Origin of the sequence: Streptomyces sp. SYP-A7185 (assembly GCF_046103685.1) — a bacterium.
Classification (GTDB): domain Bacteria; phylum Actinomycetota; class Actinomycetes; order Streptomycetales; family Streptomycetaceae; genus Streptomyces.
The window spans coordinates 8,775,754-8,996,101 of the sequence record NZ_CP122310.1 but is presented as its reverse complement, the minus strand read 5'-3'; the positions used below and the strand labels follow the sequence as shown (position 1 = coordinate 8,996,101).

The following is a 220,348-nucleotide window of genomic DNA, read 5'->3' as shown; positions in this document are numbered from 1 at the left end:
TTCGACGTGCGTGCGGCCCCCGGCCAGGAACTCGTCGTCTACCACGCGGAGCCGGCCTCATCCAGCAGCGAGGCACTGGCCCTGCTCGGCTCACTGGCCGCGACAGCACGGCCGCGGTCCTGAGCAGACGACGACACCCGCTCCCGCGCGGCTGTTCGACTTGCCGGGACCCGACCCGTTTTCGAGGGGGGAGACCATCCCAACTGCGCCCCTTCGGACGGGGATGCGCGCTAGCGTCGCGGCAACGCACTGTGCGGCGGGAGGGGCAGGGATGCGGCGCTCGGCGGGACACTTCGCGCTGCTGCAACGGGTGGCTGACGTGCAGCGCGCCAACGACGACTGGGCCACGGCGGGCCCCGGCCTCGATGAACGCGCCATGGGCCCCCTGGTGAAACTGGGGCTGGCCCGCATGGCATCTCGCGAGGAGCAAGCAGAACTCTCCGCCAAGGCGGGCTACCCGGTGCCGTGGGCGGTGCGGCTGACGGCCGACGGCCGGGACGCGCTGCTCTACGCCCAGGTACGGGCCACTCCCCCACGCGCGGAGGAACCGGTGCCGGGCCTGCAACAGGTGGGCCTGCGCCGCTCGGAGCTGGACGCCCTGCGCCGGTACACCGCGTTGGCCGAACAGCTGCACCACGGACCCGCGCCGGGCCTGCGGTCGGCGGTGGAGGCGGCCCGCTTCAGCGCCGCCTCCAACAGATGGGTCATCCACGTCAGCGGCGAGCAGATGCACTCCGTCGCCCGCGCGTTCTTCCTGGAACGCCTCAGTGGTTCGGCCGCCCCCGCCAATCGCTTCGCCCGCGTCTACGGGGTGCACTACACCCCTCCACCGCTCCTGCGCGTGCCCACACCGGAGCGCGGCGAGGCAAGCTAGCCGCCGTACGCTGGCCTCGGTTCGGACGGGCGAGGGACGAAGGAGGCGGCCTCGGGTGGGTGGCGATGTCCTGCGGTGGAGCGCGTACCGCAGTGTGCCGTGGAAGAACGGTGGCGGGATGACGCGGGAGGTCGCCTCGGGTGACGTGGGTCAGGCCGCGGACGGCTTCGACTGGCGGGTGAGCGTCGCGGACGTGGAGGTGGAAGGGCCCTTCTCCGCCTTTCCCGGGATCGATCGCGTGATCACCCTGGTCGAGGGCGAGGGCATGGTGCTGACCGTGGACGGGGCCCCGCGGCTGGTGGAGCCGTTGAGCCCCTTCGCGTTCTCCGGTGACGCGGCGACGGACTGCCGGCTGAAGGCGGGCGCGGTACGCGACATGAACGTGATGACCCGCAGGGGCCGCGCGAGGGCACAGGTGCGGATCGCGCCCGTCACCGGTGAGCAGGGTGCGGACCTGGTGTGCGCGGCGGGCGAGATTCTGCTCGTCATGGCGGTCACCGAGGGGATCACCATCAGCGGCGCCGACGGGTGGGAGGCCGTGCTCGGCCGTCTCGACTGCGTGCGCCACGACGGGCCGGCGGCTGTGCGGCTTCGGGGCGACGGCGCGGTGGCGGAGATCAGGATCGCCGCGGCCTTCTGACGCGTCGGCGAGGTCAGCCCTCCGCGAGGCACAGGGTTTCGATGTCGTCCCATCCGCGTGCGGTGAGCCGTTCCCGGAGAGACAGTGCCGGGGCGGCGCGGACGAGCAGGTGCTGGGGCGGCCGGAGGTTCTTGGCGAGGGCCACGAGGACCTCCAGGGCGCTGTTGGCCAGGTAGTGGACACCGGTCAGGTCGATGGTGATCTCTTGGCTGGTCTTGCGCTGTGTGGTCAGAGCCAGGGCCAGCGCGGCCTTGTGGGAGCCCAGCACCTCGCCGAAAAGACACACGCCGTCGGCGGCGGTGGGCGAGGGGACGATGAGCAACTGGTCGTCGGCGAAGAAGCGATGCATAGGAAATCCCGGGTGATGGGCATCGGCGAGCCATGCGGAGCCCTGGGGAGAAGGTGGCCTCGCAGGGAGCGGCGCGTCTCGTGGTGCCAGGTGGCGGGCGCAGACTCCCGCAGGTGAAGCCGTTGGCGGTGGGACCGTACTCCCGGCCCGAGAGGTCGCCGAAACACCACTGCCGCGCTGACGGCGAGCAGTCATTCCACGGACTGTGCCCGCCACGCTACTCCCGGCAGGGGTCTGGCCGACAGCGTCATCGCACGTTTGTGGGCGTGACCGAGGGCGCTCTCGTATGCCTGTACGCCCCTCCTCGTGACGGCTGTGCCGCACGTGCCTCGACGCGGCGGGTGGGGCCCGCGGTGGGCAGCGCGCACCGCTGGGTCGCGGCGCCTTGTCGCTCCGCGGTGCGCGATCTATAGGCTGCCCCTGTGGTCAGTACAGAGGATTCAGCGTCAAGCAGCAGTTCGTCATCCGATCAGGTGCGACCGGAGCAGGTGCCGACGGACCTGCTGACGTTCGCGGTACAGCTGCGGCGCATGAACGGTGAGCTCAACCGGCTGATCCACGGCTTCGCCGCCGGCCACGCACTGCACGCGACGGACGTCCAGGCCCTCGCGGCGATCCTGGACGCGAGCGAGCCGCTCACTCCGGGTCGCCTGCGCGACCACCTGGGGCTGACCTCGGGCGCCGTCACCGCGTGCCTGGACCGTCTGGAGCGCGCGGGGCACATCCGCCGCTCCCGGGACAGCGAGGACCGCCGGGTGGTGCATCTGCACTATGCGCCGGGCGCCAAGGCGGCCGCGCGCACCTTCTTCCAGCCGCTGGCCGCGGCGACGGAGAGCGCGCGCGTGCGGTTCAGCGAGGACGAACTCACCGTGGTGGTGCGCTTCTTGGTCGCGATGAACGAGGAACTCTCCGAGCTGCGCGGCCGCCAGCGCTAGCTTCGCCCCACCCGCGGCGGCACCTGCCCCTCCCCGCCCGCGTGCAGGGCACACCGGTCTTCTCGTTCGAGTGATCGCGGCCCCAGCGGGCACCCGCCGAGCATCCCCCGCGGAGAAGATGTTTCAATCATTGAGATTCTTTTTCGTTGAAGCATCGCGTCCACAAGGAGATCCATGTCCACAGGTACGCGCCTGGCACGCTGGCTCGTCCCCGTCGTCCTGCTCGTCGCCTGGCTCGGCATCGGCGGAACCCTCGGGCCCTACGCCGGAAAGCTCGGAGAGGTCGCCACCAACGATCAGGCCGCCTTCCTGCCGCAGAACGCCGAGTCCACGCAAGTCATCGATGCTCAGCGGAAGTTCAACCAAGAAGAGACCCTCCCCGCGATCGTCGTCTGGACCGCGGACGGCGACTCGCGCGCCGACACCATCGACGAGGCCCAAAAGACCGCCGCCACCCGGGCCCTGGCCTCCCTGAAGGACGCCGCAGGGGTCGCAGGGCCGGCCTCCCCGGCCCTGCTGTCCAAGGACGGCCGGGCGCTGCAAGGGGTCGTCCCGCTGCGGCCCGACCTCGGCGACAAACTGGAGACCACCCTGGAGGACGTCAAGAAGGCGGCCGCCGAGGTGCCCGGCACGGACGTCCAGGTGGCCGGGCCCGCGGCCAGCCAGGCCGACCTGTCCGACGCCTTCGGGGGCATCGACGGCCTGCTGCTCGGCGTCGCCCTCATCACCGTCCTGGTGATCCTGCTGCTCGTCTACCGCAGTCTGCTGCTCCCGCTGGTCATCATCCTCGGAGCGGTCTTCGCCCTGGGGCTCGCCTGCGGCATCGTCTACGTGCTCGCCGACCACGACGTCGTCCGGGTCGACGGCCAGGTCCAGGGCATCTTGTCCATCCTGGTCATCGGCGCAGCGACCGACTACGCACTGCTGCTCACCGCGCGCTACCGCGAAGAACTCGCCGTCAGCTCCGACCGGATCGCCGCCATGCGCTCGGCGCTCAGGCGTTCGCTGGGGCCCATCGTCGCCAGCGGGGCCACCGTGGCCCTGGGGCTGCTCGCTCTGCTCCTGAGCGACCTCACCAACAACCGCGCGCTCGGTCCCGTCGGAGCCATCGGCATCGTCTGCGCCGTGCTCAGCACGCTGACCTTCCTGCCCGCGGTCCTGGTCCTGCTCGGGCGCGTGGCGTACTGGCCCGCCAAGCCGAAGGCGGCCACGGAGAAGTCCGCCGGTCAGGGCGTGTGGACGCGGATCGCCTCGCTCGTGGACAGGGCGCCGCGCAAGGTGTGGGCCTGCACGCTCATCGGCCTGCTGGCCTGCACGGCCTTCGCCCCCACCTTGCAGTCCAAGGGCGTCCCGCTGGACGAGATCTTCGTCAACGACGCGCCCTCGGTGGCCGCCCAGCAGACGCTCGGCGAGCACTTCCCCGGCGGCTCGGGCAATCCGGCCGTCGTGATCGCCGACGCGGACCGGGTCGAGCAGGTCACGGCCGCGGTCGAGCGCACCAAGGGGGTGTCGTCGGCCTCCGCCGTGAGCGCGTCGGGCCGGCCGGACACGGGAAAGCAGCAGCCCGAGAAGGGCGACAAGGCCGACGAGCAGGGCGCGGCGGCAAAGAAGGACGCCGCCGAAGCCGCTGATGTCCTGGTGGTCGACGGGCGGGTCCGCGTCGACGCCACCTTGGAGGACGCCGCCGACAGCGACGCCGCGAAGGACACGATCGCGCGGCTGCGCGACTCGGTCCACGCGGTGGACGGCGCCGACGGACTCGTCGGGGGCTACACCGCCCAGCAGTACGACACGCAGCGGACCGCCGAGGACGACCGCATGCTCATCGTCCCCGTGGTCCTGGCGATCATCCTCGTGATCCTGATCGGCCTGCTGCGCTCACTGCTCATGCCGGTCCTGCTGGTGGCGACGGTGGCACTCAACTTCCTGGCCACCCTGGGTGTTTCGGCCCTCGTCTTCCAGCACGTCCTGGGCTTCAGCGGCACCGACTCATCCGTACCGCTCTACGGATTCGTCTTCCTGGTGGCGCTGGGCGTGGACTACAACATCTTCCTGATGTCCCGGGTACGGGAGGAGTCGCTGCGCCACGGCACGCGCGAAGGAGTGCTGCGGGGCCTGACCGCGACCGGCGGTGTCATCACCTCGGCCGGGGTGGTGCTCGCGGCCACCTTCGCCGCGCTCGGCATCATCCCGCTGGCCTTCCTGGTCCAGATCGCGTTCATCGTCGCCTTCGGCGTCCTGATGGACACCCTGGTCGTACGCTCGCTCCTGGTGCCGGCGCTGGTCCGCGACATCGGCCCCAAGGCCTGGTGGCCGGGCGCCCTCAGCCGCACGGACGGCGACGGGGCACGGTAGTCCCGGGCGGTGGGCGGGACCGCGACCGGCTCAGGTACCCGCGGACACCGGGGAGTCGGTCCGCTCGCCCACCGAGTCCCGGGTGGCGGACTTCGGGATGGGCCGGTCGTGACGCAGGGCGTTCCACACCTGGTGGGAGGCCTTCTTCAGCGGCAGGACCCGTCCCGCGTCCTCGGAGTCGTAGGTGACCGGCATCGTGACCATGTTCGTGCGGTCGGGGCTGATGCCCTTCAGCTCCTTGGCCAGGCCCAGGAGCTTGTCCGCGGAGGCCAGCTCGGAGTCCGCGCTGATGGTCTTGGTCGCGGTGTCGGCCAGGTCGTAGGACTTGGCCGGGCTGCCCAGCGGGTCGACGGTGTCGGCGCGGTGGATCAGCGCCTTGATGAAGGCCTGCTGGAGCTGGATGCGGCCCAGGTCGCTCCCGTCACCGACGCCGTGGCGGGTGCGGACGAGTTCCAGTGCCTGCTTGCCCTTGAGCGTGTGCCGGCCCGCGCTCAGGGCGAGACCGCTGTTGGGGTCGTGGATCGCCTTGCGGGTGGTGATGTCCACGCCGCCGAGCTCGTCGATGAGCTTCTGGAATCCCTTGAAGTCGACCTCGAGGTAGTGGTCCATGCGGACACCCGACATCTTCTCGACCGTCTTGACGGTGCAGGCGGGCCCGCCGACCTGGTAGGAGGAGTTGAACATGGCCTGCTGCGCGCCGGCCGCGCTGCCGCCGCCCGGCTTGGCGCACCGGGGCCGCTCGACCATGGTGTCGCGCGGCACGCTGACGACCGACGCCTTCTTGTGCGTCTTGTCGACGTGCAGCACCATCGCCGTGTCGGCGCGGGCGCCGCTGATGCCGCTGCCGTAGTGGCCGTGGGTTCCCGCCCGGGAGTCGGACCCGAGCAGGAGGATGTTCATCGACCCGTCCTTCTGCTGGCTGGGCCGGTCTTTTCCGAGGGCGGCGTTCATGTCGGTGCCCCGGATGTTGCCGTTGAGGTGCTGCCAGGCGTAGGCGGCACCTCCTCCGCCGATCAGTACCGCTCCCAGCGCGCCCCAGGCGGCGTACCGCAGGGCCCGCTTCTTCGGCCTGCGCCGGGAGCCTCGCACCCGCGGCGGCCCGTAGCCGGGCACTGCGGGGCCTTCGGCCATGGGCGCCTGCTGCTCGTCGCCGTTCTCGTGCGGCATGCGCTGCCCTTCTCTTCGACCGGTGGCTCGGTGGGTCCGTCGACCCTGGTTCGGTGCGTTCGTCGGCCGGTGGCTCAGTAGGCGGAGTCGACGTTGTCGATCGAGCCGTACTTGTCGGCGGCGTAGTTCGCGGCGGCGGTGATGTTGGCGACCGGGTCGGTCAGGTTATGGGGGGTGCCCGCGACGTGGTAGGCGTCGAAGGTGGGCTGGATGACCTGGAGCAGACCCTTGGAGGGGGTGCCGTTCTGCGCGTTCACGTCCCAGCCGTTCTGGGCGTTCGGGTTACCGGCGGACTCCCGCATGATGTTGCGGTGCAGGCCCTCGTACGAGCCGGGGATGCCCTTGGACTTCATGATGTCCAGGGACTCGCGGATCCACCCGTCGAGGTTGTTCGCGTAGCCCTTGTCGCCCGCGGCGGCCTTGGTGACCTGCTTGCTGATCTGCTTGCTCGCGGCGGCCGGCTCGGCGGCCTGGGCCTGCGTGGGGACCAGCGTGAGGGCGGCGGCAGCGGCACCTGCGGTGGCGATACCGGCGACGGAGATCTTGCGCAGTCGGGTGGTGCGGCCGGGCTTGGTCTGCGTCTGAGTCGTGGCCATGCGGGGGTAACTCTCCTTGCGAAGGGTGTTGGGGGGCGTGGGCGAAGCGGGCGGTTTCGCCCGATGCGATCCGGTTGCCCCGGAACTTCAGCAAGGGTTAGCGGTGGCCGGAGCTGCGCGCAATGATGTGACGTACTACCCCGCTACGCAGGACGCCTCCGGTCGGACGCCGCGCAGGGGACGCAGGGCCCGCCGCGGCGGCCGGGAGGGTTCTACTACCGCCGTTAGCATGTGACGTGGCTCCTATGGGTGGGCTCACAGCCTGAGCGGTGTTTGGCAGGAACGCGGGGCGTGCACATGCCGTCGCCGGGGTGGCCGCTCCCGCCCGGCGCCGCCATCCGCCACCACGACGCACAGCCTTGGCGAACGTGCAGGTCAGAGACCCTTCTCGGCTCCTTCGACGCCGTACGACACCAGAAACGCCCCCTGCGGCTCGCGGTGGGGCGAGAGGGGGCGTCTCGATGGGGGCGGCCATGGGGGCCGGTGGTGATGGGCCCGCCGGCCGGGCCCGGCTAGCGGTGGGCGCCGAGCCAGTCCTCGTAGCGGGTGGGGGACACGCGCGCGTCGGGGCCCGCGACGAGCACGTCGCCTTCGACGGCCGCGAACATGCCCGCCTTCTCGTCGGTGACGACGGTGCGGGGGTCCTTGCGGGCGGCGAGCGTCAGGCGGCCGAGCTCGTCGAGGGGGAAGACGTCGGGTCCCGCGACATCGAGGGTGCCGTTGAGCGGTGCGGCCGTGGTGACGTCGGCGAGGGCCTTGACCACCTCGGCGGTCGCGATCGGCTGGACACGCGTGGAGGGCAGCCGCACGGTCTGGTCGTCGGCGGTCCAGGACAGGACCGCGTCCATGAACTCGAAGAACTGGGTGGCGCGCACGATCGAGTACGGGGTGGGCCCTTGCCGCAGCAGCTCTTCTTGGAGCGTCTTCGCGCGGTAGTAGTCCAGCTGCGGCACCTGGTCGACTCCGACGATGGAGAGGATGACCTGGTGGCGGACGCCCGCGCGCTCCCCCGCTGCCAGCAGGTGCCCCATGGAGGTGCGGAAGAAGTCCGGGGAGGCTTCGTCGAACGTGGGTGAGTTCGTCACGTTCACGACCGTGTCCGCGCCCTTGAGCGCCTCGTCGAGGCCCGCGCCGGTGAGCAGGTCGACCCCGGTCGACAGGGACGAGGCGACCACCTCGTGTCCGGTGTCGCGAAGCCGGGTGACGAGCTGAGAGCCGATCAGTCCGGTACCGCCGATGACCGTGATGTTCATGATCATGCCCTTCCGTGAGCCGAGCGCCCGCTCGACGCTAACTCGGATATCTAATGTCCGAGATAATACTCGGATACTCTGTGTCCGAGTCAACTGGGAGGGCGCATGAAACTGTCCGGCGGCGTGGAGTGGGCACTGCACTGCTGTGTGGTCCTGACCGCGGCAACCGAACCGGTCCCGGCCGCGCGCCTGGCGCAGCTGCACGACGTCTCGCCCAGCTATCTGGCCAAGCAGATGCAGGCTCTGTCCCGCGCCGACCTGGTGAAGTCCATCCAGGGAAAGACCGGCGGATACGTCCTGACCCGGACGGCCGCCGACATCACGGTCCTGGACGTCGTGCAGGCCGTCGACGGCGCGAGCCCGGCCTTCACGTGCACCGAGATCCGCCGGCGCGGCCCCTTCGGGACCCCGCCCGATGACTGCACCAAGCCGTGCCCCATCGCCCGCGCCATGGGGGCGGCCGATGCCGCCTGGCGGGCGTCCCTTCAGGCCGTCTCCATCGCCGACCTGGTCGGCTCGGTGCAGGACGACAGCGGTCCCGAGGCCCTGCCCGCCATCGGGACATGGCTCGACGCGGCGAACCCCGACAAGTGACATCCGACAAGTGAAAGAGGTGCCCACGCTCCCCGGCCTCCGCCGAGAAGCGCGCGCACCTCTTCACACCCGACCTGTCCACGACGCGCGTGACCTCAGAAGCGCGGGGTGGCCTTCCGGTTGGCGGCCGCCCGGAGCCCGGCGACCGTGAACGCCACGACCAGCAGCGAGGCCAGCGCGGCGATCACCGCTGAGAGGGTGGGCAGCGGCGCCGACACCCCCTCGGGCCGCAACACGTAGCCGAGCGTCGTGGAGTTGATCCGGTCGTCCACGAGGTGGGCCACGGTGAGTCCACCGGCGACCACCGTGCCCACCACGGCCACGACCGGCGACCCGCTCAGGAACAGCGCCGCCCCCGCGAGCGCGCAGATGACGGAGACGCTGAGCGCGGCGGAGAGCCCCAGGGCGGAAGCGTCCGACCAGTTCACCGGGAAGTGCGCCGCGGCACAGAGCAGGAGAAGGATGCCTGCCGCCCGCCGCAGCCACACCAGCGGCGCCTTGTTCTGCGCCTCCACGGCCTCGGCGTCCCGGGCGGCCTCCGCCGTCCGCGGGGCCTTCGTGCCCCGCGCGTCCTTCGGGTCCCGCGCGGCCTTCCGCTCTCGCGCGGCTTCGTCGTCCTCACCGGGTGAGGGGCTCACGTCCGCTTCGGACGAAGCAAGCGGCGCCGAGGGGGACTTGGCCGCGAGGTGGTCGGCTTCCTGCTGCTCCCTGAGGCTGCCGATCAGCTGCATCAGATCCTCGACGGACCGGGTCGTCCCCGCGGCGTGCACCGCCTCGGCGCTGCTGTGCCGGTCGTGCGGAGGGCGCGACAGCAGGTGGACGAGACGGCTCACCTCCGGGACGGGCCGTTCCTCGGCCGCGTGCCGGATCGCCTCGTCCATGTGCTCGGCGGGATGCTTCGGCGGGCCGAGCAGTTCCACCAGCCGGGTGACGTCGTCGACCGAGCGGGCCACGGCGGCGAGACGGAGCACGGAGGCGGCAGTTGTCACGCCGTCAGGTGACTGCTCCAAGAGGGTGACGAGGTCGACGACGTCGTCCAGGGGCCGGGACACCACCGCGACACGTATGAGCTCTTGCACGGCGTCTTCGTCGGGGCCGGGCGCCGGCTGCGCAGGGGGGGCCTGTCCGGTCTCGGGGGCCCCGTGCGGGTGCTCGTGCGGGGGCTCGTCGACGACGTGTGCGGCCGGCTCCGCCGGGACGTCCTCGGTGTCGTGGTCACGTGCCTGCGGGCGCGGGGCGGGCTGGTAGGAGGGTGGGGCGCCGAGCTGCGCGGTGCCCCAGTGAACCGACGTCGACACCAGAGGTTCGCCGGTCCCGGAAGTTTCCCCCGCGGCTGAGAATGACTCGGCCATTTTTGCTTCTCCATTTCAGCGGGGCGTCCTCGCCCCGCGCGTGATCGTGTCTCCGTTGTATGCACGCTTCTTTCGCCTCGCCACCGGAGAAGTCGCCGCGCGCGGTCCGCCGGTGCATGATCGATCACTTCGGGTTCCCTCCGGCAGGTGTGCGGGACCGCGTACGCCCCCCGACCGGGGCCACACTCCGGCGAACCGCCCCCCGGTCCCACCCCCGGCACCCCGTGGCCGCCGGGCGCGGGGCACCCGTGGGGCGTGCCCCGGGGACTTCCCCACGCACGGGAGCGGAACCCAACCCCTGGCGCGGGGTGCGCAGTTGGCCCCACCCGACTCATGGGACCTGCTCGTGAGCGTCCTGTGGAGGTCCGGCACCCGCCGCAGCCCTGCGGTGGACGGCCGTGGGTAAGATCATCGAATGAGCAATCGGGGGAGAACACTCAAGATCACGGCTGTACTGGTGCTGTCGGCGCTCACGCTGACCGGCTTCACGACAGGGCGCGGACACGGTGGCGGCAGCCGCCACGGCGGCGGTGGCGGAGGCGGAGGCGGCTGCAGCAGTTCGAGCCAGAACCACGACAGTTCGTCGTCCAGCAGTTCCGGCTCATCCGGGTCGTACGGATCCTCGGGGTCGACGACATCGGGTTCCCGCTACGACGACGATGACGACGACGCCTACGGCAGCAGCGGCGACGGAAGCAGCAGCACCGGCGGCGGCTCCTACCAACGGCGCCCGAACAGCAACTCCACCTCCTCCAGCTCCCCCGGTGGCGAGCAACTGGACGACGCCCGGGTCACGTTGGTGCGCTGCGCGAGCAAGGCGGCCCCGTACGCGACGGTGAAGGTCACGAACGGCAACAAGAAGACGGGGCGCTTCTGGGTGTCGGTCACCTTCAAGGACGCGGACGGCATCACCGTCATCGAGGAGAGCGAAGAGGTCAAGGTGACCGGGAAGGGCAAGAAGACCACCCGCATCGAGATCGGCGGCGAGGGCCTGGCCGACTCGGTCGCCCGCTGTGAGGTCGACCCCCAAGCCCTGCCCGTGTGACGCACCGGTCCGGCCTCACCCTTCGGGCCGACGACTGACGCTGGTCGGAGTCCCCTTCGACGTGAACGGGTCGTGGAAGGTGAAGGCGTGCGGCGCGGAGGCGTGGTCGCGCAGGTGTTCCAGCCTGGAAACCCCCTCCCGCCAGGTGGGTATCACGCCGTCGCGGACCCACCAGAACACGTAGTTCGGGTGCCCTGTCCTCTCGAACCAGTCGTAGCGCCGGTTGAGCGCCTCTCGGTGCAGGCCGGTGTAGACGGCGTCGAAGGCAGGGCGCAGGCCGGTCCACAGCGACAGGGTCGTGGCCAGGGCGGTGGTTTCCGCCGTACGGCCCTTGTCGTACCAGGCGGGTACGGCGAACTCTCCCCATGCACCCCAGTCCGCGTCGAAGAGCACACCCTGGTCACCGCCGGCCGCCTCAGCACGACCGAGGTACCCGGGGTGCTCACTGATCTTCCGGTAGACGGACTCACCCCGCTCGTAGAACTCGCGCGTGAGCGGTGTGGGGTCGGCGAGAGGTGTCTTCAGGACGCCGAAGGTGTACAGCGCGAGCTGGGGCATGCGTCTCCCTGGTGGCAGGTGCGGGGCGTGCACCGGTGCGGTGGCGGACCAGGAGAAGTTAACTGCCTCGGCGAGCGCTGTCGAAGTTGCGTTTTCCCCGCTCAAGTGGCTTTGCGTACCGGCCATTTCGGGGTTTTGGCCGGGCGGGCCGACAGCCCACCGAAGGCCGGCACCCCGTGGCCGAGATGGCTTACGAAGACCTCTCCACGATGTCGGCGAGGCGGGCGAGCATGCTGCGGTGACGGAGCTGAAGGAAGGCGTCGAGTGCCGCGTTGTGCAGCGCCGCTCCGGGGCCGCGCAGCGGGTGTTCGTCGACGACGACCAACGTGTGCCGGCCCCAGGGCCGTACCTCGACGGCGATGCGGGCGGTGCCGAGCCTTCCGCTGTCCGCCTCCAGCTCGATCCGCCGGGGCGGATCGACGTCCCGCACCGTGGTCTTGCCGGTCCCGGTCCAGGGGCCCAGGCGGACCGCGTACTCGATCGAGGAACCCAGCTCGGGCCAGTCGCTGCCGGCCTCTCGGGACGAGTCCGGACCCACCACCCAGTCGCCGTACCGGGACCCGTCGGCCAACACGGCCCAGACGTCCGCGGGTGGCCTCCTGATCAACCGGTGACGCACTGCCATAGCGGCTCCCTGCTCTGTGTGGGGGGATGCTCTGAGCCGACGCGACCAGCCTAGGACGGTCCGCTGCCCGCCGCCTTCCCGCCGCGAGGCGGGCCCCCTACCGGGGCGGCCGCTGCCCCTCGGCGTCGCCGTGAGTCGGGCGCGCGGCCGAGGAGATCGGTAGCCTCCGGTCATGCCCGAGAAGACTTTCGTCCCCGCCGGCTTCATCCCTCCTCCACGTCTTGCCGCCCCGGGGTTCCGCCTGGAGCCGCTCGGCCCACGACACAACGACGCCGATCACGCCGCCTGGATGGCGAGCATCGACCACATCCGTGCCACCCCCGGCTTCCAGGACCGGAGTTGGCCACCCCCCGCGGGCATGAGCCTCGCCGAGAACCTGCGCGACCTGGAAAGCCACGCGGACGACTTCGACCAGCGCACCGGCTTCACCTACACCGTCCTCGACGACGGCGGCGAGGTCGTCGGCTGCGTCTACATCTATCCGTCCGGCTCGGACGCGGACGTGACGGAGGTCCGCTCGTGGGTGAGCGCGGAACGCGCCGGTCTGGACGGTCCGCTGCACCGGGCAGTGGCGGCCTGGCTGGCGTCGGAGTGGCCGTTCGGGGAGGTTCGCTACCGATAGGAAACGACCGGGGGCCGGCCGCGTGCGCCCCGCGTGGGCGAGCTCCCCTCTCCTCCGGCGGGACGCACTCCCTCGACGGCCACCCAGGGGTGCGGGAGCCCCCCTGTTCGGGACGGTGACCGGAGGGTCCTCGGTGCCCTCTCGTGCGGCGCGTTCCCTGCCTCGACGGACTGAACCTCCCCTGGGGGCACCAGTTGTGGCCGCGCTCCGGGCCCGGGCGGGGAACCACGTGGTAACTTCCGTATACAAGCTGTATGCGATCTTTGGGGGCAGTGGTGGCGTCGGGTCGGGAGAAGGCGTACGCGTACCTCAAGGAGACGGTCCTGACGGACCCCGCGATGCAGGGCGAGTTCCTCTCGGAGCAGGACATCGCCGACCGCATCGGCGTCTCGCGCACCCCGATCCGCGAGGCCCTGCTCCTGCTGGCCGCCGAGGACCTGGTCGAGCTGGTGCCCAAGCGCGGTGCGCGGGTCGCGCCGCTGTCGGGGCGTGAGATCACCGAGCTGATGCAGCTGCGCGGGATCGTGGAGCGCTACGCGGCGGAGCACGTCATCGGCACGGGCCGGGCCCCGGTCGGCGAGCTCACCGCCTGCCTGGACCGGCAGCGCACGCTGAGCGGCCCCGACCAGGCCAAGGAGTTCATCGACGTGGACCACCTCTTCCACTCGTCCCTCGTGTCGGCCGTGGGCAACACCCTGCTCGACCGGCATTACGACGGGCTGCGCAGCCGCCAGGTGCGGGCCGGTGTCGTGGCCCTCTACAACCAGCAGGGCCGTCAAGAAGCGGTGCTCGACGAGCATCGGGCGATCGTGGACGCTCTCGCGGCGGGCGACGCGCAGGCGGCCTGTGCCGCGATCGACAGCCACTTGGAGTCGACGCTGAAGGTGCTGCTGGCCGGATAGGCCGGCACGCCGGTGGGCTTCGCCAGCCGGTGACCGGCCGGGGCGGAGGGCTCCGGCAGAGCCTTCCGCCCCGATTGGCCGGGAGGGACGCGCGGGGCCTTGCGCTACGGACGGCCCGGTGGCTCAGCGGTGCTCCCCCAGCCGCCGGTTGGCCAGCACCGGGATGTTCTTGCGGACCGCCATGACCTCGTCGGCGTCCACCTCGACCACCGTGAGTTCGGGCTCGGCGCCCAGGCGTCCGCGTACGGTTCCGTCGGGGCCGACGAGCATGCTGTGTCCGATCCCGGTGGGTGCCGTGCCCCCGGCCGCGGCACCACCGGCGGCCGGATCCGCCTGGTCGACGGCCGCGATCCACAGCGTGGCGTCCAGGGCGCGGGCCCGCACCAGCAGCTCCCACTGGTCGAGCTTGCCGGGACCGGCACCCCAGGACGCCGCCAGGAGCGTCGCGGTGGCCCCCGCGTCGGCGTGGGCCCGGAACAGCTCCGGGAAGCGCACGTCGTAGCACGTGGCCAGGCCCAGGCGTACGCCGTCCACGTCGATGGTGACCACCCGCGACCCGGCGGCCACGGTGTCGGACTCGGCGAAGCCGAACGCGTCGTAGAGGTGGATCTTGTCGTACGTGGCGTCGACGCCGCGCCCCGTGGCCAGCAGCGTGTTGGCCACCCGGCCGCCGGGGGCCGGGGTGAACATGCCCGCCACGACCGTGACGCCCGCCCTCTCGGCGAGGGCGCGGACCGCGGTGGCCCAGGGGCCGTCCAGGGGTTCGGCCAGCGGCGCCAGCGGGGTGCCGAAGCAGGCCATCGACGCCTCGGGGAACACGACGACGTCCGCGCCGGCGTCCGCCGCGCGTGCGGTCCATTCCTCGATGAGGGCGAGGTTCTTGCCGGGCTCGGGTCCGGTGGTGAGCTGGCTCAGGGCGATGCGCACGGTGGCCGCCTTTCGGAGTCGGAGGCAGTGAGGTGGGTCGGGGTGGGGTGGAGTGGTCGGGGCGCGGTCAGGAGACGCGGACCGCGGGGTCGGGCTCCGGCGTGGTGGCGCCGGCGAGTTGTTCGTCCTCCTTCTCGGCGTGGGCCGCGTCCCTGCCCAGGCCGAGGCCGACGAGGGTGACGGCCGCCGCGACGGCGAGGTAGAGCGCGAGCGGCACCCAGCTGCCGTACGCACCGAGCAGGGCGGTGAACAGCAGCGGGGCGACCGCTCCACCGATCAGGCCGGCGAGGGTGTAGGCGAGCGAGGAGCCGGTGTAGCGCAGGCGGGGCGAGAACTGCTCGGCGACGAAGGCCGCTTGCGGACCGTACATGAAGGAGTGCAGGGCCAGGGCCACCACGACGCCGACCACCAGCAGGATCCAGCTGCTGCCGTCGACCACGAGGAAGAACACGAAGGGCCACACTCCCGCGGCGAGGGCGGAACAGCCGTACAGCAGGCGCCGGTTGACCCGGTCGGACAGCGCGCCGGCCAGCGGGATGAGGAAGATCTGGAGGAAGGAGCCGAGCAGGACCGCGGTCAGGGCGGAGCCGCGGGTCATGCCCAGTTCGTCGGTGGCGTAGGTCAGGACGAACACGGTGAACATCGCGTACAGCACGTCGGGGGCGACCCGGCTGAGGATCGCGGCGCACAGGGCGCGGGGCTGGGTGGTGAAGACTTCCCGGATCGGTGCCTGGGGCCGGGATTCCTCGGCCTCCATGGCTTTGAAGACGGGCGTCTCCTCCAGCTTCGCCCTGATCCACAGGCCGAAGCCGACCAGGACGCCCGACAGGAGGAAGGCCACGCGCCAGCCCCAGGAGAGGAACTGTTCCTCGCTGAGCAGCACGCCCAGGGCGGCCAGTACGCCGTTGGCCAGGAGGTTTCCGGCAGGCGGTCCGATCTGGGCGGCGGAGGCGTAGAAGCCGCGGCGGCGCGGGTCGCCGAACTCGCTGGAGAGCAGGACCGCGCCACCCCATTCCCCGCCCACGCCGACGCCCTGCGCGAACCGCAGCAGGACCAGGGCGATGGGGGCGGTGACGCCCGCGGTGCCGTAGGTGGGCAGGACGCCGATGAGGAAGGTGGCCGCGCCGATGAGGACCAGGGTGGCGATCAGGACCTTCTTGCGGCCGATCACGTCGCCGAGGCGGCCGAAGACGAAGCCGCCGAGGGGGCGGGAGACGTACCCGACGGCGTAGGTGGAGAACGCCAGGAGGGTGCCGGTGAGGGGGTCCTCCGAGGGGAAGAAGAGATCTCCGAAGACGAGGGCCGCCGCGGCGGAGTAGACCGCGAAGTCGTACCACTCCAGCGCGGTCCCGGTGAGGCTGGCGAAGAAGGCCCGGCGGATGCCGGTGCGGCCCGGCGGGGCGGCCGCCGGGCCCTGAGGGGTGTGCTGCATGCTTCCCGGTCCTTGCGTCGAGGGCGTCGAGGGGACATCGACCTTCCGGCATACTTCTTGTATACAGGTCGTATGCGCAACCCCCGCGCCGGAAGTTGACCGTGTCGAGACCCGCGCCCGGCCGCCTGCCCGCAGGCATGCCCGGACCCGCCCTTTGGAGTGCCCCATGACCGTGCTGACCTTCGAACTCCCCGACGGCTCCACCCGTGACGTCGACGTCGTGCAGGTGCTCAATGCCGGATACGCCGGGCGCCGGCAGGCCGACGTCGCCGCGCACGTCGCCGAGCTCGCCCGGCTCGGGGTACCCGCGCCGTCGGTGACCCCGGCCCTGTACCCCGTCTCCCCCTACCTGGCCCAGCAGACGGAGCGCGTCGCCGCCCCGCACGCGCGCACGTCGGGCGAGGCCGAGTGGGCGCTGGTCGTCGCGGACGGCGGCGAGCTGCTCCTGACGGCGGCCTGCGACCACACCGACCGCGATCTGGAGGTGCACGGGGTGGCCTGGAGCAAGAACGCGGCGCCTGACGTCCTTGCCCGGCAGGCCTGGCTCCTGTCCGACGTCGAGGCGCGCATCGACCAACTGACGCTGCGCGCCTGGGTCACCCGCGCCGACGGCCAAGAGAGCGAGATCCAGCACGGCACGCTCGCCGAGCTCCTCACCCCCGGCTACTGGACCGGCGTGCTGCGCGAGCGCGGCGGCCTGACCCCCGGCACGGTCCTGATCTCGGGCACCATCCCCATGGCCGAGGACGTGGACCAGTTCGCCGAGGGCTGGCGCGTGGAGCTGGGCGACCCCGTCACCGGCAACACGATCGAACTCGCCTACCGGGTGATCCCCCTCCCGGTTCCCATCGGCTGACCACCACACCGACGGGCGCCCGCACCCTCCCGGGCGCCCGTCGACGGGGGCTCCTCAGCGCTGAAGCCGGGCCGGCAACTGCGCCCAGCGGCGCGGATGGCGGCGGTTCACCGCGTCCTGGGCGTCCCGGATGCGCAGCCCGGCCGCCGCACCGGCGTAGGCGAGGATGTTGGCGTCGTGCGGAAACGCGCGCCGTCGCTGCCAGAAGCGAAAGTGCCAGTAGGCGGGCGGATCCGAGGCGTCCGGCGGCAGACCGATCTCCTCGCGCGAGGTGATGTCACCGTCCTGGGCCAGCGTGCCGAACGTGCCGCCCTTGGGGTTGAAGTAGAGGCCGTACGCGGCGGTGCCCGCCGATATCGCCCGCAGCACGGCGTCGTCGCTCGGCATGAAGCCCTCCTGCGTGATCAGGCAGCCGCCGGGGGCGCCGGACACACCGCTCACCCCCACGTGGCGGAGGGATTCGTCGAGGGACTCGATGTCGAAGGGGGCGTGCTCGACGTCCGCCGTCGGGCACCGCGCCGGGTCGGCGCCCAAGCGCAGCAGCACCTCTTCCTCGCTCAGCCCCCGCACGAAACACAGGCCGAGCCCCTCGGTCCACAGCTCGCGCTCGCCGCACGCCGCGATGAGCGCGTCCGCCTCCCGGAAGGCGGCGGCTTCCGCGGCGGGCAGCTCCACCGCGCCGGGAAGATCCGCGACGAGAGGCGCGAGCGGTGTGGTCAGCAGCAACCGCCCCGGTGACCACGGTCCCGTCTGGGGTGTCCAGGCATCGGCCCCGGCCTCGATCAGGGCACGGACGGTGCCTTCGTCCACGGAGCAGGCGGCGTGCCACAAGGGCGTGTGGTCGTCGTCGTCCCGCGGGTCGGCCTCCGCGCCATGGGCCAGCAGGGCGGCTGCCGCCTCCGCCGCGCCGTGCTCCGCCGCCAGGTGCAGCGGGGCCGCCCCCGGCCATCCCACGCGGGCGTCGGGCGGGGCGCCGCCTTGGAGCCGGGCCCGGATCACCTCGGCGTTCCCCCAGTCCCCGTAGGCCATCTGCTCCCAGTCGGGCCGCGGCAGATAGCGCTGCCGCTCCTTCTCCTGGCGGCGCAGTTCCGCACGCTGACGTTTCGTCAGGGGCCGGGCCAGGAAGCTGGGTGGTCCGCTCGTCGTGAAGGTCGCGAAGGAGTCCGGCTGCTCCGCCGGATCCGGCGGCTCGAGGCCCGGCCACACTTCGAGTACGCGCGCCGACGCGGCACGCAACGCGGCGGTGTCGATCGCGGTGCGCGTCTCGCCGATTCCCTCGTCCGGCCATTCGACGACCAGTTGGGCCTCACCGGGCGGAGGCAGCTCCGCCAGATACAGGTCGACGTCGGTCTTGAAGAGGGAGCGACGGGACTGGTGCAGGCCGACCTCCAGCGGGATCAGGCCGACCGCCTGCTGGTGCATCACCGTGCTCTGCCGGCCGTCCGGCCCCGTCCGTTCCACGGCGCGGTCCACCGCGGCGTCCAAGGAGGTCACCCGGCGGCCGTCGCCGAACGACAGACCGAACCTGAGTCCGGACTGCTGCCCTCCCTCGGCGCTGGACCAGTGCACCTTGCGGAAGACGGACAGGTGCAGGGTGGCCGCGTCCGGCCACAGGGACCACCCCTTCAGCACCACCCGCGCATACGTCCCGGCGCCGGCCACCTCCAGCTGCGGATGCAGCACCGGTGCGAACCAGTCGACGGGCGGCGCATGACGCGCGTCGTCGCTTCCCGGCGGGCCGAGTCGGACCAACGGCGTTCGCTGCGCGGGTGGTTGCTCCGGTGACACCAGATCGTCGAAGAATCCCATGCCGTGATCGTGACAGGGGGGTCTGACATTGATGCTGATACTCAGGTTCCGGCGGCCGTGGCTCGGGGTCTGACTGACGCCCTGCTGGGCTGTCCTTGTGTTGTGCTGTCCGGCCGCCGGAGCCTGTTCTCATGGCTCCGGCCGGGCGGAACATGACCTGATAGGAGCTTGGCCAGAAGCCCCTTCAATGTCCTGTCTGCGCCACCCGGCCGGTGCCCACCTCCGGTTGGGAAGGCGCCATCAGCATGACATCAGAGGTCGTGGAAGACACCGCGGACCAGGACGTGTTCGGCGGGGTCGACTCCCACGCCGACACCATCCACGTCGCTGTCATCAGTGATAACGGTGGCTACCTCGCCGACGCCGAGTTCGCCACCACCGCTGCCGGATACGCCGCGGCCCTGGCCTTTGTGAACGCCCACGGCCGTGTGAGCGCGATCGGCGTCGAAGGCACCGCCTCCTACGGCGCCGGCTTCACCCGCGCCGCCCGCTCACACGGGCACCCGGTCATCGAGGTCAACCGGCCCGACCGGGCCGAACGGCGCCGCAGCGGCAAGTCCGACCCCATCGACGCCTACGCCGCCGCCCGCGCCGCGCTGTCCGGACGTGCCTCCAGCGCTCCCAAGGACGACACCGTCGCCGGCATACGCGCCCTGCACAACGCCGCCCGCTCCGCAGTCAAGGCCCGCACCGCCGCCCTGAACCAGATCACCAACCTCCTCGTCACCGCACCCGGAGCCATCCGCGCCAGATACGCGCAGCTCAAAGGGACAGACCGCACGGATGCCCTGGCCCGGCTGCGGCCGACCGGGGACGCGGTGCACAGCGCGGTCCTCGCCGCGCTGAAGAGCCTTGCCCGACGCGTCAAGGAGCTGACCGCGGAACACGAAGCCCTGACACGGGCCCTGGACAGCGAGGTCAGCGCACACAACCCCGGTCTGCGAGCCGCCTATGGCGTCGGCCCCGATACCGCGGCGCAGCTGCTGGTCACCGCCGGAGGAAATCCCGAACGCATGCGGTCCGAGGCATCCTTCGCTGCCCTGTGCGGCGTCGCCCCGGTCCCCGCCTCCAGTGGCAGAACGAACCGGCACCGCCTGTCCCGGGGCGGGGACCGGGATGCCAACGCCGCTCTCTACCGCATCGCCCTCGTCCGCATGTCCAGCGACGCCAGAACCCGCGCTTACACGGCACGGCAGACCGCAGTCGGCCGGACGAAGAAGGAGATCATCCGGCTCTTGAAATGAGCCATCGCCCGGGAGATCTTCCGCTGCCTCACCACTACCGTCACCGTCCCCGCCATCGCCGACCTACGGCCCCTACGGCAAGCCAGGAACATCACCCTCACAGCCGTGGCCCAGCACTTCGGGGTCTGGCCCACCACCATCTCGAGACTTGAACGAGGCCTCAGCCGAGACGACGACCTTGCTCATGCCTACCGCGACTGGATCCAGACCGCTTGACAGCAATAGGAGCTTCATCGCCTGCGCGCCGCTGTCACAAACCCGGTCGCTGTCTCGTCTCGGAGGTGGAAGCCCACCGGCAGGTGGGGGAACGTCGTCGAGCAGCTGGAGTGTGACCCCCATGAACTTCGCACTGTGGATCGGTGCCGGGCTCCTGGCCGCCGTGGCCCTGGGCGGCGGGATCATCAAGATGTGTGTGCCCAAGGAGAAGCTGGCCGCGGGGCCCGGCGGGGGTTGGACCCAGAGTGCTTCCGTCGGCTTCGTCAAGGGTCTCGGCGTCCTTGAGGTCCTGGCCGCGCTGGGTCTGCTGCTGCCCGCCCTGGTCGACGTCGCGCCCGTGCTGGTGCCGGTGACGGCCGTGTGCTGGGTTCTGCTGATGGTGGGGGCGATGGTCACCCATGTCCGGCTCGGTGAGGCCAAGTTCGTGAGTCTGAACCTGATCTATCTCGCGCTCGCCGTCTTCATCGCGTGGGGGCGCTTCGGTCCCGCATCCTTTGCCGGCTGATTCGGCGGCCGAGGTTGGCTCTCACGCCCCCCGTCGCCCCGTCATGGTTTCAGCACGCGGCTATGCGGCCGTGACGGGGGCCAGGGCCGACCTGGTGACGTTCTTGAGGAACAGCACCGGCGTGGCCGCCGTGGCCAGCGCGAAGATTCCGAAGGCCAGCCGCATTCCGCCCAGTTCGGCCAGCAGGCCGACCAGGGCCGCGCCCAGCGGCATGGCGCCGAAGTTGAAGAGCCGGGCCGCGGCGCCGTAACGGCCGAGCATCCCGTCCGGGACCATGCGCTGGGTGATGGTGCGGGCGTTGACCGTCCACAGCGTGCCGCCCATGCCGCCGAGGAAGGCACCTGCCGCCACCGCCCAGATGTCGGTGGTCAGGGCGGGCAGCGCCACCATCGCGGTGGTGCCGATCAGGTCGGCGAACATCGCCCGGCGCGCGCCCAGCACCCGGTTCACCCGGCCCACGGCCACCGTCCCGGCCAGGCCCCCGATCCCCAGGGCGCTGAACAAGATGCCGTACTGCTGCGGGCCGAGCTCCATGGCTTCCTTGGCGTAGAGCGGCATGAGGGCGAGCCAGGCGCCCCAGACCGCGGCGAGCACGGCCACGACCAGGGACAGCGTGCGCAGCAGCCGGTCGCGCCACAGGAAGCGCAGGCCCTCGGCGATGCGGCCGTTGACCGAGACGGGGGCAGCGCCCGGGGCGGGCGCCTCGGCCCGGAAGCGGCCCACCAGCAGGAGCAGGGCGAGAGCGGCGAGCGCGTACGTGGCGCCGGTCAGCCCCAGCGCGAGCCCCGTCCCGGCGGCCATCAGCAGCCCGCCGACGAACGGCCCGGCGAACTCCTGCCCCACCGTCTCGGCCCCCACCATCCAGGTGTTGGCCCGCCCCCGCCCGGCCTCCGGCACCGCTGCCGGGACCAGCGCGGATCCGGAGGTCGCGGCCAGTACGTCGGCCACGCCCAGGACCGCTCCCGCGGCGATGAGCCGGCCGAGCGTGAGGCCACCGGTGGCGGTGGAGACGGTGAGCCAGCCCATCGCGGCCAGCCGCATGGCGCTCGCGCCCATGAGCAGCCACCGGCGGTCGAAGCGGTCGACCAGCACGCCTATGTGCAGGGCGATGAGCAGCCAGGGCAGGGTGAGGGTCAGCGAGACGGCGGTGACCTGCGCGGGAGAGCCGGTGAGCTGAGCGGCGAGCAGGGGAAGGGCCATTTTCATCACGCCGTCGGCGAGGTTGGTCGCGGCGGTGAAACCGACCAGGACGACGGTGTTGCGACGGCCGGGGTCGCGCGGGGAGCGCGGGGGGCGGTCCCGCGCAGCCGCCGTACCGGAGTTCTCGGCGGCGTCCGTCCGCCCGGAGCTTGTCGTGGCCACCGCAACCATACCCATCCCCTAACCACCTAACGCTTTAGCCGGTGAGACCACTCTGCCGCACGCACCGGACCGTCCGCAACCGGCAAAACGCTTAGGCGGTAGAGTGGTGGGAACCCGCGGGAGGTGACGCACCATGCTGGAACCGCCGGCCTCGGCCGTCCTGGTCGAGGCGTTCGCCAACACGGTCGACGTCGAAGAGGGCAGCGACGAGATCGCCACCCCGGCCGGACTGTCCGGCTGGCTGCGCGAGCGCGACCTGTTGGACGCGCCCGGCGAGATCGCCGCCGACGTCCATGCGCGCTACGTGGCCCTCCGGGCGGGCATCCGCGAAGAGCTCGGGTCCCACGTCGGCGACACCCCCGACCCGCGGCTGCTCGCCGGAGCCGACCGGGTCCTGGCCGAACACCCGGTGCTGATCACGACGCGCGGACTTCTGACGCCCACGGCCGAGCTGCCCCCGGACCGCGGCCCGCTGACCGTGCTGGCGATCGCGTGGAGCGAACTGGTCACGACCGGGGACGCCGTGCGGCTCAAGCGGTGCGCGGAGCACACCTGCGGCTGGGTGTTCTGGGACGTGTCGAAGAACCGCAGCCGCCGCTGGTGCTCGATGAAGGTGTGCGGGAACCGCAACAAGTCCCGGTCCTACGCCTCCCGGCAGCGCCAGACCACCTGACGCGGCGGCCCGAGAACAACCGCCCGCCGGCGGCACTCCCGACCCGCCCGACGAGAGATCTCCACGATGAGGCCGACGCCGAGCCCGGCCCTGATCATGTCCTGAGCGGCGCCCGGACCGGGCGCGTGCCGACCGGCCGCACACCGCCCGGCCACTCCGCCTCGCCGAGCCCCGTCACCCGGAGCGGGCGACGTGCGGGGGACCGCCGCGTCCCATGGTGGCCCGTGCAGGAGTGTGCCGTCGCCGCGGAAGGATGCCGCCATGCCGCCGATCGCGGATGCCGCCCGACCGCTGGCGGGCCGTCTCGTCCAGCAACTGGTGCGCATCAACATCCTGGACATGGCGACACGACTGGCCGCGCAGGCGTTCTTGGCCGCCCTGCCCATGCTCATCGCCGTGGCGTCGTTCAGCCCGGACGGCGTTAGGCGTGAACTGCTGCGCTCGCTGCGCACGTTGCTCGGCACCGGCGGCCCCGTGGTGGCGCAGACCGAGGAGTTGAGCGCCGGCGGCGACAACACCCTGCACAGCTGGGGCGCGGCCGGCGTGCTGGTCGCGCTGCTGTCCGCCACGGCGTTCACGCGCGCCCTGCAACGCCTGTGCGAGAACTCCTGGGGACTGCCGCGCGCGAGCATCAGGATCGCGGTGTGGCGCTGGGCCGTGTGGCTGTTGGTGTGGATCGTGATGCTGGTGGTGCAGGGCACGCTGCACCGGGCCTTCGGAGCCGGCGTCCTGCTCGGGCTCCCGCTGCAACTGGCGGCGGCCGTCCTGATGTGGTGGTGGACCCAGCGTCTGCTGCTCGCCGGGCGGGTGGCGTGGCTGCCGCTGCTGCCGGGCGCCGTCCTGACCGGCACGGCCGTGGTGGTGTTCTGCGCGCTGTCGGGGCTGTGGCTGCCGCGCGCCCTGCACATGAGCACGGATCGCTATGGGGCGCTCGGTTCGGTGTTCACCATGCTGTCCTGGCTGATCCTCTTCTTCACGTGTGTGGTCTTCGGGGTCGCCACCGGCCGGGTGTTCGCCCAGGAGGAGTTCTTGCGCCACCGGCTCGGTGGCGCGGCAAAAGTACCGTCACGCTGACGCCGCGCTCACCCGCCCGGCCCGTACCGCCGCGGCCAGCGCCGCGTGGTCCCGCTCGTTCTGGTCCGCGTAGGCCTCCGCGAAACGCGCAAGCGCCCGGTCGAAGGTGTCGGAGCGGCCCAGGTAGGCGGCGATGGCGATCCGGTCGCCGGAGCGTGCGTGGGCCCGGGCCAGCGTGGCACCGCAGACCCGGCCGAACAGGCGCATGACGTCCGGGCTCATCAGCTCGGCCTGCGGAATGGCCTTCCAGTCCCGCAGCTGCCGCACGTAGAAGTCGCGTTCGTGGCCGTCGAAGCCCTCGGCCCGCTCCCAGCCCAGGAACATGTCGCTGGTCGCCTGCATCAACCGCTGGCCGCTGACCACGCGTTCCCCCTGATTGGCACAGGCGCTCGGCCCCGCGAAGTCCGCGAGCACCGAGGTCTGCGCCTCCTTGGCCTGGAGCAGCAGCGGGTCGCCGTCGTCCCGGCCCAGCAGCAGGACGATCCAGCAGCGGGTGCCCACACTGCCCACCCCCACCACCTTGCGGGCCATGTCGACCACCCGGTACTGGGCCAGCAGCGCCCGCCGGTCGGCGGTCAGCGTGTGCGCGTAGCGCTCGATCAGATCCCGCAACTGCTCCTCGATGTGCTTGCGCTCCACGTCCGGCAGGAAGTCGCCCAGCGGCGTGATCAGGGGGCGGTCGGGGGTGAGGCGCAGCTCCCCGTCGACCACGTGGGCCAGCTTCTCCAGCGCCTGGATGTGGTCCCGGCCGCGCGCCTTGCCCATCGCCCGGGACATCCGCCGCCGCGTCCGGGGATCCAGCCTGGCGGAGATCGTGGCGTACAGCTGCTCGGCGTCGATGCGCGCGTACCAGACGTCGAGGGTCCGCATCCCGGCGAAGCGGTGCATCCACGTCCGGTACGAGCGGCCCGCCGCCCGCACCACCCGGGCCCGGTCCGCCGTACGGAACCCGTTGCCGCGGCCCGCGATGACCAGGCTGGCCGCGAGGCGTTTGACGTCCCACTCCCAGGGGCCCGGCAGAGTCTCGTCGAAGTCGTTGACGTCGAACATCAGGTGCCGCTCCGGTGAGGCGAGCAGCCGGAAGTTCAGCATGTGCGCGTCTCCGCACAACTGGGCCCGCAGTCCGGTCGCCGGAGTGGCCGCCAGGTCGGCGGCCATGATCGCCGCGGCGCCCCGGTAGAAGCGGAACGGCGATTCGAGCATGCGTCCGTAGCGGATCGGCACCAGCTCCTGAAGCCTGCTGGCCGACTGCCGTTCGATCGCGTCGACCGGGTCCGGCCGGTCGGCGGCGGGAGCGAAGGCGGCGTGGCCGGAGCGCGGGACCCGGGAGCGGGCCGCCCTGCCCCGGGCCGCCCGCTCCTGGACGGAGAGATGACGGCGCGCGGTCTCGTTCATGGTGCCCTCCCTCGTGGACGCTGAGCACTCTGCCCGCGACCGGCGCCCCGGGGCGTCACCCCGCCCGTGTGAAGTCGCCTCTCAGGGGTGAGGCCTCACGCGGGCGCGGTGCCGCAGACTGACGGGCATGGAACCCACGATGCGCAATCGCCGGTGGCTGGCTCGTGCGTCCCTGGCGGGCGCGGCTTCCGCGGTGCTGGTCCTCGGGGTGTTCGCGGGGGTGCGGACCTTCGCCTTGCTGGGTGTGGGCTTGGCCGGTCTCGCGGTGACGGCCGCGGCGGTCTGGTGGGTGCTCAGCCGGCGGGGGCTGCCGCGGTTCCTCGCGGCGGTACTGGCCCTGGCCGCCCCGATCGGGGTTCTGGTGGCCTACACCCGGGCGCAGCTGACCTGGGTCGTCGTCGTGTCGATCGGTCTGTGGCTGCTGGCGGCGGGCGCGGGGCGTGCGGCGCTGGGCCCGCGGTCGGCCACGCCGCCCGTGCCGCAGCGCCCCTCGCCGACGTTCCGCCGGCCGGCCCTGATCATGAACCCGCGCTCGGGCGGGGGCAAGGTCGTCCGCTTCGAGCTGCGCGAGCGCGCCGAAGCGCTGGGAGCCCGGGTGGTGCTCCTGGAGGGCCCCGACGTCATCGACGTGGCCGAACTCGCCCGCACCTGCGCGGCCGAGGGCGCCGATCTGCTGGGGGTGGCGGGCGGGGACGGCACCCAGGCGCTGGTGGCCGAGGTCGCCGCGTCCCTGGACCTGCCCTTCCTGGTGATCCCCGCGGGCACCCGCAACCACTTCGCCCTGGACCTGGGCCTGGACCGCGACGATCCCGCCAAGGCCCTGGACGCCCTGCGCGACGGGGTGGAGATGGTGGTGGACCTGGGCAGGGCGGGCGGCCTGCCCTTCGTCAACAACGTGTCGTTCGGCGCCTACGCCGAAGTGGTGCAGTCCCCCTCGTACCGGGACGGCAAGACCCGCACCACCCTCGAACTCCTCCCCGACCTCCTCCTGCGCCACCGCGGCGCGCGGCTCATGGCACGCGCCGACAAGCATGAGTTCACCGATCCGCAGGCCCTGCTGGTGAGCAACAACCCCTACGGGGTGAACGACGTCGCCGGGCTCGGGCGCCGCACACGCCTCGACGGCGGCATCCTGGGCTGCGTCGGCGTGCGGGTCACCACGGCCTCGCAGGCGGTGGGCCTGCTGCGGGGCAGGAAGTCCGCCGGGCTGACCACCGCGACCGCCACCAGCGTGGTCGTCGACGCCGACCAGGAACGCATCCCGGTGGGCGTCGACGGCGAAGCCCTTCAACTGGAGGTGCCGGTGCACTGCGAGGTGCGGCCCGGGGCCCTGCGCGTGGTCGTGCCCCGGCGGCGGCCGGGGCTGTACCGGGAACGGCCGCCGCTCGACTGGCGTCTCCTGGCCCGGCTCGGCCTGACGTCGAAGCACTGACGAAGCACTGCCAAGCCCCGGCCGTGCGGGGCGCGCGCCAGGGCACTACAACGGCTCTCCGTACGCCTTGTGTGCCTCGCGACGCCCGTACGAGGCGAGCGACCAGATCACCACGACGTCCAGCGCGATGATGATGGCCGACCACACCGGCTGGTAGGGCGTGAAGAAGAAGTTCTGCAGTGCGCTGAGCCCCATGACGGAGATGCCGACGGCACGCGCCCACGTGCGGCCCCGGAAGAGGCTGAGGCCCGCCGCGAGGACGACGACACCGATGATCATCTGGACCCAGCCGCGGCCGTTCACGTCGAAGTCGAAGGGGTAGTCGTTCTGCGATTGGTAGTAGTTGTCGCTGAGGATCGCGGTGAGGCCCGCGATCGTGTGGAAGGCGCCGATGATGACCATCACGCAGACGGCGAAGACGACTCCGCCGAGAGCGGGCGCGCTGACGTGGGGCTCCGGTTCGGGCGTACCGGACCGGACGTGGCCCCGCGAACTCTGCTCCACCATGTCGACGACCTCCTCCTGGATGAGTCCGGTGGACCCGTTGAGTCCGGAGCATCCCGCCCCCGCTCGCCCCGCCGGTTCACCCGCAGCGGATGAGCCCCCGCGTGCGGCGGTTTCCGTCACCCACGCAAGGTGATGCCGTGAGCCGTACCGCCGCGAGAATGGAGGGCGACGGTCGGCCTTCGGTGTGACGACAGGAGGGACGCCATGGATGGGGCGCAGGCGGGCTCCGGTCCTGAACCGGCCGGAGTGCCCTCCGGCGGTGGCGACTTCGAGATCCGCGTCGGAGGCAGGATCGGTGAGACGTTCAAGTCGGCGTTCGGTGAACTGACGGTGGTGCTGCGCCCCGCCGAGACGGTGCTGCTGGGCGCGGGCCTCGACCAGGCCGCCCTGTACGCGATCCTCGACCGCATCCAGGCGCTCGGTCTCGAACTCCTGGAGGTGCGCCGGCTGCCCGGGCCCGCGGGCAGCACCGGCTAGCCGCGCCCGGCGCGCGATGCCTGCCGCACGGCCGGGGCGAGCGAGGGTCTCTTTCCGGACCGGTCGTACGGAACCGGAAATCCGCATCGCGAATCCGGGCCGGTCGTCCCCTTCCACCACCCCGGCAGGCCCCCCACCCTGGAGGTGGTGATGCCCTGCACAAGGGGAGGTGAGGGGCATGTCCACAGCACCGTGCGCCCACGCGGACGGCGGGCCTCAGGGGAAGGCCCGGGCGTCCGATCTGCGCGGCAGGCTGCGTTCCCTGGGCCATGAGGCCACACCGATGGACGAGGCGGTGACGACCTGCCTGTTGTGGGTCGCCGGCGCCCTTTTGGAGGTCGCCGTGGAGGTGGGCGACGCGCGCGGCGCGGGAGCGCTGGTCCACCGCGCCTCGGCCGTCCTGGCCGAGCTGCCCCCGGGACACCCACCACCGCCGGAAGACGCGGCACGGGCAGCATGCCGTCCCGAGCCGTTGACGGATCGTCAGCTGGCCGTGCTCCGGCACCTGCAGCAGGAGGCCTCACTGAGGCAGATCGCCGACGGCCTGTACGTCTCGCACAACACCGTCAAGAGCCACACCCGTGCCGTGTACCGCAAGCTCGGCGCCCGTTCCCGGGCCGAGGCCGTGCACCGGGCACAGCAACTGGGCCTGGTGTAGGCCGAAGCGGCCATGGGCGGCCCGCCCCCGGTGCACTCACAGCAGCTCCAGTTCGCGCGCCCTGCGGACGGCGGCCGAGCGCCGGGAGACGGAGAGCTTGCGGTAGACGCTCTTGAGGTGCGTCTTGACCGTGTTGACCGACAGATACAGCTCTTGTGCGATCTCTTCCGTGGTCATCATCTGCGCCAGCCGGTCCAGTACGTCACGCTCACGTGCGCTGAGTCTCTCGGCGGGGGCCGAAGGGCGGGCCGGGGGCTCGGCCGCGGCGGCCGCGATCCGCCCCGTGCGCACGGAGCCGAGCAGCGCGGTGCACGCCGGTCCCAGGGCCCGCAGCACCGCGTCGGGCAGCCGGGAGCCCGCCACCACGTCGTCGATGGGGACCGCCGCCGGGCCGCCGCCCTCCACCAGGAGGATCAGGGCCGCCGCAAGGGCGCCGAAGTCCGACAGGAACGGGTCGGGCCGGCCGCTCAGCACGGTCCTGCTCCTGGCGAGTTCGCGGCGGGCCCGCCGGGGCTCGCCCCGGGCCAGCTCCACCCAGGCCCGCACGGTGTGCAGGACGGCCGACGAGGGCTCGGCCGTGGTCCAGGAGGGCAAGGGCGGCTGCGTGGCCAAGGTGGCCAGTTCGTCGGCGGCCCGGAAGCGTCCGCGCAGCGCGTCCAGGAGCGCGCGCTCGACCAGGCAGTCCCGGCGCAGGGTCCCGTTGGCGGCGGCGCCGGCGGCCTTGAGCCCCGCGGTCAGGGAGGCGTCGGCCGCCTTGAGATGACCGGCCCGCAGTTCGCCGCTGCCCCGGATGGTCAGGGTGAGGGCGAGGATCTCGGGGCTGTGCACCAGCAGGGCGTGCGGCAGCCGCAGCCCGGCCGACTCCGCGTCGGCCGCGGCGGCCCGGGCCTCCTGGGGATCGCGGGAGCGCAGCCGCTCCATACGGATCACCGCGTGGGCCATGCGGCACCGCGCCTCGCGCCCGCTCTCCTCCGCCGCAAGGCGGCCGAGCAGCGCCGCGGAGCGCTCCAGGTGCCGGGCGCATGCCGCGTCGTCGCCGCGGGCCTGGGCGACGGCCGCCGCGAGCAGCACGGGTTCGGGCTCGTCCGCCGGCAGGTCCTCGGGCAGCCGCCGGATCACCTCGACGGGCAGCCGGGCCCTGGCCAGGCCGAGCACCTGCCCGATCGCCAGGCGGTGCACGATCAGCCGGGCCGCCTGGTCCCAGTCGGCCACGGCCAGCAGATGGCGCACCGCGTCGGCGAGCAGACCGTGCGCGTCGAACCAGGCGGCGGCCTTGCGGTGCAAGGTGGCCTCCAGCCCGGGTGCCTCGTGGCGCAGGCACATCCGCAGCACGTCGGCGAACATCTGATGGCAGCGGTACCAGCCCTGGCCGACGGGCCGCAGGAACGAGTTCTCCCGGACCAGGACCGCGAAGTGCCGGCCCGCTTCCTCACCGGAGAGTTCCACGGCCAGTTCCGCGTTCACGCTGTCCAGCAGGCTCGTGGTGAGCAGCAGCCGGCGCATGCCCGCCGGCTGGGCGTCGAGGACCTCCTCGACCAGATAGCTGGCGATCGCCTCGTCGTCTCCGGCGAACTGGGCCACGAACTCGTCGGGTTCCCGGCTCTTCTCCATCGACATGGCGGCCAGCCGCAGCCCCGCCGCCCAGCCCTCGGTGCGCCGCCGCAGGGTGCTCACCGTCTGCTTGGGCACGTCGATGCCGTGCTGGGCCAGCAGCTCCGCCGTCTCCCGGTCGTCGAACGCGAGATCGGCGGTGCGCAGTTCGGTCACCTCGCTGGTGAGCCGTTCGCGCCGCAGGTGCAAGGGCGGGTCCCGGCGCGCGAGCACCACCAGGCGCAGGACACCGGGGGTGTGCCGCAGCAGGGTGGTGACCCCTTCCGCGATCGGCGAGTTGAGGGCGGGGTGGAAGTCGTCCAGGACCAGGACCAGCGGCTCGGCGTACTCGTTCAGACCCTCGGCGAGCGCCGCCACCAGCAGCGGCAGATCGTCCGCCGTGGCCGGTTCCGCCAGGTCCACGCCGGCCGAGCGCAGCGCGTGGGTGACACGCTGCCAGAACACCACCGGCTGCTCCGACTGGCCGTCGCAGGTGACCCAGGCCAGCGGCCCCGGCAGCTGGCGGGTGTGCGCCCACTCCACGGCCAGCGCCGTCTTGCCGGCGCCCACCGGTCCGACGACCACGGTCATCGGGCCGCGCACGCCCCGGGCCAGCCGGTCCGTCAACCGGGGTCGGGACACGAGCCAGCCGGGCAGGGAGGGCGCGGTTGCGGCAGCTTCACGGTCAAGGCCCTCGTCCCGGGTACGGCGTGCTCCCTCGGCCATGCGCGGCACCTCCCTCGGAGCGTGCTGACGCGTCGCAGGGCAAGTGTCGGGCCGGGCGCAGGGGCGCAGAACGCGGCGCGCGCCATCTCACCCGGGTGAAGTTCCCGGGAAAGACGGCGCGCGGCGAGGGCGCTCACCATGCGAGATGCGGGGCCGTAGCGGCTACGCCCCGTGCAGGGCCGCCACCAGTTCTTCCTCACGGTCCTTGGTGAGCGAGGTGCGGATCACGGTGGGGTTGAAGGGGCGTAGCGCATCTCGTACCCGGTCGGGGGTCGAGCGGCGCACGAGCGCGAAGACGGCGGCCCGGCCCGGTTCGAGCGTGCCCGCGATCTCCTTGACGAACGCGTCGTTGATGCCGATGTCGGTGAGCTTGCCGGCCACGGCGCCGGTGGCGGCACCCACCGCGGCGCCGAACACCGGCATCAGGAAGAGCAGTCCGAACAGCGAGCCCCACAGGGCGCCGCCCGCCGCGCCGGTCGCCGTGGTGTTGTAGGTCTGGTTCACGTGGACCTTGCCGTCCGCGGTGCGCCAGGCCAGTGCGGCGTCTTCCAGGTCGAGCAGTTCCTGACGGGACAGTTCCTTCGCGAGGCGCAGGACTCCCTCCGCCTTCTCCTTGTCCGAGAATCCCAGTACGACGAGATCGGCCATCAGGCCCTCCTCCGTGTGTGGCGGGGCTCCGCGCCCCCACCTGATGTGGGTACGACCGGTTCACCCAGGCGTTGTGCCGCGGCCGCGAGTTCGGCGACGACGGGTTCGAGTGCCTCTTCGGTGAGGAAGCCCTCCGCGACGGGCACTCCCCCTGCGTCGCGGATCGCTTTGCGCAAGAACTTGGCCCATACGTGTTCGAGCAGGACGACGGCCGCGGCGGTGTTGGGGTCGAGGGACTCGGCCATCTCCCGGATCTCCGCCGTGCTCAGGCCGAAGGCGTTGCCCTCGGCGAGGCTCGGGTACGTGCTCTGAGCCGCCCGGATCCGCTCCCCCGAGATGCCGAGCAGGGCGGCGACGGTCTCGCCCATCCCCTCCGCCTGGAAGTCGAGGCTGAACAGGTCGCCGTTGGGCTCCTTGCTGACGAAGAGCATGTCGAGGACGCGGATCTGCCCGTTCGCCTCGAGGATGGCCAGCTCCTCGATGATCCGGCCCTCGAACTTGGCGTCCGGGCCGAACTCCACCGTCAGGATCTGCACCGGTCCGATCCCCACCATGATCCCTCCCTCTGGGCGGAACGTCCGCCGTCACGGCCGCCATCACAGCGGCGGATCACCCCCGCCGCTTCACCCGCCGCAGGTGAGCAAGGCACGCCGCGCCGCGGCGACGCTGGCCGACGGAGGTGCGACGCCCATGAGTCAGGAACCGACGCCGGGCCGGCACGACGAGGTGCCCTCCCCGGACACCGCCACCGAGTCCGAAGTGGCGCGCCTGCGCGCCGAGGTCGAGCAACTGCGTGACCGCGCCGGGACCGAGCGACGGCGCCGCCGGCGCCTTCTGACGCTCAGGCGGGTCGTCGCGGCCGTGCTGATCGCCCTGGTCGCCGTCCTGGCGGTCACCTCGGTCGTGGGGGTGTGGGGCTCGCGCACCACCTTGAACACCGACCGCTGGATCGCCACGGTGGGCCCGCTGCCCGAGGATCCGAAGGTGAACGCCGCCGTCTCCGCGTACCTGTCGAACGAGATCTTCGACCAACTCGACGTCGAGCAGCGGCTCGCGGAGGCATTGCCGCCCCGCGCCTCCTTCCTCGCCGAGCCGGTCACCGGGGCCGTCCACGACTTCGTGCGGGAGCGGATCTCGAAGCTCATCGCGACGGATCAGTTCCAGGACCTGTGGCGGGCGACGAACGAGCGCGCGCACCGGCGGATCGTCGCGGTCCTCGAGCGGCGCAACGAGAACGTGCGGGTCGAGGGCGACACGGTGGCCCTGAACCTGCTGCCGATGGTCAACAACCTGCTGACGTCCCTGGAGGAGCAACTGCCCTCCATGTTCGGCAAGAAGCTGGACCTGCCCGCGCTGTCCTCCGGCGAGATACCGCCCGGTCTGCACGACCGCATCGAGAAGGCGCTGGGGGTGAGCCTGCCCGAGGACTTCGGGCAGATCCGGCTCTACAACCGCGACGAACTCGGTCAGCTGCAAGATGCCGTCGTCGTGTTCAAGAAGGCCGTGGTGGGACTGCTCATCGGCGTGCCGGTCCTGCTCGCCCTGGCCCTGTGGGTCTCCCCCGACCGGCGGCGCACCCTGCTCCAGCTGGGCCTGTGGCTGGTGGTGACCGTCACGGTGCTGACGAGCGTGCTGCGGGCCGTGCGGGACCAGCTCCTGGGTCAGGTGGCCCCGGGCGTCTACCGCGAGGGCGTGGCCGCGGCCCTGTGGACCGTCTTCACCACCTTGCGCGAACGGGGCGACCAGTTGCTGTGGCTCGGTGTCGCCATCGCCGTGCTGGCCTACCTCGTCGGCCCGGGGCGCGTGCCGGTGGCCCTGCGCCGGCACACCGCCCGGGGGGCACGGGCCACCGGTCACTTTGTGGCGCGCACCGGCGAGCGGCTCACCCATGACTCGCCGGTGCGGCCGTGGCTGACCCGGCATGCCGATGTGCTGCGGGTGTCCGGACTCGTCGTCGCGGTCCTGATCGCCCTGCTCCTCTCCTCGTGGACCGCGCTGCTCGTCATCGCCTGCGTGCTCGCCGCGTACGAGATCGCGATCACGCTGCTCGCCAGGACGGAGGGCTCACCCCCGGCAGGTGAGGCCGGTCCGCACACGCCCGCGAAGACTGGGGCATCCGGCTGACCGAGGGCAACCGAGGGCGGGAGACACGGCATGAAGTTCCAGACGCACGCCGGTCGGATCGGACCGGTCGGCGACAAGAGCGACCGGTCCCGCCTGTGGGGCCCGTACCTGAGCGAACGTCAGTGGGGCACCGTCCGCGAGGACTACAGCGCCGGGGGCGACGCGTGGTCGTACTTCCCGCACGACCACGCCCGCTCGCGCGCCTACCGCTGGGGCGAGGACGGCCTGGGCGGCGTCTGCGACGAGAAGCAGCGGCTGTGCCTGGCGCTCGCCCTGTGGAACGGCCGCGACCCGATCCTCAAGGAGCGCGCCTTCGGCCTCACCAACGGCGAGGGCAACCACGGCGAGGACGTCAAGGAGTACTACTTCTACCTCGACAGCACACCGAGCCACTCCTACATGCGCTACCTGTACAAGTACCCCCAGGCCGCGTTCCCCTACGGCGAGCTCGCCGAGGTCAACCGGAACCGCACGCGCCAGGAGTTCGAGTACGAGCTGCTCGACACCGGTGTGTTCGACGAGAACCGCTACTTCGACGTGACGGTGGAGTACGCCAAGGCGGATCACGACGACCTCCTGATGCGGATCACCGTCGACAACCGCGGCCCCGACGAGGCGACGCTGCACGTGCTGCCCACACTGTGGTTCCGCAACACCTGGTCCTGGGGCGCGCACCCCGACCGGGACGCCCGGCCGCGCCTGCGGGCGGCCGAAGGCCCGCGCTCGACGCTCACGGTCCGGGCCGACCACCCGGAGCTGGGCAGCTACGACCTGCGGTGCTCCGAACCGGCCACGCTGCTGTTCACCGAGAACGAGACCCACCACGAGCGGCTGTTCGGCACCCCCAGCGCCTCTCCCTACGTCAAGGACGGCATCGGCCGCCACATCGTGGACCAGGAGGAAGGCGCCGTCAATCCGGCCCAGGAGGGCACGAAGGCGGCCGTGCACCACCGGCTGAGCGTGCCCGCCGGCGGGTCCGAGACGTTGCGGCTGCGTCTTGGACCCGCGGGTGCCCAGCTCTCGCTGGCCCGGGGCTTCGACTCGGTGTTCAACGACCGTCTCGCCGAAGCGGACGCCTTCTACCGGGAGCTGACCCCGGCGCGCGCGGGCGAGGACGAGGCCCGCGTGATGCGTCAGGCACTGGCCGGGATGCTCTGGTCGAAGCAGTACTACGCCTTCGACCTGGAGACCTGGCTGGCCGAGCACGACCTGACGCCCTGGAGCGCGCCCCGGCCCGGGATCCGCAACCGCGAGTGGTTCCACATGGTCAGCGACGACATCGTGTCGATGCCCGACAAGTGGGAGTACCCCTGGTTCGCCGCCTGGGACCTGGCGTTCCACGCGGTGGCCTACGCGGCCGTGGACATCGGCTTCGCCAAACAGCAGCTCGAACTGCTGCTGCGCGACTCCTACCTGCACCCCAACGGCCAGATCCCCGCCTACGAGTGGAACTTCGGCGACGTCAACCCGCCGGTGCACGCCTGGGCCGCGTACTTCGTGTACATGGTCGAGAAAGGCACCACCGGCCAGGCGGACCGCGCGTTCCTGGAGCGCACCTTCCAGAAGCTGCTCACGAACTTCACCTGGTGGGTCAACCGCAAGGACCCGCACGGCCGCAACGTCTTCCAGGGCGGCTTCCTCGGTCTGGACAACATCGGCGTCTTCGACCGCAGTGCGCCGCTGCCCACCGGAGGCACCCTGGAGCAGGCCGACGGCACGGCCTGGATGGCCCTGTACTGCCAGTCGATGCTCCAGATCGCGCTGGAACTCGTCGAGCACAACGCGGCGTACGAGGACCTCGTCCTGAAGTTCGTCGAGCACTATCTGTGGATAGCCGCCTCGATGGACCGCCTCGGCGACCTCGGCGACGAACTGTGGGACGAGGAGGACGGCTTCTTCTACGACGTGCTGCGCCTGCCCGACGGGCAAGCGGTCCGGCTGAAGGTCCGCTCCATGGTGGGACTGCTGCCGCTGTGCGCGTCGACCGTCTTCCGGCCCGAGCAGCTGGAGCACCTGTCGGGCCTGGTCGAGCGGCTCCAGCGGTTCGCCGAACGCCACCCCTCGCTGTCGGTGACACTCACCGCGGCCCAGGCCGGGAAGGCGGGCGGGCCACGGCTGCTGTCCGTGGTGGACGAGAAGAAACTGGTGCGGATGCTCGCCCACCTCCTGTCCGAGGACGAGTTCTTGAGCCCGTACGGGATCAGGGCCCTCTCCCGCCACCATGCCGAGCACCCGTACTCCTTCTGGGTGCACGGCCAGGAGTACAAGGTCGCCTACCTGCCCGCCGAGTCGGACACCGGCATGTTCGGCGGCAACTCCAACTGGCGCGGACCGGTGTGGCTGCCGATGAACACGCTCGTGATCCGCGGGCTGCTCAACCTCTACGGCTTCTACGGGGACGACCTGACCGTCGAGTGCCCCACCGGTTCGGGGGTGCACAAGAACCTCTTCGAGGTGTCCCAGGAGATCTCCGCCCGGCTCACCCGCATCTTCCTGCGCGACGAGGACGGCGCGCGCCCCGTCTACGGCGGCCAGCAGGTCTTCCGGGACGATCCGCACTGGCGCGACCTGATCTCCTTCTACGAGTACTTCCACGGCGACAACGGCGCCGGCATCGGCGCCTCCCACCAGACCGGCTGGACCGGTCTGGTCGCCGCCCTGATGAAGATCTTCGGCACGCTGGGCCCGGAGGACTTCGGCCCCGGACCCACCAGGAGGAAGAGCCGATGACCGCGCTGCCGGCACAGCCCGTCGTGTACGAGGTCAACACCCGCGTGTGGCTCGGGGAGATCGCGCGGCGCACCGGCCGCCCGACCGGTCTCGGCGACGTGCCGAAGGACTGCTGGGACGAGATCACCCCCTCCGGCGTCGACGCCGTGTGGCTGATGGGCGTGTGGGAGCGCAGCCCTCAGGGGCGCGCCATCGCCCTGGACGACTCCGAGCTGCGCGGCGCGTTCCACGCCGCGCTCCCCGACGCGGCCGACGACGACATCGCCGGCTCGCCCTACTGCATCCGCCGCTACGAGGTCGACGCGGCACTCGGCGGCGCCGCGGGGCTGGTCGCCGCCCGGACGGAACTCGACCGGCGGGGCGTGGGACTGCTCCTTGACTACGTGCCCAATCACGTGGCGCCGGACAGCCCCTGGGTGGGCGAGTACCCCGAGTACTTCGTGCGCGGAGACGCCGAAGACCTGCAGCGGGATCCGGCCGGGTTCCTCGACACGGGCCGGGCCGTCCTGGCCCGGGGCCGCGACCCGTTCTTCCCGCCCTGGCCGGACGTGGTGCAACTGAACGCCTTCGCACCCCAGTTGCGCAGGGCCACCGCACACCTCCTGGGTCACATCGGCCGGTTCTGCGACGGGCTGCGCTGCGACATGGCCATGCTGCTGATGAACGACGTCTTCGCACGGACGTGGGGCGAGCGGGTGGGGCCCGCGCCCGCCGCGGACTTCTGGCCCGATGTGATCTCCGAGGTCCGCACGGAGCACCCCCGTCTGATCTTCGCGGCCGAGGCGTACTGGGACCTCGAATGGGCCCTGCAACAGCAGGGGTTCGACTTCTGCTACGACAAGCGGCTCTACGACCGGCTGCTGCACGAGAGCCCCGAGGCCGTCCGGGGGCATCTGCGCGCCGAGGAGGACTACCAGCGCAAGCTCGTCCGCTTCCTGGAGAACCACGACGAGCCGCGGGCCGCACAGACGCTGGAGCCGGCCAAGGAGCGGGCCGCGGCCACCCTGATCGCCACCCTGCCCGGTGCCACGCTGTGGCACGAGGGGCAGTTCACCGGGCGCCGCGTCCATCTGCCCGTGTTCCTGGACCGGCGCCCGGACGAGCCCGCCGACGTGTCCCTGCGCGCCTTCCACGAACGGCTGCTGGCGGGCGTGCACGCCAGCGGGATGCGCACGGGCCGCTGGCAGCTCCTGGACTGCGAGGGCTGGTCCGACAACGACACCGGCCGCGACCTGGTCGCCTCGTGCTGGACAGGCCCCGCGGGCCGGTTCCTGACCGTGGTGAACCTCTCCGCGCATCCGGCCCAGGCCCGCGTCCGGCTGCCGTGGACCGAACTCCTCGGCCCCGCCACCTGGGAACTGCGCGACGTACTCGGCTCCCAGCGGTACGAACGCCGGGGAGCGGAGCTCCTGGAGAGCGGACTGTACGTCGATCTGCCGCCCTGGGGGTCCCACGTGCTGTCCGTCATGAGCGGTTCCCCACCCGTGTCCTGACCGGACGGGGCCCGGCCCCAGGCACCCAGGTGATCCACTGCTCCGTCCTCCCGGCGGCCGGACCCCGCAGGGCCGGGCGGAGTCAGCCCCAGTCCGTGCCGGTCCGTGCGCGATAGGCCTCGATCGCGCTCTCCACCGTCGGGTAGAAGGCGGCCGGGTCGAAGGTGCGGGTCAGACCATAGCGTTCGATCTTGCGCCGTACGGGGTCCTTCAGCTCGGCGAAGACCAGGGCGACCCCACGCTCCTGGAGCGTGCGGTCCAAGTCCTCCAGGACGTCGGCCGCGGTCGTGTCCACGTCGGTCACCGGCTCGGCCGCGATCAGCACGCACTCCAGCGGTGCGGTGGTGCGGGTGTAGCGCAGCACCTGGTCGCGGAACGTCTTGGCGTTGGCGAAGAACAAAGGCGCGTCGAAGCGCACCATCACCAGGCCCGGCAGGCGTTCGGCGTTCTGGTGGGAGCGGACGTCGTGGTACCCCTCCAGGCCGGGCACCCGTCCCAGCTCCGTGCTGTAGGGCCACCACGCACGCCGGAACACGTTCAGGATGGACAGGCCCACCGCGACCGCGATGCCCGGCAGCACGCCGAGCAGCGCCACGCCCAAGAAGGCCGCGACGCACAGCCAGAACTCCGCTTTGCGCTGGCGCCACAACCGCGCCGTGCCGCGCGGGTCGGCCAGGGACAGCGAGGCGGTGATGACCACCGCGGCCAAGGTGGGCTGCGGCAGGTCACGGAAGAGGCCCGGCAGCAGCACCAGCATGAGCACGATCAGTGCGGCGCCGACCACCCCGGTGAGCTGGGTCCTGGCTCCGGCGCGTTCGGCCACCGCCGTCCGCGAACCGCTCGTACTGACGGGGAAGCCCTGGAACAGGCCGGCGGCGACGTTGGCCGAGCCGATGGCGATCATCTCGTTGTCGCCGCGGACCTCCTGGCCGGTGCGGTTGGCGAACGCCGAGGCGTTGGAGATGGTGTCGGCCAGCGACACCAGCGCGATGCCCAGCGCGCCGACGAACAGCGGCCCCAGGTCGTCCCAGCGCACGTCGGGGACGGTGAAGGGCGGCAGCCCCTCGGGCAGCCGGCCGACCAGCCGCACGCCGTGCTCGCCCAGCTCGAACAGGACCGACGCGCCGATGGCGAGCACCACCATGACCAGCACGGCCGGCACCTTGGGCAGCAGGCGCTGGAGGAACAGGATCAAGACGATGCCGCAGCCGCCCACGGTGAGCGCGGCGGGCACCGCGTCCCCGTCGGCAAGACCGGCGACGAAGGCGTCCACTTCGGCGATGAGGCCGTCGGCGTCCGTGGAGAAGCCGAACAGCTTGGGCAGCTGGCCGACGAGGATGGTCAGGGCCAGGCCGTTCATATAGCCGATCATGGTCGGCTTGGAGATGAGGTCGGCGACGAAGCCCAGCCGCGCCACCCCCGCCAGAATCGTGATCGTCCCGACCATCAGGGCGAGGACCGAGGCCAGCGCGACCGCGCGGGCGGGGTCACCGTCGGAGGCCACCAGCGGCAGGACCGTCGCCGCGATCATCGGCCCCAGCGAGGAGTCGGGACCGAGCACCAGAATGCGGGAGGGCCCCGCCACGGCGTAAGCCAGCAGGCACAGCACGGACGTGTACAGGCCGGTGATCGGAGGCAGCCCCGCCAGCTCCGCGTACGCCATCCCCTGCGGCACGAGGAGCGTGGTCAGGACGATCCCGGCGACCAGGTCCTTGAACAGCCACTCACGACGGTAGGTGCGCACCGTCCGCACACCGGGTACTGCTTTGAACCCCACCGGTTCACCCCGGCCCCGCGCCCGCGGCCTTCCGGCGCCGGGCGACGAGTTTGCCCAGCTCCCACAGGACGAGGAGGCCGAGCGCCGGCAGGAGCGCCCAGCCGAACTGACCGATGCCGAGCGGCACGGTGTCCAGCAGCCGGTTGAAGGCGTCCGTCTGCGTCACCAGCACGGCGAGCACGAACTCGCCCAGGATCGTCCAGTTCAGCTGCTTGCTGTCGAAGGTGTCGGCGCTGAGCACCGTCCCGGTCTGGCTGCGGCACTCCAGGGCGGCCACGATCAGGCACAGCGCGAACGACGCGAAGGCGATGGAGTTGCCCACGCGCACGCTGTCGTAGCGCGACGCCCCCAGCTGGATCAGACACAGCAGCCCGACGGCGATGGCCGTCCCGGCCAGAGCGACCGTGAGCATCAGGGCGGGCGTCATGACGGGTTCACCGCGCGGGCGCGGACGCCGGGTCATCAGCCCGGGGCTGACCCGGTCGAAGCCGAGGGAGAACCCGAAGGCCGCGTTGACCACGAAGTGGATCCACAGCACCTGCGCGGGCGTGAACGGCTCGCCGTCGGCGATGTCGAACAGCGCGGCGCCCAGGAACGTCAGCACGAACACGACCAGGAGCACCAGGACGAAGCGGATGTACTTGGTGAGGTTGTCGTAGATCTTGCGGCCCTGTTCCACCGCGTGGACGATCGTCGCGAAGTTGTCGTCGGAGAGGATCATCCGCCCGGCGTTCTTGGCCACCTCGGTGCCCGACCCCATGGCGATGCCGATGTCGGCGGCCTTGATGGCCGGGGCGTCGTTGACGCCGTCGCCGGTCATGGCGACCACGTCGCCCTTCTTCTTCAGGGTGTCGGCAAGCAGCACCTTGTGCTCGGGGGCCACACGGCCCACCACGCCGATGGCGTCGATACGGGCCAGCCGCTCGTCCTGTGACAGGGCGGCGAAGTCCGCGCCGAGGATCGCCTCGCCGCCGATGCCGATCTGCTCGGCGACCGCGGCACCGGTGATGACGTCGTCGCCGGTGACCATCCGCACGCGGATGTTGGCGGCCTGCGCGGCGGCCACGGCCGCCCGGGACTCCTCGCGCGGCGGATCGACCATGCCGACGAGACTGGTGACCCGCAACTCGTCCACCAGCGCCAGCAGATCGCCGTCCGGCGCGAACGCCGCGGGGTCCAGGTCCCGGGTGGCGGCGGCCATCACCCGGCGTCCCGCGCGCTCCATCCGCTCGACCTCGCCCTCGGCCCGCGCCCGCAGGCCCGCGTCGAACGCGATCTCCCCATGGCCCGACAGGACGGTGGTGGTGCGGGCAAGGACGGCGGGCGCCGCGCCTTTGACGAAGCAGCGGACGACCGGCTGTCCCTTGTCGTCGGTGGCCGGGTGGAAGGTGGCCATCAGTTTGTAGGCCGGATCGAACGGCAGGGTGGCGATCCGGGGCAGTCGCTCGCGGGTGGCGGCCACGTCGAGGCCCGCCTTGTGGCCGAGGACGAGCAGCGCGCCTTCGGTGGGATCACCCACCAGCCGCCCGTCGACCAGCGAGGCGTCACTGGCGACGAGATACGGCAGGATCGCGTCGTCGAGGGCGGTGCTGTTGCCGGCGGCGCGGTGGACCTTGCCTTCGAGGGAGTAGCCGCTGCCCGAGACGGTGTAGCGGTCAAAGGCGTCCACGACTTCGACCGCGGTCATCTGGTTCATCGTCAGGGTGCCGGTCTTGTCGGAGTTCACGGCCGAGGTGAAGCCCAGTGTCTCCACGGACGGCAGGTCCTTGACGATGGCGTGCCGCCGGGCCAGGTCGAGGCCCCCCAGGGACAGGATCGTCTGCGTCACGGTCGGCAGCGCCTCGGGAACGGCGGCGATGGCCAGCGACACGGCGCTGATGAACAGCGCGTCCCAGGCCTCGCCCCGCCCTCGGCCGAGGGTGAACATCACGACCATGGTGATTCCCGCCGCACCGACGATCCACAGCGTCAGCCGGTTCAACTCGCGGGTGAGCGGGGACTCTTCGCGCCGGGTGGCCGACAGCATGCCCGAGATCCGGCCCAGTTCGGTGGCGGCACCGGTGGCGGTGACGACCATGACACCGCTGCCATGGGTGACCGGCGTGGTCATGAAGGCCATGTCCGTCTGGTCGGCCGGCCCCAGGTCCTCCCCCGTCACCGCCGTGGCGTCCTTCGCCACGGGAACACTCTCGCCGGTGAGCGCGGACTCGTCGATCTGCAAGGCGCTCGCCGACACCAGCCGCCCGTCCGCGGGGACCTCCTCCCCCGCGGCGAGCAGCACGATGTCCCCCACCACGACCTCCTCGGCGGGGATCTCGGCCTCGCGCCCCTCACGCCGCACCCGGGCCGTGGCCTTCGTCATCGCCTTCAGGGCGTTCATGGCGCTCTCCGCCTTGCCCTCCTGGCGGATCCCGATGACCGCGTTCAGCACGGTCAGGGCCATCAACACCACCGCCGTGCCCCACTCCTGGATGGCGAGCGACACCACCGCGGACGCGACGAGGATCATCTGCATGTACGAGGTGAACTGGCCGAGGAACTTCCGCCACCCCGGGGTCGGCCGCTCCTCCGGCAGGACGTTGGGCCCGTCCGCGGCGCGCCGCTCGGCCACCCGGGCGGCGTCCAGCCCCAGGGCCGGGTCGACGCCGAGCTGCCCGGCCACCGCCTGGGCCGAACGCGCGTACCAGGCGTGCTCCGGTGAAACGGGTGCGCCCTCCTGCCGCGGCGCCCGGGCCGTCATCGTGACCGCCTCCGTCCACCTCGGTGGCCGGTCGACTCCGCATAAGGGTCGCGGGGCGCACCGCGCGGCGCCTCCTCCTCCAACTGCTTCTTCTCAAGCTCCAGTTCGTGGCGGCTCTTGTCGTCGATCTCCGGAAAGCGCGGATCGAGATCGATCAAGGTGTGGGCGAGCACCGCGGCCGCGCAGATGCGGGCATACCACTTGTGGTCGGCCGGGATCACGTACCACGGGGCCCAAGGCGTGCTCGTGGCGGACAGCATGGCGGAGAACGCCGCCTGGTACTCGTCCCACCGGGTGCGTTCGCGGGCGTCGGCGGCCGAGAACTTCCAGTTCCGGTCGGGCACGTCGATCCGCTTGAGGAAGCGGATGCGCTGCTCCTCCTTGGACAGGTTCAAGAACACCTTGACGACCCGGAACCCGTTGTCCGTCAGATAGCGCTCCCACGCGTTGATCTCCCGGAAGCGCCGCCGCCACAGCTTCTTCCTGCCCTTGGCCTTGCCCGGCAGCCGCTGGCGGTCCAGGAGTTCGGGGTGCACCCGCACCACGAGCACCTCTTCGTAATGCGACCGGTTGAAGATACCGATCTCGCCGCGGCGCGGCAGATCGCGGGCGTAGCGCCACAGGTAGTCGTGCTCCAACTCCTCGGTCGAGGGCACTTTGAAGCCGGCCACGTGCACGCCCTGCGGGTTCACCCCGCTCATGACGTGGCGGATCGTGCCGTCCTTGCCTCCCGCGTCCAGGGCCTGGAGACACAGCAGCACCCCGTGCCTGCCCTCGGCCGCCAGCCTCTGCTGGTAGTCGGCCAGCAGGAGAACCCCGCCGCGCAGCAGCTCCTCGCCCTCCTTCCGGTTCTTGATGCCTGCCTTGCGGGCGGGGTCGAAGTCCTTGGACAGGTTCACCTTCGAGCCCGGCTCGACTCGCAGCGGCGCGACGAATTCGGCGATCCGCTCGGCCCTCGCGTCCCTGGTACGTGCCCGTCCGTCCTTCATGGGACCCCTTCGGCTGCTTCGGCTAGTACAGGGTTTCCTTCTTCACCACGCACAGGCCCCAGATGACGAAGCCGTTCAGCGCGATCAGCGTCAGGGACCACAGGGGGTAGTACGGGATCGACAGGAAGTTCGCGATCAGCATGAGCGCGGCGATGATCACGCCCGTGACACGGGCCCACTTCATGGCGACCAGCAGGCCGAGGCTGACGGCCACCGCGATCACACCGAAGATCATGTGGATCCAGCCCCAGGTCGTCAGGTCGAACTCGAATACGTACTCGGGCGTGTTGAGGAACACCTTGTCCTCGAGCGCCGCCATCAGGCCGCGGCAGAAGGCCATGGACCCGGAGATGAACAGCATCACCGCCGCGAAGATCGTCAACCCGGCGGCAGCCACCGCTTTCGCGGTGGTGGCACTGCGGTCGTGGGTGGTCGAGGTGGTCATGACCGAACCCCCATGCTCCTGGAGGGTGCCGATTGCACCGCTGTGACGCCGAGTCTCGCCACCGGCCGGTGCCCGGTCGTCACCCTCCAGGGGTGACGCCCGTGACCGGGCCCGTCAAGAGGCTGACCGTGGACCGGTCCGACCGGGGATCCGACAGCGGATCCGGCAGCGGAAGCGAGGCGATGAGCGTGGCGTCCGAACCCGAGGAAGCAGCGGCCCGACGGCTCCGCCGCGACCGGCGCCGGATCCTGGCGCCGCTCGCCCTCGCCCAGTTCATCTGCAGCTTCGCCGGGTCGAACATGACCGTCATGATCCAGGACATCAGCGAGGACCTGGACACCACCGTGCAGGGCGTGCAGATCGCGATCACCGCCTTCCTGCTGGTGATGGCGGCCCTCATGATCCCGGCCGGCATCCTCACCGAACGCTTCGGCCGCAAGCGCTGCCTCATCGTCGGCCTCTGCGTGTACGGGGTCGGGGCCCTGCTCAGTGCTGCCGCGCCCGGTCTGGGCGTCCTCATCCTGGGCAACTCGATCCTGGAGGGCATCGGCACCGCCCTGCTCATCCCGCCGGTCTACATCCTGACGACGCTGCTGTTCACGCAGGTCACCGAACGGGCCCGCGCGTTCGGGGCGATCATGGCGATGGGCGGGGTCGGCGCGGCGGCCGGGCCGCTGCTCGGCGGGCTCATCACCACGGCCATCAGCTGGCGGGCGGCCTTCGTCTTCCAGGCCGTCGTGGTCGCGGTCATCGTCGTGCTGAGCCGTCACCTCGTCGACCCGCTGCCCGTGGACACCGGGCGCGACTTCGACACCGTGGGCGCCATCCTGTCCGCCGTCGGTCTGATCCTCGTGGTCATGGGGATCCTCGCCACGGACGACAACGGCTGGCTGGCGGCCGGTCTGCTGCTGGTCGGCGCCCTCGTCCTGCTGTTCTTCTTCCGCTGGGTCCGCGCCAAGGAGCGTGCCGGGGCACCGGCCCTGCTGCCCTCCGAGCTGTTCCGCAACCGCACGTCCAACCTCGGTCTGATCACCCAGCACACCCAGTGGCTGATGCTCATGGGCGTGTCCTTCGTGGTCGCCGCCTACCTTCAGGTCGTACGGGGCTACGACGCGATCAGCACCGGCGTCATCTTCACCGCCTCCACGGTGGGCCTGCTCGCCAGCTCGCTCGGCGCCGAGCGGTTCGCCAAGCGGCGCGAACAGCGCACCCTGGTCATGGCCGGCTTCGCCGTGACGGTCTGCGGCATCGGCGTGCTCATCGCCCTGTCGCAGGGTTCACCGAGCGCCTGGAGCTTCACCCCCGGGCTGCTGCTCATCGGCCTGGGGCTCGGGGTGATGCTGACGCCGTCGGTGAACATCGTGCAGTCGAGTTTCCCCGAGGACCTCCAGGGTGAGATCTCCGGGCTCTCCCGCAGCGTGTCGAACCTCGGCTCGTCGGTGGGCACCGCGGTCGCGGGCACCATCCTGGTCGCCGACCCGGCCGCGGGACCGTACGCCGTCGCGCTCGTGGTGCTGGCCGTCATCGGTCTCGGCGGGCTCGGCGCCGCCGCGAGGCTGCCGCGCACGCCGGCGCCGGAGCGGGCCTCTGCCGAGGGGGCTTCCGCCGAGGAGTCCTCCGCCGAGAGGGGCGGCGGGCCGCGTCATCGTCACCGCCGGGCATAGGGCCCGCTCTTGCAAGGCCCCCTGTGAGGGGGCCGGCTCGTGTGCGGCCCCCTCACTTGGGGCCGACTCGGTGCTCGGCCGCCGCGGGGCCGTGGGGCGCGGTCCAGTGGAGGCGGTCGTACGAGACCGCGCTGGCCACCAGCAGATCCTGAAGGGACGCCCGGCGTCTGCTGAACGGGACCCACCACAGTCCCACCGGGACCGTCACGCACAGCGCGGCACGCGCCAGGGAACGCGGCAGTCCCAGGAGGTGGCCTGCGCGGTCGGTGACGCGCAGGCCCATCAGGCGGCAGCCGGGCGTGCTGCCGATCGCGGCCCAGGCACCCCCCAGGTAGGCGACCGCCACGGCCCAACTGACCGGCGCGGAGAGCCAGGTGGGGAACTCGGGGAAGCGGAAGGGGGGTCCGGTGGCGAGCAGCAGCGCAAGCCCGGCGCCCACCTGGACCGCGAGCCCCGCCAGCGCCAAAATCAACGCGTCGACCCCGGCCGCGACCCCGCGCGAGACGATCCCGGCGGCTTCGAGCCCGGCGGCTTCAGTCCCGGCCGCTTTGGTCCCGGCGGCTTCGAGCCCGGCGGCTTCAGTCCCGGCCGCGCCGTCCCCGCCACCGTCCGCGGTCACGGGGGCGCCGGGGCGCTGCCGTCGGGCTGAGGGCGGCCGGGGGCATGGCGACGGGCAGGATCCGGCCCGTCGCCCCGGGGCAGCTCGAAGCGGGCGTCCCCCTGAGGCGGGCCGCCGTCACCGTCGGACCTGCCCGTCCGGCGCAGCAGGCGGTCGGCCAAGCGGTTCACGTTGCGGTCTCCGCGCCGGCCGAGCACCCGGACCGCCTCCACGGTCTCCACCGTCATCCCTCCCCCGGTGTCGCGGACGATCCGCCCGAGATCTATCTCGCGCAGCACGTCACGGGTGAGGCCCACCAGATCGATCCGGTCCAGCACCGCGTCGACGTCGACCCGGTCGGCGACCCGGTCCACGTCGACACGATCGGCCACCCGGTCCACGTCGACACGGTCCGCCACACGCCCCACGTCGACGCGATCAGCCACCCGGTCCACGTCCACGCGATCAGCCACCCGGTCCACGTCCACGCGGACGGCGACCCGCTCGACGTCCACCCGGTCGGCGACCCGGTTCACGTCGACGCGCGCGATCACGGCGTCCAGGTCGATGCGGTCGAGCACCGTCATGACCAACGGGCGCAGCAGCAGGCCCGTCGCCTCTCCCAGCAGTCCCCCCGCACCCCGCGCCCACCGGATGACGGTGGCCACCGGGCACGCCGCGTTCTCTTGTGCCATTCGGCGACCGAAGCAGGAGATCGCGGGCCGGACATCCTCCGTGGTGGGTGAGCCGGCACCCCTCACTCCGGCAGGACCAGCAACTCCTTTGCCGCACGGGGCGGTTGGGGTGCCGGCTGCTCCACTCGCGCCACGTCGAAGGGCACGCCCCGCTGCTCCGCCAGCATGTGGGCCAACTGCAGGACGCTGTCCCCGCTGGCCCCGAGGTCCCTGGTGTCCGGCAGGTCGACGCGCACGCCCGTGCCGCCCGCGCGAATGGCGGCGTGCAGCACCCGCCCGAGCCGGGCCTCGGCAGCCGGGCCGACCGCACCACGCACCTCGATCACCAGGCAGCCGTCGACCCGCCGCAACACCACCGGCGACGCATCGGGCCGGGCCACCCGCGCGCTGCCCGCCCACGGCCTCGAAACCCGTGCCCACAGGTCACTCGCCACCAGCACCTTCGGCCGGCGGACAGGGACGCTCCACGCCATGGCCCACCCCCAAGCAAGACGGATGTCCGCATCAGAGTCGCGGGAGGACCGCCCTCACTGCGTCGCTCGGGAGGGGTGACAGCGCCATCGAGCCGTGGGACGGGAAGCTGGGATCACCGGCTCCCCGCGGGGCGCGGGCGGCCGTGTCACGACGTGATCAATGGGTGTGCGGCACGACCGCCACGGGGCACTCCGCCGTGTGCAGCGCCTCGGCGCTGACGGACCCGAGCATCAGCCGGCGCAGCCCCGTACGCCCGTGCGAGCCGACGACCAGCAGGGACGCCCGCCGTGACGCCTCGGAGAGGACCGTGGCGGGGCGTACCTGCTCGACGTGCAGGTCGACCGGCACGTCCGGGAACCGGCTGCGGCGCGTGGCGGCTTCCTCCTCCAGGGCCCGTCGCGCCCGTGCGTTGAGGTCCTCGTAGTTGGGAGCCACCATGCCCGGCCCCGCGGGCATCTGACTCGGGTGGAAGGCACCGTGCACCATTTCGAGCCTTGCTCCCCGCAGGTGGGCCTCGGCATAGGCGAGATCCAGCGCCTCGTGCGCCACGTCACGGACGTCCACGCCGACCACGACCCGGTTCTCCGGGGTGGCCTTCCCCTGGGGCCTGACGACGACCACGGGGCAGGAGGAGTGGGTCGCCACCTGCCAGCTCACCGAGCCGAGCGGCAGACGGGGGAAGCCACCGCCGCCGCGGTGGCCGACGAACAGCCATCCCGCCTCGGCGGAGCGTTCCACGAGCACGGCCGCGGGCCGGCCCGCCACGGTCTCCGCCGTCACCGTCACGTCGGGAAACTCCGTCTCGACCAGCTCCACCAGCGGCTTCACGAGGGTCGCCACCGCCTCGGGCACCGGATTCGGCTCGCCGCCGCCCGCCACGGGCCCGTCCGACGGCGATCCCTCCGCGATGTGCAGGAGGCGCAGCGGACTGCCGTGCAGGGACGCGTGCCGAGCCGCTTGGCGCACGACGGCGGGCTGGTCGCCTCCTTGCTCGACCCCGACCAGGACGGGACGCCCTGTCTCCTTGCCGTGCTCTGACATGACTTCTCCTTGCAGATCGGTTCCAACGGGCCGATGGCCGTTCGCCCTGCCCGGGGTACCCCGCGCGCCGGGGATGAATCAGCCGCAAAGCCCCATCCGTCACTCCGCCCGTCAGCCCGAGCCCGGCAGCGCAAGCACGAAGAGCAGCACAAGGCGGAACACATCGGACAGTATCCCCGTCCGCCCCACGGCCCGCCCTCTCGCCGCATCACCCGCCCTGCCCTCGCACGAGCCACGCGACCAGCCTTCTGACCGGGCGCCGGACGGCGGGACGGACCGTCTCACAGCACGTTGACAGCCCCCTGTCGACATGTTGCTATAAGGCGCTGCTCAGCCGGACTTGCGCACGTCGCACGCCGCTCCGGGCACCGGATCGACGGCCACTTGACCGGGGTGGCACCCCGAACCCAGAGCGAGGAACCATGCCGCAGCGCGCCGCGACCATCGTCGGCGGCGGGATCGGCGGCCTCGCGGCGGCCATCGCCCTGCACCGCCGAGGCTGGCGCGTCGAAGTACTGGAGCGCGCCCCGCAGTTCACCGAGATCGGCGCCGGGATCTCCCTGTGGCCGAACGCGCTGCGCGCGCTGGAGGCGCTTGGCCTGGCCGACACCGTCCGGGCCCTGGGCGCCGTGGAGGCCGCGGGCGGCGTACGCGACCGGCGGGGGCGCCGGCTGTCGCGCACGGACAACGCGGAGCTGACCCGCCGCTTCGGCCATCCCCTGCTGGTGCTGCACCGGGCGGACTTGTTGCGCGCGCTCCACGCGGCGCTGCCCCCCGACAGCCTCCGGTCGGACCACGAGGTGTCCGTGGTGCGCGACGACGCCAACGGCCTGGTCGTCGAGGGCCCCGGCGGCACGTCCCGGCCCGACCTCGTGATCGGCGCCGACGGGCTGCGCAGCGTGGTCCGCGGTGCGCTGTGGCCCGGCGCGGCAGGCCCCCGGTACGCCGGATACACCGCCTGGCGCATGGTCACCGACCCGCTGGCCGAGCCGCCCGCCGAGGGCGCGGCCACCTGGGGTCGCGGGGAACGGTTCGGCCACACCGCGCTGCCGGGCGGGCGCGTGTACTGCTTCGCGACCGCCTCGCTGCCCGCGGGCACGCCCCCTGGCGTATCCGAACACGCCGAGCTGCTGCGCCGGTTCGGCTCCTGGCCCGACCCCGTCCCCGCCCTCCTGGCCGCCGTCCCCGCGCACGCGGTGCTGCGGCACGACCTGTACGACCTGCCGCCGCTGCCCTCCTTCGTACGCGGCCGGGTCGCGCTGCTCGGTGACGCGGCCCATGCCATGACCCCCAACCTGGGGCAGGGCGCCTGCCAGGCCCTGGAGGACGCGGTCGCCCTGGCCCACTGCCTTGACGCCACCGCGGACCTGGCCGCCGCACTGCGCTCGTACGACGCGCTGCGCCGCCCGCGCACCCAGGACATCACCCGCCGCTCGGCCCGCCTCGGCCAGGTGGGTCAGCTGGCGTGGCCGCCCGCCGTGCTGCTGCGGGACACGGCCGCCCGCCTGATGCCGGCCAGAGCGACGCTGCGCGCCATGACGCCGGTCCTCGGCTGGACCGCACCCGGGGACCAGGGGTCCGCGACGGAGAACGAGAGCCGCTGATGCCGGACTGGACCTATCACCCCCTGCGCGGCGCGGCCGCCGCCGTCCTGGGCCCGCGCCGCTCCCAGCTGACCGCCCTGCGGATGCTGGCGTCGATCGGCTCCCGTCCCGCGGGCGCCCGCCTGATCGCCCGGGGGTTCGGCCACCGCCATCCGCCCGAGCACCTCGCCGGGGAGGCGGCCGGTGCGCCGGTGGCCGTACGCCTCGGCATATCCGTCCCGCCCTCGCTCGCCCGCGCGACGGTCCGGGCCATGCCACCGCTGGGCGCCGGCGTCGTCGAGATATCTCCCGTCACGGCGGCCGACGTGCCGACCGTGCGCGAGGCCGCCCTGGGCCGTTCGATCCCCGTGATCGTCCGCACCGCCGACCCGGAGGCCGAAGCCGCCCTCAGGCCCTACGTCGACGGGTTCACCCGCGGCGACGACCCGCACCTGATCCGGGTGTCCGCACCGTCGGTCGCCGCCGCCGCGACCGCGCTCGACGATCCGGACACCGTCGTGCTCGCCCGCCCGGCGGTGCTCGTGGCCGCAGGACCCGGCTGGTTCGCCCGGGTCGTCGAAGCCGTCACGCCCACCGCGCCCGCTCCGGCGCTGCGCGACCTGGCCCGCGATCCCCGCCGCTGGCCCGCCTGGTGCTGGGCCCTGCTCGTCGGCCTCGGCATGACGGGCGCCGGACTCGGCGCCGCGGCGATCACGCTCGGCCCGGTGCTCCTCTGGTACGACCGCGACTACCTCGGCATGACGCTGCACGAACTGCACGCCGCCAACCACCACCTCGTGCACTTCCTCCAGCACGACCGGATCACCATGGCCGGCACGATGGTGTCCATCGGCGCCCTGTACACCGGCCTCGCGGTGGGCGGCATCCGGCGCGGCTGGCCCTGGGCCCGCGAGGTGTATCTGCTCTCGGGGGCCGTCGGCTTCCCCACCCTGTTCTACTTCCTGGCCACCGGCTTCGTGGAACCTCTGCACACGGCCACCGCCCTCGCGCTGTTCCCGATGTTCGTCGCGGCCGTACGCCGCGCCCCGCGCACACCGCGGTGGAGTGCGGTGCCCGAGGGACCGGAACCGGAGCGCAGGCGGGCCCTGGTCGGGCAGCTCCTGATGATCCTCACGGGGACGGGACTGTTCGCGGGCGGGGCGGTGATCTCGGTGGTCGGTCTGACCGATGTCTTCGTCCCGACCGATCTGACCTTCCTGGGCGCCGACGCCCACTCCCTGGAGGCCGTGAATCCGCGGCTCGTGCCGTTCCTCGCCCATGACCGGGCCGGGTTCGGCGGGGCCCTGATGTCCGCCGCGGTGGCGATCGTGCTCCTCAGCGCCTGGGCTGGCGGCGGGGCGAGGCGTGGGTGTTCTGGACGCTGGCCGCGGCGGCCGCCGCGGGCTTCTTGCCGGCCGTCGTGGTGCACGGCACGATCCACTACACCGACCTGATCCATCTCTCGCCGGTCTACTTCGGCATCGTCCTGACCGGCGTCGCCCTGTTCCTCTCGCGTCCCTACCTGTGCGCCACGACCCCGGCGGCGCGTGCACGCCGCTGAGCTCCCGGTCAGGAGGTCGGTCCGCCGCCGATGCCGATCTCGTTGCCGTCCGGGTCACGGAAGGTCGCCTTGCGAACGCCGTTGGCGTAGGTCTCGCGGGTGTCCGGCTTCAGGCCCCGCTCGGCGATCTGTGCGACGCGGGTGTCGAAGTCCCCGACGAAGAAGGTGTGCAGGGCGTGCCCGGCGTGCTCGGGCCGCACCTCGATGAACACATACCGGTGCTCGGCGAGCTCCCAGACCGCCTCGATGTCATTGGGCAGGAAGGACGGCGGCCCGCCGAGCAGTCGCTCGTACCAGGCCACCGCGGTGGTGTAGTCGCGGACAGGAATGCCCGCGAACAGATCTACGGTCATGAGGCCATGCTAGGCATGCCCACGTCGGATCGGCCCCCTCGCGCACGTGACACCCATGGCGGCGCACGCGGGGCCCAGCGCTTGTACGGCGCTTGATCCGAAGATCGTTTCGTTGGAGGCTACGGACATGCCAAACCAGCCGACCTTCATATTCGTCCACGGCGCCTTCGCCAACTCGTTCTCGTTCGCCCCGCTGCAAGCCGAACTCGGCCTGCTCGGACAGCGCTCGATCGCGGTCGACCTCCCGGGCCACGGTTTCGACGCGACCTATGCCGCGGCCTATCAGGCCCCGCAGGACCTGGAGGCGCTCGCCGCGGAACCCGGACGCATCAAGGGCGTCACGCTCGCCGACAACGCCGCCCATGTGATCGAGGTTCTCGAGAGAGCGAAACGGAACGGGCCGACCATCCTGGTCGGCCACAGCAGAGGCGGCGCCACCATCACCGCGGTCGGCAACGCCCGCCCCGACCTGATCGACCGCATCGTCTACGTCTCCGCCTGGTGTCCCGTCACCCTGGACGTCGGCGACTACTACGCCCAGCCGGAGATGGCGGAGGTCGACCCGGGCACCTTCGCCGCGGCACTCGTCGGTAACCCCGCCGAGCTCGGCCTGCTCCGGGTCAACTTCCGCACCGCCGACCCGCACACGCTCGCCGCGATGAAGCAGGCCTTCGCCGCCGACCTCACCGACGACGAGTTCCGGACCTTCCTGAACACCTTCCAGCCCGACGAGAACCTCGACGTCGGCACCTCCGCCGACCGGACGCAGGCCACGACCTGGGGCCGCGTCCCCAAGAGCTATGTGCGCCTGACCGACGACACCAGCATCCCGCTCGCCATGCAGGACCGCATGATCCGCGAGGCCGACGCGCTCACCCCCGACAACCCCTTCGACGTCGCCACCCTTGAGGGCAGCCACCTGCGCTGGCTCGTCCACCCCAAGCCCGCCGCCCAGCTGCTCGCGGACCTCGCGGCCCGCTGACGGCCTCCGCGTCGCCGGCACGGTACGCGACAGGGCCCGGAGCGGCCGACGCGCCGACCGCTCCGGGCCCTGCCCCGCTCAGGCCGTCAACTCCGGCTGAACCGCCCTCGCCGTCCCGGCGGTTGCGGGGTCGTGGCGGATGAACCACTCGGTGGCGAGCAGCTTCTCCCGGTCGGACGCCGCAAGGCCCGCGATCAGCCCCGGGAGGGCTCCCCGCTCCACCTCCGTCCGGTGGGCGAGCACGGCGGCGATTTTCTGACCCAGCCAGGGCCCGACGTCGACGGCCGCGCTCACCCATGCGTCCGGAACGCTGTACATGGCCTTGCCGCCCTTGCCCGTCGCGGCCAGGTGACCGCCCCACGCCCGTACGGCCGAGTGCGGATGCGTGGCCGCGTACAAGGCGCGCGGCTGCCAGGGCTCACCGGCGTCGGGGTAGAGGCGCTCAAGTCCCGCCGCCTGGAACGCGAGCAGGGTCACCCGGTGCGTGTGGACGTGGTCCGGGTGGCCCGAAAGACCGCCGTAGGCGTCATGGGTCAGGACGATCTCAGGGCGGAACTCCCGCAGCTGCGCGACCAGTTCACGCACCGCCGCGTCCAGGGGCGCGTCGCAGAACCGCGCGGCTCCCGGCGCGGACCGCGGTACGCGCGCGTCGGCGTAGCCGAGCATCCGCGGCCGGCCGGCGCCGAGGATCTGGAGGGCCTGGGCCAGCTCGGTGGCGCGTCGGGTGTCCGGCGCCCAGGTCGCCGTGACGACCGCGGTGCGGGCGCCCGCGCCCGCGTGCCGGGCGAGGACTCCGCCCGCGGCGAGGGACTCGTCGTCCGGATGGGCGAAGACGGCGAGCATGCTCGGCACGGGAGCGGGGGCGGGGGCGGAGCCGGGGGCAGGGACGGACACGGGTTGCGGCCTTCCGGATCGAGGTCAGCGGCCGGGAACGGGCTCCCGCGGGTGCTGGCCCGGCCCCTCGCCGTTCTCGGCGAGCCGGCTGGGCGACAGGTCCGTGGGATCCTCGTCCGCCTCCAGGAGCGTGTCGGCCGGGCCGATGATGAGCGGGTCCGCCTCCCCCACCGCGTCTTTGTCCATCGATTCGTAGTCGACGCGCAGCAGCAGGTGCCGGATGGCTTCGAGCCGCCCGCGGCGCTTGTCGTTGAACTTGATCACCGACCACGGGGCGTGCACGGTGTCCGTGGCGCGGAACATCTCCACCTTGGCGTGGGTATAGGCGTCCCACAGGTCCAGCGAGGCCAGGTCCGTGGGGGAGAGTTTCCACTGGCGCACGGGATCCACCTGGCGGATCGCGAACCGCGTGCGCTGCTCGGCCCGGGAGACGGAGAACCAGAACTTGACCAGCACGATGCCGTCATCGGTGATCATTTTCTCGAACAGCGGGGCCTGCTGGAGGAACTCCTTGTGCTGCTGCGGGGTGCAGAAGCCCATGACGGGCTCGACGCCGGCCCGGTTGTACCAGGAGCGGTCGAAGAAGACGATCTCCCCTGCGGACGGCAGCTGCGCGACATAGCGCTGGAAATACCACTGGCCCGCCTCCCGCTCGGTGGGCTTGTCCAGCGCGACGACACGGGCCCCTCGGGGGTTGAGGCGCTCGGTGAAACGTTTGATCGTGCCGCCCTTGCCCGCCGCGTCCCGTCCCTCGCACAGCACCACGACCCGCTGGCCCTGGTCCCGTACCGACTTCTGCAGCTTCAGGAGCTCGATCTGGAGGATCCGCTTCTGGCGCTCGTACTCCTTGCGCCTCAGCTTCACCGAGTAGGGATAGTTCTCCTGCCAGGTCCGCAGCGGCTCTCCCTCCGCGTCGAGCAGCACCGGGCGCTCCGGGCGAGCCTCGTCCACGGACAGCCCGTCCAGCAGACGCTCTCCGTCCTTCTCCGCGTCCTTGCCTTTCGACGCCACACCGTCTCCTCTCATCGACGTGTGCCACCTTTCTGCCCGCATCGATCAATACTCCGCAGATATCGCCATATACCCCGGAGGCCTCACCTCACCCACCATCCGGCCTCGCGGCGACAGGGGCACGCCCGGCGTCCGTCGGGCCCGGCGGTGAGGCTCCGGAGGCGCGGGTACCCGCCGTCGCACCCCACGAACAGGCACGTCCACGCGCCACCACCGATCGGAGCCCCCCGGCTGGAGGCCGGCGGACACCTGGGACGTACCGGTGGGCCGACTCGGGAAGGTCCGGAGCCGATGCGCGGAGCCGTCGGCAGCATGCCGCGCGAGGTGGAGGCGCACCACACCGACCTGGCCACCGGGCACCGCCCGGACCGGTGGCCCGCCCTCTTCACCGCCCGCGAACCGGAGACGACCGTCGCCAGGCTGCGCACCGATCCCCATACCCCGACCATGACGCTGTGCGCCGAGGAGGACCAGACCCCGCGGGCGGTCGGCAGCGGCCGCGGCCCGGGGCCGCGGGTGAACGGTCCATGGACGTCTACCTCGCCCTGACGCACCTCGGCCCGACGCGCGCCGCCGCCACGCTTCACCCGCCCGGCAGGCGAGAACGTACGCCGCGACGCTTCACGCCCGGCAGGCGAGAACGTACGCCGAGGTAGGCATCCAGTTCGGCGGCGCCCGTCAGCAAGGAGCGGCCTCGGGCGGTCAAGCGGGTGCGCCAGTCGCCCAGTGCGCCCTCCAGAGGGGCCAGGCCTCCGGCCGTGCGGACCTGGGCGATCAGGGGGGCGATCTGCTCCAGCAGGTAGCCGCCGCGCCTGAGTTGGTGCACCAGCCGGGCGTCCCGCACGTCGGCCGAGTCGTAGACGCGGTAGCCGGTGTGCGGGTCCCTGCGGGGGTGCACCAGGCCGGCCGTCTCCCATGTGCGCAGGGTCGCGGGGCGGATCCCCAGCGTCGCGGCCAGCGGGCCGACGAAGACGAGCCGGTCGGCGGCCCCGGGGCCCGGCCCGGACCCCGCACCGGGGGCCGGCGTGCTGTCCAGGTCGCGCAGCGCCCTCTCCACGGCCTGGAGGGTGCGCCGGTCCTCCAGGAGCTGGACATGACTCTCGTCGATGAGGCGGAACGCCTCGTCGACCGCGCCCTCGTTGACCGCCCTCATGACCGCCGCCGCGGCCTGGTGGCCATGGCCGGGCACCAGGGCAAGGAACGCGCGCAGGGCCCGCGCGTGCAGCGTGGCGTAGGCGCGGTAGCCGTGCGGGGTGCGCTCCGCGGCCGGGAGGATGCCGGCCTCCTCGTAGTTCCTGACCGCCTGCGTCGACAGACCGTGCTCGCGCGCCAGATCCACCGGCCTGAGCCGCTCCCCGCTTTGAAGCTTTTGACCCATTGACCCGCCAAAATCGCAGACAAGTTTCCACCGAAGCTTGAACGATAGCGTTGAAGGCATGCTTCTTCCCATCACGGACACCGCCCATGCCGTCGACGCGACCGCCGTCATGAAGCTCCTCGCGGGCCGGCCGCGGCTGCTCGCCCTGGGCGAGCCCACCCATGGCGAGGACACGCTGCTGGACCTGCGCAACGAGCTCTTCCGGCAGCTGGCCGAGCAAGAGGGCTACCGGACCATCGCGATCGAGAGCGACTGCCTGCGGGGCCTGCTCGTGGACGACTACGTCACCGCGGGCACGGGCACCCTCGACGAGGCCATGGAGCAGGGCTTCAGCCACCCCGATCTCGGGCTGGGCACCTCCGCGGCCAATCGCGAACTCGTGCGCTGGATAAGGGCGTTCAACGACCGCCGCCCGGCATCCGACCACATCCGCTTCGCCGGTTTCGACGGCCCCCTGGAGATCACGCACGCCGCCAGCCCCCGCCACGCCCTCACCGCACTCCACGGCTACCTCGCGGCCCAGGTCGACGCAGGCCTGCTGCCCTGCACCACAGAGACCCTCGACCAGCTGCTCGGCGCCGACGGCCGATGGACCGAACCCGCCGCGATGACGGACCCCGCCCGGTCGGTGGGGCAGTCGGCCGACGCGCGGCAGCTGCGCCTGCTCGCCGACGACCTCGTGGCCCTGCTCGACGCGCAGACCCCGCACCTGCTCACGGCGACCTCACGGGACGCCTGGGACCGGGCGCGCCTGTACGGACGTACCGCCACCGGCCTGCTGCGCTACCACCACTGGATGGCCGACACCTCGCCGAGCCGCATGGCGCGCCTCGTGGGCCTGCGGGACCAGATGATGGCCGACAACCTCCTCGCCCTCGCCGAGCGGGGCCCGGCCTTCGTCCACGCCCACAACAGCCACCTTCAGCGCGAGAAGAGCTCGATGCGCCTGTGGGACCAGCCGCTCGTCGAGTGGTGGAGCGCCGGCGCGCTCGTCGGGGCCCGCCTGGGCAAGGAGTACGCCTTCCTGGCCACGGCTCTGGGCACGCTCCGGCACCGGGGAGTGAGCGCCCCGCCGCCGGACACCGTCGAAGGACTTCTGCACGCGCTCCCGGAGGACCGCTGCCTCGTCGACGCTCCGCTGCTGGCCTCCGCCCTGGGTGACACACGGGTCGCGCCCCGCACCTCCCCGTGGTTCGGCTATGCCCCGCTCGACCCGGCCCACCTGCCCGCCACCGACGGGCTGGTGTTCCTCAAGGACGTACCGCGGGACGGTACGCCGGACGCCTCGCAGGGCTGCGGACCTCAGTGACCCATGCCTCCCCCGCCGTCCACGGGGATGACCGCACCGGTGATGTAACTGGCGGCGGGCGAGGCGAGGAAGGCGATGGTCGCGGCGATCTCCTCGGGGCGGGCCAGGCGGCCCAGGGGTATCTGCCGGACCAGGCTCTCGCGCTGCTCGTCGGTGAGGCTCTCGATCATCTGCGTCTCGGTGAGACCGGGGGCCACGACGTTGAAGGTGATGTTGCGGGAGCCGAGTTCGCGCGCCATGGAGCGCGCGAAGCCGACGAGGCCGGCCTTGGAGGCGGCGTAGTTGGCCTGGCCGCTCTCCCCGCGCAGGGCCACCGCCGAGGAGACCAGGACGACGCGCCCGAACTTGGCCCGCAGCATCGCCCTGGTGGCCTGCTTGACCACGCGGTAGGTGCCGGTGAGGTTGGTGTCGACGACCGACGTGAAGTCCTCTTCGCTCATGCGCATGAGGAGCTGGTCCTTGGTGATGCCCGCGGAGCACACCAGCACCTCCACCGGACCGTGTTCGTTGGCCGCCTCCTTGAACGCGGCCTCGACCTGATCGGTGTCGGTGACGTCGCACCGGATGGCCAGCAGCCCCTCGGGCGGCTCACCGGTGCGGTAGGTGACGGCGACGCGGTCGCCCGCCGCTTGCAGGGCGCGGGCCGTGGCCAGGCCGATGCCGCGGTTGCCGCCGGTGATCAGGACGGAGCGGGTCACGAAGGAGCCTTTCTCGAAGTGCCGCAGAGCGGTGGGGGATGGCGGGTGTGGGGTGTGGGGTGTGGGGTGTGGGGTGGCTAGCGGGGCGGTGAAGGCCGCAGAGCGTCAAAGAGCGGGCGCGGAGACGCCCGAGCGCGTCAGTTGACGGCTGATCATGGCGGCGGCGTCCATCACCGCCCAGATGAAACGGTTGCGGACGGTGGGGCTGCGCACCTGGCTGTGGGTCGCCAGCAGGCTCACCGCGCCGGCCACCGTCGAGCCGCGCCAGAGGGGTGCGGCGATGGCGTCCTTGCCGAGCAGGAGGGAGGGGCCCACGGCGTATCCGTCCTGGCGGATGCGTGCGAGCTGCGGCCGTGTCGCCGCGACGTCCCCGAGGCAGGCCTGGATCGCCCATCCCGGGGGATCCGCGTCGAGCGGAGCCCGCCACAAGGACTCGAGCACCTCGTGCGGGGTGGCGTGCAGTTGCCCTGCGTGGGCACCAAGGGCCTGTTCGGCGCGGATGCGCATCGGGGTGCCGATCAGGAGCGGGACGTACGCCAGAGCGATATGGCCGGTGCGTGACTGTAGTGTGATCAGTTCGGCGCGAAGAGTAGCCGATCCCGTGCCGGTTGGTGGACCGGACGAGTCCGAGAAGGAGCCGGAGAACAGATGCGGTGCCTCTACGAGGGAGTAGTGGCCGCGCGGTCCTTGTCGCTGTACGGCCCCTTCGCCGACCAGCGCCTGGACATAGCGGTGGACGGTGGGCGCCGGCAGGCCCGCGCGCGTGGCGACGTCGGTCAACGGATGTGCTCCGGGGCCGAGTTGATGCAGGGCCCGCAGCACCGCGAGCGTGCGCCCCACGGAGCCGCCCCTGGACTCCGAGGGGATGGCGGCGGCAGGCGTCTGCAACGCGAACTCCCCCTTGCAGTTGTGGACCGCCGCGTCTGCCACAACACGGTGGGGCCCGAAGGGCCATTGTCGCTGCCGCCCCACGTGCACCACCAGGATCAGTTTTTTCCTGTCGGTGAATTTCCTGTCGGTGAATTTCAGGAAGGTGCTCTTCCGGTATATGAGGCGGGTCCGGACGGACACCGGCTCGAGAAGGGGTGAAAGGTGGACAACAAAGCGGCTTTGCGGCAACTGCTGCAGTGGAAGCGGAAACAGCTGGATCCCTCGACCCTCGGCTGGCCCCCGCGCACCGGCCGCGGCCGCCGCTCCCCCGGCCTCTCGCAGGCACAGGTCGGACAGCTCCTCTACGTCTCGGAGCGGACCTACGCCCAGCTGGAGCGCGGGGAAATGGCCTCGCCCTCACCGGAGTTCCTCGACCGGGTGTCGAAGGTCCTGCGGTTGCAGGAGCGGGAGCGCATAGCGCTCTACGTCTACTCCGTCGGCCATGAACCGCCCCACCCGCAGGATCCGCTGGCCGGCACGAACGTCCCGCCCGGCTGGAAGGTGGCGGTCGAGGGGATCAAGGGACAGCCCTGCTACGTCAACGACGTCGCCTGGAACGTCCTGGCCTGCAACGACGACTTCATCCAGATGTTCCCCCGCCGCCAGGACGCCACGTCAGAGGCCGTGCTGCCCGAACGCAACCTCATGCGCTACATGCTGTTGCGGGAGGACACCCGGGAGCACCACATGGTCAATTGGGAGAGCCAGTGGGCGATTCCGCTCACCGCCCAGTTGCGCACCGCGGTGGCCACCTATCCGGAGAACGCCGAACTCCAGGCCCTGGACCAGGAAGTCGACGCGGACCCGGTGGTGGGCCCCATCTACCGGACCCGGCACGTGGCCTACGTCCACCCCAACGGCGACACACGCAAGATGCGCTACAACGCGTACGGGGGCCCGGACGAAGCGGCGTACCTGGACCAGTGCTGCGCGCGGCACGCTCCCTCGCGGGTGGGTGACGTCACCATGTGCACCGCCATGCCGCTCGGCTCGCCCGGGGCGCGGTTCACGATGCTGGTGTTCCGGCCCGACCCCGCCCCCGCCCCTCTCGGGGGCGAGGCGGGAGTGACGGACGGGCAGCGCGTCTTTTCCGCTGAGTGAAATCACGGACCGGGCCGGTTCCGGGAGTTGGAACCGGGGCCGGCTTCCGGGCCTTGCGCGGTGCCCCCGCGCCGGCCGCCGCGGTTTCATGGACGCACCTTGTGCGCCGAACCCAGAGCGGGTGTGTGCGTTCGGGGGGCGGGAACGGTCGCCCCCGGCCGTGCCACGCATGGTCGGGAGCCGCCCCCGCGAAGGGGCGGCCGCAGTCCGTCAGGCGACGGGCAGTCGGGATTCCGTGCGCTGGTCGAAAGCCCACTGGGCGGCGCTGTGCGCGAGCTCGATGACACTGTGACCGGGGCTCGTGCCCTGAAGGTGGCTGTACTCAAGCGCTATGACGATCATGAGGCGCTCCGGGAGGCCGAGCTGCGGATAGAAGCCGCGGCGGACGATGTCGTCCATGGCCTCACGGGCCGACAGACCCCTCTCGAACCGCAGCCGGATCTCGCTCTGCATGGTGCGCAGGTAGTCGAGGTGCTCGCTCAGGTCGCCGGGCCCCTTGAGGCCGCCGTGCCCGGGGACGATGATCCGGGGCGCGAGGCCCAGGATGGTCTCGTTGGCGTCGATGACGCTCTGCAGCGGACCTGACCAGTGCGGAGGATGGTCCTCGGGGAAGAAGACGTCACCCGCGCAGACCACGTCGTCGACCCGGACGATCAGATCGCCCGCGTGGTGGGCGGGCCCGACCTCGATGAGCTCGACCTCCCTCTCGCCGACCGTGAAGGTGTGCCGCCCGCTGAAGGTGGACGTGGGCGGGGTCACGCGGGCCGAGAGGAAGTCGAAGACGCCGAAGTGGCGGCGGATGTACCAGCCCAGCGCCCCGTCGGAGGGCGTCTCGTTCAGCAGGCGGTGCATCTCCTGGGGCGTCGGCTCGTGCGCCAGGTGCTCGGCGCCGGTGCGGGTCGTGACGATGTCCGCTCCGGGGAACAGGTGGTTGCCCCAGCTGTGGTCGCCGTTGGCGTGGGTGTTGACCACGGTGGTCACCCGGCGGTTCCCGAGCACCGGGCGAGCAGCGCGGATCATCGCGTCGGTCAGCGGTCCGTCGTACGGGGTGTCGATGATCGCTGCTTCGTCGCCGGAAACGATCCAGAGGCAGTTGGCGTACCCCCAACTGCCGCCGCCGGAGGGCATCCACGCGTGGAGTCCGGGGGCGTTCGGGACGGGGGTGAGCTGGCTGGGGAGTTCCATCGGCGCATTCTCGCCGAAGATGACTCCGCGCGTCGTGTGGCGTGGGGCACACGACGCGCTCGTACGGTCCTCGCGGGCGCCCCGTGCGTGTCGGGTGAGGGCCGCTGTCCCGCCGGGAGTTGGGCCCCTCGCGGCGGCGGCCGGGAGGCGGCGAGGCCTTGGCTAGGGTGCTGGGGTGACCACCGAACTGATCCTGCTGCCGCGTGTCGCCCACCGCGGGCAAGAGGTCACCGCGCCCCGCCTCCGCGGCCTCCTGGCGCTGCTCGCGGGCGACGTGCACGCGGGCCGCAGCACCGAGCGGCTGGTGACGGGGCTGTGGCCGGACGCGTCGCCGGAGCGGCCGGGAAAGGCGTTGCAGGTCCTCGTCTCCAGGGCCCGGGCGCAGTTGGGGGCCGACGTCATCGCCCGTACGCCGACCGGGTACCGGCTCGCTCTCGCCGAGGAACAGGTCGACAGTTCCGCCCTGCTGCTGCACGCCGCCGCGAGCGCGGACCGGGCCCGGGCCGGGGACCACGCGGGCGCGCTGGCCGAGGCGGAGGCGGGGCTCGCGCTGTGGGAGGGACCATCAGGCGGAGCGAGCGAACTCCACGGACCCCAAGACAGCCCTGACAGCCCTGACAGCCCAGACGGCGCGGACAGCCACGATCCCGTCATGGCATTGCGCGCCGCGCGTGCCCCCGTCCGCGCCGCTCTCGTGCGCGCGCGGGCGCTCGCGCTCGCCCGCCTGGGGCGGCATGCGGAGGCGGCCGGTCCGCTGGCCGTGGTCGCGGCGCGGCATCCGCGCGACGAGGAAGTGCTCGCCCAGGTGCTGCGCGGCGAAGCGGCGACGGCCGGCCCCTCCGCCGCGCTCGCGCGCTACGAGGCGTACCGCCGCGACCTGCGCGAGACGCTCGGCACCGAGCCCGGCGACGGGCTCAAGGCCGTGCAGCGGGAGTTGCTGCGCGGCGAGGCCCCCGCGGTCCGGCACGGCGTGCCGCACGAACCCAACCCGCTCCTGGGCCGCGCGGAGGACATCGCGGCGGTGGAGGGGCTGTTGCGCACCGCCCGCGCCGTCACCGTCGTCGGCCCCGGCGGCCTCGGCAAGACCCGGCTCGCACACGCCGTCAGCCGCCGGGCCGCACAACGCGTGGTGTACTTCGTGCCGCTCGCCGCCGTCACCGCGGACGCGGACGTGGCCACGGAGGTGGCCGCCGCGCTCGGTGCGGGCGACGGGCGCCACGGTGTCGTGAGCGCTCACGCCGCGATCGACCCGGTGGCCGCCGTCCTCGGCGTGCTCGGCTCCGCCCCCGCCCTGCTGGTGCTCGACAACTGCGAGCAGGTCGTGCCGGGCGCCGCGGGGCTCGTCCGGGCCCTCCTCGCGGCGTCCAAGGACCTGCGGGTGCTCACCACCGGTCGGGCTCCGCTGGACCTCACCTCGGAGGCGGTGTACGCGCTGCCGGAGCTCGGCCTTGACGCCTGCGTCGAGCTGTTCACGCAGCGGGCCAGGGCCGCGAGAACCGGTGTGCGGCTGCCGCCGGACACGGTGGCCGAGCTCTGCCGCCACCTCGACGGGCTGCCGCTGGCCGTGGAACTGGCGGCGGCTCGGGTGCGGGTGCTTTCGGTGCCGGAGATCGCCCGCAGGCTCGGCGACCGGTTCGCGCTGCTGCGCGGCGGGGCACGGGACGTGCCGGAGCGTCACCGCACCCTGCACGCGGTCGTGGAGTGGAGCTGGAACCTGCTCTCGCCGGACGCGAGGGCGGCGCTGCGCACGCTGTCGGTCTTCCCGGGCGGGTTCGGCGGCGAGGCGGCGGACCATGTGCTGGGCCAGGACGCGCTCCCGCTCCTGGAGCAGCTGGCCGGCCAGTCGCTGCTCACCGTCGTCGACACCCCGGCCGGGGTGCGTTTCCACATGCTGGAGGCCGTACGGGAGTTCAGCGCGGCCCGCCGTGCGGAAGCGGGCGAGGAGGAGGGGGCCGTGGCCCGTTTCCTCGGCTGGGCAAGGGACTTCGGGGTCGCCCACCACGACGTGCTCTTCGGCCCACCCCCCGCCCCGGACGCTCGGCCGCTCCCGGGCGGGACGAGCGAGGGCGACCCGGGTGGGGCGGGCGGGGGCGAACCGGCCGCCGCACGCGAGCGGATCAGGGCCGAGCAGGACAACCTCGTACCGGCCCTGCGCCACGCCCTGGCCCGCACGGACGGCCCCACCATCGCCGCCCTCACCGCCGTCCTCGCCGCGCTGTGGTCCACTGACTCCAACTATCCGCGCCTGGCCGCCCTCGCCGCGGACACCGGCCCCCCGCTGTCGCACTACCGTCCCGCGCCAAGGTACGTCGACGTCGCCCGCGCCGCCGCGGTGTTGTGCGCGGCGGGCCTGTTCATGAACTACGGACCGCACGGCGTGCGCCAGCTGGTGACCCTGCGCCGGCTGCCCGCGGCTCCCCCGGACACCCTGCCTCGCGCCACCGCGGTGGTGTTGAGCGCCCTGCCCGAGATGCGCCCGCCCGACTACGCCGTACTGCGCACGCTCTGCGCCGACGAGCGGCCCCTGATCGCCGGGATCGCCGAGTGCGTGGCCAGCTATGTGTGGGAGTACGAACACGACATCGACCGCGCGCTCGCCTCGGCCCACCGGATGCTCGCCGCGCTGGCACCGGTCGACCATGCGCCCCTCCAGCTCATGGGTCACTCGCGGCTGAGTGAACTGGCCCTGCGCACGGGGCGGGGCGACATCGCCCACGAGCACCTCACGGCGGCCTTGGAGGCGCTGCCGCGGCTGGGTGACGAGCGGGACTACATCGGGATCCGCTCGGCCCTCGTCCTCGCCTGCCTCCAGCGCCAGAACCCCGACGAGGCCGAGCACTGGCTGCGGCGGACCGAGCGGGACACCACCGCGCAGGAGAGTGCCTTCTACAGCCCCGATCCGGGCAGCCGCGCGGAGATCGCCCTCGCCCGCGGCCTGACGGAGACCGGGCTCGACCTGTGGCGCGCCGCCGTGGAGCGGATGCCCGCGGCGGGTTCGCTGTACGGCGGCGATCCGTGGCTCGACCCGTGGGCGCTCCAGGTCCAGTCGGCGGCGGTGACCGCGCACGCCCATGCGGGCCGCGTCGACCTGGTCGCCGAGCCGATCGCCCGGCTGGGACAGCGGCTGCGGACCCTGCTGGAGGGCCCGCCCCGCTCGCCCGTGGAGCTGCCGGTGTTCGGCACGGTGCTGCACGCGCTGGGCCTGGCCGCGCTCGCCTCCGGCGACGTGCGGGGCGTACGCATGGTCGCGCTGGCCGAACGGCTGCGGGTGCTGCGCGAGTTCCAGCCGACGATGTCGGCGGCCCGCGCCCGGCAGGCGGCCGAGCACGCCGACCGGGCGGCATACGGCGACGCGGTGTCGCGGTACGCCGCCCTGAAGCGGGATCAGCTGTGGGAGGCGGTCGTCGCCCTCATGCCGGTTCGCGGCTGAACAGCGCCGTCGACCAGCGGTAGCCGAGCGCGGTCAGTGCCAGGCACCAGGCGATCGCGACCCAGCCGTTGTCACCGATCTCGCTGCCGAGCAGCAGCCCGCGCAGCGTCTCGATGGCGGGGGTGAAGGGCTGGTGCTCGGCGAACGGCTGGAACCAGCCCGGCATCGCGTCCACCGGGACGAAGGCGCTGGAGACGAGCGGCAGGATCATCAGCGGCAGCGCGTTGTTGCTGGCCGCCTCGGGGTTGGGGCTCGCCATCCCCATCCCGACGGCGATCCAGGTGAACGCCAGTGCCACGAGCGCGAGGAGTCCGAAGGCCGCGAGCCACTCCAGGACGGTGGCATCGGTGGACCGGAAACCGATGGCCACGGCCACCGCGCCCACGAGCAGCACGCTGATGATGGCCTGCAGCACGCTGCCGACGACGTGCCCGACGAGCACCGACCCGCGATGGATCGCCATCGTGCGGAAGCGGGCGATGATGCCCTCGGTCATGTCCATGGAGACGGACACCGCGGTGCCGGCCGGAGTGGCCCCGATGGTCATCAGCAAGATGCCCGGGACCAGATAGGCGACGTAGTCCGCGCGGTCGGCCCCGCCCCCGGTGATGCCCGCGCTCATCGTGTCGCCGAAGACGTAGACGAAGAGCAGCAGCAGGACGATCGGCGTCAGCAGGATGTTCAGTGTCAGCGAGGGGTAGCGGCGGGCGTGCAGGAGATTGCGGCGCAGCATCGTGGACGAGTCGCGCACGGCCAGGGGCAGAGAGCTCATCGGGCGGACTCCACGGGCTGGTCGGTGACCCGGGTGCCGCCGCCGGTCAGGGCGAAGAACACGTCGTCGAGGTCGGGGGTGTGCACGGTCAGTTCGTCGGCCTCGATGCCGGCCGTATCCAGCCGGTCGAGGATGGAGCGCAGCTCGCGCTGGCTGCCGTCGCTGGGCAGGTGCAGGGACAGTGCCTGGTCGTCGCGGCTCGCCTCGCGCAGGGCCAGGGCGGCGCAACGGTAGGCGGCCGGGTCGGTGAACCGCAGCCGGACGTGACCGCCGGGCACGAGCCGCTTGAGCTCCTCGGGGCTGCCCTCGGCGGCGACCGTCCCGTCGCTCAACACCGCGATGCGGTCGGCGAGTTCGTCCGCCTCCTCCAGATACTGGGTCGTGAGGAAGACGGTCACCCCTCCGGAGACGAGCTCGCGGATGACGGCCCACATGTGGTGGCGGCTGCGCGGGTCGAGGCCGGTGGTCGGCTCGTCGAGGAAGAGGACCCGCGGGCCGCCGACCAGGGTCATGGCGATGTCCAGGCGGCGCTTCATGCCGCCGGAGTAGGTGGAGGCGGGCTTCTTGGCGGCCTCGGTGAGGTCGAAGCGGGCCAGGAGGTCGGCGGTGACCCGCCGCCCCTCGTGCTTGGGCAGGTGGTGCAGGTCGGCCATCAGGAGCATGTTCTCCTCGCCGGTGATCAGACCGTCGACCGCGGAGAACTGGCCGGTGACCCCGATCGCCGCCCGCACGGCCTGGGGGTGGGTGGTGAGGTCGTGGCCGCCGACCTGGGCCTGGCCCCCGTCGGCGGTGATGAGCGTGGACAGGATCTTCACGGCGGTGGTCTTGCCGGCCCCGTTGGGCCCGAGCAAGGCGAAGACGGTGGCGGTGGGCACCGACAGGTCGATGCCGTCGAGGACCGTCTTGTCCCCGTAGGCCTTGCGCATCCCGGTGGCCTCGATGGCCTTGGTGGCTTCGCTGTCCGCACCCGCCGGTGCGGGCGATGCGGACGGTGTCGTGGTGGTCGTCATGCCGCAGAGGCTGCGGCACGGCGCATTCAGTGCGGTTTCACCGGGGTTTCAGTGCACTGGAACCCCGGAGCCCCGGCGCTCGCGGCAGGTACGGCTGCGGCAGGGCGCCGCCGGGCCGTCCCTGCGGTCAGGGGGTGTCGCCGGCCCAGTCCCAGCGGCGCCGGTCGCCGGGGCGCGGGTCATAGAGCGCCCGCCCTCCCGCTCCGAAGTGGCCGAGCTCTGTGGGCAGCGCGACGCCGGTCTCCGTCTCGCCCTTGGTCCACCCGGTGATGTCCAGCAGCAGCCCGTCCAGCGGCCCGCCGACCAACTGGGCGTAGTCCCGCCCCGGCTGCGGTCCCCGTCGGGGATCGTCGTGATCCTGCCCGTAGACCCGTCCGCGCAGCAGCTCCTCGTCCCTGTCCATACGGCCCACCCTCGCAGCCCCCACTGACAATCGGCCCGGCCCGGGCCTACGGGCGGCTGCGGGGGGCTTCAGTCCACCTCCGGCAGCGGCAGTTCCGGGTGGTGGCGCAGGGCCTCCAGGACGGCGCGTACCGCCGCGCGCGGGGGTGAGCCGTGGCGGATCGCCGCCGTGATGGTGCGGGTCATGGGGGTGGCGAGTTCGCGGGTGGTGACGCGGTAGCGGCGATCGACCGCGAGGCCGGGCATCAGCGCGATCGACAGGCCCGCCTCGACGTGTTGCAGGGTCATCAGATAGTTGCTGAACCGGCAGACCACGCGCGGCTCGAAGCCCGACTGGCGGCACAGCCGCAGCGCGAGATTGGCCATGTACGACTGCGGGACGTCGAAGGCCCACGCCTCGTCCGCGTACGCGGCGAGGTCCACCGCACCGCGGCCGGCCGCCGGATGTTCGGGCGGGACCACCAGCAAGATGGGGTCGGTGGCCAGCGGCACCAGGTCGAGGTCGGGCCCCAGCGGCAGCTCGTCGAAGTCCGTGGTCGTGACGATGATGTCCGCGTCGCCGCCCCGCAGCGCGGGCATGCTCGCGTGCGGCTCCAGCTCCAGGAGCTCGACGTCCAGGTGCGGATGCTCCCGCGCGAGGCGGCTGACCGCGGGCACGGCCATGGTGTGGATCGCGCTCTGGAACGCCCCCAGGCGCACCAGGCCGGCCGGTTCCTCGCCGAAACCGCGCAGCTCGGCCTCCACGCTGTTCATGTGGTCGAGGATCGCGCGTGCCCGCCGGGCGAGGATCAGACCGGCCGGGGTGAGCCGCACCCGGCGTCCCGTCCGCTCCAGCAGCTGGGTGCGTGTCTCGGTCTCCAGCACGGCGAGCTGCTGGGACACGCTCGAAGGACTCAGGTTGGCGGCCTGGGCGACCGCCCTGACGGTGCCCAGCGTGTCGAGCTGGCTCAGCAGGCGCAGCCTCCAGGGGTTCATCACTCCCCCATTGTTGTGCGGCTTTGCCGAACAGGAAAGCCGGAATCGTGAGATGGACGTGTCGCTCGGCCGCCGCCTACCGTCGGGGGCATGACCGCTTCGACGACCGCTCCGACGTCCACCGACACCTTCTGGGCCGACGCCGACAGGCATCTCGTGCGCTACGGCGGCGCGTTCACCCACGAGATCATCGAACGTGCCGCCGGCAGCTTCGTGTTCACCGCGGACGGCCGGAAGATCCTCGACTTCACCTCGGGCCAGATGAGCGCGATCCTGGGCCACTCGCACCCGGAGATCGTCGCGACCGTCCAGCGGCAGGTCGCGAGCCTCGACCACCTCTTCAGCGGCATGCTCAGCCGCCCGGTGGTCGACCTCGCCCGGCGGCTCGCCGAGACCTTGCCCGCGCCGCTGGAGAAGGCGCTGCTCCTGACCACCGGCGCCGAGTCCAACGAGGCGGCCGTCCGGATGGCCAAGCTCGTCACCGGCAAGCACGAGATCGTCTCGTTCGCGCGGTCCTGGCACGGTATGACCCAGGCCGCCGCGTCCGCCACCTACAGCGCGGGGCGCAAGGGGTACGGCCCCGGCGCGCCGGGCAACTTCGCCATCCCCGTGCCCAACACCTATCGCCCCGACTTCACCACGGACGACGGCTCCCTGGACTGGCGCCGCCAGCTGGACTTCGCCTTCGACCTGATCGACGCCCAGTCGACCGGCAGCCTGGCCGCGTGCCTGGTCGAGCCGATCCTCAGTTCCGGCGGCATCATCGAGCCGCCGCCGGGATACTTCGCGGCCCTGCACGCCAAGTGCCGGGAGCGCGGCATGCTGCTGATCCTCGACGAGGCCCAGACGGGCCTGTGCCGCACCGGGACCTGGTACGCCTTCGAGCGCGACGGCGTGGTGCCCGACATCCTGACCCTGTCCAAGACGCTGGGCGCGGGTCTGCCCCTGGCGGCCGTGGTGACCAGCGCCGAGATCGAGCAGGAGGCGTACGAGCGCGGGTTCCTCTTCTTCACCACGCATGTCGCCGATCCCCTGGTGGCGGCGGTCGGCAACACCGTCCTGGACGTCCTGATCGCCGACGAACTCGACGAGCGCGCGCGGACGCTGGGCGCCTTCCTGCACCAGGGCCTCACCGACATCGCCGCACGGCACCCGGTCGTCGGCGACATCCGCGGCCGGGGCCTGCTGGCCGGACTCGAACTCGTCGTCGACCGCGAGACCAAGCAGCACTCGAACGAGCTGGGCGCGCGGGTCACCAGGCGCTGCCTGGAACTGGGCCTGCACATGAACATCGTCCAGTTGGCGGGCATGGGCGGGGTCCTGCGGATGGCGCCGCCGCTGACGGCCACCGAGGAGGAGTTGTCGCTCGGCCTGGCGATGCTGGACCAGGCGATCGGAGACGCCTGCACCTCCCAGGCTCCCTCGACAGGTACCTAGTCGGCACCTGGGGAGTTATCCCGTCCATGAACGTGACTTTCACCGACGAGGCGCTCCGGGCGGCCGCCTGATGGTTCTGTACGTGGACGTCTCCTGGCTTCTCGACGTGCAGGAGTCGGCCGTCGCCCCCGAGGACATGACGGTGTCGGACTACTCCGCGCTCGTCGCCGCGGTCGCACGGCACAAGACGAAGCTGCCGACGCTGGAGTCCGCCGACCCGGATGCCGCCTGGCGCGCCGCCGCCCTGCTGCACACCATCGTGCGCCTGGAGCCCCTGCCCGCCCGCAACAGCCTGTACGCGGCGTTCGTCGCGGCCCAGTACATGGCCCAGTCCGGCGAGGGCATCGACCCGCCGTACGGAGCGCTGTCCGACCTGATCCGCACGATCCGCGACAGCCACACCAGCATCCACACCGTCGCCGAGCGGATCAGGTCCTGGAAGGTGAACTGACCCGCCTTGGTGGGCGGCGCACCGCCCGCCCCGCCGGGCGCCGGCGGGTCAGCCCTGTCCCTGTCGGTCGGCGAACGCGCTGGTGTCGAGCGAGGCCAGCAGGTGGGCGGTGTCGTCGTACACCTCCGCCGCTCCCGCGCGGATGAGGTCCTCGCGGGGGTTGCCGCCGCTGAGCACGGCCAGCGGTGTGACACCCGCGCGCCGCGCCGCCTTCATGTCCCACACCGAGTCACCGACGAACACGCTGTCCCGCGCCTGGGCACCGGCGAGGTCCAGCGCGTGCACGACCGGCTCGGCGGCGGGCTTGCCCTCGTCCACGTCGTCGGCGCTGGCCGTCGCGGCGATGACGTCGTCCGCGTCGACCGCGGCGCGCAGCGCGTCGAGTTCGGCGCCGCCCGCGGAGGTGGCGAGCACGATGGTCCACCCCTGCTTCGCGAGGGACCGCAGCAGCCGGCCCGCGTCGTCGAACGCTTCGAGCCGGTCGAAGTGAGTGCCGTAGAGCGTCTTGTGCGCCGCGCTGAGCGCGTCGTCCTGGTCACGGTCGCGGTCGTCGCCGAGGAGGTGGTCGATCAGGTCGGTGCCGCCCAGGCCGATCGCGTGGTGCACGGCACGCATCGGCACCCGGTGACCGGCCTGCCTGAACGCCTCCCACCAGGCCGTGACATGCAGGTAGTTGGTGTCGACGAGCGTTCCGTCGACGTCGAACAGGGCAGCACGCGTCACGAGGGCTCCATTTCATGTTCTTTCGTCGTTCTTCACCGTAATGGCGACACCGGCGCCGCGCAGGACCGGCGGCCCGCATGCCGCGGTGAGCCATTCCGCTTCACGGGTACTCGGCGCCTTGCCTTCCCGCTCGTCCCCCGTACCCCCTTTGGCGCCGAGGAGTCCCGGATGACACTTCACATCCGCGAGCAGCACCGTACGCGGCACACTTTGCCGAAACGGCGGTCCCTGCTCTCCGGAGCCCTCGTGGGCGTCGGCATCGCGGCGTTCGTCGACGAGACGGCGTTCCACCAGCTGCTGCACTGGCACCACTTCTACGACAAGGCCTCCAGCGAGGCGGGCCTGGTCTCCGACGGGATCTTCCACGCCTTCGGCTGGCTGGCGATGGTGGCGGGCCTGTACCTGTACGCGGATCTGTGGCGCCGAGGGGCACGGCACCTCACCGCCTGGTGGTCGGGCCTGTGCCTGGGCCTCGGCGGCTTCCAGCTGTATGACGGCACGTTCCAGCACAAGGCGCTGGAGCTGCACCAGATCCGCTACGGCGTGGATCTGGCCCCGTACGACTGGACCTGGAACGTGATCGCCGTGCTGTTCCTGCTGGCCGGGGTGCTGCTGCTGGTCCGGGCCCGCCGATGACGGCCCTCGCGCTGATCGTGGCCGTGAGCTGTCTGGGCTACGGGGCGGCCGCCCGGCGGCTGCGCCGGCGCGGCGACCGCTGGCCGCACCGGCGTGACGCGGCGGTGGGCGCGGGCGGCGCGGTGCTCGTCACCTCGCTCGTCGCGCCGTGGGACGCATGGCCGCCGCTGACCGGGCACATGGCCACCCATCTGGGCGTCGGGATGATCGCGCCCCTGCTGTTCGTCCTCGGCCGGCCCGTGACGCTGGCGCTGCGCGCCCTGCCGGTGGGCCCGCGGCGCGCGCTACTGCGCTGCGTGCGGTCCCGTCCGGCGGCCCTGCTCGTGTGGCCGCCGCTGGCCGCGCTCGTCCACGGCGCGGGGCTGTGGGCGGTCTACCGCACGCCGCTGATGGCCGCCGCGCACCACCGGCCGTGGCTGGAGAGCCTCGTCAGCGTTCATCTCCTGGCCTCCGGCGCGCTGTTCACCTTCGCCGTCCTCGCCCTGGACCCGCTGCGCCACCGCGCCGGTGTCGCCCTGCGGGGCGGCTCCCTGCTGGCCGCGTCGGCCGCGCACGGCGTCTTGGCCAAGTCGCTCTACGCGGCGGGCCCGCCCGGCACCTCGTTCGCCGCGGGCGACCTGCACCTGGCGTCGTACGTCATGTACTACGGCGGTGACCTGGTCGGCCTCGCGCTGGCCGTGCTGCTGGGCCGCCAGTGGTACGCGGCCGGGGGGCGCGCCCTGGCCCGGGCCCGGCGCGCGTCCTCGGAAACGCACCCGTCCCGTACGGCTGCCGCGTAGCGGAAGTCTCGCGGGGTACCCGGCGTGTTCCGTCCCCGGAAACCGGAGGTCCCATGTTGTCCGAGACCGTCACCGTGCCCAACGGCGATGGGGCACTCATCGGTGAACTGACCGTCCCGGACACCGTGTTCGGCGTGACGGTCCTGGCCCGTCGCAGCGGCAGCTTCCGGCGCGACTCCCGCAGCCGGGCCGTGGCCGGCACGCTGCACGACTCCGCGCTCGGCACGCTGGTGATCGACCTGCTCACCGCCGACGAAGCGGCCGCCGAAGCCGCCGGCACGGCGCCCGGCGACCGGCCCGGCGACGTCGACCTCCTGACGCACCGCCTGGTCGCGTCCGTCGACTGGCTGGCCGCCCGCGTGTCCGATCTGCCGGTCGGCCTGTTCTGCGCGAGCACGGGAGCCGCGGCCGCACTGGGGGCCGCGGCCGCCCGGCCCGGCCTGGTGGACACCGTGGTGTGCCCGGACGGCCGCCCCGACCTGGCCGGGGACGACGTGCTCGGTCATGTGCACGCCCCGGTCCTGCTCCTGGTCGCCGGGCGCGACACCGAGATACTGCGCCGCAACCGGGAGACGGCCAACCGGCTGCCCGTCCTCAACCGGCTGCGGGTGCTCCCCGACGCCACGCACCTGTTCGAAGAACCCGAGGCCCTGAACGAGGTCGCCGCCGTGGCGGCCCGCTGGTTCGCCGGGATGGGGCAAGCGGAGATCTGACCCTCCCCCACACACGAGGCCCGCTGGCGCCCGGCGCCGGTCCACGTGCACGCCTGCGCACACCCCTAGACTGTGACCGGCATCACAGTGCGCCAGGCCACATCCTCAGGTCATCATATGACCCGATCGCCGCACGGATTCGCGAGACGAGGATGGACATGAACGACCAGGACAGCCCGGCACGGCCGCGCGTGGGCGTGGTGGGACTCGGCGCCATGGGACTCGGCATGGCCCGCACCCTGCGGGACGCGCGCTTCGACGTGGGCGTCCACGATCTGCGCCCCGAGGTGACCGCCGCCTTCGCCGAGGACGGCGGCACCGCCTTCGCCTGTGCCGGTGAACTGGCGGCCTCCGTCGATGTCCTGGTCGGCGTCGTGGTCAACGCGGCACAGGTCGAGTCGGTCCTGTTCGGGGACGGCGGCGCGGCCGAGCGGCTGCGCCCCGGTTCCGTCTACGTCATGTGCTCCACGGCCGACCCCAGTTGGTCGGCCGATCTCGAGCGGCGCCTGGCCGAGCGCGGCGTGCTCTACCTGGACGCGCCCATCTCCGGGGGCGCGGCCCGGGCGGCGAAGGGCGAGCTCACCATGATGACGTCGGGCGCCCCGGCCGCGTACGCCCTCGCCGATCCGGTGCTCGACGCCCTGAGCAGCACGGTCTACCGCCTGGGCGACGAGGCCGGCATCGGCTCCAAGGTGAAGGTCGTCAATCAGCTCCTCGCGGGAGTGCACATCGCGGCGGCGGCCGAGGCGATGGCGCTCGGCATCAAGGCGGGCGTACCCGCCGAGGCGCTCTACGAGGTCATCACGCACAGCGCGGGCAACTCGTGGATGTTCGAGAACCGCATGCCGCACGTGCTCGCCGGTGACTACACGCCGCTGTCCGCGGTCGACATCTTCGTCAAGGACCTGGGTCTCGTGCTGGACGCGGCCCGGCCCCACACGTTCCCGCTCCCGCTGGCCGCCACCGCCCACCAGATGTTCCTCCAGGCCTCGGCCGCCGGCCTGGGCGGCGAGGACGACAGCGCGGTGATCAAAATCTTCCCGGGAATCGAACTACCGCAACAGGCAACCGACATGACACCTGATCAGAAAAAAGAAGTGACACCTGGTCAGAACTCCGGACAGGAAGCGGTCTGACATGGCGATCCGACTCGGCTGCATCGCCGACGACTTCACCGGCGCCACGGACCTGGCCAACAACCTGGTGCGCGCGGGCATGCGCGTGGTCCAGCTGATCGACGTAGCGCCCGCGGGCACCGCGCAACCGGACGACGCCGACGCCGTCGTCATCGCGCTCAAGTCACGGACCACCCCGGCCGCCGACGCCGTCGCCGCCTCGCTGCGGGCGCTGGAGTGGCTGCGCTCGGCGGGTGCCGAGCAGATCTACTTCAAGTACTGCTCGACGTTCGACTCGACGCGCGCCGGCAACATCGGCCCCGTCACCGAGGCCCTGATGGACGCGCTCGGCACCGACTTCACGATCGCCACCCCGGCCTTCCCCGACAACGGGCGCACCGTCTTCAAGGGACACCTCTTCGTCGGCGACGTCCTGCTGAGCGAGAGCGGCATGCGCCACCACCCGCTGACGCCGATGACGGATCCCGATCTGGTGTCCGTGCTCGGCGCGCAGACCGCGCGTCCGGTCGGTCTCATCGACCACACCGTGGTCGCCGCCGGCGCGCGGGCGATCCGCGAGCGCATGGCGGAGCTGCGCACCCAGGGCGTCGGCGCCGCGATCGTGGACGCCGTCTCGAACGACGATCTCGTGCGGCTCGGTGCGGCGGTCAAGGAGCTGCCGCTGGTGACCGCCGGATCCGGTCTGGCCATCGGCCTGCCCGCGAACTGGGGGTTCGAGCCCTCTCCCGCCGCCGCCCGCCTGCCCCCGCCCGGCGGCCACCAGGCCGTCGTCTCCGGATCGGTGTCCACCGCCACCAACGGACAGGTCCAGGAGTTCCTGCGCGGCGGCCGGCCCGCGTTCAGCGTCGATCCGCTGCGCATCGCTGCCGGCGACGACGTGGCCGCCGCGGCCCTGGCCTTCGCCGCCGGCCATCTGGACCACGGGCCGGTCCTCGTCTACTCCACCGAGGCGCCCGACGCGGTCAAGGACGTCCAGGGCCGCCTCGGGGCCGCAAAGGCGGGCGAGCTCGTCGAGCGGACCCTGGCACGTGTCGCCCAGGGCCTGGTGGAACGGGGCGTGCGCCAGCTGGTCGTCGCCGGCGGCGAGACCTCGGGCGCGGTGGTCCAGGCCCTCGGTCTGACGGGCCTGCGCATCGGCCCGCAGATCGACCCCGGCGTGCCCTGGTGCGCGGCGGCCCTGCCCGGCGGGGACCCCCTCCACATCACGCTGAAGTCCGGCAACTTCGGCGGCCCGGACTTCTTCACCGCCTCCTTCGCCCACCTCGGCCAGGCGTCCGCATGACGCGGCCCCCGGCCCCGGCCGCCGACGAGGTGGACCAGGCGCGCGCCGAGATCGTCCGGGTGGGCACCAGCCTCTTCGCCCGGGGCTACGTCCACGCCAGCGCCGGCAACATCAGCGCACGGATCGGCGACTCCCACCTGATCACGCCGACCGACGCCGCCCTCGGGTTCCTGGATTCCGGGCGCCTGGCCCTGGTCGACGCCGCGGGCGAGCACCTCGCGGGCGACCGCCCCAGCAAGACCCTCACCCTGCACCGCCGCATCCGTGCCGCCGACCCCACGGCACGGTTCGTGCTCCACACCCACTCCACGCATCTCGTCGCGCTCACCCTGGCCGGCGTGTGGAGCCAGCACGACGTGCTTCCGCCCCTCACGCCGTACTACGTCATGAAGGTCGGGCACGTCCCGCTCATCCCCTACCACCGGCCCGGCGATCCCCGCGTGGCCGACCTGGTGACCGGCCACATCACCGATCACGCGGCACACGGCACGCCGATCAGGGCCGTCCTGCTCGACCGTCTGGGCCCGGTGGTCTGGGGCCCGGACGCCGCGTCCGCTCTCGCCGTCCTCGAAGAACTCGAGGAAACGGCACGCCTCTGGCTCCTGACCGACCGTCGCCCCGAGCCGCTCCCCTCCCCCGCTCTCGACGAACTGAGGTCCGTGTTCGGCGCCCGTTGGTGACCGCACACCGCACCACGCACCGCCCGTCGGAGAATCCCCTGAGCCGCAGTAAGGATTCCGCATGCCCACGCCCACCGCGACGGCCGAGACCCCCGAACTCGCCCGCGAGAACGCCGTGTTCCGCAAGGTCGTTCTCCGTATCGTCCCCTTCCTGATCCTCTGTTACGTCTTCTCCTACCTGGACCGCGTCAACGTCGGCTTCGCCAAGCTCCAGATGTCCGACGACCTGGGCCTGAGCGAGGCGGCGTACGGCCTCGGCGCCGGCCTGTTCTTCATCGGCTACTTCCTCTTCGAAGTCCCCTCGAACCTGATGCTCCAGCGCGTGGGGGCGCGCACCTGGATCGCCCGGATCATGATCACGTGGGGTCTGGTCTCGGGCGCGTTCTCCTTCGTCACCAACGAGACGACGTTCTACGTGCTGCGCTTCCTGCTCGGCGCCGCGGAGGCCGGTTTCTACCCCGGCGTCATCCTGTACTGCACCTACTGGTTCCCCTCCCACCGCCGGGCCCGCGTCATCGCGATGTTCATGTCGGCGATCCCCGTGGCCGGCATCTTCGGCAACCCGCTCTCCGGCTGGATCATGGACACCTTCGACGGGGTCAGCGGATGGCAGGGCTGGCAGTGGATGTTCCTGCTCGAAGCCGTCCCCGCGCTCCTCATCGGTGTCGCCACGCTGTTCTACCTCGACAATGGGGTGCGCGGCGCCAAGTGGCTCTCCGAGGAGGAGAAGGACATCGTCGAGGCGGCGATCGCCCGGGACACCGCCCACCAGGAGCACGGCCGCGTGTGGGACGGCTTCCGCGACCCCAAGGTGTGGCTGATGTGCCTGATCTACTTCTGCTTCGTGATGGGTCAGTACGCCCTGACCTTCTGGATGCCCACCTTCGTCAAGTCGACCGGCATCGACGACACCCTGACGATCGGCGTGCTCAGCGCCGTACCGTTCGTGGCCGCGCTGATCGCGATGAACCTGTTCGGACGCTCCGCGGACAAGCGCCGCGAGCGCCGCTGGCACCTGGTGGTCCCCAGCCTCATGGGCGCCCTCGGCTTCTCCCTGGCCGCCGGCTGGAGCGGATCGACCATCCTGTCCTTGATCGCCCTGTCCTTCGCGGCGGCCGGCGTGCTCACCTGCGCCCCGCTGTTCTGGTCGCTGCCCACGGCGTTCCTCGGCGGCACCGCGGCGGCGGCCGGCCTCGCTCTGATCAACTCGGTGGGCAACCTGGCCGGCTTCGTCAGCCCGTACATGATCGGCGGGCTCAAGGACGCCACCGGCTCCACCTCCATACCGATGTACGTCCTCGCCCTGAGCCTGGTGATCGGCGCGGCCGCCGTGCTGACCACCAAGAAGGACGTCGTCAACCGCTGACCGGGACCGGTCCCGGCCCCACCCCAGGAGCACGCATGCCGAGGTTCGCCGCGAACCTGTCCATGATGTACACCGAGCACGCCTTCCCCGACCGCTTCGCCGCGGCCGCCGCCGACGGCTTCGAAGCCGTCGAGTACCTCTTCCCCTACGCCCACGCAGCCGGCGAGCTGCGGCGGCGCCTTGACGACCACGGGCTGCGGCAGGTGCTGTTCAACGCGCCGCCCGGCGCCTGGGAGAACGGAGAGCGGGGCATCGCCGCGCTGCCCGGCCGTGAGAGCGAACTGCGCACCGGCATCGAGCAGGCCCTGGAGTACGCCGCCGCGCTCGGCTGCGGCCAGGTGCACGTCATGGCCGGCCTCCTGCCGGCGGGCAGCACCCCCGATCAGCGGGCCGCGCACCACGCCACCTATCTCGCCAACCTGGCCTGGGCCGCCGAGCGGGCTGCCGCAGTCGGCGTCGACGTCCTGATCGAGCCGATCAACGGCCGGGACATGCCGGGCTACTTCCTGCACCGCCAGGCCGAGGCGCACGCCATCGTCCAGGAGGTGGGCGCCGCGAACCTCAAGGTGCAACTCGACCTGTACCACTGCCAGATCGTGGAGGGCGACCTCACCACGACCCTGCGCCGTGACCTGCCCACCGGCCGCGTCGCCCACCTCCAGATCGCCGGCGTGCCCGACCGCCACGAACCCGACCGGGGCGAACTCGACGTACGCCACCTGTTCGACGTCGTCGACGCGCTGGGCTACGACGGGTGGATCGGCTGCGAGTACCACCCCCGGGCCGGTACGAGCCAGGGGCTCGGCTGGCTGCGGCACCAGAGCGGACTCACGAACGACCAAGGAGAACACGCATGAGGATCGTCATCACCGGTGGCTTCGGCTTCCTTGGCCGGCAGGTCGCCGACGCCCTGCTGAAGCGGCGCACCCTGTGCGGGGCGCCCCTCACCCGACTGGTGCTCGCCGACCGGTTCGTGCCGGCCGACGCGGCACTGACGGCCGACCCGCTGGTCGACGTCGTCCAGGGCGATCTGACCGAGCGCCTCGACGAGATCTTCGCGCGACCGGTGGACGTCCTGATCCACCTGGCGTCGGCGGTCTCGGCCGAGTGCGAGGCCGACTTCGACCTCGGCATGAGCGCCAACCTGGACACCACGCGCGCCCTGCTCGACGCGGCCCGCGCCCAGGGGGCCGCCGGCGGCCCCCTGCCCCGCCTGGTGTTCTCCAGCAGCGTCGCGGTCTACGGCTCCGACCCCGCCCTGCCGCTGCCGCCCGTGGTCAGCGAGGCGACGCTGCCCACCCCGCTGTCCAGCTACGGCACGCAGAAGCGCGTGTGCGAGCAGCTGGTCGCCGAGTACACCCGCCGGGGCTTCGTCGACGGCCGCGTGGCGCGCCTGATGACGGTCGCGGTGCGGCCGGGCAAGCCGAACGCCGCCGCCTCCGGCTTCCTGTCCGGCATCATCCGCGAACCCCTGGCCGGACTGCCCGCCACCTGCCCGGTCAGCCCCGACCTGCGGGTCGCCCTGGCCTCGCCGCGGCGCACGGTCGAAGGCATCCTGCGCGTCGCCGAGGCCGGCCGCGGCAGCGGCCCCGGTGAGCTGGCGGGCGCCCTCCCGGTCAATCTGCCCGCGCTGACGGTCACGGTGGCCGAGATGCTCGGCACCTTGCGCCGGGTGGCCGGAGACGCCGTCGCCGACCGGGTGACGCTCACGCCCGACGCCGCCGTCGAGGCCATCGTCGGCTCCTGGCCCGCCGCCTTCGACAACGCGCGCGCCACCGCACTGGGCCTGCTGCCCGACGAGAGCTTCGAGGCGGTGGTCCTGGCCTACATCGAGGACCACCCCGAGGCGATCGCGTCCGCCGACCTGCCCGCGGCCGGGGCGTTCGGGCCCTGACCGATAGACTGACGAGCATGTTCTCCAAGGTGAGTGGCCCCATTCGGCTCGCGGACCGGGTCGCCGCGATCCTGTCGGAGGAGATCGAGTCCGGGCGTCTCGCCGAGGGCGACAAGCTGCCGACCGAGGTCGAGTTGGTCAAGCAGCTCGGCGTCAGCCGCACCGTGATCCGCGAGGCCGTCTCCCGGCTGCGCAACGCCGGGCTCGTCGAACCGCGCCAGGGCCGTGGCGTGTTCGTCATGCCCCGGCGCACCCGGCCGCTCGACCTGGAGGCCGAGGCGTCGGGCACCAAGTCCAAGGTGTTGCAGATCGTGGAGGTCCGCCGCGCCATGGAAGGCGAGGCGGCCTCCCTCGCGGCCACCCGGGCCACCCCCGAGGACATCGCCCGGATGCGGCAGGCGCTGGCCGCGATCGACGCGGCGGTGGCGGCCGGCGGGGACGGCGTCGACGAGGACCTCGCGTTCCACCAGTCGATCGCCGAGTCGACCGGGAACGCGGTGATGGTCTCGACCGTGCGGTACTTGGGCGAGGTCATGCGCGGCGGCATCCGCGTCACGCGCGCCAACGAAGCGCGGCGCGGGGACTTCATCGAGGCGGTGCGGGTGGAGCACCACGCGATCCTGACCGCCGTCGAGTCGGGCGACGCAGAGGCGGCCCGCAGCGCCGTACGCCGTCACATGAAGCACGCCGCGTCCCGGTTGCAGGACGCGGACGAGGGCTTCTGGACGGAGACGGACGACCTCAAGGTGGACTTGGACCACCGCTGACCGGCCCCGGTCCCCTCAGGTGACCGGCCCCCGTCACCGGTCCGAGGGCCGGGAGAGGACGACCAGCGACCGCGGGCCCACGCTCAGCGTCGTGTCGGCCTTGTGCTCGGTCTCGTCCGGCGGGCCGCCCGCCTCGTACGTGTCGATCAAGGTCGTCCAGCACACTCCGTACGCGGCCTCGGGCAGCCGGAACTCCATCGGCTCCCAATAGCAGTTGAACAGCACCAGGAAGGAGTCGTCGACGACGGCCCGGCCGACCCGGTCCGGTTCCGCGATGGCGTCGCCGTTGAGGAAGACGGCGACCGCGTGCGCGTCGGGCCGGTCCCAGTCCTGCGTCGTCATCTCCGCCGCGTCGGGCCGCAGCCAGACCAGGTCCGGCAGCACCTGGCCCGGGCGGGTGACGGTGTCGCCCCGGAAGAAGCGGCGGCGGCGCAGCAGCGGATGCGCGGTGCGCAGCGCCACCACCCGGCGGGTGAAGTCCAGCAGGTCCGCGCGCTCCTCGTCCAGGTCCCAGTCGATCCACGCGGTCTCGTTGTCCTGGCAGTAGGCGTTGTTGTTGCCGCCTTGGGTGCGGCCCAGCTCGTCCCCGTGGCCCAGCATCGGAATGCCCTGGGACAGCATCAGCGTCGCCAGGAAGTTGCGCTGCTGCCGTGCCCGCAGGGCCCGCACCTCGGGGTCGCGCGTGGGGCCTTCGGCGCCGCAGTTCCACGAGCGGTTGCTGCTCTCGCCGTCCCGGTTGCCCTCGCCGTTGGCCTCGTTGTGCTTGGTGTCGTACGAGACCAGGTCGCGCAGGGTGAACCCGTCGTGGGCGGTGATGAAGTTGACGCTGGCGCGCGGGCGGCGCCGGTCGCGCTGGTAGAGGTCGGCCGATCCCGTCAGCCGGGAGGCGAACTCGGCCAGGGTCCGGTCGCCGCCGCGCCAGAAGTCCCGGACGCAGTCGCGGTACTTACCGTTCCACTCGGACCACAGCGGCGGGAAGTTGCCGACCTGGTAGCCGCCGTCACCGAGGTCCCACGGCTCGGCGATCAGCTTGACCCGGCTGATCACCGGGTCCTGCTGGATGAGGTCGAAGAAGGCCGAGAGCCGGTCCACCTCGTGGAACTGCCGGGCCAAGGTGGCGGCCAGGTCGAAGCGGAACCCGTCGACATGGCACTCGGTGACCCAGTAGCGCAGGGAGTCCATGAGCAGCTGAAGGACGTTGGGATGGCGCATCAGCAGGCTGTTGCCCGTCCCCGTGGTGTCGTAGTACCGGCTGAAGTCGTCGTCGGACAGCCGGTAGTAGGACGCGTTGTCGATGCCGCGGAAGGAGAGGGTGGGCCCGTTCTCGTTGCCTTCCGCGGTGTGGTTGTAGACCACGTCGAGGATCACTTCGAGGCCGGCCGCGTGCAGCGCCTTCACCATGGACTTGAACTCGGTGACCTGCTGCCCCAGCGTGCCGTGGGCCGCGTACGCGTGGTGCGGCGCGAAGAACCCGATGGTGTTGTAGCCCCAGTAGTTGGACAGGCCCTTGTCGAGCAGGAACCCGTCCTGGACGTACTGGTGCACCGGCATCAGCTCCACCGCGGTGACCCCCAGCGAGGTCAGGTGGTCGACGACCGCCGGTGCGGCCAGACCCGCGTAGGTGCCGCGCAGTTCCTCGGGGACACCGGGATGGGTGCGGCTCAGTCCGCGCACGTGCGTCTCGTAGATGACGGAGTCGGAGTAGGCGTGCGAGGGCGCGCTGTCCCCGGTCCAGTCGAAGGCCGGATCGGTGACGACACCGCACAGCGCGGCCGGCTTCCCGCCCGGGCGGGGCCTGGCGGTCGCTGAGTCGTCGCGCAGGTCGTGGATCGCCCGGGCGTACGGGTCGAGGAGGAACTTGCGCGGGTCGCAGCGATGACCGGCGGCGGGCATCCACGGGCCGTGGACGCGGTATCCGTAGCGCTGGCCCGGGCCGACGTCCGGCAGGTAGCCGTGCCACACCGAGCCGTCGGCCTCCGTGAGCGTCACGGTCCGCTCGCCGCCGTCCGCGTCGAGCAGGACGAGGTCGATCTGCTCGGCCACCTCGCTGAACAGGGCGAAATTCGTCCCGTCACCGTCATAGGTGGCACCCAGCGGAAAGGGTCGGCCGGTCCATACGCGCACAGGGTCTCCCGTCGTCGTCCTCTGGGTCCGACCTTCGGGCATGCGGCGGGTGCGCGCCCTTTCGGGAGCGCACCCGCGGCGACGATCCGGTCAGGCGGGGCCGGCCACTTCCAGCGGCTCGGTCGGCTCCGCGGCGCCCACGGGCACCGGCCGCGGAGCGACGCGGGGCAAGGACCGCGCCTCGGGGGTGCCGGGCGCCGGGCCCTTGGGGACCAGGGGTTCGCGCAGCCGCCTGCGGCTGCGCAGCGAGAACCACACGATGTGCCGGTCGTCGGCGGTGCAGCTGCCCCACCCGTCGCTGAGCGCAGCGATCTGGGCCAGGGAGTGCGACGCGACGGGGTGCTCGCCCGTACCGGTGGCGTCGCCGTGCGAGACCGCGGTGATCAGATGCTGTCCGGTCCACCAGGTCTCGATCGCGGTCAGCCCCGCGGAGGTGGTCCGTGCCGCCGGCTCCAGGAGGAGACCGACCCCCCGCGACACGTCCGGAACGAGCTGATCGAGCCCCCAGTACCTCAGATGGGCGGCCAGGATGCGCCGGATCTGACCGACGCGCTCCGGCACCAGGTCCACGTCGAGGTGGTAGTAGCGGGGCACTGCGTGGTGGTTCATCGTTCTTGCTCCTCACCGCGGAGCTCGCGTTCCCGTGCTGCGACGGGGCGTCGTACGCACGGAGCGTGAGCAGTGATCGCTTGAGAGTCGGCAACCAGCGTCACCCGCCTACTCCATTCGTGCAACACGAGAGTGATCGGTCGTGTGCGCTGCGTTCAACAGGACGGGACGCGCTTCACCTCGCACCATGAGGGAGGGAGCAAACCCGTTGTGACGGATCACTCCCCCTCCGTGAACGGTCCGGGAGCCCGCCGGGGCTCGCCGTCGAGGAGGTCCAGGAGGTCGAGTGCGATGCGGGCGGAACACGCCACACAAGACGTCGATCGGCAACTGGTGAGGTATCGCGCGTGGCAGCGCCGCTTCCTCGCCTCTCCCGGCGATCCCGCCGTGCGCGCGCGGTTCGAGGACGCCGTGGCCGCCCTGTGCGCCGTCACGCGCCGGCGCTGCGGGCGGGAGGCCGCCGAGGCCGCGGAACGCGGGCTGCTCACCGGGCCCGCGGTCCGGTCGGCTCCGCCCGGCGGCGACTGACGCGGACGAAGGCGGACGAAGAGCGACGGACGGCGGGACGGCGGAAGCCGCCCGCAGCGAGACCGGGCGAAGCAACGCGCACCGGACGACCCCGGAGGTGGAGGACAGCATGTCGGTGGACCCCAGTCACGTCCGCATCCCCGTCGAGGACGTACGGCCCCGTGTGCACGACGGCGCGCGCCCGGCGAAGGCCGTGGTCGGCGAAGCCGTCGAGGTCACGGCCCTCGTCTTCGTCGAAGGCTCCGGCGTGCTCGGCGCCGAGGCGGTCCTGTACGCGCCCGACGGCCGCACCACACGGCACCGGGCCATGCGCGAGGTGGCGCCGGGAACGGACCGGTGGGCCGCGGAGGTCACCCCGGACGCGACCGGCCACTGGACGTTCACCGTCGTGGCCTGGACCGACCCCATGGCCGCCTGGCAGCGCGACGCGGTCATCAAGGTGCACGCCGACGTGGACACCGGAGTCACCCTCGAAGACGGCATCCTGCTCTTCGAGCGGGCCGTGGACCAGGTGCCCGACGACGCGGCGCGCGCCACCCTGCGCAGGGCCCTCGGTCTGCTGCGCGACGACACCCGCTCCCCGCTGGACCGCCTGGCGGCGGCCACGGCGCCGGAGGTGCGCGTGCTCCTGTCGGCCCATCCGCTGCGTGAACGCGTCACCGAGAGCGCGCCGTTGCCGTTGCTGGTGGAGCGGGAGCGGGCGTTGTTCGGGTCCTGGTACGAGTTCTTCCCGCGCTCGGAAGGAGCCGTCGTGCGGGCGGGTGAGCCGCCGCGCTCGGGCACCTTGCGCACCGCCGCCGAGCGGCTGCCGGCGATCGCCGCGATGGGCTTCGACGTGGTCTATCTGCCGCCGATCCACCCCATCGGCCGCACCTTCCGCAAGGGACCCGACAACTCCCTGTCACCCGGCCCCCACGACGTCGGCGTGCCCTGGGCCATCGGCTCACCCGAGGGCGGCCACGACGCCGTCCACCCCGACCTGGGCACCCTGGCCGACTTCGACGCCTTCGTGGCCCGCGCCCGCGACCTGGACCTGGAGGTGGCCCTGGACTTCGCCCTCCAGTGCTCCCCCGACCACCCCTGGGTGGACAAGCACCCCGAATGGTTCCAGCACCGCGCCGACGGCAGCATCGCCTACGCCGAGAACCCGCCGAAGAAGTACCAGGACATCTACCCGCTGGCCTTCGACCGCGACATGCCGGGCCTGGTCGCCGAGACCCTACGTCTGCTGCGGTTCTGGATGGACCACGGCGTGCGTATCTTCCGCGTCGACAACCCGCACACCAAGCCCGTCGTCTTCTGGGAACAGGTCCTGGCCGACATCAACCGCACCGACCCCGACGTCCTGTTCCTGGCCGAGGCCTTCACCCGCCCCGCCATGATGCACACCCTGGCCGCCATCGGCTTCCAGCAGTCCTACACCTACTTCACCTGGCGCAACACCAAGGACGAACTCACCTCGTACGTCGAGGAGTTGACCGGTGAATCGGCCGCCTACATGCGCCCGAACTTCTTCGTCAACACCCCCGACATCCTGCCGGAGTTCCTCCAGCACGGCGGACGCCCGGCGTTCGAGCTGCGCGCGGTGCTCGCCGCGACCCTCGCGCCGACCTGGGGCCTCTACAGCGGCTACGAACTCTGCGAGAACACCGCCCTCAAGCCCGGCAGCGAGGACTACCTGAACTCCGAGAAGTATCAACTACTGCCCCGCGAATGGGCGTTGGCGGAGCAGGAAGGGCGCACCATCGCGCCCCTGATCACCACGCTCAACACGGTCCGCCGGCGCCATCCGGCATTGCAGCGGCTGCGCAACGTGCACTTCCACGCCGTCGACAACGACCAGGTGATCGCGTTCAGCCGTCGTGAGTCCGGCGACACGGTGCTGGTGGTCGTGAACCTCGACCCGCACCACCCCCAGGAAGCCACCGTGCGTTTCGACGCCACCCACCTGGACGTCGCGCCCGGCTCTTCCTTCCGCGTGCGCGACGAACTCAGCGGCGCGACCTACACCTGGGGCGAGACCGCCTACGTCCGCCTGGTGCCGGGCGTCTGTCCCGCGCACGTGTGCACGGTCGAGTGACGCAGCACCCACCCCAGCCCCGCGGCAACGGAGGACGCATGACCAGCAACGAGCCGGTGTCCGACCTGTTCGAGGACACGCCCGCCAAGGACCGGGACCCCGAGTGGTTCAAGCGCGCCGTCTTCTACGAGGTCCTCGTCCGCTCCTTCCACGACAGCGACGGCGACGGCATCGGCGACCTCAAAGGCATCACCGCCAAACTGGACTATCTGCAATGGCTGGGCGTGGACTGCCTGTGGCTGCCGCCGTTCTTCACCTCACCCCTGCGCGACGGCGGCTACGACGTGGCCAACTACATCTCCGTACTCCCCGAGTTCGGCGACCTGGGGGACTTCGTGGAGTTCGTGGACTCCGCGCATCAGCGGGGCATGCGCGTGATCATCGACTTCGTCATGAACCACACCAGCGACCAGCACCCGTGGTTCCAGCAGTCCCGCACCGACCCCGAAGGGCCCTACGGCGACTACTACGTCTGGGCCGACGACGACAAGCAGTACCAGGACGCCCGCATCATCTTCGTCGACACCGAAGCCTCCAACTGGACCTTCGACCCGGTGCGCAAGCAGTACTTCTGGCACCGCTTCTTCTCCCACCAGCCCGACCTCAACTACGAGAACCCGGCCGTCCAGGAAGAGATCATCTCCGCCCTGCGGTTCTGGCTCGACCTGGGCATCGACGGCTTCCGCCTGGACGCCGTGCCCTACCTCTTCGCCGAAGAGGGCACCAACTGCGAAAACCTCCCCCGCTCCCACGGCCTGCTCAAGCGGGTGCGCGCCGAGATCGACGCCCACTACCCCGACACCGTGCTGCTCGCCGAAGCCAACCAATGGCCCGAAGACGTCGTCGACTACTTCGGCGACTTCAAGGACGGCGGCGACGAATGCCACATGGCCTTCCACTTCCCCGTCATGCCCCGCATCTTCATGGCCGTGCGCCGCGAATCGCGCTATCCGGTCTCCGAAATCCTCGCCAAGACGCCGGCCATCCCCTCGGGCTGCCAGTGGGGCATCTTCCTGCGCAACCACGACGAGCTCACCCTCGAAATGGTCACCGACGAAGAGCGCGACTACATGTACGCGGAATACGCCAAAGACCCGCGCATGCGCGCCAACATCGGCATCCGCCGCCGCCTGGCCCCCCTCCTGGACAACGACCGCAACCAGATCGAACTGTTCACCGCCCTGCTCCTGTCCCTGCCCGGCTCCCCGATCCTCTACTACGGCGACGAGATCGGCATGGGCGACAACATCTGGCTCGGCGACCGCGACGCCGTCCGCACCCCCATGCAGTGGACACCCGACCGCAACGCCGGCTTCTCCTCCTGCGACCCCGGACGCCTCTACCTCCCCACGATCATGGACCCCGTCTACGGCTACCAGGTCACCAACGTCGAAGCCTCCATGTCCTCCCCCTCCTCACTGCTCCACTGGACCCGGCGGATGATCGAGATCCGCAAGCAGAACCCCGCCTTCGGACTCGGCTCATACCTGGAGCTCGCCTCCTCCAACTCCTCCGTCCTCGCCTTCCTGCGCGAGTACAAAGACGACCTCGTGCTGTGCGTACACAATTTCTCCCGCTTCGCGCAGCCCACCGAGCTCGACCTCCGGGTCTACGACGGCCGCCACCCCGTCGAGCTCATGGGCGGAGTGCGCTTCCCCGCCATCGGCGAACTCCCCTACCTCCTCACCCTCGCCGGACACGGCTCCTACTGGTTCCGACTGTGCGCAAGCGAGCCTCGCCGGACCGTACGCATGACAAAGTGATCGGACGTGACGTCATGTCTTCGCCTCTGCTGCTGTCGTACGACACCGAGCCTCATCCCATCGCGAGCCCCACGCTGGCGGCCCTGCTGAGCCGCTGGCTGCCACGGCAAAGATGGTTCGCCCATCGGGAACGCACCGTCACCGGCGTCTCCGTGACCGCCGCGACGGAGCTGACCCCCGACATCTTTCACCTGCTGGTACGCGTCGAGCAGACCGGCCTGCCCCACGACTCCGCCTGCTACCAACTGCTCCTGGGCGCCGTGCCCGATCTGCCCCCGCGCCTGGGCGGCTCCCTCCTGGGCAGGATGGAAGGCCCCCGCGGCCAGGACCTGCTGGTCTACGACGCGGTGTACGACCCGCGGGCCACGATCCTGCTCCTCGACCGGATACGGCGCGGCGGCGTCATGGGGGCGCTGCGCTTCGAGTCGTTCCCCCGCTCCGCGGTCCCCGCGGGCCTCATGCCCCACGTCCTCGACGTCGAGCAGTCGAACACCTCCATCGTGTACGGCGACGAAGTCATCCTGAAGCTGTTCCGCCGGGTCCAGCCCGGCATCAACCCCGACCTGGAGATTCCCGGGGTGCTGGCCCGGCACGGGTACACCCGCGTACCGGCGCCCGTCGCCTGGTTCCACACCACCCAGCCCTTCTGGGGCACGCTGGGCGTGGTGCAGCGCTTCCTGCCCGGGGCCACGGACGGCTGGGCCTTGGCCCTGCGATCGGTGCTCGACCAGGGGGACTTCGCCGACGAGGCCCGGGAACTGGGGCGGGTGACCGGAGAGTTGCACGCGGCCCTTGCCGAATCGTTCCCCGTGGGCGCGCCCGCCGCAGATCACCACACGCGCCTGGCCGACCAGATGACACACCGGCTGATGCACGCGGCGGCCACCGTACCGGCCCTGCGCTCACACGTACCGGGTCTGCGCGAGGTCTTCATCAAGCTGGCCGCGGCCGACGGCGGCCCGCATCTGCAACGCATCCACGGCGACCTCCACCTGGGCCAGGTGCTGCGGGCCGGAGGCCAGTGGCACGTCGTCGACTTCGAGGGCGAGCCCGCCAAGCCCCTCGCCGAACGGCGCGCCGACCGCTCCCCGCTCCACGACATCGCGGGCATGCTCCGCTCCTTCGACTACGCCGCCCACATCGAGAAGGAAGCGCGGCCGCAGTGGGCCGCACGCTGCCGCACGGCCTTCTGCGACGGGTACGGCGCGACGGGCCTCTTCGCTCCGCAGGACATCCCGGTGCTGCTGCACGCACACGAGGCGGACCGGGCGATCTACGAGGTCCTGTACGAGTCGACGCACCGCCCCGACTGGATCACCGTCCCCCTGCGGGCCGTCGCGCGTCTCGCCCGCAACGACTGACCGCCCACCACCCAGCACCGACCGCCCACCACGGAACCGGGCCCCCGGTTCGAGGAGCAGCCCACATGGCCGTCACCGACGTGTCCCCCGCCGCCACGGCCGTCCGCGGCGCGTGCGCACTGCCCCCACTGGCCGCCGCCGACCGCGGGCGTCTGCTGGGGGGCACCCATCACGACCCGCACGCCGTGCTGGGCGCGCATCCCGTGCCGCACGGCGTCCATCTGCGCTGCCTGCGGCCGGGCGCGCGGGCGGTGGCCGCCGTCCTTGACGGCGTCACGTGGGAACTGCACGACGAAGGAGAGGGCCTGTTCTCGGGCGGCATCCCGGTGGCGGATCCGGTGCCCTACCGGCTGCGGGTGCACTATCCCCAGGCCGTCGTGGAGGTCGAGGATCCGTATCAGTTCCTGCCCACCTTGGGCGAGCTGGATCTGCACCTGCTCTCCGAGGGCCGTCACGAGGAACTCTGGACGGTGCTCGGCGCGCACGTGGTCACCCACCAAGGGGTCCAGGGCACCCGCTTCGCGGTGTGGGCCCCGAACGCGGCCGGTGTGCGGGTGTGCGGCGACTTCTGCCACTGGGACGGGACCGCGCTGCCCATGCGGTCCCTCGGTTCCTCGGGCGTGTGGGAGCTGTTCGTGCCCGGCCTGGACGAAGGGGCCCTGTACAAGTTCGAGATCACCCGGAGCGACGGTTCCCGCTCACAGCGCGCGGACCCGATGGCGCGCCGGACGCAGATCCCGCCGGCGACGGCTTCCGTCGTGACGCGCAGCCACCATGAGTGGGGCGACGCCCGATGGATGGAGCACCGGGCCGACCGGCCGGTCCACGCGGCTCCCCTGTCCGTGTACGAGGTGCACCTCGGCTCGTGGCGCCCGGGAGCCACCTACCGGGAACTGGCGACGGAACTCACCTCATACGTGCGGAAGTTGGGGTTCACGCACGTCGAGCTGATGCCGGTCGCCGAGCATCCCTTCGGCGGCTCCTGGGGCTACCAGGTGACGGGGTTCTACGCCCCCACGGCCCGCTTCGGGTCACCCGACGACTTCAAGTACCTGATCGACACGCTGCACCAGGCCGGGATCGGCGTGCTCCTGGACTGGGTCCCCGGTCACTTCCCGCGCGACGAGTGGGCGCTGGCCGCGTTCGACGGCCCGCACCTCTACGAGCCGCAGGACCGGCGGCAGGCCGAGCACCCCGACTGGGGCACCCTCGTCTTCGACTACGGGCGCAAGGAGGTCCGCAACTTCCTCGTCGCCAACGCCACTTACTGGTGCGAGGAGTTCCACATCGACGGCCTGCGCGTCGACGCCGTCGCCTCCATGCTCTACCTGGACTACTCCCGCGAGGAGGGAGCCTGGTCACCCAACGTCCACGGGGGCCGGGAAAACCTGGACGCGGTCGCCTTCCTCCAGGAGATGAACGCCACCGTCTACCGCCGCTGCCCCGGCGTCGTGACCATCGCCGAGGAGTCCACCGCCTGGGACGGCGTCACCCGGCCCACGGACCAGCCGGCGGCGGCCGGGCTCGGGGGGCTGGGGTTCGGGCTGAAGTGGAACATGGGCTGGTCGCACGACTCCTTGGCCTACATCGCCCACGAGCCGGTGCACCGCAAGTTCCACCACGACGAGATGACGTTCTCGATGGTGTACGCCTACAGCGAGAACTACGTCCTGCCGCTCTCCCACGACGAGGTCGTGCACGGCAAGCGCTCCCTGGTCTCCAAGATGCCCGGCGACTGGTGGCAGCAGCGCGCCGACCACCGCGCCTACCTGGCCTACATGTGGGCCCACCCGGGCAAACAACTCCTCTTCATGGGCCAGGAGTTCGCCCAGGGCGCCGAATGGTCCGAGGCCGAGGGGCCGCAGTGGTGGGTCCTCGAAGAGAACCATCCGGCCCATCGGGAACACCGGGCGATCCGGCATCTGGTGGCCGATCTGAACCACCGCTACGTCACCACACCGCCCCTGTGGGAGCAGGACACCTCCCCGTCCGGCTTCACCTGGATCACCGCCGACGCCGCCGAGGACAATGTCTTCGCCTTCCTCCGGCACGCCGCCGACGGCAGCCCGCTGCTGGCCGTCTTCAACTTCTCGCCGGTGGTCCGCCACGCCTACCGGCTCGGCGTGCCGCCTGAGGCGGGCAAGGCGGGCGCGGCCTGGGAAGAGGTCCTCAACACCGACGCATCACGCTACGGCGGCAGCGGCGTCGCGAACGACGCCCCCTGCCGCCAGGAGGCCCACGCCGTCAACGGCTTCGCCACGTCCGTCGCCGTGACCCTTCCCCCCCTCGCCGCCCTCTGGCTGCGGCCCGCGGGCTCCGCGGGAGCCTGACCACCGCCCGCCGTCCGCCGGCTAGGCCCGACCGGGGTCCTCGCTCAGGAACTCCGTGATCAGCTCGGGCGGGTTGGCGGCGCGGGTCATGGCGAACATCGCGTCGGGGTCGAACATGTCGTAGAGGATCACCGGCAGGGGCCGGCCGAGGGCGCCGACGAGTTGGCCGCTCGTGTGGAGGTGGCGCGCCAGGTCGACGCAGAGCTCACGGAACCGTTCCGCGAGCGCCTCGCCCCGCTCGTCCTGCTCCTCCTCGGAAAGGCCGTCATCCTCAGCCTCGTCTGCGTCCTCGTACCAGAGGTGTCGGGCCACCGCCTCGTCCCGGTGCAGTGCGGAGCCGACCGCGTCCCGCTCGGGGTCGTGGCCGATGCTGCGGACGCCCTCAAGCCCCGACGGCGGGAAGTAGGCGTAGCTCCAGCGGGCCTCCCACGGCTCCGCCCCACCCGTCTCCGCCAGTTGACGGGCCGCCTCGGACTCGGTGTTGTAGCCGATCGCCAGGTACGGGAAGCGCGGGTCCTGGTCGACGCTGTCGATCCGGAACGTGACCGCGTAGATCTCGCCGGTCACCTCGCCGGGGAACTCCGCCAGAGCGCGTACGGCCATGCTCTCCATGTGCTGCCAAAACGACGTCGACAACTCTTCTCCTCCACGGCGTTTCGGCAACAGCCCCGAAGCGAGGCCCACTTGCGCTCAGTCGATGACGGCGACGGCTTCGACTTCCACCAGGTGTTCGGGAACGTCCAGAGCCGCGACGCCCACCAACGTACCCGGGGGCACCGGTGTGACGCCCAGGGTCGCGGCCGCCCGTGCGACTCCCTCTGCGAAGAGGGGCATTTTGTCGGGGGTCCAGTCGACGACGTACACGGTCAGCTTGGCCACGTCGGCGAAGGAGGCGCCGACCCCGGCCAGGGCGGTGGCGACGTTGAGGTAGCACTGCTCGACCTGGGCGGCGAGGTCGCCTTCGCCGACCGTGACCCCCTGGGCGTCCCAGGAGACCTGCCCGGCCAGGAACACCAGCTTCGATCCGGTCGCCACCGACACCTGCCGGTAGGCGTCGATCTGCGGCAGTCCGTCGGGATTCACCAGAGTGATGGCCATGCTGTCCGTCTCCTCGTCACGCGTCTTCGCTGGTCACTGGAGACCCTAGGAGAAGGCCTCCTGACGTGGAAGAACGCACTTTTCGGTGACTGGGGCACCAAAAAATGACCATGACGGTGGGCACGTCCCCGGTCGGGCCGGAGCCCGCGCTCCGGGGCAGCCTCAGGAGGCGGCGATCCGTACGCCGAAGCCGGCGCCGTCGCCCTCGGACAGGAACGCCGCCAGCGCCTCTCCCTCCTCCGTGACCGCGGCGCGGTCGGCGCGCGAGAGGCGGCCCAGCGGGGTGACCGTCACCGTGCCCGCATCGGCGGTCCACGTCGCGGCGACCCGGCCGTCGACCAGGACCACGCGGGCCCCGGCGACCGACAGCCCCCGATGGGCGTCGTCGATGATCCGGGTGCGGTCGTGATAGCCGAGGATCGCGTTGTCGAACGCCGGCAAGAACCGCACCGGAGCGGGAGTGTCGCCGTCCGGGCGCGGCGCGTCGGGGAGGTCGAGCAGCTCCCGGCCCCGTTCGTCCCGGAAGGTGACCAGCTCCCCGCGCAGCGCGGTGACGGCGGCCGGCAGCCCGGCCAGACCGCACCAGGCCCGCAGGTCGGCCGACGCCGCGGGCCCGAACGCGGCCAGATAGCGCCGCAGCAGTGCCTGCCCCACGGGATCGGAGCCGTCCGGGGACGGCGGGTCGACCTCGCGCCCCAGCCAGGCCGACAGCGGGGCGTTGCGCACGCCCGCCTTCGTGCGCCACACCCCGCGCGGCGGCAGCTGCACCAGCGGGACGACGGCCATCAGCATCTCCCCCAGCGCCCGTGGGCCCGGCCCGGACCACTGCGCGGGTGAACGCTCGGCGACGGCCCGCGCGAGCCCCGTCATCGAGCGCGGCTCACCGTCCGCCATGACCGCCCGGCCCGCAGCCGCGAGCGCGTCGAGGTCCGTCCCGGCGAGTTCGCTGCGGTAGACCCCGATGACCCGCTGGCGCAGCATCGTGTCGTGGCGGGCGCGCCAGGCCAGGGCGTCGTCGGCGGTCACGAGGTGCACGGTGCGGCGCATGAGGTGGGTGCGCACCACGCGCCGCCGGACCAGATGCTCCGAGAGTTCCGCCGGGTCGAAGGCCCGCAGCCGCGACCAGAGCCCGAAGAACGGCTCCTGCGGTTCCTGGGCCTGCAGACCGCCGAGGTGGGCGACGGCGTCCAGGACGGGGACGTCGGAGCGCTCCAGGAGCAGCTGCCGGGCGAGTGTCGCGCGGTTGAGCGCCCGGGGGTCGAGAACGGTCATCGAAGCCTCCTGGTTCCGCTCGCCGGGCCCGCTCAGCTCGCCGTCCGGCCGTCGATCGTCTCGCGCAGGATGTCCGCGTGGCCCGCGTGCTGCGCGGTCTCGGCGATGACGTGGATCAATACCTCGCGCACGCTGCGTACGGCTCCCGGCTCGTGCCAGGGGGCCTGCGGCAGGGGGTGCGTCGCGGAGAGGTCGGGTACGGAGAGGATGACCTCCTCGCTGCGGGCCGCGACCTCCTCATAGTGCGCGATGATCCCGGCCACCGTCTCGCCGGGCAGCATGCGGAAGCCGTTCTGGTGGTCGATGGCCCACTGCGGGAACTCGCGGGCGGTGCCGGCCGCAAGGTCCTCCCAGGTGACACCGTCAGGCAGGTCGTAGTGCAGCGCGGAGGGGCCGTCGACGGCGAAGCGCAGCCATCCGTCCTCGATGGACGCGACGTGCTTGATCAGGCCGCCCGGGCACAGGGTGCTCACGGTCGGCGACTGTGCGGCCTGCTCGTCGCTGAGCCCCCACACGGTGCCGGTCAGGGCCGATCGGGCGGCGGCGAGGGCGGCGATCAGGCTGGTGCGCTCGGCGTCGCGAACCGATGCGGACGGCACAGACGATGCGGACGAGGTGGGCGAGGTGGGCGAGGTGGTGGGCCTGGTCGTCACGGTGATCGCGCCTTTCGGTCGTGCTGCTCGTCGGACAGGGACGACTCTCGCAAGAGAAGCGGTCAGGTTGTGGCCTCTTCTCGGGGCACCATGAAGACATGCCGAAAACCTCCGGGCGACTGCTCTCCCTGCTCTCCCTGCTCCAGGCACGCCGGGACTGGCCGGGAGCGCTGCTCGCCGAGCGGCTGGAGGTCAGCCCCCGCACGGTACGGCGTGACGTCGACCGGCTGCGTGAACTCGGCTATCCCGTGATCGCGCTCAAGGGGCCGGACGGGGGCTACCGCCTGGACGCGGGCGCGGAACTGCCTCCCCTGCTGTTCGACGACGAGCAGGCCATCGCCCTGGCCGTCGCGCTCCAGGTCGCCACCACCAGCGGCGCCGGCATCGCGGAGGCCGCGGCGCGTGCGCTGACCACCGTCCGGCAAGTCATGCCCGCCCGGCTGCGGCACCGCATCGACACGCTCCAGGTCACCGCCGTCCAGCGGCCGTCCGCGGTGACCGGCCCGCAGGTCACCGGCGAGGTGCTCATGGCGCTCAGTGCCGCCGTGCACGCCCGCGAAGTACTGCGCTTCGACTACGCCCCCGTCTCCGCGCCGGAGGCCGCCGTCGCCGACCGCACCGATCCGCCGCCGCGCCGGGCGGAGCCGCACCACCTCGTCACCTGGGGCACACGCTGGTATCTCGTCGCCTGGGACCTCGACCGCGCGGACTGGCGCACCTTCCGCGCGGACCGGATCACCCCGCGCGTCCCCACGGGGCCCCGCTTCACCCCGCGCGAGCTGCCGGGCGGCGACGTGGCTTCGTTCATCGCCGGCAGGTTCCGGGGGTTCGACGGCTCGGGCGACTGGCCCTGCCGCGGTGAGGTGATCCTCGACCTGCCCGCCGCGGCGGTCTCCCGCTACACCAGGGAGGGCATCGTCGAGGAGCTGGGCCCGGACCGCTGCCGACTCGTCCTGGGCTCGTGGTCATGGCCCGGCCTGGCCGCCGACATCGGCAGATTCGACGCCGACATCGAGGTCGTCGGCCCGGCCGAACTCAAGGACGCCTTCGCCCACTTGGCCCGCCGCTACTCCACCGCCGCCTCCCGCACCACCCCATGACAGTACGGGCCTGCCCAGGACGGTCACGCGATGCCCGACCGGCGCCCCGCCCCGGAAGGCGGGGACGTCGGGGCGGCCTACTTGTTCGGGTCGCGGAAGCGGCCGAACGCCTTGGTCAGGGCGCTCAGCGGTGAGCCGTCCGCCTTCACGTGCCCGGGTGTGGACGGCCTGGGCACGCCGTCGCCGCCGGTGACCTCGGCCAGTGCGGCCTGCGCCGCCTCGGCCGCCTGCTGGTACAGGTCACGGGAGTTGGTCATGGCCTCAAGGGCCTCGGCGTACTTGGTGACCATGCCCTGGGCGTGCGTGAGTTCCTCGTCCGGGGTGAGCAGGTGCCAGCCCTGGCGCAGCCGGGTCAGGGCCCGCTCGGCCTCGGCGGGCATCGGCCGCGGCAGCGCGGCGAACTCCTTGATCCTGTCGAGCAGTTCGGTCGGTTCCGTGCCGTCCAAAAAGACGCTGCGCACCGTGAAGCGCTCCGCGTCGTACCCCGGCGTCTGCGGGTCCGTGGGCAGGATCACCGCGCCGCCGCGCGGCATCCGCACGCTCAGTTCGCGCTTCATGGCGAAGTCGGCGATCTGGGCCTGCTCCGGCGTGCCCCGGTGCTCGATCACCCGGTGCCGCAGGCTCGGCGGCAGGAACGCCGAGAGCGGCCGCTCCCCGATGGCGTCGGGCGTCATCGCCTCGTGCACCACGAGATGGATGAACCAGCTCTGGCGGGTGCAGTCCCGCAGCCGGCGGCGCAGCTCGTCGTCGTCCTTGGGCAGGTGGTTCGTCGTCCGCAGACGGACGTCCGCCGCCGTGTCGTTGTCCCAGGCGACGCGGTCGCTGTCGGGCCAGAACATGAGGGCCGGCGAAGGCCAGTGCGCGTCCCACGCCCGCTCCGCCTCGGCGGCGAGGACCCAGGTGACGCCCTCGCCCTCCTTGCGGCGGGTCTCGGGCGCGTACAGGGTCAGCTGCGCGCGGACCGTGACGTCGTCGGCCACGCGCCAGCGCGCCTCGAAGAGGCGGCGGGCCGAGGGGCCGGGGTCGGCGGACTCGTCCCGCGGATGCAGGACGGTGGAGCGGGCCGCCTCGACGGGGTCGAGGTCCAGGAAGTCGTCGAGCACCCCGGCCGCCTTGAGGGCGATCAGGTTGCGCCTGACATCCTGCTCGGGCTCGGGCCCTGCGTGGCGCCCGCGCCCCAGCCAAGCGGTGGCGGGGACGGTGGTCGATGAGCTGCTTTTCTTGGCCATGGAGTCGTTCTGTGAGTGGGCGGGGCCCGACCAGTATGGACCGTGGACCTGAGGAGGGAAGCGCTGCCCCGCCCACGGCTTCGCCACTCCCGGACGGACCGTACGTAAGGCAGCAAGCCGCTCCGATCCAGCCATCGCAGGTCAAACGGGGGCGGCCGCATCTCCCGGGATCTTCGCGGGTCACGCCAGAACCTGCCGCCTGTGTCGGACACGGGGACGATGGAATCGGCCGCGCCCGGACCGATGAGTCCTCGTGCGGCGCGCCGTCTGAAGGGTGAGATGTCTCGAAGGTGAGGGGGACGGCCGCCGTCCCCGGTCAGGAGAGTGGTGTGCGATGAGGCTGGTACTGCAGGAGTTCCTGTCGCTCGACGGGGTCTACCAGGGCCCGGGGGCGCCGGACGAGGACACCAGTGACGGCTTTGCCCGCGGCGGCTGGTTCGTGCCGCATCTGGACGCGGAGTTCGAACGGCTGGCCGGGGTCTGGCTCGGCCGGGCGGACGCGTTCTTGTTCGGCCGCCGTACGTATCTGAACTTCGCGCGGGACTGGCCGAAGATGACCGATCACCCGTCGGCCGCCCTCTTGAACGGCCTGCCGAAGTACGTCGCCTCCCACAGCCTGACCACGGCCGCGTGGGACCCGACCACCATCCTGTCCGGCGACATCCCCGCCCAGGTCGCCGAGGTGAAGCGGCAGCCCGGCCGCGAGCTCCAGATCCACGGCAGCGGCCGGCTGGGCCAGTCCCTGCTGGCCGCCGGTCTGGTGGACGAGCTGCGCCTCGCGATCGCGCCGGTCGTCGTGGGCGCCGGCCGCCGCCTGTTCCCGGACGGCGGCGCGCCCGCGGGCCTGCGGCTCCTGAGCAACGAGACGACTCCGGGTGGACTGGCGATCCACGTCTACGAAACGAGGGGCCTGCCCCGGTACGGGACGTACGGCGCCGAGGCGTAGCCCCGCCGGCGAGGCGGCCGCCCCCGGCGGCATGCTGCACGCCCCGAGCTCAGTCAGCCGCCTCGCTTCAGGCGCACGACGACGGGCGCGCCGAAGGGGTCCCCCGACTGGTTGACCTGGACGTGTCCGGCGCCCAGCCATGCGTCGGTGCCCGGCACCCGGTGGATCTCCTCCAGCCACAGCGACTGGTGGGACTCCTTGCGGGCCCCGGTCGACAGGGGCAGGCGATGGCGCTTGATCTTCACGCACCGGGCGTCGTCGGTCAGGTACCAGTTGCCGTCGAGGAACAGGCCCTGGTCGTCCTGGCCCACGGGGGTGCGCGCTGCGCATCCGCCGGGCGCGTCCTTCTGCTCGACCCACCGCCCGCCGTCCCGGCGCAGGCGGATGAGCTGTTCGGCGGGTTCGTTCTCGACCTCGCCGTGGTTGAAGGAGTCGATGCCGTACGCCCGTACCTCTCCGCCGTCGAGGGCGACGACCTGGTTGAGCCCCGCGGCGGGTTCGGGCGGCAGCGGCTCCTCGAAGCGGGCCTGCGGCGTGTCCACCGCCGTCCAGGACGTGCCGTCCCAGTGCATCGACGCGGGCTGGTCGTACCCGCTCTCGGAGCCCTTGAGGCCGGTGCCGGGCCCGGTGGAGCGGCTGCCGACCGCCCAGACGTCGTCGGGGCCCACCACGGCGAGGTCGGACGCGAGTTGCGGCAGCCGGGTCGTGGTCCAGCGGGTGCCGTCCCAGTGCAGGGCGGTCCGCTCACCGCCCAGGGCCCAGATGTCGTCCGGGCCCGCCGCGTCCAGCTCCCCGACGTCGCCCGGCGGCGGGTCGGCGAGGGCGGACCAGCGGGTGCCGTCCCAAGTGGCCCAGCGGCGTGCGGCGTTGGCGTCGTCGGGGGTGTAGGGCCGCAGCCACAGCGCTTTGCCGCCGACGTCTTCGAGCCGGGGCGGGTAGGTGCTGTCGCCGAGGGCCTCGGGGAGGGGCTCGCGCTTCCACCGCGTACCGTCGTAGTGCAGCAGGTGGGCGTCTGACGCGCCGCTGTTCTCGCTGCCGACCGCCCAGATGTCGTCCTCGGCCAGGACAGCGATGTCACCGAGCTTTCCGCTGAAGTCGGCGATGTGCTCGAACTCCCAGGTGAGGGCGGACGCGGGGGTCTTCGGCCGGTCGTCCTTGCCGGCGGATCCCGTGCTCCGGGGGCCGGGGGAACCGGAGTCCGTGCCGCACCCCGCAGCCGTGACGACGACGGCCAACGCGACCGCCACCACTGCCCTGTGTCTGATTCCCCTGATGGCGCGAATGACCGCTCCCCCTCGTCCCGTCCCGGCGAGCGGGCAGCCTACAGGGGCGTGGCGGTCCGCGCGGGGGCCGGGATCTGGCCTACAACACCTTCATGTGCCATTACTGCGGTTGCCGTGACATCCCGCTGATCAAAGAGTTCATCGCCGAGCACGAGCGCGTCACCGACGCGGCCGGAGACGCGGTGCGCGCCCTGGAGCGGGGGGACGTCGACCGCGCGCGCACGCTCGTGGACGTCATGGCCCGTGAGCTGGAGGCGCACTGGCGGGGCGAGGAGAACGGCCTGTTCACGGTGATGCGCGAGGACCCCGAGTACGCGGACTACATCGCGGACCTGGAGAGCGAACACCGCGAACTGGCGGCGCTGTTGCCCGCCCTCGACCTGTCGGACCCCGACGACGTACGCACTCTCGTCGAGGCCGTGGCCGAGCTGCACCGGCACATCGCCAAGGAGGAGGACGGCCTGTTCCCGGCCTCGCTCACCGCGCTCGACGGTGCGGAGTGGAACCTGTCGATGGCCGCCTGGCGCGAGGCGCACCCCGCCTGAGCGCGGCCCGCGGGCGCGCTAGGCGGCTTCGTAGTGGTGGGCCCGGCCGCCGCGCCACTTCACCCAGGCGGGGTCGTCCAGGAGCATCTCGGCGTCCGGCAGTCCGGCCCGGCGCAGGAACTCGATCACGTCCGCGTCCGAGTGCGCGAGGCCGAGGATCTGACCGCGGGCGGTCACTCTGCGTCCGCCCGTGGGCGAGAGCGCATGGACGATTATCGGCGCGGTCTGCATGTCTCAAGGGTGCCCGCTCTCGCGTATTCCAGCACTCCGGGCACGTGAGCGGTCCGCGGTGGGCGGAGTTCGGCTACGCGCCGCCTGCCGCCGCGCCCGCCTGGAAGGTCTTGCGGTAGGCCTGCGGCGACACTCCAATGGCCGCCTGGAGGTGCTGTCGCAGCGAGGTCCCGGTGGCGAAGCCGACCTCCGCGGCCACCCGGTCGACCGGCAAGTCGCTGGACTCCAGGAGATGGCGGGCCCGGTGCACGCGCTGCTGGATGAGCCACCGGCCGGGGCTCGTGCCCGTCTCCTCCTGGAAGCGGCGGGCGAACGTGCGCGGGCTCATCCGGGCGTGCGCGGCCAGCTCCCGCAGGGCCAGCGGCCGGTCGAGGTGCTCCAGGGCCCAGGCGCGGGTGTCCGCGGTGCCGGTGGCGCCCTCGTCCGGGATCGGCTGCTCGATGTACTGGGCCTGGCCGCCTTCCCGCCACGGGGGCACGACGCAGTGCCGGGCGACCCGGTTGGCGACCGCGCTGCCGTGGTCGGAGCGCACCACGTGCAGGCACACGTCGAGCCCGGACGCGGCTCCCGCCGAGGTGAGCACGTCGCCGTCGTCGACGAACAGCACGTCCGGGTCCAGGTCGATGTGGGGGAACAGCGTGCGGAAGTGGTCCGCCAGGGCCCAGTGCGTCGTGGCGGGCCGCCCGTCGAGCAGACCGGCCGCGGCGAGCGTGAACGCGCCGGTGCAGATGGACACGAACCGAGTGCCCGGCCTGATGCGGGCCAGTGCGTCGCGCACGGCCCGCGGCGGCTCGGCGGTGAGGCGGCTCAGGTCGTAGGGCGGCATGACGACCGTGTCCGCGCTCTCCAGTGCCTCGGGCCCGTGCCCGACGGTGATGGTGAAGTCGGCGTTGGTGGTCACCGTACGGTCCTCGGTCGCCGCGCAGGTCACCACCTCGTAGGCCCCGGGGACCAGCGGGAAGACCCGGTTGGGGATGCCCAGCTCGAAGGGGTAGACGCCGTCGAGCGCAAGGACGACCACGCGGTGGGGGCGAGCGGCGAGGAATTCCATCGAAGCCATGGCACGATCCTATCGCTTAATGGCAATCTTGCCATGGCCCAGGTCAGGCGCATGCCGCACGCTGGAGCCATGACCAACAACACCGTGTCCGAGTCCACGGAACCGACCCCCACCATGAAGGCCATCAGCCAGGACGTCCTCGGCGGACCCGACGTCCTGAAGGAGATCGAGGTCCCGCGCCCCACGCCCGGCGTCGGCCAGATCCTGGTGGCCGTCCACGCGGCGGGCGTGAACCCGACCGACTGGAAGCACCGCGCGTCCGGCGCCTTCCTGGGCCGGCCGCCGTTCACGCTCGGCTGGGACGTGTCGGGCGTCGTCGAGGCGGTCGGCATCGGCGTCTCGCTCTTCCGGCCCGGCGACGAGGTGTTCGGCATGCTGCCCTACCCCTACGGCGCCGGATCGCACGCCGAGTACGTCACCGGCCCCACCCGCGCCTTCGTGCCGCGGCCCGCGGGCCTGAGCCACGTGGAGGCGGGCGCGCTGCCGCTGGTCTCGCTGACCGCCTGGCAGGCCCTGGTGGACAACGCACACGTGCAGGCCGGGCAGCGGGTGCTGGTGCACGCGGCGGCCGGCGGCGTGGGCCATGTGGCGGTGCAGATCGCCAAGGCGCGCGGCGCGTACGTCATCGGCACGGCCTCCGCCGCCAAGCACGACTTCGTGCGCGGCCTGGGCGCGGACGAGGTCATCGACTACCGCACCGCGGACTTCGTCGAGGAGGCCCGCGACATCGACGTGGTCCTCGACCCGCTGGGCGGCGAGGACCGGCTGCGCTCCCTGGCGGTACTGCGGCCGGGCGGCATCCTGGTGTCGATCCTGCCGGGCGACTTCGGCGACGTGTCCCGGCGCGCGGCGGCGCTGGGCGTGCGGGCCACGGACATGCTGGTGGAGCACGACCAGGCGGGCATGGCGGCCGTCGCGGCCCTGGCCGCCTCCGGGCAGCTGCGGGTGCACGTCTCGGACACCTACCCCCTCGCCCAGGCCGCCAAGGCGCACGCCGAGGGCGAGACGGGCCGCGTCACGGGCAAGCTGGTGCTCACCGTCCGCCCGTAAGCACGCCTCACAGACCCGCCAAGGGGGCGGGTGGCGCGATCGGCGCCACCCGCCCCCGGGTTCGTCCGCGCGGTCTACCGGTACAAGTCCGGCCGCTCGACCAGCTCGACCTCGACGCGCCCGCCCTGCCGCTGGGACACCACGCCCGCCTCGCACACGGCCGATGCCGCGTAGCCGTCCCAGGCGCTCGGCCCCGTCACCTCACCCCTGCGGGTGGCGTCCACCCAGGCCTGCACCTCGCGGTCGTAGGCGTCCTCGAACCGCTCGACGTAGTCAGGGGGGACATGGCCTCCCCAGCGGCCCTCGACGCTCACCCGCAGTCCTTGTTCGTCCCCGATGCGCACGGTGCCCCGCTCGCAGACCGCCTCGGCCTGCACCTGGTAGCCGTAGCCGCAGTGCCCGAAGATCTCGACGTCCACGAGTGCGCCCGACACGGTCTCCAGGAGCACGAACTGAGGGTCGTTCATGCCGTCGGGGGCCAGTGACGTCGCCCTGGGCTTGTGCACGGTGACCGCCGCGATCTCCTCGTCGAGCAGCCAGCGGGTCGCGTCCACCTCGTGGGAGACCGAACTGGTGATGAGCATCTCGTCCGTGAAGCCCGGCGGCATGGCCAGGTTGCGGTGGCGCTGGTGCAGCATCAGCGCCCGGCCCAGCTCACCACCGTCGAGAAGCCCCTTGAGCTTGGCGTACTCGACGTCGTAGCGCCGCATGAAGCCCACCTGGATACGCCGGCGGCCAAGGCGCTGCTCGGCCTCCAGGATCCGCAGGGACGAGGCCGTGTCCGGCGTCATCGGCTTCTCGCACAGCACCGGAAGGCCGCGATCGAGCGCTTCGACGAGGGCGGCCTCGTGGGCGGGTCCCGGCGAGGCGACGAGGACCGCGTCCACCTCCTGCGAGGCCATGGCGGCCGCCGGTTCCGTGTAGGCGGTGCACTCCTCGATCGTGGCCGCAAGGGACTTCGCCCGCTCCGGTTCGATGTCGGCGACCGCCGCCACCCGGGCCCCGCTGATGACCTCATGGAGCCGGCGCACATGGTCCGCACCCATCTTCCCGGTGCCGATGACGGCCACGCCGGTCCTCGCTGAGATGACATGACGGTGGTGTCTCCCCTCCAGGTGAAGGACTTTCCCGCACCGCGTCTCCCCGCGAGACAACCCCCATCGCGCCACACCGTCAACGCCCGTCCCGTTTACCGACCCGCCCGCGCGGTCACCCGGCACACAGATGGACGCGACGTCATCAAGCCGACAGGACAGGAGTACGAGCCATGAAGTGGTGGAGGCAGCACGCGGCCTGCGCGGAGGAAGACCCCGAACTTTTCTTCCCCGTCAGCAGCTTGGGCCCCGGCGCGACCCAGACACAGCGCGCCAAGCAGGTGTGCGCGGGCTGCCCCGTGCGCACCGAATGCCTGCACTGGGCCCTGGAGACCCGCCAGCAGGCCGGTGTGTGGGGCGGCACCGACGAGAAGGAACGCGCAGCCATGCTGCGCCGCCTCAAGTCCCTGCGGCCGGTGCCGTGAGCACGGTCGGGGCGGATCGAGCGGGGGCCGACGCGGTCCGGGTCAGGGGTGCGGGTGCCCCTGGTCCGGGTCGTCGTCGGGCGTCTGCCAGGTGGTGCCCCGCTGGGCCTCCCCGTCGGCGGGCATGTTGCCCAGGGCGGTCTTGGTGGGCTCGGTCCTGCGGGCCGCGCGGCGGCGCCCGCTGATGAACATGGTGAGCAGACCGACCACCACCGCGACACCGACGATGATGAAGATGAGCGAGCCGCCGCCCTCGACGGCCAGAACGGTATAGCTGTGATTTCGCATACCGCTCATGTACCCCATTACGGGAGATTACGCCTCCCCACTGCTCCTCCCGGTCCCCTCTACCCCCTCACACGGCTCTCACGGGTGGAAACGACGGCACAACGCGACGTGCGGCCCGCCGGTGGAGATGATGGAGCCGCAAGGGGTGGGGCGATCATCGACCTCGGAACGGTACGAAGATGAACAGCGGCAACGCACCCGCAAGCCAGAACGTAGCCAGCGGCTCGGTGTTCGGCGCACCCTGCTGGGTCAGCCTGACCACCCGGGATCTCGCGGTGGCGCAGGAGTTCTACGGCGCCGTCCTGGGCTGGGACTGGCGCGTGGGCAAACTGGGCGATCAGTACAGGTTCGCCGGCGTGAACGGCGTACCGGTGGCGGGCGTGTCCGCCGTGGAGGCCGTGGGACGGGCGGCGGTCGCCTGGACCCCCTTCTTCGCCGCCGCGGACGCGAACGAGACCGTGGCCCGCAGCCAGGAGCGCGGAGGCACCACGGCCGTGGGACCCCTCTCGTTCCCCCCGGGGCGCGCGGCCCTGCTGGCCGACCGCGAGGGAGCGGTCTTCGGCATCTGGGAGGGCGAGCTGGTGGCCGGCTGGGAACAATGGCGCCGCGCGGCCCCCGTCTTCGTGGAGCTCTACACCCGGGACGCCTTCGACGCGGCGATCTTCTACGCGGAGGTCCTGGGCTGGGCGTCCCCGGTCTCCGGCTGCTGCGAGGTGCACTACGAGGACGAAGGCGTCGTCCTGCGCAGCCAGGGCGACGTCGTGGCCCGCATCCACTCGGGCGCGGTGGAATCCGCGCCCGATCCGGAAGTGCGGCCCCACTGGCAGATCCACTTCACCGTCGCCGACGTGGACGCCTGCGCCCAGGCCGCGCTCGCCCACGGCGGCAGCGTCCTGTGGGGCAAGGAGGGCCACACGGAGGCGATCTTGTGCGACCCCGACGGAGCGCACTTCGTGGTGAACGCGAAACCCGCCCCCTGAAGCCCCCTCAAGCGTCCGCGCGCTCCCGCAGCCGCCGGGCGGCCGCCGTCAGACCACGGGCGTGCCGGGCCAGTCCCGCCCACGGGTCCGTGTCAAGGCGGTCACCGAGGTCGTGCACCGTCCAACGGCGGGCGGTCAGCCCGGGCGTGTCCAGCTCGTCCCAGCTCAGCGGCACGGCCACCGGGGCACCCGGCCGGGTCCGGACGGCGAAGGGGGCGACCACGGTCTGGGCGTAGCCGTTGCGCGCGACGTCCAGATACAGCCGCCCCTTGCGCGCGTCCTTGCGGGGCTCGGTGGTCAGCTCCTTGTCGTGCCGCGCCGCCAGGGCCCGCGCGGCGGCGCGGGCGAAGTCCAGCACGTCGTCGGCGTCGTGACGCCGGTTCAGCGGCACGACGACGTGCAGACCGCGCGAGCCGGTGGTCATCAGGCCCGACGGGAGCTCCAGCTCGTCCAGCAGCTCGCGCAGCCGGTGGGCCGCGCTGCGGACCGGCGCGAAGTCGTCACCCGGCGGATCCAGATCGAAGACCAGACGGTCGGGGTGGCGCGGCCGGTCGGCGCGGCTCAGCCAGCGGTGCGGGGTGATGCAGGCCTGGCTCGCGAGATAGACCAAGGTGGCCGTGTCCTCGCAGACGACATGGGTCACCTTGCCGCCCTCCTTGGCCACCGTGGTGCGCCCGATCCAGTCGGGGAAGTAGTCGGAGACTTCCTTCTGGTAGAAGCGGTCCCCGTCGATCCCGTCCGGCATCCGCTCCAGCATGAGCGGCCTGCCGCGCAGTTCGGGCAGCATGCGCGGCGCCACACGCCGGTAGTGCTCGGCGAGGTCGGCCTTGGTGATGCCGTCCCGCGGGAACAGTTCCTTCTCGGCCCGCTTCACCTCGATCGTGCGCCGTCCCACCCGTAGCTCGACGGTGGAGCTCACGTCCTGCCTCCTTCACACCGGTGCCTTCGCTGCCCCCGCTCCCCCGGACGGGTCACGGCAGCGGCGTCCCCCCGGTGGCGTTCATGATCTCCGCGGTGATGAAGCTGGCGTGCTCCGAGGCCAGGAACACGAACGCGGGCGCCATCTCGGCGGGCTGCGCCGGCCGGCCCATCGGAGCCTGCTTGCCGAACTCCTTGGTGTCCGGCAGCGTCGCCGGGATCAGCGGCGTCCACACCGGCCCCGGAGCGACGGCGTTCACGCGGATGCCGTTCTCGACCAGCATCTGCGCCAGCCCCTGCGTGAAGGTGACGATGGCGCCCTTGGTCATGGCGTAGTCCAGCAGGTGCGGGCTCGGCTTGTAGGCCTGCACGGACGTGGTGTTGATGATGGATCCGCCCGGCGGAATGTGCGGCACGGCCATCTTGCACAGCCAGAACATGCCGTACAGATTCGTCCGTACGACGCGGTCGAACTGCTCCGTGGAGATCGCGCCGATGCCCTCGGGCTGCGACATCTGGTACGCCGCGTTGTTGACCAGGATGTCGATGCGTCCGAACTCCGTCACGGCCCGCTCGATCAGGCGCCGGCACTGCTCCTCCTCGCGGATGTCGCACGGCACGGCCAGGCCGCGGCGCCCTGCCTTCTCCACGAGACGAGCGGTCTCCCGGGCGTCCTCCGCCTCGGTGGGCAGATGGGTGAACAGGACGTCGGCGCCCTCCCGGGCGTAGGCCAGGGCCACGGCCCGGCCGATGCCCGAGTCACCGCCGGTCACCACGGCCACCCGGTCCTGGAGCAGACCGCTCCCCCGGTAGGACTCCTCGCCGTGGTCGGGCGGCGGGTCCATGGGGCCGGTCCAGCCCGGCGGCTCCTGGTCCTGCTGCGCGAACTCCGGCCGGGGCTGCTTGGTCGTCGGGTCCTGCGGGGTGTCACCCATGGGGGTTCGTCCTTCCTCGGTCCACTGTCTCCAGCTTGCGTCGCGCCTCTGGGAGGCGCGAACGCCTGACACCGTTCAACGGCGTACGACCTGCGCGGACGCGCGGCCGGAGCATCGGGTGTCCCGCCGAGGGCGATCCCACACATGCGAGTCCGCGCCGATCGCCGGCCCCGACCGCCTGCCCCCGCCGCCCCACGCGCTCGCCGTGCGGGCCGGATCAGCGGTGCATAACCTGGCCGGGCCGGGCAGACGACCGCCGACCGCTGCCGGCGACCCGACCGAGGGGACCCGCCGTGAGCGAGAAGGACGGTCTGCGCACCTACCGCGACAAGCGGCACTTCGACCGGACCAGTGAGCCAAGCGGTGAGCTCTCGGCGCGCGACGAGGCCGCATCGACGGACGACGAGCCGGTGTTCGTGGTGCAGATCCACGACGCGAGCACGATGCACTTCGACTTCCGTCTGGAGGTCGACGGCGTCCTCAAGTCCTGGTCGGTCCCCAAGGGCCCCTCCACCGACCCGCACGACAAGCGGCTCGCCATCCCCACCGAGGACCACCCCCTGGAGTACCGGGATTTCGAAGGCGTGATCCCCGAGGACGAGTACGGCGGCGGGACCGTCATCGTCTGGGACCGCGGCACATACCGCCCGACCAGCCACGACAGACGTGACCGGCCGGTGCCGTTCGCGAAGGCCCTGGAGAAGGGCCACGCCACGTTCGAGTTGCACGGCGAGAAACTGCGCGGACAGTACGCGCTCACCCGCTTCCACGGCCACGAGGAGAAGAGCCGGGGCTCCGCCGCGAAACCGACCTGGCTGCTCGTGCGCACCGGGCAACACCCGGGCGGCGGCACCCCCGATCCACGGCGGGCGCGGTCCGCACGCAGCGGCCGTACGCTGCGCCAGGTCGCCGAGGCGCCGGAAGGGGACGCGCCGGAAGGGGACGCGCGCGGCGGTGAGCGGAAGTGACCGGACTGCTGGACACCCTCCCCGCCGACCTGCGCGACCGCACCCGCGCGGCGGCACCGGGCGCCGAACTGACGGCGTCCCCGATGCTGGCCACGCTCACCGACCGGCGCGACTTCCCCGCCGGCTGGATCTTCGAGCGGAAACTCGACGGCATCCGGGCCCTGGCGGTGCGCGAGAACGGCGAGGTGAGTCTCCGCTCCCGGTCAGGACGCCGCCTCGACGCCACCTACCCCGAGATCGTGGCGGCACTGGCCGCACAGGACTGCGCGGACTTCACGGTCGACGGGGAGATCGTCGCCTACGCGCACGGCCAGACCGACTTCTCCCGGCTCCAGCAGCGCATGGGGCTCACCCGGCCCGCCGACGTCGCGGCGAGCAAGGTCGCGGTGACCTACTACGTCTTCGATCTGCTGCGCCTGGACGGCACGGACGTGCGGCGGCTGCCGCTGCGCACCCGCAAGTCCCTGCTGCGGCGCTCCCTGGCGTTCACCGCGCCGCTGCGGTTCTCCACCCACCGCAACGAAGGCGGGCCCGAACTCCTCGCCGACGCGTGCCGGCGCGGCTGGGAAGGGCTGATCGCCAAGCGGGCCGACAGCACCTACCAGGCCCGCCGCTCGGGCGACTGGCTCAAGCTGAAGTGCGCCCGGGGCCAGGAGTTCGTGGTGGGCGGGTTCACCGAGCCCACGGGCAGCCGGGAGGGCATCGGCGCACTGCTCATCGGCTACTACGCGGACGGGCGGCTGCGCTACGCCGGCAAGGTCGGCACCGGCTTCGACCGGCGTACGCTGCTCGCCCTGCGCCAGAAGCTGGACGACCTGCGGGTGCCCGACTCACCGTTCGACGACCCGGTCGCGGAGCGGACCGCCCACTGGGCGCGGCCCCGCCTCGTGGCGCAGGTCGCCTTCACCGAGTGGACCCGCGACGGCATGCTGCGCCACCCCCGCTACCAGGGGCTGCGGGACGACAAGGACCCGGCGCAGGTCGTCAGGGAGCGCGGGACGCCGTGAGCCGCGGCACCTGGCGCCCCAACATCATTTCTTTGGGCGGGAGTTGAGCCGCGCGGCCTGGCGCGTCAGGTGATCGCGCTCGGGTAGGTTCTGCGCCTTGTCGGCCGCCTGCGCGTACAGCCGCGCCGCCTTTTCCAGATCGCCGTCCCGCTCGTGGAGGTAGGCGGCCACCGCGGTGTGGCGGGGCAAGGAGTCGTCCAGCGCCGCGAGCGCCGCCAGGCCCGCACGGGCGCCGTCGGCCTCGCCCACGGCCACCGCGCGGTTGAGCCGCACGACGGGGCTGTCGGTCAGGCCCACCAGCTCGTCGTACCACTCCACGATCTGCACCCAGTCGGTCTCCTCGGCGGTGGGCGCGTCCGCGTGGAGGGCCGCCACGGCGGCCTGGGCCTGGAACTCGCCGAGGCGGTCACGGGCGAGGGCCGCGTGCAGGATCCCGATGCCCTCGGCGATCGCCGTGGTGTCCCACCGGCCGCGGTCCTGTGCGGCGAGCGGCACCAGGCTGCCGTCGGGCGCGGTCCGCGCGGCGCGCCGGGCATGGTGGATCAGCATCAGGGCCAGCAGGCCCGCCACCTCGGGGTGGTCGATCGCGGCCGCGAGCTGCCGGGTGAGCCGGATGGCCTCGGCGGCGAGATCCACGTCGCCGGAGTAGCCCTCGTTGAAGACCAGGTACAGCACGCGCAGCACGGTGGCGACGTCCCCGGGCCGGTCGAAGCGGACGGCGGAGACGGTGCGCTTGGCCCGGCTGATGCGTTGCGCCATGGTCGCCTCGGGCACCAGATAGGCACGGGCGATCTGGCGGGTGGTGAGGCCGCCCACGGCGCGCAGGGTCAGGGCCACCGCGGAGGACGGCGTCAGCGAGGGGTGGGCGCAGAGGAAGTAGAGCTGGAGGGTGTCGTCCGCGGCGGGCGCGGGCCCGGGCGCCGGTTCCTCCTCCACGCGCTCCTCGCGCCGGCGGCGGGCGGTGTCGGCGCGGGTCGCGTCCAGGAACTTGCGCCAGGCCGCGGTGACCAGCCAGCCCTTCGGGTCACGGGGCGGGTCGGCCGGCCAGACGCGGACCGCTTCGACCAGGGCGTCCTGCACGGCGTCCTCGGCCGCCGCGAAGTCTGCTCCGCGACGGACGAGGACGGCGAGCACGCCGGGCGTGAGGCTCCGCAGCTGGACCTCGTTCATGTGCAGGGGCACTCCGTGTCGGTGTGCTTCTCGCCCAGGAACGGGCGCAGTTCGAGCCACTCGTGGATCGGCTTGCCGCCGGCGCCGGGGGCGGCGGACAGCTCCCCGGCCAGTTCCAGGGCGCGGTCGTGCGTGTCGACATCGATGATCATCCAGCCGGCGATGAGGTCCTTGGTCTCGGCGAAGGGACCGTCGGTGACGGGCGGGCGGCCCTCTCCGTCGTACCGGACGAACGTCCCCTCGGGGGCGAGCGCCTGGCTGTCGACGAACTCGCCGGTCTCCTTCAGCCGCTCCGCGAAGTCGCTCATGTACCGCACGTGGGCCGAGATCTCCTCCGGCGTCCACTGGCTCATCGGCACGTGGTTGACCGCGTCCGGGGCGCCACGGTAATGCTTCAGCATCAGGTACTTGGCCATGGTGTTCTCCTCGGTGCTGGTGCGAGCCATTATGGTCGCGTTCACTGCGGGGACGGAGCCGGCCACGGGTTCTCGACATCGCCGGGAAACTTTCTTCCCGGCGGCCCGAGCGCCTCTCCGTCCGCCCTGGAGGAACGGCCATGACGATCACATCCCGGACCGTTCGCCACGCCACCGGCGGCGACCTCAAACCGCTCGACATCTACCGGGCCGGAGAGCAGGGCGGCGCTGCCTGTGTGCTGCTGTGGCACGGGATGGGGCCCGACGAGCGGGACGTGATGGCCTGGCTGGCCCGGGAGATCGCCGGGTCGGGTCTGACCGTCCTCGTCCCCGACTGGCGTTCGGACCAGGCGGACGGCGGCCGGGCGCATCTCACCGACAGCGTGCGGTACGCCCGCGACCACGTACGCGACGCCCGGGGCTCGCAAGGCCGGTTGATTCTCGCCGGGTGGTCGGCAGGGGCGTGTGCCGCGGTGGGCGCGGCCCTCCGGCCGGAGAGCTTCGGCGGCTGGCGGCCCGCCGCGGTGGTGGGCATCGCGGGCGGCTACCGGCGCCCGGCCCGCACCACGGGCACCGTGCCCCTCGAAGCGCTCACCCGGGCGGTGCCGTCGCTGCCCGTCCGGCTCGTGCACGGCACCTCGGACGAGGTCGTGCCCGTGGACTCCTCCCGTGAGCTGCACGCGGCCCTGCTCGCGCGGGGCTGGGACTCCGAACTGTCCGAGCCGGCCACCGATCACGCCGGGGTGCTCGGCTGTGTGTACGACCCCGTGGCCCGCCGGTGCCGGACGGCGAGCGCCCCCGCCGTGGCGGACCTCGGACGACGGACGGCCCAGGTGGTCGCGGACGTGGCGCTGTCCTGCGGACGGGCATGAGGATGGACGCCTGCCGACACCTGCGGGAGCGGTCCGACACCGCGTGGCAGGCACCGGCGGATGCCGGCGCGCGGGAGCGCGAGATCTGGGCCGACGGCCTCGGCGACCTCCTGGCATCGGGCTGCCTGGAGCAGGCCGACGCCGAGCGGGCCGTGGGCCGGCTGATCCAGGTCGCCGTCCGCGACGCGGAGTACGCCGTGCGTGAGGCCGCCCTACACGCCCTGAGTGAGGCCGCCGTCCGCTACGCGCTCTTACGGCGTCCTCGGTCCGCTGGCCGCCCACATCGACGGCTTCGCGCCTCCCCTCCTTGAGTACGTGCTGTTCAGCCTGTCGGCGACGCACGACGTGCGAGCGCTGCAACCGGTCGAGCCGTTCCTGACCCACGCCGATGCCGGCGTGCGCGAGGAGGCGGAGCGCGCCGTGGCCGAGCTCCGGGCGTGCGGGGGCGCCTCGCGCCGGGGATCCATCTGAGCGCGTCGAGGCCGCCCGCTTCGCTGACGGCAGAGCGCGGGCCTCCTGCCGCGGCGCGCGCCTACCGTGGCCGCATGCACCCACCGATCACCGGCACCGCCGCCGGAGTGCCGTTCACCGCGCTGCCGCTGGCCGACGGCCGAGCCACAGGGCTGATCGTCACCTGGCACATGCTGGACGCGCCGAGGTCGAACGCCGCGTTCGCCGCCGCGCTGCCGATGAACGCCGTACCCGCGTGGCGCGTGCACCTCGGCCTGCCGATGTGCGGGGCCCGCATGGTCGACGGCAGCATGGACGCGGGCCTGGAGCTGATCCGCGAGGACGTGCTGATGTCCTACCTGGAGCCGTTCGTCCGCCAGGCCACCGAGGAGTTCCCGGCCGCGCTGGCATCGATCCGCTCCCAGCTGCCGGTGGACGAAGGGCCGATCGGTGTCCTGGGCGGGTCGCTGGGCGGCGCGGTCGCGCTGCGGATCCTCGCCGACACCGGGATTCCGGTCTTCGCCGGGGCCGTCGTCAACGCCGCCGTGCGGATGCGGTCCGTCGTCGGCCTCTTCCCGGGCGCCTACCGGTATGACGCCGCCTCGGAGCAGGCCGTCGACCGCCTGGACTTCGTCGCCAGAGCACGCGCCATCGCCGCTCGCGCACCGCTGCTCGTCGTCAGCGGCGCGCTGGATCACCCGGGCCTGCGGGCCGACGCCGCGGACCTCGTCGAGGCACTGGGCGAACGGTCCGTGCTGCTGACGGTCCCCGGCCTGGCACACCCTCTGGCCGAGGAACCCGGCATCGAGCCCGCGCCCCAGCTCCCCCGGGCCCGCGAGGTGGACGCCGCCCTCGTCCGATGGTTCCGCCGTCACCTCGACCACGGGGGCCCGGCACAGCCGCATCCGTGATCCGGCAGGGCTCACGTACGGCCCCCTTCGCCCCTCGCGGCCCTCCTTGGGGGGCTTTGGCACCCGCCGGGACAGGCCCTTGGTCCTCGGCATGGGTGAGGAAGGTCCCGGTATGGCGCCTCCCCACTGCGGAACCACTGGCGAGACCGCCGGAACCAGATGGGGAGAGGGCGCTATGCCAAGGGACATCGGTGTGAGGAACGAGCGTGAGCAGCAGCGACGAGAGGCGCCCGCCCCGCGCGCGAGGGGGCAAGGCCGCCCGGCGGGACGTTCCGGGACCGGCGTACGGCCGCTTCGGCGTACGGGAGGGCTGCGCCTGGTTCCTGCGCCCGGCGAGCGGCGGCCCGCCGCGCCCGGCACGAACCTGTCGGCGGGCGCCCCGGGCGCGACGTGGGGCGCGCCCTGCTGGCTGAGCCTGGCCTCGGGCGACGTCCTGGCGGCCAGTGCGTTCTACGCCCGCGTCCTTGGCTGGTGTCACGTGCCGCTGCTCGGTCCGCAGGGCAGGACGCGCCTGCTGGCGCTGCGGGAGGGCGCGCCGGTGGGCACCCTCAGCCAGGCCACGTGCGACCTGGGCGTCTCCGCGGGATGGATCCCCTACTTCGGCGTGCGGGACGTGGACGGCACGGTGGACCGGCTGCGTGAGCGCGGCGCCACCCTCGCCGTCGGCCCGCTGACCACCGGGACCGGGCGGCTGGCCGTGGCGGCGGGCCCGCAGGAAGCGGTGTTCGGTCTGCGCCGGCAGGCCCCCGACCCCCGCTGGCGGGCGGGTGCGGGACCCGTGGCCGGATTCGAGCTGCGTACGCCGGACATCTTCGCCGCCGCCTGCTTCTACGGCGACCTCCTGGGCTGGGCCGGTACGCCCGGCGACAGCTGCGAGGTGGAGTACACCCACGGGCGGATCGAGGTGCGCGAGGGGCTGCGCACGGTCGCCACGCTCACGGACGCCCCAACCTCCGGGTGGCGCCCGTGCTTTCGCGTGGCCGACGTCGAGGTGGCCGCCGTCGCGGCGGCGGGCTGGGGCGGACGGATCGTCTCACCGCCCGACGGGCCCCCCGAGCGGCGCGAAGCGGTCCTCGCCGACGCCGAGGGAAATCCCTTCACCGTCATCGCGGGCTGAGCAATCCAGAACGAGAGTGTGAGGAGTCAGACGATGTTTCTGCAGGCAGCGAACGTGGACGACGTCGCTGAGCCGACCTGGCGGCCGCAGGGCGAGCGGGAGCCGGGAGCGGGCGTCGGGCTGCCGTGGATCGAAGAAGCCGACCAAGTGGCGCCGAAGGACGCCCGGGAGCTGTCGAAGCTGTTCTTCGAAGAGCTCGCGATGCTGGAGGAAGGCTCCCCCGCCTATCTCTACACGCGCACCACACTGATCGAGATGAACCTCTCCCTGGTCCACTACGTGGCCGGCCGCTACCGCAACCGCGGGAACGGTCAGCTGGAGGACATCGTCCAGGTCGGAACCGTGGGTCTGATCAAGGCCATCGACCGGTTCGACGTCGGCCGCGGCGTCGAGTTCGTCTCCTTCGCCGTCCCCTACATCCTGGGGGAGATCAAGCGCCACTTCCGCGACACCAGCTGGGCCGTTCACGTCCCCCGCAGACTCCAGGAGCTGCGGCTGCAACTGGTCAAGTCCCAGGAGCGGTTGTCCTCGCAGCTCGGGCGCGAGCCCACGGTGTCCGAGCTCGCGGCCGCTCTCGCGGTGACCGAGGAACAGGTCCTCGAGGTGATCGTCGCGGCCAACGGCTACGCCGCCGGCTCGCTGGACAGCCCGCGCGGTGAGGGCGAGGACAGCGGGGACCGCACCACGGGCCGCTCCCTTTCCGACGTCATGGGCGAGGAGGACCCGGCCATCGAGGTGTTCGAGGACCTGCACGCCTTGGGTCCGCTGCTGGCCCGGCTCGACGAACGCGAACGCCGCATCATCGAGCTGCGCTTCGGCCAGGAGATGACCCAGGCTCAGATCGGCGCCGCGCTGGGCCTCTCGCAGATGCACGTCTCCCGGCTCCTGTCGGCCACCCTGGCCCGGCTGCGGGTCGGCCTGCTCACGCGCGACTAGCGGGGCGGCGCGTACGCGTCGTGTGGGTCCCGGCAGTGCGTGGCCCGGACCCGCACGTCGTCCTGGAGCCCCGCGGCCTCGGCCGCGGTGTGGGAGGAGCTGAAGGTGAACGCGCGCGGGGAGGGCCCGTGCGCCTGCAAGTGCGCCAGGCGCTCCAGGGCTTCGCCGACGGTCGGCAGGTGTCCGGCGGGGACCCACCACAAGACCATGTGCGCCTGGACGTGCCGCTCGAACCAGGCGCGGCGCTGCCGCATCACCTCCAGGTGCCCGCTGCGGTAGGTGAAGTCCCACAGGGCCTCCTGGGTCTGCCACACCGACAGGTTGACGATGACGGACTCCCCCGCCGGGCGCAGGCCGGTGGCGTCGGCCGCTCCCTCCTCCACGAGCCGCCACACGAATCCGGGGGCGTCGTCCGCGGTGGCGTTGATCGGATCGAGCAGCTCGACGAACGGCGCGATGCGCGGGTCGTCCAGGGGGTGCAGGAGCGTGGCGACGTTGAGTTCGGCGAGGTGGGCGGCGCGCGGGGATGCGGTCATGGCCTCATCCCAGCATGGCCCGCTTTTCTATGTCAATGAATATTGTTTTTAGAAGGTTCGAGCACCACGCAGCACTCCCCGGGCCGAGCGTCCATGCGCGCGCGGACCGGCCCTTCGGCGCCGAGCAGTCCCTCCAGCAGGGCGAGGTTCATGCCGCAGACGAGCGGCGGGAAGCGCTCGGCCACGGCATGGAAGGGACAGTTGCGCATGCGGACGACCGGCGCCGCCTCCTCGCCGTCCTCCAGGTGCGGCTCGTAACCACGCTCGGCCAGCACCTCCATGGCGTCGTCGAGACCCGCACAGGGGGCTGCCGGGCCGCGCAGGGCGTCGCCCCTGCGGCGCGCGGCCGCGTAGAGCCCGGCGTCGAGACCGGCCTCTTCGGCGGCCTCGGCGAGGAGTTCGGCGGCCGTGCGGTAGTCGCGGGCCGGCAGCGACACCGACCGTTCACCCCGCGCCCGCGTATAGACCTTGGCGGGGCGGCCCGCTCCCGGCCCGGAGCGGCCCGTCAGGCGGCGGCTGCCGCTCTCGAGGAGTCCGGCGGCCGTGAGCTTGTCCAGATGGTGCGCGGCGAGCGTGCGCGCCACCCCGGCCGCCTCGGCGGCCTCGTTGCGCCCCACTTCCCGGCCCTGGCCCGCCACGTACTCGTACAGGCGGCGCCGCACGGGATCCTGCAGTACCGCGATCGCTTCGATGTCCTCCACCCGGCCATTCTAGGAACAACCGAGGTTGGAGATAGAAGCTCAGGGGGCCGTCCGTTCATCAACGCCCGGCGCGGGAGCCGCTGGGAGCGTCGGTCGGGCGTCGGTAGCCTGCGTCTTCATGATGCGCGCCTGGGTTCTGCCGTTCTTGCTGGTGCTCTGTGGAGCGTTCGTCGCGGTCGGCCTGGTCTCCGGGGGCAGCCCTGGGGCGGCCGCGGCCGCCGCGGCGGGGTTCGTGTTGCTCGCGGTCGTGCACTCGCCGCTGTTCTTCCCGCGGTCGGTCAGCGCGACGGAGGCCGCGCGCCGCAGCGCGGCCGACGGCCGGCCCGTCGTCTTCTGGCGGTCGGGCTGCCCCTACTGCCTGCGGCTGCGCATGCGGTTGGGGCGCGATGCCCGCCGCGTGCACTGGGTCGACATCTGGCGTGACCCGGCGGGGGCCGAAGCGGTGCGGGCGGCCAACGAGGGAGACGAGACCGTGCCGACGGTCCTCGTTTCGGGACGGCCGCACGTCAATCCCGATCCCGCGTGGGTGCGTGCGCAGGTCCGCCGCCCGCCCGCCGGGAGAATGGGCCGGAACGGGGACAGGCCGCGTTCGTAGTGGGACGCTGTGAGGGTCCGGCGCCGTCGCCGAGTGCGACAGCGCTCGGGGGCGCGAGAGACCGAGGCTCCCCCTCGATCGGCTCTCGCGCGAAGTGCCCCCGGCGGCGCGAGAGCGCGGGAGTTACCTCGTCGCCGCGCCCGGAGGGCCAAGGCTGGGGCCGTATTGTCGGTGATACGGCCCCGGCCCGCCGAGACCTCTCGGCAAGCCCGCCCCGACCGGCCTCTTGTCGGCGGGGCTCAGCGTTTGAGCGTGAAGGTGAAGTCGTCCGAGAGCTTGCCGGTCAGCCGGACCGCCGAGACGAGCTTTCCCTCCACGATCAGTCGCTCGGCCTCGGCCCGTGCGAGACCGCACCCTTCGGCGATCAGGCGCACCGGACGGACCGGGATCCGGGCCGCGAAGCGGACCGCGACATCGATCACCTCACGGTCCAGGTGGTCCGAACCACCCGTGTCCAGGCGCCACGCGCGCTCCCAGTCCAGGGCGATGCGATTGCGGCGCCGCACGACGGGATCCTGAAGCAGCTCGGCCGCCAGGCCAAGGTCGTTGCCGTGCATCCGCTCCAGCAGCTCGGGCCGCAGGGAGCGCACGTGCACCCGCTCCAGAACCGTGAGCTTGGTCGTCTCCCCGCACGCGGCGCACAGGGCGAGGAGCCAGGCGTCGAGGAGTTTGTGGTGCGCGTTGACACGGAACTTGCCGTGCGCCCGGAAGCGGTCGGACCCGCAGGAGTGGCAACGGCGGAGAACGGTCGGCAGGCAGGTGGGCATGACCACCCAGCGATTGAGCACAGAAGTACACCGGTTTCAGTGAGAAGTCCGCAGCAGGAAGCAGCGCGGCACGCGAGGCGCGACGCGCGACGAATCAGCGCTCGGGAAAACTCACAGGGTGTACAACGGCACGTCCTTGCCTGGTCTGCTCGGTCCGGCAGCACGGTAGGGGCTCACCATGGCGAGGTTCCACCGGTTTTTCGAGCCGGCACCATCGTCCCCGCGCACGCCTGAGTTTCGGGGCGGCGGTCACACCTCCCACACCTCGGGTTAAGGTCACCTGGTGTGTGAGCAGCGGGCCCTCCGGACGGAGCCGGAGCGGACGGAGCCGGCGATGCCGCGACCGCTACTCCATGATCGACTAAAAGGACAGGGCAGAGTGCCGCCATGGGAGACAACGTGACGAACATTCCGTCTGCGCCCCAGCCCGAGAACCAGCCCACGCCCCAGGGCATCCCCTCCCAGAGGTCCGAGACGGACGAACTGCGGGCCACCGCCGAGCACCTGCGCGGGCAGGTGTCCGAGCTGGAGATCCAGGCACGCTCACGCCCCCGGATCGCCATGGCCGAGGGCGTCCTGGTCGAACGCTACCGACTGGAGAACGCGGAAGCGGCGTTCGACCTTCTGCGCCGGGCGTCCCAGCGCGCCAACATCAAGCTGCACCAGCTGGCCGCCGCGGTGGCCCGGACACCGGGACCGGCACCCGGCGCCAAGACGTGGCTGAGCGGACGGACACAGCTGCCGGTGCCCGACCTGACTTCGCTCGGCGCGGGCCCGCTCAACGCCGCCAACCAGGGCGAGGTCCTCGGCGCCGCGCTCCAGCACGTCCTGACGGTCACCGGTACGGACATGGGCAACGTGCAGCTGTACGAGGACGGTGTGCTGCGGATGGCGAAGCACGCGGGTCTGTCCCGGCAGTTCACCGACTACTTCGCCTTCGTCGACGGAAACACCTCGTGCTCGCGGGCCGCCGTCGCCAGCAACCAGGTCACCGTCAAGGACGTGGCCGCGTCCCCCGGCTTCGACGAGGAGAGCCGTCAGGTGATCCTCGCTGCCGGCAGCCGCGCCTGCCACAGCATCCCGCTCGTCGACGACGAGGGCCTCGTCCGCGGCGTCATCTCCTCCCACCACGCACGCCCCCTGGTGGGTTTCACCCAGGCGCAGCTCCAGACCCTGCACACCGCCGGCCGCACCCTCGGCAACTGGATCAAGTGGCACCAGCACACCGTCCTCGGCGCCGCGCTGGAGGACCTCCACCGACTGGCCCTCGCCTCCCGCCAGCAGCGATAGCGATGGCGGGAGCGGGCGCGGGAGCGGCAGGTCAGTCGACGCGGGGCTTGGTGAACTCCTCGATCAGCACGGGATACTGCTCCCCTCCGTGCCCGGCGGCGATCGCACGGTCGGCCATGGCTTTGATCAGGCGGGGCAGTTCGGCGTTGACGCCCAGCGCCTCGCTCTCCTCGATCAGGTGCGCCATGGCCCGTACGTCGGTCTCCAGAGCGGACACCTCGGCCGGGAAGGACCCGCGGTCGATCTGCTCGGCGTACCCGGGCAGCCAGCCGGCGACACCGGCGGCGATCTGCCGCGCGAACGGCGCGTAGGCCGCGGCATCCACGCCGGCCGTCCTGAGCAGGGCGGTGCCCTGGAGCCAGGCGTTCAGGACGCTCCACATCATGGTGAGGCCCGCCACGTCGTACAGGGACGCCAGACCGTGGTCCGCGCCCAGGTAGGTGACCGTGCCGAGGGCGTCGAGGGTCGGCTCGTGCTCCTCGAAGTCCGCTTGCGGTCCGCTGTGCAGAATCACCGCGTCGGCGGTCCCGATGCCCGACGGGATGGCCATGACGGCGCCATCCAGGTATCGGGCTCCGCGCTGCTCGGCCCAGCGGGCGGTCTCGCGGGCCTGGGCCGAGTCGCCCGAGGTCAGATTGACCAACGTCACGCCGTGCAGGGTGACTTCACGCGCGCCGAGCAGCTCGTGCACGGCCTGGTAGTCGGTGACACAGATGACCGTCAGGGAGCCCGCCGTGAGGGCGTCCCCCACCGTCGGTGCCAGCTGTGCTCCTCGGGCGATCAGTTGGTCGGCTTTGGAGGCCGTGCGGTTCCAGACGGTGGTGGGGTGCCCGGCCTTCAGGAACGCGCCGGCGAGTGCCTGGCCCATCAGGCCGAGTCCGATGACGGCGACGGGTGTATCGGTGGTGTTGTTCATGGCAGCATCGTCAACGTTCATACCGGTATGAAGGTCAAGTGAGGTGCGATGCGCATCGGGGAACTGAGTCGTCGTACGGGCGTCCATGCCCACCAGTTGCGCTACTACGAGGCGCAGGGCCTCCTGGAGGCGGAGCGCAGGGCGAACGGCTACCGCGACTACGACGAGAGCGCCGTCCTGCGGGTCAAGCAGATCCGCCATCTGCTCGGCGCCGGACTGTCGTCCGAGGACATCGCGTACGTGCTGCCCTGCGCGGTCGGCGAGACCCCCGAGCTGCCCGGGTGCACCGAACTGCTGACCGCGATGCGCTCGCGGCTCCAGCGGCTGGAGGATCAGATGCACCAGCTCGCTCGGTCACGTGACGCTCTGAACCTCTACATCGACGCGGCCGAGCGCACGGGCAGCGAGGGTTATCCCCCCTTCGCCGCGGGCGCCGAGGCCGAGGCCGTCGAGAACGCCGGGCCCGAGTCCGTCCCCGCCTGAGCCTTGTCGGGCAGGCGGGGGCGGCGGGCCCCGGGGGTCAGGGCTGGAGCGGCATCTTCCAGCAGGCCGACGAGGCCGGCTTGCCGGCGAGGCGGTCGGTCAGCCAGGAGACGGCGTCGCCCTGGTCGGTGATGAGCGGCACCAGGTGATTGGTGAGGATCTTGTCGCCGAGGTTGGGCAGCACCAGGGGTTCGTAGGTGACGTTGCCGCCCTTGCGGCACCAGTCCACGGCCAGTTGCCGGGCCTGCGCGTGCGGAACGATGTCGTCCTGGACGCCGGTCGCCAGACGCACCGGGCCGGTGGGCTTGAGCGTGCCGATGCGCTGCTTGTCCAGGGCGGCCTTCGCCCGCGGGTCGGCGGCGATGATGTCCCCGACGGACTTGCCGTCCTTGGTCCACTTGCTGCTCTTGGTGAAGCCGTAGCCGAACAGCGCGTCGCCGACGCACATCGTCGAGGCGTCCTTCAGCGCCGCCTTCCCCGCGGCGCTGATGTGCGTGTCGACGACCGCACGCAGATCGGGGTCCGCCTGGGCGAAGCCGGTGATCGACCAGGCCAGCGCACCGGCCAGCGCGCTGCCGTCGATCCCCTTCATCACCGAGGTCAGATCCGCCGGCGGCGCGCCCGAGTAGGTCCCGGCGAGCTTGATGTCGGGTGCGTACGAGGACTGGAGTTCGGCGGCCGACGCGCTGGCGCCACCGCCCTGGCTGTAGCCGTACAGACCGGTGGGCGACGCGGCGGTGACCGACGCCCCCGGCACCGTACGGGCCGCGCGGGCCGCGTCCAGCAGGGCGTGTCCCTGGTCCAGGCGGTTGACGTAGGTGTGCGCGCGGTCGGTGGTGCCCAGGCCGACGTAGTCGGTGATGACGACGGCCGCGCCGGTGGCCAGGATCCGGTAGATGGCCAGGGCTTCGTAACCCACGGAGACCGTTTCGCCGTTGAGGGTCAGCGGGTGCTGGAGGGCGAAGGAGGGGGCGCACTGGTCGCCCTGGCCCATGGTGCCCGAGGCCACCGCGACCAGGGGGCGCGGTCCGGGTTTCGTCCAGGCGGCCGAGGGTTCGATGTAGGCACCGGTCACGGCGACGGGCTGCCCGGTCGAGTCGGTGGACTTGTACATCAGGCGGGTCGCGGTGCCGGGCATGGGGCGCCCGTCGAGGCCGGGGATGCTCAGCCCGAGCGGCAGGGGCTCGGTGCGGATCAACGCGCCGTTGGCGGAGGGCAGTTCGGCGGGCGGAGTGTAGAAGGCGGGGATGGTGACGCCCCGGGAGACCACGGGCTGCCCGTCGGCCGCGGTGGCCAGGGCGCCCGAGAGGCCCACGCAGACGGCGCCGGCGGCGACGCCCGCCACCAGGCGCGGAAGGGTGTGCGGGCGGGGGCCGGGGGCGGTGCGCGAAGGGTGTCTTGTGCGGCTCAAGGTGTGCTCCTCGCTGGAGGTCCCGGGATCTGCCGATCCGGGGGTTCAGATGGCCGTGTCGGACACGCAGACGGACGGCAGGGTGACGTGCGCATGACACTTCGGACCAACTGGGGTTACCCGCTGGTTACTTACGGGAGAGTAAGGCTGGGTGTCAGTCTGTGACAAGACGTCTGCGTGCGTCATCCGGTGGCTCGCTAAGCTGCCGTGGTCGAGGCAGAGGAGAGTCGAGAGTGCGCGAGGCGCCCACCCCAGAACGAGGGCCGGCGGCGGCAGCCGACGTCAGACCGTCGCTCGTCCAACGGCGGAAAGCAGCTCTCCGCTTCGAGATATCCCAAGCAGCCGTCCGCCTCTTCACCTCGCAAGGCGTCACCGCCACGACGGGCGAACAGATAGCGCGGGCCGTGGGCATCTCCGCCCGCACGATGTGGCGCCACTTCCCCACCAAAGAGAGCTGTGTGCTGCCCCTCCTCTCGGCGGGCCTGGACTTCGCCGTGGCGGAACTGCGCCGCTGGCCGCCGCAGATGAGCCTGCTGGACTTCTTCGCCGAGACCTGCCGCGTCGGCGAGCTGCCCGCGTACACCCCCGTGATCCTGGATCTGATCCGGATGACCGCCACCGACCTGGCCCTGCGTTCCGTCTGGCTCCAGGCCCACGACGAGGCCCTGCCCGTGCTCGGACGCCTCCTGGCCCAGCGGTCCGGCGGCAGCCCCGACGACCTGGACGTGAAGGTGCACGCGGCCACCCTCAACGGCGCGCTGCGCGCGGCGGCGGAGGACTTCGCCCAGCGGTACGCGGACGACCCCGAGGCGTCCGGCGACGAAATCACCGCCTGCCTGCTGGCGGCCTTGCGGGCCGCGTCGGAGGGCTTGCCGTACTGAGGCGCGGCGTCCGGGCCCCCTCACGGACAAGCGCCCGGCGTCTCTCGCCCCGCACGGGCCCTAGCGCCGGACCGCGAGAAAATAGTAGCCATGTACATAGTAGCCATGTACCGTATCGTGATGTGAATGCAGCAACTGAAGGCGCCACGGCGGGATTTCTGGTCTGGCGCCTGTCGATGAAGTGGCGGGTGGCCGTCGACCGTGCGGTCGCGCCGCTGGGCCTGACCCATGCGCAGTACGCGCTGATGGCGTCGTTGTACGGCATGTCGCGCTCCGGGGTGCAGCCCAGCCAGCGCCGGCTCGCCGACCACACGGGGCTCGAACCGCTGTACGTCTCCAAGCTCGCCCGTGCCCTGGAAACCGCGGGGCTCGTCGCCCGTACCCGCGATCCGAGCGATCCACGTGCCATGCAGCTCTCTCTCACCGAGCAGGGGCGCGATGTCACGCGCCGCGCGATCAAGGTGGTGCAGGGCCTGCTGGACCAGCTGCTCGAACCGCTCGGAGGACAGCACAGCCCGCGCGCACGGGAGTTCACGCGCGAGCTGTCCCTCCTGCTCGACACGCCCCTTGATCCGCACACCGAGAACGACGAGGAGCAGACATGACCACCACCACGCCCACCACCTCCACCACGCCCAACACGCCCACCACCGCACCGACGCCCGGGACCGCGCCGACGACCAACGGCCGGGTCATAGCCCTGGCGCACTACGCCGCCCGCGCCCTCCTAGAGGGCGTACTGACCCGCCACGGCGCCACGTTCCACCACAGCGTCACACTGCGGTACGTCGTGATCTCGGGCGGATCCGTCGGCCACGACGCGCTCGTCCGCGAGGTCGTCGGCTCACTGAAGGTCGACGCGTCCGTCGTGCGCGACGTGATCGAAGAACTGACGGCCACGCAGCTGCTGGAGACGGACCCAGCGGAGGCCTCCCTGCTCCGGCTGACTAAGGCCGGACGCGAACTGCACGACGTCACCTCCGCCGAGACCGCAAAGATCTCCGCCCGCCTGTACGCCGACATCCCGCCCGAGGACCTCGCGGTCACCGGCCGTGTCCTGACCCTGCTCACAGAACGCGCGAACGCCGAGCTGTCAGCCGCCTGAAAGCGCCGCCCTCCCCCGGCCCCTGCTTGCCGCTACTCGACGCGGGTCATGACCGACTTGTAGCCACCACCGCCCGGGTAGACCCACTCGCTCTCCATGGTGGTGCCGTCCGCGTCGAACGTGCCGCGCATGTAGGCGGGGGACCCCTTCTCGCCGCCCCAGATGGTCAGGGTGTCGCCCTCGATCTCGTAGACGTAGTCGAGGGTGTTGCCCTGGTTGTCGTAGAACCGGGACCACACGTCCTCACTGGGTGCCTCGTGTCCCGCGAACGGGTTGAAGAGGTGGCCGATGACCTCCAGGCCGCGGATGTCCATGCCGTCCTGACGGAGCTCCACGTGCTGGAGGAGGAAGAACTTCCCGGACGCCCACTCGTATCTGACCGTGCCTTCGACGCCGCCGCTCACCTGCCAGGTTCCCACCAGACGATCCAGTGCCCGCACCTTGGCGCTCGGCTCCGCGGGGGCGGGGGGCGTGGGGGTCTCACTCATCGAAGTCTCCTCGGTCGGGAAGTGATGTCGGTCAGGCAGACCGCCGGGAGCGCGGAAACTCATCGCCAACGGCATGTTCGACGTGTCGTTACGCCAGGCGCGCCGACGCGGCACCACGCTGATGGGAAACCGCGGCTCGACCATGAAGAGTTGGCCGGTGCACGCGGAACAAGAAGAAGGCACGAAGGAGACGGCAGATGCTGTTCGGTAAAGAGCATGTCGAGCGTTACGTGGCGACCGATGGCGAGGAGGGCCACGACTGGCAGAACACGACGGTCCTGATCCTCACCACCACCGGCCGCAAGAGCGGCGAGCCGCGCAGCACTCCGCTGATCTACCGGCCGTACGGCGACGACGTGCTCGTCGTCGCCTCCAACGGCGGAGCCGACCAGCCGCCCCTCTGGTTCCGCAACATCGAGGCGAACCCCGAGGTCCAGGTGCAGGTGAAGAGCGACCGCTACACCGCCCGCGCGCGTACCGCCACGCCGGAGGAGAAGCCGGACATGTGGCGGACCATGGCCGCCACCTGGCCGTCCTACGACGACTACCAGCGCAAGACCGACCGGGAGATCCCGGTGGTCGTCCTGGAGCGCGTCTGAGGCACGGGTCCCCTTACAGGTCGCCCAGGAGGCCGTCCAAAGCCCGGTTGAGGGCTTGGGAGTTGGCCGGGCCGAACCACGTCGTGCGGATGCGTTCGTTGTTTCCGTTCGGTGTCTCGTGGTCGGCGGCGAGTTGCCGCAGCGAGCGGGTCTCGTCGCCCAGGGCGCGGCCGACGGCCTGGAAGAGTCCGCGGACGTAGCGCTCGGCGTCGTCGGTCGCGATGCCGTGACCGACGGCCCAGTCCGTGAGCGTGGCCAGATACGCGTAGTGGCTGGTCAGCGTGCCCGTCAGCGCGGAGAAGACGTTGAATGCCGCCTCGTCCGCGACGGGCTGTGCCCCGCCGAGCCGTGCGAAGAGCGCGTCGGCCACCGGATGGGCGGGGAAGGTGACCGTGACGGAGCGCCGCTCGCGCACGGCGGGCAGGGGGATGGCCCGCACCACGTCCGCGTCGGTCGCGAGGATCTGGCGCAGGTCGTCGTTGGCGACGCCCGCCATCACGTTGATCACCGTCTTGTCGGCTCCCACCGTCAGACCGGCCAGTGCTTCGTGCCGGTCCTTCGCGCGTACGGCGATGATCACCACCTGGGAGTGGTCCACCACCTCCTGGTTGCCCGCGCAGACCCGTACGCCCGCGTAGCGCCCGGCCAGCTCCGCCGCCGTGCGTGCTCCCCGCGGGGAGAGGAGGATCTCTGACGACGTGTCGGCCCCGTCGTCGCACAGGCCCTCCACGAGGGCCCGGCCGATCTCGCCCACCCCGATGATGCCGATACGTCTCACTGTGTCGTCCTCCCTGACTGCGCCGCCCGCTGCCTCGTCCACGACAGTGTGATCGCGACGAGCGCCACCGGACAGGGGCTGAGCCCAGCCGCTCAGCGCGCCTGCCGGCGTCGCACCATCTCGGAGATCCATGTGGGGGCGAACGGAGACGTGCAGCCGGCGGACGTGGGGTAGTCCTTGAGCACCTCCAGGCGCTCACCGATGTCGACGGCCCGCGCACGGTACGCGGGGTGCTCGATGCCGATCTGCGCCAGGCAGTGGTTCATCGCCCACTGCAGACGGGCCGGTGCGTCCTTCATCTGCGATTCGATCACGTCGAGCAGGGTCGCGAGGTCGAGGCCCTCGGGCTTCTTGGCCACCCGTTCGGTGGTCAGCGCCCAGCCGGCGGCGGCGACCACGGGGTCCGCGTCGGCCGACCAGGCCACGCGCAGCTCTTCCGCGTGCGGGTTCTTCTTCACCACGTAGTTCACGAGCCAGTCGTGCACCTTGGGTGCACGTGCCTGGCGCAGCATGCGGTCCAGCTCGTCGCGCGTGAACGCCTTCGGGCGGCAGATCAGCAGCGCCAGGAGTCTCGCCGCGGTGTCGTCCGTCTCCCAGAGTTCGCGGGCCAGTTCCTGCTGCGTCTTGAGCCGCTTGGCCAGCGCGCGCAGCTTGCCGAGATGCACGCCGTGGTCGTCACCGTGCTTCTCGTTCACCGCGCGCGCCTTGGGGTCTTCAAGCGCTGCCAGCTCGGCCATCACCTCGCCCACCGCTGTCCCGGCCACCTCAGCCTCCCGTTCCCGCTCTCGTCCCACGTACGGAAAATCAGCCTAGCCGTCGGCAGTGACAAGCCGGCGCGGGAAGCGCGGGCGGCGCCAGAAGCCACCAGAGGTGTCGGTCCGCTTGTCTCGATCTGGTCGGCCTAGCCGTCCATCGCATGGGCAGGCATCCCAGCGAGGAGCCCTCTCAAGTGCCGTACCGACCGGGAGATCCCGCGGGGTCGCTGAGCACGTGGCCGCGGAGCGGGCCTCGCCTCTTGAGGAGGGAGCACTCCAGGCGGGGCCCGCGCAGACGTAACCTGTCGATCCGGCGGTCTGCCCACCCCGACGCGGCACCGACTCCGCCCGGGGTGTTCCTGGAAGCAGCGTTCCACTTATGCCGCGCGTGTGGCGCAGCATTTCGGGGCATATTCATGCGCGACGGGCGAGGGCCACCGAGGCTCCCGCCTGGTCCAGCCCGCCCATCTGCCCCACCCATCCGCCCCACCAGCCGATTCACGCACCGAGGAGACCGCGAGACATGGCTCCCGCCTCACCCCAACCGATGCATGTGGACACGGTCCTGGGCCTGGAGCCCGTACTGATGCGCGTGTCGGGGGACCTGGACATGGTCAGCGCACCGGCGCTGCGCAGGGCGCTGGACCCCTTGCTGGCCAAAAGGGTCGAGCTGGACCTCGCCAACGTCACCTTCATCGACTCCTCCGGCGTCAATGAACTCCTGTCCCATCACGAACGGTGCCGGGAAGAGGGCGGCCGTCTGACCGTGCTCCATCCGTCCAGGGCCGTACGGCAGATCCTCCAGCTCCTCGGCGTGGACGAACTGCTGGCGGATCAGGGCAGCGCCGGCAGAAGGCGCGATCAGGGGGACGGCCCCCCGGGCCTGGCCTAGCCGGCCCGCCGCCCTTGCCAAATCGGTGTGCGCATGACCGCGTGCCCCTCTACCGTGACCCGCGATGACACTCCTACATGCTCATGACTACGGGGGCGAAGGTCCCCAGCTGGTTCTCCTGCACGGCTTCTCACGCTCCCTCACCGACTGGGACGCCGCAGCCGCCCACCTCACCGCCGGACACCGTGTTCTGGCCCTCGACCTTCCCGGACACGGCCGCTCGCCTCGTATCTCCCCCTGGACCATCCCCGCAGTGGTGCGGGACATCGCCGAAACCCTCGACGCGCACGGCGTGACGGAGGCCGTGCTGGTGGGCCACTCCCTCGGCGGCATGATCGCGGTCGAGTACGCCCGGGTGAACCCGCGGCGCGCTCCGGTGCGTGCCGCCGTGAACCTGGACGGCTTCTGGTGGGCCCGCGACTACCCCGGCGCCACACAGGTGAGTGAAGGCCTGCTGGCCACGGCCGGGGCCGTCGCACCGCCCGAGTACGTCGCGCAGAAGGTCACCGCCGCCACCCGGTTCGGGATTCCCGCCGGGCACGCAAAGGCCGCTGCCCGCGCCGCCGCGCGCCCCCTGCCCGACGGCACGTGGCAGACGCTGCCGGAGCCGCCGGAGGCCCGGGAGATCGTGGACGAACTCCACAGGCTCGCCGCGCCCGGCGTCCTGGCCTGGCTTGAGGCGGTCGAGCTCCCGCTGCTGCTGGTGCAGGCCGGGCGCCAACTGCCTCCCGCCCCCGGCATGGAGTGGTTCGCCGAGTTCAGCGCGCGGTTCGCCCAGGAGGTCGGCGACGACCTGGACAAACTCTCCCGCGCCCGGCCTTCGGTCAGCGTCCACCGGATCGAGGCCACCCACCTCATGAACATGGAGGCTCCGCGGGCGGTGGCCACCCTGATCGCGGCGTACGTGCGAGAACTGCCCGCATAGCGCTCCGCTCCGCCCCCCCCGGAGGCCCGCCGCCGGAAGCGGACGCCGTGCCCACCGGCCCGACACCCGATCGGGTGCGGGCCGGTGGGCGAAGTGCTCAGCGCAGGGGCGGCAGGGCCTTCGCCGCGTGGTCGACGACGTTTCCGTTGGAGCAGTTGTTCTGGTGATCGCCCGTCCAGTCGCCGCCGACCGGCACCACGGCGAGCTCTTGCAGGCACACGGCCGCCGCGGTGAAGTCCCAGTTGTTCGCGGCGTTCGCTCCTTCTCCGAAGTTGCTGTCGTTGTCGGCGTGGGCGGGGGCCGCCATGGCGATGCTGCCGAGGACGAGCCCGGCCAGCGTGGTGATCTTCTTCATGCGCTGTCAACGAAGATCACGCGATGACGTCACCGGTGCGGACGAGGGAGCGGTCAGGACAGCACCTTGCCGGGGTTCAGCACGCCGTACGGGTCGAGTGCCCGCTTGACGGCCCGCTGCATCGCCATGACCTCCGGCGTGATCTCCGCGGCGAGGCCGGGGCGCTTGAGCAGGCCCACCCCGTGTTCGCCGGTGACCGTGCCGCCCAGGGCGATCGCATCGGCGATGATCTCGGCGAAGGCCGCCTGCGCACGCGTGCGTGCGGCCTCGTCGCCGGGCGGGGTGATCAGCAGCGGGTGGAGGTTGCCGTCGCCTGCGTGCGCGATGTTGGCGATGAGGATGCCGTGCCGGGTGGCGGTCTTCTCGATGCGGCCGAGCATCTCGGGGATCGCCTCCTTGGGCACGCAGACGTCCTCGGTGAGGACCGGGCCCAGGCGTTCCAGCGCGGGGTAGGCGAGGCGGCGGGCCGCGAACAGGGCGTCGGCCTCCTGCTCGTCGGTGGACCGCTCGGCCCAGGAGGCGCCCGCCCCGCGGAAGCACGCGACCATGCGCTCGGCCTGGGCGGAGCCGGTCTCGCCCGGCTCGTCGATCCGGCCCAGGAGCACCACGTCGGCGTCCACCGAGAGGCCCATGTTCTTCCAGGCGTCCACGGCCCGCAGGCAGTGCCGGTCGATGAGTTCCAGCGCCGACGGGGTCAACCCGGCTGCGGCGACGGCGCGTACGGCGGCACCGGCGTCGACCACGGAACCGAAGTGACCGGCGACCGTGATCGCGGGCGGGGGCAGGGGCCGCAGGCGGACGGTCACCTCCGTGACGATGCCCAGCGTCCCTTCCGAGCCGACGACGAGTCCCGTCAGGTCGTAGCCGGCGACGCCCTTGGCGGTGCGGCGGCCGAGCCGCACGATCTCGCCGAGGCCGTTGACCATCTCCAGGGCCAGGACGTAGTCGCCGGTGACGCCGTACTTGACGCAGCAGACTCCTCCGGCGTTGGTGGCCACGTTGCCGCCGATGGTGGACCACGGCGAACTGGCGGGGTCGGGCGGATACCACAGCCCGTGCGCGGCCACCGCCTCGCGCAAGTGGTCGTTGACGACGCCGGGTTGGACGACCGCGAGCCGCTCAAGGGGGCTGACCTCGACGATCCGGTCCATGCCCGCCAGCGCCACGACCACGTGGCCGTCACCCGAGTTGGCTCCCCCCGACAGCCCCGTGCCCGCGCCGCGGGCGACGACCGGGGTGCGGTGACGGATACAGGCGCGGACCGTGTCCGCGACATCTTGGGTGGACGTCGCGCGGACGACGGCCGCGGGGCGACCGCTGGGCGCCCATGCCGCTTGGTCACGGCGGAAAGCCTCGACGCCGTCCGGATCGGTGAGCACCCGGTCGGCTGGGACGTGCTCGAGGATCGCTCGAACGACCGTGGCACTCATCGTGTCTCCTCTCGGTGGGTTCGCCCCGAGGCGGGCCTTCCGGTGGCGTGCATACCTGTATCCGTCCCCTCGGCGCAGGACCGCCGGGCCGGCGCGGGCGGTGCTGCTGATGTCGATCGAAACACGGTGGAGCGGTGAGCCGTACGGAGACGATCTCCATGCTCCGGGCGCCGTGACGGAGAGACCCTCCACAGTGGGCTCCTGGGGCCCCCGGCATCATGAGGGAGTGCACCTGACCGAGAACCGCTGGCTGCGGCTGCTGTCCGAGGCCCCGTCGCCCGACGAGATCGACGCGCTGCGCCTCGCGCTCCTCGCCGAGGGGCACCCCGCCGACGAGGTCGAGGATTCCGCCGCGCACGCCCGCGAGATCCTGCGGCGCATGACCCGGCAGCAGCGGGAGTCCGCCGAGCTGTCGGCGCTCAACGACCTGGCCCGGCGCCTGGGGGCACTGACCGCGTCCAGCGGCGTGCTGCGCGAAGTGGCGGCGCACGCGCGGCGGCTGCTCTCCGTGGACCTCGCGTACATCATGGTCCTCCACGACGACCGGCGGCTGCGGATCGAGACCGTCGACGGCTCGATGGGCTCGACGCTGCGGGGCATCGAACTCGCGCCGGGAGAGGGCCTCGGCGGCCTCGTCCTGCGCAGCGGCGCGCCGCAGTCCACCCTCCGCTACCGCGAGGACCCCGGCATCACCCGCTCCCCCGCCGTCGACAGCGCCGCCGCGGCCGAGCAGCTCGGCGGGATCCTGGGCGTGCCGATGATCGTCGACGACGAGCCGGTCGGGGTCCTGCTGGCCGCGGACCGCAGTGCGCGCCGGTTCACCGACCGCGAGGTGGAGCTGCTCGCCGCGCTGGCGGCGCACGCGGCGGTGGCCCTGCGCAACGCCGCGCTCATCGCGGACCTGCGTGAGGCCAACCTGACGCTGCGGCACAGCGACTCCCTGCGCCGGGCCGAGGCGGAGCTGCGGGACCGGCTCACGGACGTCGTGGTCGGCGGAGGCGGCTACCGCGAGGTCGCGCGGGCCGTCACCGGCGCCACCGGCCTGACGGTGTCGGTCCTCGACGCGCACGGCGATCTGGTCGCCGGACCGGAGTGCGTGCGCCCGCAGCCCTGGACGGGCGAGAACGCGCAGGCCCCGCGCCGGTTCACGCACGACGCCCGGCACGGTGTGGCGCTTCCGGTGGCGGTCCGCGGGGGCCACACCGGTTCGCTGGTCGCCACCGCGGAGCGGGCCTTCCACGACGAGGACCTGCGGCTGCTGTCGATCGGCGCGGTCACCGTGGCGCTGGTGGCCGCGCTGGAACGCTCGGTCCTGGAGACGCAGTTGCGCACCCGCGGCGAGGTGCTGACCTCGCTGCTGTCCGCGGAGGCCGACGAGACCGGTGTGCGGCGCCGGGCGCTGGGCGCGGGCATGGACGTCGACGCCGTGGCGGCCGTCGCCGTGGTGGACGCCCGCGACACCGACCACACCGCCGAGCAGATCGCCCGGCTCGCCCAGGAGGCGTCGGGCTGGAGCGCACAGCTCGGCGACCAGATCACGTTCCTGGTGCCGGGCCTGGACCTGGCCGCGCTCAGAGCGCTGGTGCAACAGCGCGGCCTCGCCGGGCCGGTGGGCCTTGCCGCGTGCGGGCGCGGCGTCGCGGAGATCCGCCGGGCGCACCGCGAGGCGAGACAGACGGCCACGATGCTGCGCGCGCTCGGCCGGCCCGGGGTGGTCGCCGAGCCGGCGGAACTGGGCGCCTACCGCTGCCTGTTCACCCAGGCGGGCACCGATGACGCCCGGGTGTTCGTCCGCACGACCGTCGGACCGCTCCTCGTCCACGACCGGGAACGGGGGCGGGGCGGCGATCTGACGGCCACGGTCGCGGTGTACCTGGCCAACGCGCAGCACCACGCCCGCACCTGCGCGGCTCTGCACATCCACGCCAATACGCTCTACCAGCGCCTGAACCGCGCCGACGAGCTGCTCGGCAGGGGCTGGCGCGGCGCGGACCGGGCCCTGGACATCCAACTCGCCCTGCGCCTGCACGATCTGGCGGGCCGGTTGTCCTGAGCGGGGGCCTAGGCTCGCGCCCATGCTGAAACTCGGAGTTCCCGTCATCGGCGTCGGCCCTGCAGTACAGCAAGTCACCGGCGGAGCCCCGCCCGCGCCTGCACCTGGATCTGTTCACCGACACCACCCAGGAGCAGCGGACCGAGGTCGAGCGGCTCATCACCTTGGGGGCCCGAGCCGTCCCCTGGGACTCGTATCCCCCCGAGCCCGACTTCGTCGTGCTCGCCGACCCGGACGGCAATCTCTTCTGCGTGGTCGACCTGAGCCGGGCCCCCAGCGGCAGCGGCGGACGTCCGTCGAACTGACGGCCCGCCCCCGCCGTCAGCCGCCCTGGGCGGTGGAATCCGCGAAAGGCGCCGCCTCTCCGCGCCGCCCGCCGTTCGTGGCCCGCGGCCCCTCGCGCAGGACGGCCGCGCCCACCCCGGCGGTGACCATCACGATGCCGACGATCCACAGCCCGGTGTCGATGTCACCGGTGGCGTCGCGGGCCCACCCCGTCACGTACGGCGCGAGGAAACCCGAGGCGTTGCCGAGGGTGTTGATGAGCGCGATGCCCGCCGCCGCGCCCGCGCTCGTCAGGACGGTGGGCGGGAAGTGCCAGAAGACCGGCAGCGCGCAGAAGATGCCCATCGCGGTGACGGTGACCAGGATCATGACCGCGTACGGCGAGTCCAGGTAGAGGGCGGCGGGGATCGTCAGGCTGCCCACGATCACCGGTCCCGCCAGGTGCCAGCGCCGTTCCCCGGTGCGGTCCGAGTGGCGGCTCCACGCCACCATCGCGATCGCTCCGGCCACGAAGGGCACGGCCACCACGGCTCCCGTCTGGACCAGGCTGAACTCGGTGTCGAACCGCTCGGAGAAGCCCTCCACCAGGGTCGGTCCGAAGAACGACAGGGCGTACAGGCCGTAGACGACCCCGAAGTAGATGCCGCCCAGCGCCAGCACCTTGCCGTTGAGCAGGGCACGCCGGGCCGAGCCCTCCGCGGCGGGCGCGAGTTCGGCCCGCTCGGCCTCCAGGGCCGCTGCCAGTGCCCCGCGCTCCCCGGGGGTGAGCCAGGCGGCGTCCTCGGGCCGGTCGGTGAGATAGAACCAGCAGACCACGCCGAGGAGCACGGCGGGCACGCCTTCCAGCAGGAACATCACCCGCCAGCCCTCAAGGCCGAGGAACCCGTCGAGATACGTGATGATCGCCGTGGACAGCGGCGCTCCCAGGGCGCTGGACAAGGGGATGGCCACGAGGAACGCGCCGATCAGCCGCACCCGTTCGGCGCGCGGCAGCCACCACGTCAGATACAGCATGATCCCCGGGAAGAAGCCCGCCTCCGCGACGCCCAGCAGCACGCGCACCGCGTACAGCTGCCCGGCGGACTGCACGAAGGCCAGCAGCATCGCGCACAGCCCCCACGTCACCATGATGCGGGCGATCCAGCGCCGCGCGCCGAACCGGTGCAGGGCGAGGTTGCTGGGCACCTCGAACAGCAGGTACCCGATGAAGAACAGCCCCGAGGCGAGGCCGAACATGGTCTCCGTGAGGCCGAGGTCCTCGCTCATGGTCAGCTTGGCGAAGCCGATGTTCGTGCGGTCCAGGTAGTTCACGAAGTACACAAGCCCCAGGAAGGGGATGAGCCTTCGAGCGATCTTGCGCAGTGCGCTGCGGCGCAGCGACTCGGCTTCCGTCATCGATGACTCCTCGTGTCCCTGTGCAGCGGTGTCGCTGTGCCGGGTGGTGACCGTCTCGCCGGGTGAGCCCGCTCACCGTAGGCAGGGCGACGCGGCAGGCACAGGGAGAAGTTCTCCGCCCTCGCCGGGCAGCGATGGAGAAACCGTCCATCCCGCACAACCCGGTGGGCTCGGCGCGGGCGGGCCCCGCGGCGCAGCGCGGGCCGCTCAAGGTCTCCCCCGCACCGGTGACGGGGCGTTGGGCGACTCATGCCAGGCTGGGCACCGCACCCGTACAGGAAGGCCGGTCCCCACCTCCATGAACAGCAGCACCGTCAGCGCCTTCGAGCGTGCCGCCGGTCATCGGCGGCGGTTCGACGCGTCCTTCGAGAAGTACTTCGCCGACCTCGCGGAGGGCCTCGACGGCGCCCGGCTGGGCCGCTTCCCCTCCCGGTGCCTGGAACTTTTGGCGCAGTTGTCGCTGCGCGGCGGGAAACGGATCCGGATCACCCTGCTCCACGAGGCGGCGGCCCTGGTCACCCGGGACGAGATACCCGGCCTCGCGGAGGCCGCCCTGAGCCTGGAGCTGCTGCACAGCCACGCGCTCATCCTCGACGACATCATGGACGACTCGCCCATGCGGCGCGGCGGCCCCTCCACGTACCACGCGTGCCGCGCGGACCTCCCGGACCATCCGCAGGCCGCGCTCGGCCTGGCCATGATGGCGGGTGACCTCGCCGGTTTCCTGGCCCTGCGGGTCCTGTCCGACGCCGACCTGCCCGCCGACCGCAAGCAGGCCCTGCTCGACGTCCAGTTCGGGGTGACGACCGACACCGTGATCGGGCAGGTCCTCGACCTCGAACGCGACGTGCACCCCTCGGCCGGCGAGGGGCTGCTGGAGACGGTGGCCGAGTACAAGACCTCGCGCTACAGCCTCCTCGCCCCCTTGCGCCTGGGTCTGCTCGCCGCGGGCGCGGACCTGGCGGAACACGAGGAGAGCCTGCGCCGCTACGCCCGGCTGGCCGGCCTCAGCGGCCAGCTGCGCGACGACTACCTCGACCTCTTCGGCGACCCCGACGTCACCGGCAAGCCCAGGGGCGCCGACCTGCGCTCAGGCCGCCACACCTATCTGACCCGCGAGCTCCTGGCCGCCACCGGCGGCGACGACCACGCGGCCGTCAAGGCCGCGCTCGGTGACCGCGCCTGCACGCCCCACACCATCGACCGGATCCGCGACATCGCCCACCGCCACGACGTCCACACCCGCATGCAGGCGACCATCGACCGCTACGCCCACGCCGCCACCGCCGAAGCAGCCTCCTGGCACCGGCACTGGAACGGCGAAGCCGTCGACCTCTTCGAGCAACTACCCCTGTGGAACACCCGCAGGACCCACTGACCGCTCCAGCATCCGCACCTCGCCACCGGCCTCGGGGAGCTTTGCCCACCAGTGGTGATAGCGGCTGTAGACGGCCGTTTCGCGGTCGCCGAGGAACGCCGTCAGGCAGCGGGCCTCCTCGGCCAGCGCGTCCCACGCGGCGGGGGTCAGCGGGTGGAAGGCGGTGGCCTCGATGCCGCCGGGCAGCGCGCGCCACACGCCGGCGACCTGGCCGTCGACCAGCACGGTGGGCAGGACGTCGCCGTTGCGCCGGATCACCCATGGCCGGTAGGCCGGGGGTATCACCCGCCCCCGGTCGGCATACGCCAGCAGGACGCTGTCCCACATGGCCATGAGCCGGGGAGGCGCGGGAGTCCCGCCGGGCGGCCGGGGAGCGCCGGGGAGGTCGAAGAGCACCTCACCGTCCGGTCCTCGGAGCTGTTCGACGGTGTCGCCCAAGTCCACGAGCGCCGCACGCACGGCTGTCCTGCGCACCAGGGCGAACTGCGCCACGTCCGCCGCCGACGCGGGCCCGAACCCCGCCAGATAGCGCAGGATCAAGGCCCGCAGCGCCTGCGGGTCCGCCGCCCGGCCGCTCGGCACGGGTCCGTTGCGGGCCGCGACGAAGGACGGCCGCGGGCCGAAGGACCAGGGCCCGCCGGCCGGGACGTGGTGCAGCGGCGCGTAGGCCTTCAGGCCCCACCAGGCCCCCTCCTTCTTCTCCGCGCCCAGGCGCTCCTCGATCCACGCCTGCATCTGGGCCGAGGTCCGCGGCCGGTCGGCGAAGTCCAGCAGCTCGGGCACCAGTGCGTCGGCGTCCGCCGGGCCGAGCCCCGCGGCGGCGAAGCGGGAGCCGAGCCGGGAGGCGTACAGCGTGGGCTGCATCGCCGCGCGGAAGAGGGGATGGTCCTCGGCGTGCACCGCGTGCAGCGTGATCCGCATCAGGGTCGCCTTGACCAGCGAACGGCCGGCGAACGCGGCGTCGACGTCCGCCGCGGTGACACCGGTGAGCCGGTTCCACAGGGCGAGGTAGGGCGAGGCCGGCTCCTGCGCCTGGAGGGCGACCACGCGCCGCATGCCCTCCTGGACGGTCAGTGGCTCACGTGCCAGAAGGAGTTGGCGGCTGAGGGTGGCTCGGTTCAGTTCGCGCGCGGTGATCGTCACAGTCGGGGATTCTGCCGTGCCCGCGCGCCCGGGGCCACGGACTTCCGGGGCCGGACCGGGTGCGGGGTGCGGACGCGCTCAGGCGTGCCCGTCTGCGTGTCTTCGGGCGGATCCCGTCGCGTCGTACGCGCTCAGTGCCGCCCGCAGTGTCAGCAGATCGGTGTGCGCGGCCAGGTCAAGGCCGGTCAGGGTGGCGATGCGGCGCAGACGGTAGTCGACGGTGTTGGGGTGCACGTGCAGGCGTGCCGCCGTCTCGCGGCGGTCCAGGTTCGACGCGAAGTACGTGCGCAGGGTCGCCGGCAGGTCCGGCCCGTCCGCCAAGGGGGTGAGCAGGGCGGCCAGGTGGGCGCGGGCGGGACTGGCGCGGGTGAGCTGGTAGTCCAGGAGCAGCGCGGTCAGGGGATAGACGCCCGGGGGCCGGCCCGTGCCCGTCGCGGTGTCGCGCAGCTCGGTGGCAAGCCGCACGGCGTGCGGCACGTCGGCCGGGGTGCTCGCGGCGACACCGGCGACCAGCGGCACACCGCTGACGGTGATGAGGGAGGCCGTCAGCCGCTCCAGGCGGGCCCGGTCGATGGCGGGCGCGTGCTCCGGTGCGGCCTCGGAGGGGATGAGCGCGAGGCCCTCGTCGGCGGACAGACGGGAGAGGACGGGCTGGCCCAGGGCGCGGTCGAGCTCCGTACGCAGCCGCCGGATCTTGCGCCGGGAGGCCACGGTGGTGTCCACGTCGTCACGGTCCTCGTCCGGGTGGCGCCCGATGGTGAAGGCCAGGACCAGATAACAGGGCGGCAGGCGTATCCCCAGGTGGGCGGAGTCCAGTTGAGGTCCTTGTCCCTCGAGCAGGGCGGACAGGACGGTGTGCCGGGCCGCGTCCCGCTCACCGATCAGCGACTGGCTCTCCTCGACGTATCCCGAGGTGACGGCGGCCGTGATCTCCCGCAGGCAGTCGAGCAACAGCCGGTGGGCCTCGATCAGGTCGTGCGGGTCGGCGGTGGCCGTGACCTCCTCCACGCAGATGCGGGCCCCGTGGTGGTAGGCGCCGACGACCGCCTCCACGGGCAGGCGTTCCTCCGCGCGCCGGGCCGCCGAGCGGCGCACCGCCTCCAGGAACGCGGGCGGTGGCATGCGTTCGGTGCGCAGCACATCGGCGAAGGCGCGGATCGTCATGTCGACGATGGCCCGGACGTCTCCGTGCAGCTCCTCGGCGGGCAGCCGCCCGTAGACCGGCAGGTCGTCCGCGATACGCCGGGTGACCGTCGCGGCGAGCCCCGGCACGTCGGCGATCAGGAAACGGCCCACGCTTTTGTCACCGGTCACAACTGGCCCCTCGGAAAGTCTGGTCGCGCGCCCAGCACACCAAGGCGGCGATGGCCCGGATCATAAGGGCGTCCGTTACCCCCGGTACACCCCCACACAGGAGAGCCCGTGCGCACCACACGCTCCCGCACCGCCGCGGCCTTGGCCGCCGCCCTGTCCGCCTGCGTCCTCGGAACGGCTCCGGCCGGCGCGGCGCCCGCGCCGGCCGAGGAGCCGCTGGAGTACGTCGCCATCGGCGATTCGTTCGCGGCAGGCCCCCTCATCCCCGACCAGAGCCAGTGGTCCTGTCTGCGCTCCGCGCGCAACTACCCGGCGGTGGTCGCCGACGCGCTGGACGCACGGCTGACCGACGTCAGCTGCTCGGGCGCGAAGGTGAGCGACTTCGCGGGCCGCCAGTTCGGCCTGCTCCCGCCCCAGTACGAGGCCCTCAAGCCAAGCACCGACCTGGTCACCCTGACCATCGGAGGCAACGACGTCAGCCTCGTCGCCACGGCGCTCGGCTGCGTCAACCTCCTGCCCGAGCCCGCGGGCCTCTCCTGCGCCGACACCGCCGCAGCCAAGGGCGATCCCACCGCGAAGGCGATCGAGGCCTGGAGCGCCACCTTCGGCCGGGCCCTCGACGAGGTACAGCGCCGCGCGCCCCACGCGCGGATCGTCGTGGCGGGGTACGCCACCTACATCCGCGAGGACGGCTGCTGGCCCACCCAGCCCATCTGGGGCAAGGACGGCAACTACCTCCAGGCACGCGTGAACCAGCTCAACGGCGTGCTCAAGGAGCAGAGCAGGTCCCACGGCGCCACGTACATCGACACCGCCGCCGTCAGCGCCGGGCACGACACCTGCGCCGCACCGTCCGAGCGCTACATCGAGGGGCTGGTGCCGACCAGCGTCGCGGCCCCTCTGCACCCCAACGCCCGCGGCATGGCGGCCTTCGGACAAGCCATCGCCGGGGCCGCGGCCCGCTCGTGACGCTTGCGCCTCGGGTCCGCGCCCGTGCCGTACCGGCGCGGGCGCGGACCCGGCTCTTCGCGCGGGGGCGATGAGCGCCGGCCACTCGTCCGGGGATACGGACCGCGCTGTCGATGTTGGTCCCCTTCGACGAACCTCGCTCTTTCCGACTCGCATAGCCTCACAGGCATGCATCAAAGGAGGAGCCGAAGGTGACCGACGAACTGCCGATGAGCCCCACCACGCCGGGCCGGCCCGCACTCACGCTGCCCGCGATGCTCGCGGACCTCGAAGAACTCGTGGTGTGCGAGTCCTTCTCCTCCGACCTGGACGCGGTGGCACACAGCGCCGACGTCGTGGCCGCCCAGGGGACCCGCCACCTGGGCGTCCCGCCCGACCGCATCGTCGTCGACGGCGTCACGCACCTGCGGTGGACGTTCGGCACGCCCCGGGTGCTGCTCCTGGGGCATCACGACACGGTGTGGCCGATGGGCTCGCTGGCCACCCATCCGTGGTCGGTGCAGGACGGCATCGCCCGCGGGCCGGGCATCTTCGACATGAAGGCCGGCCTGGTGCAGATGTTCCACGCCCTGGCCGCGCTGCCCTCCCTGGAGGGGGTCTGCGTCCTGGTGACCGGCGACGAGGAAGTGGGCTCCGACGCGTCGCGAGCACTGATCGAGGAGGCCGCCGGGCAGTGTGCGGCGACCCTCGTCCTGGAGGCCTCGGCCGACGGCGGCGCGCTGAAGACGGCCCGCAAGGGCACCTCCGCCTACGAGTTGGTGGTGCGGGGCAAGGCCGCCCACTCCGGCCTCGAACCGGACAAGGGCATCAACGCCGCCGTGGAGGCCGCCCATCTGATCCTCGCCCTGGACACCCTGGCCGAGGAGATCAACGTCGACGCCCCGCGGGACTGGCGCACCACCGTGGTCCCCACGGTGGTCGGGGCCGGCACGACCACCAACACGGTGCCCGCCGAAGCACGCGTCTCGGTCGACGTCCGCGTCCCGACCCTCAGTGCCCAGGAGCGGGTCGACAAGGCGATGCGCGCGCTGAAGACCACCGTGCCCGGAGCCGTCCTCGACGTGCGCGGCGGCCCCAACCGGCCGCCGCTCGAAACGACTTCCTCGGCCGGTCTGTTCGAGCGGGCCCAGCGCCTCGCCGCACGGGAGGGCCTGGGCAAGCTGTCCTCCGCGGCGGTCGGCGGAGCGTCCGACGGGAACTTCACCGCCGGGCTCGGCTGCCCCACTCTCGACGGCCTGGGTGCCGTCGGCGGCGGAGCACACGCCGACGACGAGCACCTGGTCGTCGCGGAGATGGTGCCGCGCGCCCGGCTGCTCGCGGCCCTCGTCGAGGAGGTCGCCCGGTGAGCGCCCCGGACGACCCGGCACCGGGCACGCGGCACGGCCTGGTCGTACAGGAGCTGCACGCACTGCACGAACTGGAAGGCGCCAACGCGCTGTTCGAGGAGATCTGGGGCAGCTCCCCCGGCAGCTCGCCCATGGGCGTCGAACAGATGAGGGCGCTGTCCCACGCGGGCAACTACGTCGCCGGAGCCTTCGAGGACGGCCGGCTCGTCGGCGCCTCCGTGGCCTTCTTCGCGGCCCCGGCCGGAGAAGCCCTGCACTCGCACGTCACCGGCGCGCTGCCCGGCCGCCGCGCGGGCCTGGCCCTCAAGCTGCACCAGCGCCAGTGGGCCCTGGAGCGCGGGCTGCGCCGCATCACCTGGACCTACGACCCGCTGGTGCGGCGAAACGCCCACTTCAACCTGACCAAGCTGGGCGGACGGCCGGTGGAGTACCTGCCCAGCTTCTACGGCGCGATGGACGACGTGATCAACGGCGGTGACGACACCGACCGTGCGCTCATCGCCTGGGACCTGAACAACGAGCCGGCCGCCGCCGCGTCCCCGGCGCGCTCCGTGCCCGTGGTGGTCCCCGACGACGCCGTGACCGCGCTGTCCGTGCGCGAGGGGCTGCCCGTGGCCGGCCCGCGTGACGCCGCGACGCTGCTCGTCGAGGTCCCGCCGGACATCGAGGGGCTGCGCCGCACCGACCCCGGTGCGGCCAAGGCGTGGCGCCTCGCGATGCGCGACGTGCTCGGCGGCCTCCTCGCCGAGGGCGCCCACGTCACCGGCTTCCACGACCGCCGCGCCTACGTCGTCACGCGCGACGCCACCGCGTGACCCTCGCCCCCCTTTCTCCCCCGCACCTGGAGCCAAGCAGCATGAAGATCAACGGAATTGAACTGCGCCGGATCGCGATGCCCCTGCGGGCACCGTTCCGCACCTCGTTCGGCGTGGAGACGGCACGTGACGTCCTGCTCGTCCGCGTGGTCACGCCCGACAGCGAGGGCTGGGGCGAATGCGTGGCCATGTCCGAGCCGCGCTACTGCTCCGAGTACGTCGACGGGGCGGCCGACGTACTGCGCCGCTTCCTGATCCCGGCGCTGCCCGCCGTGGCGGACGCGCACGCGGTCAAGCGCGCGATGAAGCCGTTCAAGGGCCACAAGATGGCCAAGGCGGCGCTGGAGACGGCCGTGCTCGACGCCCAGCTGCGCGCCACGGGCCAGTCCTTCGGCTCCTACCTCGGCGCCGACCGCGAGCGTGTACCGTGCGGCGTCTCGGTGGGCATCATGGACTCCGTCCCCGCGCTCCTGGACGCCGTCGGCGGCTTCCTCGACGAGGGATACGTCCGCATCAAGCTCAAGATCGAGCCGGGCTGGGACATCGAGCCGGTCCGCGCGGTGCGGGAGCGGTTCGGTGACGACCTGCTCCTCCAGGTGGACGCCAACGCCGCCTACACCCTGGCCGACGCACGCCGCCTCGCCCGGCTCGACGCCTTCGACCTGCTGCTCATCGAGCAGCCGCTGGCCGACGACGACCTGGTCCAGCACGCCGCGCTCGCCCGGCAGTTGCGCACGCCGGTGTGCCTGGACGAGTCCATCGAGTCCGCCGAGGACGCCGCCGCGGCCATCACGCTGGGCGCCGCCTCGATCATCAACGTCAAGCCCGGCCGGGTCGGCGGCTATCTGGAGGCCAAGGCCATCCACGATCTGTGCGTGGCCCACGGCGTGCCCGTCTGGTGCGGCGGCATGCTGGAGACCGGCCTGGGGCGCGCCGCGAACGTCGCGCTCGCCGCGCTGCCCGGCTTCACTTTGCCCGGCGACACGTCCGGCTCCAGCCGCTACTTCGCCACGGACATCACCGAGCCCTTCGAACTCGCCGACGGCCATCTCTCCGTCCCCACCGGACCGGGCCTCGGCGTGGAGCCGGTCGACGAGATCCTTGAGCGCGTGACCACGGCCAAGGAGTGGATCCAGCTGTAACGGCCGCCCGTCTCACGCCAGCCCTTCCGCGTCCGCGGGACGCATCAGCCGCAGTTGCAGCATGAGGGCGAAGCGCACCGAGGGATCCCCCAGGTCGATCTCCGCCACCTCGGCGACCCGGCGGATGCGGTAGCGGAAGGTGTTGGGGTGGACGAAGACACTCGCCGACGCGGCGACGACGTCGCCGAACGCGTCCAGCCACGCGCGCAGTGTCTCGACCAGGTGCGAGCGGTGCCTGGTGTCGTACTCCACCAGGCGGGCCACCGGACTGAGCAGCTCGTCCCCCTGGACCGCGGCCAGGTCCCGCAGATCGAGCAGCAGCGCGTCGATGTACACCTCGTCGATCGACGCCACCCGCCTGCTGCCCAGATCGCTCATCAGGACGCGCAGCGTACGGTCCGCCCGGGTGCGGGACCGGCCGAGCGCCGAGGGGTCGGTCGCCACCGATCCGATGCCGATCACCACCCGTGACCGCTTGCCGGCCCGCTCCAGGAAGTTGGCCGCGATCTGCCGGGCCCGTTCGCGGCCGGCCACCGGATCCGCCGGTACCGGCACGACGGCATACGCCACGTCGCCGAGCAGCGCGAGGGCCGACCGCGGCTGCACCGCGTTGAGGTGGATGCCCAAGGCGCTGGTCAGCCGCTGCCGTTCCGCCGCGAGCTGGGCGTGATCGCCCTTCTCCCCGGCGAGGCCCATGGCCATCACCACCGTGGGCTCCTTCACGAGACCCAGCCGGTCCAGGGCGTCCACCGCACCCGTGCCGCCTTCGAGGACCGTGCTCACGAGGTCGGCACGCAGCCGGTTGCGCGCGTCGGCGCCCGCCCGGTAACGCAGCAGGTGCAGCGCGACGAGCTTGGCCGCGTCCTGGAACGCCTGCTCCCGGTCGGGGGTCAGCGGCTCGTCCACGGCGGCCCACACCGACCCCAGGAACTCGTCCCCGGCGCGCACCGCGACGGCCACCCGCGGGATGGCGGTCTCGCCCTCCTCCACGGTCGCCGGGGCGATGTGCACGGGCCGGTCGCTGCGGTACAGCTCGCTGAAGACCCCGCGGCTCTCCAGGATCCGCAGGTAGCCTTCCGGCACCTGACGGGCCAGGATCGTGGCGACGCGGGACTGGTCGGCCTCGTCCTGGCGGCCGGAGAAGGCCAGGATGCGCTGGCGCCGGTCCTCGATCGTGATCGGCGCGTCCAGCAGGGTCGCGACGGCGTTGGCCAGCGCGAACAGATCGCCGGACGGCACTCCCCCGAGCGTCTCCACGCCCGCGTCACCGACATCCCCCTCGGTGAGCAGCGTGCGCAGGAGCTCGGTGAGCTGCGACCACGACGCACCCTGCGTCAAGCTGATCAGGACCACCTTCGAGGCCGCCGAGGCCTCGGCCAGCGCCTCGTCCCGCTCCACCGGACCGCGCACCACCAGGGCCGCCGCACCGTGCTCGCCCACCTCGTGCAGGAGCCGGGCGATCTCCCGCGGGCCATAGACACCGACGCCCAGCACGATGGCGCGCTGCGGGTAGGCGACCGGATCCCCGGGATCGTGGATGACGACCCCGCCGACCTCCTCGGTCAGCTCGGGGTGTCCGTGCACGAGATCGAGCAGGGCAGGACTGAAGTCCTCGAGCACACGGGCAAGGCTGGTCCGAAGGTTCTTCGGCACGTCACTGATCACCACCTCAGGCTATGAGGGCGACTATCACCGACGTTCGTACGCAGCTCCAAGTCGAGGCGAGAAAATCGTCTGCCGGCACCAATGGCAGGGTCACCTGGGGCGCACAGGGCAAGGAGCAGAGGGGAGCGACAGGACCCGGGCCGCCAAGGTCAGGGGCGATCAGGGGCGATCAGCGGCCTCGCAGTGCCTTCCAGTCGTCCTCGAGGATCGAGTACTGGACGATGTCGTGCCACACCCCGTCCACATGCCCGTAGTGCCGCAGCCGTCCCTCCCGGACCATGCCGGCCTTCTCGATGGCCCGCTGCGCGGCGACGTTCGACGGCATGAACCCCGACCAGATGCGGTGCAGGCCCAGCCGGTCGAAGCCCAGTACGCCCAGCAGGAAGCCGATCTCCACGCTGTGGCCCACGCTCACCCGGTCCGCGCGCAGGGCCAGGCCCACCTCGGCGCTCCGGTAGCCGACGCGGACCATGCCGCCCTCGCCCGACTGATCCTCGACGATCAGCTTCGCCGAGCCGATCAGCTCGCCCGTGGCGATGTCGCTGACGCCGAGACGGTAGTGCGAGCGCGGCGTCCGCCGGGCCCCCGCCCTGGCCTGCTCGACCAGCGCCGCGGCGTCGGAGCGCCGGAACGGCGGCATGCCGAACTCCCGGGTCGTGCGGACGTCGCCGAAGATGCCGAGCACACCCTCGACGTCGCCGGGCAAGAACTCCCGCAGCCGCAGGGTCGTTCCTTCGACGAGGACGCCGCGCTGCTCAGGCACCGGCTCCGGCACCGGCCGCTCGTCGACCAGCGCCTGGGGCGCTTCTCGCGGCGGCCACAGAGTGGCTTGCTCCCGCTCGGCTTGCAGGCGTTCCGTCATGCGCTGACTCCTTGGTGCTGTTTCGTCGGGCCGAACGACACGCGCGTGACCCACAGGGGTTTCCGCGTACGGATCGCAGGAAGGAAGGTGGCCAGGGGGAGCAGCCACCCGCAGAGAAGCCCCCGGCCCCGGGGTGCGCGCACTGCCCGTACGGAGGCGACGTTGGGGTGCACCGCACGCAGCGCGCGCTGTTCGCCCGGCGTCATTCCCCAGAGCATCGGGGGCGGGCGGTAGCCCGCGGGGTACGTCCAGCGCCCGCGCTCGGTGCGGGCGGCCATCCAGGCGGGCGGGGTGTCGAAGACCAGTTCCGCCCCGGGGAACCGGGCGGCGCAGTCCTCGATGAGCCGGTGGACCACGTCCCGCGGGAGATACATCAGCATCCCCTGGGCGAGGATCAGCACCCCGCGCGAGGCGTCGACCTCGTCCATCCACCGCGGGTCGGTGGCCGAACAGGGCAGCGTGCGGTGGCGCGGGGCATCCGGCAGCAGCCGCCGGCGCAGCGCGGCGACCTCGGGGAGATCGACGCCGAGCCACTGCACCCGGCCGTTGTCCACGCGCCAGAACTGCGTCTCAAGCCCCTCCCCCAGCGAGACGACCGTGCCGTCCGGATGGTCGGTGAGGAAACGTCGCACCACACGGTCGTAGCAGCGCGCCCGCACCGCCATGCCTTGCGCGTAACCCCAGTTGCCGGTGCCGAACCGCCCCTCGAAGGGGTAGTCCACGGCGTCGACCACCTCGATGGCCTTCGGGTCCCGCAAGGCCGAGCCGGGGTCCTTGGCGGCCAGAGCGCGGTGGTGCAACGTCCACAGCGTCGTCTCGGCGACGCCATCCAACTCGGCCTTCCGCTTCTGTCCGTTCATCCGGCGATGGTCACAACACTGTCGGCGCCCCAGCAAGGAGCGTCACTCCTGCGAGCGCATAGATCACTCCTTCAGTTGGGATTTCCTACCGTGCAGAACCTCCCCTGCCTCAAGCCGCGTGTCGCGGAGCCGTGTTGACGCCGGCCGCCGGTCCGGAGGCCGCGGTCCGCGCGTCAGGACGTAGAGGAACAGGAGGGCCATGACGGCCACGCCCGCCCACATCGCCTGCTGCCAGCCGTCGACGAACGACTCCTTGGCGGCGCGGATCAGCGCCTGGGCGTGGGCGCCGGATCCGTCCGCGGCTCCGATGGCGTTGGCGACGCCCTCGCGTGCGGTGTCGGCCGTGCCCTCGGGCACGCCTTCGAGCCGGGAGTCGATGGCGCCGCGGTAGCCGGCCGACAGCAGCGCGCCGAGCAGGGCGACACCGAGCGCGGTGCCGAACTCCCGCGTGACGTCGTTGAGCGCGGAGGCGACGCCCTGGCGCTCACGCGGCAGGGAGCCGGTGATGGCTTCGGTCGAGGGCGTCATCGACAGGCCCATGCCGGTTCCCATGGCGAGCATCCCGGGCAGCACCGAGAGATAGCCGCCGTCCACGGAGACGAAGACGGCCATGATCGCCAGTCCGGTGCCGGCCAGCGCGATGCCCGTCGCCATGGTCGCGCGGGCGCCGACGCGCACGGCCAGCTTGGGGGCCAGACCCGACGCGGCCATCATCAGCACCGCCATGGGCATCAGCGCCAGCGTGGCCAGCAGACCCGACCAGCCCAGCACGGCCTGGAAGAAGGGGAAGAGCACCACGAAGATGCCCGCCTGCACGCCGAACACCGCCAGGAGCGTGATCGAGCCGCCGGCCAACGACTGCTCGCCGAAGAGCCGGACGTCCAAGAGCGCGGCGTCCCGGCGGCGCAGTTCCCAGGCCACGAAGCCCACGGCGGACAGCGCACCGACGGCGAGGCCCAGCAGGGTCGCGGGGGCGGTCCAGCCCCGCTCGGGCCCTTCCTGGAGGACGAAGATGAGCCCGACCACCGCGACCACGGACGTCAGGGCGCCCACGGTGTCAAACCCGTGCACCGCCTGGTCACGCGAGTTGGGAACCGACCGCAGGGTCATGGCCAGGGCCACGACGACCAGCGCGACGGGCAGCACGAACAGCCAGCGCCAGCTCGCCACGTCGACCAGGGCTGCGGAGAGGAACATCCCCAGGATGCCGCCGCCTCCGGCGACGCCGGTCCACACGCCGATCGCCCGGCCGCGTTCCTCGGCCGGAAAGGTGGAGGTGATGACGGCCAGCGTGATCGGCATGATCATCGCCGCGCCGATGCCGCTGAACAGGCGTGCGCCGAGCATGACTTCGGCCGATGAGGCCAGTCCCGCCACCACGTTGGCGACGCCGAAGACGCTCAGACCGGCGAGCAGCATGGGCTTGCGGCCCCAGCGGTCGCCGAGCGCGCCGAGCGGCAGGAGCAGCGCGGCCAGGGTGAGCGTGTAGATGTTGATGATCCACAGGATGGTGCTCTGGGAGGCGCCGAAGGCGATGGCGAGGTCGGGCTGGGCGACGTTGAGCCCGGACACCGACGCGATGACCGCCATCAGGGCGATACAGACGGCGATCAGGATCGTACGACGCCGACGTGCGTCCGGCAGGCCCGCGTCGAGGCCGTGCTCGGGTCCGGCGGGGTCAGGGGTGCCGACGGGATCGGCTGGGTCGGGGGGCGTCAGCCGTGGGGGCCGGTTCATGGTCATGGGGTCCTCTCCGAGGGCGTGCAGAGATCGACGTTCGAGGTGGGGGCGGGGGGTGGTTCGAGGCGCCAGGGCATGTGGAGTCCGGCGCCGGGCTCGTCGGCGAGCGCGGTGGCAGTACGGGTGGGCGGCAGGCCGCGGGCTGCGCGGGGGCAGGAGGCTGAGGCGGCGGGCGTCAGGCGCTGATGGCCTGGCCCTGAGCAGCGGCGATCGTCGGGCGCTGGCGGAGGGGCCGCTCCTGCACGGCGGCGGACGTCAGGCGCTGCGGGATGGGCCGCCCCTGCGCAACGCCGGGAGTCAGACGCTGCGGGATGGGCCGCCCCTGCGCAACGCCGGGAGTCAGACGCTGCGGGATGGGCCGCCCCTGCGCAACGCCGGGAGTCAGACGCTGGTGCATGGCCCACCCCTGCGCAGCGGCGAGCGTCAGGCGCAGGTGGGCGCTCGCCGCCCCTGCGCTGCAGGAGCGTCAGCTACTGAAGGACCGGCCCCGCACGGCAGCAGCGTCAGGCGCTGACGGACCGGCCCCGCGCAGCGGCGAGCGCCGCCTCGGTGTCGGCGGCCGCCAGATCGGCGTTCATGTGGGCGCCCGCCAGTGCGCCCGCCGCGGCGGAGGCGCCCACCTGGGCGGAGAGGTCGGTGGCGTTGCCGGCCACCCATAACCCCGGCACGTCGGTGGTCCCGGCCGTGCCGGTGGTGAAGTGGCGGCCCATGCCGCCGGGCATGTCCCGCACGGGCAGATCCAGTTCGGCCAGGCCTTCGGTCCGGGCTTCCATGGTGGGGGCGACGGCGATGACGCTCCGGGGCACCAACTCACCGTCGCTCAGGCGTACGCCGGCGATGCCGCCCTCCGCGGCGGTGACGACCTCGGTCACCGGGGTGTCGACGACGCGGATGCCGCGCACGGCGAAGCGCGCGCGGGTGTCGTCGTCGAGGTCGTTGCCGCGGGTGAAGTAGACGAGGTCGTCGGTCAACTGGCGGAACAGCAGGGCGTGATGCACGGAAGCAGGCCCGACGGCGAGAATCCCGATGGGCTCGTCGCGCACCTCCCAGCCGTGGCAGTACGGGCAGTGCACCACGCCGTGCCCCCAGTGGTCGGCCAGGCCGCGGACGTCGGGCAGGACGTCTCGCAGCCCGGTGGCGACGAGCAGGCGGCGCGCCGACAGGGTGCTGCCGTCGGCGAGGGTGACCGTGAAGCACGGGTCCCCTTCGGCGGAGGGGGCGGCCGGGGCGGCGGAGACCACCTTCCCGGTCACGACCAGCCCGCCGTAGCGGCGTACCTCCTCGCGCCCCCTGCGCAGCAGCTCGGCCGGCGGGGTGCCGTCCAGGGCGAGCAGGCCGTGCACGCCGTCGGCTGGTGCGTTGCGCGGGGTGCCGCTGTCGATCACGACGACCGTGCGGCGGGAGCGGACGAGCATCAGCGCGCCGTTGAGGCCCGCCGCACCGCCGCCGATCACCACGGCGTCGACGGTCTGCCCCGGCAGCTCGTCCGTCGCGTAGGCGGCTGCGGTCGCAGCGGTCCCAGGACTCGCGCCGGCCGTCGCGCTTCCGGTGTTCTTGGCGCCCCGGGCCGTCCTCGTGGTCGTGGACATGGCGTCGCACCCCTTTCCTTCACGTCGTTCCCGCGGCCCCCGGCGGATCGGGGCCACGCTCACGACGATAAGCACGTCTTGCGACATGGGCATACGATGTTGCCTATGACGCAAGACAATGACGAGCTGGACAGCCTGGTACGCAAACGGATCCGGGCCCTGCGGGTGGCACAGGGCTGGTCCCTGGAAGAGCTGGCCACCCGCGCCTCGGTCAGCCAGTCCACCCTGAGCCGGATCGAGAACGGCCAGCGGCGCCTGGCCCTGGACCAGCTGGTCACCCTCGCGCGGGCCCTGGACACCTCCCTGGACCAGCTCGTCGAGACGGCCACCGACGACGTCATCAGCAACCCGGCGATCGACGGGGCCCACGGGCTCATGCGCTGGCCGATCAAGGCGGAGCCCGGCATGAGCGTCGTACGGCAGCGGATGACGAACCCGCCGCCCGACAACCCCGCCCGCATGCGCGCGCACCCGGGCCGCGAGTGGCTCGTCGTGCTGTCCGGCACCGCGGTCCTGCTCCTGGGCAACCGGCGCTTCCGCGTCGAGACCAACCAGGCCGCCGAGTTCCCCACGATGCTGCCGCACGCCATCGGCGCCGAGGGCGGCCCCTGCGAGATCCTGGGCATCTTCGACCGCGACGCCCGCCGCGGCCACCAGCGCGAGGACCGCGAGAACGACAGCGGCCGGACCGGGGCGTGAGCCCGCGAAAAGACCTGGTCAGTTGCGCGTCCGGCAGGATCGCGGGCGATCTTCTTGCGCACTCCGGGATTCATGGTGCCGTACACGCATGGGCGGCTTAGCGTCGTCGGCATGAACCACGCTGCCGCCCACGCGGGCCACCACGGCGCCGACCACCCTTCCCACCATGAGCCCGACACCGCGAGCCAGGCGGAGATCCTCGATCTGGACGCCGAGGTGCTCGCCGAGCACCTCGCGTCCATCACCGCGTGGCTGCCCCTCGCGACGACGCCGCGCCGGATCGTGGACCTGGGGTGCGGGACCGGCGCCGGCACCTTCGCCCTGCTCGCCCGCTTCCCCGAAGCCGAGGTGACGGCCGTCGACGCGTCGGCCGACCACCTGGGCCGCCTGCGCTCGCGGGCCGAGGAGCTCGGCACGGCCGACCGGGTGCGGACCGTGCAGGCCGATCTCGACGCGCAGTGGCCCGACCTCGGGCGGCCCGAACTGATCTGGGCCTCGGCGTCGATGCACCACATGGCGGACCCCGACCGGGCCCTGCGTAAGACGCACGACCTGCTCGCGCCCGGCGGCCTGTTCGCCGTCGTCGAGCTGGCGGGCTTCCCGCGCTTCCTGCCCGCGGACGCTCCGGCGGAGCGGCCCGGCCTCGAAGAGCGCTGTCATGCCGCTCTCGATCGCCACGAAGCCGGGCACATGCCGCATCGCGGCGCCGACTGGGGCCCCAAGCTGACGGCCGCCGGATTCACCGTCGAGGCCGAGCGCACCATCACGGTGGACATCGACGGCTCCCGCAGCGCGGCGGTCGGCCGGTACGCGCTCGGCAGCATGAAGCGCCTGCGCGCCGGTGCCGCCCACGCCCTGACCGCCGAGGACCTGGCCGCCCTCGACCACCTGCTCGACGACGACAGCCCGCTGAGCATCCTGCGCCGCACCGACCTCGCGGTCCGCACCGAACGCGGCGTCTGGGCGGCCCGCCGCGCCTGACCCGGCCGTCCCGGCCCGGATGCGCGGTTCGACGCCGCGTCGAGGCGCGCGCCCAACAGGCGGAAGCGGGCCGGTGATCGTACGGTAGCCGCATGCGTTCCCGAGGACGCTGTGGGTGGGCCCGTTTCCGTTCGCACGTGGCGGGCCCACCCTCTTGTGCGCCGAGGCACATGCGCCGGGCGCGAGATCCGGCGAGGCATCACGGCCTACGTGGCGCGCTGACCAGGGGCGGCGAAACGCACGCCGCCAGACCCGGTGGGTCAGGCCACCGGGGCGGCGACCTCTCCCGTCGGGCCGCTGTCCTCGGGGGACTCCCCTTCGGGTCCCAGCGGGCGGCCCTCCCACAGCAGGGCCCGCCAGCCCTCCTCGGGCGAGCCGTCGAGGATCACCACGCCGGTGTTGGCCAGCGGGTGACCCGCCGCGTAGGAAACGTCGACGTTGGCGGCCCGGGCGGCCACCCACGTGCGGATCACGGCGCCGTGGCTGACCATCGCCACCGTGTCCGCTCCCGTCGCGGCCGCCTCGGCGACGACGGCGTCGAAGCGTCCCAGGGCCTCCACGCCGTTCTCGCCTCCGGGCATCCTGCGCTCGGTGTCGCCCGCGGACCAGGCGAAGGCCGTTCCCATGTAGACGCCGGCGGCCTCGCTGTCGCCCCGCATCTCCAGATCCCCTGCGATCAGCTCCCGGAGGCCGTCGCGGATCTGGGCCCGGAGTCCCTTCGCGGCGGCGAGGGGCGCGGCGGTCAGCTGGGTGCGCACCAGCGTGGAGACGTACAGGGCGTCGATCTCCTCGCCCGCCAGTGCCTGCGGCAGCGCAGCCGCCTGGTCCTGGCCCAGCGGCGTCAGCGCCGGGCCCGGCGCCCCGGTGTCCAGGAGGTGCTTGAGGTTGGACGGGGTCTGACCATGGCGTATGAGCAGCAGGCGCATGCGGGGACTACCTTCCCTGGACGGCGATGGAACAAGCTCTTCCACTCTGCCACCCATGTCCGTGGTCCCCGCACGCGGACGGGCCGGACGGCCTGCGCCGGGCCGCCGCTAGGCCGGGGTGATCCGGTAGACGCTGCCGCCGATGTCGAGCACGTACAGCTCGCCGTTGCCGCCCTGGGCGAACGAGATGACCTCCCCGCCGTTGACGCCGAGGTCGCTCGCGCCGGTCACCTTGCCGTCCTTGATCTGCAGGGCGCGGATCGTGCCGTCGCAGTAGTCGCTGAAGACGTACTGCCCCTTGAGGGCCGGGATCGCCTTGCCCCGGTAGACGAATCCGCCGGTCACCGAGCAGCCGAGGCCGGTGCGGTCGTACTCGTACACCGGAGGCACGTGGTTCGCGGGCTCCGTGCCCTCACGGAAGGGGTGGGTGCCCTCCATCTGGGACCAGCCGTAGTTCTCGCCGCCCTCGCTGTTCGCGGGAGCCCGGTCGATCTCCTCCCAGGCGCTCTGGCCGACGTCACCGATGAACAGGTCGCCGGTGGCCTTGTCGAAGGAGAACCGCCAGGGGTTGCGCAGCCCGTACGCCCAGATCTCGTCCCTGGCCTTCGGGTCGTCCACGAACGGGTTGTCCCGCGGGATCGCGTACGGCTTGGCGCCCCTCGGGTCGATCCGCAGCAGCTTGCCGAGCAGGGTGTCGAGGTTCTGCCCGTTGCCGTGCGGGTCGCCGCCCGAGCCACCGTCGCCGAGCGCGATGTAGAGGTAGCCGTCGGGGCCGATCTTGATGTCGCCGCCGTTGTGGTTCGGATAGGGCTGCGTCTGGGTGATGACCGTGCGGCGGGTCTCCGGCCGGATCTTGCCCTTCCGTACGGCGAACTCGTCGACGGTGCTGGTGCCTTCGAGGTTCGTGAACGAGATGTAGAAGTGCGCGAACTGCCGGTCGAACGCGATGCCGAGGAGGCCTCGTTCGCCGTCGGTGGTGGTCTCCTTCGATATGTCGAGAACAGGCGCGCTCAGTCCCTTGTGGTCCAAGACGCGCACGGTGCCCGCGCGTTCGGCCAGCCAGACCGTGCCGCCGGGGCCGGCGGTGCCCGCGGTGGGGTTCGCCGCCGTGGTCACCTTCTTCAGCGCGACCGCCGGGGCTTGGCGTGAGGCGGCGGGCTCGTCGGCGGACGCCGTGGTCAAGGCGAGGGAAGCGATGAGGCAGACGGCACCGATGAGGGCCGTGCTTCTGGTGCGAACGTTCACCGTGATCCTCCTGGAGGCGGCGAAAGGGGGAAGTCACCCGGCTGCTAGGGGCAGAAGTGAAGGGGTGTCGCCCGCGCCAGCACGCAACCTGGGTGGGGGGATGGTGTGCCACTGGCCACGCATGAGAATACTGGGACTACCGTTGCTGGTATAGACCAAGGCGCATCTCATCTGCCGTCAGCTGTCGCCCTCTGCCGCCATCTGCTTCTGCGATGGCTCCAGTTGAGCGCTCCCCCGGCACGCCCGCGCCCCCAGTGCCACTCAGTGCCGCTGGGTCATGTGCGCCAGGGCCTGCGCGGCGCTGTCCGGCGCGAAGGCGCTGTCGATACCCTCGGCCGCCCCTTCGGCGGCTTCGACGGAGCGCGGCAGGAGTGCCTTCTCGTACGCGGTGATCGCCTGATCGACGGTGGGGTGGTCGACGAGGGCCCGGGCGAGGTCGGCGCCGTCGAGCATCGCGAGGTTGGCGCCCATCCCGGAGAAGGGGGACATCAGGTGCGCGGCGTCGCCGAGGAGCGTGAGACCGGGCGTGGAGGCCCAGGTGTGCGGGACGGGCAGGGCGTACAGCGGGCGGTTGGTGTAGCCGGTGGCGGCGCCGGTGATGAAGGCGAGCAGGTCGGGGCTCCAGCCGGTGAACTCGGCGAGCAGGGCTTCGCGTACGGCAGCGGTGTCGGTGAGGTCGAGGCCGGCTGCGCGATGCCAGTGCTCGTCGGTGCGCATGCCGACGTACACCCGGACGTGTCCGCCGCTGTTGCGCTGGGCGACGAAGCCCTGGTTGTCGTCCAGGGCCATCATCGTGCCGTCGCCGGTGAGTTCGGCGAGGCGGGGGTGGCGGCGATCGACGTCGTCGAGGCCGGCTTCGACGAAGGTGACGCCGGTGTAGACCGGTGTCGCGTCGGACAGCAGGGCGCGCACCCTGGACCAGGCCCCGTCGGCTCCCACGACGAGGTCGGCTTCGGCGGAGGTGCCGTCGGTGAAGTGCAGGCGGTGGGTGCCGTCACCCAGGGGTTCGACGTGGGTGAGCTTGTGGCCCCAGCGCACCGTGCCCGGCGTGAGGGAGTCGAGCAGGAGGGCGCGCAGCCGGCCGCGGTCGATCTCGGGATTGCCTCCGGTGGGGTCGGATGCGGGCGGCAGCGCGTCGAACAGGATCCGGCCGTCGCGGCCGACCAGTCGCATCTGCCGGCCCTCCGGACGGGCCTGGGCCAGGAAATCCTCCAGGAGTCCGGCCGCGCGCAAGGCTTGCTGGCCGGTGTCGGGCTGCATGTCGAGCGAGCCGCCCTGGCCGCGTGCGGTGCGGGAGGCGTCCGCGTCGTGGACGGTGACGGCGATGCCGTGCTCCTGGAGGACGCGGGCGCAGACCAGGCCGCCGGGGCCTGCGCCGACGACGGCGATGCGGGGTGCGGATGTGGTGGTCATGGGGGTGTTCCTTCCGTGTGGGACCCCTCGGCGGCGGGGCGACGGCCCGGCCTTCTGAGTTCAGGGAGGGGAGCGGCCGGGCAGTGCCTCGCGGCCGCCGCTCCAGAAAAGCACACCAACTAAATAAGTGCAACGACTCAACTTTTGAAGCTGAGCAACCCAAGAGGTAGGGTCCTGCCATGACCGACATCGAGACCGAGCACGGGGCGCAGGCCGGGACGGAGAGGGCGGCGGAGGCGGAGACCGGCGACCCCTCGGCACCGATGGGGCGCCGTGAGCGCAAGAAGGCCGCCACCCGGCAGGCCATCGCGGATGCCGCACTGCGGCTCTTCTCGGAGCGCGGGTACGACGCCGTCGGCATCCGCGAGATCGCCGACGCCGCGGACGTGTCCACCACGACGCTGTTCAAGCACTTCCCGGTCAAGGAAGCCCTCGTCTTCGACGAGGACGCCGCACAGGAGGCCAGCCTGCTCGCGGCCGTACGCGAGCGGCCCCGAGGCCGGTCCATCCCCGCGGCGCTGTGCGAACACGCGCTGCGGCACCGCTTGGCGGGCGCGGAGGGCGACGACCGCTTCCGGGACTTCTCCGAACTCGTCGACCGCACCCCGGCCCTGCGCGACTACCTCCAGAACATGTGGCTGCGCCACGCCTCGGCCCTGGCGCGGGCCATCGCCGAGGAGAGCGGTCTGCCCGCGGACGACCCCGGCTGCGCGGCGCTCGCCCACTTCGCCCTCGAAGCACCCCGGGCCGCCCGCGGCCACGAGGACCCCCGCCAGGCCGTAAAGCGCGCCTTCGAACTGCTGGAGAACGGGTGGAACATCTCGTGATCTTTATACGCGTGGAGCGGGAGTGACTGAAGTGTTCTGCGGGACGAAACTCACCCGTACCACCAAGCACACCGCTCCGCTAACATGATCGAACTCACGACGAGTGCCCCGATCGCCCCTACTTCACCAGGAACCAACGCAATCCAGCACGAAGAGTGAGCTATTACCCACAACTAACACATCGGCCAAAACAATTGATATCTAGAGCATCGCGAATTTCTTCGCACATCGACTACAAAGCAGCACTCGCCGCATGGCGTCAGCCGCGGGCGCTGGTGTGGACCGCGGTCGCCGTGGTCGGCCTCGGGTTCCTGGTCGTGCTGGAGATCGCCGCCCGTCACTACGGCGTGGCCGGGCCGATCACCAACCAGGCGCGAGAGGTGATCTTCGCACCCAAGTCGGGGCCCCTTCTGTACGCCGGCATGGCGTTGATGATGGTGGTCTTCACCTGGCGGCAGCGGTTCATCGCGATCGGTGTCGCGGCCGGCATCGACGTCGTCTTCTTCCTGGTGCGATGGGCCGTCGACGCCAAGATGATGTTCGGCAACGGCGCGTTGTGGGTGATCCTGGGCTGCGCGGTCATCGCTCTCACCCGTCGCACCGGCGCGGAGCGCGTCCTGCTCCTCAAGGGAGTCGGGCTGAGCCTGCTGCTGGTGGCCGGCCGCAAGACGGGCGACACCTGGCTGCTCATCACATCCAAGACCCGCCCCGCGGTGCTCGACCAGTACGTGGCGACGGCCGATCACGCGCTGGGCAACCCCTCGTGGGTGGTGGGCCGGATGGTCTCGGCCACCGGCACGGTGGGCGCCCACGTCCTCGACTACGTCTACATCCAGCTCGCGGTGGCCGCCGTCATCGTCGCGCTCTACCAGCTGCGCAACGTGTCGACCGAGCGCCGCTTCCCCGGCCACCACCTGGTGCGTACGTTTCTGGTCATCGGCCTGCTGGGACCGGCCATTTACATGATCTTCCCGGTGGTCGGGCCCATCTTCACCTACGGCACCGGCGCCTTCGGCACAGGGGGCGAGCATTTGGCCCTCGCCAATCTGTGGCCGCACACGCCGCCGTCGGTCAGCACCCCGCATTCCATGCCGTTCGACGAGGTCACTCCGCGCAATTGCATGCCGAGCCTGCACACCGCGTGGGCCACGACGATCTTCATTCATTCCCGCAAGGGGCCACGCCTCCTGCGGTACGCGGGCGTCTTCTGGCTGGTCGCCACGCTCGGCGCGACGCTGGGATTCGGCTACCACTACGGCGTGGACATCATCGCCGGCGTGGTGTTCGCCTTCACGATCGACGCGGCGCTGCGCTCGCTCGACCGCGGCTGGGACCGTGCGGGAATTCAGCTGGTCGCTTACGGCACGACGGTCTTCGCACTGCTCCTGGTGTCGTACCGCTTCCTGCCGATGCAGATGGCGGCCTATCCGTGGGTGGCCGGACCGCTTCTCGTGCTGGCGATGCTCTCGGTGGTCCAGGGCTATGTGCGGACCACGAAACTGTGGGACCCCAAGCCCGTACCGGCGCAGCAACCCGAACCTCAGCCCGAAATGGTCTGAGCCGTCGTGGTGGTCGGCCGCTGACCTCGGTCAGCGGCCGACCGCGCCGTCGATCCGCTCGCGGAGGATGTCGGCGTGACCGGCGTGCCGACCGGTCTCTTCGATCATGTGCACCAGGACCCAGCGCATCGACGGTGCCGTCCCTCGGCGCGGGGCCCGCGGGGCGGGCAGCGTCAGGTCCTGACAGGCGTCGATGACGGCGTTGGCGTGGGCGACCGCCTGCCGGTAGGCGGCGAGCAGGCCCTCGGCGGAGTCCTCCGGGGACGGCCGCAGGGTCCCGGGCCAGTCGCCGACGTCCTCGCCGAGGAAGTAGAAGCGTTCGACGCACGTCAGATGCTTCAGCAGCCCCAGGAGGTTCGTGCCCGAGGGCACGCCCCCCGTGCGGACCTGCGGCTCCGGTACGCCCGCGACCTTCGCCGCGATCGAGTCCCGCAGGTAGTCGAGGAAGCCCCGCAGGGTCTCCTTCTCGTCGGCGCCGGGTCGCGGGGGCCCGGTGTCCTTCGTCCGCGGTCGCGGCGGGGTGTGCGGGGGCGGTCGCCTCGTGCTGTTCTCCGGCATCGGGTCACTCCGTTCCGACGTGCTGACATGGGGATCGGCGGTCATTCCGGCAGCAGGCCCACGGTCATCGGACAGCGGGCCGGCGGTCATCCGTCGGAACGCTGGAGCAGCAGGACGTTGTCGGTGACGGTGGCCGTCTCCCCGGCGGGTCCGGTGGCCCGGCGTCGGGGCATGTCGGCGCGCAGGACGGACCAGCGTGCCGGGTCGAGATCCAGCTCGGCGGCGACCTCGGCGGGGGTGGGGTAGTGGAGGTCGGGGTCCTGGTCCCACGACCAGGGCGCGGTCGAGCCGTGGTCGACGACCAGCAGGAGGCCCCCGGGCCGCAGAGCGTTCGCGGCGGTACGCAGGACCCGGCCGCGGGCCAGGGGCAGCGGCGTGTGGAAGTACTGGGCGGAGACGAGATCGAACTGCCCGGCCGGGAAACTGTCGGCCAGATCGTGCCGTGCGGTGGTGACGTGGTCCGCGAGACCGAGCTCCCGGGCACGTTCCCGCACCCCCTCGACGGCGGTGGTGGAGACGTCCACGGCGGTGACCCGCCAGCCCTGCCCGGCGAGCCAGAGGGCGTCGCCGCCCGCGCCGCAGCCCAGATCCAGGGCGGCGCCGGGGCGCAGCTTGGCGGCGGTCTCGGCGAGCAGCGGGTTGACGCGTGGGGGCGCGGGGCGCCGGGAGCGGTAGTGCCGCTCCCAGAACAGCTCGGCGCTCTCCTCGATCGCACCGTGGTCGGCCGCGCTGTCTTCGGCCGCGTGTTCCTCGGCCACGTGTTCCTCGGCCGCGTTCTGGTGGCCGTCGACGGCGGTGTCGTCCATGGGTCGTCGGTCGCGGGTGGAAGCCATCTGAGGTGCTCCTTCGTCGACCGGCGTGCCGGGCACGGTGGGCCGCGCGCCTGTGCCGCCGGTGGTGTACGGACAGCATCGGCACCGCGCTTTCGCCCTTGCAAGAAAAGTTGCGGATCCGCATGATCGGGACATGAACGCCACCGACGGCCACGACCACCACGACCAGCACAGCGCGGGAGACGTCCTGGCGGGCGTCGGCCCGCGCCTGCGGGCCCTGCGCCGGGCGCGGGGCACCACGCTGGCGGGACTGGCGGACGAGACCGGCCTGACGGCGAGCACCCTGTCCCGGCTGGAGAACGGCAAGCTCCGCCCCACGCTGGAGCAGCTGCTGCCCCTGGCCAAGGCGCACGGCGTCCCGCTCGACGATCTGGTCGCGGCGCCACCCACCGGTGATCCACGCGTCCATCTGCGGCCGGTGAAGCGCTCCGGTCTCGTGATGGTGCCCCTCACCAGGCGACCCGGCGGCATCCAGGCGTACAAGGTCATCTATCCGCCGGCCGGTCGCAGGACCACCGTGAAGCTGCGCACCCATGACGGATACGAGTGGTTCTACGTCCTGGGCGGCCACGTCAGGTTCGTGCTCGGAGAGCGGGAGTTCAGCCTCGGCGAGGGTGAGGCGGCGGAGTTCGACACCCGCGTACCGCACTGGATCGGCAGCGCCGACAGCCGGCCCGCGGAACTGCTCGCCCTGTTCGGCCCGCAGGGAGAGCGCGCGCACCTGTCGCCGTCCGAACCACCCGAGCACTGACCCCATCGAGCGACCGGGCGATCAAGCGACCGAGCGACCGAGCGACCGACCAATCGAGCCGCTGACCGTCGGTCGCCGGTTCAGGCGCTGCGCCTCGGCCTCCTCGCGGCCGTCTTCTTCTCGGCCGTCTTCTTGGCGGTCGCGGACTTGGCGGCTGCGGACCTGCTGGCTGCGGACTTGCTGGTCGCGGTCTTGCCGGCCGTCTTCTTGGCGGTGGCGGCGGTACCGGTCGTCTTCTTGCCGACGGTCTTCTTCGCCGCGGACGTCTTGGCGGCCGTCGTCTTCTTCGCGGTCTTCTTGGCCGCCGCCTTCTTCTTGGGCATCTCGTGTACGGTGGCGTCCTTGCCGCTCTCACCCCGGGCCGACTGCGCCTTCTGCACGGACTCCTGCAACGCGGCCATCAGGTCGAGCACCTGCCCGCCCTGCGCTTCCTCCTCCTGCGGCTCGGGAGGCTTCTTCCCCCCGGCCTTCGCCCGGATGACCTGCTCCAGGGCCGCGGTATAGCGGTCGGTGGCCCACTCCTGGCCGGCGATGCCGTCCGTGGTCATGGAGTCGATGAGAAGGATGGCCCGGTCGATCTCCTCGTCGTCCAGATCCAGCGCCTTGGGGGCCAGCTCCTCGGGGCTGCGGACTTCGTCGTCCCACTTCATGGCGTGCAGCAGGATGACGTCGTCCTGTACGCGCAGCAGGCCCAGACGCTCGCGGCCGTGCCAGGCGAACTTGGCGACGGCGGCCTTGCTGTTCCGCTCCAGGGCCTTGCGCAGGAGGGTGTAGGGCTTGTTCGCGACCTGCCCGTCGGCCTGGAGGTAGTACCCCTCGCCGATCCGGATCGGATCGATCGATTCGTAGGGCACGAAACCGGCGATCTCGATCGCCTTCGCGGTCGGCAGGGGCATCTCGTCGAGCTCCTCGTCCGTGACCGCGACGATCGTGTCCTTGCTGACCTCGAACCCCTTGCCGATCTCGGCGTTCGTGAGCTGCTTGCCGTCGAGGTCGCAGATCTTCCGCGTGCGGACCCGGCCCATGTCCTCCAGGTGGTACTGGTGGAAGCTGATGCTGTGGTTCTCGGTGGCCGGCAGAACCTTGATCGGGATCGTGACCAGACCGAACGAGATGGCGCCGGACCAGACGGGACGGGGCATGCGGTACCTCCGTGACTGCCCCGAGAACCCCAGTGTCCGATCTCGGAACCCTCGCCACAACCGCAGAGCCGCCCGCGCACGCCCAGCGGGCGGACGACACAGCCGACCGGTCGGCGGGTGGGATCTTGAAGGCGTTGATCTTGGGCACACGGAGGAAGGTGATCTTCGTTTTCGTCCTCCGTAAGGGAGTGCCATGACCGTGACCTCGCGCCCGGTTCGCCGTATGCACCACGAGCGGCGCTTCAATCTGCGGGCGACCGCCTTGTTCTTCGCCCTGCTCGCGATCATCCTGTGCGTCCTGGTGTTCGTGGTCCGCATGACGGCGCAGATCGTCGCGAGCCGCCCGCTGTGGGCCTGCTCGGTCCTGGCGATGGGCATCGCGGTCGCGTGCCTGGGCCGGTCGAGATGGCGCCGGTTCTCCGCCGCGCGCTACGCGCGCCGCGCCGCCGAGGCCCTGGAGGAAGCGGCCGAACGGGCCTCCGACAGCCTCGGCCCCGAGAGCGACCACCTCGGCCACGCGCCGACGCCGCTCGCCCCGGCCGTGGCGGTCCCCGCCCAGCCGGAGATCTACGCCGAACCGGAGATCTACGCCGAGCCGGAGGCCTACGCCGAGCCCGAAGTCCTCGTAGAGGTGCCGCCTGAGTTCGACCCCGCGGTCCCCGCGCCGGACGGTGAGGAGGCGACCCTCGTTCTCGGCCCTCCGGACGACCGCGTCGAAGTCGTCTTCGATCCCGACGGTTTCGAGCACGCCATAGCCGACCTGTGCGCCCGTGACGAGTGCCGTGACGTCGAAGTGGTGGGCGGCGCGGGCGACTTGGGGGCGGACGTCATGGCGGTCACCCCCGAAGGGCTGCGCATCGTCATCCAGTGCAAGCTCTACGGCGAGGACAACAAGGTCGGCTCGCAGGACCTGCAGCGCTTCGGCGGCACGTGCTTCACCGTCCACGAAGCAGATGTGGCCGCGCTCGTCACGACGAGCGACTTCACCATTCCCGCCCTGGAGTACGCCGAGCACTGCGGCATCGTCTGCGTGAACGGCGAGGAGCTGCGGGCCTGGTTCGACGGCACAGGCCCGAGCCCTTGGGAGCACGCCGGGGTCCAGGCCTGACCCCGGCTCGCACATCGCTGGTACGGCGCCCTGTCCCCGCGCGGCATCAGCGCAGCTTCACCCTGCTCAGGGCGGCGACGCCGAGGGCCGCGAGAGCGATCTGGATGAGCCATTCGATCCAGTCCACGCCGTCGGTGTTCGCCACGCCGAGCCCCGCAGCGACGGCCGTGCCGACCAGCGCGGCCACGATTCCGACGACGAGCGTCCAGAGAATGCCGATGTGCTGGCGTCCGGGAACCACGAGCCGACCCAATATCCCGATGACGATTCCAATCACCACAGCACTGATGAGACCCGAAATCTCCACGATTTCCCCTTTGTTGGCGTCGATTCGCCCTCCGGGTGCCCCTGGACCGGACGGATAGGCACCGCTTTCTCGCCCGGCCGTTTTCCCGCCCCGCCGTTTTCTCGCCCAGCAGTGGTGTCAGCGGCGGCCGGCTCGGTCGAGGCGCCTGAGCACGGGCGACGCCGCGGCCCCGTGCACCATCACCGACAGCAGGACGACGAACGTCACCAGCGCCCACAACTCGTCCCCGTACGCCTGGAGATCGCCCTCGCCCAGGGCGTACGCGAGGTAGAAGACGGACCCGATCCCCCTGATGCCGAAGAAGGAGGTGACGGCGCGTTCGCCGAGGGTCGTCGCGCCCCCCAGCTGGGCGATCCAGCCGGTGAGCGGACGGATCACCAGCAGCACCAGGACCGCCGTCACCGCACCACCCCAGGTGAGCGCGGAGAGGCCGCCACAGGCGATGAACCCCCCGATGAGCAGCAGCACACCGGCGGTAAGAAGCCTTTCCACCTGCTCCATGAAGGTGTGCATCACCACTTGATAGCCGTGGGCGCGCTCGGCCGACCGGATCGCACAGGCGGTGGTGAACACGGCGAGGAAGCCGTATCCGTGCAGCACTTCCGTGAGTCCGTACGAGATGAAGGTCGCCGCCAGGGCGACGAACCCCTCCCGGTGCTCGGACAGCCGCAGGGCCTTCCAGTTGGCGCGGAAGAACATCCACCCGAGCAGCCGTCCGACGAGCAGGCCGACCGCCACGCCGACCGTGACGCGCACGATCACGTCGCTCCACAGCCAGTGGCCCACCCACTCGCCGGACCAGCCCGTCTCCGAGGCGGCGAACATCGCCAGGGCCGCCAGGACCAGCGGGAAGGCGAGACCGTCGTTGAGGCCCGCTTCCGCCGTGAGGGCCACGCGCACCTCGTCCTCGTCGTTCTCGGCATCGGTCGGCTCACCGACCCGCACCTCCGCGGCCAGGACGGGGTCGGTCGGGGCGAGCAGGGCGCCCAGGAGCAGGGCGACGGCCGGGGGCCAGCCCACCAGGCCCCAGGCGACGAGGGCGGTGATCACGACGGTCAGGGGCATCGTGATGCCCAGGAGCCGCCACGCGGTGGACCAGGACCGTCGGCCGAACGGCCGGTTGATCGCCAGCCCCGCGCCCATGAGGGCCACGATGACGCACACCTCGGTCAGGTGCTCCAGCCACGCCCGGTGCTCATAGGGGTCGAGGTCGGGCAGCCCGGTGGGCAGCAGGTAGACGAGGAATCCGACGGCCAGGAAGACCATCGGCATGGACATGGGCTGGCGCGCCACCAGTCTGGGCAGCACGGCGGCCAGCAGGGCGCCGATCCCCATGCAGGCGTATCCGGCGTCCGCGGCGGTCACGTCCATGGACCGGCACCCGTCTTCGTGGTCATCTCTCCCTCCCCCGCGGCGTCCGCTCGACGTCGCGCCGGGTCGTCAGCCGTCCGGTCAGGGCACGTCAGCGTGCCGCAACAGGCAGCTCAGGGGGCCGGGTAAGGCTTCTGGCCGAGCAGCTCGGCCAGGTGGAAGGCGTTGACCGCGAGGCTGTGCGTCGCGGAGGCGACGGACTCGGGGGTCTCGTCCAGGTCCTGGTAGTCGGTGCCCTGCTTCGCCTCGCCCACCCAGTAGGTGACGGCGTAGGGCGCCAGCGAGAAGCCGAGGTCGTTGCAGGCCTGGAAGACGTCCGCGCTCACCTTGTGGGCGCCGTCCTCGTTGCCGACCACGGCCAGCGCCGCGACCTTCCCGTACATCAGGGGCCGGCCCGTGTCGTCGGTCTCCGACATGTCCGCGTTCAGGCGCTCAAGGACCCGCTGACAGACGCTCGACGGGTGGCCCAGCCAGATCGGCGTGGCCAGCAGCAGGATGTCGGCCCCAAGGACCTTCTCGCGCAGGGCCGGCCAGGCGTCTGTGCTACCCAGGTCGACGGCGACCCCGGGGTGGACGTCGTGGTCGGCGACCCGCACCGTCTCGGTCTCGACGCCCAGCTTGCCGAATTCGGCCATCACCTGATCGGACAGCGTGTGGCTGCTGGACGCGGTGGGCGACGAATTCAGGGTGCATACCAAGGACAGCGCGCGCATGCGGGGCTCCGTTCTCCGGGGGTGGGGGGTTGTGCGGGTTGTATCCCTGGGAGGAGTTCCCGATTGGATCAGCCCTAATCAAGCGCATTCGGGCAGGGCACGGCAGCGGGTTATTACGAGTGAAGTGGGCGCGGCTGCCCGACATAGCTCAGAGGGGCCATGTTTTCGCCCCCGTTCGCAGGGCATCCGGTGGTGAGCAAGCCGTGCGGCAGTTAACCGACTGCGCTCGACGCACGAATGACGCGTAAGTGAACACGTTCCAGGAGGTCCCTCATGCTGAAGGCCATTGCAGATGTATTCCGCGCCATCGGTGGAGCCGTCGCCACGGTGGTCACGCTCCCCTTCCGCGCCGTCGCGCGCCTGTTCGGCGGAGCGTCCTCCAGCGCCCATGGCCACCACTGATCCCCTGGGGGACCACCGGTGGCCTCAGGGCCCAGGCGTGCTGGAATTCCGACATCCAGCCGGGTGGACTCCACGACGAACGCCCCGTACGGACGAGCCGGACCGGCCAGAGCAAGGCCGGTCCGGCTCGCTTCGTCGGTCACCGGCCCGTCGGCCCAGAACCTGTGGCGTCTCGGCCGGCTGACACGACAACTGCACCTGCCGCCGCTTCGCGGCTACCAGTAATGCTTTCGCCCGCCCACCGCATGACCGACGGAACCCAGAATCCAGAGGACCACACCGATGACGACGAGTACGACACCGATGGTCCACAGGATGGAAATTCCCGCCAATAGGCCGATGATGAGCAGGATGATTCCGAGTGCGATCATTGCGCCTCCGACCCTCAGAATTATTTCAAGTATGCGCCTGATGGGTGCCGACGGCAGTCTCGGCGCCGGTCTCGCCGACGCTCCTTGAACCGCGCGTGGACCCAGGGGCGGCGAAGGTGACGGTGGGTGACGTCAGGCCACGTAATCGTGCATCCACATCCGTGCCGATCCTGTGCATCTTTCCAGCCCGTGGCGTCGAACCCGGACGAGCCCGCCCATCTTGCCGGGCGGCAACTGTTGTCCGCGTGATAGCACATAGTGATCAAATCCGAAGGAGACGACGCGACATCATGGGTATCTTCAGCCGTCGCCAGACCCCGACCCTCGAGCCGATACCGGCGGTCGGCCCCCACACGCCCTTCTCGGCTTCCTCCGGTGCCGAACTCGACCCGGCGCTGCGCGCGCTGACCGGGGAATGGACCATCGACCGTCCGCACAGCCGCATCGGTTTCTCCGTGCGCCACGCGATGGTCACGACGGTCCGGGGCGCCTTTGGTGACTACGACAGCACGCTGTACTTCGACGGCGCCCGGCCCTCGGAATCGCGGGCCGAGATCGTCATCCGGGTCGACAGCGTCGACACGGGCGTGGAGCAGCGGGACGCGCACCTCGTCGGCCGGGACTTCTTCGACGCGCGCAGCCATCCGGAGATGACGTTCCGCAGCACCTCCACGGTCCACGACGGCGGAGAGAGCTTCCGCATGGCCGGAGAGCTGACCATCCGCGGCGTCGCCAGGCCCGTCGAGCTGCAACTCGACTACCTCGGGTCGGTCGTGGACCCGTTCGGCTTCGAGCGGGCGGGCTTCGACGGCACCACCACCATCGACCGGACCGACTGGGGCCTCGTCTACAACCAGCGCCTGGAGACAGGCGGCGCCATGGTGAGCGAGAAGGTCCGGCTTCAGTTCGACATCTCCGCGATCCGGGCCACGCCGCTGATGTAGCGCGCCCGGGTCCACCGGGCGCGGTGCCGGTGCCGGAGACGTCCGGCACCACATCGGGCGACGGCGCCGCGGCCGGACGCGCACCTGGACAGGTCTTTGGCACCACCCCGGCTGCGCGCGACCGGCCGCACGAAGGGCTCTGATGGCGCTGAAGACCCCGAAGGCCCCGAACCTGCCGGAATGCGCTTGTCCCCTTCCGCGGCGCCGCACTACCTTGGCGCCGTGGATCTCTTCTCGCGCTCTTGGACGGCCTTGCGCACGGCGGTCGCCGAACTCCCCGACGAGGCGTTCGCCCAGCCGTCGGGCTGTACCGGCTGGCTCGTGCGGGACCTGGTGTGCCACCTGATCGTCGACTCCCAGGACGTCCTGATCACCCTCGCGACCCCCTCCGACGCGGAACCCACCCGCGACGAGCTGACCTACTGGGACGTCAGCGCGACGCCGCCGACCGGCGAGGACCCCCTGGACGCGCTGACCGTCCGGCTGGCCGCCGCGTACGAGGAGCCCTGGCTGCTGAAATTCCACCTCGACGACGTCGGTGCGGCCGCCGGCCGCGCCGCCGCTCTGGCCGACCCCGCCGCCCGGGTGAGCACCCGCGACGAGGTATTGGCCACGGGCGACTTCCTCAGCACGTACGTCATGGAATGGACCCTGCACCACCTCGACCTGATCGCCCACCTCCCGGACGTGCCCGGACCGCCGGCCGAGGGGCTGGCCCGCAGCCGCGAGATGCTCGAACGGCTCGCCGGTACCGCGTTCCCCGCGTCGTTGTCCGACACGGACGCGCTGCTGATCGGCACGGGCCGCCGCGACCCGAGCGACGCGGAAAGGGCCGAACTGGGCGTCCTGGCGGGAAAGCTGCCGCTCGTTCTCGGCTGACCGGGTCGTCCATGGCGTGACAGCTCCGCCTCCGGCGACTCGGCCCGGTCCGGGCTGCCCGTCCGGCCCAATCCGGTCCAATCCGGCCCCGTCCGCTCTAGTCCGATCAGCTCTCGTCCGGTCCGCTCCGGTCCGATCAGCACTCGTCCGGCCGCTCTGGCTCGGTCCGTCCGGTCCGCTCTGGCCCGTGACAGATACCGTTTTCTACTTCGTGCCGCCCAACTGACTCCTTGCCCTTGAGTGTTGGTGCACGACCATGTTAGAAACCGCTTACTCTCCACCCGTGCCACGGGTGACACACCGTCGCGCGAGCCCCTCCCCCCACTCGCAAGGAGCCCCCTCATGCGCAAACGAACCGGCACCCTCACGGCCGCCGCATCCTCGCTGGTCCTGCTCACCGCCGCACCCGCCGACGCCTCCGTCATCTGGAACGGGGACGCCGCGGGCGGCACCGGAGTCTTCTCCTCGACGCTGTGCGACGCGCCCGGCAGCGTCTCCGCCCAGGACAACGCCGACGGCCGGGGCCAGGTCTTCAAGTTCAACAAGCCGCTCGGTCTCGAACGCTGCGAGGCACACGGGATCAGCGTCGGCGGTTCGCGCTACACCTTCAAGAACGACTCGACGTACTGGATCGGCTGGGACACCTCCACCAACACCCCGGACGCGGGCACGATCTTCCAGTGGAAGTCCTACGGCACCAACGACCAACACCAGCAGAACTACCCGGTGTTGATGAAGGTCGAGGGCGGCGAGCTCAAGCTGTTCCACATCGAGGTGGGCGAGAAGTGGACCCTGAAGTGGTCTACCCCGGTCACGACCAGTACGTACAAGCGCATCGTGCTCGGCATCCACACCTCCTCCGACGCCTCCACCGGGTGGGTGTCGGCCTTCTACAACGGCACGAAGGTCGCCGAGTTCTCCGGCCGCACCTGGGACGACCTGGGCAACGACACCCGCTTCGGCTCCTACGGCTCCGAGGTCAAGGACAAGCGCGTCATCAACTGGATCGACGGGCTCAAGGTCGGCACGACGTACGGAGACGTGGACGACTGACGCCGCCCCGGACGCCCCCCGGCCGCGCTCAGCCGCCGGGCCGGGCCAGGCGCCCTTCGGACAGCTCCAGCAGTGCGTCCCGATGGCGTTCGCGCAGGGTCCGGTCGTGGGTGACCATCACGACCGGGCCCGTGAACTGCTCGACCGCTTCCTGTAGTTGCTCGACCAGCAACAGGCTGAGGTGGTTGCTGGGCTCGTCGAGCAGCAGGAGGTCGGGGCGCCGCGCGAACAGCAGCGCCAGTTCGAGGCGTCGCAGCTGCCCCACGGAGAGCCGGTTCACCGGCACCTCGAAGTCGGAGGGCGCGAACAGGCCGAACCGCGTCAACTCCCGCGCCGCGTCCTCGACATAAGCCTCGCGGTGCGCGGCGAAGGCTTCCAGTACCCCGCGCCGCTCCTGGGAGAAGCGGCTCTCCTGCGGCAAGTAGCCGATGCGCAGCCCTGGTTCACGCTCCACCGTCCCCGCGTCGGGCTCCCGGAGTCCCGCGAGGACGGACAGGAGGGTGGTCTTGCCCGCGCCGTTCGCCCCGGCGATCACGTACCGAGAGCCGGGAGAAAGCTCCAGGTCCACGCCCCGCAGCACATCGCCGACGACCAGGCCCTCGGCCCGCAGGAGCGTGCCGTGAGGCGGCTCGGGCTCGGCCGGCGATCCCTCCGTCGTCTCCTCCGGCCCCCGGAGCGGCGACCGGAAGGCCAGCGGCTCGGGCGGACGGCGCACCTCCTCGTCCAGCAGCCGTCCCAATTGCTGCCGGGCCGCGCGGGTGGCGCGGGATGCGGCAGCCTGGGCTCCGCCTCCGGCGAGGTTGTACGACAGCTTGTCGCCGTCCCGCATCGCACCGAAGACGCGGCCGGTCCTGCCGGCCCGGTCGAGGCGGCGGCGCGCCTCGGCCAGTTCCCGGCGCCAGTCGCGGTACTCCTGCCACCACCGTGCTTGAGCGGCGGCGCGTTCGTCGAGGTAGTCGCGGTAGCCGCCGCCATAGCGCACGGTGGAGCCGCGGGAGCCGTCCAGGTCGACGATCGCGGTGACGGCGGTGTCCAGGAGCAGCCGGTCGTGCGAGGCGATGAGGCACGGCCCCTGGTAGCGGGCGAGCCACTGCACGAGCCAGTCCACCGCGCGGTCGTCGAGGTGGTTCGTCGGCTCGTCGAGGAGCAGCCCGGCGGGCTCGGTGAGGACCAGCTCGGCGAGCGCCAGGCGGGAGCGCTCGCCACCCGACAGCGTCCCGGTGGGGCGGCCCCGGTCCAGGCCGCCGAGGCCGAAGACGTCGAGCACCTCGCCGACCCGGGCGTCCAGTTCCCATCCGCCGCGTCGGGCGAACTCGTCCTGGAGACGGCCGTACTCCTGGAGCACGTCGCTCAGATCGTCGCCCTCGCCGGACGACATCACCTCCTCGGCCCGCCGCATCCGTTCGGCCATGTCGGCGTACTCGGCGGTCGCCCGCGCGAGCACGGTCGCGAGGGTGGCTCCGTCCGGGAAAGCGGGCTGCTGCGGCAAGAACCCCACGTGGCCGGCGACCGCCCGTACGACCTGACCGCGCCGCAGCGGCAGTTCACCGGCGAGGACACGCAGCAGCGTCGACTTGCCCCGGCCGTTCTCACCGATCAGGCCCACCCGTTCACCCCGGGACACCGTCAGCGAGACGTCACGCAGCACCATCCGGTCCCCCAGCACACAGTGCACGTTCTCGGCGAGGAGGTGCGCGGAGCGGTGGTCGGCGGACAGGACGTCCTGTGGTGCGCGATCCGCGGCGGCACGCGCAGCGGAATCCGCGCCGGCACTGCCCGCCTTCGCTTCGGACATCGTGAGGAACTCCTGTCGTACGCAGAGAACTTACGCCGGAGACAACCCGGAAACCAGCTGCGGATCAGCCGCTGATCAGCCGTTGATCAGCCGTTGATCAGCCGTTGATCAGCCGGGGATCATGTGACCGCGCCCGTGAGGCCGGGCGTGCCTCGTCAGTCGGCCAACGGCGTTCCGCAGCGGCCGCAGTACCGGGCGTCGCGTTCGGCGGCCGGCCGGCCGCACGCGGAACAGATGCGGCCGAGCAGGCAGACCGGCTCGCCCGCGTCGAACCCCTCCGCCGGGTCGGCGCCCGGAGCGGGGCGGCGGCGGTGGGCGGTCGTGTAGACCAGCCCCTCCTCCCCCGCGTCCACGCGGCGGCTGACGCCCGCGGGAAGCCAGGCGAGGGCGCCGGGTGCCAGCCGCCAGGTCCCGTCCGGGGTACGCAGTTCACCGCTGCCGGTCAGCACGGTGAACAAGACGCCCCAGGCGTCCTCCGTGTGCTCGCCGATGCCCGCGCCCGGACCCAGCCGGACCACCGCGGCGTCCAGATCCCTCGTACCGTCGACGAGCGACCACAGGACACTGACCGGACCGCGCCCGACGGCTGCGGTCTCTTCCGGTGCGACGAACACCGCGGCGGCGGGTACGGGCCTGGTCATGCGCACTCCAGTCGGCGGCTCTGGTTCGGATCGGCCGCGGCGCCGGCGGGATTCGAACCCGCGGACAGGGAAAGGCAAGGCCCGCCCGGCTCCCGTCAGTCGACGTGAGAGGGGCTTCCCTCACGTCGATCGCAATGGGCCGCTCTGCCACGGCGCCGCAACCTGCGGAACCGCGCGATCCCGCTCCGCCGAGAATAGGCACGGCGCCCGGCGCGGGCGAGCTCATTACCGCCGCGGGCGCAGAAGAGCCACGGGCGCCGTAGAGCCGCAGGCGCCGCCGGGCCGTGAGCGCCGAAGGCCCGTCTCAGGGGCGTGGACCCAGGAACAGGCCGCCGCTCGCCTCGATGACCTGGCCGGTGATCCAGCGCGCCGCGTCGGAGGCCAGGAACGCCACCACGTCCGCGACGTCATCGGGGCCGCCGAGGCGGCCGAGCGCCGTCTTCGCGGTGATGAACTCGACGAGGCCCGGCGCCGCGAAGGACGCTCCGTTGGTCGCGGTCCGCGTCGTGCCCGGGGCGACCGCGTTCACCGTGATGCCCCGGGAGCCGAGTTCGTCGGCCAAGGTCCTGGTCATCGTCTCGATCGCGCCCTTGGTCATGGCGAAGGAGGTCTGGGTGGGAAAGGCGCTGCGGGCCGCCACGGACGACATCGTGATGATGCGGCCTCCCTCGCGGAGCAAGGGCAGGGCCCGCTGGATGATGAAGTACGGGGCGCGTACGTTCACCGCGAACAGGCGGTCGAACTCTGGCCGTGTCGTGACGCCGAGCGGGCCGGCGGGTGCGGCCGCCGCGTTGTTGACCAGGATGTCGAGCGGCTGCCCGGCCAGACCCGCCTCGACCCCCGCGAAGAGGGTCTCGACGTCGTCGTCTCCGCCCAGTTCGGCCCCGACGGCGAACGCGCTGCCTCCGGCTCGCTCGATCTCCTTGACCGTGGCCGCGGCCCCGGCCTCGTCCGTGCCGAAGTGCACGACGACCGTGGCCCCTTGGGCCGCAAGCCGGACGGCGATCGCCTGCCCTATGCCGCGCGACGCTCCGGTCACCAGGGCCGTCCTGCCGGTCAGATCACTCATGTCCCACCCCTTTGACGCGAGCGACTACCAAGCTGGTAGTCACTACCACTCCGGTAGGGTCTACCAGATGCCCGACCAACACTCAACGCTCCGCGCACAACGGCGAATCGAGACGCAGCGCACGGTGCAGGCGCACGCGGTGCGGCTGTTCACCGAGCGGGGGTACGACGCCACGACCGTGACCGACGTGGCCCGGGCCGCCGGCGTGTCACCGATGACCGTCTACCGGCACTTCCCCACCAAGGAAGACCTGGTGCTCTTCGAACCGCACGGCCACCTGGTCGCGGAGCGGATCGCCGCGTCCTCGCCGGCGCAGCCTCTCGTCCGGCGCATCGGCCGGGCACTCGTCGACTCGGCCGCGGTGATGACCGGCGGTGACCGTGGAGGAGGCCGCACGGCGAGCGAGCAGTTCCTCCTGGCGCGCCTCCGGCTGATGATCTCGACACCGGCGTTGCGGGCCAAACACCTGGACAGTCAGTACGCCCTCCAGCAGGCGGTCGTCGAGGGCCTCGGAGACGAAGCAGCCGACGCCGAGACGGTCTTCCGCGCCCGGGCGGCGGCCAGCGCCTGCCTGGGCGCCATGCACACGGCGCTGGTGCACTGGGCCGAGGACGACGGACGCTCCGCACTCCCGGACCTGATCGCGCGGGCGCTGACCGCCGCCTTCGGCGAGGTCATGACCGGCGGCACCTCGGACACCTGAGGCTTCGCCCGGGGCTGTCGAACTGGGCGCGCAGCACGCCTCATCGACCCTCGGGCGCCCCCCGGGACACCGCGGGTTCCAGCGGGACCCCCGTCCGCCCGTCGAAGATCATCGCGTGCAGAATGACCCGTATGCCGACGACGAACACCCCCAAAGCGGCCACGGCCGACGACGCCGCGCGGATCGGCGGCGTCCTGGCGCGCGCTTTCGAGGACGACCCGATGATGCGCTGGTTCTTCCCCGACGGCGCCACGCGCGACGCGGGGCTCGCCCGCTACTTCGCCACGCTCTTCACCCGGCAGTACGTCCGTCACGGCGTCTGCGAGCACACCGCGTCGGCCGCCGCCTTCTGGGTGCCGCCGGGCGCGCAGGACAAGGCGGTTCCCGACGCGGAGACCGTCCAGGAGCTCGTGGAGCTACTGGGCGACCGGGCCGCGCTGTTCCAGCAGGCCACGGCGGCGGCCGCCGGGCAGGGCCCCCAGGAGCCGCACTGGTACCTGGCCGTGATCGGCGCCGACCCCGCCGCCCAGGGCCAGGGCCAGGGAGCCGCGCTCCTCCGCTCGGGTCTCGCCCGGGCGGACGCGGACGGCCTGCCCGTCCACCTGGAGTCCTCCAAGCCGTCGAATCTCCCCGTCTACGAGCACTTCGGCTTCACGGTGCTGGGTGAGGTACGACTGCCCGGCGGCGGGCCCACGTTGTGGTCGATGCGCCGCGAGGGCCGCCGCCCGCCTCAGGCCTGAGTCACTCGCCCGCGCGCATCAGCAGATGGCCGCGGCGGAACCGCTCGCCCTCCTGCGGCTCGCGCAGCATCCTTCCGATCTCCACGAATCCGGCCTCGCGGGCCAGCTCCGCGAGGCCGTCGACCGGCCAGCGGTAGGCGGTCGTGACCTTGTGGTCGAAGGGGGCGACCGGTCCGCCCTCCGCCTCGAAGAACCCCAGCAGGAGGGGGCAGCCGGGTGCGAGGACCCGGCGGAACTCGCTGAAGTACGCGGGCAGGTCCTGGGGCGGGGTGTGGATGAGCGAGTACCAGGACAGGATGCCGGTCAGCTTGCCGTCGTCCAGGTCGAGGGCGTCCATGGAGCCGACCTCGAACCGCAGGTCCGGGTGGTTCTTCCGGGCGACATCGATCATCGCCGGTGACAGGTCCATGCCGAAGACGTCCAGGCCCAGGTCCCGCAGATGTGCCGTCGTCCACCCGGGGCCGCACCCGAGTTCGGCGACCGGCCCGGCACCGGACGACGCGAGTTCGGCGAACGCGGCGATCACCGCGCGGTCCAGCGGGGTGGACGCGAGCGCGTCGCGGGCCAATGCGTCGTACAGGCCGACGACGGAGTCGTAGGCGGCCGCTGTCGCGGAGAGGTGGGAGGAAGTCTCAGTCATGGGCGAAGAATCTAGTGCTTGTCCCTCGCTCCGGTGCCGGCCCCTCACTCGCGGCACCTTCCCTTCACTGCCGCGCTCGCCCCTCGCTCAGGCGTTGCGGCGCGGCAGGCGTACCACCTGGACGAAGAAATCGTCGATCTGCCGTACGGCGGCGATGAACTGGTCCAGGTCGACCGGCTTGGTGACGTAGGCGTTCGCGTGCAGCTTGTAGCTGCGCAGGATGTCCTCCTCGGCCGCCGACGTGGTGAGCACCACCACCGGGATGTCCTGGAGGTCCTGGTCCGACTTGATCTTCTCCAGGACCTGGCGCCCGTCGTACTTGGGGAGGTTGAGGTCCAGCAGGATGAGATCGGGCCGCGGGGCGTCCGTGTACGCGTCGCGCCGGTAGAGGAAGTCGAGCGCTTCCTCGCCGTCCCGGACCACGTGCAGGTTGTTGCGGATCTTGTTGTCCTCGAACGCCTCGCGCGTCATCAGCTCGTCGCCCGGATCGTCCTCCACGAGGAGCACGTCGATCGGCGCGGCATCAGGGGTGGTCATGTCAGTACCTCTTCCTCGGCACGGGACGCGGTGTCCTCGGCGGTGTCGGCGGCGGTGTCGGCCTCGGACGGCAGGGTGAAGCAGATCCGGGTTCCCTCGGCGACGCCGCTGTCGATCCAGATGTGCCCGCCGTGGTGTTCGACGATCTTCTTGCACAGTGCCAAGCCGATGCCGGTGCCCCCGTAGGAGTCCCGGCCGTGCAGACGCTGGAAGATCACGAAGACCTTCTCCGCGAACTCCTCGGGGATGCCGATGCCGTTGTCGGTGACGCTGAAGCTCCAGGCGCCCGCGTCCGCGTCCTCCTCGCAGGTGATCCGGATCCGCGGGGTGCGTTCGGGGTGGTGGAACTTGACGGCGTTGCCGACGAGATTCTGCCAGAGCATGGCCAGGAGCGTCGGGTCGCCCACGACCTCGGGCAGCTTCTCGGGGCGCTCGACGACCGCGTCGGTGTCCCGGACGGCGGTGTCCAGGTTGGCCAGTGCCTTGGTGAGCGCCTGGTCGAGGTCGACGGGCACGCGGGCGTCGTTGAGACGCCCCACGCGCGAGAAGGTCAGCAGGTCGTTGATGAGGATCTGCATGCGCTTGGCGCCGTCGACCGCGAAGTCGATGTACTGCTTGCCGCGCTCGTCGAGCACCTCTCCGTACCGCTTCTCCAGGAGCTGGCAGAAGGAGGCCACCTTGCGCAGGGGCTCTTGGAGGTCGTGCGAGGCCACGTAGGCGAACTGCTCCAGCTCGGCGTTCGAGCGGCGGAGCTCCACGGCCTGGGCGTCCAGGTCGGCGGCCTGCTGGGTCAGCACGTCGCGCCGGCGGCGTGAGGCCCCCAGCTCATCGACTATCTGCTGGCGCATGCCCTCCACGTCCACCGCCACCGCTCTGAGGTCCGCGGGCCCGTCGATGGTGATGACGTGGTCGAAATCGCCGCGGGCCACTTGCCGCGAGGAGGAGCGCAGCGCCTCCAGGGGCCGGACCACCAGGGCGCGCACCAGCAGCGCCAGTGCGATCCCGGCCAGCACGAAGACCGCCACCATGGCGCCCAGGATCACGGTGCGCACGGTGCGGGTGTCGTCCAGCTCCTGCTTGCCGTCCTTGACGGCCTTGGCCAGATCGGCGTTCTGCACGGCCCACACGGAGCGGATCTGGTCGAAGACTTCCTTGCCGCGCTCGGCGCTCTTCTCGGCGACGGCGCGCGGCTTGCCGGGCGTGACCTCGTCCACGAGGGGGTCGGCGTACGCGCGCCGCCAGTCCGCCGCCTCGCGCTGGACCGTCTTGAGGTTGGCCAGCAGCCGGGGCTGGTCCCCGATGAGCTCACGCAGCCGGGCGGCGGCGCGGGCCTCGTCGCGCTTGCCCTGGTCGTAGGGGGCCAGGAACTGGCGGTCGGCGGTGATGGCGTAGCCGCGGACGCCGGTCTCCTGGTTCACCAGGGCGGCCTGGAGACGGTAGGTCTGCGTGCTGGCCGGCTGGAGGCGGTCGGTCAACCGGTCGGTGACGTCCGCGGTCTGCCCCAGCAGGCGGGCGCCGACCACCGTGCCGGCCACGACCAGAAGGACCATCAGGAGCAGGACGAGCTGGAACCAGCCCTGCACCGTCAGCCGTCGGCCGAGCCACGCCATGCCTGTCCCGATACGCGCCGTACCGCTACTCTCCGTCTCGGTGCTCGCCGTCCCGGCCTGCGCCGTCCCGGCCTTCTTCGTCTCAACCACGGCGCTGTTCTCCGATGCTGCTCTTGTACCGGCCCTCGACCACGGACCGGGTGGGGCCGACCCCCTCGCCGTGCCAGTGCAGGTGCACCACGGCCACGTCGTCGGCCAGGCCGCCTTGCTCCTCGGCGAGGTCCTCGGCCCGTTGGATCAGTGTGTCGACGAACGCCTCGGGGGCCAGCGGGCCCAGCTCGCGCGCGAGGCCGAGCAGCCCCTCTTCGCCGAGCCGCTCGCGTCCGACGCCGGTGTGCCCCTCGAAGAGGCCGTCGGTGAACAGCACCAGCGCCGCCCCCTTCGGCAGGGCCACCTCCTCGACCGGCCAGAGGGGGACACCGGGCGCGACGCCCAGGGCGGGACCGCCGGCCACCTCCACCCACTGGACGCCGCCGTCCGCGGTGCGCATCAGCATCCCGGGGTGGCCCGCGCGCGTCAGCCGTACGTGCCGGGCCCCGGCCGGGACGGAAAGGCTCGTCAGCGTGGCGAAGACGTACGGCTTCACCCGCTCGGCCAGCATGATCTCCTCGAGCCGGCTCACCTGTTCGGTGCCGGTGACACCGCTGAGCACCAGGGTGCGCCAGGCGATGCGCAGGGCCACGCCCAGGGCCGCCTCGTCGGGACCGTGCCCCGAGACGTCGCCTATCAGTGCGTGCACGGTGCCGTCCGCGCTCTGGACGATGTCGTAGAAGTCGCCGCCCAGCAGGGCCTGCGCGCGGCCGGGGCGGTAGCGGGCCACGACGTCCACGCCCGCGCTGTTCAGGAGCGGCCTGGGCAGCAGTCCCCGCTCGAGCCGGGCGTTCTCCTGGGCCTGCATCTGGCTGGCCTGGAGGGCGACGGCGGCCTGCTCGCCCTGCTTGCGCTGGATCGCGTAGCGCACGGCTCTGCCGAACAGTTCCGGTTCGACGCGGCCCTTGACGAGGTAGTCCTGGGCGCCCGCGGCCACGGCCGCGGATCCGGTCTCCTCCTCGGCGAGGCCGGTGAGCACGACCACGGCGACCTGATCGGCCTGTGACCGGATCATGGACACGGCTTCCAGCCCGTGGGCGTCCGGCAGATGCAGGTCGAGCAGCACGCAGTCGGGCACTTCGAAGGCCAGGACCTCACGCGCCTCGGCCATCGAGCGCACCCATTGCAGGCGCATCTTCAGCGCGCTGTCGGCGACCAGCTCTTCGACCAGGAGTGCGTCGCCGGCGTCGTCCTCGACCAGCAGCACCGACGGCGGTGACAACTGCCGTGCCGCCGCGGAGTCACTCTCACTGGCTGAACGCACGCCGGAAGTCCATGGCTGTGAGGCCACCGCTCTGTTCCTGCCTTCCCCACCGGTAAGTCCGCCTGGCCATCCGGCCGTTGCCGACCGTCGACTTCTGCGGCACGGCGGCCGCAGGGGTGTCGAACGGTATCCGGATCTTCGCACAATGCGCACACCGCTCGGTAGCCGACGGCAGAGGGTCGACGGGGCGCGGCCGAGCGGTGGAGCAGGCGGGACAGGGGCGAGGCCCCACAAGAGGGTGCAATACGGAACGCGGACAAGTGGCATATGCCACACGAATGTTTACGAGTACGGCAATCCGGTCACCCGGTGCCTGTCATTGCTGTCCTCGCTGTCTTGGCCCTCACTGCCCCACCCTACCGTCGATGCATTCGCGCAACAGATCGGCCTGCCCGCAGTGCCGGGCGTACTCCTCGATCCTGTGCACCATCAGCTCCCGGACGGCGAATCCGTCCTTGCCCAACCGCTCGCCCAGATCCGAGTGCTCGGCCAGTTCGGCGTCCAGGGCCGCCTGCTCGCGCGCCAGGTCGGCGTAGGCGGCGTCGACCACGGACTGCTCGCCGACCGCGCCGTGGAAGTCCGCGTCCCGCTCGCCGTACAGCTTCGGCAGCGGCTCGTCGCTCCTGATCCAGTTGCGCCAGTCCCGCTCCACCTCGGCGAGGTGCCGCAACAGGCCGAGCAGCGACAGCGTCGAGGGCGGGACCGAGCGCCGGGCCAGCTGCTCCGCGTCCAGTCCCTCGCACTTCATCTTCAGGGTCAGGCGGTAGTTCGCCAGGAAGTCCTGGAGCGTCGCCAGCTCACCGTCCGGACTGACCCCGTCGCTGTTGCGGGGGTCGTCGTCCGGGTCCGCCCACATGTCGGGGTAGGTGGTGGCCTGGCTCCATCGTTCGGGTCCGTCGCTCATGCGCGTCATGGTCGCCGGTGCCGTCCCGGCGCGCCACCGACTTTTGCGCCCGCCGCCCGGCCGCCCCGGAGCCTCTGCCGCCGCGCCCGGTCACTCGCCGTGCTGGATCTGGATCAGGTTGCCGCAGGTGTCGTCGAACACCGCGGTGGTGACCGGACCCATCTCCAGCGGCTCCTGGGTGAAGCGCACGCCGAGGTCCCGCAGCCGCTTGAACTCCGCGGGCACGTCCTGCACGGCGAAGGAGGTGACCGGGATGCCGTCCTCGACGAGGGCCGTCTTGTACGGCTGCACCGCCGGGTGCCCGGAGGGCTCCAGGAGCAGCTCGGTGCCTTCGGGGTCCTCCGGCGAGACTACGGTCAGCCACCGGTCGTCGCCGACGGGGACGTCGTGCTTCTTCACGAAGCCGAGCACCTCGGTGTAAAAGTGCGCCGCCTTCTCCTGGTCGTCGACGAAAACGCTGGTCAGGTGGATCCTCATGTGCGCTCCGGTGCTGTGGGCCTGAGCCATCGGGTCGCGATGACCTCAAGCGGTTCGGTGTTCAGGTCGTGGAACTTGTAGCGGCCCTCGCGTCGCGAACGGACGAGTCCGGCCGCTTCCAGGACGGCCAGGTGCTGGCTGATCGCCTGGCGGGACAGACCCAGGCCGTGCTTGTTCAGCAGCCTGGCGCATATCTCGAACAGGGTCTGGCCGTTCCGCTCCACCAGCTCGTCAAGGATGCGCCGACGGGTGGGGTCGGCCAGGGCCTTGAACACATCCTCCGACATGAACACCACCATAGGCAAGTGACGACTTACCTATCAAGGCGGCGTCGTGCCGGGTTGCGCCGGCCGCGGCGGGACGCGCGTGGTGAGGGGCCGGTCAGCGCCAGTCGGGTGCGCCCGCGACGGGCGCCCGCTGACTTTCGATCTTCGTCTGGATCTCCCGCATGACGGCCACGACGCGGTCTTGGTGCGCGTCGGTGAGGCGGGCCACGGGGACCGAGCAGCTGATGGCGTCGACGGCTGGCGCGTCGTACCGCAGGGCGAAGCCGAAGCCCGCGATGCCGGTCACCGTCTCCTCGCGGTCGATGGCGTAGCCACGCTCGCGCACCCGCTCCAGGTCGGCGAGCAGGGCGGCCCGGTCGGTGTGCGTGCCTTCCGTGAAGGCGGGCAGCGCCCCCTCGGCCAGGGGCAGTTCACCGTCCGGGCGTTCCGCGAGGAGCGCCTTGCCCAGGGCCCCGGCGTGGGCGGGGACCCGGCGGCCGACCCGGCTGATGGTGCGCAGGTACTCGTGCGACTCGCGGGTGGCGAGGTAGACGACGTGGGGGCCGTCGAGCCGGGCCAGGTGGATCGTCTCGCCCAGGGCGTCCGAGGCCTCGTCCAGATAGGGGCGGATGGCACGCACCCGCGGGTCGCCGTCCAGGTAGCTCGTGCCGGTCAGCAGCGTGCGGATCCCGATGCCGTAGAGGGATCCGGTGGTGTCCGTGCGCACCCAACCGCAGTCGACCAGGGTCCGCAGCAGTTGGTACATGCTGCTGCGCGGCACGGCCAACTCCTCGGCGAGCTCGTCGAGACGGGCCGGCCGGTCGGCGCGCTCGGCGAGCAGCTCAAGAAGTGCGACGGTACGCAGCGCCGACTTCACCCCGCGGACACCCGCGCCCATGCCGGGGTCCGTTCCGCTGTCCGCCATGCGCCCATCGTAGATCCGCGGTGCCCGCCCATTGACCCCGATCGTTCATGACTCTAGCCTCCATTCTCATACGTGGACGCCATCTGCATATAGAGATGAGATGCATGAACGAGCTCCGTACGTGCACGGATCCCCAGGACGTCGCCCGGCGGCTGCGCGAGGGCATGGCACGCGGCGTGCTGTCCTTCCCGCTCACGAGCATGCGCGGCGACGGCAGCCTCGACGCGGAGGCCTACCGGACCTACCTGACCGCCCAGTTGGCGACGGAGCCGGGCGCCGTCTTCCCCGCCTGCGGGACCGGCGAGTTCTTCTCGCTCGACGAGGAGGAGTACCGCACGGTCATCAGGATCACCGTCGAGGTCGCCGCCGGGCGGCTGCCGGTGGTGGCCGGCACCGGATACGGGTGGGCCCAGTCCCTGCGGTTCGCCCGCATCGCGCACCAGGAGGGCGCCGACGCCCTGCTCGTGATGCCCCATTACCTGGTCGAGGCCTCGCAGGACGGCCTGGTGGAACAGGTGCGCCGCATCGCCGCAGGCACCAGGCTGCCCCTCATCGCCTACCAGCGCGGCCAGGTGGCCTTCACCGCCGACGCCCTGCGCCGGATCGCCGCCCTCCCCTCCGTCATCGGCCTCAAGGACGGACACAGCGACCTCGACCGGCTCCAGCGCCTGACCCTCGCCGCCCCCGAGGACTTCCTCTTCTTCAACGGCGCCTCCACCGCGGAGATCCAGGCCCGCGCCTACGCCACCGTCGGCGTCCCCGCCTACTCCTCCGCCGTCCACGCCTTCGCACCCGAGATCGCCGGAGCCTTTTTCACCGCGCTGCGCCGACAGGACGACGCGGCGGTGGACCGGCTGCTGCGGGAGTTCTACGTCCCGCTGGTCGAGCTGCGCGACCGGGCTGCGGGCTACGCCGTCTCGCTCGTCAAGGCCGCCGCCCGGCTGCGCGGCCTGCCCGTCGGTCCGGTCCGCGCGCCCCTCACCGATCCCGGCCCGGACGACCTCGCCGACCTGGAGGAGGTCCTGGATACCGGTCTCGCCCTGGTCTCGGCCGCCCGCCACCGGGCCTGAACGCACGACGCACGCCTTGCTCACCAGTTCAAAGGGGAACTGAAATGCCGCTCGTCGTAGTCGGGATCAGCGTCTTGATCCTGCTGTTCCTCATGACCCGCCTGAAACTGAACGGCTTCGCCGCGCTCCTCTTCGTGGCCGTCGGGGTCGCACTGGTGCAGGGGATACCGGTGGCCACCATCCCCGACGTCCTCTCGGAGGGCATCGGCGGCCAGATCGGCGACACGATGCTCGTCATCGGGCTCGGCGCCATGGTCGGCCGGGTCATGGGGGACTCCGGGGCCGCCCAGCGCATAGCGAACACGATGCTGGACGCGTTCGGACCGCGCTGGGTGCAGGTCGCCATGGTGGTCACGTCCATGCTCATCGGCGTCACCATGTTCTACGAAGTCGCCTTCATCATCATCGTGCCCATCGCCTTCACCCTCGTCCGCGTCACCGGGGCCAGGCTGCTGTGGATCGGGCTGCCGATGTCCATCACGCTCTCCACGATGCACAGCTTCCTGCCGCCGCATCCCGGCCCCACCGCCGTGGCCGCCACGTTCCACGCCTCCGTCGGCCTGACGCTGGTCTACGGCCTGTTCATCGCCGTACCCGCCGGCGCGCTGATCGCTCTGGTGTGGCCGCGGCTGCCGTTCATCCGGGCGATGAACCCCTCCATCCCCAAGGGCCTGGTGAGCGAGCGCGAGTTCACCGACGAGGAGATGCCGGGCCTCGGCTGGTCACTGACCGTGGCCCTCTTCCCCGTCGTCCTGATCGCCGGCGCCTCGGTCACCGAGATGGCCACGTCCGCCGAGAGCCCCCTCCTGCACACCGTCACCTTCATCGGCTCGGCGCCCATCGCCCTGCTCCTGACCCTCTCCCTGGCGATCTGGGCGTTCGGGCCGCGCATCGGCCGCAGCCTGTCCGACGTCAGCGCCTCGTGCACGTCGGCGGCCCAGGCCATGGCGATGATCCTGCTGGTGATCGGAGCGGGCGGCGCCTTCAAGAACGTCCTCGTCGAAGGGGGCATCTCCGATCACATCAAGGACACCACCGACGGCTGGTCCGTCTCACCGATCATCCTGGCCTGGCTCATCGCGGTGATCCTCCGCATCGCCCTCGGCTCCGCCACGGTCGCCGTCGTCACCGCGTCCGGCGTCGTCCTGCCGCTCCTCGCGGGCAGCGGCGTCCACCCCGAGATCCTCGTGCTCGCCGTCTCCTGCGGCTCGATCGCCTTCTCGCACGTCAACGACCCCGGATTCTGGCTGTTCAAGGAGTACTTCAATCTGTCGGTCATCGAGGCGATCAAGGTCCGCACCACCTATACGACGGTGCTCGCGATCCTCGGCCTCGGCGGCGTGCTCGCGGTGGAGTGGGCCCTGGACGTCCTCAGCCTCTGACGCACCTGACACCTCTGACACATCTGACACCTCTCAGGCCTCCGGCCTTCCGGCCCCCGCTCCCTCTGTCCCCACTCCCCCTGTCCCCGGTCCTCCCCTTCTCCCACCCGAGGAATCTCTGATCATGAACAGGCAGCCGACCGTCACCGCGTTCAGCGTCTACCCGGTCGCCGGCCGGGACTGCATGGAACTCAACCTCTCCGGCGCCCACGGCCCCTACTTCACCCGCAACGTCGTGGTCCTGACCGACTCCGAGGGCCGCACCGGCCTGGGCGAGGTACCGGGCGGCGAAAAGATCACCCAGACCCTGCGCGACGCCGAGCCCCTCGTCGTCGGCGCCCGCCTCGGCGACCACCAGCGCGTCCTGCGCCAGATCGGCGACCGCTTCGCCGACCGTGACGCCGGCGGGCGCGGCACCCAGACCTTCGACCAGCGCACCGCCGTCCACGCCGTCACCGCCGTGGAATCCGCGCTGCTCGACCTCCTGGGCCAGCACCTGGAGGTGCCCGTCGCGGCGCTGCTCGGCGACGGACAGCAGCGCGACTCCGTCCGCGTCCTCGGCTACCTCTTCTACGTCGGCGACCCTGACCGCACCGATCTCGGCTACGTCCGCGAACCCGACTCCCCCGTCGACTGGCACCGCATCCGGCACGAGCAGGCCCTCACCCCCGAGGCGATCGTCCGGCAGGCCGAAGCCGCCCACGACCGCTACGGATTCCGGGACTTCAAGCTCAAGGGCGGCGTCCTGGCCGGGGCCGAGGAGGTCGCGGCCGTACGCGCCCTGAAGGACCGCTTCCCCCAGGCCCGCATCACCCTCGACCCCAACGGCGCCTGGTCGCTGCGCGAGGCGATCGAGCTGTGCGCCCCGCTGACCGACACGCTCGCCTACGCCGAGGACCCCTGCGGCGCCGAGGGCGGCTACTCGGGCCGCGAGGTCCTGGCCGAGTTCCGCCGCGCCACGGGGCTCGCGACCGCCACCAACATGGTCGCCACCGACTGGCGGCAGCTGACCCACGCCCTGGCCCTGCAGTCGGTGTCCATACCCCTGGCCGACCCGCACTTCTGGACCATGCAGGGCTCCGTCCGCGTGGCGCAGCTGTGCAACGCGATGGGGCTGACCTGGGGATGCCACTCCAACAACCACTTCGACATCTCCCTGGCCATGGTCACCCACTGCGGGGCCGCGGCACCCGGCGCGTACAACGCCCTGGACACGCACTGGATCTGGCAGGAGGGCCTGGAGCGCCTCACCACCACCCCGCCCCGCATCGTCGACGGGGAGATCGCCGTGCCGGACGCCCCCGGCCTGGGCGTCGAACTCGACATGGACCGCCTGCTGGCCGCCCACGAGCTCTACCGGCACAAGGCCCTGGGCGCCCGCGACGACGCCACCGGCATGCGCTACCTCATCCCCGACTGGCAGTTCGACGACAAACGCCCCTGCCTGGTGCGCTGAAGGGCCTACGCTCCCCCGGGCCGCGCGACGAGGGCCTCGACCCCGTCCAGGAACCGTTCGAGACCGAACTCGAAGAGCGTGCCCAGCTCCAGATCGAACTCCTCGTCACCGAAGAGCGCGGCGAGGACCGGGTAGGCCCCGTTGGTCTGGATGGCGTCCATCCGTGCCTCGTTGGACGCCATCCACTCCTCGGGACTCATGCCGGTGTCCTGACGGGCCCGGGACTCCAGCTCCATGGCCAGCGTGACGCCCTGGGCGTACCCCAGGAGCGCGAGGTGGACATGGATCATCTGGTACGGCGTGAGTCCCACCCCGTTCAGGGCGCCGAGGACCCGCTCCGTGTACCGCATGGCGTGCGGCGAGGCCATCGGCCGGGTGAGTCCGGCCATGGCCCGCCCCAGCCAGGGATGCCGCTCGTACAGCCCCCACAGCCACCGCACCTCCTGGGTCAGTCGCGCACGCCAGCCGTGCGCCCGGGGGCCCGGCGGTTCCTCGCTGAACACCGCTTCCGACATCAGCCGTACGAGCTCGCCCTTGCTCGGCACATGCCGGTACAGGGCCATGGTGGAGGCCCCGAACTCCGCCGCGACCCGGCGCATGGACAGCGCGGCCAGACCTTCCGCGTCGGCGAACGCGATCGCGGTGCGGATGACGCGCTCGCGGGTCAGGCCCTGGCCGGGAGCCGCGCGCCGCTCCCGCACCGGCTCCGCCACGACCGTGCCGACGCCGGGCACGGCACGCACCAGACCCTCCTGGTTCAGTACGGCCAGCGCCTTGGTGGCGGTCGCCATCGCGACACCCCACTCCTGGGTGATGCGCCGGGTGGAGGGGACACGGTCGCCCGGAGCGAGGTCGCCGGAGTCGATCCGCCGACGGATGTCGCGGGCGATGCGGAGATAGGGCGGATCGGCAGCCATGACCGCACTGTACTAGTGCACCAGAACCCTCATCACCGGCCCGATGGCTTGCATTTCGGATGGTGCACTAGGTCGTTGTTTGCGACGTACGCGCCGACCGGATTCCGTGGCGGCATGAACCACACACCCGGCCCCCGTGCGGGCCGCAAGGAATGGACCGCACTCGGCGTCCTGATGCTGCCGCTGCTGCTGGTCTCGATGGACGTCTCGATCCTCTATTTCGCGATCCCCTACATCAGCCAGGACCTGGGGCCCAGCGCCACACAGCAGCTGTGGATCCTGGACATGTACGGCTTCGTGCTCGCCGGCCTGCTCATCACCATGGGCGCGCTCGGCGACCGGATCGGCCGGCGCGCGCTGATCCTGGCGGGCGCCGCGCTCTTCGGCGCGGCCTCGGTCGCCGCCGCGTACGCGCACTCGGCCGATCTGCTCATCGCCGCCCGGGCGTTGCTGGGGCTGGGCGGTGCCGCCCTGATGCCGTCGACGCTCGCCCTGATCCGCAACCTTTTCCGCGACGCGAAGCAACGCGGCAAAGCGATCACCGTGTGGACGGCCGTCATGACCACCGGCATCTCCCTGGGGCCCGTGCTCAGCGGCCTGCTCCTCGAACACTTCTGGTGGGGTTCGGTCTTCCTGGTCAACCTGCCCGCGATGGTGCTGCTGCTCGTCCTGGTCCCGTTCCTGGTCCCGGAGTTCACCTCACCGCAGCAGGGCCGCTTCGACCTGCTGAGCGCGGCGCTCTCCCTCGCCGCGCTGCTCCCGGTCATCTACGGCATCAAGGAGACGGCCCAGCACGGCTACCAGCCGCTGCCCGCCCTCGGCATCAGCTCCGGGCTGGTGCTCGGCCTCGTCTTCGTACGCCGTCAACGGCGTCTGCCGCACCCGATGATCGACCTCGGCCTGGTGGGCCGCCGCGCGTTCGGCGGCCCGCTGGCGGCCAATCTGCTCGCCATGTTCGCCACGGTGGGCATGGCCGTCTTCCTCACGCAGTACCTCCAGTCCGTGCTCGTCATGAGCCCGTTCGAGGCCGCCCTGTGGAGCATGGTGCCGGCCGCGGGCATGGCCGTCATGGCCCCGGCCGCGGCGGTGTGCGCGCAGCGCGTCGACCGTGCCTACGTCATGGGCGGCGGGTTCCTCGTCGCCGCCTGCGGGTTCCTCTGGCTGACGCAGGTGCACGTCGGCACGGCCCTGTGGGTCACGCTGGCCGCCGCGTCGGTCTACGCGGGGGGTCTGGTCGCCGCGATGACGCTCGCCAACGAACTGGCCCTGGGCGCCGCCCCGCCGGAGCGCGCGGGCTCGGCCGCGGCCGTCCTGGAGTCGGGCCAGGAACTGGGCGGGGCCCTGGGCATGGCGATCCTCGGCTCCATCGGTGCGGCGGTCTACAGCCGTGACATGGCCGACGCCGTGCCGGCCGGCGTCCCGCGGGCCGACGCGGTGCGCGAGACCCTGGGCGGGGCGACGAGCGCGGCCGCGCACCTTCCGGCCACCACGGCCGACACCCTGCTGACCGCCGCGCGGGACGCCTTCACCCACGGCCTGGGCTACGCGGCCGTCGGCGCGGCCACGGTGATGACCGCCGCGGGCCTGCTCACCCTCACCCTGCTGCGCGGCACGCGGCCTCTCGAACCCGGTGATGACGTCGACTGTGCGAAGGCACGAGAGCGTGGTGATGTTCTTGGCGTGACCGCGCGGCATGGCCGCGGATGATTCCGGGCACCTGCGCTGTCGTGCGCGACGGGCACACGTGAAGGCAGTATCGACACGGCGAGACCCGCGGGCACAGCAGGGAAGAGCAGCAAGAAGAGCGCGAAGAGCGCGAACGGCAAGCACAGCAGGAATCGAGAAGGGATCCCCCGATGGCAGCGGCCAAGACCGTGACGTTCCCCTCCGGCGTGAGCGTGCCCGCCCTGGGCCAGGGCACCTGGCGCATGGGCGACGACCCCGCGCGCCGCGCCGAGGAGCTGGCCGCGCTGCGCAGGGGCCTCGACCTGGGCATGACGCTGATCGACACGGCCGAGATGTACGGGAGCGGCGCATCGGAGGAGCTGGTGGGCGAGGCGATCCGCGGGCGGCGTGAGGAGGTGTTCCTGGTGAGCAAGGTGCTGCCGTCGAACGCCGACGCCCGGGGCACGGTCGACGCCTGCCACGCGAGCCTGCGCCGCCTGGGCACCGACCGGATCGACCTGTACCTGCTGCACTGGCGGGGCGGGGTGCCGCTCGCCGAGACCGTCGAGGCCCTCGAAGGACTGGTGAGCCGCGGCAGCATCGGCGCCTGGGGGGTGAGCAATCTCGACGTCGACGACCTGGCGGACCTCCCCCAGGGCGCGCTGCCGCAGACGGACCAGGTGCTCTACAACCTCACGCGCCGCGGCCCCGAGTTCGACCTGTTCCCCTGGGCCCGCGCACGCTCGATGCCTCTGATGGCCTACTCGCCGCTGGAGCAGGGGCGCCTCCTGGGCCGGCAGGCCCTGGAGGCGGTGGCGTCGGCGCACGGGAGCACGCCGCTTCAGGTGGCGCTGGCCTGGGTGCTGCGGCACGACGACGTCATCGCCATCCCCAAGGCCTCCTCCGCGGCGCACGTGGAGGAGAACCACGGCGCCCTGGAACTGCGCCTCACCGACGAGGACCTCAAGGCGCTGGACGCGGCGTTCCCCGCGCCGGTCCGCAAGGAGCCGCTGGAGATCCTCTGAGCGGAGCACGGCCTCCGGAAGGTCCTCGGCCCGCGGATGTGTGCGCCGGGCAGGTCCGGGCACCCGCCAGGTCCGTCAGGTCCTGCGCATGCTCCCCCGAGCGTGTCGCTCTAGGGTGAATCCCGGGGCCGCCCACGCCCGCGAGCCGCCGGCTCCGGGCCCGACCGGAGGCCGTACATGCTCCTCGCCGCGAGCGGAACCTTCGCCGACGCTCGCCGTCGGCGTGGCGGTCGGCGCCGTACCGCTCGCTTTCTTCCGGTTCGGTCGGCGGCAGGTCACCAGACGCCCCACCCACCGCAGGAGCCCCAGCCGCGCGCGAGTTCCCGGGAGGCGTCCCATGAGGGCGCTTCACACTCGCGCCACGCGTCCCGAGGAGGAACGGCATGCCCATCGCCACGGTCAATCCCGCCACCGGCGAGACGCTCGAAACCTTCGAGCCGCTGACGGACGCGGAGGTCGAGCGCCGTGTGGCGACGGCCCACACCGCGTTCGGCCAGTACCGCACCAGCACCTTCGCCGAGCGGGCCCGGCTCTTGAACCGGGCCGCCGACCTGCTGGAGGAGGACAACGCGTCCATCGCCCGGACCATGACCACCGAGATGGGCAAGCCCGTCAAGGCGGCCAGGGCCGAGGCGGCCAAGTGCGTCAAGGCCATGCGCTGGTACGCCGAGCGGGCCGAGGGACTGCTCGCCGACGAACATCCCGCGCAGGCCGACGTGGAGGACTCCGGCGCGAGCCGGGCGATCGTCCGCTACCGCCCGCTGGGCGTGGTGCTCGCCGTGATGCCGTGGAACTTCCCGCTGTGGCAGGTCGTCCGGTTCGCCGCGCCCGCGCTGATGGCCGGCAACGTCGGGCTGCTGAAGCACGCGTCGAACGTGCCGCAGACCGCCCTCTACCTCGAAGACCTCTTCCGCCGTGCCGGATTTCCCGAGGGCTGCTTCCAGACGCTCCTGATCGGCTCGGGCGCCGTCGAGGCCGTCCTGCGCGACGAGCGGGTGGCCGCGGCGACGCTGACCGGCAGCGAGCCCGCCGGCCGCTCGGTGGCGTCCACCGCGGGCGACGAGATCAAGAAGACCGTCCTGGAGCTGGGCGGCAGCGATCCCTACCTCGTGCTGCCGAGCGCCGACGTCGAGCGGGCCGCCGCGACGGCGGTGACCGCCCGGGTGCAGAACAACGGGCAGTCCTGCATCGCCGCCAAGCGCTTCATCGTGCACGCGGAGGTGTACGACGCCTTCCGCGACCGGTTCGTCGCGGGCATGCGGGAGTTGACCGTCGGTGACCCGGCGAGCGAGGAGACCGACGTGGGTCCGCTCTCCACCGAGCAGGGCCGCAGCGATCTGGAGGAGCTCGTCGAGGACGCGCTCGCCCGCGGCGCCACCGCGCTGTGCGGCGGACAGCGCCCCAAGGAGCAGGAGCGGGGCTGGTATTACGCCCCCACCGTGCTCGCCGACGTGACCGAGCAGATGCGCATCCACCGGGAGGAGGCGTTCGGCCCGGTGGCCACGCTCTACCGCGTGGCGGACCTGGACGAGGCGGTGTCGCTGGCCAACGACTCGCCGTTCGGGCTCAGCTCGAACGTGTGGACCCGCGACGACGGCGACATCGAGCGCTGCGTACGGGACCTCCAGGCGGGCGGCGTCTTCTTCAACGGCATGACGGCCTCGCACCCCGGGCTGCCCTTCGGCGGCATCAAGCGCTCGGGGTACGGACGCGAGCTCGCGGGCCACGGCATCCGTGAGTTCTGCAACGCCACGACGGTGTGGTTCGGCCCGTCGGACGCCGGCAGCTGAGCGGGCCGGTCAGGGCCGGCGCCGGTCCGCGCCGGCCCCGGTGCTGGTACTGGTCTCGCGCCGACAAGTCGGCGCGGCTCGTGTCCGGCCGGCGCGTGTGGTGGGCACGGGCGTCGGCGCGGACGCGGCCGTGAACCGGTCCGGCCCCGGTGCTCCCAGCGCCTGGACCTGGCGGCCGATGTGTTCGAAGACGCGCAGCATCGGCGACTGCCCCGGGGGCGCGGGAGAGCCGCGTGCCGACGCCGGGCAGGCGCTCAGTGGCCCGGAAGCGGCGGCTCGCCGTGTTCGGCGCCCGTCAGGCGCAGCTGGAGCTGCACCTCCTGGTCGCCGGAGACAGTGCCCTTGGTCGAGGCGACGAAGGCCGATTCGAGCGTGGCCCGCAGCCGGTCCACGGCCACCGGACCGCCTTGCAGGTCGGCGGTGACCGGGCCCGCGAGGAGTACGCCCGGGACGGGGCCCGTGCTCTTGGCGGCGATGAATTCCCCGGTCCAGACGGCCGGGCGGGACTGCTCCGTGCGGTGGGGCGCGTCCTCGCCGCGGTCGGAGGGGAAGTGGGTCCGCAGCACCCCGAAGACGGCGTCCGCGTCGGCCGCGGAGCACTCGCCGAGGACCACCTGCACCAGGTCCGGGGAGTCGGACCGCGCGGTGGGGGAAGCCGGGCCGGGTGTGTCGTTCACGCTGTGCTCCAGAGGGTTGGCGGGGCCTGATGTGTGATCACGGGTACCCGATGTGAGAGCGGGTAACGGGAAAGGCGGCCGGCATCCGGGACCGCCACGCCGCTCGCGCCACCCGGGGTGACGACGGACGGCGTGCCGATGTACCGACGTGTCGAACGCATGGGCGCGCTGACGCGCTGACGCGCTCAGAGTTCGCGCAGCGCGGGCAGCAGCTCCTTCTCCGCCCAGTCGATGAACGGACGCTGGTGGTCGCCGCCCACCTGGACGAGGGCGACTTCGGTGAAGCCCGCCTCGACGTAGGGGCGCACGGCGTCCACGAAGGCGTCGACGTCGTCGCCGCACGGGATCTGCTCCGCGATGTCCTGCCGCGTGACGTACTGGGTGGCGCCCGCGAAGCCCGAGGGTCCGGGCAGTTCGGAGTTGACGGGCCAGCCGCCGACCGACCAGCGGAACTGGTCGTGCGCGCGGGCGACGGCCGCGTCCTTGTCGGTGTCGTAGCAGACGGGCAGCTGCCCCACGCGCGGCTTGCCGCTGCCGCCGTGCCGGTCGAAGGACTCCAGCAGGTCGGCCTTGGGCTCGGTCGCGATGACCAGGTCGGCCAGGCGCCCGGCGAGCGCGCACGAGCGGCCGCCGGAAACCGCCACTCCAATGGGCGGCAGCTCGTCGGGCACATCCCACAGGCGGGCGTTGGCCACGTCGAAGTGGGTGCCCTGGTGGTTGACGTTGTCGCCGGTGAACAGCGCGCGGATGATCTCCACCGCCTCCTCCAGCATGTCGAGGCGGACCTGCGGGGAAGGCCAGCCCTCGCCGACCACGTGCTCGTTGAGGTTCTCGCCCGAGCCGAGGCCGAGCCGGAAGCGCCCCTCGGACAGCAGCTGCATCGTCGCGGCCTTCTGTGCCACCACGGCGGGGTGGTAGCGGACCGTCGGGCAGGTCACGTACGTCATGAGCGGGATCCGCGAGGTCGCCTGGGCCGCCGCGCCCAGCACGCTCCACGCGTAGGGAGCGTGCCCCTGCGAGTCGAGCCAGGGGAAGTAGTGGTCGGAGGTGACGGAGAAGTCGAACCCGGCCCGCTCCGCCGCGACCAGGTCGTCGACCAGGGCCCGGGGGCCCGCTTGCTCGGTCATCATGGTGTAGCCGATTTCAACCATATTGGTACGGTTTGCCGAACTGCTCCCGCTGAAACATCACGCTCAGCACTCACATGAGCCTGCTGCCCCCGCCCCGACGGCGTATGCGGCCCTACTTCCAGTCGTACGCGTACGCGGCGACCCAGGTGATCTCCATCTGCGCACTGCTGCCCGGCGCGGCCCCCGGGCCCTCCAGCGCGCTCTCGTTCTGCATCACCCAGGACAGCGGCCGGTCGGGCACACCCCGGGTGTCCTGTCCGGTCTCCCGTCCGTCCACGAAGAAGCGCACCCGGCCCGGGGTCCACTCGGTCGACACCGTGTGCCACTCGGTCCAGGCGTCGGCGCCTTCGAACGTGCCCTGTTCGCCGCCGCCGCACGGATGGTGGAAGGCGGTGAGGGAGCCGGACCAGTTGCCCTCGGGGTGGTCCATCTCGCAGCCGCCGCCGTAGTGCAGCCAGGCCGACTTGTAGCCGGGGGCCGGTTTGGTCACCTTGATGCGGGCGCTGTACTTGCCGTACTTCATCTGCATGACCGCACGCGGTACGACCGCGGCGGCGTGGACGGGGCCTCCGTCGGCGGGCCGCCACATCCGGATGCGCATCCGGCCGTCGCCGTTCTCCGCAGGGCCCACGCTCACGGTGTCCTCCGGGTGGTAGACACCGACGACGTCGCGATCCCGGTCGTTGGACGTGTCGCGCCAACCGGTCGGGTAGGCCCACCAGTTGTCGCGGTAGGAACCCGTGAGGCCGCCGCAGTACGCGGCCGACGTGTCGGCGTGATGATCGCAGTCGCTGAACGCGCCCAGCGGCACCCGGTCGCCGTTGAAGTCCTCGGCGACGACCTGCCAGAACGGCCCGCAGTCACCGCGCGGCAGCTCGCTTCCCACGCTGCCGCAGGCATCGGCGGACTTCGGCGCTCCCCCGGCACTCGGGACGGACAGCAGGGCGGCGACCAGGCCGGCGCCGAGTGCCGCGAACACGAGCGGCCTGCGCCGCCTCGCCGCCGCGTGTGATCCCATCGCGATGCCCTTCCTCCCGGCCGCACACGCCCCGCGGGACCCGGCGGACCCCTCGCGCGAAGGGGGTCATCCTCGCGGAGCCCACGGGCTGCCGCCATAGCCCCGACACCATGTCCCGCACGGCCTCGGACCCACGAACGCGCCGAGGACGTGAACTGGTGTACGCGTCCGGACCGTTGGGACATAGGTTGTGCGTTGAACGGTTCACGCCTCGGTGGAAAGACGGACGCTACCCATGACCGACCACGCCACGACGCCGGAATCCACGGCGCATCAGAAGATCGACACCTCGGTGCCGCACTCGGCCCGTATCTGGAACTACTGGCTGGGCGGGAAGGACAACTACCCCGTCGACGAGCAGGCGGGCGACGCCTACAGCGCCGTCTTCCCCGGCATCGTCACCGTCGCCCGCAGCAGCCGCGCCTTCCTGCGCCGCAACATCACCCATCTGGTCTCCGAGGCGGGCATCGGGCAGTTCCTCGACATCGGCACCGGTCTGCCGACCGTCGACAACACCCACGAGGTGGCCCAGCGCCTCGATCCGACGACCCGGATCGTGTACGTCGACCACGACCCGATGGTCCTCGCGCACGCCCGCGCCCTGCTCACCTCCACGGCCGAGGGCTCCACCGCGTACGTCGACGCCGATCTCACCGACCCCGACCGCATCCTGGCGGCAGCGGCCGACACGCTCGACCTCTCCCGGCCCACCGCCCTGATCCTCAGCAACATCCTGGGCCACGTCGCCGACTACGACCAGGCGCGCTCCATCGTCACCCGTCTGATGGAGGGCCTGCCCTCGGGCAGCTACCTCTCCGTCAACGACGGTTCGCGGGGCACCGACACCGCCTACGAGCAGGCCCAGGACGCCTACAACGAAACCGGCGCGGTCCCCTACTTCCTGCGGCCCGTCGACAAGATCGAAGCGTTCTTCGACGGCCTGGAACTCCTGGACCCCGGCGTCGTCTCGGTCCCCTTCTGGCGTCCCGAGCCCGGCTCCCCCACCCCGGAGCCCATCGGCGAACACGGTGGCCTGGCCCGCAAGCCGTGACCTGACCGTCCGCGCACGCCACGGCGGGGCAGCCGTCCCCCACCGGACGGCGGCCCCGCCCGGCCGCCTCGCCCGCCCAGAGCCCCTCGCCTGCACGCGCCCGGCATGCCGGAACGTGTGTCCTGACTCAGGCTGGATACGCGGTCACACCGCAGACCCGCTTCGACGAGGGAGCAGAGCGCCATGGGGACCGATGTGTTCCGCTCAACAGTGCCCCTGACGGTGAACGGCACGCCCTGCCGCCCCACCGTCGACCACCGCTCGACGCTGCTGGACGTCCTGCGCGAACAGCTGGGCCTCACCGGCGCCAAGAAGGGCTGCGACCACGGCCAGTGCGGTGCCTGCACCGTCCTGGTCGACGGTCGCCGCGCCAACAGCTGCCTGCTCCTCGCCGTCGCCCACGAGGGGTGCGAGATCACCACCGTCGAGGGACTGCACGCCGACGACGGCCAGGGCCTGCATCCCGTCCAGCGCGCGTTCCTGGAACGCGACGCCTTCCAGTGCGGCTACTGCACCCCGGGCCAGATCTGTTCGACCGTCGGCGCCCTGGCGGAAGCCGCGGCGGGCCACGCCTCGCACGTGACGGACCCGGACGCGAACACCGGAGCCCCCGTGGAGCTGACCCGCGACGAGATCCGCGAGCGGCTCAGCGGCAACCTGTGCCGCTGCGGCGCCTATCCGCACATCGTCGAGGCCGTCGAGGACGTGACCCGGTGAAACCCTTCCGCTACGTGCGCGCCTACAGCGTCGAAGAAGCGGCCGCCGCCCACGCGGGCCGCCCCGGCTCCCGCTATCTGGCCGGCGGCACCAACCTCGTCGACCTGATGAAGCTGGGCGTGGAACGCCCCGGCACGCTCATCGACGTCAGCCGGCTGCCCCTGGACACCGTGGAGGAACTGCCCGACGGGTCGGTCCGGGCCGGCGGCACCGTGCGCAACAGCGACCTGGCCGCCCACCCGCTGGTGCGCGACCGCTACCCCGTCCTCTCCCAGGCCCTGCTCGCCGGGGCCTCGGGACAGCTGCGCAACGTGGCCACGACCGGGGGCAACCTGCTCCAGCGCACCCGCTGCCCCTACTTCCAGGACCTGAGCAAGCCGTGCAACAAGCGTGAGCCCGGCACCGGCTGCGGCGCCCGCGACGGCGTCCACCGCGACCACGCGGTCCTGGGCCACTCCCCGCAGTGCATCGCCACCCACCCCTCCGACATGGCGGTCGCCCTCGCCGCGCTCGACGCCCAGGTGGAGCTGCACGGCGTACGGGGCCGGCGCACCCTGCCCGTCGCGGAGTTCCACCGGCTGCCCGGCGACCGTCCCGACCAGGACACCGAGATCACCCCCGGCGAGCTGATCACGGGCGTGCTGCTCCCGCCCGGGACGGCGGGAGTGCCCTCGGCCTACCGCAAGGCCCGCGACCGCGCCTCCTACGCCTTCGCGCTCGCCTCGGTGGCGGTCGTCCTGGACGTCGAGGACACCGTCGTACGCCAGGTGCGGATCGCGTTCGGCGGTCTGGCCCACCGGCCCTGGCGCGCTCGGCGCGCCGAGGAGGCGCTGGTGGGCCAGGCGCCCGGCGACGAGGCCTTCCTGCGGGCCCTGGACGCCGAGCTCGCGGCGGCCGAACCGCTGCGGGACAACGCGTTCAAGGTGCGCCTCGCCCGCAATCTCGCGCGGGACGTCCTCGGGCGCCTCGCGGCGGCACCGCCCGCGTCCTGACCCCTGCCCCCGCCTGTCCTCCGCTTCCAGGGAGAACCCCATGCCGGACACCGCCAGCGCCCTCGGGGCGCCCGCCGAGCGCAGGGAGGGCCCCCAGAAGGTGACGGGGGCCGCCCGCTACGCCGCCGAGCACACCCCCGAGGGATGCGCCTACGCCTGGCCGGTGCCCGCCACGGTGGCCCGCGGCACGGTCAGCGCCGTCGACGACACGGCGGCCCGGGAGCTGCCCGGTGTCGTCGAGGTCCTCACCCACCTGAACGCCCCGCGCCTGGAGAAGCCGGACGACGCGACCCTTGCCGTCCTGCAGGACGCGCGCGTGCCCCATCGGGGCTGGTACGTCGCCCTGGTCGTCGCCGACAGCCTGGAGGCGGCCCGTGAAGGCGCCGCGGCCCTCCGGGTCACCTACGCCGAAGAACCCCATGACGTCACCCTGAAGGCCGATCACCCCGCGGCCTACGTCCCGCAGGACGAGGACGGCTCCTCCGGCGAGCACGTGCGCGGCGACGCGGAGGGCGCGTTCGCCGCCGCGCCCTCCCGCGTCGACGTCGCCTACCGGGTGCCGCCGCTGCACAACCACCCCATGGAGCCGCACGCGGCCACCGCCCACTGGCACGACGGGCACCTGACCGCGTACGACAGCAGCCAGGGCGCCACCACCGTGCGCGATGTCCTCGCGGGACTGTTCGCCCTGTCCAAGGAGCAGGTCACCGTCGTCTCCGAACACGTCGGCGGCGGCTTCGGCTCCAAGGGCACCCCGCGTCCGCACGTGGTGCTGGCCGCCATGGCCGCCCGTGTGACCCAGCGGCCCGTCAAACTCGTCCTGCCCCGGCGCCAGTTGCCGGCCGTGGTCGGCCACCGCTCCCCGACCGTGCACCGGGTGCGCCTGGGGGCGGAGCGCGACGGCAGGCTGACGTCCGTGATCCACGAGGTGACCGCCCACACCTCGCACGTCAAGGAGTTCGTCGAGACGGCCACCGCCCCCACCCGCGTCATGTATCCCTCACCGCACGCCCGCACCACCCAGCGCGTGGTGCCGCTCGACGTGCCGAGCCCCTCCTGGATGCGCGCCCCGGGCGAGGCACCGGGCATGTACGCGCTGGAGTCGGCGATGGACGAACTCGCCGTGACGCTGGGCATCGACCCCGTCGAGCTCCGGCTGCGCAACGACACCCGGCACGAGCCCGACAGCTCCAAGCCCTTCAGCAGCCGCCACCTGGCCGAATGCCTGCGCGAGGGAGCCCGCCGCTTCGGCTGGTCCGAGCGCGACCCGCGCCCCCGCTCGCGCGCCGAGGGTCCCGTCCTGCTCGGCAGCGGCGTCGCCGCGGCCACCTATCCGGCGCTCGTCGCGCCGTCGCAGGCCGGCGCCCACGCCTACCCCGACGGCAGCTTCGTGGTCCGCGTCAACGCCACCGACATCGGCACGGGCGCCCGTACCGTGCTCGCCCAGGTCGCCGCCGACGCGCTGGGCGTCCCGCTGGACCGCGTACGCACCGACATCGGCAGCAGCGACCTTCCGTCCGCGCCGCTGGCGGGCGGCTCCTCCGGGACCGCCTCCTGGGGCTGGGCCGTCCACGAGGCCTGTACGCGTCTTGCCTCGCGCCTGGCGGGACAGCAGGGCCAGCAACTGCCCCCGGAGGGCGTCGGTGCCAACGCCGACACGGCGGGAAAGGCCGACGCGGACAGCGACCACGCCCGCCACTCCTTCGGCGCGCACTTCGCCGAGGTCGGCGTCGACACGGTGTCCGGCGAGGTCCGGGTGCGCCGGCTCCTGGGGGTCTACGCGGCCGGGCACATCCTCAACTCCCGTACGGCGCGTTCGCAGTTCATCGGGGCGATGACGATGGGCCTGGGGATGGCCCTGACCGAGGGCAGCACCATGGACGCGGCCTTCGGCGACTTCACGGAGGCCGACCTGGCCGCCTATCACGTACCGGCCCACGCCGACGTACCCGCCATCGAGGCGCACTGGATCGACGAGGACGACCCGCACCTCAACCCCATGGGCAGCAAGGGGATCGGGGAGATCGGCATCGTCGGAACGGCCGCGGCCATCGGCAACGCGGTGCACCACGCGACGGGCCTGCGGCTGCGCGAACTGCCCCTGACCCCCGACCGGGTCCTGGCGGCCGGCCTCTGACCCGGCGTGAGGAAGGCCTCCGCGGGCTTGCGGGGTCTCAGATCACGGCGTTTCAGGTCACGGCCCGCTTGTCCTTGGTCCACGCCAGCAGTTTCTCCGCCGTCCACGCCGTCACCACGCGCTCGTCGGGCACCCCGCACTCCTCGGCCCGCGCGCACCCGATCACCTGCCAGTCCAGCTGACCGGGGGCGTGCGCGTCGGTGTCCACGGAGAACAGCACTCCGGCGGCCACGGCCCGGCGCAGCAGCCGGCGCGGCGGGTCGAGCCGCTCCGGCCGGCTGTTGATCTCCACCGCGGTCCCCGCCGCCGCGCACGCGGCGAACACCTCGTCCGCGTCGAACTGCGACTCGGGCCTGCCGCGCCCGGTGACCAGGCGGCCGGTGCAGTGGCCGAGCACGTCGGCCCGCGGATCGCTGACGGCGGTCACCATGCGCCGGGTCATCGCGGCGGCGTCCATGCGCAGCTTGGAGTGCACGGAGACGACCACCACGTCGAGCCGGTCGAGCAGCTCGGGCTCCTGGTCCAGCGAGCCGTCGTCGAGGATGTCGCACTCGATGCCGGTGAGCAGCCGGAAGGGCGCCCAGCGCTCGTTCAGGTCGGCCACCACCGCGAGCTGCTCGCGCAGCCGCTCGGGTGACAGACCGCGCGCGATGGTCAGCCGCGGCGAGTGGTCGGTGAGCACGGCCCACTCATGGCCGAGCGCGCGGGCCGCGCGCCCCATCTCCTCGATGGAGCTGCCGCCGTCCGACCAGTCGGAGTGCAGATGGCAGTCGCCGCGCAGCAGCGCCCGCAGCCGGGTGCCGCCCTCGGCCAGCGGGGTCCGCGCCTCACCTTCGAGCCGCTCCAGGTACCCCGGCACGTCGCCGACCAGGGCCTCGCGGACCACCCCGGCGGTCTTGGGCCCGATGCCCTTGAGCGCCTCCAGGGATCCGTCGGCGACGCGTCGCGCGGCCTCGCCCTCGGCAAGACCGCCCACCACCTCGGCCGCGGTCCGAAAGGCCCGCACCCGGTAGGTGGGGGCACGGCCGCGCTCCAGCAGGAAGGCGATCCGCTCCAGCGCCTCGACGGGATCCATGCAGCACCTCCGGCCGTCGGTCCGCGACGGCGTACGCGTGCTTCCAGCGTCGCCCACAAAGGGCGGCGGGGCATGTGAGGGCCGGAGCCGGCGGGCGGCGCCTACGCGGCGGGTTCGGCGGACTGCGCCTCGGGCACGGCCGTGACCGGCCCCCGGAAGTCCAGCACGGCCTCGGCTCTCTGCTGGGTCTCCTCGGCGGCCTTGCGGGCTGTCGCGAGGACGTCGCCGTGCTCCTGGACGAGGGTTTCGTAGATCGGCGCCTCAGCGGCGTCATGGGCTGGCATGACCAGCGGCTCCTTGCTCGGGTGACGGTAATGGTTCAGAGGCCGCAGGCGGCCGGTCCGCGACCTTACGCTGCACGTGCGGGCCGCCGCGGACCGGGGTCGACCGGTGAGACGGCCCCTTCGGGAAGCCGCCGCGAGCCCGCGTGGGCCGGAAACACGCGGGTCTGCGGCGAACCCGCGCCCCGGCTGCCCGGAAGCCGGGCGGGATCCGGGGCCCGATGTGAGACTGCTCATGAGGCGGTGATCACAGATGCCGAGCCATCCCGAGCCCGGGACACAGGGTCCCCGGCAGCCCGACCCCGGAGAACAGCTGTTCGAGCAGCTGCTGGCTTCGGCACACACGGCGGCGCCCATGGAGCTTCCCGCCCTGACCCAGCACTTCGCCGACGCCGTCGGACTCGACCGCGTCGACGTGTACCTCGTGGATCTCCAGCAGCGGTACCTGGTGCCGCTGGACGAAGGGCCGCCCTCCCTGGGCGTGGACTCCTCCGTCGCCGGTTCGGCCTACCGGGCGCACGCACTGCGCGTGGAGGAACTGCCGCACGGCAGGATCGTCGCCTGGCTGCCGCTGATCGACGGCGCCGAGCGGCTCGGCGTGATCGGTGCCACGGCGTCGGTCATCGACGTCGCGCTGCTGCGCCGCTGCCGCATGCTGGCCTCCGTCCTGGCCATGACGATCACCTCGAAGCGGGCGTCGAGCGACAGCTTCGCCCGCCGGACGCGGTCCGAGCCGATGCAGCTGCCCGCCGAGATGCTCCGGGCCTTCCTGCCGCCCCGGACGATCGGCAACTCGCGGGTGGTCTCCACCGCCGTCCTGGAACCGGCGTACGAGATCGGCGGTGACGCCTTCGACCACTCGCTGACCCCCTCGACCCTGCACGTGGCGATCCTGGACGCCATGGGCCACAACCTCGCATCGGGTCTGACGACCGCCGTGGCCATGGCGGGCTGCCGCAACGCCCGCCGCGCCGAGGCCGAGCTGCCCGAGCTCGTCGAGACCGTCCAGCACGCGCTGGCCGGGTGGCTGCCCGAACAGTTCTGCACGGGGATCCTCGCCAAGCTCGACCTGGCCGACGGCGTGCTGCGCTGGTGCAACTGCGGCCATCCGCCGCCCCTCCTGATCCGGGACCACCGGGTGCTCGACCGCGCGCTGGAGCGGCCGGCCCAGCCGCCGATGGGGACCCCGGCCCTGCTGGCCGACGTGGTCTGGGAGGTCCACGAGGAGCGGCTCCAACCGGGTGACCGGGTGCTGATGTACACCGACGGCGTCACCGAGCTGCGGACCGGGGGCGGCTCGGAGTTCGGCCTCGAACGCTTCACGGACAGCATCATCCGGGCGACCGCCGCGGGTGAACCGGCGCCCGAGGCCCTGCGCCAGCTCATCCACTCCATCCTGGACCGGCAGGACAACCAACTGCGCGACGACGCGACGCTGTTGCTCCTCGAATGGCTGCCGCCCCGCACGCGGTGACCTGCCTCACCGGGCGCCGCTCCCCCTCCCCCGCATGCCGGAACGTGTGTTCTGGATCAGGGTGGATACACGGCAGGACAGCAGCATCAGCATCAGCCGTAAGTCGCGAGTCGCGCATGAAGGAGGACGAGCACCGTGGGAGACGACGACGTCATGGGCGACGAGGTCTACCAGCCCGACACGGAGGACGTCCGCGAGGACGAGGGCATCCTCGATCCCGAGGACACGCTCAACGACCGGGGGGCGGATCCGTACGACGAGGGCTGGTCGCCTCCCGAACGGCCTCTCGGCGTGGGCCACACCGGCACCACCGCCCAGGAGCAGCAGGAGGGCGAGAGCCTGGACGAGCGCCTGTCCGAGGAGCGGCCCGATCCCGCGCTCCAAGTGCCCGATCCGGCCGAGGACGACGACGGCATCGGGGACACCACCGACACCGACGGCGAGCCGATCGACGAAGCGGAGGTCGGGGACGCCCGGGCCGGACGCCTGTACGCCCCGGACGAGGGCGCGAGCGAGGACCCGGAGCAGGACGCCGCACAGGACATGATCGGCGAGGACATGGGCATCGACGGCGGAGCGGCCTCCGCCGAGGAGGCCGCGGTGCATCTCATCGACGGGGACGCCGACGCGGCGGACTCCGCGCGCTGACCGGGAAGCGACGGCTCAGCGCAGGTCGCGTCGCATCAGGACCCGGGGATGACCGGCCAGGACGGAGGTCGTGTCGGCGGCGTGGGTGAACCCGGCCCGTTCGAAGTTCTTGCGGATACCGGCGTACGCCATGGTCAGATCGACCTTGGCGCCGCCGTTGTCCAGCGGGTACGCCTCGACCGCGGGCGCGCCCTGCGCGCGGGCGAACTCCACCGCACCGGCGATGAGGGCGTGCGAGATCCCCTGCTTGCGATGGCCGGGGCGCACGCGGATGCACCACAGGGACCAGACCGGCAGCTCGTCGACGTGGGGGATCTTGCGGTTGCGGGCGAAGCCGGTGGCCGCGCGCGGCGCCACGGCGGCCCAGCCCACCGGCTCGTCGCCGTCGTAGGCGAGCACCCCGGGGGCGGGGTCGGCACGGCACAGCTCGGCGACGTACGCACCGCGGTCCGGCCCGCGCAGCTCGTTGTTGAGCTTGGACGGGATGCGGTAACTGAGACACCAGCAGACATTGGCCGCAGGGGACTTCGGGCCGACCACGGCCCGCACATCCTCGAAGACGGCGGCCGGACGCACGTCAATGCTCATGCCCCCACTCTCACACGCACACCGGCAGCGGCACGGCGTCTGCGCCGCATCGGCCGCCCCTAGGGCTCCGCCCGGCCGTCACGCGCCACCTCGGCCACGGAGGTCGCGGCGCGGACCAAGGCCGCCGTGGCCGTGGAGCGAGACTGCTGCGGCCAGGCGATGGCCAGCATCACGGGCGGTGCGTCCGGGACCGGCCGGTAGACCACGCCCGGGCGGGGATAGCGGGCGGCCACGGAGGCCGGCAGGAGCGGGATCGGACCGCCCAGGCCGACGTGCGTGAGCAGTTGGGCCAGATCGCGGCTCTCGGTGCGGATGCCGTCGACGTACTGGTGGACGTCTCCCGGGCGCAGGCCGAGGTCGGCGAGGGAGAGCCGGTCGCCGGCGGCGAGCGGGTGGGCAGCGGCAAGGGCGGCCACGCGCGGTTCGGCGATGAGCGGCTCGGCGTCCAGGCCGGTGCGGTCGAACGGCTCGTGGACCAGGGCCGCGTCGGCCTCGCCCAGGCGCAGCAGCCGCGGCTGCTCCTGCCAGCCGCACAGCCGGACGGCCACCGGCAGGGCGGCCGGCTCCTTGGCGAAGCGCGCCAGGATCGGCTCCAGGAGTCCCGCGTCCCCGTCGGCCTTCACCGCAAGGACCAGCTTCGGTTCGGTGGCGGCAGCGCGCTGGGCCCGTCGTCCCGCGGCGCGCAGAGCGTCCAGGGCGATCCTCGCCTCCGCCAGGAGCACCGTCCCGGCCGGGGTCAGTGCCACGCTGTGGGTGGTCCGCTCGAAGAGGGTGACCCCCAGCTCTGTCTCCAGGCCGCGGATCGCGCGGGACAGCGGGGGCGGGGAGATGCCCAGCCGCTCGGCGGCGCGGGCGAAGTTGAGTTCCTCGGCGACGGCGAGGAAGTACCGCAGCGGGCGGGATTCCAAGGGCGCCTCCGCCATGCCCGGCCTCCCTCGTCCGTTGGTATTGCCCTGAGGGTAACAAGCCTGAGCCGATGGATCCTTCAGTTCGGGCGCGATGCGCAGCAGGCTCGACGGTATCTGCTGAAGCACTCGTCTGGAGAGTCATCCATGATCGTCGTCACCACCCCCACCGGCCAGATCGGCCGCCCGCTCCTCGATCTCCTGCTCGAATCGCCCCGTGCCGCCGCGGAGGGGATCCGGGTGATCGCCCGCGACCCGGCCCGCCTGCCGGAGCGGGTGCGCTCCCGTGCGGAGGTGGACGTCGTGCGGGGTTCGCATGCCGATCCCGTGCTCCTGAAGGAGGCGTGCGCGGGAGCGGACCGCGTGTTCTGGCTGGTGCCGCCGACGCCGTCCGCCGATAGCGTCGAGGGGCACTTCCGCGCCTTCACCGAGCCGCTGTGCGAGGTGCTCGGCGATCAGGGCGTCCGGCGGGTCGTCGCCGTTTCGAGTCTGGGCCGCTCGGTGGCGCGGAACGCCGGGCCCATCTCGGCCTCGCTCGCCATGGACGAGGCGATCGCGGCCACGGGGGTGCACTACCGGGCGCTGTGCCCGCCGTTCCTGATGGAGAATCTGCTGGGCCAGGCCGCCGCGATCCGTGAGACGGGGGCGTTCTACCTGGCGCTGACGCAGGACCGCGTCCTGCGGACCTGCACCACCGGCGACGTCGCCGCCACGGCGGCCCGGCTGCTCCTCGACGACTCCTGGACGGGCCAGGCGGACGTCCCGCTGGTCGGCCCTGACGAGTTGACGCCCGAGGGCATGGCCCGGGTCATCTCCGAGGTCCTCGGCCGCCCGGTGCGCGTGCATCGGACCAGCAGCGCGGACTACAAGGCGGCGATGCTGGACCACGGGGCGAGCGAGGCCTCGGCACAGGGCCTCGCCGACATGACGGACGCCATCGACGAGCAGGGCTTCTACGGCACCGCGGCCCCCAGCACACCGGACACGGCCCCGACCGCCTTCCGCCAGTGGTGCCAGGAGGTGCTGCTCCCGGCACTCCACCCCTGAGAAGCCGGACCGGCCACGGAAAGACCTGCTTCAACCACCGCGCGAGTGGAGCCGCGTCCACGCGCCGAGGGCGGCGAAGTCGGCGTCCGTCAGCCCTCGCACAGGATCGACGCGCCGCAGCAGGGCCGGGCCCAGGTGGTGCGCGTCCACCCAGGCCCGGTCGGCGTCGCCGATCTCGTCGTCGACCCAGGCGAACGCGCGCCCCGCGGCCCACCGGACAAGGGGCCGCGTCTTCCAGTGGAGCCCGCGCCGCATGTCGCCGTCGACCTCCTCGCACGGCTCCGGCCACGGCAGCACGGGCAGTTCGGGCATCCCGAGCCACGGCGCGACACACTCGTTCGCGTCAGCCATCCACGTCGTGGCCCACACCACGTCACACGCCAGCGCCAGCAGCCGGGGGCCGTGCGCCGGGTCGATACGAGGGATCAGCGGATTGCCGCCCGGCTGCCGGCGCCCTCGTCCGTTCTCGTACACCGGATACCCCTCCGGGAGTTGCTCCCGCGTCGCGCCGAAGGGGATGAGGGGGCCATCCACGTCGAGAAAGAGGAGGGGCGGCTTGGAATCGGTCACCGGCGAACCGTAGCGGTACGGCTCGTGGGGGCGTTGAGTTCCCGGGGGTCGCGACTGCAAGGTTTTGGGAACGGAATCAGCTCGTGGGCTCCACATGATCTCCACGTGAACCCTTGCCCAACGGTTGAGGGTTCGACCAACTCCCAGCTCAGGGGCGTTTATTACTCATTCTTTGGCAGATTTTTGCTCTGTCATCAGAGGTTAATGCAATGGCAAAGTGAGAGTCACAGCTCCCGTACAGGCTGTGTCCGGGGCGACACGGAGTCCGCTGTTCCGCAACGGCCCGCGCCGCCCCACTGTCACCATCGACCCGACCACACCGCGTCCCGGCCAAGCCGCAGCGACGCAGGAGGCAGGCCAGCATGAAGTCCCTGATCGACAACGCCCGTTCCTTCGCCACGACCCACGTCGCGGCCCCTCAGAACGCCGCGGCCTTCCAGGCCCTCGGCACCGGGCAATCGCCCGAAGCCCTGTTCGTCACCTGCTCCGACTCACGGGTCGTACCGGCCCTGATCACCGGCGCACGCCCCGGCGAACTCTTCGAACTCCGCACGGCCGGCAACGTCGTACCGCCCTACCCCGCCCCCGGCGACACCGGCCATGACACCCGCCCCATGAGCGAGGCGGCCACCATCGAGTACGCGGTGTGCGTGCTGGGAGTCCGCGACATCGTCGTCTGCGGCCACTCGCACTGCGGAGCCGTCGGCGCCCTGGTGCGGGGCGAAGACCTCTCCGCCGTACCGGCCGTACGCGACTGGCTGGAGCACTCCGTGGCTCCGGACGCCCCCCTGCGGTCCCTCGTCCCGGCCTCCGCGGACGTCGCCGAAGCCGTACAAACCCACGTACTCGCGCAGGTCGAGAGGCTGCGCGCGTACCCCTGCGTGAAAGAGCGCGTCGCGGACGGCTCACTGACCCTGCACGCCTGGTACTACGAGGTGCACACCGGAGCGGTCGCCGCCCAGCACCCCTCGGTCGTCGACCGGCCCGCGTTCGGTCCGCTGTGAGAGCCGCCACGCCCCACCGCCCGGCCCGCTCCCACGACAGGACCCCCCACCCTCATGTCCTCCTTCCTCTCCTCCCTCCGCCCTTCCTTCCGTCCCCTGCGTGAACCAGGCGTCCTGCGCAAGGACTTCCTCGCCTCGCTCGTCGTCTTCCTCGTCGCCCTGCCGCTGTGCGTCGGCGTGGCGGTCGCCTCCGGCGTGCCCGCCGAACTGGGCCTGGTCACCGGCATCGTCGGCGGCCTGGTCGTCGGCCTGCTGCCGGGCAGCGCCCTACAGGTGAGCGGGCCCGCCGCCGGACTGACCGTGCTCGTCTTCGAAGCGGTCCAGGAGTTCGGGCTCGGCATGCTCGGCGCGATCGTGCTGCTCACCGGCGCCCTCCAGATCATCCTCGGACTGCTGCGCTGCGGCCGGTGGTTCCGCGCCATCTCCGTGTCCGTCGTCCAGGGCATGCTGGCGGGCATCGGACTCGTCCTGATCCTCGGCCAGCTCTACACCATGGCCGGGGCCGAGCAGCCCCGCTCCGGGACCGACAAGATAGCCGGGCTGCCCGGGCTGCTGGCCGACGTGCTCGGCGACACCGGCATGCTGACCGCCGCGGCCGTGGGCCTCGGCACGATCGCAGTGCTCATGCTCTGGCCGAAGCTGCCCGCCGCCGCCCGCGTGGTGCCCGCCCCGCTGGCCGCCGTCGCCCTGGCCACCGCCGTGACCGCGGGACTGGGCCTGGACGTCGCCAACGTGACGGTGCGCGGCCTGGTCGACGCCGTCCAGCCGCCCGGGCTGAGCGACCTGGCGGCCCTGGGCAGCGTGGCCGTGCTCGGCACGGTCCTGGCGTTCACCCTGATCGCCTCGGCCGAATCGCTCTTCAGCGCCGCCGCCGTCGACCGCATGCACGACGGCCCCCGCACCCAGTACGACAAGGAACTGGTCGCCCAGGGCGTCGGCAACACGGTGTGCGGCGTACTCGGCGCCCTGCCCATGACCGCGGTCATCGTCCGCAGTTCGGCCAACGTCGAGGCCGGCGCCCGCACCCCGCTCTCGCGCGTCCTGCACGGCGCCTGGCTGCTGCTGTTCGCCGTCCTGCTGCCGACCGCGCTCGGCATCATCCCGCTGGCGGCGCTCGCCGGCGTCCTGGTGCACGCGGGCTGCAAGTTGATCCCCGCCAAGGAGATCGTCCCGCTCGCCCGCGCCCACCGGGGCGAGGCCGTCGTCCTGGCCGCCACCGCGATCGCCATCGTGGTGACCAACATGTTCGAGGGTGTCGTCCTGGGCCTGATCCTCGCGGTGGTCAAGTCCGCCTGGGAGACCTCCCACATCACCGTGGACGTGCGGGAACTGACCGGGGGCCGGCTGGTGGTGACCCTCACGGGCAACGCCACCTTCCTGCGTCTGCCCCGCATCCTGGAGACGCTGGAGGCCCTGCCCAAGGACCGGCCCATAGAGCTGGACCTCACCGTCGTGCGCCACCTGGACCACGCCTGCCGTACGACGCTGGAGAACTGGGCGATGCGGCACAACGACAGCGGCACGGAGGCGGTCCGCATGAAGACGTCCCCTCCGGGCGCCACCGCCGAGAGCGCGGCCGAGAGCCCCGCCGCCCAGGCCCAAGCGCCGCACTGACGCCGGGCGTCCACCCCTGATCGCCGTCTGCCGCCCGCCCCGGCGGCAGACGGTGCGGGGCCGCCGCCGGGCCCGTCGCCATGCCCTCATCCGGGCAACGACTCCGCTCGTACCTGCGGTTACGCCATCCAGTCCGCACCCCTTGACACTCTCTTGACCATCTCTTTACGTTCAAGGGGGATGGGGCGAAAGCCAAGAAACCCCATCGAGCCACCATTTATTGCCGCATGACAACCATCCCTGGAGGTTTCACCATGGAGCAGCTCATCAAGCGCATGACCGAGGAGTCCGTGTGGCAGAAGTGGGTCGCCACCAACTCGGCCCAGGCGGGCACCGGACAGGGCTCGAAGGACGGCTGCATCAGCACGGCACCCAAGAGCGGCTGCATCAGCGCCACCGGCAAGACCGGCTGTATCTCCTGACCCGCTGAGGTCGCGGGGCCGCCGCCGCACCCCGCGCGGCAGCGGCGGCGGCCCCGCCCCGCTCCCCCACCCCCGCCTGCACGCACCGGAGCCGCCTTGAACCCCCAGCCCAGCGCCGACGTCCTGGACCGCGTACGCGACATCCCCCTCTACCGCGCCTGTGCCGAGCGCGGCGACTTCCCCGTCCTGGAGAAGCCGGACATCGCCCGGGGCTTCCCCGACAACTGGATGACTCCCGAGCTGGCCCGGGCCCTGGAGACGGGCGAGGCAGAGTTCGTGCTCTCCACCGGCACCAACCACGCCCGCATGCAGATCATCCGGCCGCCGTACTTCCTGCTCCGCTCCTACTACCGCCTGTGGAGCGAACACCCCGACCTCGGCGCCCTCTGGCACGCCGGCGCCCGGCGGATCTCACTGACCACCGTCCTGGCCACCGAGCACGTGGCACGCGTCAACACCCGCAAGCCGGGCGCCACTCCGGGCGAGCGATGGCTCGACGACCGCACCCTGTACCTCAACCAGCATCTGGACCCCGCCCGTTGGGAGCGCCCGGACGTCGAGCGGATGCTCGCCGAGATCCGCGAGGTCAGCGCGGCGCACCCCGACGGCTCGTACCTCCTGGACTGCTCGGGCTACCACCTGGCGCATCTGGTCCGCAAAGTCACCGAGTGGGACCTGTGGGACGCCTTCCCGCGCCCGGCCGGCATCGTGCACGCCTACGAGTACACGCCGCTGAACGTCCGCGCCTTTCTGCGCGCCCACTTCGACTGCCCGGTGGTCGACCTGTTCGGCAGCACGGAACTGGGCTATCTCTTCTACAGCGACGCCGAGGGTCGCTACCAGCCCTATCTGCACGACATGAGCGTGGAGTTGATCCCCGTGGAGCCGGGCAGCGGCATCCACAGCCTCATCGTCACCAGCATCCGCAATCCCTACATGCCGCTCGTGCGCTATCGCTCGGGGGACTGCGTGCGCACCCGCGACGGCAGCACCGACCCCCGGCAGATCGCCTCCTTCTGCGGCCGCGAGAAGGAACTGCTGCCCACCCCCGGCGGCCCCGTCGCCCAGGCCGACCTGGACGCCCGCATCGCCGCCGTCGGCTCCCGGGTCTTCCTGCACCAGCTGCGGCTGACGGGCGAGGGCGAGTGCCGCCTGTGGTGCACGACGTTCGACGGCGTCCCGCTGTCGCCCGACGAAGAGAGCGAACTGGCGGCGTCGGTCGGTGTCCTGACGGGCCGCTCCTGCCACGTCGAGCACCGCTCCCACGTACCGATCGGACGCTCGGGCAAGTACGCCTGGCTGGCCACGGCCGACCCCGCCTGACGCTTCACACGTCCCGCCCGACGCCCGGACGCGTTCCACCCGACGCCTTGACGCGTCCCTTCTTGCGCCTCCGCGCGTCCCGCTCGCCTCCACCCGAGCCCCTGCCTGAATCCGCCCGCAGCGCCGACAGGACAACGCCATGCACCCACCTGCCGCATCCACCGCCCACGAGCTGCTCGGCAGCGCCCTGCACGACGAGGTGGTCGCCCACTTCACGGCGAAGCCCGGCGCTCCGGCCGCCTCCGTCGTCACCCACCAGGTCCGCGAGTGTCTGCGCTACCTCTACCTGGTCTCGCGCCACCCCGACCGGCTCGGCGGCCTCTTCCTCCCCGTCGAGCAGGACATCGACGAGATCTGGCACTACCTCATCCTCCAGACCCGCGAGTACCGCCAGTTGTGCGAACAGCGGCTGCCCGGCGGCCACTTCATCCACCACCGCAGCATCTCGTACGAGGCCTACCAGGCGGCCCCGGGGCGCGAGACGGCCGCCGAGGAGGCCCTGCGGTGGATCCCCCTCTACACCGCCGCCTTCGGGCCGTTCGACGAGGACGCCCTGCCCCACTGGACGGTCGTACGGTTCCTGCACGACGAACTGGACATGTCCCTGGCCCAGATCGCCGATCTCGACGTCGGCGAACAGGCCACCGCGTCCGCCCGGTGACGGCGTGACCACCACCGCGACCCGGCCCGGAGCGGGTGCCTCGCCCCGCGTGCTGCGGCGCGTCCTGACCGTGCTCGTCCTCTCGCAGGCGCTCGGCGGGGCGGGCATGGCGGCGGGCATCACGGTCGGCGCCCTGCTCGCCGAGGACCTGCTCGGCTCCACGGGCCTGGCCGGGCTGCCGACGGCCCTGTTCACCGCGGGCGCGGCCCTGGGAGCCGCGCTCATCGGGCGGATCTCGCAGCGCCTGGGGCGGCGCCCCGGCCTGGCGCTCGGCCATGGCATCGCCGCCCTCGGCAGCGCCGGAGTCGTGGCGGCGGCCGCGGGTCAGTGGGCGGGCCTGCTGCTGGTGTCGCTGGTCGTGTACGGGGCGGGCACGGCCACCGGACTCCTCGCCCGGTACGCGGGCGCCGACCTCGCCCCGCCCGCCCGGCGGGGACGCGCCACCGGCACGGTACTGCTGGCCACGACGCTGGGCGCGGTGGCGGGCCCCAACCTCGTCGGCCCGACCGGGGAACTCGCGCACGCCTGGGGCATCCCGCGCCTGGCGGGCCCCTTCGTGCTCGCGGCGGTCGCCTACACGGCCGCGGCCCTGGTGCTGCTGGTGTGGCTGCGCCCCGATCCGCTGTTCCTGGCACGCGTCCAGCAGCCGTACGAGGCCCTGGACAAGCCGACGCCGGAAGCCGTGGCCGCCTCGACGACGCCCCGGGCGCCCGAGCGCTTCGCGCCCGGGGTCGTCACCGGCGCCACCGTCATGATCACCGCCCAGCTGGTGATGATCGCCGTGATGACGATGACGCCCCTGCACATGACCGGGCACGGCCACAGCACGCAGGCCGCGGGGTTCGTCATCGCCCTGCACGTGGGCGCGATGTTCCTGCCCTCGCCGCTGAGCGGCATGCTCGCCGACCGCATCGGCCCGCTGCCCGTGGCGGCGGGCTCCGGAGCGGTGCTGCTGGGCGCGGGCGTGCTGGCCGGGCTCGCCCCACCGGGCGGAGTACCGCTCCTGGCCTGTGCGCTGGTCCTGCTCGGGGTGGGCTGGAACCTGGCGCTGGTCAGCGGAACGGCCTTGCTCACGGATGCCGCCCCCGCCGAAAGCCGTGCCTCGGTGCAGGGCTTGGCCGACGTGGGCATGTCCTTGGCGGGCGCGACGGGCGGCATGGCCTCGGGCCTGGTCGTGGCGGGCGGCGGCTATCCGCTCCTGGCGGTGGCCGCGGGCGCCTTGGCCCTCGCGGTGATCCCCGCGGTGGCGCTCCGGGGCGCGTCACGCTGACGGCGGTTGCCGAGCTCCTCCACCGCCACGGTCCCGGCCTCGGGCAGAACCGGCCACGGGAAGATCGGGACCCGCGAAGATCCGGCCATGCGGAGATCCGGCCATGAGGAGATCCGGCCAACCATGAAACGATGCGGCCGAGTTGAGCTCGATCACAGCGCACTGCCCCGGCACATTCGACGCACCTCACGCCGTCACTCATGGAGACGACACATGCCGACCATGGTGGTCTTGGGATACAGACCGGATCTCGACCAGGCACTGCAACGCCGGGGCATCAGCCCCCACTACCTCGTACAGGCACCGTCCGCCCCGCCCTCGGACCGCGCGTGCACGCACGTCGCCGACATGGAGAACGCCCAGGAGATACTGCGGGCGGTGCTCGCCGCACGCATCGACGACATGGCGGGTGTGCTCACCGTCCACGAAATGGGCGTGTTCGGGGCGACCTACCTGCGCCGGACACTCGGACTGCCCGGGAACACCGACTCACGGTCCGCGCTCTACTTCCGGGACAAGTTCCTCCAGAAGAGCCGGCTGCCGCCCCAGGTCAGGCGCGCCCGCTGCCGCTACGCGTCCCTGGGCACCAGCTTCGCGGAGCTCGCCGACGAGCTGGGAGAGGTCTTCGTCGTCAAGCCGGCCACCGGAGCCGGCTCCCTGCGCACGAACATCGTCCGCTCCGCGGAGGAGTACGCCCGAGCACTGGAGGTGTTCTCCGGGCGTTCGGACGTCGAGGTCGTCGCCGAGTCCTTCGTCGACGCGCCGGAGGTGTATCTGGACGGCATCTGGCAGAACGGCGCGCTGCGTTGGTCGTCGATGACCCGCTATCACCTCTCGCCCCTCAGCGCCGCACAAGGCGGCGTGCTGGCCGCGCACTTGCTGGACAGAAGGCGCCATCCGGAACTGTTCGACGAGATGGAGACCCTCGCCGGCCACGTGCTCGGCACGCTCGGCGCACCCGACTGCGTGTTCCATCTGGAAGCCTTCGTGGCGGAGGCGGGGCTGACCTTCGGCGAATGCGCCATCCGCCTTCCCGGCGCGCTGTCCCCGCAGATCAACCAACTGACCTTCGGCGTGGACCTCTTCGACGCCGAGATCAGCCTCGCCCTCGGGGAAGACGTCTCACAGCCCTTGCGGAACAGCACGCCCGAGCGCCTGCACGGATACCTCCTGCTGCGCAGACCGGCCGGCGGGCATCTGACGCGGGAGGACTTCGAACGGCGCTTCCGCTTCGACGACATCGCGTACTCCTCGTCGCCCGACACGCCTCTGGGGCCGTACGGGAAGGTGGGGCACGCGATCGTCTCCGACCCGGACGAGCTGCAACTGCAGAAGACGATCGAGGAGATCGTGCGCTTCAACGAGGTGGGCTGAAAGTCGGATGCATGACCGGCGTGTGCCGGGGCACCCGATCCATTGGTCCCGCCGCGTCCCCCCGTCGCGGCGGGGCCGCTTTGCTGGTGGGGCGGTCCGGCGCCGGAAGGTGGACGCCGACAGGTGGACGTCGACAGGTGGGCGCCGGCCCCCGGATCTCGTCGATCCGGGGGCGGACGACTTCCTCTAGCGGCGGCTGCGGACCAGCAGGTAGACGAAGTAGGGCGTGCCGACGACCGCCGTCATGAGGCCCGCGCCCAGCTGGGCGGGGGCGATCACGGTGCGTCCCAGCAGGTCCGCGAGGCAGACCAGGGACGCGCCCAGCATCATCGCCACCGGCACGACCCGCACATGGCGTCGGCCCACCAGCGCGCGTGCCGCGTGCGGGGCCACGAGCCCCACGAACCCGATGGTGCCGGCCGCGGCCACCGCGGTGGCGCTGAGCAGCACGCTCACCACGAGGAAGCCCAGGCGTCCGCGGGCCAGGTCCAGGCCCAGGAGGCGCGGGGTGTCCTCGTCCAGCGACACCAGGTCGAGTTCCTTGCGGCGGGCCAGGGCCACGATCGTCCCGGCCACGAGCACGACCGCGACCGGCAGGATGTCGGTGCCGCTGCGCCCGTAGGTGGAACCCGAGAGCCAGATCAGCGCCTTGGTCGCGCTGAACCGGTCGGTGAGGACGATCAGCAGGCTGATGAGCGCCGTCGTTCCCGAGGCCACGCCGATGCCGACCAGGACCAGCCGGGTGTTCTGGAAGCCGCCCTTCGCCGCGAGTCCGAAGACGACCACGGAGCTGACCGCGGCGCCGGCGAACGCCGCTCCCGCGATGCTCCATGTGCCCGCGCCCGGTGCGGTGGTGACCAGGAGGATCGCGCCGAGCGCGGCGCCGCCGGAGACACCGAGGACACCGGGTTCCGCGAGCGGATTGCGGGTCACCGACTGCACGAGCGTGCCGGACAGCGCGAGCGCGGCGCCCGCCAGGAGCGCGGCGCCCACCCGGGGGACGCGGGTGTCGAGGACGAAGGTGATGGCCTGGCCCGACTGACCGCGGATCCAGTTGGCCACGTCGCCGAGCAGGAACGTGCTGTCGCCGACGAGCACCGCGGCGATCGTGACGCCGACCAGCGTGCCCACGAGGAGCACCACGGTGACCAGGTAGACGGTGCGGCTGGGGATGCGCAGCCGGTCCGGCGCGGCGGCACCGGCGCCGTCGCGGGTGCGCATCGCCATGACGACGAGGAACACGGCGCCGACGACGCTGGTGATGACGCCCGTGGGCACGGTGACCGCGACCTGGGAGGACGTCACGGCGCGCAGGAGCACGTCGGACCCCAGCACCAGGGCGGCGCCCACGAGTCCGGCGACGGGGATGCGCAGGCGGTGGCGCAGAAGGCCGCGCACGCGGCCGGCGATCGGCCGCACCAGGGCCGGCGCGCACAGGCCCACGAAGGCGATCGGCCCGGCCAGCGTCACCGAACCCGCCGAGAGCAGCGAGGCGAGGACGACGGCCGTGACGCGTGTGCCGCGCACCGGGATGCCCAGGCCGCGTGCGGCGTCGTCGCCGAGGGCCAAGGCGTCGATCCGGCGGGCGATGAGGACCAGGCCGGCCAGCGCGGCCAGGATGACGGGTGCCATGTCGGCGACTCCGTCGAAGCCGTTCTGGCTGATGCTGCCCTGGCCCCACTGGTACATGCCCTGGGTCTGTTCGGGGAACAGCAGGAGCAGCGCCTCGGTGATGGCGTTGAGCCCCAGGGCCAGCGCGCTGCCGGCGAGGACGAGGCGGACGGTGCCGCCGCCGCGTCCGGCGAGCGCGAGGACGACGGCGGCGGCGCCGAGGCCGCCGAGGAACGCCACTCCCGACGAGGCGAACAGCGGCGCCGTGGCACCGCTGGCGACCAGGAGGGTCAGCGCGAGGTAGGAGCCGGCGTTGACCGCGAGGGTGTCCGGGGCGGCGAGCACGTTGCGGCTGACCGCCTGGAGGGCGGCGCCGGCCGCGCCGAGCGCGACGCCGACGAGTATCCCGGCGGCCATGCGGGGCAGGCGCGAGGCGATGACGACGGAGGAGTCGCCCTGCTCGGCCTGGCCGGTGAGGGCCCGCCACACCTGGCTCGGGCCGACGGACGCGGTGCCTTGCGTGATGTCGACGACGGCGAGTACGGCGACCAGGAGAACGAGACCGGCCGTCACCGCGGCCGCGCCCGAGGGGGACGCGACCGCGCGCTCGGGCGTGGCTGAGGGCGTTGCGGTGACGGCCACGGCGCTACTTCTTCAGGGTGTCGACGAGGGCGTCGATGTACGCCTCCATCGCCTGGGGGCCGCCGAACATCCAGATGCCGTCGGGCAGGCGGTGGACCTCGTCGTCCTTGACGAACGGCAGCGACTTCCACACGGAGTTGTCGGCGAGCTCGTCGGTGAAGACGTCGGAGCTGCCGTCGCCCTTGTTGCCGATGTAGACGAACCGCACGTCGTCGCCGAGCGCGGTGAGGCCCTCGACGTCGGTGGTGGCCAGACCGTAGTCCTTGTCGCCCTTGATCTTCCAGGCGTTCTTGAGGCCGAGGTCCTCGTTGACGGCGCCGAGCAGCGAGGTGCTGGTGTAGCCGCGCACGGAGACCTGGTTGGAGGCGGCGTAGCCGTCGGCGAAGGCGATCTTCGAGCCGTCGAGCTTGGCCTCCTTCAGCGCCTTCTTGCCCTCGGCGACCTTGGCCTCGTACGACTCCTTGGCCTTCTTGGCCTCGCTGGTCGTGCCGGTGGCCTTGGCGATGGTGTCGAGCGTGTCGAACATCTGGCCCACCTGGTCGGCGCCGCTGGCGGCCTTGACCTGGAGGACGGTGCCGACCTTCTTCATCTGCTTCACCGCGGAGGCCGACATGTCGGTCGTGGTGACGATGAGGTCGGGGGTGAGGCCGGCGAGGGTGTCCATGCTCGGCTCACCGCGGGTGCCGATGTCCTTGGGGTCGTTCTTCAGCGGAACGGCCGAGTCCCACGCCTTGTAGCCCTTGACGTCGGCGACGCCGACCGGGTCCACGCCGAGGGTCACCAGGGACTCCACGACGTTCCACTCGGTGCCGACGACCTTCTTGGCCGGGCCGTCCAGCTTCACCGTCTTGCCGCCGGCGTCGGTGAGGGTGATCGGCTCGGACTTCTTGTCCGCACTGGTCTTCGCGGGCTCGGAGGAACCGCAGCCGGCCAGGATGAGGGCCACGGCGGTGGCGGCCGTCGCGGCGATGAGGGGGCGTCTCATGAGGAGGTGTGGAGCCTTTCGCTTCTGCTGTGGTGGCGGCCTATCGCGCGGGTGCGCAGCCGGCCGGTGAGGGGGTCTGTGTCGACCTCGATGCGGATGCCGTAGGTGTCGGAGAGGCGCTCCGGCAGCAGGACGTCCTCGGGCGCGCCGTCGGCGACGATGCGCCCGGCGTCGAGGAGGGCGATCCGGTCGGCGACGGCGGCCGCCTGGTCGAGGTCGTGCAGGACGACGCCGACGGCGATGCCGCCGTCGTCCGCGAGGTCACGCATCAGGTCGAGGAGTTCGATCTGGTAGCGCAGGTCGAGGTAGGTGGTCGGCTCGTCGAGGAGGAGTACGCCGGTCTCCTGGGCGAGGCAGCTGGCGAGCCACACCCGCTGGAGCTGTCCGCCGGAGAGCTGGTCGACGGCGCGGTCGGCGAAGCCGTCGACCCCGGTCATGGCGAGCACGCGCTCCACCACGGCGGCGCCCCCGGCGTCCGCCTGGCCCCAGCGTCCCCGGTAGGGATAGCGGCCGAACTCGACGACGTCACGGACGGTCAGACCACCGGGTGTGGGGCGTCCTTGGGTCAGGAGCGCGACGCGCCGGGCGAACTGGCGGGCGGTGAGGTCGAAGCCGTCGGCGGCCTCGGCCGTTCCGGAGTCGAGGGTCAGCGTGCCGTGCCGGGCGCCTTGCAGACGGGCGACGGACCGCAGCAGCGTCGACTTGCCGCTCCCGTTGGGTCCGACGAGGGCGGTCACTTCGCCGGGCCTGAGCTGGATGGCGGCGTCGTGGACGACGTCGACGCCGTCGTACGACACGGTCATGTGCTCGGCGGACAGTTCGTGACCGCGCGGACGTGTGGCGCTACCTGCGCGTTCACCTGATCTCACGGCACGCAGGTTAGCCTAACCTTAGTCTGGCTGGAAGTAGGGGGTCCCGAGCGGGACGAAAGGCGCGCGGGCCGCGCCCCCGGCGACGCCCGCCACCGCGGCCTCAACCCCCTTCCGCGGCAGGTCCGTTACGCACCGGTGCCGCCCGTCGGCCGGACTGACGGGCGGCACCGGTGGAATCGGGCTCAGTACAGCTTGTTGACCGCCTTGACGGTCGTGGCCTTGAAGTCGGCCACCTGTGCGTGGGCGAAGTTGCCCATCTGGCCCCACTTGACGAGCGTCACGGTGGTGCCGTCCCGGCCGACCGAGAACATGTTGATGTCGGAGGACCCCGTCGTGGCCTCGGTGTGGACGCCGTAGACGTGCGCGCCCTCCTCGACGTTCAGCTTCCCGTAGTACTTCTGGGTGGCGGTGACATCGGGGTACTCCTCCATCACCTTTTTCGAGCAGTCGTCGAGGTTCTTGCGCAGCAGGGCCGCGAAGTCCTTGGCGCGCTGCTCGCTGCGCTCGACCACCGTCACCTGAAGGGCGCTCGTGTCGTACTCCGTGAAGTAGGCGCGGTGCACGGAGGTCGAAGGCAGCGCCTCCCCCACGCACATCGGCAGCGGGTCGGGCTGCCCGGAGGTCACCGGGCCCGCGGTCCACGCCGACGAGGCGTGCGGCGGCAGGTCGGCCGGGGCGAGGAACCGGGGCGAACCGGCGGCGGCCGCCGGGCTCGTACCGGCCACCACACCCGCCACGGCCACGGCCGCGCCCAGCGCGCACAGTCCTCGGTTCAAGCGAACACTCGTCATCATCTGGCTCCCCGTTGTCGGAAGGCCGGCCTGCCCGACCCTCACACCCCATACGACCTGCGACACCCCATCGACGTTGCCCAACGCCCCGTCACAGCCCTGTCCGCAATGTCACCGAATGGCAACGGGAACGGCTTGTGCGGGCGGATGTCGGGCTCCCGTCCCTGCTCAGGCCCTGTGACAGGGTGGCGGTCATGATCGCGCCACGGGGAACACCGGAGCCGGTGACCGCCGGCTTGGACGCGTGGACGGAAGCGACCGCCGGAAGTGAGAAGCCCTCCGGCCGCCTTCATCCCCTCGGACGGGGAAGACGCACGTCGAGGAGAGACAGCGCGAGGGCGGCCCCGGCACCGGGGGCGGCTGCGGAGGACCGGTGCAACGCAGTGGAAGATGACATTCCGCTCGCCTCCGCGTAACGGACCCGGGCCACCGGAGTCCAAGGAGTCGAACGGGGACGGCGGTGCGCGAGCGCCGCAGGCGGAAAAGACAACGAGGAGTAGCCCATGGACAGTTCCGCGACGCCCGCGCGTGCGACTGCCGCCCGCGTGACGGACGGGACGGGTGCGCTGTGCGCCCCCGCCGTACGGTCGGGGAACCGCGCCGCGTGGGCGCGGCGCGGCGCCGCGCTGCGCCGCACCCCGGTGGCGATGTGGAACGACGACGTGTCGGACTGGGCCGCGGCACTGACGTACTACGCGATCCTCGCCCTGCTGCCGGCGCTCCTGGTCACGGTCAGCCTCATCAGCCTCGTCAGCCCCGACACCACGCAGGCGCTGATCGCCGAGGTCACCGACTGGGCGCCCGCACAATCGGGCAGCGCCCTGCACGACGTGCTCACCGAGATGGCCGACGCGCGCTCCGCCGCGGTGACGGTGGTGATCGCCGGCGGGGTCAGCGCACTGTGGTCCGCCTCCAGTTACGCGGCCGTCTTCCGGCGCGCGCTGCACGCCATGCACGGCGTCAAGGACACCCGGCCGGTGTGGCGCAAGGCGCACCGCGTGCTGATGACCGCCCTGGCGCTGCTCGCGCTGCTGGCCACCAGCGCCCTTCTGCTGGTCCTGAGCGGCTCCCTCGTGCAGAGCGTCGGACGGCGCATCGGGGTCGGCGACGCGGGACAGACCGTATGGAACGTCATGAAGTGGCCCGCCCTGGTCTGCCTGGTGGTCCTGCTCGTCGTGGTGCTCTTCCGCAACGCGCCGCCCTCGGAGCGCGGCTGGCGCCGCAGCCTGTCGGGCGGCCTGCTCGCCGCCCTGCTCTGGCTGCTGTCCTCGGGCCTGTTCACCTTGTACGCGACGGGGTTCGGCACCTACGGCAAGCTCTACGGCTCCCTGGCCGGGGTGGTCGTCTTCCTGGTGTGGCTCTGGGTGTCGAATCTGGCGCTGCTCGCCGGGGCGCAGTTCACGGTGGAGATGGCTCGCGCCACCGCCCCTGGCGCCGTCGCCACCGCCCCCGGAGCCCTCGCCGCCGCCGAGCCCGAATCCTGAGTTCTGGCGTGCGCCCCCGGGCGGACGTCCCGGGCGGCGCGCCCGCGCCCGTTCTTCCCTGCGCACCGTGTGCGCTCCCCCTGCGGAGGTTCGGGCGCCGTGCGCACCGGTGATACGTCTGGAGGACAAACTACTCGTGCGCGTGTTCGCCCACGCGGTATCGATGAGGAGTCATCCCATGGCCTCGTTCGACACGGGACGGTTGTGCGCGATCGTCAAAATCCTGGACCAGGCAAGCACCCATCTCCGTCTTGCCGCCCGCGAGTGCACGCTCGCCGGCGCCACGGCCGCAACCACATCGGTCACCCCGACCACAGCGACCACGGCAACCACAGCGACGTCGACCTTGACCCGGCCGGCCGCCGACCCCGCCGCGTCCGGGATCACCGCGCTCCTGAACGTCTCGGAAGAGACATCCGGCAGCGTCCGGCGCGCGCTCGTCCACATCCGCAACGGCGAGGACCAGCGCGCCCAGCACGAACTGGACCAGGCGCGCACCCGCCCCTGCGTGGCGGCCCTCGCTCCCACAGGTCTGCCGCGCCCCCTGCCCCGGCGCGTGAACACGGCGCTGCGCCTGATGCAAGGGATCACCGGCTTCTTCCCGTCCGAGACGGAGCAGGTCCTGGTGCGGGCGGCGCTGCCCTGACCCTCGGGCGCGTTCGGTCACCGCGGGTCCTCGCGACTGGTTCGGTGGCCGCGGGGCCTCGGGCTGGTTCGGTGGCTGCGGGGCCTCAGGCCGTTCACCCGTACGGGCTAATAGGTGAAGCGGCGGGCCAAATCGCCCCGATCGCCGCAAACAACCCGCCGAAGGACCTCGTCCTCGCCGTCCGCGCACGCTCCGTGACTCTCCTGGTTGCGGCGGCCACCCATCCGGCGCCGGATGGAGAGGACGCGTGCGACGTCCGTGGCGAGATTTGATTCTGCCCGTCGCGCGCCCCGAGGGAGTGATCACCCATGACTCAGGGCGAGGCCTTCACCAGTGCCGACGGGCTCGCGGGCCTTACGGCCTACGACCGGACCGGCGAGAAGATCGGCAGCGTCGAGCAGGTGTATCTCGACGACCGAAGTGGGCGTCCCGAGTGGGTGACCGTCAAGACCGGTCTGTTCGGCATGAAGCAGAGCTTCGTGCCGCTCGCGGGAGCCCGCCGCCAGCAGGACGAGCTGCACGTGACGGCCACGAAGGAGGCGGTCAAGGACGCCCCGCGCGTGGACGCCGACCAGCACCTCGAACCGGGCCAGGAGCAGGACCTCTACGCCCACTACGGGCTGGCCCGGCCCACCGGCACGCCGCGTTCCGCCCCGGCGGCCGGCGGCCGTGACACCGCCGGCGCCGCGGGCATGGCCGGAGCCGGAGCGGGCGCCGGCATGGGCATGGGCGCCGAGGGGCGCAATGCGGGCGCACGTGAGTTCGCGACGCGCTCCGGCGCGGCGGACGACGGCAAGCAGGACGAGATGATCCGCTCGGAGGAGCGGCTTCGTGTCGGGACGGAAGAGCACGAGGTCGGGCAGGCCCGACTGCGCAAGGTGGTCGTCACCGAGACCGTGAAGACCTCCGTCCCCATCTCCCACGAGGAGGTTCGCGTCGTGCGCGAGCCGATCCGCGAGGGTGACGGCACCCGCGCCAAGATCGGCGAGGAGCAGACCGAGGTCACCCTGCACGCCGAGAAGGCCGTGGTCAGCAAGGAGTCCGTCCCGGTCGAGCGGGTCCGCCTGGAGACCGAGAAGGTCACCGAGACCCAGGAGGTCTCGGACACCGTGCGCAAGGAGCAGATCGAGTTCGACGACGCCAAGGGCGAGCGCGGCGCGAAGGGCGAGGCCTGGCGCGACCGGAAGCAGGGCCCGCGGCACTGACGCCCCGCGGGACGCCCTGAACGAGGGCGGCCGACGACGGAGGGAGGGAGCACTCACCCCGAGTGCTCCCTCCCTCCGCGCTGCGAGCGGGCCCCCGACGCGAGCCGGTCCGCTCAGGCACCCGCCTCGGCCAGGGCGGCCGTCCGGCACGCCGCCGCGGCGGTGTCGATGACCTGCTCGTACAAGGCGTCGTCCAGCAGCACGGTGAGTCCCCAGGCGATGCCCCAGGCCACGTGCGCGGCGTCCTCGCCGAGGATCTGTTCCCGCTCGTGGAGTTCGCGGCCGAGGTACTGGCCGTGCAGGTCCCGGGGGCCCTGGCTCTCGGCACGTCGCCGCACCGCCTCCACGGCGCTCTGCGTGAACGTCTCGTAGTGGGCGTCGCCCAGCAGCCTGCGCAACTGCTCCAGCTGGGCATGCGCGGCACGCAGGCGCAGCGGCCAGTCCCGGCTGGTGCCGAAGCGCTCTTCCATGGCCTGCGTCAGATCGATCCGCCGGAACATCTCGTCGAGTGGGTCGTAGGTCATGATCTCTCGGTAACGGCTGCCGGGGCCGGCACGGCGCAGGCTCGCTGCGGGCTCCCCCGTGTGGCCGCAGCGAGCCCACCCTCAGGCGACGGACACCGCTCCGATGGCGCGAGCATGCGGGCGGGCGGCCACTGAGGAGCGGGGCGGGCGCCCCAAGCGGGCCCTTGGATGGCTGCAAGGAAACCCGAGGATTGACCTGGATGCCGGGCGGGCGGGACGCTCACCACGAGCCCCGGGGGACGGGCGCGCTCGCCCGCCGCCACCGTCAACGCGGCCTGGACCGGGGGCCATCCGAGCGGCCGCCCACCGAAAGGGAGCAGCCGGTATGACCGACGAGCCCGCGCCCGCCACGCCCGCCGACGCCACGCCCGTCACGCCCGCCGCGCATGCCGCGCATGCCGCCCGGCAACTCCTGCGCGACCTCGGCGCGGAAACCCTCGATCACCCCGGCGGCACCCTCCTGGCCCACCTGGAACGCGTACGCCGCCAACTCGCCCACTGGCACGCGCGGCCGGTCCTGCAACTGGCCGGGCTGTGCCACGCGCTGTACGGCACCGACGGCTTCGCCCCGGTCCTGCTGCCACTGGCCGGACGGGCGCGGGCCACCGCCGTCATCGGCACCGAAGCCGAATCGCTCGTGTACCTCTACGCGAGCTGCGACCGGAGCACCACCTACCGCGCACTGACCGACCGGTCCCCGCGCTTCCGGGACAGGTTCACCGGCCACACCTTCACCCCCACCCGCCGCCGGCGGGAAGACTTCGCCGAGCTCACCGCGGCCAACGAACTCGACATCGCACGCATCGACGAGGCCTTCCGAGCCCGACACGGCGCCGCCCTGCTGAACCTGTTCACCCGGCTCGGCCCCCTGCTCAGCCCGGCGGCCCGACGGGACTGCACGCTCACCCTGACCCCCTGACCTCCCTGCCCCAGCCCCAGCCCCAGCCCAGAACCGGTGGCCGATGAATCGAGCCGGAAACCGATGGCCAGATCCTTGCACTGCCTGGCCATCTGGCCACTCGTCGCGGAGAGCGGCGCGGCGCAGGCTCGAAGGCATGAAGATTCTTTGGGTATTCGCACACCCCGAACCGCAGTCCCTCAACGGCTCCCTGCGCGACGAGGGAATCCACGAGTTGCGCGCCCTCGGCCACGAGGTCCGCGAGTCCGACCTCTACGCGATGAACTGGAAACCGGTGGTCGACGCCGGTGACTTCCACCGCGAGACCATCGGCGCCGACCGTCTGCTGGTGGGCGCGGAACAGGAACGCGCCTACAGCTCGGCCGAGCTGACGGACGACATCACCGCCGAGCAGGACAAGATCGCCTGGGCCGACGCGCTGGTGTTCCAGTTTCCGCTGTGGTGGTTCGCACCGCCCGCCATCCTCAAGGGCTGGTTCGACCGGGTGCTCGTCCAGGGCTTCGCCTTCGGACTCCAGGACGCCGCGGGGCGGACCTTGCGCTACGGGGACGGCGGCCTCGCGGGCAAGCGCGCGATGGTCATCACCTCGGTCGGCGCGCGGGAGTCGGGCTTCGGCCCGCGCGGTGTCCACGGCCAGCTGGACGAGGTGCTCTTCCCCGTCCTGCACGGCACTTTCTGGTACACGGGCATGCAGCCACTCCCCCCGTACGTGGTCTACGGAGCCGACCGTCTGGACGCCGCCGGCTACGGCGAACGCGCGGCCGCACTGCGCGAGCGGCTGCGCACACTGCCGGACACCGAGCCACTCCCCTACCGCCACGAACACGGCGGCGACTACGACGACGCACTCGTCCTGCACCCGGAGATCGCCCCGACCCGGACAGGCATCGCGGCCCACCGCTCCCCCGCGCCGGGCCACTGATGCGGCCCACTCACCCCCGGAGGCGGGCGATCATCTGCCGGATGACGCCGACGGGCAGCGCCGGATGCCGGGCCGCCTCCTGCGCGGTGCCCCTGTCCCCCAGGAGCCGGACCAGCACCCGCGCGGGCAACCGCGGATGCCTGGCGGCGGCGTGGCGCACGGAATCCCGCGGGTCGTCGAGCAGCCGTATCGCCGACGCAACGCTCAGGCGCGGGTCGTTGGCCGCACGCTGGCGCACTTCCTCGCTGGGGTCCCGGCTAGGCGTTCTGTGTCGCAGCTAAGGGCGCAGTTGCTCGTACGACTCGCGCAGTTCCGGTGCCTCGGGGAGCCTGCGCGCCTCGACCGCCCGGACGATCTCCAAGACTCGCCAGTGATTCGCGGGCAGGAGGCGCCCGGATGAGATCGCTTTCAGGGCCGCGTCCGTCGCTTCGTCCAGTCGGTTGAGGGAGAGCAGCGTCAGCGCAAGGTCGAGATGGGCCGTGACGACACGGCGCGGCCATGTGCTCGGAGCGACACCGGGAGCCAGGTGTCCGATCACCTCGCGGGCTGGTGCCTCGGCGGCGGGGTCACCGATCCACGCCAACGTGGTCGCCGTGTACGACGTCGCCTTGTCCGGGTCGTATTGGTAGTGATGTTCCGGCCGTGCTCTCATGACCATGGTTGAGGCGAGGTGCTGCACGCGGTCTATGGCGCTGTACGCCTCAGCTCTCTCTCCGAGCCGTGCCCGCGCTCGCCCCTCCTGCGCCGTGGCCTGGACCGTGACGGAACCACCGCGAGGAGCGATGCTCTGGGCGGCTTGGGACAACTGCACGGCTCGCGGGTAGTCGCCTGCGGTGAGGGCGGTCCACGCCTTCGTCTCGTAGACCCAGGCCCGGATCTCGGCGTGCCCGGCGTGCTCGGCGAGGAGCGTCGCTGTACGGAGTCTGGCCGTGGCTGCGCCGCCCTCCTTGAGATCGACGTGGAGGGTTGCCCCGAGCAGCGACAGCCATCCGCCGATCACGAGCAGACGGCGGTGTTCGCCGAGCGTCTTGCGTTCGTCCAGGAGCTTCGTCACGTACGCGGAGTGCCGTCGTACGTCACGCAGGAGAGCAGACGGCCGATGGGTCTGGTAGGCCACGGCCAGACCGTCGAAGGCCTCTTCCAGGCGGTCGAGGGTCTCGGGGCCGACGTCGGACGCTTCGACGCGTCGCGCAAGTTCGAGGGCCTCCAGGTCGTCGTCTGATCCGGGGCCCACGTCCCATGACGCGTCGCTCGGGACGCCCTCCGGCCGGGCATCACAGCTGGCCAGAGCCACTAGCACGCCGTCGGCGCCAACGAGCTGATCAAGACCTTGAGCCAACTTCGGGCTCGGCAGCTGCTTCCCGTTCAGCACGCGAGAGACGTACGACGGGTTGTAGTTGAGCGCGCGAGCAGCACCGCGTATCGAGACGCCCTTGTCCGCGAGAGCTGCGCGGGCGCGGGCGGCGAACTCGGTCATCATCGGACTCCGTAAGAAGCGTTGACCGTTGACTCTTCAGGTTAGTCAACGCCCGTCAACTTCTCCCCGGTTCGCAGCCATCGAAGCATCGAACGAGACAGACCCCCGCGACCGGGCGAACGGTCCGGGGGCGCGGCCAACCTGAGGAGACAGGTCGACGTGACGGACCATAACCAGCAACGAGTTACTGAGGGAACGGCGCCTCGGAGCGCCGCGAAAGGTGTGGTCGACGACTTGGGCGTGGGCGCTCTGGCCGTCGACACCAGCAGGCAGCGCCTCGGAAGGGTCATGGGGCACTACGGATCGCGCGTGCACCTGCGCCCGCCGCAGGGTGGTCTGGAGTGGGAGGCCAGCCCCGAGTACGTCCGCGCGGCACGGCCCGAGGAGGTCGTCGCCGTAACCGCATCGGCGCGGGGGCGGACGTCG

General features: G+C 72.0%; 222 protein-coding genes, 1 tRNA gene and 1 pseudogene (3 of these 224 only partly in view). 116 read left to right on the top strand and 108 right to left on the bottom strand.

The window, feature by feature from the left end; genetic code table 11:
* The 3 genes from QBL25_RS39625 to QBL25_RS39615 form a co-directional block, all read left to right on the top strand.
* Positions 1-123, top strand: the 3' end of a protein-coding gene (locus tag QBL25_RS39625) for a helix-turn-helix domain-containing protein (RefSeq protein WP_409061803.1). Its footprint begins 708 nt before the window's first position; only the last 123 of its 831 coding nucleotides appear in the window; its start codon lies beyond the left edge, outside the window; its stop codon occupies positions 121-123.
* 148 nt (positions 124-271) lie between these two features.
* On the top strand, positions 272-874 hold the full coding sequence (locus tag QBL25_RS39620; RefSeq protein WP_409061802.1) for a DUF6417 family protein: 603 nt from the start codon (positions 272-274) through the stop codon (positions 872-874).
* Positions 875-929: 55 nt separating this feature from the next.
* Positions 930-1,514 (top strand): HutD family protein, encoded by a 585-nt coding sequence (locus QBL25_RS39615; RefSeq protein WP_409061801.1) that lies wholly within the window; start codon positions 930-932, stop codon positions 1,512-1,514.
* A 13-nt stretch (positions 1,515-1,527) separates the two neighbouring features.
* On the opposite strand, the gene QBL25_RS39610 is transcribed toward QBL25_RS39615, so the two are convergent.
* The gene (locus QBL25_RS39610; protein ID WP_409061800.1) at positions 1,528-1,863 is read right to left on the bottom strand and encodes a hypothetical protein; all 336 of its coding nucleotides are present in this window, start codon (positions 1,861-1,863) and stop codon (positions 1,528-1,530) included.
* Between the two features lie 530 nt (positions 1,864-2,393).
* Between QBL25_RS39610 and QBL25_RS39605 the strand changes: the two genes are divergently transcribed.
* Both QBL25_RS39605 and QBL25_RS39600 read left to right on the top strand, forming a co-directional pair.
* Positions 2,394-2,798 carry a MarR family winged helix-turn-helix transcriptional regulator gene (locus QBL25_RS39605; RefSeq protein WP_409062942.1) on the top strand — a complete coding sequence of 135 codons (405 nt, stop codon included), beginning with the start codon at positions 2,394-2,396 and terminating at the stop codon, positions 2,796-2,798.
* A gap of 174 nt (positions 2,799-2,972) precedes the next feature.
* Positions 2,973-5,153 carry an MMPL family transporter gene (locus QBL25_RS39600; RefSeq protein WP_409061799.1) on the top strand — a complete coding sequence of 727 codons (2,181 nt, stop codon included), beginning with the start codon at positions 2,973-2,975 and terminating at the stop codon, positions 5,151-5,153.
* Positions 5,154-5,183: 30 nt separating this feature from the next.
* Here the strand turns inward: QBL25_RS39600 and QBL25_RS39595 are convergent, their stop codons facing one another.
* The 3 genes from QBL25_RS39595 to QBL25_RS39585 form a co-directional block, all read right to left on the bottom strand.
* Positions 5,184-6,320, bottom strand: a complete 1,137-nt coding sequence (locus QBL25_RS39595; RefSeq protein ID WP_409061798.1) for an LCP family protein — start codon at positions 6,318-6,320, stop codon at positions 5,184-5,186.
* 74 nt (positions 6,321-6,394) lie between these two features.
* Positions 6,395-6,916: a transglycosylase SLT domain-containing protein gene (locus tag QBL25_RS39590; RefSeq protein WP_409061797.1), complete on the bottom strand. Its 522-nt coding sequence runs from the start codon at positions 6,914-6,916 to the stop codon at positions 6,395-6,397.
* Positions 6,917-7,428: 512 nt separating this feature from the next.
* Positions 7,429-8,169, bottom strand: a complete 741-nt coding sequence (locus tag QBL25_RS39585) for an SDR family oxidoreductase (RefSeq protein WP_409061796.1) — start codon at positions 8,167-8,169, stop codon at positions 7,429-7,431.
* Positions 8,170-8,274: 105 nt separating this feature from the next.
* Between QBL25_RS39585 and QBL25_RS39580 the strand changes: the two genes are divergently transcribed.
* A complete protein-coding gene (locus QBL25_RS39580; protein WP_409061795.1) occupies positions 8,275-8,763 on the top strand; it encodes an RrF2 family transcriptional regulator in 489 nt (162 codons plus the stop codon).
* A gap of 95 nt (positions 8,764-8,858) precedes the next feature.
* Here the strand turns inward: QBL25_RS39580 and QBL25_RS39575 are convergent, their stop codons facing one another.
* Positions 8,859-10,061 (bottom strand): hypothetical protein, encoded by a 1,203-nt coding sequence (locus QBL25_RS39575; protein ID WP_409061794.1) that lies wholly within the window; start codon positions 10,059-10,061, stop codon positions 8,859-8,861.
* 469 nt (positions 10,062-10,530) lie between these two features.
* Here QBL25_RS39575 and QBL25_RS39570 point away from each other — a divergent pair, with 469 nt between their 5' ends.
* Positions 10,531-11,160: a hypothetical protein gene (locus QBL25_RS39570; protein WP_409061793.1), complete on the top strand. Its 630-nt coding sequence runs from the start codon at positions 10,531-10,533 to the stop codon at positions 11,158-11,160.
* A gap of 15 nt (positions 11,161-11,175) precedes the next feature.
* Here the strand turns inward: QBL25_RS39570 and QBL25_RS39565 are convergent, their stop codons facing one another.
* Both QBL25_RS39565 and QBL25_RS39560 read right to left on the bottom strand, forming a co-directional pair.
* Complete coding sequence (locus QBL25_RS39565) at positions 11,176-11,718, bottom strand: DUF3291 domain-containing protein (protein WP_409061792.1); 543 nt, start codon at positions 11,716-11,718, stop codon at positions 11,176-11,178.
* Positions 11,719-11,908: 190 nt separating this feature from the next.
* The gene (locus QBL25_RS39560) at positions 11,909-12,343 is read right to left on the bottom strand and encodes an SRPBCC family protein (protein ID WP_409061791.1); all 435 of its coding nucleotides are present in this window, start codon (positions 12,341-12,343) and stop codon (positions 11,909-11,911) included.
* A gap of 172 nt (positions 12,344-12,515) precedes the next feature.
* On the opposite strand from QBL25_RS39560, the gene QBL25_RS39555 reads away from it, so the two are divergent.
* Together QBL25_RS39555 and QBL25_RS39550 are read left to right on the top strand one after the other, a co-directional pair.
* Positions 12,516-12,965: a GNAT family N-acetyltransferase gene (locus tag QBL25_RS39555; RefSeq protein WP_409061790.1), complete on the top strand. Its 450-nt coding sequence runs from the start codon at positions 12,516-12,518 to the stop codon at positions 12,963-12,965.
* A 275-nt stretch (positions 12,966-13,240) separates the two neighbouring features.
* Positions 13,241-13,867, top strand: a complete 627-nt coding sequence (locus tag QBL25_RS39550) for a GntR family transcriptional regulator (RefSeq protein ID WP_409062941.1) — start codon at positions 13,241-13,243, stop codon at positions 13,865-13,867.
* A 123-nt stretch (positions 13,868-13,990) separates the two neighbouring features.
* Here QBL25_RS39550 and QBL25_RS39545 read toward each other — a convergent pair whose 3' ends face one another.
* Both QBL25_RS39545 and QBL25_RS39540 read right to left on the bottom strand, forming a co-directional pair.
* Positions 13,991-14,794: a carbon-nitrogen hydrolase family protein gene (locus tag QBL25_RS39545; protein WP_409061789.1), complete on the bottom strand. Its 804-nt coding sequence runs from the start codon at positions 14,792-14,794 to the stop codon at positions 13,991-13,993.
* A gap of 67 nt (positions 14,795-14,861) precedes the next feature.
* A complete protein-coding gene (locus QBL25_RS39540; protein WP_409061788.1) occupies positions 14,862-16,226 on the bottom strand; it encodes an MFS transporter in 1,365 nt (454 codons plus the stop codon).
* Positions 16,227-16,392: 166 nt separating this feature from the next.
* Here QBL25_RS39540 and QBL25_RS39535 point away from each other — a divergent pair, with 166 nt between their 5' ends.
* Positions 16,393-17,082 carry a DUF2848 domain-containing protein gene (locus QBL25_RS39535; RefSeq protein WP_409061787.1) on the top strand — a complete coding sequence of 230 codons (690 nt, stop codon included), beginning with the start codon at positions 16,393-16,395 and terminating at the stop codon, positions 17,080-17,082.
* Between the two features lie 54 nt (positions 17,083-17,136).
* Here the strand turns inward: QBL25_RS39535 and QBL25_RS39530 are convergent, their stop codons facing one another.
* Entirely contained in the window at positions 17,137-18,891 is a 1,755-nt protein-coding gene (locus QBL25_RS39530; protein ID WP_409061786.1) for an ankyrin repeat domain-containing protein, read from the bottom strand.
* 245 nt (positions 18,892-19,136) lie between these two features.
* Here QBL25_RS39530 and QBL25_RS39525 point away from each other — a divergent pair, with 245 nt between their 5' ends.
* The 3 genes from QBL25_RS39525 (at position 19,137) to QBL25_RS39515 (ending at position 20,856) form a co-directional block, all read left to right on the top strand.
* A complete protein-coding gene (locus QBL25_RS39525) occupies positions 19,137-20,135 on the top strand; it encodes an IS110 family transposase (RefSeq protein WP_409061785.1) in 999 nt (332 codons plus the stop codon).
* A gap of 105 nt (positions 20,136-20,240) precedes the next feature.
* Positions 20,241-20,351, top strand: a complete 111-nt coding sequence (locus tag QBL25_RS39520) for a hypothetical protein (RefSeq protein ID WP_409061784.1) — start codon at positions 20,241-20,243, stop codon at positions 20,349-20,351.
* Positions 20,352-20,472: 121 nt separating this feature from the next.
* Positions 20,473-20,856 (top strand): DoxX family protein, encoded by a 384-nt coding sequence (locus tag QBL25_RS39515; RefSeq protein ID WP_409061783.1) that lies wholly within the window; start codon positions 20,473-20,475, stop codon positions 20,854-20,856.
* 60 nt (positions 20,857-20,916) lie between these two features.
* On the opposite strand, the gene QBL25_RS39510 is transcribed toward QBL25_RS39515, so the two are convergent.
* The gene (locus QBL25_RS39510; protein WP_409061782.1) at positions 20,917-22,233 is read right to left on the bottom strand and encodes an MFS transporter; all 1,317 of its coding nucleotides are present in this window, start codon (positions 22,231-22,233) and stop codon (positions 20,917-20,919) included.
* A gap of 118 nt (positions 22,234-22,351) precedes the next feature.
* Here QBL25_RS39510 and QBL25_RS39505 point away from each other — a divergent pair, with 118 nt between their 5' ends.
* Together QBL25_RS39505 and QBL25_RS39500 are read left to right on the top strand one after the other, a co-directional pair.
* Positions 22,352-22,891, top strand: a complete 540-nt coding sequence (locus tag QBL25_RS39505) for a CGNR zinc finger domain-containing protein (RefSeq protein WP_409061781.1) — start codon at positions 22,352-22,354, stop codon at positions 22,889-22,891.
* A 261-nt stretch (positions 22,892-23,152) separates the two neighbouring features.
* A complete protein-coding gene (locus tag QBL25_RS39500; protein WP_409061780.1) occupies positions 23,153-23,965 on the top strand; it encodes a YhjD/YihY/BrkB family envelope integrity protein in 813 nt (270 codons plus the stop codon).
* Here the strand turns inward: QBL25_RS39500 and QBL25_RS39495 are convergent.
* A complete protein-coding gene (locus QBL25_RS39495; RefSeq protein WP_409061779.1) occupies positions 23,957-25,360 on the bottom strand; it encodes a DUF2252 domain-containing protein in 1,404 nt (467 codons plus the stop codon). The genes QBL25_RS39500 and QBL25_RS39495 overlap by 9 nt on opposite strands.
* Before the next feature lie 127 nt (positions 25,361-25,487).
* Between QBL25_RS39495 and QBL25_RS39490 the strand changes: the two genes are divergently transcribed.
* Positions 25,488-26,792 carry a diacylglycerol/lipid kinase family protein gene (locus QBL25_RS39490; RefSeq protein WP_409061778.1) on the top strand — a complete coding sequence of 435 codons (1,305 nt, stop codon included), beginning with the start codon at positions 25,488-25,490 and terminating at the stop codon, positions 26,790-26,792.
* Positions 26,793-26,837: 45 nt separating this feature from the next.
* On the opposite strand, the gene QBL25_RS39485 is transcribed toward QBL25_RS39490, so the two are convergent.
* Positions 26,838-27,299: a hypothetical protein gene (locus QBL25_RS39485; RefSeq protein WP_409061777.1), complete on the bottom strand. Its 462-nt coding sequence runs from the start codon at positions 27,297-27,299 to the stop codon at positions 26,838-26,840.
* Positions 27,300-27,503: 204 nt separating this feature from the next.
* On the opposite strand from QBL25_RS39485, the gene QBL25_RS39480 reads away from it, so the two are divergent.
* Positions 27,504-27,776, top strand: a complete 273-nt coding sequence (locus tag QBL25_RS39480) for a hypothetical protein (protein ID WP_409061776.1) — start codon at positions 27,504-27,506, stop codon at positions 27,774-27,776.
* 178 nt (positions 27,777-27,954) lie between these two features.
* Positions 27,955-28,434: a response regulator transcription factor gene (locus tag QBL25_RS39475; protein WP_409061775.1), complete on the top strand. Its 480-nt coding sequence runs from the start codon at positions 27,955-27,957 to the stop codon at positions 28,432-28,434.
* Positions 28,435-28,470: 36 nt separating this feature from the next.
* Here the strand turns inward: QBL25_RS39475 and QBL25_RS39470 are convergent, their stop codons facing one another.
* The 3 genes from QBL25_RS39470 to QBL25_RS39460 all read right to left on the bottom strand — a co-directional run bounded on the left by QBL25_RS39470 (position 28,471) and on the right by QBL25_RS39460 (position 31,952).
* Positions 28,471-30,750, bottom strand: a complete 2,280-nt coding sequence (locus tag QBL25_RS39470) for a LuxR C-terminal-related transcriptional regulator (protein WP_409061774.1) — start codon at positions 30,748-30,750, stop codon at positions 28,471-28,473.
* A gap of 162 nt (positions 30,751-30,912) precedes the next feature.
* A complete protein-coding gene (locus tag QBL25_RS39465) occupies positions 30,913-31,398 on the bottom strand; it encodes a DUF1269 domain-containing protein (protein ID WP_409061773.1) in 486 nt (161 codons plus the stop codon).
* Positions 31,398-31,952 (bottom strand): DUF1269 domain-containing protein, encoded by a 555-nt coding sequence (locus tag QBL25_RS39460; RefSeq protein ID WP_409061772.1) that lies wholly within the window; start codon positions 31,950-31,952, stop codon positions 31,398-31,400. The genes QBL25_RS39465 and QBL25_RS39460 overlap by 1 nt, the downstream gene beginning before the upstream one ends.
* A gap of 136 nt (positions 31,953-32,088) precedes the next feature.
* On the opposite strand from QBL25_RS39460, the gene QBL25_RS39455 reads away from it, so the two are divergent.
* Genes QBL25_RS39455 through QBL25_RS39445 form a run of 3 tightly spaced genes read left to right on the top strand, consistent with a single transcriptional unit; the run spans position 32,089 to position 37,745 of the window.
* Positions 32,089-33,522, top strand: coding sequence for a hypothetical protein (locus QBL25_RS39455; protein ID WP_409061771.1), 1,434 nt, complete (start codon positions 32,089-32,091; stop codon positions 33,520-33,522).
* 30 nt (positions 33,523-33,552) lie between these two features.
* Positions 33,553-36,252 (top strand): MGH1-like glycoside hydrolase domain-containing protein, encoded by a 2,700-nt coding sequence (locus QBL25_RS39450; protein WP_409061770.1) that lies wholly within the window; start codon positions 33,553-33,555, stop codon positions 36,250-36,252.
* Positions 36,249-37,745 carry an alpha-amylase gene (locus QBL25_RS39445; protein ID WP_409061769.1) on the top strand — a complete coding sequence of 499 codons (1,497 nt, stop codon included), beginning with the start codon at positions 36,249-36,251 and terminating at the stop codon, positions 37,743-37,745. Before QBL25_RS39450 ends, QBL25_RS39445 begins: the two co-directional genes overlap by 4 nt.
* Before the next feature lie 82 nt (positions 37,746-37,827).
* Here the strand turns inward: QBL25_RS39445 and QBL25_RS39440 are convergent, their stop codons facing one another.
* From QBL25_RS39440 to QBL25_RS39425, 4 genes are read right to left on the bottom strand one after another with little or no spacing between them, the layout of a single operon-like run.
* A complete protein-coding gene (locus QBL25_RS39440) occupies positions 37,828-39,522 on the bottom strand; it encodes a SulP family inorganic anion transporter (RefSeq protein ID WP_409061768.1) in 1,695 nt (564 codons plus the stop codon).
* A gap of 4 nt (positions 39,523-39,526) precedes the next feature.
* A complete protein-coding gene (locus QBL25_RS39435) occupies positions 39,527-42,262 on the bottom strand; it encodes a cation-translocating P-type ATPase (protein ID WP_409061767.1) in 2,736 nt (911 codons plus the stop codon).
* Positions 42,259-43,251 carry a polyphosphate kinase 2 family protein gene (locus QBL25_RS39430; RefSeq protein ID WP_409061766.1) on the bottom strand — a complete coding sequence of 331 codons (993 nt, stop codon included), beginning with the start codon at positions 43,249-43,251 and terminating at the stop codon, positions 42,259-42,261. The genes QBL25_RS39435 and QBL25_RS39430 overlap by 4 nt, the downstream gene beginning before the upstream one ends.
* Before the next feature lie 22 nt (positions 43,252-43,273).
* Positions 43,274-43,696 (bottom strand): hypothetical protein, encoded by a 423-nt coding sequence (locus QBL25_RS39425; protein WP_409061765.1) that lies wholly within the window; start codon positions 43,694-43,696, stop codon positions 43,274-43,276.
* Between the two features lie 182 nt (positions 43,697-43,878).
* On the opposite strand from QBL25_RS39425, the gene QBL25_RS39420 reads away from it, so the two are divergent.
* On the top strand, positions 43,879-45,360 hold the full coding sequence (locus QBL25_RS39420; RefSeq protein WP_409062940.1) for an MFS transporter: 1,482 nt from the start codon (positions 43,879-43,881) through the stop codon (positions 45,358-45,360).
* 52 nt (positions 45,361-45,412) lie between these two features.
* Here the strand turns inward: QBL25_RS39420 and QBL25_RS39415 are convergent, their stop codons facing one another.
* The 4 genes from QBL25_RS39415 to QBL25_RS39400 form a co-directional block, all read right to left on the bottom strand.
* Positions 45,413-45,979, bottom strand: coding sequence for an RDD family protein (locus QBL25_RS39415; RefSeq protein WP_409061764.1), 567 nt, complete (start codon positions 45,977-45,979; stop codon positions 45,413-45,415).
* Positions 45,976-46,653, bottom strand: a complete 678-nt coding sequence (locus tag QBL25_RS39410; RefSeq protein ID WP_409061763.1) for a hypothetical protein — start codon at positions 46,651-46,653, stop codon at positions 45,976-45,978. Before QBL25_RS39410 ends, QBL25_RS39415 begins: the two co-directional genes overlap by 4 nt.
* A 62-nt stretch (positions 46,654-46,715) precedes the next feature.
* On the bottom strand, positions 46,716-47,126 hold the full coding sequence (locus tag QBL25_RS39405) for a hypothetical protein (RefSeq protein ID WP_409061762.1): 411 nt from the start codon (positions 47,124-47,126) through the stop codon (positions 46,716-46,718).
* Between the two features lie 157 nt (positions 47,127-47,283).
* Positions 47,284-48,168 (bottom strand): universal stress protein, encoded by an 885-nt coding sequence (locus QBL25_RS39400; RefSeq protein ID WP_409061761.1) that lies wholly within the window; start codon positions 48,166-48,168, stop codon positions 47,284-47,286.
* A 422-nt stretch (positions 48,169-48,590) separates the two neighbouring features.
* Between QBL25_RS39400 and QBL25_RS39395 the strand changes: the two genes are divergently transcribed.
* Genes QBL25_RS39395 through QBL25_RS39385 form a run of 3 tightly spaced genes read left to right on the top strand, consistent with a single transcriptional unit; the run spans position 48,591 to position 51,312 of the window.
* A complete protein-coding gene (locus QBL25_RS39395; RefSeq protein WP_409061760.1) occupies positions 48,591-49,772 on the top strand; it encodes an FAD-dependent monooxygenase in 1,182 nt (393 codons plus the stop codon).
* Positions 49,772-51,205: a hypothetical protein gene (locus tag QBL25_RS39390; protein WP_409061759.1), complete on the top strand. Its 1,434-nt coding sequence runs from the start codon at positions 49,772-49,774 to the stop codon at positions 51,203-51,205. Before QBL25_RS39395 ends, QBL25_RS39390 begins: the two co-directional genes overlap by 1 nt.
* A complete protein-coding gene (locus QBL25_RS39385; RefSeq protein ID WP_409061758.1) occupies positions 51,175-51,312 on the top strand; it encodes a hypothetical protein in 138 nt (45 codons plus the stop codon). The genes QBL25_RS39390 and QBL25_RS39385 overlap by 31 nt, the downstream gene beginning before the upstream one ends.
* Positions 51,313-51,320: 8 nt before the next feature.
* On the opposite strand, the gene QBL25_RS39380 is transcribed toward QBL25_RS39385, so the two are convergent.
* Entirely contained in the window at positions 51,321-51,665 is a 345-nt protein-coding gene (locus tag QBL25_RS39380; RefSeq protein ID WP_409061757.1) for a VOC family protein, read from the bottom strand.
* A gap of 127 nt (positions 51,666-51,792) precedes the next feature.
* On the opposite strand from QBL25_RS39380, the gene QBL25_RS39375 reads away from it, so the two are divergent.
* Positions 51,793-52,647, top strand: a complete 855-nt coding sequence (locus QBL25_RS39375; RefSeq protein WP_409061756.1) for an alpha/beta fold hydrolase — start codon at positions 51,793-51,795, stop codon at positions 52,645-52,647.
* 78 nt (positions 52,648-52,725) lie between these two features.
* On the opposite strand, the gene QBL25_RS39370 is transcribed toward QBL25_RS39375, so the two are convergent.
* Together QBL25_RS39370 and ppk2 are read right to left on the bottom strand one after the other, a co-directional pair.
* The gene (locus tag QBL25_RS39370; protein WP_409062939.1) at positions 52,726-53,490 is read right to left on the bottom strand and encodes a PIG-L family deacetylase; all 765 of its coding nucleotides are present in this window, start codon (positions 53,488-53,490) and stop codon (positions 52,726-52,728) included.
* Positions 53,491-53,565: 75 nt separating this feature from the next.
* Positions 53,566-54,567 (bottom strand): polyphosphate kinase 2, encoded by a 1,002-nt coding sequence (gene ppk2, locus QBL25_RS39365; RefSeq protein ID WP_409061755.1) that lies wholly within the window; start codon positions 54,565-54,567, stop codon positions 53,566-53,568.
* 276 nt (positions 54,568-54,843) lie between these two features.
* Here ppk2 and QBL25_RS39360 point away from each other — a divergent pair, with 276 nt between their 5' ends.
* On the top strand, positions 54,844-55,101 hold the full coding sequence (locus tag QBL25_RS39360) for a hypothetical protein (RefSeq protein ID WP_409061754.1): 258 nt from the start codon (positions 54,844-54,846) through the stop codon (positions 55,099-55,101).
* Between the two features lie 34 nt (positions 55,102-55,135).
* On the opposite strand, the gene QBL25_RS39355 is transcribed toward QBL25_RS39360, so the two are convergent.
* Positions 55,136-55,930: a TioE family transcriptional regulator gene (locus tag QBL25_RS39355; RefSeq protein ID WP_409061753.1), complete on the bottom strand. Its 795-nt coding sequence runs from the start codon at positions 55,928-55,930 to the stop codon at positions 55,136-55,138.
* 58 nt (positions 55,931-55,988) lie between these two features.
* Here QBL25_RS39355 and QBL25_RS39350 point away from each other — a divergent pair, with 58 nt between their 5' ends.
* Positions 55,989-57,239: an erythromycin esterase family protein gene (locus tag QBL25_RS39350; RefSeq protein WP_409061752.1), complete on the top strand. Its 1,251-nt coding sequence runs from the start codon at positions 55,989-55,991 to the stop codon at positions 57,237-57,239.
* Here QBL25_RS39350 and fabG read toward each other — a convergent pair.
* The gene (gene fabG, locus QBL25_RS39345) at positions 57,233-57,937 is read right to left on the bottom strand and encodes a 3-oxoacyl-ACP reductase FabG (protein ID WP_409061751.1); all 705 of its coding nucleotides are present in this window, start codon (positions 57,935-57,937) and stop codon (positions 57,233-57,235) included. The two genes, QBL25_RS39350 and fabG, sit on opposite strands and share 7 nt — an antisense overlap.
* A gap of 105 nt (positions 57,938-58,042) precedes the next feature.
* Positions 58,043-58,867, bottom strand: coding sequence for a helix-turn-helix domain-containing protein (locus QBL25_RS39340; protein ID WP_409061750.1), 825 nt, complete (start codon positions 58,865-58,867; stop codon positions 58,043-58,045).
* A 162-nt stretch (positions 58,868-59,029) separates the two neighbouring features.
* Between QBL25_RS39340 and QBL25_RS39335 the strand changes: the two genes are divergently transcribed.
* The gene (locus QBL25_RS39335) at positions 59,030-59,968 is read left to right on the top strand and encodes a helix-turn-helix domain-containing protein (RefSeq protein ID WP_409061749.1); all 939 of its coding nucleotides are present in this window, start codon (positions 59,030-59,032) and stop codon (positions 59,966-59,968) included.
* Positions 59,969-60,178: 210 nt separating this feature from the next.
* Here QBL25_RS39335 and QBL25_RS39330 read toward each other — a convergent pair whose 3' ends face one another.
* The gene (locus tag QBL25_RS39330; RefSeq protein ID WP_409061748.1) at positions 60,179-61,153 is read right to left on the bottom strand and encodes an MBL fold metallo-hydrolase; all 975 of its coding nucleotides are present in this window, start codon (positions 61,151-61,153) and stop codon (positions 60,179-60,181) included.
* Positions 61,154-61,328: 175 nt separating this feature from the next.
* Here QBL25_RS39330 and QBL25_RS39325 point away from each other — a divergent pair, with 175 nt between their 5' ends.
* Positions 61,329-64,583 (top strand): AfsR/SARP family transcriptional regulator, encoded by a 3,255-nt coding sequence (locus tag QBL25_RS39325; protein ID WP_409061747.1) that lies wholly within the window; start codon positions 61,329-61,331, stop codon positions 64,581-64,583.
* On the opposite strand, the gene QBL25_RS39320 is transcribed toward QBL25_RS39325, so the two are convergent.
* The 4 genes from QBL25_RS39320 to QBL25_RS39305 all read right to left on the bottom strand — a co-directional run bounded on the left by QBL25_RS39320 (position 64,564) and on the right by QBL25_RS39305 (position 67,742).
* The gene (locus QBL25_RS39320) at positions 64,564-65,355 is read right to left on the bottom strand and encodes an ABC transporter permease (RefSeq protein WP_409061746.1); all 792 of its coding nucleotides are present in this window, start codon (positions 65,353-65,355) and stop codon (positions 64,564-64,566) included. The two genes, QBL25_RS39325 and QBL25_RS39320, sit on opposite strands and share 20 nt — an antisense overlap.
* Entirely contained in the window at positions 65,352-66,365 is a 1,014-nt protein-coding gene (locus QBL25_RS39315; RefSeq protein WP_409061745.1) for an ATP-binding cassette domain-containing protein, read from the bottom strand. Before QBL25_RS39315 ends, QBL25_RS39320 begins: the two co-directional genes overlap by 4 nt.
* Before the next feature lie 127 nt (positions 66,366-66,492).
* Positions 66,493-66,768 (bottom strand): hypothetical protein, encoded by a 276-nt coding sequence (locus QBL25_RS39310; protein ID WP_409061744.1) that lies wholly within the window; start codon positions 66,766-66,768, stop codon positions 66,493-66,495.
* A 68-nt stretch (positions 66,769-66,836) separates the two neighbouring features.
* Complete coding sequence (locus QBL25_RS39305) at positions 66,837-67,742, bottom strand: LysR family transcriptional regulator (RefSeq protein ID WP_409061743.1); 906 nt, start codon at positions 67,740-67,742, stop codon at positions 66,837-66,839.
* Between the two features lie 90 nt (positions 67,743-67,832).
* On the opposite strand from QBL25_RS39305, the gene QBL25_RS39300 reads away from it, so the two are divergent.
* Entirely contained in the window at positions 67,833-69,179 is a 1,347-nt protein-coding gene (locus QBL25_RS39300; protein ID WP_409061742.1) for an aspartate aminotransferase family protein, read from the top strand.
* 70 nt (positions 69,180-69,249) lie between these two features.
* Positions 69,250-69,630, top strand: coding sequence for a toxin Doc (locus QBL25_RS39295; protein ID WP_409061741.1), 381 nt, complete (start codon positions 69,250-69,252; stop codon positions 69,628-69,630).
* 48 nt (positions 69,631-69,678) lie between these two features.
* Here the strand turns inward: QBL25_RS39295 and QBL25_RS39290 are convergent, their stop codons facing one another.
* Positions 69,679-70,353 carry an HAD family hydrolase gene (locus QBL25_RS39290; protein WP_409061740.1) on the bottom strand — a complete coding sequence of 225 codons (675 nt, stop codon included), beginning with the start codon at positions 70,351-70,353 and terminating at the stop codon, positions 69,679-69,681.
* Between the two features lie 168 nt (positions 70,354-70,521).
* Between QBL25_RS39290 and QBL25_RS39285 the strand changes: the two genes are divergently transcribed.
* The 10 genes from QBL25_RS39285 (at position 70,522) to QBL25_RS39240 (ending at position 79,606) form a co-directional block, all read left to right on the top strand.
* Entirely contained in the window at positions 70,522-70,989 is a 468-nt protein-coding gene (locus tag QBL25_RS39285; RefSeq protein ID WP_409061739.1) for a DUF2243 domain-containing protein, read from the top strand.
* Positions 70,986-71,768, top strand: a complete 783-nt coding sequence (locus tag QBL25_RS39280) for a cytochrome c oxidase assembly protein (protein ID WP_409061738.1) — start codon at positions 70,986-70,988, stop codon at positions 71,766-71,768. Before QBL25_RS39285 ends, QBL25_RS39280 begins: the two co-directional genes overlap by 4 nt.
* A 53-nt stretch (positions 71,769-71,821) precedes the next feature.
* Complete coding sequence (locus QBL25_RS39275) at positions 71,822-72,481, top strand: dienelactone hydrolase family protein (protein WP_409061737.1); 660 nt, start codon at positions 71,822-71,824, stop codon at positions 72,479-72,481.
* A 158-nt stretch (positions 72,482-72,639) separates the two neighbouring features.
* Positions 72,640-73,617, top strand: a complete 978-nt coding sequence (gene ltnD / locus QBL25_RS39270) for an L-threonate dehydrogenase (RefSeq protein WP_409061736.1) — start codon at positions 72,640-72,642, stop codon at positions 73,615-73,617.
* A 1-nt stretch (position 73,618) separates the two neighbouring features.
* Positions 73,619-74,899, top strand: a complete 1,281-nt coding sequence (gene otnK, locus QBL25_RS39265; protein ID WP_409061735.1) for a 3-oxo-tetronate kinase — start codon at positions 73,619-73,621, stop codon at positions 74,897-74,899.
* On the top strand, positions 74,896-75,579 hold the full coding sequence (locus QBL25_RS39260) for an aldolase (RefSeq protein ID WP_409061734.1): 684 nt from the start codon (positions 74,896-74,898) through the stop codon (positions 75,577-75,579). The genes otnK and QBL25_RS39260 overlap by 4 nt, the downstream gene beginning before the upstream one ends.
* 61 nt (positions 75,580-75,640) lie before the next feature.
* Positions 75,641-76,945 carry an MFS transporter gene (locus tag QBL25_RS39255; protein ID WP_409061733.1) on the top strand — a complete coding sequence of 435 codons (1,305 nt, stop codon included), beginning with the start codon at positions 75,641-75,643 and terminating at the stop codon, positions 76,943-76,945.
* 35 nt (positions 76,946-76,980) lie between these two features.
* Positions 76,981-77,802 (top strand): 2-oxo-tetronate isomerase, encoded by an 822-nt coding sequence (gene otnI / locus QBL25_RS39250; protein WP_409061732.1) that lies wholly within the window; start codon positions 76,981-76,983, stop codon positions 77,800-77,802.
* A complete protein-coding gene (gene denD / locus QBL25_RS39245) occupies positions 77,799-78,839 on the top strand; it encodes a D-erythronate dehydrogenase (RefSeq protein WP_409061731.1) in 1,041 nt (346 codons plus the stop codon). The genes otnI and denD overlap by 4 nt, the downstream gene beginning before the upstream one ends.
* Before the next feature lie 17 nt (positions 78,840-78,856).
* Positions 78,857-79,606 (top strand): FadR/GntR family transcriptional regulator, encoded by a 750-nt coding sequence (locus QBL25_RS39240; RefSeq protein WP_409061730.1) that lies wholly within the window; start codon positions 78,857-78,859, stop codon positions 79,604-79,606.
* 33 nt (positions 79,607-79,639) lie between these two features.
* Here QBL25_RS39240 and glgX read toward each other — a convergent pair whose 3' ends face one another.
* Complete coding sequence (gene glgX / locus QBL25_RS39235; RefSeq protein WP_409061729.1) at positions 79,640-81,772, bottom strand: glycogen debranching protein GlgX; 2,133 nt, start codon at positions 81,770-81,772, stop codon at positions 79,640-79,642.
* A gap of 48 nt (positions 81,773-81,820) precedes the next feature.
* A complete protein-coding gene (locus tag QBL25_RS39230; protein WP_409061728.1) occupies positions 81,821-82,339 on the bottom strand; it encodes a pep a2 in 519 nt (172 codons plus the stop codon).
* A 333-nt stretch (positions 82,340-82,672) separates the two neighbouring features.
* Between QBL25_RS39230 and QBL25_RS39225 the strand changes: the two genes are divergently transcribed.
* From QBL25_RS39225 to glgB, 5 genes are all read left to right on the top strand, one after another.
* Entirely contained in the window at positions 82,673-82,867 is a 195-nt protein-coding gene (locus tag QBL25_RS39225) for a DUF5133 domain-containing protein (RefSeq protein ID WP_409061727.1), read from the top strand.
* A 109-nt stretch (positions 82,868-82,976) separates the two neighbouring features.
* Entirely contained in the window at positions 82,977-84,947 is a 1,971-nt protein-coding gene (locus QBL25_RS39220) for a maltotransferase domain-containing protein (protein ID WP_409061726.1), read from the top strand.
* Between the two features lie 38 nt (positions 84,948-84,985).
* A complete protein-coding gene (treS, locus tag QBL25_RS39215; protein ID WP_409061725.1) occupies positions 84,986-86,710 on the top strand; it encodes a maltose alpha-D-glucosyltransferase in 1,725 nt (574 codons plus the stop codon).
* A 14-nt stretch (positions 86,711-86,724) separates the two neighbouring features.
* Positions 86,725-88,071 (top strand): maltokinase N-terminal cap-like domain-containing protein, encoded by a 1,347-nt coding sequence (locus QBL25_RS39210; protein WP_409061724.1) that lies wholly within the window; start codon positions 86,725-86,727, stop codon positions 88,069-88,071.
* A 65-nt stretch (positions 88,072-88,136) separates the two neighbouring features.
* Positions 88,137-90,401, top strand: coding sequence for a 1,4-alpha-glucan branching protein GlgB (gene glgB, locus QBL25_RS39205; RefSeq protein WP_409061723.1), 2,265 nt, complete (start codon positions 88,137-88,139; stop codon positions 90,399-90,401).
* Between the two features lie 21 nt (positions 90,402-90,422).
* On the opposite strand, the gene QBL25_RS39200 is transcribed toward glgB, so the two are convergent.
* The 4 genes from QBL25_RS39200 to QBL25_RS39185 form a co-directional block, all read right to left on the bottom strand.
* Positions 90,423-91,037, bottom strand: a complete 615-nt coding sequence (locus QBL25_RS39200) for a hypothetical protein (RefSeq protein WP_409061722.1) — start codon at positions 91,035-91,037, stop codon at positions 90,423-90,425.
* Positions 91,038-91,091: 54 nt separating this feature from the next.
* Entirely contained in the window at positions 91,092-91,499 is a 408-nt protein-coding gene (locus QBL25_RS39195) for a RidA family protein (protein ID WP_409061721.1), read from the bottom strand.
* 162 nt (positions 91,500-91,661) lie between these two features.
* Complete coding sequence (locus QBL25_RS39190) at positions 91,662-92,771, bottom strand: winged helix DNA-binding domain-containing protein (RefSeq protein ID WP_409061720.1); 1,110 nt, start codon at positions 92,769-92,771, stop codon at positions 91,662-91,664.
* 32 nt (positions 92,772-92,803) lie between these two features.
* Positions 92,804-93,370 (bottom strand): DinB family protein, encoded by a 567-nt coding sequence (locus tag QBL25_RS39185; protein ID WP_409062938.1) that lies wholly within the window; start codon positions 93,368-93,370, stop codon positions 92,804-92,806.
* 152 nt (positions 93,371-93,522) lie between these two features.
* Here QBL25_RS39185 and QBL25_RS39180 point away from each other — a divergent pair, with 152 nt between their 5' ends.
* Positions 93,523-94,524, top strand: coding sequence for a helix-turn-helix transcriptional regulator (locus QBL25_RS39180; protein ID WP_409061719.1), 1,002 nt, complete (start codon positions 93,523-93,525; stop codon positions 94,522-94,524).
* Between the two features lie 77 nt (positions 94,525-94,601).
* Here the strand turns inward: QBL25_RS39180 and QBL25_RS39175 are convergent, their stop codons facing one another.
* Complete coding sequence (locus tag QBL25_RS39175) at positions 94,602-95,753, bottom strand: hypothetical protein (protein ID WP_409061718.1); 1,152 nt, start codon at positions 95,751-95,753, stop codon at positions 94,602-94,604.
* A 334-nt stretch (positions 95,754-96,087) separates the two neighbouring features.
* Here QBL25_RS39175 and QBL25_RS39170 point away from each other — a divergent pair, with 334 nt between their 5' ends.
* Positions 96,088-96,699 (top strand): dihydrofolate reductase family protein, encoded by a 612-nt coding sequence (locus tag QBL25_RS39170; protein WP_409061717.1) that lies wholly within the window; start codon positions 96,088-96,090, stop codon positions 96,697-96,699.
* 53 nt (positions 96,700-96,752) lie between these two features.
* Here the strand turns inward: QBL25_RS39170 and QBL25_RS39165 are convergent, their stop codons facing one another.
* Positions 96,753-97,946 (bottom strand): hypothetical protein, encoded by a 1,194-nt coding sequence (locus QBL25_RS39165; RefSeq protein WP_409061716.1) that lies wholly within the window; start codon positions 97,944-97,946, stop codon positions 96,753-96,755.
* Between the two features lie 128 nt (positions 97,947-98,074).
* On the opposite strand from QBL25_RS39165, the gene QBL25_RS39160 reads away from it, so the two are divergent.
* Positions 98,075-98,527: a hemerythrin domain-containing protein gene (locus QBL25_RS39160; protein WP_409061715.1), complete on the top strand. Its 453-nt coding sequence runs from the start codon at positions 98,075-98,077 to the stop codon at positions 98,525-98,527.
* An 18-nt stretch (positions 98,528-98,545) separates the two neighbouring features.
* Here the strand turns inward: QBL25_RS39160 and QBL25_RS39155 are convergent, their stop codons facing one another.
* Both QBL25_RS39155 and QBL25_RS39150 read right to left on the bottom strand, forming a co-directional pair.
* Entirely contained in the window at positions 98,546-98,758 is a 213-nt protein-coding gene (locus QBL25_RS39155; RefSeq protein WP_409061714.1) for a hypothetical protein, read from the bottom strand.
* A gap of 73 nt (positions 98,759-98,831) precedes the next feature.
* Positions 98,832-99,818, bottom strand: a complete 987-nt coding sequence (locus tag QBL25_RS39150; protein WP_409061713.1) for a GlxA family transcriptional regulator — start codon at positions 99,816-99,818, stop codon at positions 98,832-98,834.
* 69 nt (positions 99,819-99,887) lie between these two features.
* Here QBL25_RS39150 and QBL25_RS39145 point away from each other — a divergent pair, with 69 nt between their 5' ends.
* Positions 99,888-100,868 (top strand): NADP-dependent oxidoreductase, encoded by a 981-nt coding sequence (locus QBL25_RS39145; protein WP_409061712.1) that lies wholly within the window; start codon positions 99,888-99,890, stop codon positions 100,866-100,868.
* 74 nt (positions 100,869-100,942) lie between these two features.
* On the opposite strand, the gene QBL25_RS39140 is transcribed toward QBL25_RS39145, so the two are convergent.
* Positions 100,943-101,938, bottom strand: coding sequence for a Gfo/Idh/MocA family protein (locus QBL25_RS39140; RefSeq protein WP_409061711.1), 996 nt, complete (start codon positions 101,936-101,938; stop codon positions 100,943-100,945).
* A 197-nt stretch (positions 101,939-102,135) separates the two neighbouring features.
* On the opposite strand from QBL25_RS39140, the gene QBL25_RS39135 reads away from it, so the two are divergent.
* Positions 102,136-102,387, top strand: coding sequence for a WhiB family transcriptional regulator (locus QBL25_RS39135; protein WP_409061710.1), 252 nt, complete (start codon positions 102,136-102,138; stop codon positions 102,385-102,387).
* A gap of 42 nt (positions 102,388-102,429) precedes the next feature.
* On the opposite strand, the gene QBL25_RS39130 is transcribed toward QBL25_RS39135, so the two are convergent.
* Entirely contained in the window at positions 102,430-102,684 is a 255-nt protein-coding gene (locus QBL25_RS39130; RefSeq protein ID WP_409061709.1) for a hypothetical protein, read from the bottom strand.
* A gap of 170 nt (positions 102,685-102,854) precedes the next feature.
* On the opposite strand from QBL25_RS39130, the gene QBL25_RS39125 reads away from it, so the two are divergent.
* Positions 102,855-103,655, top strand: coding sequence for a VOC family protein (locus QBL25_RS39125; RefSeq protein ID WP_409061708.1), 801 nt, complete (start codon positions 102,855-102,857; stop codon positions 103,653-103,655).
* A gap of 7 nt (positions 103,656-103,662) precedes the next feature.
* On the opposite strand, the gene ligD (QBL25_RS39120) is transcribed toward QBL25_RS39125, so the two are convergent.
* Together ligD (QBL25_RS39120) and QBL25_RS39115 are read right to left on the bottom strand one after the other, a co-directional pair.
* Complete coding sequence (ligD, locus tag QBL25_RS39120; RefSeq protein WP_409061707.1) at positions 103,663-104,574, bottom strand: non-homologous end-joining DNA ligase; 912 nt, start codon at positions 104,572-104,574, stop codon at positions 103,663-103,665.
* Positions 104,575-104,626: 52 nt separating this feature from the next.
* Complete coding sequence (locus QBL25_RS39115) at positions 104,627-105,508, bottom strand: SDR family oxidoreductase (protein WP_409061706.1); 882 nt, start codon at positions 105,506-105,508, stop codon at positions 104,627-104,629.
* A 293-nt stretch (positions 105,509-105,801) separates the two neighbouring features.
* Between QBL25_RS39115 and QBL25_RS39110 the strand changes: the two genes are divergently transcribed.
* Both QBL25_RS39110 and ligD (QBL25_RS39105) read left to right on the top strand, forming a co-directional pair.
* The gene (locus QBL25_RS39110; RefSeq protein ID WP_409061705.1) at positions 105,802-106,476 is read left to right on the top strand and encodes a DNA polymerase ligase N-terminal domain-containing protein; all 675 of its coding nucleotides are present in this window, start codon (positions 105,802-105,804) and stop codon (positions 106,474-106,476) included.
* A complete protein-coding gene (gene ligD / locus QBL25_RS39105) occupies positions 106,473-107,483 on the top strand; it encodes a non-homologous end-joining DNA ligase (protein ID WP_409061704.1) in 1,011 nt (336 codons plus the stop codon). Before QBL25_RS39110 ends, ligD (QBL25_RS39105) begins: the two co-directional genes overlap by 4 nt.
* 24 nt (positions 107,484-107,507) lie before the next feature.
* On the opposite strand, the gene QBL25_RS39100 is transcribed toward ligD (QBL25_RS39105), so the two are convergent.
* Positions 107,508-108,653 (bottom strand): RNA polymerase sigma factor, encoded by a 1,146-nt coding sequence (locus QBL25_RS39100; RefSeq protein ID WP_409061703.1) that lies wholly within the window; start codon positions 108,651-108,653, stop codon positions 107,508-107,510.
* A complete protein-coding gene (locus QBL25_RS39095; RefSeq protein WP_409061702.1) occupies positions 108,650-109,069 on the bottom strand; it encodes a YciI family protein in 420 nt (139 codons plus the stop codon). Before QBL25_RS39095 ends, QBL25_RS39100 begins: the two co-directional genes overlap by 4 nt.
* 140 nt (positions 109,070-109,209) lie before the next feature.
* Here QBL25_RS39095 and QBL25_RS39090 point away from each other — a divergent pair, with 140 nt between their 5' ends.
* From QBL25_RS39090 to QBL25_RS39065, 6 genes are all read left to right on the top strand, one after another.
* Entirely contained in the window at positions 109,210-109,941 is a 732-nt protein-coding gene (locus QBL25_RS39090) for an alpha/beta hydrolase (protein WP_409061701.1), read from the top strand.
* A complete protein-coding gene (locus QBL25_RS39085) occupies positions 109,938-110,252 on the top strand; it encodes a hypothetical protein (RefSeq protein ID WP_409061700.1) in 315 nt (104 codons plus the stop codon). The genes QBL25_RS39090 and QBL25_RS39085 overlap by 4 nt, the downstream gene beginning before the upstream one ends.
* A 4-nt stretch (positions 110,253-110,256) precedes the next feature.
* Positions 110,257-110,412, top strand: a complete 156-nt coding sequence (locus QBL25_RS39080; protein ID WP_409061699.1) for a hypothetical protein — start codon at positions 110,257-110,259, stop codon at positions 110,410-110,412.
* A gap of 74 nt (positions 110,413-110,486) precedes the next feature.
* A complete protein-coding gene (locus tag QBL25_RS39075; RefSeq protein ID WP_409061698.1) occupies positions 110,487-111,302 on the top strand; it encodes an alpha/beta hydrolase in 816 nt (271 codons plus the stop codon).
* A 193-nt stretch (positions 111,303-111,495) separates the two neighbouring features.
* Positions 111,496-112,419, top strand: coding sequence for a VOC family protein (locus tag QBL25_RS39070; protein WP_409061697.1), 924 nt, complete (start codon positions 111,496-111,498; stop codon positions 112,417-112,419).
* A 33-nt stretch (positions 112,420-112,452) separates the two neighbouring features.
* A complete protein-coding gene (locus QBL25_RS39065) occupies positions 112,453-113,355 on the top strand; it encodes a SigB/SigF/SigG family RNA polymerase sigma factor (RefSeq protein ID WP_409061696.1) in 903 nt (300 codons plus the stop codon).
* On the opposite strand, the gene QBL25_RS39060 is transcribed toward QBL25_RS39065, so the two are convergent.
* Positions 113,352-113,891, bottom strand: a complete 540-nt coding sequence (locus QBL25_RS39060) for a DUF3291 domain-containing protein (RefSeq protein ID WP_409061695.1) — start codon at positions 113,889-113,891, stop codon at positions 113,352-113,354. The genes QBL25_RS39065 and QBL25_RS39060 overlap by 4 nt on opposite strands.
* A 32-nt stretch (positions 113,892-113,923) precedes the next feature.
* Positions 113,924-114,592 carry a helix-turn-helix transcriptional regulator gene (locus tag QBL25_RS39055; RefSeq protein WP_409061694.1) on the bottom strand — a complete coding sequence of 223 codons (669 nt, stop codon included), beginning with the start codon at positions 114,590-114,592 and terminating at the stop codon, positions 113,924-113,926.
* Positions 114,593-114,710: 118 nt separating this feature from the next.
* Between QBL25_RS39055 and QBL25_RS39050 the strand changes: the two genes are divergently transcribed.
* Entirely contained in the window at positions 114,711-115,187 is a 477-nt protein-coding gene (locus tag QBL25_RS39050) for a glutaredoxin domain-containing protein (protein ID WP_409061693.1), read from the top strand.
* Between the two features lie 239 nt (positions 115,188-115,426).
* On the opposite strand, the gene QBL25_RS39045 is transcribed toward QBL25_RS39050, so the two are convergent.
* Positions 115,427-115,975, bottom strand: coding sequence for a DUF1062 domain-containing protein (locus tag QBL25_RS39045; protein ID WP_409061692.1), 549 nt, complete (start codon positions 115,973-115,975; stop codon positions 115,427-115,429).
* A 366-nt stretch (positions 115,976-116,341) separates the two neighbouring features.
* Between QBL25_RS39045 and QBL25_RS39040 the strand changes: the two genes are divergently transcribed.
* Positions 116,342-117,244: an ANTAR domain-containing protein gene (locus QBL25_RS39040; protein WP_409061691.1), complete on the top strand. Its 903-nt coding sequence runs from the start codon at positions 116,342-116,344 to the stop codon at positions 117,242-117,244.
* Between the two features lie 31 nt (positions 117,245-117,275).
* On the opposite strand, the gene QBL25_RS39035 is transcribed toward QBL25_RS39040, so the two are convergent.
* A complete protein-coding gene (locus QBL25_RS39035) occupies positions 117,276-118,160 on the bottom strand; it encodes an NAD(P)-dependent oxidoreductase (RefSeq protein ID WP_409061690.1) in 885 nt (294 codons plus the stop codon).
* 48 nt (positions 118,161-118,208) lie between these two features.
* Here QBL25_RS39035 and QBL25_RS39030 point away from each other — a divergent pair, with 48 nt between their 5' ends.
* Positions 118,209-118,643: a MerR family transcriptional regulator gene (locus QBL25_RS39030; protein ID WP_409061689.1), complete on the top strand. Its 435-nt coding sequence runs from the start codon at positions 118,209-118,211 to the stop codon at positions 118,641-118,643.
* 37 nt (positions 118,644-118,680) lie between these two features.
* Here the strand turns inward: QBL25_RS39030 and QBL25_RS39025 are convergent, their stop codons facing one another.
* Positions 118,681-120,054, bottom strand: coding sequence for a lipase family protein (locus tag QBL25_RS39025; protein ID WP_409061688.1), 1,374 nt, complete (start codon positions 120,052-120,054; stop codon positions 118,681-118,683).
* Positions 120,055-120,287: 233 nt separating this feature from the next.
* On the opposite strand from QBL25_RS39025, the gene QBL25_RS39020 reads away from it, so the two are divergent.
* The 3 genes from QBL25_RS39020 (at position 120,288) to QBL25_RS39010 (ending at position 122,040) form a co-directional block, all read left to right on the top strand.
* On the top strand, positions 120,288-120,935 hold the full coding sequence (locus QBL25_RS39020; RefSeq protein ID WP_409061687.1) for a TetR/AcrR family transcriptional regulator: 648 nt from the start codon (positions 120,288-120,290) through the stop codon (positions 120,933-120,935).
* A 122-nt stretch (positions 120,936-121,057) separates the two neighbouring features.
* On the top strand, positions 121,058-121,540 hold the full coding sequence (locus tag QBL25_RS39015) for a MarR family winged helix-turn-helix transcriptional regulator (RefSeq protein WP_409061686.1): 483 nt from the start codon (positions 121,058-121,060) through the stop codon (positions 121,538-121,540).
* Positions 121,537-122,040, top strand: a complete 504-nt coding sequence (locus tag QBL25_RS39010) for a MarR family transcriptional regulator (protein ID WP_409061685.1) — start codon at positions 121,537-121,539, stop codon at positions 122,038-122,040. Before QBL25_RS39015 ends, QBL25_RS39010 begins: the two co-directional genes overlap by 4 nt.
* Before the next feature lie 32 nt (positions 122,041-122,072).
* Here QBL25_RS39010 and QBL25_RS39005 read toward each other — a convergent pair whose 3' ends face one another.
* Positions 122,073-122,528 carry a hypothetical protein gene (locus tag QBL25_RS39005; RefSeq protein ID WP_409061684.1) on the bottom strand — a complete coding sequence of 152 codons (456 nt, stop codon included), beginning with the start codon at positions 122,526-122,528 and terminating at the stop codon, positions 122,073-122,075.
* A gap of 197 nt (positions 122,529-122,725) precedes the next feature.
* Here QBL25_RS39005 and QBL25_RS39000 point away from each other — a divergent pair, with 197 nt between their 5' ends.
* The gene (locus QBL25_RS39000; RefSeq protein WP_409061683.1) at positions 122,726-123,127 is read left to right on the top strand and encodes a nitroreductase family deazaflavin-dependent oxidoreductase; all 402 of its coding nucleotides are present in this window, start codon (positions 122,726-122,728) and stop codon (positions 123,125-123,127) included.
* Between the two features lie 13 nt (positions 123,128-123,140).
* Here the strand turns inward: QBL25_RS39000 and QBL25_RS38995 are convergent, their stop codons facing one another.
* Positions 123,141-123,905 carry an NAD(P)-binding domain-containing protein gene (locus QBL25_RS38995; RefSeq protein ID WP_409061682.1) on the bottom strand — a complete coding sequence of 255 codons (765 nt, stop codon included), beginning with the start codon at positions 123,903-123,905 and terminating at the stop codon, positions 123,141-123,143.
* 92 nt (positions 123,906-123,997) lie between these two features.
* Positions 123,998-124,642: a DNA alkylation repair protein gene (locus QBL25_RS38990; protein WP_409062937.1), complete on the bottom strand. Its 645-nt coding sequence runs from the start codon at positions 124,640-124,642 to the stop codon at positions 123,998-124,000.
* 541 nt (positions 124,643-125,183) lie between these two features.
* Between QBL25_RS38990 and QBL25_RS38985 the strand changes: the two genes are divergently transcribed.
* Together QBL25_RS38985 and QBL25_RS38980 are read left to right on the top strand one after the other, a co-directional pair.
* Positions 125,184-125,552 (top strand): STAS domain-containing protein, encoded by a 369-nt coding sequence (locus tag QBL25_RS38985; protein WP_409061681.1) that lies wholly within the window; start codon positions 125,184-125,186, stop codon positions 125,550-125,552.
* Between the two features lie 64 nt (positions 125,553-125,616).
* Positions 125,617-126,477 (top strand): alpha/beta fold hydrolase, encoded by an 861-nt coding sequence (locus tag QBL25_RS38980; RefSeq protein ID WP_409061680.1) that lies wholly within the window; start codon positions 125,617-125,619, stop codon positions 126,475-126,477.
* Between the two features lie 97 nt (positions 126,478-126,574).
* Here the strand turns inward: QBL25_RS38980 and QBL25_RS38975 are convergent, their stop codons facing one another.
* Together QBL25_RS38975 and QBL25_RS38970 are read right to left on the bottom strand one after the other, a co-directional pair.
* A complete protein-coding gene (locus QBL25_RS38975; protein ID WP_409061679.1) occupies positions 126,575-126,832 on the bottom strand; it encodes a hypothetical protein in 258 nt (85 codons plus the stop codon).
* A 53-nt stretch (positions 126,833-126,885) separates the two neighbouring features.
* The gene (locus QBL25_RS38970) at positions 126,886-128,262 is read right to left on the bottom strand and encodes an FAD-binding oxidoreductase (RefSeq protein ID WP_409061678.1); all 1,377 of its coding nucleotides are present in this window, start codon (positions 128,260-128,262) and stop codon (positions 126,886-126,888) included.
* 226 nt (positions 128,263-128,488) lie between these two features.
* Here QBL25_RS38970 and QBL25_RS38965 point away from each other — a divergent pair, with 226 nt between their 5' ends.
* Entirely contained in the window at positions 128,489-130,315 is a 1,827-nt protein-coding gene (locus QBL25_RS38965; protein ID WP_409061677.1) for a GAF domain-containing protein, read from the top strand.
* A 65-nt stretch (positions 130,316-130,380) separates the two neighbouring features.
* Positions 130,381-130,620, top strand: a pseudogene (locus QBL25_RS38960) (VOC family protein); the annotation flags it as partial.
* Positions 130,621-130,636: 16 nt separating this feature from the next.
* Here the strand turns inward: QBL25_RS38960 and QBL25_RS38955 are convergent.
* Positions 130,637-131,995, bottom strand: coding sequence for an MFS transporter (locus tag QBL25_RS38955; RefSeq protein WP_409061676.1), 1,359 nt, complete (start codon positions 131,993-131,995; stop codon positions 130,637-130,639).
* Between the two features lie 298 nt (positions 131,996-132,293).
* Between QBL25_RS38955 and QBL25_RS38950 the strand changes: the two genes are divergently transcribed.
* A complete protein-coding gene (locus QBL25_RS38950; RefSeq protein ID WP_409061675.1) occupies positions 132,294-133,373 on the top strand; it encodes a polyprenyl synthetase family protein in 1,080 nt (359 codons plus the stop codon).
* On the opposite strand, the gene QBL25_RS38945 is transcribed toward QBL25_RS38950, so the two are convergent.
* Both QBL25_RS38945 and QBL25_RS38940 read right to left on the bottom strand, forming a co-directional pair.
* The gene (locus QBL25_RS38945) at positions 133,341-134,516 is read right to left on the bottom strand and encodes a winged helix DNA-binding domain-containing protein (protein ID WP_409061674.1); all 1,176 of its coding nucleotides are present in this window, start codon (positions 134,514-134,516) and stop codon (positions 133,341-133,343) included. The genes QBL25_RS38950 and QBL25_RS38945 overlap by 33 nt on opposite strands.
* A gap of 78 nt (positions 134,517-134,594) precedes the next feature.
* Positions 134,595-135,830, bottom strand: a complete 1,236-nt coding sequence (locus tag QBL25_RS38940) for a PucR family transcriptional regulator (RefSeq protein WP_409061673.1) — start codon at positions 135,828-135,830, stop codon at positions 134,595-134,597.
* A 108-nt stretch (positions 135,831-135,938) separates the two neighbouring features.
* On the opposite strand from QBL25_RS38940, the gene QBL25_RS38935 reads away from it, so the two are divergent.
* The 4 genes from QBL25_RS38935 (at position 135,939) to menC (ending at position 140,102) form a co-directional block, all read left to right on the top strand.
* The gene (locus tag QBL25_RS38935; RefSeq protein WP_409061672.1) at positions 135,939-136,799 is read left to right on the top strand and encodes an SGNH/GDSL hydrolase family protein; all 861 of its coding nucleotides are present in this window, start codon (positions 135,939-135,941) and stop codon (positions 136,797-136,799) included.
* Positions 136,800-137,053: 254 nt separating this feature from the next.
* Complete coding sequence (locus QBL25_RS38930) at positions 137,054-138,145, top strand: M20 family metallopeptidase (RefSeq protein ID WP_409062936.1); 1,092 nt, start codon at positions 137,054-137,056, stop codon at positions 138,143-138,145.
* On the top strand, positions 138,142-138,960 hold the full coding sequence (locus QBL25_RS38925) for a GNAT family N-acetyltransferase (protein ID WP_409061671.1): 819 nt from the start codon (positions 138,142-138,144) through the stop codon (positions 138,958-138,960). The genes QBL25_RS38930 and QBL25_RS38925 overlap by 4 nt, the downstream gene beginning before the upstream one ends.
* A 41-nt stretch (positions 138,961-139,001) precedes the next feature.
* Positions 139,002-140,102, top strand: a complete 1,101-nt coding sequence (gene menC / locus QBL25_RS38920; RefSeq protein WP_409061670.1) for an o-succinylbenzoate synthase — start codon at positions 139,002-139,004, stop codon at positions 140,100-140,102.
* A 12-nt stretch (positions 140,103-140,114) separates the two neighbouring features.
* Here menC and QBL25_RS38915 read toward each other — a convergent pair whose 3' ends face one another.
* From QBL25_RS38915 to QBL25_RS38895, 5 genes are all read right to left on the bottom strand, one after another.
* Positions 140,115-141,767 carry a PucR family transcriptional regulator gene (locus QBL25_RS38915; protein ID WP_409061669.1) on the bottom strand — a complete coding sequence of 551 codons (1,653 nt, stop codon included), beginning with the start codon at positions 141,765-141,767 and terminating at the stop codon, positions 140,115-140,117.
* 169 nt (positions 141,768-141,936) lie between these two features.
* A complete protein-coding gene (locus QBL25_RS38910) occupies positions 141,937-142,629 on the bottom strand; it encodes a GNAT family N-acetyltransferase (RefSeq protein WP_409061668.1) in 693 nt (230 codons plus the stop codon).
* Positions 142,626-143,489, bottom strand: a complete 864-nt coding sequence (locus QBL25_RS38905) for a class I SAM-dependent methyltransferase (protein WP_409061667.1) — start codon at positions 143,487-143,489, stop codon at positions 142,626-142,628. Before QBL25_RS38905 ends, QBL25_RS38910 begins: the two co-directional genes overlap by 4 nt.
* A 63-nt stretch (positions 143,490-143,552) precedes the next feature.
* Entirely contained in the window at positions 143,553-145,232 is a 1,680-nt protein-coding gene (locus QBL25_RS38900; RefSeq protein WP_409061666.1) for an MFS transporter, read from the bottom strand.
* Between the two features lie 500 nt (positions 145,233-145,732).
* The gene (locus QBL25_RS38895; RefSeq protein ID WP_409061665.1) at positions 145,733-146,818 is read right to left on the bottom strand and encodes an NAD(P)/FAD-dependent oxidoreductase; all 1,086 of its coding nucleotides are present in this window, start codon (positions 146,816-146,818) and stop codon (positions 145,733-145,735) included.
* A 105-nt stretch (positions 146,819-146,923) separates the two neighbouring features.
* Here QBL25_RS38895 and QBL25_RS38890 point away from each other — a divergent pair, with 105 nt between their 5' ends.
* Together QBL25_RS38890 and QBL25_RS38885 are read left to right on the top strand one after the other, a co-directional pair.
* The gene (locus QBL25_RS38890) at positions 146,924-147,517 is read left to right on the top strand and encodes a helix-turn-helix domain-containing protein (protein WP_409061664.1); all 594 of its coding nucleotides are present in this window, start codon (positions 146,924-146,926) and stop codon (positions 147,515-147,517) included.
* Positions 147,518-147,628: 111 nt separating this feature from the next.
* Positions 147,629-148,498, top strand: a complete 870-nt coding sequence (locus QBL25_RS38885) for a class I SAM-dependent methyltransferase (protein WP_409061663.1) — start codon at positions 147,629-147,631, stop codon at positions 148,496-148,498.
* A gap of 260 nt (positions 148,499-148,758) precedes the next feature.
* On the opposite strand, the gene QBL25_RS38880 is transcribed toward QBL25_RS38885, so the two are convergent.
* From QBL25_RS38880 to QBL25_RS38870, 3 genes are all read right to left on the bottom strand, one after another.
* A complete protein-coding gene (locus QBL25_RS38880) occupies positions 148,759-149,424 on the bottom strand; it encodes a histidine phosphatase family protein (RefSeq protein WP_409061662.1) in 666 nt (221 codons plus the stop codon).
* 108 nt (positions 149,425-149,532) lie between these two features.
* On the bottom strand, positions 149,533-150,669 hold the full coding sequence (locus QBL25_RS38875) for a PQQ-dependent sugar dehydrogenase (RefSeq protein ID WP_409061661.1): 1,137 nt from the start codon (positions 150,667-150,669) through the stop codon (positions 149,533-149,535).
* A gap of 261 nt (positions 150,670-150,930) precedes the next feature.
* The gene (locus tag QBL25_RS38870) at positions 150,931-152,082 is read right to left on the bottom strand and encodes an FAD-dependent oxidoreductase (protein ID WP_409061660.1); all 1,152 of its coding nucleotides are present in this window, start codon (positions 152,080-152,082) and stop codon (positions 150,931-150,933) included.
* A 263-nt stretch (positions 152,083-152,345) separates the two neighbouring features.
* On the opposite strand from QBL25_RS38870, the gene QBL25_RS38865 reads away from it, so the two are divergent.
* A complete protein-coding gene (locus QBL25_RS38865; protein WP_409062935.1) occupies positions 152,346-152,909 on the top strand; it encodes a TetR/AcrR family transcriptional regulator in 564 nt (187 codons plus the stop codon).
* Positions 152,910-153,202: 293 nt separating this feature from the next.
* Positions 153,203-154,468, top strand: a complete 1,266-nt coding sequence (locus QBL25_RS38860) for a phosphatase PAP2 family protein (protein WP_409061659.1) — start codon at positions 153,203-153,205, stop codon at positions 154,466-154,468.
* A 30-nt stretch (positions 154,469-154,498) separates the two neighbouring features.
* On the opposite strand, the gene QBL25_RS38855 is transcribed toward QBL25_RS38860, so the two are convergent.
* Both QBL25_RS38855 and QBL25_RS38850 read right to left on the bottom strand, forming a co-directional pair.
* Positions 154,499-155,026 (bottom strand): DinB family protein, encoded by a 528-nt coding sequence (locus QBL25_RS38855; RefSeq protein ID WP_409061658.1) that lies wholly within the window; start codon positions 155,024-155,026, stop codon positions 154,499-154,501.
* 86 nt (positions 155,027-155,112) lie between these two features.
* A complete protein-coding gene (locus QBL25_RS38850; protein ID WP_409061657.1) occupies positions 155,113-155,859 on the bottom strand; it encodes an SAM-dependent methyltransferase in 747 nt (248 codons plus the stop codon).
* Between the two features lie 133 nt (positions 155,860-155,992).
* Between QBL25_RS38850 and QBL25_RS38845 the strand changes: the two genes are divergently transcribed.
* Positions 155,993-156,610, top strand: a complete 618-nt coding sequence (locus QBL25_RS38845) for a helix-turn-helix domain-containing protein (protein ID WP_409061656.1) — start codon at positions 155,993-155,995, stop codon at positions 156,608-156,610.
* A gap of 80 nt (positions 156,611-156,690) precedes the next feature.
* Here the strand turns inward: QBL25_RS38845 and QBL25_RS38840 are convergent, their stop codons facing one another.
* Entirely contained in the window at positions 156,691-157,752 is a 1,062-nt protein-coding gene (locus tag QBL25_RS38840; RefSeq protein WP_409061655.1) for a Ku protein, read from the bottom strand.
* A gap of 193 nt (positions 157,753-157,945) precedes the next feature.
* On the opposite strand from QBL25_RS38840, the gene QBL25_RS38835 reads away from it, so the two are divergent.
* Positions 157,946-158,860 (top strand): restriction endonuclease, encoded by a 915-nt coding sequence (locus QBL25_RS38835; protein WP_409061654.1) that lies wholly within the window; start codon positions 157,946-157,948, stop codon positions 158,858-158,860.
* Between the two features lie 46 nt (positions 158,861-158,906).
* Here QBL25_RS38835 and QBL25_RS38830 read toward each other — a convergent pair whose 3' ends face one another.
* The 3 genes from QBL25_RS38830 to QBL25_RS38820 form a co-directional block, all read right to left on the bottom strand.
* Positions 158,907-159,167 (bottom strand): GlsB/YeaQ/YmgE family stress response membrane protein, encoded by a 261-nt coding sequence (locus QBL25_RS38830; protein ID WP_409061653.1) that lies wholly within the window; start codon positions 159,165-159,167, stop codon positions 158,907-158,909.
* 117 nt (positions 159,168-159,284) lie between these two features.
* On the bottom strand, positions 159,285-160,538 hold the full coding sequence (locus QBL25_RS38825) for a cation:proton antiporter (protein ID WP_409061652.1): 1,254 nt from the start codon (positions 160,536-160,538) through the stop codon (positions 159,285-159,287).
* A 113-nt stretch (positions 160,539-160,651) separates the two neighbouring features.
* Positions 160,652-161,251, bottom strand: a complete 600-nt coding sequence (locus tag QBL25_RS38820; RefSeq protein ID WP_409061651.1) for a flavodoxin family protein — start codon at positions 161,249-161,251, stop codon at positions 160,652-160,654.
* 273 nt (positions 161,252-161,524) lie between these two features.
* Between QBL25_RS38820 and QBL25_RS38815 the strand changes: the two genes are divergently transcribed.
* Positions 161,525-161,653 carry an LPFR motif small protein gene (locus QBL25_RS38815; RefSeq protein ID WP_409061650.1) on the top strand — a complete coding sequence of 43 codons (129 nt, stop codon included), beginning with the start codon at positions 161,525-161,527 and terminating at the stop codon, positions 161,651-161,653.
* A gap of 215 nt (positions 161,654-161,868) precedes the next feature.
* On the opposite strand, the gene QBL25_RS38810 is transcribed toward QBL25_RS38815, so the two are convergent.
* A complete protein-coding gene (locus QBL25_RS38810) occupies positions 161,869-162,024 on the bottom strand; it encodes a DUF6131 family protein (protein ID WP_409061649.1) in 156 nt (51 codons plus the stop codon).
* Positions 162,025-162,314: 290 nt separating this feature from the next.
* On the opposite strand from QBL25_RS38810, the gene QBL25_RS38805 reads away from it, so the two are divergent.
* The 3 genes from QBL25_RS38805 (at position 162,315) to QBL25_RS38795 (ending at position 164,900) form a co-directional block, all read left to right on the top strand.
* The gene (locus QBL25_RS38805; RefSeq protein WP_409061648.1) at positions 162,315-162,968 is read left to right on the top strand and encodes a YceI family protein; all 654 of its coding nucleotides are present in this window, start codon (positions 162,315-162,317) and stop codon (positions 162,966-162,968) included.
* A 222-nt stretch (positions 162,969-163,190) separates the two neighbouring features.
* Positions 163,191-163,847 carry a maleylpyruvate isomerase N-terminal domain-containing protein gene (locus QBL25_RS38800; protein ID WP_409061647.1) on the top strand — a complete coding sequence of 219 codons (657 nt, stop codon included), beginning with the start codon at positions 163,191-163,193 and terminating at the stop codon, positions 163,845-163,847.
* 342 nt (positions 163,848-164,189) lie between these two features.
* The gene (locus QBL25_RS38795) at positions 164,190-164,900 is read left to right on the top strand and encodes a hypothetical protein (protein ID WP_409061646.1); all 711 of its coding nucleotides are present in this window, start codon (positions 164,190-164,192) and stop codon (positions 164,898-164,900) included.
* Between the two features lie 28 nt (positions 164,901-164,928).
* On the opposite strand, the gene QBL25_RS38790 is transcribed toward QBL25_RS38795, so the two are convergent.
* From QBL25_RS38790 to QBL25_RS38775, 4 genes are all read right to left on the bottom strand, one after another.
* Entirely contained in the window at positions 164,929-166,695 is a 1,767-nt protein-coding gene (locus QBL25_RS38790; protein WP_409061645.1) for an ABC-F family ATP-binding cassette domain-containing protein, read from the bottom strand.
* Positions 166,696-166,850: 155 nt separating this feature from the next.
* Positions 166,851-167,336 carry a hypothetical protein gene (locus QBL25_RS38785; RefSeq protein ID WP_409061644.1) on the bottom strand — a complete coding sequence of 162 codons (486 nt, stop codon included), beginning with the start codon at positions 167,334-167,336 and terminating at the stop codon, positions 166,851-166,853.
* A gap of 37 nt (positions 167,337-167,373) precedes the next feature.
* Positions 167,374-167,493, bottom strand: a tRNA-OTHER gene (locus QBL25_RS38780).
* A gap of 147 nt (positions 167,494-167,640) precedes the next feature.
* A complete protein-coding gene (locus QBL25_RS38775; RefSeq protein WP_409061643.1) occupies positions 167,641-168,405 on the bottom strand; it encodes an SDR family oxidoreductase in 765 nt (254 codons plus the stop codon).
* Positions 168,406-168,472: 67 nt separating this feature from the next.
* Between QBL25_RS38775 and QBL25_RS38770 the strand changes: the two genes are divergently transcribed.
* Together QBL25_RS38770 and QBL25_RS38765 are read left to right on the top strand one after the other, a co-directional pair.
* A complete protein-coding gene (locus tag QBL25_RS38770) occupies positions 168,473-169,108 on the top strand; it encodes a TetR/AcrR family transcriptional regulator (protein ID WP_409061642.1) in 636 nt (211 codons plus the stop codon).
* A gap of 122 nt (positions 169,109-169,230) precedes the next feature.
* Positions 169,231-169,848, top strand: a complete 618-nt coding sequence (locus tag QBL25_RS38765) for a GNAT family N-acetyltransferase (protein ID WP_409061641.1) — start codon at positions 169,231-169,233, stop codon at positions 169,846-169,848.
* A gap of 1 nt (position 169,849) precedes the next feature.
* Here the strand turns inward: QBL25_RS38765 and QBL25_RS38760 are convergent, their stop codons facing one another.
* The 8 genes from QBL25_RS38760 to QBL25_RS38725 all read right to left on the bottom strand — a co-directional run bounded on the left by QBL25_RS38760 (position 169,850) and on the right by QBL25_RS38725 (position 176,561).
* Positions 169,850-170,488 carry a class I SAM-dependent methyltransferase gene (locus QBL25_RS38760; RefSeq protein ID WP_409061640.1) on the bottom strand — a complete coding sequence of 213 codons (639 nt, stop codon included), beginning with the start codon at positions 170,486-170,488 and terminating at the stop codon, positions 169,850-169,852.
* An 87-nt stretch (positions 170,489-170,575) separates the two neighbouring features.
* A complete protein-coding gene (locus tag QBL25_RS38755) occupies positions 170,576-171,025 on the bottom strand; it encodes a response regulator (RefSeq protein ID WP_409061639.1) in 450 nt (149 codons plus the stop codon).
* On the bottom strand, positions 171,022-172,635 hold the full coding sequence (locus tag QBL25_RS38750; RefSeq protein ID WP_409062934.1) for a sensor histidine kinase: 1,614 nt from the start codon (positions 172,633-172,635) through the stop codon (positions 171,022-171,024). The genes QBL25_RS38755 and QBL25_RS38750 overlap by 4 nt, the downstream gene beginning before the upstream one ends.
* 82 nt (positions 172,636-172,717) lie before the next feature.
* Positions 172,718-173,989: a PP2C family protein-serine/threonine phosphatase gene (locus tag QBL25_RS38745; RefSeq protein ID WP_409061638.1), complete on the bottom strand. Its 1,272-nt coding sequence runs from the start codon at positions 173,987-173,989 to the stop codon at positions 172,718-172,720.
* A gap of 343 nt (positions 173,990-174,332) precedes the next feature.
* Entirely contained in the window at positions 174,333-174,902 is a 570-nt protein-coding gene (locus QBL25_RS38740; protein ID WP_409061637.1) for a DUF664 domain-containing protein, read from the bottom strand.
* Positions 174,903-174,983: 81 nt separating this feature from the next.
* Positions 174,984-175,370 carry a VOC family protein gene (locus tag QBL25_RS38735; RefSeq protein WP_409061636.1) on the bottom strand — a complete coding sequence of 129 codons (387 nt, stop codon included), beginning with the start codon at positions 175,368-175,370 and terminating at the stop codon, positions 174,984-174,986.
* Positions 175,367-175,657 (bottom strand): ArsR/SmtB family transcription factor, encoded by a 291-nt coding sequence (locus QBL25_RS38730; protein WP_409061635.1) that lies wholly within the window; start codon positions 175,655-175,657, stop codon positions 175,367-175,369. Before QBL25_RS38730 ends, QBL25_RS38735 begins: the two co-directional genes overlap by 4 nt.
* Before the next feature lie 94 nt (positions 175,658-175,751).
* Complete coding sequence (locus QBL25_RS38725) at positions 175,752-176,561, bottom strand: IclR family transcriptional regulator (protein WP_409061634.1); 810 nt, start codon at positions 176,559-176,561, stop codon at positions 175,752-175,754.
* A gap of 104 nt (positions 176,562-176,665) precedes the next feature.
* Here QBL25_RS38725 and QBL25_RS38720 point away from each other — a divergent pair, with 104 nt between their 5' ends.
* The 3 genes from QBL25_RS38720 (at position 176,666) to QBL25_RS38710 (ending at position 180,469) form a co-directional block, all read left to right on the top strand.
* Entirely contained in the window at positions 176,666-177,631 is a 966-nt protein-coding gene (locus tag QBL25_RS38720; RefSeq protein ID WP_409061633.1) for a 5-dehydro-4-deoxyglucarate dehydratase, read from the top strand.
* A 44-nt stretch (positions 177,632-177,675) separates the two neighbouring features.
* Positions 177,676-179,013: a gluconate:H+ symporter gene (locus tag QBL25_RS38715; protein ID WP_409061632.1), complete on the top strand. Its 1,338-nt coding sequence runs from the start codon at positions 177,676-177,678 to the stop codon at positions 179,011-179,013.
* 124 nt (positions 179,014-179,137) lie between these two features.
* On the top strand, positions 179,138-180,469 hold the full coding sequence (locus QBL25_RS38710; RefSeq protein ID WP_409061631.1) for an enolase C-terminal domain-like protein: 1,332 nt from the start codon (positions 179,138-179,140) through the stop codon (positions 180,467-180,469).
* Between the two features lie 5 nt (positions 180,470-180,474).
* On the opposite strand, the gene QBL25_RS38705 is transcribed toward QBL25_RS38710, so the two are convergent.
* Complete coding sequence (locus QBL25_RS38705; RefSeq protein ID WP_409061630.1) at positions 180,475-181,386, bottom strand: TetR/AcrR family transcriptional regulator C-terminal domain-containing protein; 912 nt, start codon at positions 181,384-181,386, stop codon at positions 180,475-180,477.
* A gap of 114 nt (positions 181,387-181,500) precedes the next feature.
* Here QBL25_RS38705 and QBL25_RS38700 point away from each other — a divergent pair, with 114 nt between their 5' ends.
* The 3 genes from QBL25_RS38700 to QBL25_RS38690 all read left to right on the top strand — a co-directional run bounded on the left by QBL25_RS38700 (position 181,501) and on the right by QBL25_RS38690 (position 185,866).
* Positions 181,501-183,093 (top strand): MFS transporter, encoded by a 1,593-nt coding sequence (locus tag QBL25_RS38700; RefSeq protein WP_409061629.1) that lies wholly within the window; start codon positions 181,501-181,503, stop codon positions 183,091-183,093.
* A 149-nt stretch (positions 183,094-183,242) separates the two neighbouring features.
* A complete protein-coding gene (locus QBL25_RS38695; protein WP_409061628.1) occupies positions 183,243-184,076 on the top strand; it encodes an aldo/keto reductase in 834 nt (277 codons plus the stop codon).
* A gap of 383 nt (positions 184,077-184,459) precedes the next feature.
* Positions 184,460-185,866: an NADP-dependent succinic semialdehyde dehydrogenase gene (locus tag QBL25_RS38690; protein WP_409061627.1), complete on the top strand. Its 1,407-nt coding sequence runs from the start codon at positions 184,460-184,462 to the stop codon at positions 185,864-185,866.
* Between the two features lie 254 nt (positions 185,867-186,120).
* Here QBL25_RS38690 and QBL25_RS38685 read toward each other — a convergent pair whose 3' ends face one another.
* The 3 genes from QBL25_RS38685 to QBL25_RS38675 all read right to left on the bottom strand — a co-directional run bounded on the left by QBL25_RS38685 (position 186,121) and on the right by QBL25_RS38675 (position 188,691).
* Entirely contained in the window at positions 186,121-186,543 is a 423-nt protein-coding gene (locus tag QBL25_RS38685; RefSeq protein WP_409061626.1) for a hypothetical protein, read from the bottom strand.
* A 185-nt stretch (positions 186,544-186,728) separates the two neighbouring features.
* Positions 186,729-187,694: an LLM class F420-dependent oxidoreductase gene (locus QBL25_RS38680; RefSeq protein WP_409061625.1), complete on the bottom strand. Its 966-nt coding sequence runs from the start codon at positions 187,692-187,694 to the stop codon at positions 186,729-186,731.
* A gap of 91 nt (positions 187,695-187,785) precedes the next feature.
* Complete coding sequence (locus QBL25_RS38675) at positions 187,786-188,691, bottom strand: glycoside hydrolase family 16 protein (protein ID WP_409061624.1); 906 nt, start codon at positions 188,689-188,691, stop codon at positions 187,786-187,788.
* A 235-nt stretch (positions 188,692-188,926) separates the two neighbouring features.
* Between QBL25_RS38675 and QBL25_RS38670 the strand changes: the two genes are divergently transcribed.
* The 4 genes from QBL25_RS38670 to QBL25_RS38655 all read left to right on the top strand — a co-directional run bounded on the left by QBL25_RS38670 (position 188,927) and on the right by QBL25_RS38655 (position 193,588).
* A complete protein-coding gene (locus QBL25_RS38670) occupies positions 188,927-189,742 on the top strand; it encodes an SAM-dependent methyltransferase (RefSeq protein ID WP_409061623.1) in 816 nt (271 codons plus the stop codon).
* Positions 189,743-189,925: 183 nt separating this feature from the next.
* Positions 189,926-190,459 (top strand): 2Fe-2S iron-sulfur cluster-binding protein, encoded by a 534-nt coding sequence (locus tag QBL25_RS38665; protein WP_409061622.1) that lies wholly within the window; start codon positions 189,926-189,928, stop codon positions 190,457-190,459.
* The gene (locus QBL25_RS38660; RefSeq protein WP_409061621.1) at positions 190,456-191,451 is read left to right on the top strand and encodes an FAD binding domain-containing protein; all 996 of its coding nucleotides are present in this window, start codon (positions 190,456-190,458) and stop codon (positions 191,449-191,451) included. The genes QBL25_RS38665 and QBL25_RS38660 overlap by 4 nt, the downstream gene beginning before the upstream one ends.
* Positions 191,452-191,491: 40 nt before the next feature.
* A complete protein-coding gene (locus QBL25_RS38655) occupies positions 191,492-193,588 on the top strand; it encodes a xanthine dehydrogenase family protein molybdopterin-binding subunit (RefSeq protein WP_409061620.1) in 2,097 nt (698 codons plus the stop codon).
* Between the two features lie 52 nt (positions 193,589-193,640).
* Here QBL25_RS38655 and QBL25_RS38650 read toward each other — a convergent pair whose 3' ends face one another.
* Together QBL25_RS38650 and QBL25_RS38645 are read right to left on the bottom strand one after the other, a co-directional pair.
* On the bottom strand, positions 193,641-194,663 hold the full coding sequence (locus tag QBL25_RS38650; protein ID WP_409061619.1) for a PHP domain-containing protein: 1,023 nt from the start codon (positions 194,661-194,663) through the stop codon (positions 193,641-193,643).
* A 101-nt stretch (positions 194,664-194,764) separates the two neighbouring features.
* Positions 194,765-194,947 carry a hypothetical protein gene (locus QBL25_RS38645; protein ID WP_409061618.1) on the bottom strand — a complete coding sequence of 61 codons (183 nt, stop codon included), beginning with the start codon at positions 194,945-194,947 and terminating at the stop codon, positions 194,765-194,767.
* A gap of 250 nt (positions 194,948-195,197) precedes the next feature.
* On the opposite strand from QBL25_RS38645, the gene QBL25_RS38640 reads away from it, so the two are divergent.
* Both QBL25_RS38640 and QBL25_RS38635 read left to right on the top strand, forming a co-directional pair.
* Positions 195,198-196,418, top strand: coding sequence for a PP2C family protein-serine/threonine phosphatase (locus tag QBL25_RS38640; RefSeq protein ID WP_409061617.1), 1,221 nt, complete (start codon positions 195,198-195,200; stop codon positions 196,416-196,418).
* Positions 196,419-196,571: 153 nt separating this feature from the next.
* Complete coding sequence (locus QBL25_RS38635; protein WP_409062933.1) at positions 196,572-197,066, top strand: DUF5709 domain-containing protein; 495 nt, start codon at positions 196,572-196,574, stop codon at positions 197,064-197,066.
* Between the two features lie 15 nt (positions 197,067-197,081).
* Here QBL25_RS38635 and QBL25_RS38630 read toward each other — a convergent pair whose 3' ends face one another.
* Together QBL25_RS38630 and QBL25_RS38625 are read right to left on the bottom strand one after the other, a co-directional pair.
* Entirely contained in the window at positions 197,082-197,654 is a 573-nt protein-coding gene (locus tag QBL25_RS38630) for a GNAT family N-acetyltransferase (RefSeq protein WP_409061616.1), read from the bottom strand.
* A 59-nt stretch (positions 197,655-197,713) separates the two neighbouring features.
* Positions 197,714-198,562, bottom strand: a complete 849-nt coding sequence (locus QBL25_RS38625; RefSeq protein WP_409062932.1) for a LysR family transcriptional regulator — start codon at positions 198,560-198,562, stop codon at positions 197,714-197,716.
* 144 nt (positions 198,563-198,706) lie between these two features.
* Here QBL25_RS38625 and QBL25_RS38620 point away from each other — a divergent pair, with 144 nt between their 5' ends.
* Positions 198,707-199,606 (top strand): NAD(P)H-binding protein, encoded by a 900-nt coding sequence (locus QBL25_RS38620; RefSeq protein WP_409061615.1) that lies wholly within the window; start codon positions 198,707-198,709, stop codon positions 199,604-199,606.
* A gap of 30 nt (positions 199,607-199,636) precedes the next feature.
* On the opposite strand, the gene QBL25_RS38615 is transcribed toward QBL25_RS38620, so the two are convergent.
* Positions 199,637-200,176 (bottom strand): HAD domain-containing protein, encoded by a 540-nt coding sequence (locus tag QBL25_RS38615; RefSeq protein WP_409061614.1) that lies wholly within the window; start codon positions 200,174-200,176, stop codon positions 199,637-199,639.
* A 362-nt stretch (positions 200,177-200,538) separates the two neighbouring features.
* Between QBL25_RS38615 and QBL25_RS38610 the strand changes: the two genes are divergently transcribed.
* The 7 genes from QBL25_RS38610 to QBL25_RS38580 all read left to right on the top strand — a co-directional run bounded on the left by QBL25_RS38610 (position 200,539) and on the right by QBL25_RS38580 (position 207,844).
* Positions 200,539-201,180 (top strand): carbonic anhydrase, encoded by a 642-nt coding sequence (locus QBL25_RS38610; RefSeq protein WP_409061613.1) that lies wholly within the window; start codon positions 200,539-200,541, stop codon positions 201,178-201,180.
* A 54-nt stretch (positions 201,181-201,234) separates the two neighbouring features.
* Positions 201,235-202,794, top strand: coding sequence for a SulP family inorganic anion transporter (locus tag QBL25_RS38605; RefSeq protein ID WP_409061612.1), 1,560 nt, complete (start codon positions 201,235-201,237; stop codon positions 202,792-202,794).
* A 227-nt stretch (positions 202,795-203,021) separates the two neighbouring features.
* Positions 203,022-203,216: a hypothetical protein gene (locus tag QBL25_RS38600; RefSeq protein ID WP_409061611.1), complete on the top strand. Its 195-nt coding sequence runs from the start codon at positions 203,022-203,024 to the stop codon at positions 203,214-203,216.
* Between the two features lie 96 nt (positions 203,217-203,312).
* Positions 203,313-204,539 carry a hypothetical protein gene (locus QBL25_RS38595; RefSeq protein WP_409061610.1) on the top strand — a complete coding sequence of 409 codons (1,227 nt, stop codon included), beginning with the start codon at positions 203,313-203,315 and terminating at the stop codon, positions 204,537-204,539.
* A 139-nt stretch (positions 204,540-204,678) separates the two neighbouring features.
* Positions 204,679-205,200 carry a hypothetical protein gene (locus tag QBL25_RS38590; RefSeq protein WP_409061609.1) on the top strand — a complete coding sequence of 174 codons (522 nt, stop codon included), beginning with the start codon at positions 204,679-204,681 and terminating at the stop codon, positions 205,198-205,200.
* A gap of 4 nt (positions 205,201-205,204) precedes the next feature.
* Positions 205,205-206,470 (top strand): MFS transporter, encoded by a 1,266-nt coding sequence (locus QBL25_RS38585; RefSeq protein WP_409061608.1) that lies wholly within the window; start codon positions 205,205-205,207, stop codon positions 206,468-206,470.
* A gap of 213 nt (positions 206,471-206,683) precedes the next feature.
* Complete coding sequence (locus tag QBL25_RS38580; protein ID WP_409061607.1) at positions 206,684-207,844, top strand: acetyl-CoA carboxylase biotin carboxylase subunit family protein; 1,161 nt, start codon at positions 206,684-206,686, stop codon at positions 207,842-207,844.
* A gap of 186 nt (positions 207,845-208,030) precedes the next feature.
* On the opposite strand, the gene QBL25_RS38575 is transcribed toward QBL25_RS38580, so the two are convergent.
* The 4 genes from QBL25_RS38575 to QBL25_RS38560 all read right to left on the bottom strand — a co-directional run bounded on the left by QBL25_RS38575 (position 208,031) and on the right by QBL25_RS38560 (position 212,748).
* A complete protein-coding gene (locus QBL25_RS38575) occupies positions 208,031-210,097 on the bottom strand; it encodes an iron ABC transporter permease (RefSeq protein WP_409061606.1) in 2,067 nt (688 codons plus the stop codon).
* A 4-nt stretch (positions 210,098-210,101) separates the two neighbouring features.
* Positions 210,102-211,082: an ABC transporter substrate-binding protein gene (locus tag QBL25_RS38570; protein ID WP_409061605.1), complete on the bottom strand. Its 981-nt coding sequence runs from the start codon at positions 211,080-211,082 to the stop codon at positions 210,102-210,104.
* Entirely contained in the window at positions 211,079-211,885 is an 807-nt protein-coding gene (locus QBL25_RS38565; protein ID WP_409062931.1) for an ABC transporter ATP-binding protein, read from the bottom strand. Before QBL25_RS38565 ends, QBL25_RS38570 begins: the two co-directional genes overlap by 4 nt.
* A gap of 251 nt (positions 211,886-212,136) precedes the next feature.
* Positions 212,137-212,748 carry a hypothetical protein gene (locus tag QBL25_RS38560; protein WP_409061604.1) on the bottom strand — a complete coding sequence of 204 codons (612 nt, stop codon included), beginning with the start codon at positions 212,746-212,748 and terminating at the stop codon, positions 212,137-212,139.
* 500 nt (positions 212,749-213,248) lie between these two features.
* Here QBL25_RS38560 and QBL25_RS38555 point away from each other — a divergent pair, with 500 nt between their 5' ends.
* The 3 genes from QBL25_RS38555 to QBL25_RS38545 all read left to right on the top strand — a co-directional run bounded on the left by QBL25_RS38555 (position 213,249) and on the right by QBL25_RS38545 (position 216,080).
* Entirely contained in the window at positions 213,249-214,229 is a 981-nt protein-coding gene (locus tag QBL25_RS38555) for a YihY/virulence factor BrkB family protein (RefSeq protein WP_409061603.1), read from the top strand.
* A 178-nt stretch (positions 214,230-214,407) separates the two neighbouring features.
* On the top strand, positions 214,408-214,875 hold the full coding sequence (locus QBL25_RS38550; RefSeq protein WP_409061602.1) for a hypothetical protein: 468 nt from the start codon (positions 214,408-214,410) through the stop codon (positions 214,873-214,875).
* 308 nt (positions 214,876-215,183) lie between these two features.
* Positions 215,184-216,080 carry a DUF2382 domain-containing protein gene (locus tag QBL25_RS38545; protein WP_409061601.1) on the top strand — a complete coding sequence of 299 codons (897 nt, stop codon included), beginning with the start codon at positions 215,184-215,186 and terminating at the stop codon, positions 216,078-216,080.
* Between the two features lie 113 nt (positions 216,081-216,193).
* On the opposite strand, the gene QBL25_RS38540 is transcribed toward QBL25_RS38545, so the two are convergent.
* Positions 216,194-216,604 (bottom strand): hypothetical protein, encoded by a 411-nt coding sequence (locus tag QBL25_RS38540; RefSeq protein ID WP_409061600.1) that lies wholly within the window; start codon positions 216,602-216,604, stop codon positions 216,194-216,196.
* 325 nt (positions 216,605-216,929) lie between these two features.
* Between QBL25_RS38540 and QBL25_RS38535 the strand changes: the two genes are divergently transcribed.
* Positions 216,930-217,523 (top strand): DUF6817 domain-containing protein, encoded by a 594-nt coding sequence (locus QBL25_RS38535; RefSeq protein ID WP_409061599.1) that lies wholly within the window; start codon positions 216,930-216,932, stop codon positions 217,521-217,523.
* A 136-nt stretch (positions 217,524-217,659) separates the two neighbouring features.
* A complete protein-coding gene (locus QBL25_RS38530) occupies positions 217,660-218,445 on the top strand; it encodes an NAD(P)H-dependent oxidoreductase (RefSeq protein WP_409061598.1) in 786 nt (261 codons plus the stop codon).
* A gap of 10 nt (positions 218,446-218,455) precedes the next feature.
* Here QBL25_RS38530 and QBL25_RS38525 read toward each other — a convergent pair whose 3' ends face one another.
* Both QBL25_RS38525 and QBL25_RS38520 read right to left on the bottom strand, forming a co-directional pair.
* Positions 218,456-218,683: a hypothetical protein gene (locus QBL25_RS38525; protein WP_409061597.1), complete on the bottom strand. Its 228-nt coding sequence runs from the start codon at positions 218,681-218,683 to the stop codon at positions 218,456-218,458.
* Between the two features lie 39 nt (positions 218,684-218,722).
* Entirely contained in the window at positions 218,723-219,922 is a 1,200-nt protein-coding gene (locus QBL25_RS38520; protein ID WP_409061596.1) for a helix-turn-helix domain-containing protein, read from the bottom strand.
* A 222-nt stretch (positions 219,923-220,144) separates the two neighbouring features.
* Here QBL25_RS38520 and QBL25_RS38515 point away from each other — a divergent pair, with 222 nt between their 5' ends.
* Positions 220,145-220,348 carry the 5' portion of a hypothetical protein gene (locus tag QBL25_RS38515; protein ID WP_409061595.1) on the top strand. 3 nt of this gene lie beyond the right edge of the window, so the window shows 204 of its 207 coding nt (coding positions 1-204); it begins with the start codon at positions 220,145-220,147; the stop codon falls past the right edge of the window.
* On the top strand, position 220,348 holds a 1-nt sliver of the coding sequence (locus tag QBL25_RS38510; protein ID WP_409061594.1) for a hypothetical protein. The gene runs 215 nt beyond the window's last position; a 1-nt sliver of its 216-nt coding sequence is all that appears in the window; the start codon is cut by the window's right edge — 1 of its three bases falls inside, at position 220,348; its stop codon lies beyond the right edge, outside the window. The genes QBL25_RS38515 and QBL25_RS38510 overlap by 4 nt, the downstream gene beginning before the upstream one ends.

What these genes read in the sequence shown, in the direction of transcription:
- QBL25_RS39395 (WP_409061760.1), top strand. Translation starts at nt 48,591, where the DNA reads ATGCCGCAGCGCGCCGCGACCATCGTCGGCGGCGGGATCGGCGGCCTC.
- QBL25_RS39560 (WP_409061791.1), bottom strand. Translation starts at nt 12,343, where the DNA reads ATGGCAGTGCGTCACCGGTTGATCAGGAGGCCACCCGCGGACGTCTGG.
- QBL25_RS39195 (WP_409061721.1), bottom strand. Translation starts at nt 91,499, where the DNA reads ATGGCCATCACTCTGGTGAATCCCGACGGACTGCCGCAGATCGACGCC.
- QBL25_RS39605 (WP_409062942.1), top strand. Translation starts at nt 2,394, where the DNA reads ATGAACGGTGAGCTCAACCGGCTGATCCACGGCTTCGCCGCCGGCCAC.
- QBL25_RS38570 (WP_409061605.1), bottom strand. Translation starts at nt 211,082, where the DNA reads ATGAGACGCCCCCTCATCGCCGCGACGGCCGCCACCGCCGTGGCCCTC.
- QBL25_RS39455 (WP_409061771.1), top strand. Translation starts at nt 32,089, where the DNA reads ATGAGTCAGGAACCGACGCCGGGCCGGCACGACGAGGTGCCCTCCCCG.
- QBL25_RS39585 (WP_409061796.1), bottom strand. Translation starts at nt 8,169, where the DNA reads ATGAACATCACGGTCATCGGCGGTACCGGACTGATCGGCTCTCAGCTC.
- QBL25_RS39135 (WP_409061710.1), top strand. Translation starts at nt 102,136, where the DNA reads ATGAAGTGGTGGAGGCAGCACGCGGCCTGCGCGGAGGAAGACCCCGAA.
- QBL25_RS38590 (WP_409061609.1), top strand. Translation starts at nt 204,679, where the DNA reads ATGCACCCACCTGCCGCATCCACCGCCCACGAGCTGCTCGGCAGCGCC.
- QBL25_RS38820 (WP_409061651.1), bottom strand. Translation starts at nt 161,251, where the DNA reads ATGCGCGCGCTGTCCTTGGTATGCACCCTGAATTCGTCGCCCACCGCG.
- QBL25_RS38545 (WP_409061601.1), top strand. Translation starts at nt 215,184, where the DNA reads ATGACTCAGGGCGAGGCCTTCACCAGTGCCGACGGGCTCGCGGGCCTT.
- QBL25_RS39010 (WP_409061685.1), top strand. Translation starts at nt 121,537, where the DNA reads ATGACCACCACCACGCCCACCACCTCCACCACGCCCAACACGCCCACC.
- QBL25_RS39490 (WP_409061778.1), top strand. Translation starts at nt 25,488, where the DNA reads ATGGAACCCACGATGCGCAATCGCCGGTGGCTGGCTCGTGCGTCCCTG.
- QBL25_RS39565 (WP_409061792.1), bottom strand. Translation starts at nt 11,718, where the DNA reads ATGCCCCAGCTCGCGCTGTACACCTTCGGCGTCCTGAAGACACCTCTC.
- QBL25_RS38635 (WP_409062933.1), top strand. Translation starts at nt 196,572, where the DNA reads ATGGGCGACGAGGTCTACCAGCCCGACACGGAGGACGTCCGCGAGGAC.
- QBL25_RS38670 (WP_409061623.1), top strand. Translation starts at nt 188,927, where the DNA reads ATGACCGACCACGCCACGACGCCGGAATCCACGGCGCATCAGAAGATC.
- QBL25_RS38705 (WP_409061630.1), bottom strand. Translation starts at nt 181,386, where the DNA reads ATGGCTGCCGATCCGCCCTATCTCCGCATCGCCCGCGACATCCGTCGG.
- QBL25_RS39240 (WP_409061730.1), top strand. Translation starts at nt 78,857, where the DNA reads ATGTTCTCCAAGGTGAGTGGCCCCATTCGGCTCGCGGACCGGGTCGCC.
- QBL25_RS38550 (WP_409061602.1), top strand. Translation starts at nt 214,408, where the DNA reads ATGGCCTCGTTCGACACGGGACGGTTGTGCGCGATCGTCAAAATCCTG.
- QBL25_RS38580 (WP_409061607.1), top strand. Translation starts at nt 206,684, where the DNA reads ATGCCGACCATGGTGGTCTTGGGATACAGACCGGATCTCGACCAGGCA.
- QBL25_RS39115 (WP_409061706.1), bottom strand. Translation starts at nt 105,508, where the DNA reads ATGGGTGACACCCCGCAGGACCCGACGACCAAGCAGCCCCGGCCGGAG.
- QBL25_RS38650 (WP_409061619.1), bottom strand. Translation starts at nt 194,663, where the DNA reads ATGGATCCCGTCGAGGCGCTGGAGCGGATCGCCTTCCTGCTGGAGCGC.
- QBL25_RS39535 (WP_409061787.1), top strand. Translation starts at nt 16,393, where the DNA reads ATGACCGTGCTGACCTTCGAACTCCCCGACGGCTCCACCCGTGACGTC.
- QBL25_RS38980 (WP_409061680.1), top strand. Translation starts at nt 125,617, where the DNA reads ATGACACTCCTACATGCTCATGACTACGGGGGCGAAGGTCCCCAGCTG.
- QBL25_RS39610 (WP_409061800.1), bottom strand. Translation starts at nt 1,863, where the DNA reads ATGCATCGCTTCTTCGCCGACGACCAGTTGCTCATCGTCCCCTCGCCC.
- QBL25_RS39555 (WP_409061790.1), top strand. Translation starts at nt 12,516, where the DNA reads ATGCCCGAGAAGACTTTCGTCCCCGCCGGCTTCATCCCTCCTCCACGT.
- QBL25_RS38555 (WP_409061603.1), top strand. Translation starts at nt 213,249, where the DNA reads ATGGACAGTTCCGCGACGCCCGCGCGTGCGACTGCCGCCCGCGTGACG.
- QBL25_RS38760 (WP_409061640.1), bottom strand. Translation starts at nt 170,488, where the DNA reads ATGACTGAGACTTCCTCCCACCTCTCCGCGACAGCGGCCGCCTACGAC.
- QBL25_RS39255 (WP_409061733.1), top strand. Translation starts at nt 75,641, where the DNA reads ATGCCCACGCCCACCGCGACGGCCGAGACCCCCGAACTCGCCCGCGAG.
- QBL25_RS39475 (WP_409061775.1), top strand. Translation starts at nt 27,955, where the DNA reads ATGTCCACAGCACCGTGCGCCCACGCGGACGGCGGGCCTCAGGGGAAG.
- QBL25_RS39320 (WP_409061746.1), bottom strand. Translation starts at nt 65,355, where the DNA reads ATGAGCTCTCTGCCCCTGGCCGTGCGCGACTCGTCCACGATGCTGCGC.
- QBL25_RS38725 (WP_409061634.1), bottom strand. Translation starts at nt 176,561, where the DNA reads ATGGCGGACAGCGGAACGGACCCCGGCATGGGCGCGGGTGTCCGCGGG.
- QBL25_RS39600 (WP_409061799.1), top strand. Translation starts at nt 2,973, where the DNA reads ATGTCCACAGGTACGCGCCTGGCACGCTGGCTCGTCCCCGTCGTCCTG.
- QBL25_RS39150 (WP_409061713.1), bottom strand. Translation starts at nt 99,818, where the DNA reads ATGGCTTCGATGGAATTCCTCGCCGCTCGCCCCCACCGCGTGGTCGTC.
- QBL25_RS39065 (WP_409061696.1), top strand. Translation starts at nt 112,453, where the DNA reads ATGTTTCTGCAGGCAGCGAACGTGGACGACGTCGCTGAGCCGACCTGG.
- QBL25_RS39220 (WP_409061726.1), top strand. Translation starts at nt 82,977, where the DNA reads ATGTCGGTGGACCCCAGTCACGTCCGCATCCCCGTCGAGGACGTACGG.
- QBL25_RS38755 (WP_409061639.1), bottom strand. Translation starts at nt 171,025, where the DNA reads ATGACCACCCCTGATGCCGCGCCGATCGACGTGCTCCTCGTGGAGGAC.
- QBL25_RS39095 (WP_409061702.1), bottom strand. Translation starts at nt 109,069, where the DNA reads ATGGCCAAGTACCTGATGCTGAAGCATTACCGTGGCGCCCCGGACGCG.
- denD (WP_409061731.1), top strand. Translation starts at nt 77,799, where the DNA reads ATGAGGATCGTCATCACCGGTGGCTTCGGCTTCCTTGGCCGGCAGGTC.
- otnI (WP_409061732.1), top strand. Translation starts at nt 76,981, where the DNA reads ATGCCGAGGTTCGCCGCGAACCTGTCCATGATGTACACCGAGCACGCC.
- QBL25_RS39525 (WP_409061785.1), top strand. Translation starts at nt 19,137, where the DNA reads ATGACATCAGAGGTCGTGGAAGACACCGCGGACCAGGACGTGTTCGGC.
- QBL25_RS38560 (WP_409061604.1), bottom strand. Translation starts at nt 212,748, where the DNA reads ATGATGACGAGTGTTCGCTTGAACCGAGGACTGTGCGCGCTGGGCGCG.
- QBL25_RS39155 (WP_409061714.1), bottom strand. Translation starts at nt 98,758, where the DNA reads ATGCAGACCGCGCCGATAATCGTCCATGCGCTCTCGCCCACGGGCGGA.
- QBL25_RS38870 (WP_409061660.1), bottom strand. Translation starts at nt 152,082, where the DNA reads ATGACCACCACATCCGCACCCCGCATCGCCGTCGTCGGCGCAGGCCCC.
- otnK (WP_409061735.1), top strand. Translation starts at nt 73,619, where the DNA reads ATGGCGATCCGACTCGGCTGCATCGCCGACGACTTCACCGGCGCCACG.
- QBL25_RS38710 (WP_409061631.1), top strand. Translation starts at nt 179,138, where the DNA reads ATGAACAGGCAGCCGACCGTCACCGCGTTCAGCGTCTACCCGGTCGCC.
- QBL25_RS39465 (WP_409061773.1), bottom strand. Translation starts at nt 31,398, where the DNA reads ATGGCCGATCTCGTCGTACTGGGATTCTCGGACAAGGAGAAGGCGGAG.
- QBL25_RS38955 (WP_409061676.1), bottom strand. Translation starts at nt 131,995, where the DNA reads ATGACGGAAGCCGAGTCGCTGCGCCGCAGCGCACTGCGCAAGATCGCT.
- QBL25_RS39130 (WP_409061709.1), bottom strand. Translation starts at nt 102,684, where the DNA reads ATGAGCGGTATGCGAAATCACAGCTATACCGTTCTGGCCGTCGAGGGC.
- QBL25_RS38985 (WP_409061681.1), top strand. Translation starts at nt 125,184, where the DNA reads ATGGCTCCCGCCTCACCCCAACCGATGCATGTGGACACGGTCCTGGGC.
- QBL25_RS38910 (WP_409061668.1), bottom strand. Translation starts at nt 142,629, where the DNA reads ATGACGGAACGCCTGCAAGCCGAGCGGGAGCAAGCCACTCTGTGGCCG.
- QBL25_RS39435 (WP_409061767.1), bottom strand. Translation starts at nt 42,262, where the DNA reads ATGACGGCCCGGGCGCCGCGGCAGGAGGGCGCACCCGTTTCACCGGAG.
- QBL25_RS38735 (WP_409061636.1), bottom strand. Translation starts at nt 175,370, where the DNA reads ATGAGGATCCACCTGACCAGCGTTTTCGTCGACGACCAGGAGAAGGCG.
- QBL25_RS39260 (WP_409061734.1), top strand. Translation starts at nt 74,896, where the DNA reads ATGACGCGGCCCCCGGCCCCGGCCGCCGACGAGGTGGACCAGGCGCGC.
- QBL25_RS39375 (WP_409061756.1), top strand. Translation starts at nt 51,793, where the DNA reads ATGCCAAACCAGCCGACCTTCATATTCGTCCACGGCGCCTTCGCCAAC.
- QBL25_RS39300 (WP_409061742.1), top strand. Translation starts at nt 67,833, where the DNA reads ATGACCGCTTCGACGACCGCTCCGACGTCCACCGACACCTTCTGGGCC.
- QBL25_RS38810 (WP_409061649.1), bottom strand. Translation starts at nt 162,024, where the DNA reads ATGATCGCACTCGGAATCATCCTGCTCATCATCGGCCTATTGGCGGGA.
- QBL25_RS39355 (WP_409061753.1), bottom strand. Translation starts at nt 55,930, where the DNA reads ATGGGTCAAAAGCTTCAAAGCGGGGAGCGGCTCAGGCCGGTGGATCTG.
- QBL25_RS38785 (WP_409061644.1), bottom strand. Translation starts at nt 167,336, where the DNA reads ATGACCAGGCCCGTACCCGCCGCCGCGGTGTTCGTCGCACCGGAAGAG.
- QBL25_RS39280 (WP_409061738.1), top strand. Translation starts at nt 70,986, where the DNA reads ATGACGGCCCTCGCGCTGATCGTGGCCGTGAGCTGTCTGGGCTACGGG.
- QBL25_RS38765 (WP_409061641.1), top strand. Translation starts at nt 169,231, where the DNA reads ATGACCCGTATGCCGACGACGAACACCCCCAAAGCGGCCACGGCCGAC.
- QBL25_RS39005 (WP_409061684.1), bottom strand. Translation starts at nt 122,528, where the DNA reads ATGAGTGAGACCCCCACGCCCCCCGCCCCCGCGGAGCCGAGCGCCAAG.
- QBL25_RS38675 (WP_409061624.1), bottom strand. Translation starts at nt 188,691, where the DNA reads ATGGGATCACACGCGGCGGCGAGGCGGCGCAGGCCGCTCGTGTTCGCG.
- QBL25_RS38680 (WP_409061625.1), bottom strand. Translation starts at nt 187,694, where the DNA reads ATGGTTGAAATCGGCTACACCATGATGACCGAGCAAGCGGGCCCCCGG.
- QBL25_RS38865 (WP_409062935.1), top strand. Translation starts at nt 152,346, where the DNA reads ATGGGGCGCCGTGAGCGCAAGAAGGCCGCCACCCGGCAGGCCATCGCG.
- QBL25_RS39275 (WP_409061737.1), top strand. Translation starts at nt 71,822, where the DNA reads ATGTTGTCCGAGACCGTCACCGTGCCCAACGGCGATGGGGCACTCATC.
- QBL25_RS38655 (WP_409061620.1), top strand. Translation starts at nt 191,492, where the DNA reads ATGCCGGACACCGCCAGCGCCCTCGGGGCGCCCGCCGAGCGCAGGGAG.
- QBL25_RS38715 (WP_409061632.1), top strand. Translation starts at nt 177,676, where the DNA reads ATGCCGCTCGTCGTAGTCGGGATCAGCGTCTTGATCCTGCTGTTCCTC.
- QBL25_RS38930 (WP_409062936.1), top strand. Translation starts at nt 137,054, where the DNA reads ATGCTCGCGGACCTCGAAGAACTCGTGGTGTGCGAGTCCTTCTCCTCC.
- QBL25_RS39390 (WP_409061759.1), top strand. Translation starts at nt 49,772, where the DNA reads ATGCCGGACTGGACCTATCACCCCCTGCGCGGCGCGGCCGCCGCCGTC.
- QBL25_RS38695 (WP_409061628.1), top strand. Translation starts at nt 183,243, where the DNA reads ATGGCAGCGGCCAAGACCGTGACGTTCCCCTCCGGCGTGAGCGTGCCC.
- QBL25_RS39175 (WP_409061718.1), bottom strand. Translation starts at nt 95,753, where the DNA reads ATGGCCAAGAAAAGCAGCTCATCGACCACCGTCCCCGCCACCGCTTGG.
- QBL25_RS38835 (WP_409061654.1), top strand. Translation starts at nt 157,946, where the DNA reads ATGACCGTGACCTCGCGCCCGGTTCGCCGTATGCACCACGAGCGGCGC.
- QBL25_RS38665 (WP_409061622.1), top strand. Translation starts at nt 189,926, where the DNA reads ATGGGGACCGATGTGTTCCGCTCAACAGTGCCCCTGACGGTGAACGGC.
- QBL25_RS39470 (WP_409061774.1), bottom strand. Translation starts at nt 30,750, where the DNA reads ATGGCCGAGGGAGCACGCCGTACCCGGGACGAGGGCCTTGACCGTGAA.
- QBL25_RS39540 (WP_409061788.1), bottom strand. Translation starts at nt 16,226, where the DNA reads ATGCAGCACACCCCTCAGGGCCCGGCGGCCGCCCCGCCGGGCCGCACC.
- QBL25_RS39380 (WP_409061757.1), bottom strand. Translation starts at nt 51,665, where the DNA reads ATGACCGTAGATCTGTTCGCGGGCATTCCTGTCCGCGACTACACCACC.
- QBL25_RS39075 (WP_409061698.1), top strand. Translation starts at nt 110,487, where the DNA reads ATGCACCCACCGATCACCGGCACCGCCGCCGGAGTGCCGTTCACCGCG.
- QBL25_RS39295 (WP_409061741.1), top strand. Translation starts at nt 69,250, where the DNA reads ATGGTTCTGTACGTGGACGTCTCCTGGCTTCTCGACGTGCAGGAGTCG.
- QBL25_RS39495 (WP_409061779.1), bottom strand. Translation starts at nt 25,360, where the DNA reads ATGAACGAGACCGCGCGCCGTCATCTCTCCGTCCAGGAGCGGGCGGCC.
- QBL25_RS38775 (WP_409061643.1), bottom strand. Translation starts at nt 168,405, where the DNA reads ATGAGTGATCTGACCGGCAGGACGGCCCTGGTGACCGGAGCGTCGCGC.
- QBL25_RS39170 (WP_409061717.1), top strand. Translation starts at nt 96,088, where the DNA reads ATGAGGCTGGTACTGCAGGAGTTCCTGTCGCTCGACGGGGTCTACCAG.
- QBL25_RS38855 (WP_409061658.1), bottom strand. Translation starts at nt 155,026, where the DNA reads ATGCCGGAGAACAGCACGAGGCGACCGCCCCCGCACACCCCGCCGCGA.
- QBL25_RS38950 (WP_409061675.1), top strand. Translation starts at nt 132,294, where the DNA reads ATGAACAGCAGCACCGTCAGCGCCTTCGAGCGTGCCGCCGGTCATCGG.
- QBL25_RS39515 (WP_409061783.1), top strand. Translation starts at nt 20,473, where the DNA reads ATGAACTTCGCACTGTGGATCGGTGCCGGGCTCCTGGCCGCCGTGGCC.
- QBL25_RS39350 (WP_409061752.1), top strand. Translation starts at nt 55,989, where the DNA reads ATGCTTCTTCCCATCACGGACACCGCCCATGCCGTCGACGCGACCGCC.
- QBL25_RS39500 (WP_409061780.1), top strand. Translation starts at nt 23,153, where the DNA reads ATGCCGCCGATCGCGGATGCCGCCCGACCGCTGGCGGGCCGTCTCGTC.
- QBL25_RS38565 (WP_409062931.1), bottom strand. Translation starts at nt 211,885, where the DNA reads ATGACCGTGTCGTACGACGGCGTCGACGTCGTCCACGACGCCGCCATC.
- menC (WP_409061670.1), top strand. Translation starts at nt 139,002, where the DNA reads ATGAAGATCAACGGAATTGAACTGCGCCGGATCGCGATGCCCCTGCGG.
- QBL25_RS39620 (WP_409061802.1), top strand. Translation starts at nt 272, where the DNA reads ATGCGGCGCTCGGCGGGACACTTCGCGCTGCTGCAACGGGTGGCTGAC.
- QBL25_RS38600 (WP_409061611.1), top strand. Translation starts at nt 203,022, where the DNA reads ATGACAACCATCCCTGGAGGTTTCACCATGGAGCAGCTCATCAAGCGC.
- QBL25_RS38520 (WP_409061596.1), bottom strand. Translation starts at nt 219,922, where the DNA reads ATGACCGAGTTCGCCGCCCGCGCCCGCGCAGCTCTCGCGGACAAGGGC.
- QBL25_RS38825 (WP_409061652.1), bottom strand. Translation starts at nt 160,538, where the DNA reads ATGGACGTGACCGCCGCGGACGCCGGATACGCCTGCATGGGGATCGGC.
- QBL25_RS39000 (WP_409061683.1), top strand. Translation starts at nt 122,726, where the DNA reads ATGCTGTTCGGTAAAGAGCATGTCGAGCGTTACGTGGCGACCGATGGC.
- QBL25_RS39085 (WP_409061700.1), top strand. Translation starts at nt 109,938, where the DNA reads ATGAGGATGGACGCCTGCCGACACCTGCGGGAGCGGTCCGACACCGCG.
- QBL25_RS39190 (WP_409061720.1), bottom strand. Translation starts at nt 92,771, where the DNA reads ATGACCGTTCTCGACCCCCGGGCGCTCAACCGCGCGACACTCGCCCGG.
- QBL25_RS39330 (WP_409061748.1), bottom strand. Translation starts at nt 61,153, where the DNA reads ATGGAACTCCCCAGCCAGCTCACCCCCGTCCCGAACGCCCCCGGACTC.
- QBL25_RS38540 (WP_409061600.1), bottom strand. Translation starts at nt 216,604, where the DNA reads ATGACCTACGACCCACTCGACGAGATGTTCCGGCGGATCGATCTGACG.
- QBL25_RS38795 (WP_409061646.1), top strand. Translation starts at nt 164,190, where the DNA reads ATGCGCAAACGAACCGGCACCCTCACGGCCGCCGCATCCTCGCTGGTC.
- QBL25_RS38845 (WP_409061656.1), top strand. Translation starts at nt 155,993, where the DNA reads ATGAACGCCACCGACGGCCACGACCACCACGACCAGCACAGCGCGGGA.
- QBL25_RS39180 (WP_409061719.1), top strand. Translation starts at nt 93,523, where the DNA reads ATGCCGAAAACCTCCGGGCGACTGCTCTCCCTGCTCTCCCTGCTCCAG.
- QBL25_RS39485 (WP_409061777.1), bottom strand. Translation starts at nt 27,299, where the DNA reads ATGGTGGAGCAGAGTTCGCGGGGCCACGTCCGGTCCGGTACGCCCGAA.
- QBL25_RS38880 (WP_409061662.1), bottom strand. Translation starts at nt 149,424, where the DNA reads ATGCGCCTGCTGCTCATACGCCATGGTCAGACCCCGTCCAACCTCAAG.
- QBL25_RS38640 (WP_409061617.1), top strand. Translation starts at nt 195,198, where the DNA reads ATGCCGAGCCATCCCGAGCCCGGGACACAGGGTCCCCGGCAGCCCGAC.
- QBL25_RS39050 (WP_409061693.1), top strand. Translation starts at nt 114,711, where the DNA reads ATGATGCGCGCCTGGGTTCTGCCGTTCTTGCTGGTGCTCTGTGGAGCG.
- QBL25_RS39510 (WP_409061782.1), bottom strand. Translation starts at nt 22,233, where the DNA reads ATGGGTATGGTTGCGGTGGCCACGACAAGCTCCGGGCGGACGGACGCC.
- QBL25_RS39360 (WP_409061754.1), top strand. Translation starts at nt 54,844, where the DNA reads ATGCGCGGAGCCGTCGGCAGCATGCCGCGCGAGGTGGAGGCGCACCAC.
- QBL25_RS38840 (WP_409061655.1), bottom strand. Translation starts at nt 157,752, where the DNA reads ATGCCCCGTCCCGTCTGGTCCGGCGCCATCTCGTTCGGTCTGGTCACG.
- QBL25_RS39160 (WP_409061715.1), top strand. Translation starts at nt 98,075, where the DNA reads ATGTGCCATTACTGCGGTTGCCGTGACATCCCGCTGATCAAAGAGTTC.
- QBL25_RS39125 (WP_409061708.1), top strand. Translation starts at nt 102,855, where the DNA reads ATGAACAGCGGCAACGCACCCGCAAGCCAGAACGTAGCCAGCGGCTCG.
- QBL25_RS38645 (WP_409061618.1), bottom strand. Translation starts at nt 194,947, where the DNA reads ATGCCAGCCCATGACGCCGCTGAGGCGCCGATCTACGAAACCCTCGTC.
- QBL25_RS38815 (WP_409061650.1), top strand. Translation starts at nt 161,525, where the DNA reads ATGCTGAAGGCCATTGCAGATGTATTCCGCGCCATCGGTGGAGCCGTC.
- QBL25_RS38605 (WP_409061612.1), top strand. Translation starts at nt 201,235, where the DNA reads ATGTCCTCCTTCCTCTCCTCCCTCCGCCCTTCCTTCCGTCCCCTGCGT.
- QBL25_RS38530 (WP_409061598.1), top strand. Translation starts at nt 217,660, where the DNA reads ATGAAGATTCTTTGGGTATTCGCACACCCCGAACCGCAGTCCCTCAAC.
- QBL25_RS39035 (WP_409061690.1), bottom strand. Translation starts at nt 118,160, where the DNA reads ATGAACAACACCACCGATACACCCGTCGCCGTCATCGGACTCGGCCTG.
- QBL25_RS39570 (WP_409061793.1), top strand. Translation starts at nt 10,531, where the DNA reads ATGAGCAATCGGGGGAGAACACTCAAGATCACGGCTGTACTGGTGCTG.
- glgB (WP_409061723.1), top strand. Translation starts at nt 88,137, where the DNA reads ATGGCCGTCACCGACGTGTCCCCCGCCGCCACGGCCGTCCGCGGCGCG.
- QBL25_RS39310 (WP_409061744.1), bottom strand. Translation starts at nt 66,768, where the DNA reads ATGGACAGGGACGAGGAGCTGCTGCGCGGACGGGTCTACGGGCAGGAT.
- QBL25_RS38750 (WP_409062934.1), bottom strand. Translation starts at nt 172,635, where the DNA reads ATGGCGTGGCTCGGCCGACGGCTGACGGTGCAGGGCTGGTTCCAGCTC.
- QBL25_RS39305 (WP_409061743.1), bottom strand. Translation starts at nt 67,742, where the DNA reads ATGAACCCCTGGAGGCTGCGCCTGCTGAGCCAGCTCGACACGCTGGGC.
- QBL25_RS39370 (WP_409062939.1), bottom strand. Translation starts at nt 53,490, where the DNA reads ATGCTCGCCGTCTTCGCCCATCCGGACGACGAGTCCCTCGCCGCGGGC.
- QBL25_RS39090 (WP_409061701.1), top strand. Translation starts at nt 109,210, where the DNA reads ATGACGATCACATCCCGGACCGTTCGCCACGCCACCGGCGGCGACCTC.
- QBL25_RS39450 (WP_409061770.1), top strand. Translation starts at nt 33,553, where the DNA reads ATGAAGTTCCAGACGCACGCCGGTCGGATCGGACCGGTCGGCGACAAG.
- QBL25_RS39405 (WP_409061762.1), bottom strand. Translation starts at nt 47,126, where the DNA reads ATGGCGTGGAGCGTCCCTGTCCGCCGGCCGAAGGTGCTGGTGGCGAGT.
- QBL25_RS39460 (WP_409061772.1), bottom strand. Translation starts at nt 31,952, where the DNA reads ATGGTGGGGATCGGACCGGTGCAGATCCTGACGGTGGAGTTCGGCCCG.
- QBL25_RS39285 (WP_409061739.1), top strand. Translation starts at nt 70,522, where the DNA reads ATGACACTTCACATCCGCGAGCAGCACCGTACGCGGCACACTTTGCCG.
- QBL25_RS38630 (WP_409061616.1), bottom strand. Translation starts at nt 197,654, where the DNA reads ATGAGCATTGACGTGCGTCCGGCCGCCGTCTTCGAGGATGTGCGGGCC.
- QBL25_RS38890 (WP_409061664.1), top strand. Translation starts at nt 146,924, where the DNA reads ATGACGCAAGACAATGACGAGCTGGACAGCCTGGTACGCAAACGGATC.
- QBL25_RS38690 (WP_409061627.1), top strand. Translation starts at nt 184,460, where the DNA reads ATGCCCATCGCCACGGTCAATCCCGCCACCGGCGAGACGCTCGAAACC.
- QBL25_RS39040 (WP_409061691.1), top strand. Translation starts at nt 116,342, where the DNA reads ATGGGAGACAACGTGACGAACATTCCGTCTGCGCCCCAGCCCGAGAAC.
- QBL25_RS39420 (WP_409062940.1), top strand. Translation starts at nt 43,879, where the DNA reads ATGAGCGTGGCGTCCGAACCCGAGGAAGCAGCGGCCCGACGGCTCCGC.
- QBL25_RS39030 (WP_409061689.1), top strand. Translation starts at nt 118,209, where the DNA reads ATGCGCATCGGGGAACTGAGTCGTCGTACGGGCGTCCATGCCCACCAG.
- QBL25_RS39100 (WP_409061703.1), bottom strand. Translation starts at nt 108,653, where the DNA reads ATGAACGAGGTCCAGCTGCGGAGCCTCACGCCCGGCGTGCTCGCCGTC.
- QBL25_RS38770 (WP_409061642.1), top strand. Translation starts at nt 168,473, where the DNA reads ATGCCCGACCAACACTCAACGCTCCGCGCACAACGGCGAATCGAGACG.
- QBL25_RS39530 (WP_409061786.1), bottom strand. Translation starts at nt 18,891, where the DNA reads ATGGGATTCTTCGACGATCTGGTGTCACCGGAGCAACCACCCGCGCAG.
- QBL25_RS39230 (WP_409061728.1), bottom strand. Translation starts at nt 82,339, where the DNA reads ATGAACCACCACGCAGTGCCCCGCTACTACCACCTCGACGTGGACCTG.
- QBL25_RS39430 (WP_409061766.1), bottom strand. Translation starts at nt 43,251, where the DNA reads ATGAAGGACGGACGGGCACGTACCAGGGACGCGAGGGCCGAGCGGATC.
- QBL25_RS39210 (WP_409061724.1), top strand. Translation starts at nt 86,725, where the DNA reads ATGTCTTCGCCTCTGCTGCTGTCGTACGACACCGAGCCTCATCCCATC.
- QBL25_RS38790 (WP_409061645.1), bottom strand. Translation starts at nt 166,695, where the DNA reads ATGTCCGAAGCGAAGGCGGGCAGTGCCGGCGCGGATTCCGCTGCGCGT.
- QBL25_RS39445 (WP_409061769.1), top strand. Translation starts at nt 36,249, where the DNA reads ATGACCGCGCTGCCGGCACAGCCCGTCGTGTACGAGGTCAACACCCGC.
- QBL25_RS38885 (WP_409061663.1), top strand. Translation starts at nt 147,629, where the DNA reads ATGAACCACGCTGCCGCCCACGCGGGCCACCACGGCGCCGACCACCCT.
- QBL25_RS38740 (WP_409061637.1), bottom strand. Translation starts at nt 174,902, where the DNA reads ATGACGCGCATGAGCGACGGACCCGAACGATGGAGCCAGGCCACCACC.
- QBL25_RS39590 (WP_409061797.1), bottom strand. Translation starts at nt 6,916, where the DNA reads ATGGCCACGACTCAGACGCAGACCAAGCCCGGCCGCACCACCCGACTG.
- QBL25_RS38805 (WP_409061648.1), top strand. Translation starts at nt 162,315, where the DNA reads ATGGGTATCTTCAGCCGTCGCCAGACCCCGACCCTCGAGCCGATACCG.
- QBL25_RS38970 (WP_409061678.1), bottom strand. Translation starts at nt 128,262, where the DNA reads ATGAGTGCCACGGTCGTTCGAGCGATCCTCGAGCACGTCCCAGCCGAC.
- QBL25_RS38620 (WP_409061615.1), top strand. Translation starts at nt 198,707, where the DNA reads ATGATCGTCGTCACCACCCCCACCGGCCAGATCGGCCGCCCGCTCCTC.
- ltnD (WP_409061736.1), top strand. Translation starts at nt 72,640, where the DNA reads ATGAACGACCAGGACAGCCCGGCACGGCCGCGCGTGGGCGTGGTGGGA.
- ppk2 (WP_409061755.1), bottom strand. Translation starts at nt 54,567, where the DNA reads ATGAGAGGAGACGGTGTGGCGTCGAAAGGCAAGGACGCGGAGAAGGAC.
- treS (WP_409061725.1), top strand. Translation starts at nt 84,986, where the DNA reads ATGACCAGCAACGAGCCGGTGTCCGACCTGTTCGAGGACACGCCCGCC.
- QBL25_RS38990 (WP_409062937.1), bottom strand. Translation starts at nt 124,642, where the DNA reads ATGGCCGAGCTGGCAGCGCTTGAAGACCCCAAGGCGCGCGCGGTGAAC.
- glgX (WP_409061729.1), bottom strand. Translation starts at nt 81,772, where the DNA reads ATGCCCGAAGGTCGGACCCAGAGGACGACGACGGGAGACCCTGTGCGC.
- QBL25_RS39480 (WP_409061776.1), top strand. Translation starts at nt 27,504, where the DNA reads ATGGATGGGGCGCAGGCGGGCTCCGGTCCTGAACCGGCCGGAGTGCCC.
- QBL25_RS38535 (WP_409061599.1), top strand. Translation starts at nt 216,930, where the DNA reads ATGACCGACGAGCCCGCGCCCGCCACGCCCGCCGACGCCACGCCCGTC.
- QBL25_RS39580 (WP_409061795.1), top strand. Translation starts at nt 8,275, where the DNA reads ATGAAACTGTCCGGCGGCGTGGAGTGGGCACTGCACTGCTGTGTGGTC.
- QBL25_RS38905 (WP_409061667.1), bottom strand. Translation starts at nt 143,489, where the DNA reads ATGAACGGACAGAAGCGGAAGGCCGAGTTGGATGGCGTCGCCGAGACG.
- QBL25_RS38730 (WP_409061635.1), bottom strand. Translation starts at nt 175,657, where the DNA reads ATGTCGGAGGATGTGTTCAAGGCCCTGGCCGACCCCACCCGTCGGCGC.
- QBL25_RS39425 (WP_409061765.1), bottom strand. Translation starts at nt 43,696, where the DNA reads ATGACCACCTCGACCACCCACGACCGCAGTGCCACCACCGCGAAAGCG.
- QBL25_RS38900 (WP_409061666.1), bottom strand. Translation starts at nt 145,232, where the DNA reads ATGACCATGAACCGGCCCCCACGGCTGACGCCCCCCGACCCAGCCGAT.
- QBL25_RS39315 (WP_409061745.1), bottom strand. Translation starts at nt 66,365, where the DNA reads ATGACGACCACCACGACACCGTCCGCATCGCCCGCACCGGCGGGTGCG.
- QBL25_RS39400 (WP_409061761.1), bottom strand. Translation starts at nt 48,168, where the DNA reads ATGTCAGAGCACGGCAAGGAGACAGGGCGTCCCGTCCTGGTCGGGGTC.
- QBL25_RS39145 (WP_409061712.1), top strand. Translation starts at nt 99,888, where the DNA reads ATGACCAACAACACCGTGTCCGAGTCCACGGAACCGACCCCCACCATG.
- QBL25_RS38610 (WP_409061613.1), top strand. Translation starts at nt 200,539, where the DNA reads ATGAAGTCCCTGATCGACAACGCCCGTTCCTTCGCCACGACCCACGTC.
- QBL25_RS38975 (WP_409061679.1), bottom strand. Translation starts at nt 126,832, where the DNA reads ATGAAGAAGATCACCACGCTGGCCGGGCTCGTCCTCGGCAGCATCGCC.
- QBL25_RS39060 (WP_409061695.1), bottom strand. Translation starts at nt 113,891, where the DNA reads ATGACCGCATCCCCGCGCGCCGCCCACCTCGCCGAACTCAACGTCGCC.
- QBL25_RS38720 (WP_409061633.1), top strand. Translation starts at nt 176,666, where the DNA reads ATGAACGAGCTCCGTACGTGCACGGATCCCCAGGACGTCGCCCGGCGG.
- QBL25_RS39505 (WP_409061781.1), top strand. Translation starts at nt 22,352, where the DNA reads ATGCTGGAACCGCCGGCCTCGGCCGTCCTGGTCGAGGCGTTCGCCAAC.
- QBL25_RS39410 (WP_409061763.1), bottom strand. Translation starts at nt 46,653, where the DNA reads ATGGCACAAGAGAACGCGGCGTGCCCGGTGGCCACCGTCATCCGGTGG.
- QBL25_RS39595 (WP_409061798.1), bottom strand. Translation starts at nt 6,320, where the DNA reads ATGCCGCACGAGAACGGCGACGAGCAGCAGGCGCCCATGGCCGAAGGC.
- QBL25_RS38895 (WP_409061665.1), bottom strand. Translation starts at nt 146,818, where the DNA reads ATGTCCACGACCACGAGGACGGCCCGGGGCGCCAAGAACACCGGAAGC.
- QBL25_RS38850 (WP_409061657.1), bottom strand. Translation starts at nt 155,859, where the DNA reads ATGGCTTCCACCCGCGACCGACGACCCATGGACGACACCGCCGTCGAC.
- QBL25_RS38700 (WP_409061629.1), top strand. Translation starts at nt 181,501, where the DNA reads ATGAACCACACACCCGGCCCCCGTGCGGGCCGCAAGGAATGGACCGCA.